Below are 225,531 nucleotides of genomic sequence, written 5' to 3' on the forward strand. Positions count from 1 at the left end.
CTGCCTTGGCCATGGCGCTGGCGATACGCTGTTGCAGGAACTGGCTTTGCGCCTGCGCGCTGCGATGGGTCGCAACGACGAAGTCGCACGGCTCGGCGGCGATGAATTCGGTATCATCCTGCGCGATTGCGCGTCCGAGGATGCCGTTCGCCAGCGCATCGCCGGCATCTTCAAGGTTTTTGCCGCACCGGTATCGGTCTGCGGCAGCAAGCGGCAGCTGTCGGCGAGCCTCGGCATGGCCATGCTGCCCGTCGAGACCGCCGGGCGCAGCGAGCTTCTCAAGAACGCCGACATCGCGCTGCACGAGGCCAAGGCCAATGGTCGCGCCCGCGCCGAGCTGTTCGGCGAAGAGATGCAGGAAGAGGTCCGTCGCCGTGCCGAACTGCGCAGTTCGTTCGAGCGTGGCCTGCATGTCGGCGAGTTCGTGGTGCATTACCAGCCGATCGTTGCGCTCGAGCCGGGTGCGCCCGTGGCGATGGAAGCCCTGTTGCGCTGGAACCATCCCGAGCGGGGGCTGATCCGCCCGCCACAATTCATCGAGGCGCTGTCCGACGAGCACCTGGCCACCCAGGTCGGCGGATACGTACTCGATTTGGCGATCCGCCAGATCGAAGACTGGTACCGGGCAGGCGTGCGCTTCGGATCGATCTCGATCAACGCAACGCTCGGCGATTTCCGGTCGGGCCGTTATGTCGACACGATCCTCGGCGCCGTCGCCGGTGGCCGCATCGGGGTCGACGACATCCGTGTGGAGATCAACGAGGACGTTCTGATCGGCCGCGGCGGCGATTGCGCGCGCACTGAGATCGAGCGCCTGCACCATGCCGGCATCGCCATCGCTTTCGACGATTTCGGCACGGGCTTCGCTTCGTTGCGTCACTTGCGGGACATGCCCGTGCAGATCATCAAGATCGACAAGAGCTTCATCCGCGCCATCGATACCGACAAGGCCGATCGCGCGATCGTCAAGAATCTGATCGAACTCGCGCATCAACTCGGCAAGACGGTCACCGCCGAGGGTGTCGAGACGCGCGACCAGGCCGCGGTGCTGCGGGAGCTTGGCTGCGATCGTATCCAAGGTTTCCTCGTCGCGCCGGCAATCCCTGCCAACGAGATCGAGCAAATCCTGCGCCTGCCTTGTGCTGCTGCGGACTACGACTTGATCTGAGACCGGCCTAGCGCTGGCAGTGGCGGACCCAGTCGGCGAAAGCGGTCAGAAAGCGCGCGACGCCCTGGCGCGTGCGTTCGTCGGTCAGACGGCCCTCTGCATCGAACTTCTCGTTTGCGCGGAAAACGAGCACTTCGGGTTGGGGCATGCAGTAGCTTTCGGTAAAGGTGAAAGCCTGGCGCAACTGGCTCTGTCCGCGCGCGGTGCCCGTGATCCCCGGCGAAGCGCCGAATATCGCCACTGGCTTGCGAGCCAGGACCGCGCCGCGTGGCGGGCGCGAGGCCCAGTCGATCGCGTTCTTCATCACCCCCGGCACCCCGTGGTTGTATTCGGGCGTGGCCATGATCACGCCGTCCGCCGTAGCGATCGCCTGTTTGAAGCGGGCCACGCCTTCTGGATCGCCCGCCTCTTCGACGTCGCCATCGTAAAGCGGCACTTCGGCTATGTCGAAGACGGTCACGGCCATACCGTTCGGAGCAAGCTCGACCGCGGCCCTGACCAGCGCGCGATTGTACGAGTCACGCCGCAAGCTGCCCGCAAAGGCGAGCACATTGAGACGGGACGTTTCTTCTGTTGCGGGCACGCGATCCTCCACGGTTGACGGCGCCACCCTGGCGGGTGCGGCTTCGCGCCGTCAAGCCGCGGAGAGGCGCTTACTTGGCGGGATTGGCAACGTCCTTCGCGGCGCTGCCGACATCCTTGGCAGCATCGCCGACATTTGCCGCGGCATTGGCGACGGCGTTGTCCTTGACCGCTTCGCTGTCGCTCATGCGGCTGAAGAAAACGATGCCCACGACCAGAGCAACCACGAGGACGAGCGCTATGACCCAGCCCGAGCCGCCGCCGCGGCTGGGGGTTTCGACGATTACGGTGCGATCTTCAGCCATGTCGGATACTCCGTTGAACATGCGGCCTCAGAAACGACCAGAACCGGCGCGGGTTCCGCGTCGTGCGCAGGGCTTCCCGGAACCCTCAGGCGTGCGCGGACTTTCCGCTGGGAATGTCGAAACCGCAGGGGGCGCAAGCCATGGCCGCATTTCCCGTCGATCGCCTCGTTTTCACACCGCCGATGGTTGACCTGTCGCGATCACCGCTGGCCGGCCATCTCGCGGCCGAGACCTATGTGCTGGGTGCGTTCAATCCCGCGCTCACCCGGCTGCCCAATGGCAATCTGCTGATGCTCGTGCGGATCGCCGAGGCGCTGCGCGAACCCATCTTCGATGACAAGGTTCATGCGATTCGCTGGGACGAGGGAAAATATGTCCTCGACGGCTGGCCGCTAGAAGACGCGGACACCGCCGATCCGCGCAAGTTCATGCTTCGCGACGGCGGCGGCTGGAAGATCATGGCGCTGACCTCGCTGTCGTGGCTGCTCCCGGTCGAGATGTCGCCCGATGGACTCGCGGTGGTTACGATCCACTACGACCGGGCCGTCGCGCCGACCGGATCCTGGCAATGCTATGGGCTCGAGGACGCGCGGATCAGTCGGGTCGAGGGCCGGTACTGGATGACGACCTGCTCGGTCAGTCCCGAGCGGCATTCGACCACGCTCTACTCTTCGGACGATGCCTTGGACTGGATCTTCGAGGGCATCGTGCTCGATCACCAGAACAAGGACATGCTGATCTTCGAGGGCCTGATCGGCGGCAAGTTCTGGGCGCAGACGCGGCCGCTCGGCGATCTCTATTTCGCCTATCCGCCGGGCAGCGAATGGCGCGCGGGGCCTTCGATCAATCTCGCCTCCTCGCCCGATTGCCGCCACTGGCAGCCGCATCTCGAACCGGGCATCCGGCCCCATGCCAATACGGTTGCGACCGCGCGGATGGGCGGGGGGACGCCGCCCATCCTGACCGATATCGCAGGCCAGCGCGGCTGGCTGACCTTGTGGCACGGGGTCGAGCCGCGCGGACTCGTCGGCGTATACCGCACATATTGGTCGCTACTCGATGCCGAGAACCCCGCTCGCACGATCGCGACGAGCCACGATCCGCTGCTCGAAGCCGATCCTGCGCTGACGGCACCGATCGACGATCTGATCTATATCCGCGACGTCGTGTTCACGACGGGCATCGTCGAAGCGGGCGATCATTTCATCGTCGCCTCGGGCGAGGCAGATCTCGCTTGCCGGATAACGCACATTCCGAAGGCCCACTTCTGACACCCCGTTGCCAAAAGCCGATGTTGCAGTGCAATAGGCTCGCATGCGCATCGCCATCGTCGATGAAAGCGCCGCGCGCGCTTCGGTGATCCAGGAAGGACTCGCGTCGCTCGACGACTGCGAGATCTTCGTGGTGACCGAACGACGTGGCCTCGTCGCGCGGATCGGCGAGATCGCGCCTGACATCGTCCTCATGGACCTGGGCAATCCGTCGCGCGACGTGCTCGAGGAATATTTCGCGGTCAGCCGGGCGCTGGCCCGGCCGATCGCGATGTTCGTCGACGAGAGCGACGACGAGACGATCGCCGCTTCGATCGACGCCGGAGTCTCTGCCTATGTCGTCGACGGTCTCGCGGCGAACCGCATCAAGTCGCTGATGGACGTCGCAGTGCGGCGGTTCAACGCCTTCGCGCGGCTGCAGTCGGATCTCGACGAGGCGCGAGGGCGGCTCGCGGATCGCGAAGCGATCGACAAGGCCAAGCGCATTCTCATGGACAGCCGCGGCCTGCCCGAGCCCAAGGCCTATGCCGAAATGCGCAAGGCGGCGATGGACCAGGGCAAGAAGATCGCCGAAATCGCCGACGCCATCATCACGGCGCACAAGCTCATGGGAGGAAAGTGATGGCCGAGGAACTGACGATCGGCTTCCTCCCGCTCGTCGATGGCTGCCTGCCGATCCTCGCGCGCGAGCACGGCTTCGCCGAGGACGAGGGGGTTTCGCTGAACCTCGTCAAGGACGTGTCCTGGGCGACCGTGCTCGACCGGCTGCTCTATGGCCACAGCGATGCCGCGCATATGGTCGCGCCGCTGGCGATCGCGACGACCCTGGGCCGCGGACGCCCGGCGCAGCCGCTGTCGGTGCCTTTCGTGCTAGGGCTCAACGGCAATGCGATCACGCTGCGCTCGGACATCGCCCGACTCGTGGGTGCGGAAGGCAAGCTCGGGGATCCGGCCAAGGTCGGTGCGGCGCTGGCCGAAGTCGTGCGCGAGCGCGCGGCGGCCGGCAGCCCGCTGCGCTTCGGCGTGGTCCATCGCTATTCGAGCCACAACTATATGCTGCGCTACTGGCTCGCGGCCTGCGGCATCATGCCCGACCGCGACGTCGAGATCACGACGGTGCCGCCTCCGTTCTGCGCCGACGCGCTCGAAGCGGGCGAGGTCGACGGCATCTGCGTGGGCGAGCCGTGGAATTCGGTCGCGGTCGAGCGCGGGGTGGGGCAGATCGTCCTCGCCACGGCGCAGGTCTGGCGGCGTGGCGTCGAGAAGGTGTTGGCGCTGCGCGAACCCGTGCTCGCCGAGAAGCGCGGCACGGTCGAGCGGCTGATCCGTGCCATGTGCCGCGCGGGCAAGCACTTCGTCGATCCGGCCAACTGGGAAGCCAATGCCGCGATCCTGGCCCGGGCCGAATATCTCGACGGCGATCCCGTGCTGATCCGTCGCGCGATCTCCGACCAGCTACTGCTCGCGCGCGGCGGCGAGATCGTCGAATATCCCGACTTCATGTTCCAGTACCGCGAGGCGGCGAACTTCCCCTGGGTCAGCCAGGCCGAGTGGCTCTACACGCAGATGGTGCGCTGGGACGGGTTGACCTTCGATTCGGCGAACGCCGAAAAGGCAGCTCGCGTCTTCCGTCCCGACGTATACCGCAGTGCACTAATCGGCACCGGGGAGCCCTTGCCGGGGGCCAGTTCGAAGGTCGAAGGCAGTCTTCGGCAGAAGACCTCCGTCTCGACCCAGCAGGGTACGATGACTTTGGAAAGTAACGCCTTTTTTGACGGGCGCGTATTCGATCCCAGTCATCTTGCCGAGTACATCGCACAGCTCGGCTGATATCGTTTCATGCTGCATTGCAAAAAGACCTTTACCAAGTCCCTGCGAATCGGTTAGCCTTCCCTTCAGCAGCCAAGCCGGCCGCCGCCCAAGGACGGGCGGACTAGAGCGCCACTGGGCTTCAACGAAACATTGCGTGGCAACGTCGCCGCCCGAATTGGTCCCTTACGAGGAACCAAGTCGAGGCGGCTTTTTTGCGTTGTCCGCACGAGCGGAGCATAGGCCCCATGGGCACGGTGAAGTCAGCGCAGAATCAGCGAAAGGGCGAGCGCCAGCGCCAGCCCCAGGCTGACCGTCTGCCAGAACCGCACCGGATTGCGCTCGATCAGCGGCACCGGACGGCGTTGCCGCACTTCGAGCGATCCGCCGCGTTCGAGTGCGCGCAGCAGATCGATCACGTCGTTGAACCGCGCTTCGCGATCGGGCTGGATTGCGGTCAGCACCGCGTCGTCGAGCCAGGACGGTATTTCGGCCCGGTGCTTGGAGGGCGGTGTCGGCCGGCCGAAGCGCGGCCGCTGGAAGGCCTCCTGTTCGCCGAACGGCCAGTGTCCGGTCAACCAGCGGTAGAGCGTCACGCCGAGCGCGAACTGGTCGGTCAGATCATCACCGGCATTTCCGGAGAATTGCTCGGGCGCCATGAAACCCGGCGTGCCGGGGATCTCGTCGCCGTGGAAATCTTCGACCCGCGGCAGCCGCGCGACGCCGAGGTCGATGAGCTTCAGTCCGCCCCCATCCTCATTCTTGGCGCTCGTCAGCATGACGTTGTCGGGCTTGATGTCGCGGTGGACCACCTCGAGCCGATGCAAGGCCGCGACCGCGCGGGTCAGGCGGATGGCATGTTCGACGGCGAGCTTGAGCGGCGGCATTCCCCGCTTGAGCCGATCGGCCATGGTCTCGCCGGTCAGCAGCGGCTGGACGCAGTAGAGCGCTGTCTGCCTGTCGGGGCGAACCGGATGCGCGGCCAGCACGAAAGGACTGGCGACGCGCTGGGCCAGCAGCAGTTCGCGGGCGAAGGCCAGCCGGATCGCGCGTTCGCTGAGCGCATTGGGTCGCGGGAACTTGAGCACGACTTCACCACCGGCTTCGGTGTCCTCGGCGACGAGCAGGATCGCGTATCTGCCCTCGCTGAGCACGCGGTCGATGCGGAAGCCGTCGAAACTGGTGCCAGGCGCCGGTGGGGCGACTGCCGGCAGAGCCGACAGGCCGGCGAGGATGCCCTCGTGGTCCGGCGCGGGCAGGCGGACGACGTCGATCAGCACGGCCGTGGCATTGTCCCTGCCGCCAGCTTCGAGCGCGGCCTCGACCAGTTCTTCTGCCGTAGCTTCGGCGGACTTTTGCTGGCCCAGGATCGCGGCAATGCGCTTGTCGCTGAGCGGCCCATGGATGCCGTCGCTGGTCAGCAGCAGGCGGTCGTGCTCGGCCAGTTCGATCGTCGCGTGATCGAGCCGCAGTTCGGGCTCGATGCCCAGCGCGCGGATCAGCACGTGGCGCAGGTCGGGCTCGGGACGGACGTGGTCCTTGGTGAGGCAGGTCAGCTTGCCGCCTGCGAAACGCCAGGCGCGGCTATCGCCGACGTGGACCAGGTGCGCGCGGCGCCCGCGCAGGGCGAGCGCGGTGAATGTGCTGGCCGAATTCTCCATGTCGTCGCTGCGCGCCATGCCGTTGAGCCAGCGGTTGTAGGCCGCCAGCGGTGCCTGCATCGCGCGCGCCGGCCCCAGCGTGTCGGGCATCGCGTAAAAGCCTTCGATCAGCGCGCGCACCGCCAGCTCGGCGGCGACGCGGCCGCGCTTGCCGCCGCTGACGCCGTCGGCCACCGCGGCGATGACACCCTGCCGCATGCGTTCGAGCGCAGTGCCCATGTGGACGCCGCCGAAGTCCTGGTTCTCTTCGCGCGGCCCGCAGGCGCTCGCGAAGCCCGCCGCCAGCACAAGCTGCCCGTCCGCCTGACTCGCATCCCGCAATTTCTTCGCCCCCTCACGTGTGCGTGCACCACGCCCGCCCGCGTGAGGATCGGTTTCACTTCCGTCTCGTCAAGTCCGAAGGGGACATGCCAATGAGTACGCTTGCCATGAAGGAGGGTGCCCGCATGGATTCCGGGCCGAATGCCAGCCAGAGCTTCTGGAAAGCGGGCCACCGCCCGACCCTGATCGCCTCATTCCTCTATTTCGACGTCGCCTTCATGGTCTGGGTCATGCTCGGGCCGCTGGCGCCTATCATCTCCCAGGAGCTCGGGCTCGACCCCGCGCAGAAGGGCCTGATGGTCGCCGTGCCGACGCTCGCGGGCGCGGTGCTGCGCATCGTCAACGGCCTGCTTGGCGACCGCATCGGCCAGAAACGGACGGGCGCGATCAACCAACTCATCGTCATCGTCGGCCTGGCGGTCGCCTGGCACTTCGGGATCTCGACCTATGAGGGCACGCTGGCGATCGGCGTGATCCTGGGCTTTGCCGGCGCCAGCTTCGCCGTGGCGCTGCCGCTTGCCAGCCGCTGGTATCCGCCCGAGCACCAGGGCAAGGCCATGGGTATCGCCGGCATGGGCAATTCGGGCACCGTGCTTGCCGCGCTGTTCGCGCCGCTGCTCGCCAAGACCTTCGGCTGGAACGAGGTCTTCGGCCTGGCGCTGATCCCGTTGATTGCGGTCTTCGTGTTTTACATGATTGCCGCCAAGGACAGCCCCGACCAGCCCGCGCCGCAGCCGCTGTCCGCCTATGCCGCCATTCTCAAGGAGAAGGACGCCTGGTGGTTCATGCTGTTCTACTTCGTGACCTTCGGCGGCTTCGTCGGCCTCTCCAACTCGCTGCCGACCTACTATGCCGACAGCTTTGGGCTGACCCCGGTCATCGCCGGCTACTGCACGGCTGCCTGCGTGTTCACCGGGTCGATGTTGCGCCCGATCGGGGGCGCGCTGGCCGATCGCTTCGGCGGCATCAGGACGTTGACCGCGGTCTATGCCTTCGCTGCGATCGTGCTGGCGGGCATCGCTTTCGCCGGCGCCTCGCTGCCGCTGACGATCGGGCTGTTCCTGGCCGTCATGGGGACGCTGGGTGTGGGTAACGGCGCGGTCTTCCAGCTCGTCCCGCAGCGCTTCCGCAAGGAGATCGGCGTGATGACCGGCCTCGTCGGTTTCGGCGGCGGTGTCGGCGGCTTCTACCTCGCCTCGTCGCTCGGTTTTGCCAAGAAGCTGACCGGCAGCACCAGCCCTGGCTTCCTGGTTTTCGCCAGCCTGGCCGTGATCGCGCTGCTTGGCCTGACTCTGGTCAAGAGCCGCTGGCGGACGACTTGGGGCGCCGCAGTCCAGGGCGTGCGCATCTAAGCAAGAACGACCTATCAAAAGACGAGCCCGTCACCCTCGTGAGAGCGAGGGTGACGCGGCGGGGGAGGAGCCTGACGCGCAAAGAACCGTCAGGAAGGGATCACACCATGAGGAAATTCATAACGGCGGCCGCGCTGGCGGCGCCGCTGGGTCTTGTGCAACCTGCGCTTGCGGCTCCGGCACCGAAATTCGGTGACCCGGTGAAAGTCGGAGACGGCCTGACGCTCGATCCGATCGTCGACGCGCGGTTGCGCTGGGAACACGTCGACCAGCCAACGACGCCCACGTTCACGGGCGAGGCCGATGCCGTCACCCTGCGCTTGCGCGCCGGTGTCGAACTCAGGCATGCCTCGGGCCTTTCGGCCCTGGTCGAGGGCGAGGGCACCCTGGCAATCGGTGCCGACTATAACGCGTTTCCGTTCGCCGTTGCGGTCGGCCAGCGGCGGCCGCAGTTCTCGGTAGTTCCCGATCCCGAGAACATCGACCTCAACCGCGCGCAGATCCAGTACAAGAGCAAGGCGGCGACGCTCACGCTCGGCCGTCAGCGAATCAACATCGATGACCAGCGCTGGGTCGGCTCGGTCGCCTGGCGACAGAACGAGCAGACCTTCGACGCGGTGCGCGCCGAGGCCAAGCTTGGCCCGATCGCGGTCGACGCGACCTATGCGATCAGCCAGCGCACGATCTTCGGCATCGACGCCGGTCGCACCGCCGACTTCGCGCCCGGGGCCGGACCGCGCCAGGACTACGACGGCGATTTCGTCTTCCTCAATGCCACGGCCAAAGCCGGCCCGGTCAACCTGCGCGCCTTCGCCTATCTGCTCGACTACGACCCCGTGTTCTTCCGCGCCAACTCGTCGCAGTCCTACGGCGGCAAGGCGACGGGCTCGTTCCCGATCGCACCCAAGCTGAAGCTCAATCTCATGGCCTCCTATGCCCGGCAGAGCGATTACGGCAGCAACCCCGTCGCCTATGCGGCCGACTACATCGCCGGCGAGGGCGGCCTGGCGATCGACAAGCTGACCTTGACCGCCGGCTACGAAGAACTCGGCAGCGACCGCGCTGCCGCCGCGGGCGCCAGCCGCGCGGTGCAGATGCCGATGGCGACCCTGCACAAGTTCAACGGCTGGGCCGATCTGTTCCTGACGACCCCGGCCAAGGGCCTGCGCGACACTTACGTGGGCGCGGCCTACAAGTTCGACGGGATCAAGGCGCTGCCCGGGCTCAACGCCGCGGTGATCTGGCACAATTTCGACAGCGACGTCGGCGGGCTCGATTTTGGCGACGAATGGAACGCCTCGCTGGGCTTCAAGCTCGGCCAAGTCGCCGTCCTGGCCAAATATGCCAATTACAAGCGCCACGGCGCTGCCGATTTCGCCGGCGACCAGGATACCGAGAAATTCTGGCTCCAGGCCGAGGTGTCTTTCTAGTTCCTCCCCAGGAAGGGGAGGGCGACTGGCCGCTCTGCGGCTTGGTTTCTCTCCCCATAACCGGACGAAATTGCTGCACTGCAAAAAAGACTTGCTCCCGGCGCGCAGAATCGGTTAGACAGAGGGCAAGCGAGATAGCGCCGCCCAACGTCGGGCGGACCAGCGCAGCCGCTTTTCATTAGACAACGCGTGGCAACGGAGCCGCCCGAATGATCCCAAAAGGATCGATTCGAGGCGGCTTTTTCGTTGTGCGCGTTCGGTACGGAGACCTGACGTGAATGCGCCGATGACCTTCGGAAACGACAACCCCGGTAGCGGCACCCGCGAACGCCTGGTCGTGATCGGCAACGGGATGGCCGGCTGCCGTGCGGTCGAGGAAATCCTCGCGCGCGATCCGGGCCGCTACTCGATCGCGATCTTCGGCGCCGAGCCGCGGGTGAACTACAACCGCATCATGCTCTCGCCGGTGCTCGCGGGCGAGAAAGCCTTCGACGACATCGTCATCAACACGGCCGAATGGTACGAAGAGAACGGCATCGACCTGATCTCGGGCGATCCGGTCGACCAGATCGACCGCGCGACGCAGACCGTCATCGCCCGCTCGGGCCGCGTCGAACCGTACGATCGCCTGCTGATCGCGACCGGCTCCGATCCCTTCATCATTCCCGTCCCGGGCCACAAGCTGCCCGGCGTCGTCACTTTCCGCGACCTCGACGACGTCGACAAGATGCTCGCCGCGGCGGAGAAGGGCGGTTCGGCGGTCGTGATCGGCGGCGGTCTGCTCGGCCTCGAAGCCGCGCACGGTCTCAACCTGCGCGGCATGTCGGTCACGGTCATCCACCTGATGCCGACCCTGATGGAGCGCCAGCTCGACGAAGCCGCCGGCTACCTCCTCAAGACCGAGCTCGAGAGTCGCGGCCAGGTCATCCTCACCGGCGCCGACACGGCCGAAATCATGGAAAAGGACGGTCACGTCGCCGGCGTGAAGCTCAAGGACGGCCGCGAGATCCCCGCCGACATCGTCGTCATGGCAGTCGGCATCCGTCCCGCGACGGCGCTGGCCAAGTCGGCCGGGCTCGAAGTCGAGCGCGGCATCATGGTCGACGACCACATGGTCACTTCGGACCCGGCGATCATGGCCGTGGGCGAATGCGTCCAGCACCGCGGCACCTGCTACGGCCTCGTCGCGCCGCTCTGGGACATGTGCCGCGCGCTGGCCGATCACGCCACCGATGCGCCGACCGGCTACCTCGGCTCGGTCACCTCGACCAAGCTCAAGGTTTCGGGCATCGACCTTTTCTCTGCCGGTGATTTCTCGGGCGGCGACGGCGCCGAGGACATCGTCATGCGCGACGCCTCGCGCGGCGTCTACAAGCGCGTCATCGTCAAGGACAACAAGCTCGTCGGTGCCGTGCTCTACGGCGATACCGCGGACGGCTCCTGGTATTTCGACCTGCTCAAGAAGGGTGAGGACGTCTCGGACATCCGCGACGCGCTGATCTTCGGCCAGGCTTTCGCGTCCGGCGGAGGCGCCCTCGCGGACCCTAATGCCGCCGTTGCCGCCCTCTCGGACGATGCCGAGATCTGCGGCTGCAACGGCGTCTCCAAGGGAACCGTGGTCAAGACCATCCAGGGCGGCGCCTGCAGCCTCGATGCCGTCCGCTCGCAGTGCAAGGCCTCGGCAAGCTGCGGTTCGTGCACGGGCCTGGTCGAGAGCCTGCTCAAGATCACCTTGGGCGACGACATCCAGTCGGGCCCCAGGACGGTCTGCAAGTGCACGAGTTTCAGCCACGACGACGTGCGCCGCCTGATCATCGAGAAGGACCTGCGCGCGATACCTCAGGTGATGCAGGAACTGCACTGGACCACGCCCGACGGCTGTTCCTCGTGCCGTCCGGCGCTCAACTACTACCTGCTCTGCGCCTGGCCCGGCGAATACGAGGACGATCAGAAGAGCCGCTTCGTCAACGAGCGCATGCACGCCAACATCCAGAAGGACGGCACCTATTCGGTGGTCCCGCGGATGTGGGGCGGGCTGACCAATCCGCGCGAGCTGCGGGCGATCGCCGACGTGGTCGAGAAGTTCAACGCGCCGATGGTCAAGGTCACCGGCGGCCAGCGGCTCGACATCTTCGGCATCAAGAAGGAGGACCTGCCCGCGGTCTGGGCCGATCTCAACGCCGCCGGCATGGTCTCGGGCCACGCCTACGGCAAGTCCCTGCGCACGGTGAAGACCTGCGTCGGCTCCGAATGGTGCCGCTTCGGCACCCAGGATTCGACCGGACTCGGCGTCAAGCTCGAGCAGATGACCTGGGGCTCCTGGATGCCGCACAAGTTCAAGATCGCGGTTTCGGGCTGCCCGCGCAATTGCGCCGAGGCAACGATCAAGGACTTCGGCGTGGTCTGCGTCGACTCGGGCTACGAGCTCCACGTCGGCGGCAACGGCGGCATCAAGGTCCGTGCCACCGATTTCCTCACCAAGGTCGCGACCGAGGAGGAGGCGATGGACGTCTGCGCCGCCTTCACCCAGCTCTATCGCGAGCAGGCCTGGTATCTCGAGCGCACCGCCCCCTGGATCGAACGCGTCGGGCTCGATCACATCAAGGCGGGCCTGTTCGACGATCCCGAGGCCGTCGCCAAGCTCGCCGCGCGCTTCCGCTACTCGCAGCAGTTCATGCAGGACGATCCCTGGGCCAAGCGCGCCGCGGGCGAGGATTCCGAGCTGCACCAACATCTTGCCGAAGTTCGGCCCCTGGAGTTCGCACAATGATCGGAGACTGGCTCGACATCGGTCCGACGGACCAGATCGCCCCGGGCAACGCCCGCACCCTGCCGGTGCGCGGCGGCGAAGAGATCGCGGTGTTTCACACGATGGACAACCAGTTCTATGCGCTCGTGAACAAGTGCCCGCACAAGCAGGGCCCGCTGAGCCAAGGGATCGTCCACGGCAATGTCGTGACCTGCCCGCTGCACAACTGGAACATCTCGCTCAAGACCGGCGAGGCGCTCGGCGACGACGAAGGCTGCGTGCCGACGATCCCGCTGCGCGTGGACGCGGGCCGGATCTACCTGCTGCGCGAGGCCGTCGTCGCCAAGCGCGCGGCCGTGGCGAAGGCGGCCTGACCCGATGCGCGAGATCCGCACCACCTGCGCCTATTGCGGTGTCGGCTGCGGCATCCGCGCCGAGGTGACGGGGCGCGAGGTCGCGATCAAGGGCGATGCCGAGCATCCGGCGAATGCCGGCAAGCTCTGCTCGAAGGGCACGCATCTGGGGGAGACGGTCAGCCTCGAAGGCCGGCTGCTCTACCCAGAAGCCGGCGGCAAGCGCGTCTCCTGGGACAAGGCGATCGATCGGGTCGCCAAGCGCTTCACCGATACGATCGCGCGCCATGGACCGGACAGCGTCGCCTTCTACGTCTCGGGCCAGTTGCTGACCGAGGACTACTACGTCGCCAACAAGCTGATGAAGGGCTTCATCGGCAGCGGCAACATCGATACCAATTCGCGGCTCTGCATGTCGAGCGCGGTTGCCGGCCACATCCGCGCCTTCGGCGAGGACGTCGTGCCCGCGACCTATGCCGATTTCGACGAGGCCGATCTGATCGTGCTCGTCGGCTCCAACACGGCCTGGTGCCATCCGATCGTCTACCAACGGATCATGGCGGCGCGCGCCTCGCGCGGGACCAAGATCGTTGTCATCGATCCGCGCCGGACTGAAACCTGCGAGGACGCGGACCTGCACCTGCCGCTCCGTCCCGGCAGCGACGTCGCACTGATGAACGGCCTGCTCGCACACTGCCGCGACAAGGGCCTGCTCGACGCGGGCTATCTCGAAGACTGCGTAAACACGCCTGACGGCTTCTGGGACGCGTTGGGAGAGGGCAGCGACCTCTGGTCGACCGCTGCCGCTTGCGACCTGCCGCCGGCCGACCTGCTCGCCTTCTACGAACTGTTCGCCGCCAATCCGCGCACGATCACGCTGTTCAGCCAGGGGATCAACCAGTCGGTCCGCGGCACCGACCAGGTCAATGCGATCCTCAACCTGCACCTCGCCACCGGCCGCATCGGCAAGCCCGGCGCGGCGCCGTTCTCGATCACCGGCCAGCCCAACGCCATGGGTGGGCGCGAGGTCGGCGGGCTCGCCTCGACTCTCGCCGCGCACATGGATTTCGCGCCCGAGAACGTCGAGACCGTCCGCCGCTTCTGGGCCGCGCCGCGCATGGCGAGCAAGCCCGGGCTCAAGGCGGTCGACCTGTTTCGCCAGGTCCGCGAAGGGCGGGTCAAGGCGATCTGGATCATGGCGACCAACCCCGCGGTCTCCTTGCCCGATGCCGGGCTGGTGCGAGAGGCGCTGGCGACCTGTCCCTTCGTCGTCGTGTCCGACTGCATCGCCGATACCGACACCGCCCGCTTCGCCCATGTGAAGCTGCCTGCGGCCGGCTGGGGCGAAAAGGACGGCACGGTCACCAATTCCGAGCGCCTGATCAGCCGCCAGCGCGCGCTGTTCCCGCTCGCCGGCGAGGCCAAGCCTGATTGGTGGATCATGACCCAGGTCGCCCAGGCAATGGGCTGGACCGAGCATTTCGCCTATGACTGCCCGGCCGACATCTACCGCGAGCACGCGCGCCTTTCGACCTATCAGAACGGCGGCAAGCGGCTGTTCGACATCGGCTATCACGCCGCGATCTCGAACCCCGCCTATGACGCCATGGAGCCGTTCCGCTGGGGGGGCGTGCCCTTTGCCGATGGCCGCTTCTCCACGCCGGACGGCAAGGCGCGGCTCGTTCCGGTCGAGCAGATGGTGCTCGAGAAGCCGCTGGCGAAGTTCCCGATGACGCTCAACACCGGCCGCTATCGCGACCAGTGGCACACGATGACGCGCACCGGCCTTTCGCCCAAGCTCTCGCAGCACCGCCGTGAGCCGCTGGTCGAGATCCACCCCGCCGACGCGGACGAACGGGGCATCGCTGCCGACGATCTCGTCCAGGTCTCGACCCCGGCCGGCGACTCGGTGTTCCGTGCGCTGCTGTCCGAGGGACAGCGCCGCGGCGAGGTGTTCACGCCGATTCACTGGACCGATCGCCAGTCCACCGGCGGGCGTACCGGCCTGCTGCCGCGGTCGCTGGTCGATCCGGTCTCGGGCCAGCCGGGCTTCAAGTCCACGCCCGCGCGGCTCGAGAAGCTGGCGCCCGAATGGCGCGGCTTCCTGATCGCGCGCGACGTTCCCGACGCGATCCCCGCCGCCTATGCCACCAAGATCCGCGTCGCCGCGGGTTGGCTGGTCGAAGTCGCCGGCGACGGCGATCCCTCGGTGCTCGCCAAGGCCGTGCTGCCCAAGGGCGAGCGGATCGAGACGGTCGACCAGGCCCGCGGCGGCCTGCGCGTCGCCGTTCTGCAGGATGGCCAACTCGTCGCGGCTTTGTTCATCACCCGTAGCGGTCGCACGCCCTCGCGCGAGTGGCTGATCGCGCAGCTCTCGGCCGCGGGCATGGCTTCGGCGATCGAACTGCTCGCCGGCCGCCCCGCCACGCCGCAGGCCGATCGCGGCCCGATCGTCTGCGTCTGCTTCGACGTCGGCATGAAGACCATCATCGAAGCCGTTGCGACGCAAGGACTCGTCTCCGTGGAAGCCGTGGGCCAGGCGCTCTCGGCCGGTACAAATTGCGGCTCGTGCCGTCCAGCAATCCAGCGCCTGATCGGCGAAACCAAGGAGGCCGCCCATGCGTGAACCGACCCCCATCGCAGCGGGTGAAGTCTGGCTGGTCGGCGCTGGACCCGGCGACCCCGAACTGCTCACGCGCAAGGCCGAGCGGTTGATCGGCGAGGCTTCGGTCGTGTTCTACGATGCCCTCGTCGGTCCCGAAGTGCTCGACCTCGCAAGGCCCGGTACGCGGCTGGTCCACGTTGGCAAGCGCTCGGGCCGCCATTCGAAGGACCAGAAGACGATCGACGCGCTGATTGTCGAAGCCGCGCTCGCCGGTGAGCGCGTGGTGCGGCTCAAGGGCGGCGATCCCTCGATCTTCGGCCGTGCCACCGAGGAACTCGATGCCTGCCGCGCCGCCGGCGTGCCCGTGCGTATCTGTCCCGGTGTCACCGCGGCGAGCGCGGCGGCTGCGGGGATCGGCGCTTCGCTGACCCTGCGCGGGCTCGCACGCAAGCTGACGTTCGTTACGGCCCATGCGCGTGCCGGAGAGGACCTGTCGCTCGACTGGTCGAGCCTCGCCGATCCCGAGGCGACCCTGGCGATCTACATGGGTAAGGCCGCGGCAGGTGAGGTTTCTCGCAATCTGATGACCGCCGGCCTGCGCGGCGATACCCCGGTGGCGCTGGTCGAGAACGCTAGCCTGCCCAGCCAGTCGGTGCTGCTCACGCGGCTCGATCTGCTCGGGCTCTCGGCCAAGGCGGCGCTCGGCGACGGGCCGGCGCTGATCCTGGTCGGCCAGGCGCTCGCGGTCGCGGGTGAGGCCCAGACGCTTGCGGGAGCCGCCCGAACGCTGGCATGATCGTGGCACCTTCCGCCAGGAGAAGCCGGTGCGCCTTCACGCCTATTTCCGCAGTTCGACGAGCTATCGCGTTCGCATCGGTCTGAATCTCAAGGGCCTCGATTATGAAATCGTGCCGGTCGACATCGTCGCCGGCGAACAGCGGCAGGACGTCTATCGCGGCAAGAACCCCTATGCCGGCGTGCCCGCGCTCGAGGTCGACGGGCGCGTCTATGCCCAGTCTATGCCGATCCTCGAATGGCTCGACGAGCGCTATCCCGAGCCGGCCTTCCTGCCCGGCGATGCCGACCGGCGCTTCGCCGTGCGCGAGCTCGCCTATGCCATCGCCACCGAACTGCATGGGCCGCTGAATTCGCCGGTTCTCAAGTACCTGGAGACCGAATTTGACCAGGACCAGGAGGGCGTGCGCCGCTGGTATCACCACTGGCTGGCCAAGACTCTCGGCGGGGTCGAGGCGCGGCTCGCCGAACTCGGCGTCGGCGACTTCTTCGGTGAGGCGCCGGGATTGTTCGAATGCGTGCTGATCCCGCAGCTCTACAATGCACGGCGCTTCGGTTTCGACTTGTCGGCGATGCCCTGGATGCACCGCATCGAGAGCGCCTGCCTCGAACTGCCGGCCTTCATCCGCGCGCATCCCGACAATCAACCCGACGCCCGCTGAAGCTCCGATAGGTCGAGCAAATCCAGCAGCTTGATGCGGCCTTCTCGCACGACATACCAGACTTGTGGATCGTCGAGATCGGCGGGCGCGATCGTCTCGGGCCAGTGCTGCGCGACAACGGCCTCGATCGCTGCGATCCGCGCTTCGTCGAGCAGGAAGCGCGGATCGACCGTGGCCGGATCGGCGACGACGCGCAGCCGCAGGCAAGCGGGACCGCCGCCGTTGGCCATGGATTCGCGAATCTCGACCGGGATCAGGCGGCGGATCGGGCCGTTGCTGGCCACCAGGGCTTCGAGCCAGGACCAGACGCGGGGATTGGCGCGCGCTTCGGTGGGCAGAATCAGCGCCATGCCGCCCTCTGGCAGGGTTACGAGTTGCGCGTTGAACAGATAGGAGGAAATGGCATCGGCGAGGCTCACCGCCGCGGCTGGAACTTCGATGATCGCGACTTCGGGTAACTTCTCACGAAGCGCCGCATAAAGCGCTGTCGGATCGACGAAAGCCTCTTCGTGGGCGAAGAGCACCCTTTCGTTCGCCACCGCCACGACGTCGTTGTGGAAGGCACCCGCGGCGATCGCTGCGGGCGACTGCTGGGCAAAGATCACGCGCGTCGGATCGAGACCATGCAGCCTGGCAACGGCCTTGCTCGCTTCAGCGTGCTGGCGTGCGGGATAGGGGCCGCCGGGTTGGCCGTAGACGAAAACCTCCATTCCCAAGGCGTTATGGTTCGAACACAGGCGCATATGGTTGGCGGCGCCCTCGTCGCCGAAGGGTGGCGTGACAGGGGTGTGGACCACGAAATGGCGTGTGTCGGCGAAGGCGAGGCGAAGCTGCGCGAGGGTGCCCGGCCATTCGTGGCTGCGGTGGGGCATGGTCACGAGGTTGGCGACGGTCAGGTGGCAGCGGCGATCGGCGGTGTCCGGCGCGGGGGAAACCGTTGCGGCATTCGCGGCCCACATCGCCGAGGCCGAAAAAGCATTGGCGCGCAGGGCCTTGTCAGCGCTTTCCATCGTGCTTCCGAGGCCGGCGAGCCAGTCTTCGTCGGGGCGATCGAGCGGCACGAAAATCCCCTGGACGAGCCCGAGTGCGAGGTTCGCGCGCATCTTGGCCAGGCCCTGTAGCGCGGCTTCGCGGGGATGGGCGCGCTTGCCGGCATTGGCCGTGGCGGCGAGGTTGCCGAGCGCGAGGCCGGCGAAATTGTGGCTCGGCCCGACGAGCCCATCGAAGTTGATCTCGACCAGGCTCATCGCGGAACGTAAGTCACGGAATCGCCGACGGAAATGCCGAGTGCTTCGGCCGCGCCGGGGTTCAGCTTGACACCTGTCGTTGTTGCCGCAATCCGGCCGCATGAGGCGCGGAATGCGCCCAGATGCCCGTGCGCGACCAGGCAGTCCTCACCCTCGTCGCTCAGGCCGACGATCTCGGCCGTGCGCGCGGCCTTGATCGTCGCGATCCCGTCAGTCGGCGCGGTCATCGTCGGGCCGCCGTCGAACACGTCGACGTAGCATTCGTAGCGGAAGCCCTCGTTCTCCAACATGCGCTGCGCGGCGCGGCCCGACTGGTGCGGCTTGCCGATGACCGCGAGCGCGGTCTCGGGCAGGAGTGCGGTGTAGATCGGGTGCTTGGGCATGAGGTCGGCGATGAACTGGTTGCCGTGGACCGCGTTGAAATCGTCGGCCTCGCGGAAGCTCATGCCGAAGAAGCGGCCGGCGAGACCATCCCAGAAGGCCGAGCCGCCGGTTTCGTCGTGCGCGCCGCGCAGTTCGGCGATGGTCCGGTCGGCGAAGCGCGCGCGGTGCATCGCCATGAACAGGTAGCGGCTGCGCGCGAGCAGTGCGCCGGTGCCCGCGGCGCGTTCGCCGGCGAGAAGGAACAGTCCGCCGACCTCGCTCGCGCCGTCGAGATCGGTCGAGAGCACGAGCGTCTCGGCGCGGATCGTGCGGTCGAGCTCCTTCGAATATTGGGTGAAGGTGCTGATCCGGTACGAGTAGAATGGCCAGCGCGAGCCGATCCGAGAGAAGATCTGGCAGGTGCCGCGAACCTTGGCACTCGCGGTGTCCTCGAGCACGAAAAGGAACAGGTCGTCGGCCAGGGTTTCCTCGTCGCGCGAGAAGGAGGCTTCGGTCCGTGCGAGCTTGGCCTTGAGGGTCGGCCGGTCGGGCGGCAGGTTGGTGAAGCCGCCGCCGGTGCTCTTGGCCATCTGGTAGAGCGCGGGCAGGTCGCCGGCTCGCGCCGCGCGCAGGACGAAGCTCATGCCAGGCCTCCCCGATCGAGCCGGTGGAGCACGAGCGCGGTCAGCCGCGCGCGCGGAACGAGCGAGGCCATGTCGACATACTCCTGCGGTGAATGGATGAAATCGCCGCGTGCGCCCATCGTGTCGAGCACGGGGACACCATGGGCGGCGATGTTGTTGCCGTCGCAGACGCCGCCGGTGTCGTGCCAGGCAAGGGTCTCGCCGAGATCGGTGGCGGCGCGCGAGACGAGGTCGAACAGGCGCTCTGCCCCCGGATAGATCGGCTTGGGCGGGCGGCCGAAACCGCCGTGCACCGCAATCGTGACGTCGTGCTCGGCGGCGACCTCGGCGACGAAGCGGTCGATCAGCACCCGGGCTTCGAGCGCCTCGTCGGGGTCGCGCGGGCGCAGGTTGAAGCGCAGCACCGCGCGCGCCGGGACGATGTTGTTGGGGCCGCCACCGTCGATCCGGGCCGGATTGATGCTGAGCGCCGCATGTCGTGCGCGGTGGAGCCGCAAGGCGAGATCGCCCGCGGCGACCACCGCGTTGCGCCCGGCTTCGGGATTGCGCCCGGCGTGTGCGGCTCGGCCGGTGACGACCGCGGCGAAATTGCCCGATCCCGGTCTCGCGCGCGCCATGCCGCCGCCCGGCAGCGCGGGTTCGTAGGTCAGCGCCGCGAGCTTTCCCGGTGCGAGTTCACCGATCAGCCGCGCGGACGAGGCCGAGCCGGTCTCTTCGTCGCTGTTGATCAGCACGTCGTAACCGAGCCGCGGATTGCTTGCCTCGAAGGCCGCGAGCCCCGCGAGCATCAGCGCGAGGCCGCCCTTCATGTCGGCCGCGCCCGGGCCGTTGAGACGGTCGGCGTCGAGCCAGGTGCTCGCCTGGAACGGATGGTCGGCGGGATAGACCGTGTCCATGTGCCCGGTCAGCAGCACGCGGCGTGTCGCGTCGGGCCGCACGCACAGGACGAAGTGACGGCCGTGCGGGACCGGGGCGAGTTCGCCGTCGGCGGTGATGCTCTCGACTTGGGCGGGCTCTTCGAGCGAGATCGTGCCGGGCAGGGCGGCGAAGGCGTCGGCGAGGCGCCCGGCCAAGGTCGCCAGCCCGACAAGGTTGGCCGTGCCGCTGTTGATCGCGGTCCAGTCGAGCACTTGCCTCTGCATCTCTTCGCGCGAGATCGGCTCGATCAGGGCCGCCTCGTCGCGCGTCATGCGGTGAGCATCCCGGCCAGCGAGTCCCGGTTGCCCGTGGGCAGGGCCGCCTCGAAGCTCGCCACCGGATAGGCGCAGTAGTCGGCCGCATAGAAGGCGCTGGGTCGATGGTTGCCGGAGTCGCCGAGCCCGCCGAAGGGCATGGCCCCCGAAGCGCCGGTGGTCGGCCGGTTGCGGTTGACTACGCCGGCGCGGCTCTCGACGACGAAGCGCTGCCACAGCGCAAGATCGGCGCTGACCAGCCCCGCGGCGAGGCCGAACCGCGTGGCATTGGCTGCGGCGATCGCAGAGTCGAAGTCGGCAACGCGCGTGACCTGAAGCACGGGCGCGAAGATCTCCTCGTCGGGCACGGTCAGGCCGGTGACGTCGAGCAGGGCCGGGGCGACGAAGGTCGCGCGGCGATCGGCCAGCGGTTCGAGCAGGCGGATTGGCTTCGCGCCCAGCGCGACGATCTGGCCGACCTGCTGTTGCGCGCGCGCCGCGGCTTCGGGCGAGATCAATGGCCCCATGTAGGGCGTGGGTTCCTCGTCCCAGGCGCCCAGGCGCAGCCGGTCGCGCAGCATTGCGACCGCTTCGATCACGGCGTTGCCGAACCTGCCGCGGGGCAGGATCAAGCGCCGGGCGCAGGAGCAACGCTGGCCGCTGGTGACATAGGCCGATTGCACTACCAGGGCTGCCACCTCTTCGACGTCGAGCGCGCCTTCGGCTCCGTCCCAGACCACCAGCGGATTGTTGCCGCCGAGTTCGAGGGCGAGAATCACTTTGGGCCGATCGGCGAAAATCCGCCGGAAATGCGCGCCGGCCGTGGCCGAACCGGTGAACAGCAGCCCGTCGATGTCTGCCGCGACCAGCGCTGCGCCAGTCTCCTTGCCGCCCTGCACCAGCGATAACACGCCCTCGGGCAGGCCGGCGTCGGACGAGGCCTGAGCCATGGCCTCACCCACGGCAGGGGTAAGTTCGCTCGGCTTGAAGAGGACCGCATTGCCCGCGAGTAGCGCGGGAACGATGTGGCCGTTCGGCAGGTGGCCGGGGAAATTGTAGGGGCCGAGGACGGCCATGACTCCGTGCGGGTGGTGGCGCAGCACGGCTTCGCCGAAGGTCGTCGCGGTGTGCTTCTCGCTTGCGCGATCGGCTTGGGCGGCGATCGACAGATCGACCTTGCCGATCATCGAGGCCACTTCGCCGCGGCCTTCCCACAGCGGCTTGCCCGTCTCGCGCGATATGAGGCGGGCGAGGTCGTCGCTGCGCTTCTCGAGTTCGCCGCGGTAGGCGCGGGCGACGGCGAGGCGCTGCGCGAGCGGCGTCGAAGCCCAGGCCGCATGGCTGAGGCGCGCGGTGTCTACCGCACGGGCGACCGCTTCGGGCATGGCGGCAGGGCCCTCCCAGACCACTTCGCCCGTGGCCGGATCGAAGGATTGCAGCATCGCATGCATCATCCTCCGATGTAGGGATTCTACAAGCCCCTTCCAGGAGAACGGCGCCGCGGCTGCGGTGGACTGTCCCGTGATGGCGCTAACGGGTTGTATCGGCGGTGTTTCCGCGGTTGCACACAGGCCCGGGCTGAAAGATGATGCAGCGGCTTGTGTGCTATGGGAACTTTTCCCTACGGCGCGCGATTAGGCGTTTGATGTGCGGGGCTCGAACGGTCTCGCCCATGCGGGTTCGATGGGGGTTATGCAGCAGCGGGTCAGCGACAGATTTGCGTTTCTGCGTCGCAGTACGGCGCGGTTCGATGCCTGTGCGGGCGTCGTCGCGGCCGCGCTCGCGCTGACGGCTCTGCCCGCCTGGGCGCAGGATGCCGCTTCCGCTCCCGCCGAGACCACGCTCGAAGCCGGCAAGCTGCCGGTGCCCGCGGCCCCGCCCGAGGCAAACCTGCCCGCGGTCGATCCCGTGATCTCCGACGATGCCTTCAACAAGGCGATCCCTTCGCTCGACGTTGACGATGATCCCGAACTCGGCCGGCCGCTCGAATCGATCGAGGCATTCGAACGCGCCATGGCGGCCAAGCAGGCTGGCGCCAAGCCCAGCGAGGGCCAGGCACCGCCCGCGGGCAATCCGGCGCTGGCCGACGGCACCGCGACCGAGCAGATCGGCGACGCGCCGGTCACCGATGCCGAACTGTCGAAGCCGCTGCCGCCGCTCGACCAGTTCCAGGTCGAACCGGTCCAGTTCGCCGAGGCGGAGGAGGACGACAGTGCGGCGGCCGTGGTCTACCGCGTCGAGGTCAATGGCCTCGACAAGGCCGATGCCGAGACCGAGACCGACCTGCGCGACCTGTTCGACGCTCTCTCCGCGCTCGGCGACGGCAAGGGCAAGGCCGCCAACGCGGCGATGGTCACGGCGCGCCTGACCGAGGACGAGGTTCTGCTCGAGCGCATTCTTGCCTCCGAAGGCTGGTTCGGTGCGCGCGTGCGCACCCGGCTCAGCCGCGGCGGCACCAACGAGAATGACCGCGAAGACGAGGATGGGGGCGAGCCTGCGACCCAAGGCGCGAGCGCCAGGGCGGCCGCTCCGGGGCTTACTGCGGTGCTCGATGTTACGCCGGGCAAGCGCTACGCGCTCGGCACGATCACGATCCAGGCGGCGCCGACGATGCCGGCCGGCCTCGTCGAGAAGAATTTCGCGCTCAAGGTGGGCGAACCGATCGTCGCGCAGCGCGTCCAAGGCGCCGAGGCGCAGATCGCCGTGGCGCTGCCGCAGGAAGGCTATCCCTTCGCCGAAGTCGGCGAGCGCGACGTCCTGCTCGATCGCGAGACGGGACAGGGCGACTATACCCTGCCGGTCACCATCGGCCCGCGCGCGCGCTTCGGCGATATCGCCACGACCGGCGACCTCGCCTTCGACGCCAAGCATGTCGGCGTGCTGACGCGGTTCAAGCGCGGCGAACTCTACGACAGCCGGAAGGTCGACGATCTGCGCCAGGCGATGGTCGCGACGGGGCTGTTTTCGTCGGTGGCGATCGAACCGCAGCGGACCGGGGAGAAGGTGGAAGGCCAACCCCCGGGCGACGATGCCGAATATGTGACGATGATGGTAACCCAGGACGCGGGGCCGCCGCGCACGATCGCGGGCACCGCCGGTTACGGCACGGGCCAGGGCTTCCGCGCCGAGGCGAGCTGGACGCACCGCAATATGTTCCGACCCGAAGGCGCGCTGATCGCGCGCGGCGTGCTCGGCACGCAGGAGCAGGGCGCGGGCGTGACCTTCCGCCGTTCGAACGCCGGTCAACGCGATCGCACGTTCGAACTGACGGCCGAGGCACTGCGCAGCGATTACGATGCCTACAACGCCTATACGGGCCGACTGGCGACACGCATCTATCGCGATTCGACGCCGATCTGGCAGAAGAAGATCACCTATGCGGTCGGCGCCGAAGTGCTGGCGACGGGCGAAGAGGTCTACGATTTCGCCGTCGGTGATCGCCGTCGGCGAACGTTCTTCATCGGCGCGCTCAGCGGCCAGCTCGGGCTCGATACCAGCGACGACCTGCTCAATCCCACGAAGGGCTTTCGCCTTACCACGCTGATCCAGCCCGAAGGTTCGCTCCAGGGTGGCTTCACGCCTTATCTGCGCGCGCGCATCGATGCTTCGGGCTATTATCCGGTGAGCGACGATTTCGTCCTGGCCGCGCGAGTCCGCTTCGGCACGATCCAGGGCGCGGCGCGTGACGACATCGCGCCATCGCGGCGGTTCTACGCGGGCGGCGGCGGTTCGGTGCGCGGCTATGGCTTCCAGATGCTCGGGCCGCTCGATCCCAACGGTGATCCGATCGGCGGGCGCTCGGTCAATGAGGCTGCTGCCGAAGTGCGCTATCGCTTCGGCAACTTCGGCGTGGTCGGTTTCGTCGACGTCGGCCAAGCCTATGAGTCGACGATGCCCAAGCTCTCCGACCTGCGCTACGGCGTCGGCATCGGCGGACGGTTCTATACCAATTTCGGACCGATGCGGCTCGACATCGCGACGCCGATCAACCGGCGTCCGGGCGAGGCGCGGGTCAGCGTCTACGTCTCGATCGGCCAGGCGTTCTGATGGCCGACGAGCAGGATCCTCCCGTGGACGACGGCACGCCAGAAACGACGCCCGAGAGCCCGCCCGTCGAGGCCGAGGCGACCGAGACCACCGAGGTCCGCGTCGAGCAGCGGACCAACTGGCCGCTGCGCATCGTCAAATGGGTGGTCGGCCTCGTCGTCGGCCTGGCCGCGCTGGTCGCGCTAGGCGTCTATCTGCTCGACACCGGGCCGGGGCATCGCTTCGTCTCGGATCAGATCGAGAAGCTGCAGTTCGAGAACGGGCTCAAGATCAAGGTCGCGCGGATCGACGGCTCGATCTACGGCGCGATGACCCTGCGCGGGCTGTCGGTCGGCGACCAGAAGGGCGAATTCCTGTTCTCGCCCGAGATCAAGGTCGACTGGCGGCCGTTTTCCTATCTCAGCAATCACGTTGACCTGCGCGCGCTGACCGCGCAGCGGATGGTGCTGCGCCGCGCGCCCGAGCTCAAGCCCTCGACCGAGGAAGGGCCGCTGCTGCCCGATCTCGACATCGACATCGGCAAGCTGCGCGTCGATCGCTTCGTGGCCGAGGCGCCGGTTTCGGGCGAGCGCCGCATATTCCTGCTCGACGGCCGCGCGCATATCGCCGCGGGCCGCGCGCAGGTGTGGTTCGACGGTTCGGCGGTCGGCGGCCAGGGCCGCGCCGGCGGTGACCGGGTCAAGCTCGTGCTCGACGCGGTGCCCGAGACCAACAAGCTCAATTTCCAGCTCTCGCTCGACGCACCCCAGGGCGGTGTGCTCGCCAGGCTCTCGGGCCTGACCCAGCCGCTGTCGGTGCGGATCGACGGCAAGGGCGACTGGAAGGTGTGGAACGGCAAGTTCGACGCCGACCTCGGCGGCGCGGAATTCGCGCGGCTGGCGCTGACCGCGCGCGACGGTACCTTTGCGATCAAGGGCCCGGCGCGCTTCGCCCGCCTCGTCAACGGCGCCACCGCCAACCTGCTCGGCCCCGCGAACGCGATCGACCTGACCGCCGTGGTCAAGGCGCGCAAGGCCGACCTTTCGGGCACCCTTTCGGGCGATGCCATGGGCCTGTCGGTCAAGGGCGGGGTCGACCTTTCGAACAACAGCTTCGCCGATTTCCAGGTCGGTTTCGCGCTGCTCAGGCCCTCGGCGATCGCGCCGAACCTGTCGGGCCAGGACATGCGCGCGCAGCTCACGCTCAACGGCGCCATGGCCCGGCCGACGGTCGCCTACGTTCTCAACGCCGCGCGAATCCAGATGAACGACATGGGGCTCGAGCGGCTGACCGCCACAGGCGAGTCACGCGTCGATGCCGATCGCATCATCATTCCCGTCGCCGCGCGCGTCGGGCGGATCACCGGGCTCGACACCGTCGCCGGCGGCCAGCTCGCCAATGTCCGCCTCGACGGCGATCTCGCGATCGACTGGCCGCGGATACTCTCGGACAACATGCGCATCCGCTCGGACCGCATCGACGCCGGCCTCGTGCTGATCGCCGACACCTCGAAGGGGCTCTACACTGGCGCGATCAACGGCAAGATCGACAACTACAAGGTCGAGAGCGTCGGCACCTTCAACATCGAGACCAATGTCGATCTCAAGACCGTGCCGCAGGGCTTCGCCATGGTCGGCAAGGTCCGCGCGCGCTCGACCAAGCTGAGCAACGAGGGCGTGCGCAACTTCCTCGGCGGCAATCTCACGGCTTCGGCTGGCGTTGCCTATGGGCCCGACGGGATCATCCGCTTCAACACCTTGCGTCTGGAATCACCGCAGCTGCGCGTGACCGGCGGCGACGGTTCCTATTCGCCGAGCGGCCAGATCGTGCTCAACGCCCAGGCCGTCCACCGGCAATACGGCAAGGTCGGCGTCAAGGTTGCGGGCACGGTCAGCAATCCGCGCGCGAGCGTCGTGGCCGAGCGGCCGGGGCTGGGCATCGGCCTCGCCAATCTCGAGGCGCAGATCACCGGCGCGCCGGGCGGCTATCGCCTCAAGGCCGAGGCCGACACCGACTACGGCCCGCTGACCGCCGACGTCGTTCTGGGCTTGGGCAAGGTCACAACCGTCGAGATCGCCAGCGCCAACCTAGGTGGCATCGACTTCGCCGGATCGCTGCGGCAATTGCCCGCAGGGCCTTTCGCCGGCCAACTCACCGCCAGGGGCAACGGGCTCAACGGTCTTGTCCGGCTCGGCGCCCAGGGCAAGTACCAGGAAGCCCTGATCAACCTGCGCGCCGAGGATACCGTGCTGCCCGGACCCGCCAGCCTGGCGATCGGCGCGGCGATCGTCGACGCGCGCGTGGTGCTCTACGACAAGCCTTGGATCGTCGCCGATGCGCAGATCGCCGACACCCGCATCAACGCGCTGTCGATCCGCGAGGCGCGCGCGATCATCGATTACCGCGACGGCCGCGGCCAGGCCAAGCTCGTCGCGCGCGGCTATACCGGCGTACCATTCCGCATCGCCGCCAATGCCGATCTCCAGCCCAAGCTGTGGAAGGCGATGATCAACGGCACCGTCCGCGGGCTCGCCTTCAAGACGACCTCGCCGGCGCGCGTCATCCCGAGTGCCAAGGGCTACGAACTGCTGCCGACGCGGATCGACTTCGGCAAGGGCAACATCCGCCTCGCGGGCACCTACGGCCCAGGGCTAAAGGTCGAAACCCGGCTCGACGCCTTCGACATGAGCCTGGTCAACGCCTTCATGCCGGCGATCGGCGTGGGCGGCAGCGCCACGGGCAGCCTCGACTTCGAACAGGCCACCACCGACGCCTTCCCGCGCGCCGACGCGCGGCTCTCGATCGACAACTTCACGCGCACGACCTCGGTCTCGATCTCGGAGCCCGTCGACGTCAACTTCGTCGGCAAGCTGCTGCCCGACGGCGGCGAGGCCAGCGCCGTGTTCCGCGAGCGCGGCACGGTGATCGGCCGGATGCAGGCCTCGCTGCGGCCGCTGCCGCCGGGCGCCGGTGCCTGGACCGACCGGCTGTTCGGCGCACCGCTCGGTGGCGGCATCCGGTACAACGGCCCGGCCGACACGCTGTTCTCCTTCGCGGGCCTGTCGAACCAGCGGCTCTCGGGACCGATCGGCGTCGCCGCGGACTTCTCGGGCCGGCTTTCCGCCCCGGCGCTCACCGGCGTCATCCGCGCCAACAGCCTGACCTACGAGAACCAGATCTACGGCACCAAGCTGACCAACATGGCGCTTTCCGGCCGGTTCACCGGCGACCGGTTCGAGATCGAGAAGCTGACCGCCAATGCCGGAGCCGGCACGCTTGCCGCCTCGGGCTTCGTCAGCCTGGCGGCCGAGGCCGGCTATCCGATGGACGTCTCGGTAACGATGAACAACGCCCAGCTCGCGCGCAGCAACGCCGTTTCGGCCGCGGCGACAGGCCAGCTCCGCCTTACCAAGGCCGCGGGCGAGACCGCATTGCTCCAGGGCAAGATCGCATTGCCCGAGACGCGCTACGAGATCATTCGCCAGGGCGCTTCGCAGGTGCCCGAGCTGACCGGCGTGCGCTTCAAGCCGAACCGGCGCCAGCGCTTCACCACCGAGGAGCCGCAGAAGCCCGCGCCGGGCCTGTTCAGCAACATCCGCCTCGACCTGGCGCTGTCGGCGCCCGAGCGGCTCTATGTCTCGGGCATGGGGCTCGAGTCCGAATGGGGCGCCAACTTCCGCGTGACCGGCACCAGCGCCGTGCCGAACCTGACCGGGGAGGTCGAGCTGATCCGCGGCACCCTGGGCTTCGCCAACCGCAATTTCGACCTGACCGAGGGCCGCGTGACCTTCACTGGCGGGCGCACGATCGATCCGATCGTCCAGATGACCGCGAGCGACGACATCGAGGACGTCACGGTTAACGTCAACGTGGCGGGTCGCGCCTACAACCCGCAGATCACGTTCTCGTCCTCGCCGGGCCTGCCGCAGGACGAGATCCTCAGCCGCATCCTGTTCGGCTCGTCGGTCACCTCGATCTCGCCGATCCAGGCGGTCCAGCTTGCGGCCTCGCTCAATTCGCTGCGCGGCTCGGGCGGTGGGCTCAACCCGATGGGCAAGCTGCGCTCGGCCACGGGCATCAGCCGCCTGCGCATCCTCTCGCCCGACGAGGCGAGCGGTCGCGGTACGGCGCTGGCGGCAGGGCAATACATCACCGACGACATCTACGTCGAACTCGTCACCGACGCGCGCGGATTCACCGCCACCCAGCTCGAGATCAGTCTGACCAAGTGGCTGTCGCTGCTGAGCCAGGCGGGCGGCTCGGGCGTGACCAACTTCAACCTGCGCGTGCGGAAGAACTACTGATGCGCGCTCTGGCGGTTGTCGCGCTGCTCCTGCTGGCCGGTTGCCAGAAGAGCTTCGATGAGCGTTACGAAGAGGCGCAGAAGAAGATGACGAGCCAGGCCGCCTCGATCGACCAGGAACTGGCGACAAAGGCCAGCGAGGCGGCGATGGGGGAGGCGGCGGCGAGCGAGGCTGTCGTGGTTGCGACCGCAGCAGCTAATCCAACCCATTCCCCGTCGCCCCTGCGTAGGCAGGGGCCTAACTAAGCTCTCGTCCTGAATGGAAGGCGTGTGAAGGCGCGGTCAGTTGGGCCCCTGCCTTCGCAGGGGCGACAGAAGAGTTTTGCGACGGATAGAGTTTGCGAAAGGCAAGCTCGGGGTTGGGATACCTGGTCCTACAAATTCGCCGTCTGGATATGCTCGTACAGGTCGCGCCAATCGGGATTGGCCCGTCGGATCAGTCGCAGCTTCCACTGCCGTTTCCATTTCTTCATCGCCTTCTCGCGCAAGATGGCGGCCTCGATCTCGTCGTGCCATTCGGCATGGACCAGCCGCGTCAGGCCATGCTCGACGCAAAACTGCGATCCGCGGCCTTCGCGATGCTGCGTCACGCGCGTTGCGAGGTCAGCGGTCACGCCGATGTAGAGCGTGCCGTGAGGACCGTTGGTCATAATGTAGACCCAGCCGCCTTTCATAGGCGGAATATAGCGTGGTGCTAGAGGGGGCGTGGCGGAAGAAACTCCACTCCTGATCCGATTTATCGGCTTATCCGCCACCATCCGTCACCCTTGCGAAGGCAGGGGCCCAACTGACCGCGCCTCAACACGCCTTCCGTTTCAGGATGAGAGCTTGGCTGGGCCCCTGCCTACGCAGGGGCGACGGGTTTAGTTTTGGGCAGATGGGTGGCGACGGGAGCCGGACGGCAGCGCAACTCACTCCGGCCCGAGCATCTTCTCCGGCCGGACCAGGTCGTCGTACTCCTCCGCGCTGACATCCCCACTCGCGACGGCGGCTTCGCGCAGGGTAATCCCCTGCTTGTGCGCCGCCTTGGCGATCGCCGCGGCCTTGTCATAGCCGATCCTGGGCGCCAGCGCCGTGACCAGCATCAGCGAGCGTTCGACCCCCGCGCGGATGTTGTCCTCGCGCGGCTCGAGGCCGAGCAGCAGGTGTTCGGTGAAGCTTTCGGCCGCGTCGGCGAGCAGGCGCACCGACTGCAGGAAGTTGTAGGCCATGACCGGGCGGTAGACGTTGAGCTCGAACTGTCCCTGGCTGTCGGCGAAGGTCAGGGTCGCGTGGTTGCCGAAGACCTGCGCGCAGACCTGGGTCATCGCTTCGCACTGGGTCGGGTTGACCTTGCCCGGCATGATCGACGAGCCGGGCTCGTTCTCGGGCAGGGCCAGTTCGCCGAGGCCCGAACGCGGCCCCGAGCCGAGATAGCGGATGTCGTTGGCGATCTTGAACAGGCTGGCGGCGAGCGTGTTGAGCGCGCCGTGGGCGAATAGCAGCGCGTCCTGTGCAGCCAGCGCCTCGAACTTGTTGGGCGCCGAGGTGAAGGGCAGGCGGGTCGCTTCGGCGATCGCTCTGGCCACGTCGTCGGCGAAGCCCAGAGGCGCGTTGAGCCCGGTGCCGACCGCGGTGCCGCCCTGCGCGAGCTCGCAGATTCCGGGCAGGGTGGTGCGCAGGCGGTCGATGCCGTTGGCCACCTGCCGCGCATAGCCCGAGAATTCCTGGCCCAAGGTCAGCGGCGTCGCGTCCTGCGTGTGCGTGCGGCCGATCTTGACGATGTGGTCCCAGGCGCGCGCCTTGACATCGAGTGCGTCGTGCAGCGCGGTCAGCGCGGGGAGCAGCCGCGCGTCGATCTCGGTGACCGCGGCGACGTGGATCGCCGTGGGAAAGGTGTCGTTCGACGACTGGCTCATGTTGACGTGGTCGTTGGGATGGACCGGCGTCTTGGCGCCGAGCTGCCCGCCGAGGATCAGGTTGGCGCGGTTGGCGATGACCTCGTTGAGGTTCATGTTGGTCTGGGTGCCCGAGCCGGTCTGCCAGACGACCAGCGGGAATTCGTCGTCGAGTCCGCCGTCGACGATCTCGTCGGCCGCGAGGACGATCGCGTCGGCCAGCCTGCCGTCGAGCAGGCCCAGGTCCTGGTTCACTCGCGCCGCGGCGCGCTTGACCACGGCCAGAGCGCGGATCAGCGGGCGCGGCATGCGCTCCTCGCCGATGCGGAAGTTCTCGGAAGAGCGCTGCGTCTGCGCGCCCCAGAGGCGGTTCGCCGGGACTTCGATCGCCCCCATCGTGTCGCGTTCGGTGCGGGTCTCGGTCACGGCTGTCCTCTTCGTACGGGGATCAGTTTGCGCGGGGATCAGGACGGATCGCTGGGCTTCACGCGGTTCTTGTGGCGCCGCCAGACATAGTAGCCGCAACCGGCCACGCCGCCGCCGACGAGCACGGCCTGGCCCGCCACGGTCGCGGCGGCGGTGAGGCCGCCCACGGTCACGCCCCAGGCCAGTTGCGAGAGAACCGAGATGATCGCCTGCATCGCTCCAAGATCGGCCTGCGGGGGGCTGGGGTCAAGGGCGCGGCACTCGTCCTGACGCTTCTGCAACCCCGCCGAGGTGCAAAAAGGTCAAAGAAAAAGGGCGCGGACCTTTGCGATCCGCGCCCCTCCTTGGCTTCCTCTCGCAGAAGCTCGAAAATCAGGCCTTCAGGCCCGATGTCAGGCCATGGCGTCGACCGTTTCGGTCTGCGCCTGGGGCTCGGTCTCCCAGCGGCCGAAGCCGTAGTCGCCCTTGATCGTCGTGCGGTGGACGACGCGGTCGTACTTGGGGTCGCAGCCACAAGCTTCATGCAGCATGCGCCAGTTGTCCCAGATCACCATGTCGGTGGGCTTCCACTGGTGGAAGTAGGGCTCGATCGTCGCCTCGACGTTCTCCCAGATCTCGGCGCAGAGTGCATTGCCTTCGGGGGTTTCGTTGCCGACGATGCCGCGGCAGCCATAGGGCGTCATGTGCAGCACCTTTTCGCCGGTCTCGCGCGTCCACACCGCGGGGTGGATCGAACGCGGCAGCTTCTTGGCATATTCGAGGATGTCGTCGTTCTTCGGCTGGATTTCCTTGAAGGTCTTGGGCAGTCCGAAGAACTGGCGCTCGTAATGCATGTCGAGCGTGTAGAGCAGTTCGATGTTCTCGGCCTTGTCGCGCAGCGTGGGATCCATGTCGTTGTAGATCTGGATACCGTCGGCAAAAGCGGTCAGGCCGCCCTCGGGCGCGATGACCTCGGCGCGGAGCACGCCGGCGCGGTTGAGCTCGTTGTTGTAGGTATGGTCGAAGTGCCAGGGCTGCCAGGTGACCAGGGTCTTGCCCTCGATCTCGCAGATCGCCGAGTCCGACTGCGCGCGGATCGTGATGACGCCCGGATAGCTGTCGTTGTCGAGGCGTTCGACCATCTTCACCGGGTGGTCCTTGAGCGGGCCGAAGACGTTGCTGATCTCGACCTGCATCTTGGCGCTGGGCTCGACGTTCTCGAACACGATCATGCCGCGGTCCTCGAACAGCTGCTGAAGCTGCTTGCGGACGGCTTCGTCCTTGAGTGTCTCCCAGGTCACGCCATCGACGCGCGCACCAAAGGACAGACCGTCCTGCAGCGGTTTAACTTCGATCGAAGCCATCTGATCCAACTCCCGCCTATCTGGCTATGTGTTACAAGGTAATACGATTGGGCACTATGTAACATGATTGGTGGCGGGCGTATAGAGGGATGATATGGTCGCCTACATCGCGGCGAACGCGCTGGCCGGATCGAAGTCCTCGAGCGGTTGGTGCCCAGATTGCGAAAAGTCACGGTGCCAGTTCGGCGTGCGGGTCGAGCTCTCGGCTTGCGGAAGTTGGTAGTTGAAGCAGACGCCCATGCGGCCCTGGTTGAGCGCCGCGGTCTGTTCGAGCGAGGGCGCGACATAGGCGCGAGCGCCCGAGACGAAGACTGCACGGCGCAGCAATGTCGCCCCTTCGGCTTCCTGTGGCGAGAGTTCGCGCTTCCATTGCGACAGGCGACGCAGGTCGCGCGTGGTACCGGCGATCGCGGTGCCGTCGAGTTGCCAGCGCAGTGTCTCGATTCCGCTCTCGTACAAGGTGGCCGTGGTCCGATCCTCGACCCGATCGGCGACGGTCATGTCGAAACGCATGGGCGCCGTGTCATCGGCGTGCGCGGCAGCGAGGATCGCGAGGTCGTAGAGATGCGTGCAGTGCTGCGCCGGATCGCGCGCTCCGACGTCGGCCAGAAGTTCACCGATCAGCTCTTTGGCAATGAAATGCGTCGCACCGGGACAGGCTGACCAGGGATGCCGCACCGCTTTGGCCGCGACCCGCGTCACGCGCCCTTCGGCGTGATCGAGGCGGATGTGGAAGCGGTGCATGTCGTCTTCGAGCGCCCCGCCGATCCAGCCATCACCGGGCTGGAGCATGATCCGGCGATGCAGGCCGGACGGATAGGTGGGGAACGCGGGCGTCATGTCTTCTGCTGTCGTCCCCGATAGGACAACCGCCATTCGGGCGGGAACTGGCTGTCGTTGTCCTTCACCGCGGCGGCCAGGCCCTTTTCGAAGGTCTCGGCATCGACGGCGATCTCGTCGGCGCTGTCGGGACGCACCGACGGCAGCATGCCTTCGAGCCAGCCGGCGAGGATAGAGCCCATATATTCGCCCTGCTGCTGCTTGAACACTTCGAAGAAGGTCTTCTGCATGACCACGGTGTCGGTCGGGCGGTTGCGCGAACAGGCGAGCGCGTATTTCATCGTCTCGGCCTCGAGCTGGTCGCGCGGAACCACCGAGTTGACGAAGTGGAGGTCCTTCATCTCCTTGGCGGTGAAGGGCCGGCCGGTGAAGACCATCTCCATGAACGGGCGCAGGCCCATGGTCAGCGCCCACTGCCACATGCGCGCGGCCCAGCCGACGTAGCGGAAGGCCGAATGACCGAACAGCGTATCGTCCGAGGCGATGACGATGTCGGCGTCGGCCGCCTGGTAGAAGTGCCAGCCGTAGCAATAGCCCTTGGCCTCGATGATCGAGATCTTCTTGAAGTCCTGCAGGCTGCGCAGGCCGAAGCGGGAGTCGGCATAGAGGTTGGTGACATTGGCGATGTAGCGATAGGAATCGCGCGGCGGGTAGGTAACGTCCTCGTCGGCTCCGATGCGGAACTCTGGCAGCGGCGAATAGTCCTCGTCGCCGTTGAACATGCCGGCCATCTCGGGAAGATCGGCGCCCGAGCCCAGATGCTCGCCGACGCCGCGGATGATCAGCACCTTGACGTCGTCGTCGACATTGGCGCGCAGCACGAGGTCGGCGAAGCGCTGGCGCGCGGCGATCGTCGGCGCGTTAAGCTGGTCCGGCCGATTGAGCGTGATGATCGCGATCTTGGTCGCCTTGTCCTTCTCGTAGAGGACGATCTCCTCGGCCGAGGGCTGGCCCTTGTCGTCCGGCCTGCTGTCGTCTGGCATGTCGTGCGTATTCCTGTTTCGTGGTCCTGCCGAGCTTTAGGTCTTTCACCTTGCCCGGCGATTCAATTGTCTGGAACGGTGCCCTGATCCGTTCTCCTTGCGCATTCGTCCAGCAGCGTTAGGCTCCCGGTCCCAGTGAGGAGTGGCCGCAAGCGCCGCCCAATGGGAGTTGTTGTCCGGTGAACGAGATCGTGTCGCAATCGGCGTTCGAGGCGGAGGTACAAGCCGTGCCTTACGATCCCGCGCGCCCGATCCCGCTGTTTCAGGGGCTGGGCCGTGCCAGTCCGCCGCCGCGCCGCAACCAGCGGCTTCGCCGCGCGCAGATCCTCGCGACGATCCGCCGGCTGCTGACGCAGGACGGGCTCGACGGCGTCACCGTGCGCGGCATCGCCCAGGCCTCGGGCCATGCCGTGCAGACGATCTACAACCTCGTCGGTCCGCGCGACCAGGCGATCGTCGAGGCGATCAGCGAATATACCCGCTACGTCGGCCACACGGCGCTGCCCGATCCCGGCGATCCCGAGGCCGTGGTCGAGATCATCGGCCGCTGGCTGCAGTCGATCGAGGCCGCGCCCGAGTTCTGCCGCCAGGTCTGCCTGATCTTCTTCACCCCTTCGCGCGGGATCTTCTACCACTTCCGCGACAAGCAGCTCAAAGCCATGCAGGGCCTGCTGGTGAAGCAGCAGAAATGCGGCGTGCTGCGCGCCGACGCGAACCTGAGCGAACTGGCCGAACAGCTCGTCACTTTCGCGACGGCTTCCTGTGTGGAATGGTCGGACCGGCCTTTTCCGCTGCCGCAACTCCACCAGCGCATCCGCTCGGGCTTCGGCAACCTGCTCGACGGTGCCCGCGTCAACCCGACCGCGCCGCAGTGGAGCTATGCCTCCTAGGTGGGTTCGCCGGTCCGCTCGATCAACTTACCCAATTCGTGCAGCTTGAGCTTGCCGGTGGCCGTGCGCGGGATCTGGTCCTCGGTGATGAAGACGATCCGCTTGGGCACCTTGTAGCTCGACAGTGTCTCGCGCAGCGCCGCGCGCAGGCTTTCCTCGCTCGGTGTCGCGTCCTCGGCCGGAACGACCGCGGCCGCGACGATCTGCCCGAACTCGGCATCGTCGAGCCCGGTCACCAGGGCCAGCACGACTTCGGGCAGTTCGTTGAGCGCAGCCTCGACCTCGAGCCGCGAGACATTGGCGGCGCGGGTCTTGATCATGTCGTTGCGGCGCGCAACGAAATAGAGGCAGTCGTCGGCGTCGATGCGGACGAGATCGCCCGTCGGGTAGAAGCCGTCGGCGGTGAAGACCTCGCTGTCGCGGCGCTTGTACAGGCCGCGCATCAGTGCGCCGCCGCGCAGCTGCAGTTCGCCGATCTCGCCCACGGGCACCTCCGCACCGGTCTCGGGATCGACGACGCGGCGCTCGTAGCCGTTGACCGGGCGGCCGCAAGCGTGGGGTTTGTCCGCAGGCATCCGATAGTTCAGCGGCTCTGCGCTGTGCGGCGCGAAAGTCTCGCTCATGCCGAGCATGCCCGACTGGAATTGCGTCGGGATCAGTTCGCCCGTCTCGTCGCGGAAGAAGCCGAGGCCGACGATGCTGTCGATGTCGATGCCGCGTTCAGGGGCGAGCTTGCGTAGGCGCGAGAGGCCGTCGCCCCAACCGTTGAGCCGGTTGACCTTGAGCGCCTTGATCGTCTCGACCACCACTTCGAGATCGGGCGAGGCCGGATAGACCAAGGTCGCGCCCTGGCTCAGCACCTGGAAGAACATCGCCATGCCGCCCAGCCAGAAGGCCGGCAGCATAGGCAGCATGCGGTCCTCGGGCTTTATCACAAACAACTTGGCCAGTTCGGGCGGGTGGCGGGTGACGTTCCATTGGGTGTGGACCACGGCCTTGGGCAGCGAGGTGCTGCCCGAGGTGTAGACGATCACCGCATCGTCGCTCGGCGCGACCTGCGCCTCGACCGCCGCCAGGATCTCCGGGCCGACTGCATCTGCGCGCGCCAGCAGGCCGTCGATCGAACCGGCCCACGCAAGCCCTTCGGCATCGTCTAGCCAGACCGCGCGCAGGTAGGGCGCGTCGGCGAGCCGCAACGCTTCGGGCGCGCAGGTGCCCAGTGCAGGGAAGGCGGCCGCGATCGTCCGCGCATAGTCGTGACTGAGGAAGCGCCGCGCCGAGATCAGCACTTGGGTATCGCTGTTGCGCAGGATGTGCGCGAGTTCCTTGGGCGTCGCCATCGTCGAGACGCAGGTGATCAGCCCGCCGATCCGCAGGGCGGCGAGGAAGGCCGTCGCCCAGAGCAGCCCGTCGGGCGCGATCAGCGCGATCCGCGTACCCTTGCCCGCGCCGGTGGCGATCAAGGCGCGTGCCATCTCGGCGCTGCGCGCGTCGAGCTCGGCATAGGTCACGGTCTCGGCGACCGTGGCGATCGCCTCGTGATCGGCGCGCGTGGCGGCGAGGCCGGCGAGCATTGCGGGTATCGTGGAAGCCGGTTCGGTCCCGCTCATGATCTCTCCTTTTCGGACGCTACTTCATTGCCGCGAGAGGCAGGGCGGGTCCACTGCGATTGGCTGGAACGATGATAGGCTTCGTTCCACGCTCCCGATGAGTCGCCGATTGTGCGGTCTGCGCGACCTGTGCGAATTCGTGAGCCAACGAGAAAAACGAGAGAGGAAGAGACGATGGCGGAGAAGATCGCTTTCGTGACGGGCGCGGGCTCCGGCATCGGCCGGGCGACCGCGCGGCTGTTCGCCGAGCGCGGCCACGCCGTGGCGCTCGTCGACATGAACGAGGCCGGCGGCCGCGAGACCGAGGCCCTGATCCGCGAAGCCGGCGGCGCGGCGCGCTTCATCCAGGCTAACGTCGCCGACGACGATTCCGTACGCAACGCGGTCGAGCAGACCGTTGCCGCCTATGGCCAGATCGACGCCTGTTTCAATGCTGCGGGGATCGACGGCGAGGTCGGGAAGCTGACCGCCGAGGGTTCGCTCGACAATTGGCACCGCGTCATCGGCGTCAACCTGACCGGCGTCTGGCACTGCCTACGCCACCAGATTCCGGCGATGCTGGCGACCGGCGGCGGTGCGATCGTCAACTGCGCCTCGACCGCGGGCATCCGCGGCGCAGCCTTCTGCGGCGCCTATTCGGCCTCGAAGCATGGCGTCGTCGGGCTGACCAAGGCCGCGGCGCTCGAATATGCGAGCCAGGGAATCCGCATCAACGCGGTCTGTCCGGGCATGATCGAGACGCCGATGACGCAGCGCCCGGGCATGGGCGAGATCATCCAGGAACTGGTCAAGACCAGCCCGCTCGAGCGCATCGGCCAGCCGCAGGAGATCGGCGCCGCGGTCTGGTGGCTCTGCGGCCCCGACGCGAGTTTCGTCCACGGCCAGGCGATCCCGGTCGACGGCGCGCTGACCAGCCGATGAGCGACTATCGCTTCGATGGTCGCACGGCGATCGTCACCGGCGCCGGCGGCAATCCCAGCCTCGGCCGAGCGCACGCGCTGTTACTCGCGTCGCGCGGCGCCAAAGTCTTGGTCAACGACATCGGCGTCGATCCCGAACAGCGCCACTATCCGGGTGCGGCCTCGGCCGAGGCCGTCGCTGCGGAGATCCGCGCGGCCGGTGGCAAGGCAATCGCCAACACCGCTTCTGTCGCCACGCCGGAGGGCGCGGAGGCGATTGTTCAGGCCGCGCTCGATGCCTTCGGTGCGGTGGATATCCTTGTGAACAACGCGGGGATATCGATCGGCGCGCCCTTCGATGCGATCAGCCCGCGCGACATCCAGCGGCACATCGACATCAACCTCATGGGCTCGATCTGGTGCAGCCGCGCGGCCTGGCCGCACATGAAAGCGGCGGGTTACGGCCGTATCGTCAACATCACCTCGGCTTCGATGACCGGCTTCGCCGATCAGGTCGCCTATGCCGCTAGCAAGGGCGGCGTTTGGTCGCTGACGCGCGCGCTGGCGGCCGAGGGCGCGGCGCACGGTATCAAGGTCAATGCCGTCAGCCCGGCCGGCTACACGCGCCTTGTCATCTCGACGATGGAGGACGATTCGCCGCTGCTGGCTCATGCCAAGCAGTCGCTGCCGCCGCAGCTGTCCTCACCCGCCGTCGCATTCCTCGCGCACCAGGACTGTCCGGTGAACGGCGAATGCATCGACTCGGTCGGCGGTGAGGTGCAGCGCTGCTACATCGGCCGCACGACCGGCTTCAACGAGCGCGACCATACGATCGAGACGATCGCCGCGCGCTGGGCGGGGGTGATGGACACCGAGGGCGCGGTCGTTGTCGGGCTCGCTGCGATGGATACTTCGGACTGGGGGCTGCGCGCCTACGACGGGGCCGACGCGTCATGGAACTGACCGGCACTGAGACACGGCTCGATCCGACGATCCGCAACGATCCGTTCCCGTTCTACCGCGCGCTGCGCGAGGAACGGCCAGTCTACTACGACCCCGGCCTCGATCTCTACCTCGTGACCCGGTACGACGATGCCGCCGCCGTGCTGCGTGACGACGTCAACTTCTCGCTCGAGCACGGCTATCAGGACCGTTACGGCAACGGCTTTCTCGACGAATTCGCCGCAATCCTCGAACGCGACGGCGGCGGCTTCATCCGCGACATGGCGATCGATCCGCCCAAGCATACGCGCTATCGCAAGCTCACCGAGAAGGCCTTCACTGCGCACCGGGTGAAGGATCTCGAGGGGCGCATCCGCCAGATCGTCGTCGGCTTGGTCGAGGCCATGGCCGAACGCGGCGAGGGCGACGGGATGAAGGATTTCGGCGGGCCGGTGACAGCGCAGATTATCTGCGAACAACTGGGCTTCGACCCGGCGGAGGTCACGGCGGAAAAGATCGCGCTCTGGACCAAGGCCGTGCTCGACCAGATCGGCCGCATGCAGACGCGCGAGGACATGCTCGAGAACGCGGCGGTCATGTGCGAACTGCAGAACTACATTATCAAGCACATCAAGGATCGCCAGGCGAACCGCCGCGAGGACATGATTTCCGATCTCGTCCACGCGCGGCTCGACGATGATGCCGAGCCCGTGCTGTCCTGGACCGAGCAGATCGCCACGGTCCGCGGCTTCCTGATCGCTGGCAACGACACGACCGCGGCGGCAATCGTCAACCTGCTGCTCGTGCTCGCGACCGAACCGGGGCTGGCCGACCGGCTTTACACGCAGGTCGACGACGAGCGCGTGATGACACGCTTCGTCGAGGAAGTGCTGCGGCTCCAGCCGCCGGTCCACGGCCTGTTCCGCACGGCGATGAAAGACGTCACGCTCTCGGGCGTCACGATCCCGGCCAAGGCGCAGGTCTGCATCATGTACGCGGCGGCCAACCACGATGGCGCCAAGTTCGCCGATGCCGACGCGCTCGACATCGATCGGCCCAACGTCGGGGCGAACCTGACCTTCGGGCTCGGCATCCACCGCTGCGTCGGCATCGCGCTGGCGCGGATGGAGATCAAGGTCGCCGCGCAGGAGATCATCCGGCGCTTGAAGGACATCCGGCTGGCGATCGACCCGGCCGAGATCACCTATCTGCCGACCCTGGCGACGCATACGATCGAACGCCTGCCGCTGACCTTTGCGCGGCGATAATTCCTCCCGATCCTCCCCGTGCCGGGGAGGAATTGCTAGCAACCCTCCATGACCGCTTTCGCCTACATTGCCGCTGCCATCGCCGAGATCGCCGGCTGCTTCGCCTTCTGGGCCTGGCTCAAGCTCGGCAAGTCGGTCTGGTGGCTGCTTCCGGGCATGGTCTCGCTGGCGCTGTTCGCCTGGCTGCTGACCTTGGTCGACACCGACAACGCCGGGCGCGCCTATGCCGCCTATGGCGGGGTCTACATCGCCTCGGCGCTGCTCTGGCTGTGGGCGGTCGAGGGCGCGCGGCCCGATCGCTGGGACCTGATCGGCGCCGGCGTGTGCCTGGCCGGCGCGGCGATCATCCTGTTCGGGCCGCGGACGGCCTAGCCTGCCGCTTCCACCGCCGCCCGGGCTTCCATGATCTCGCCGATCAGGCTCTTGGCCATGCCCGCGGTCGCCCCGCCATCGACCGAGAGGATCTGTCCCGAGACCTGACGCGAGCGGTCGCTCGACAGGAACAGCGCGGCCTCGGCGATGTCGCGCGGGCTGCCCTGGCGCTTGAGCGGTTGCCAGCCCATGCGAACGTCGTTCACCGCCTCCTGGATGCGCTTCTGCAAGCCGTCCTCGTCGGCGGCGGCGAAAGTGCCCATCGGCGTCGGGATGTTGCCCGGGCAGATGCAGTTCACGCGCACGAGGTTCACGCCGAGCTCGATCGCCGCGCACTGGGTGAAGTTGACCACGGCGGCTTTCGAGGCGCGGTAGTTGAAGAAGCCGAAGCCCGCCTGGATGCCGCTGATCGACGAGACGTTGATCACCGAGCCGCCGCCGTGCTGCGCCATGTGCCGCGCGGCGATCTGGGTGCCGAGCATCACGCCTTTGACGTTGACCGCCATGACCCGCTCGAAGGCGTCGAAATCGGCGTCGAGCAGCGAGCCGAAGGCGTTGTCCGAAAGCCCGGCATTGTTGACGATCGCGTGGAGCCCGCCGAATTCGCTGACCGCGTAGTCGACAAGCGCCTCGACCGCCTCGCGCTTGGATACGTCGGTCTGCTTGAAGCGCACGTCGCCGCCGAGGTCCTGCGCCAGCGCCTGGCCTTCCTCCTCCAGGACATCGGCGATGACCACGCGCGCACCTTCCTCGAGAAACAGTTCGACCATGCCGCGGCCCAAGCCGCGCGATCCACCGGTCACGATCGCGACTTTTCCGGCCAGTTCGTTCGCCATCGTCGTCTCTCTCCTCCGTCTCGTCCCAACTTTGGGAGAGTTCCCGGCGCCGTTCTAAAGTTCCGCCGTCTTGCCCGCGCCTGCTACATCAAGCGATGCTATCGACTCAATCGCGGAGACTGGAATGCAAAAGCGACTTCCCGGAGGGACATTAGAGGTTTCGGCCATAGGCCTGGGCTGCATGAGCCTGAGCGGCGCCTATGGTGCGGCTTTGTCCGAAGCCGAGGCCGGCGATCTGCTGCGCGCGGCCTACGATCGCGGTGTTACCTTCTTCGACACGGCCGAGATCTATGGCCCCTATCTGAGCGAGCAGTACCTGGGGGCCGGGCTGGCCGGCCTGCGCGACAAGGTGGTGATCGCCACCAAGTTCGGCTTCAAGTTCGAGGCCGACGGCAAGCAGGGACAAGGCTTCGACAGCCGCCCCCAGCGCATCCGTGATTTCGTCGAGGCTTCGCTGCAGCGACTGCGCACCGACTATATCGACCTGCTCTACCAGCATCGGCTCGATCCGGCCGTGCCGGTGGAGGACGTCGCCGGCACGGTCGGCGACCTGATCCGCGAGGGCAAGGTCCGCGCCTTCGGCCTGTCCGAGGCCGACGCCGACAGCATCCGCCGCGCCCATGCGGTGCAGCCGGTGACTGCGCTGCAGAGCGAATATTCGCTATGGTCGCGCGAGGTCGAGGACGAGATCCTGCCGACGCTCAACGAGCTGGGCATCGGCTTCGTGCCGTTCAGCCCGCTCGGCCGCGGCTTCCTGACCGGCGGGGTCAAACCGGACTCCTTGCCCGACACCGACTGGCGCGCGAAGATGCAGCGCTTCGGCGGGGAGAACGGGGCCAGAAACTATGCGCTGGTCGAGGCGCTGCAGGCGCTGGCGGCGAAGACCGGACACAGCTCGGGCCAACTCGCGATTGCCTGGGTGCTGCATCAGGGCGAGGACTTCGTGCCGATCCCTGGCACGCGCCGGCTCGATCGGCTCGAAGAGAACATCGCCGCGGCCGAGATCGTGCTCTCCGCAGAGGATCTCGCGGCGATCGACGCGGCCTTCCCGCAGGCCGAGATTGCCGGGGGCCGGTATTGGTGAGCGGCGTGACGTCCCTTGACCGCGATCCGGCGGCGCTGGTCGCCGATATCGAGGCGCGCGCGCGGCGGGTGGAAACGCCCTGCGGCGACGGCACTATCGTCTGGCGGATATGGGGCGAGGGTGAGCCTCTCGTCGTCAGCCACGGCGCCCAGGGCGCCTGGTCGCACTGGATCCGCAACGTCGAGACTTTGTCCGCCGATCGCATGCTGATCGCCGTCGACCTGCCGGGCCACGGCGATTCCGCCATGCCCGAGACGTCCGATCATCGCGGCAATGCCAAGGCGATCGCAACGGGTCTGCGCGCGATTCTCGGCAATCGACCCGCGGATCTCGCCGGCTTTTCCTTCGGCGGAGTCTCGTTCGCGCACTTCGCTGCCTGGCATCCCGAGCAGGTGCGCCGGCTCGTGCTGATCGGCACGGGCGGGCTCGATACGCCGCTGGGTGAAGTGCTGCTCGGCCGCCTGTCGGGGCTCGAAGGCGAAGCGCGGCAGGCGGCGATCAAGGCCAACCTGCTCGGGCTGATGCTGCATCATGAGGACAGCGCCGACCACCTCGCGCAGCATCTGCTGCTGGTCAATGCGGGCAAGGCCCGCTTCGATCGCGCGTCCGAGCTCGTGCTGCCCGACAAGCTCGTGCGGATACTGCCCGAGGTGCGGGTGCCGGTCGACGCGATCTGGGGCGAATTCGACCGGCCGCATCCGGCGCCTGAACTGCAGGAGGCGGTGATCCGCCGGACCCATCCCGAGGCCGACTTCCGCGTGATCGAAGGGGCGGGGCACTGGGCGATGTACGAGCGCCCCGCGGCCTTCGACGCGGCACTGCTCGCGATACTGGCCAAGCCGCCCCGCGCGGTTCGGGTCTGAGGCGGAGGGAGAGGCTGCCATGACCACAACGTTCACCAACGCCCAAGTGTTCGACGGCCGCCAGGCTCTGCCCGGGCTGCACACGGTCGTGCTCGAAGGCAATCGCATCGCCTCGGTCTCGTCGGGTCTGGCCGACGGAGACGCGATCGACCTCGGCGGCATGACCCTGATGCCGGGGTTGATCACCTGCCATTTTCACCCCGATTTCTACAAGTTCACGCTGGCTCAGGGCTTTGCCGGCGAACCGCTGGGCAAGGAGCTGCCGCCGGGCGTGCTGATGGCGATCGGCGTGCGCAATTGCCGCGTGCTGCTCGAAAGCGGCTTCACCGGCTATGTCGGCGCCACCGCCGGGCACGACATCGACGCGCAGCTCAAGATGGCGATCGAGCAGGGGATCATTCCGGGACCGCGGCTGCGCGCCTGTTCGATGCACATCGGCACGACGGGCGATCTCAACCATTCGAAGAACTGGTGGCGCGAGATGACCTCGCCGGGCACCGACACCTTCGTCGACGGGCCCGCCGAGATGCGCAAGACGGTGCGCGAATTCATCCGCCGCGGCGCCGAGACGATCAAGCTGTTCACCAGCGCCGGCCACGGCTTTCCCGGCCCGGTGCCGCGCAACATGGAGCGCGACGAGATCGAGGCCGCGGTCCAGGCCGCGCACCACCGTGGCGCCAAGGTCCGCGCGCACTGCGCCGACCGGGCGATGATCCAGGAGTGTGTCGAGCTCGGGGTCGACATCATCGATCACGGCGACGAGATCGACGAGGCGCTGATCGCGCTGATGGCGCAGAAGGGCACCGTCTGGGTGCCGAGCCTGATCTATCCCAAGTGCCTGCTCCAGCTCGGCTGGGGCAATGCGCGGATGCAGGAGCTCTACGACCACGTCCGCGCGATGCTGCCCAAGGCGCAGCAGGCGGGTGTGAAGATCCTGATCGGCGACGACTATTCGGGCGTCTTCCGCGACGTGATCCCCGACGATCCGCTCGACCACCAGGTCGGAAATTACGGCCGCGAGTTCGCCTACTACGCCGAAATCGAGGGGCTCTCGCCCGCCGAGGTGCTGGCCTGGGGCACGGCCAATGCTGGCGAAGTGCTGACCGGCGGACGCGACAGGCTCGGGGTGATCGAACCCGGGGCTCTGGCCGACCTGATCGTCGTCGACGGCGATCCGCTGGCCGACCTGTCGATCCTCGCTCGCCCGAACGAACACCTCAAGGCCGTCGTCCGCGATGGCCAGTTCACGATCGACCGCCTGTCGCAGGCGCGCCTCGCGCCCGCCACGCTCATGGGAGTAGCCGCCGAATGATCCCCGCCCAGCGCAACAAGTCCTACATGCAGCTCGCCTTCGTCGTGCCGAACCTAGAGGCGGCGATCGACCATTGGGTGCGTACCGCCGGGGCAGGGCCGTTCTTCGTGTTCGAGGAACTGCACTTCGACGAGAGCACCTATCGCGGCCAGTCGGCCGACGTGCAGCCTTGCCGTGCCGCGATCGGCCAGCATGGCGACATGCAGATCGAGCTGATCCAGCCGCTGACCGCAGGGCCGGGCATCTGGACCGACGTCGTGCCGCTCGGCGGTTCGGGCTTCCACCACACCGGGCTCTACTGCGCCGATTACGAGGGCGAGCGCGCCGCCGCGCTGGCCGGCGGCGAAATGGCCTTCGAGGGGCTGATGATGGGCGCGAAGACCTGTTACGTCGACACAGTGAAGACCCTGGGCTTCATGACCGAGCTGATCACCGCCAACCCCGTCGCCGAGATGGTCTTCGGCCAGATCAAGGCCGCCTCGGAGGGCTGGGACGGCAGCGATCCGATCAGGACGATGGGCTAGAGCGATGACCGCGCTGCCGCCCGACTTTGCCGATCTCGAGCGCTTTGTGCCCGACTGGGTTCACGTTGACGCTCCCGCGCGCATGGCCAAGCGCCAGGGTTCCACGATCGCCGAGCTCAAGGCCTTCTACGATGCGATGCTGCCGCGCGGCGAGGCCGTGCTCGCCTGCCTGCGCGGCTATCGGCTCGGCGAAATGCCGGCTGAGGCCGAGACTCTGCTGCGGCTGATGTTGATGCTCGCCGAGGTCGCGCCGGCGGTCGAGTGGTACAACGATCCCGCGGTCTACGACGGCTTTCCCGTCGAGCGCATCCGCTACACCCGGCTGATCTCCGACACGGGAGCCCAGGCATGAACGAGCTCGCCACCCCGCCGGTCCCCGGCATCGGCCTGACCGCCCGCTATCCCGAGATCGGCACCGGCCCGGTCGACACGGCGATCTACCACGAGCCCCAAATCTACGCGAAGGAGATGGAAGCCATCTTCAAGCGATCCTGGTTCATGGTCGGCCGGACCGAGCAGATCGCGCGGGCGGGGGACTTCTTCACCTATACCCTGCCGACCTTCCGCCAGGAGATCCTGGTCTGCCGCGACCGCGACGGGCAGGTCAACGTGTTCCACAACGTCTGCACCCACCGCGGCAACGTCGTCGAGCATCGCAAGGAAGGGCACAGCCAGGGCCTCTTCATGTGCCGCTTCCACGGCTGGGCCTTCGATCTCAAGGGCGGCCTCGCGCGCATCCGCGACGAAGAGGGCTTCTTCGGCGTCGACAAGGCCTGCAACGGTCTGAAGCGCATGCCTGTCGGCATCTGGCAGGGCTTCATCTGGGTCTGCCCGAGCGACGAACCATACCAGAGCCTCGAGGAGTTCCTCGGCGATCAGGGCCGCGACACGGCCGGCTATCCCTGGGGCGCATGCACGCAGTCCTATCAGTTCGAAGTCGAGGTCGACTGCAACTGGAAGCTGGTCAACGACAGCCCGGCCGAGGTCTATCACATCCCCGTGCTGCACCCGAACTCGGCCGCGCCGACGATGATGGCCTCTGGCAATATCATGGGCCGGCTGCTCGGCACCGAGATCAAGGGGCACCACCGCACCAATTCGCACTACAGCGTGATGGGAGAGCCCAAGCCCGTGCAGAAGCTGGCCTATTTCCATGCGGCGGCGGCGCAGAACGTGGCGGTCGAGGAGAAGGGCTACGAACTGCCCAAGGGGATCAACCCGACGCGCTCGCCGTGGTGGACGGTCGACTTGATCCAGTTCTTCCCGACGATCGGCTTCACGCTCTCGGCGGGCATGTACACCGCCCATCAGGTCTGGCCGCTCGGCCCGAACAAGTCGCTCTACCAGCAGCGCGTCTTCGTCCGACCGGCCAAGACCGCGGCCGAGCGCTTCGGCCAGGAGAACACCATGGTCGAGTTCCGCGACGTGGTGATGGAGGATTTCTCCACGCTCGAACGCATCCAGCGCGCGCTCGACACCGACCAGATCAAGCAGTTCCACTATCACGACCACGAGCTGGCGCTGCGGCACCAGCATTACGTCGTGACCCAGATCCTCGCGGAATGGGACCGCGAGCAAGCCTCAGCACAAGGATAAGACGATGGCGACGATCGCACAGACCGCCCCCTGCCGCGCGGTGACCCCTGAAGAGGTGGCACATTACGAGACGCATGGCTGGGTCCAGCTCAAGCGTTTCATTTCGCCCGAGATGATCGCGACGATGCTGACCAAGGCCAAGGAGCTGATGGGCGAGGACGGCGACAGCAATCCGCCCTATGGCATCGACCAGCCCTACTTCAACGCCTTCGCCGCCTCGGGCTACAACGACGCGCGCGTGAAGCCGGTGTTCGACGGCATCGGCCAGGCCGCCAAGGCGCTGATGAACCGCAAGGCCGATCACGGCGTACGCCTGTTCAACGACTTCTTCGCGCCCAAGCTGCCCGCGGCGAAGAAGACGCGCAACCAGGGCAACGGCCCGACCAGCTTCCACCAGGACTACATCACCTTCGCGGTCGATCGCACCGGTGGGATGACCTTCTGGATCCCGCTCGAAGCCTATGGGCCCGAGGCGGGGACGATGTCGTTCCTCAACGGCTCGCACAAGCTGGGCGTGCTGGGGAACTACACGAGCTACGACGGCAAGGACATCCGCGAGGTCTGGCCCGAGCTCAACGACTGCGAGGAGAGCCCGCAGATCGACTACGAGCTGGGCGACATTACCGTCCACACGCACCTGACCGTGCATGGGGCGGGGGCCAATCATCTCGATCGGCCGCGCTGGGCCTACCTGGTGCTGCCGCAGCCCGCCGACGCGCGCTGGAACGGCGCGCCGCCCGAGGCCTTCGATCCCAAGGCGCATGGCATGGAGCCTTACGGCAAATTCCCCGACGCGGCGTTTCCGATCATCGGGTGAGGACGGAACAAGCGGTTGTGTGTAGCGTAGCGATGCCATGAAAAGCATCGCCACGCTCACGCTCAATCCCACGATCGACGCGTCCTACGATGTCGATCGGGTGATCCCGACGCACAAGATCCGCACGCGCAACGAGCGCTACGAGCCCGGCGGCGGCGGCATCAACGTCGCGCGCGTGTTCTGCCGGCTCGGTGGCCGGGTCGAATGCCTCTACCTTTCGGGCGGCGGCACCGGCGCGGCCTTCGACGGGCTTCTCGACGACATGGGCCTGCCGCGCCGCGCGATCGCGATCGCCGAGCCGACGCGCGTCGCCAGCGCGGTGCACGAGGCGGAGACGGGCAAGGAATTCCGCTTCGTCCCCGCCGGTCCGACGATCTCGGACGAAGAGTGCGCGGAGTGCCTCGACCTGCTGCGCGAAGTCGACTGCGACTACTTCGTCGCCAGTGGCTCGCTGCCGCCGGGGATCGCCGACGATTTCTACGTCCGCGCCGGCGAGATCATGCGCGAGCGCGGCATTCCGCTGGTGCTCGACACGTCGGGCGAGGCGCTGAAGACCACCTTGACCGCGGGCGGTGTCTACTTGGTCAAGCCGAGCGCGGGCGAACTGCGCCAGTTCACGGGTGAAGCGCTGGAAGAGCCCGAGGCGATCGGTGCCGCCGCCATGGCGATCGTCGCGGCGGGGCAGGCGGAACTCGTCGCGGTGACGCTGGGCCACAAGGGCGCGGTGCTCGCGCAGGCCTCGGGCACGACCTTCGTACCGGCGCTGGAGATCGAGGCGCGCAGCGCCGTGGGCGCGGGCGATAGCTTCCTCGCGACGATGCTCTTCGCGCTGTCCGAGGGCCGCGATCCGGTCGAGGCCTTCCGCTACGGCATGGCCGGCGGCGCGGCCTCGGTCCTCAATCCGGGCACGGGCCTCGCGCATCCCGACGACATCGAGCGCTTGTTCGCCCAAGTGGCGCGGGCCTAGAACTCGGCGACGATCCGCCCGACCACGCCGCCGGCCTCGAGCCTGGCCAGCCCCGCGGGTATATCGTCGAAGCCGATCGACGACGCCTCGATCGTCAGTTCGCCGCGCGCCATGTGGGCGATGACCGCGGCGGTGTTCTCGCGCTGGCCGCCGCCCGAGCCGACCAGGGTCACCGACTTGCCGACGAGCTCCATCGTCGAGATCGTCGCCGAAGTGCGGCCAAGGCCGACCTGAACCACGCGCCCGCCGACCCGCACCGCGCGGATCGCGCCGGCCGTGGTCTCGCCGAAGCCCGCGAAGTCGACGATCAGGTCGAGCTCCAGCCCGACCATGTCGAGCACGTCGGCGAAGACCTCGGTGACGCCCTGCGCGCGCGCCGCGGCCCAGGCCTCGCGCCGCGGTTCGGCGGCCCAGACCTGGGCACCGCCGAGCACGGCCAGCCGCGCCCCGGTCATGCCCAGGCCGCCGAGGCCGATGATGCCGACCTTCATCCCCGGCTGCAGCGCGCCGGCCTTGTAGAGCGCGGTGTGCGAGGTCTGGCCGGCGTCGGTCGCGGCGGCGCCCTGCGCGAAGCTGACCGTATCGGGCAGCGGGATCAGACATTCGACCGGCACCAGGCAATGCGTCGCATAGCCGCCGTCGGCATGGCGTCCGGGACAGAAGGCGAGGCTGCCCGAGGCGACGACGCGGGCGCCCAGGGCGAAGCCGCTGACGCCGTCACCCAGCGCGGCAATCTCGCCCGCGACCTCGTGACCAAGGACGATCGGCGGTGGTACCGGCATGAATGGCGTTAGCGTGCCATCCATCCGGCCGACGTCGCTATGGCACAGACCCGAGGCGCGCACGCGCAGCAGCACTTCGCCTGGACCGGGGCGCGGCGTGTCGCGCGCGATCCGTTCGAGCGGCCGGTGCGCGCCGGTGAACAGCCAGGCTTCCATCCTAGAGCTTGAAGCCGCCGCTCGCGTCGATGGTCTGCGCGGTGATCCAGCGGCCCAGCGGGGAGGCGAGGGCATAGACGATGTCGGCGATCTCCTCGGGCTGGCCGAAGCGCTTGAGCGCGGTGAAGTCGATCACTCCCTTGGCCAGTTCGGGGTCCTCGGTGACATGGAGGTTGGTTTCGCCCGCGGTGAAGCCCGGCGAGACCGCGTTGACCGTGATGCCGCGAGGACCGAGGTCCTGCGCCAGCACGCGGGTGAAGGCCTCGACCGCGGCCTTGGCCATCGAATAGACGATGATGCCGGGATCGGTCAGCCGCGATCCGGTCGACGAGATGTTCACCACGCGGCCATGGTCGCGCAGGTGGTGATAGAGCGCGCGCGTCAGCAGGAAGGGACCGCGGACGTTGTTGTTGAAGGTCTGATCGTAGATCGCGTCGGTGGTGTCGACGATCTTGGCGTAGTCGCCGCCGCCGATGTTGTTGATCAGGATGTCGATGCTTTTGTCGCCCGTGCGGCTGATGAACTCCGCATCGAGTGCGGCGATCAGCTTCTCGATCTCGCCAGGCTCGCCGATCTTCGCCTGGACGGTGAAGGCCTGCCCGCCCGCGGTTTCGATCGCGGCAACGGTGTCCGCCGCGGCCTGGTGGTTGCCCGCATAGTTGACCGCGACCAGCGCGCCGGCCGCCGCCAGCCGCTCTGCCATGGCGCGGCCGATGCCGCGTCCGCCGCCGGTGACCAGCGCCGTCTTGCCTGCCAGATCCTTCTGCATTCGTCGTTCCTCTCCTTGGCCGTCCCACAGGACCGACCGAGGAGACCTCAGGCGACGATCGCGCGGCGGCAGAATTCCCAGATTTCGTCGGCGAGACGCGGCCGGCGATAGCTGGCCGGCTCCCCGCTTTCTTCCATCAGCGTCTCGATGTGGACGGTGCTGGCGATCAGATTGTAGATCAGCGTCGCTTGCAAGACGGGATCGCACTCGCGGAGCTGACCCGTGCGGATGCCTGCGCTGATCCGTTCGGCAATCATCGCGATCAATGGCTGCAGCGCGGCTTCCAGCTCGGCCGGGCGGCTCTGCGCGAGCCGCATGTGCTCGCGCACCATGGCCGAGATGCGGCGCATGCCGATGCGTCCGCGATGCGGCTGAGAACCCAAAACCAGCAGATCGGCGACGACGCGCAATTGATCGAGCGGGTCAGCGAGGTGCGCGGTCTCGCGTTCGAGATGTTCGGCCGATTCGCGAAGCGTCTCGGCAAAGACCGCGACGACGAGATCGTCCTTGCCTTCGAACCGTTCGTAGAAGGCGCGGCGCGCGAGGCCCGTGCGCTTGAGCATCGCACGAATGGTGAGGCCATCGATGCCCTCTTCCTCGAGCAACTCGTTGGCCGCGGCGATGATGCTTGCCCTGCGGACGCACTCGGCCTCATGGTCGGGGTTATCGGCAGAGAGTGCCAGGTCGGCGGGTGGCGACATGACACTCCGGTTACCGTGTCGGCGGCCTCAGGTCCAGCCGTCGAGATTGACAAAATCGGGCATAGGTTCTACAAATCGAGAACACTGTTCTCAATGTTTCTGGAGAGTTTCGAATGCCGCTAGTCACCTATGTCGATCACGATGGCACGAAGCACGAGGTCGATGTGCCCATCGGTGAGAACGTGATGCGCGGCGCGGTCAACAATGGTGTCGAAGGCATCGTCGGCGAATGCGGCGGCGGTCTCGCCTGCGCCACCTGCCACTGTTACGTCGCGGCCGACTGGGCCGACGTCGTCGGCGAGCCCAGTTCGGACGACGAACGCGACATGCTCGAATCCGCCGCGGACGAAGTTCGCCCGACCAGCCGCCTGAGCTGCCAGATCGAAGTCACCGCCGAGCTCGACGGGCTTGTCGTCGAACTGCCCGCGCGGCAATACTAAGCGGAACGGGAGAGAGCATCATGGCCACCGCCCCCACCATCATTCCCGAGAACGATCCGCGCAATCCGGTGCCGTTCCCGCTGCCGCGCGCGGCCGGGCCGGATCAGGTGCCTTCGCATGTTCCCGAAGCGCTGATCCGCTCGACGAACATGCTGTTCAATCCGGAATTCCTCGCCGATCCCTATGCTTATTTCTCGGGCATGCACGAGAAGCTGCCGCCGATCTTCTATGACGTCGGCCGCATCGGCAACGCCTGGCAGCTGACCAAGCACGAGGACGCCTTTTTCGCGCTGCGCCACGGCGAGTATTTCTCCTCCGCCAGCTCGACGCCGTTCCCGCGCGATCCCAGCGACTATTTCTACTTCCTGCCGATCGAGATCGATCCGCCGATGCATCGCAAGTACCGCGCGATCGTCGATCCGCTGGTCAACCCGCAGGCCGTGCTCAAGTGGGAAGAGCGCATCCGCAAGCTGTCGAACGATCTGATCGACTCGGTGATAGAGAAGGGTGAGTGCGAGTTCACCGAGGACTTCGCGCGGCCGCTGCCGGTCTGCGTGTTCCTCGACCTCATGGGGCTGCCGCAGGACATGCGAGACCAGTTCGTCACCTGGGTCGTGCAACTGCTCAAGACCTTCGATCCCACGCAGATGATCGGCACGATGAAGGTCATCGGCGACTATCTGAAGAGCGCGATCGAGGACAAGCGCAAGAATCCCGACGAGGGCATGATCAGCCGCATCGTCCACGCCGCGCCGAACGGCGAGCCGCTGTCCGACAAGGAGATTTTCGGCTTTGTCTTCTTCGTGTTCATCGCCGGGATCGACACGGTCTACGCCACGCTCAACAACATCTGGTACTGGCTCGCGCGCAATCCCGATCGCCGGCACGAGATGATGGCCGATCCCGACAACATCAACGCCCAGGTCGAGGAGCTGCTGCGCGTCTTCTCGGTCACCTTCTCGGGGCGCATCCTCAAGCAGGATCTCGAATTGCGCGGCGTGCAGATGAAGGCCGGCGACCGCATCACCTCGATCCTGCCCGCCTGCAACTACGATCCCGACGTCTTCCCCGAACCGCGCAAGGTCGATTTCCACCGCCCGCGCAAGCCGATCCTGGCCTTCGCCGGCGGCGTCCACTCTTGCATGGGCGCACACCTCGCACGGCTCGAGATCAAGATCGGCCTGCAGGAATGGCTCAAGCGCATTCCCGAGTTTTCGGTGAAGCCGGGCGCCGAGATCAAGTATCCGCCGAGCGCGGTGGTCGGTCCCGAGCCGCTGCCGCTGGTCTGGTAAAGCCGCTCAACATCCGCCGCGTTCGGGCCGGAAACGGACTTCCCGATCGTGGCGGATGAGCAGGAGTTCGCGCCCGTCGACCGTCAGCGGCTCGTGCGCGAAGGCGATCTGGCCGAGGTCGTTGGGTGCGAAGCTGAACCGCGCCTCGCTCGCGGTGCCGGCGGTCAGCGCGAAGCGTTCGCTTTCGAGGTCGAGCGCGGGCAGCTGGAATTTTACCGACACCACGGTCTGGCCCGGCTTCAGCGGCACGGCCCAGGTCTGGTAGCCGAGCGGGCTGCCCAAGGTCGAGCCGTCGCTCAGGACCAGCAGCGCGTTGAAGAATTGCGGCGACAGGCCATCGGGCAGGTCGAGCTTGAGGCGGAACTCGTCCGCCGCGACCGGGCTTTCGCCGACCAGCGAAAAGCGCGGCGGATTGACCGGATCGCTGTCCAGAAGAACTTGCGTGCCGTCGCTTTCCCAGCGCCCCTGCGCGCGCTCGTCGATCGCGCCGTAAGACAGGCCGTAGCGAAACCGCCCGTCGGAGGCGAGGATCAGTTCGGCGGCGACCTCAGTCGCGCCGCCGTTATACTGCCCGGCGAGGCAGCGGACGGTCGCGGCATGGGCGGCTTGAGTCGTCAGCGCGAGCGCGCAGAAGATAGATAGTGAACGCAACATAAGACTGGCAAGCGACTCCGGTTTGCGTCACCATGCGCGGCAAATAAGGGAACGCGGCCGCTAGGCCAAGAGAGGGGAGCGCGAGCCATGGAGTTTCGCCCACTGCATCCCGATTTCGGCGCCGAGGTGATCGGCTTCGATCTCCAGCGCGGCGGCAGCGCCGCGGAGGTCGCCGCTTTGCGCGAAGCCTATGACCGCCACGGCCTGCTGCTGTTCCGCAAGGGCGGGCGCGTTTCGCCCGAGCGGCATGTCGAGATCGCCGGCTGGTTCGGCCCACCCGCGCCGATCGCCAACGACGCCGATGGCAGTCTGGTCACCGTCTTGCAGAACGACGAGGCCGCGGGCCGGCTCGAACTGCCGTTCCATTCGGACCTGACCTATACCGCCGACCTGATCGACGCGATCTGCCTCCATGCGATCGCCGTGCCCGAAGGCGGCAGCTCGACAACCTTCGTCAGCGGCGCTGCGGCCTGGGACAGGCTTGCGCCCGCGCTGCAGGCGGAACTGGCCGACAAGACCCTGCGCCATTTCTACAATTCGCGGCTGATGGTCGCCGACTGGCCGAGCTTTGCCGCCGAGCACCCGGTGCGGCTGGTGCATCCGCGCACGGGCCGGCCGATCCTGTTCGTCACGCAGAACCACGCCGAGCGTATCCTGGAGATGGACGAAGCGCGCAGCCGTGCGGTGATCGAGGACCTCTTCGCCGTGCTCTATGCGCCCGAGGCCCGCTACCAGCACTGGTGGGAACTCGATGACCTGGTGATGTGGGACAACCTCGCGATCCAGCACGCGCGCACCGAAGAGGCGCATCCGCGTTCGGGCAAGCGCGCGCTGCAGCGCGTGGCGCTGGCGAGGGTGGGGTTCCACGAACTGCTCGCCCGGGCGCGGGCCGCGGAAGCGGTTCAGGCGGGGACTGGAGCGGAAGCGCGCCGCCCCGGCAGCATTAGCGCCGCCAGCGCCGCGGCCACGCCGAAAGCGCCGGCGATCATGAAGGCCGGGGCGTAAGTGCCCCATTCCTCACGGACGATCCCGGCGCCAAGCGCGGCCGTGGCGGCGCCGACCTGGTGGCCGACCATGACCCAGCCGAACACGATCGGCGCGTCGCGTTCGCCGAAGGTGCGATTGGTGATCGCCACGGTCGGCGGCACGGTGGCAATCCAGTCGAGCCCATAGAAGATCGCGAAGATCGCGAGGCTCGTGGCGCTGAAATCGATGAAGGGCAGTGCGATCAGGCTGAGCCCGCGCAGCGCGTAGTAGACGAACAGCAGCCGCCGCGGATCGTAGCGGTCGGTCAGCCAGCCCGAGGCGGTGGTGCCGACCAGATCGAACAGCCCCATCGTCGAGAGCAGGCCCGCGGCGGCGACGGGGGCGATGCCGTGGTCGCCGCAATAGGCGATCAGGTGGGTGCCGACGAGGCCGTTGGTGGTCAGACCGCAGACGAAGAAGGTGCCGAACAGCAGCCAGAACACCGGACTGCGCGAGGCCTGGACCAGCACGGTGATCGCCAGCGCCGGATTGGGCGCCCGGCGCGGTGGGGGCGGGGCGGCGTCGGGCATCTCGCCGAAGCGCGCCGCGCCGACGTCCTGCGGGCGCTCGGGCACGAGGAACATGACCAGCGGGATCAGCGCAAGGCTGGCCAGGCTCACGACGATCACCACGGGCTTCCACGCGCCGGAGCTGGTCAGCCAGGCTAGCACGGGCAGGAAGACGAGCGCACCGGTGGCGGCGCTGGCGCTGAACAGGCCCATGACCAGGCCCTGGCGCGTGGCAAACCAGCGGTTCACCACGGCCGCGCCGAGCACCATCGTGATTGCGCCAGAACCGACGCCCGAGAACACGCCCCAGAGCAGCAGGTAGTGCCACGACTGCGTCATCCACTGGCTGGCGAAGGTCGATGCGGCCATCAGCGACAGGCCGACGATCATCGTCTTGCGAATGCCGAAGCTCTGCATCAGCGCCGCGGCGAAAGGCCCGACGAGGCCATAGAGAAAGATGCCGAGCGCCGCCGTGCCAGAGATCGTCGCACGGTCCCAGCCGAAATGGACTTCGAGCGGGACCATCAGAACGCTCGGCGCCGAGCGCAGGCCGGCGGCGGCAAGCAGGGCGACGAAGGTGACCGCGGCGACGGTGACCGGCCAGCGCAGCGCGGGCCTCATGACGCCACCTGCGCCGCATCGACCAGTCGTCCGAGCGTGCCGAGCAGCGCCTGCCATTCGTGCACCGGAACCTCGCCGAGCAGGTCTTCCTGCGCAGCCTCCCAATCGCTCTCGGCACCCTGCATGACGGCGCGACCGGCATCGGTCAGCCGCGCCAGCTTCGAGCGGCCTGGGCCGGAGTCGAGCGTGATCCAGCCGGCGCGTTCGATCGGCGTCAGGGTGCGGTAGAGCGAGGTGCGGTCCATCACCAGCCGCTCGGCGAGCCGGCTCAGCGGCATCTCGCCATCGGCGCGCGAAAGGTTGCGCAGGATCGCGAACTGGGTGGTGGTCATGCCGTGTGTCGCCAGGCGCTCGTCATAGAGCCGCGTTACCGCGCGCGAGGCCTTGCGCAGCGCGGTACAAGCGCAGGCTCGGGGAATGACATGATGCATATGCATCAATTGCGTCTGTCGGGTCTCGGAGTCAAGCCCGCGAATGAATTGGCCCGCCACACCGAAGGTGCGACGGGCCAGCTTTCCTCCCCAGGAAAGGCGTTTCGTCTCAGCGGCCGCGCGAGGCGGTGCCGAGGCGGTGATAGAGATTCGAGAACTTCGCGGAGTCCGGCGCGTCCTCGTTGGCCTGAAGGTAGAACCTTACGGCCTCGTTCAGCAACTTGAAATCGTCGGTCGACAGGACGGCACGTGCCAGAGTGGGTTCGCTCATCGTCGATCTCCTCGAAAGTGTCGCGGTGGTCAGGCCGCGAACTGGTTCCTCGCGGCCTTAGGCCGCAAACTGGTTCATCGTGTTGGCTGCGCCGCCCGCCTTGAGCGCGGCTTCGCCGGCGAAGTATTCCTTGTGGTCGTCGCCGATGTCCGAGCCAGACATGTTCTGGTGCTTGACGCAGGCGATGCCCTGGCGGATTTCCTGGCGCTGCACGCCCTTGACGTAGCCGAGCATGCCCTGGTCGCCGAAGTATTCCTTGGCGAGGTTGTCGGTGCTCAGCGCGGCCGTGTGATAGGTCGGCAGCGTGATCAGGTGGTGGAAGATGCCGGCGCGGGCCGCGGCGTCGCGCTGGAAGGTGCGGATCTTCTCGTCGGCTTCGTTTGCCAGGTCGGTGCCGTCGTAGTCGACGCTCATCAGCTTGGCGCGATCATAGGCGGCGAGGTCGCGGCCTTCCGCGGTCCAGGCGTCGAACACCTGCTGGCGGAAGTTCAGCGTCCAGTTGAAGCTCGGCGAGTTGTTGTAGACCAGCTTGGCGTTGGGCACGACTTCGCGGATGCGGTCGACCATGCCGGCGATCTGCTCGATGTGCGGCTTCTCGGTCTCGATCCACAGCAGGTCGGCGCCGTTCTGCAGCGAGGTGATGCAGTCGAGGACGCAGCGGTCCTCGCCGGTGCCCGACTTGAACTGGAACAGGTTCGAGGCCAGGCGCTTGGGGCGCATCAGCTTGCCGTCGCGGCTGATCAGGACTTCGCCGTGGCCGACCGTGGTGACTTCCTCGCAATCGAGGAAGGCGTTGTACTGGTCGCCAATGTCGCCGGCTTCCTTGGTGAAGGCGATCTGCTTGGTCAGGCCGGCGCCCAGCGAGTCGGTGCGCGCGACGATCACGCCGTCATCGACGCCGAGTTCCATGAAGGCGTAACGGACCGCGCGGATCTTGGCGATGAAGTCCTCGTGCGGAACGGTGACCTTGCCGTCCTGGTGGCCGCACTGCTTCTCGTCCGAGACCTGGTTCTCGATCTGGATGCAGCAGGCGCCCGCCTCGATGAACTTCTTGGCAAGGAGGTAGGTCGCCTCGGCATTGCCGAAGCCCGCGTCGATGTCGGCGACGATCGGCACGACGTGGGTCTGGTAGTCGTCGATCTTGTGCAGCAGGCGGTGCGTGGTGACCGCGTCGCCAGCGGCCTTGGCGGCGTCGAGTTCGCGGAACAGCATGCCGAGCTCGCGCGCGTCGGCCTGGCGCAGGAAGGTGTAGAGCTCTTCGATCAGCGCGGGGACCGAGGTCTTCTCGTGCATCGACTGGTCGGGCAGCGGGCCGAACTCGCTGCGCAGCGCAGCGACCATCCAGCCCGAGAGGTAGAGGTAGCGGCCCTTGGTCGTGCCGAAGTGCTTCTTGATCGAGATCATCTTCTGCTGACCGATGAAGCCGTGCCAGCAGCCGAGCGACTGCGTGTAGGCGGCCGGATCGAGGTCATAGGCGGCCATGTCGGCGCGCATGATCTTGGCAGTGTAGCGGGCGATGTCGAGGCCGGTGCGGAACCGGTTCTGCAGGCGCATGCGCGCGACCGATTCGGCTTCGATGCCGTTCCAGGTCTGCTGGTTTTCGCCGATCGTCTGGCGGGCTTCGGTGATGTTCTGCGAATAGGTCACGGTGTGAATTCCTGCAAAAGCGCGTTCGATGATTTGGCCTAGGCCAGGGTTTCGCGCCGCGGAACGGCCTGCAGAGTACGGCTGTCAAGCTTTACAGATTATCCTTGTAAAGTTGTATAGATATGACAAAGATCGATTGTATGGTTGACAACCGATCCCTCTACCTCGGCCCTCGGATCAAGCGGCTGCGGCGCGAGCTGGGCCTCACCCAGCAGGCCATGGCCGAAGACCTGGCGATCTCGCCCAGCTACGTCGCGCTGCTCGAGCGCAACCAACGGCCGCTGACCGCGCCGCTGCTGTTGCGCCTGGCGCGGACCTACAAGCTCGACATGGAGGATCTCGCCGCCGAGGAGGGCGAAGACTACGCCCGCCGCGTCGCCGAGGTATTGCGCGATCCGATCTTCTCCGACATCGATCTGCCCGCGCTCGAGGTGGCCGATCTTGCGACCAATTTCCCTGGCGTCAGCGAGGCGCTGCTGCGGCTCCACGGCGCCTATCTGCGCGAGCAGCAGGCCCTGGCCGAGCAGCGCGTGCCCGGCGCCGAGGAAGGCGCCGATCCCGTGGCCGAGGCGCGCCGCTTCGTCGCGCGCGAGCGCAACCACTTCCCCGATCTCGACGCCCGTGCCGAGGCGCTGGCGGCCGAGATCGCCGAGGCGGGCGGGGCGCAGGAATTCCTGCGCAAGCGTGGCCTGCGCGTCCGCTTCCTGCCGCCAGAGGTCATGGTCGACACGATCCGCCGCTATGACCGCCACAACGAGCAGTTGCTGATCGACGATACGCTCGATGCCGCGGGCCGCGCCTGGCAGCTCGCGATCCACATCGCCTACACCGTCATGCGCAGCGACATCGCCCGCATCGTCCGCGCCGAGACCTTCGCCAGCCAGACCGCGGCGACGCTCGTGCGCCGCGCGCTTGCAGGCTATGCCGCGGCGGCTATCGTGATGCCCTACGACAAGTTCCAGCGCGCGGCAGAGAGCCGGCGCTACGACATCGAGGCCCTGGCCAGCCTGTTCGGCACCAGTTTCGAGCAGACCGCGCACCGCCTGACCACGCTCGGCCGTCCCGGGCGCGAGGGCGTGCCGTTCTTCTTCATCCGCGTCGACCAGGCGGGCAACGTGTCGAAGCGGCTCGACGGCGCGGGCTTCCCCTTCGCCGCGCACGGCGGTTCGTGTCCCTTATGGAGCGTCCACTCGGTCTTCGGCCGGCCGGGCGAAGTGGCGACGCAGTGGCTCGAACTGCCCGATGGCCAGCGCTTCTTCTCGATCGCGCGCCGCGTGACGAGCGGGGGCGGGCGCTGGGGGCGACCGCAGGTCCACGGCGCGATCGCACTCGCCTGTGCGGCCGAGCACGCCGCGAAACTCGTCTATGCCCAGGGTGTCGATCCGCGGGCCGCGCCAGCGACGCCGATCGGCGTAACCTGCCGCCTGTGCCACCGCGCGGCCTGTCCCGCGCGCGCTGCGCCCCCGATAGGCCGTGAAATCCTGCCCGACGACTATCGCCGCGCCGCCGAACCGTTCACCCTGGGCGAAAGCTGAAGGGAGAGGCGGCATGGGACAGCTCGAGGGCAAGGTCGCGGTGGTCACGGGCGGTACGATGGGCATCGGCGCGGCGATCGCCGAGGTCTTCGTCGAGGAGGGCGCGCGTGTGGTCATCGCCGGCCGCAATGCCGAACAGGGCGCGGCCTTGGCGCAGAGGCTCGGCGCCTCGGTTCGGTACCGGCGCACGGACGTGGCGCAGCGCGATCAGGTCCAGGCGCTGATCGATTTCGCCCTGGCCGAGTTCGGTGGGCTCGACGCCATGGTCAACAATGCCGCGATCACCGGTGCCTTCCACAACCGCTTTCTCGACGACGACATGGCGGACTTCGACGAGGTCGTGCGGGTGAACCTTGCGGGCGTGATGTACGGCAGCCAGATCGCCGCGCGGTACATGGCGGGGCAGGGCGGCGGCGCGATCGTCAATCTCTCGTCGATCGCCGCCGAAGTCCCCGGTTTCGCCCTGCTCGCCTATCGCGCGGCCAAGGCGGGGGTCGAGAACTTCACGCGCTCGCTGGCGATCGATCTCGGCGAATACGGCGTGCGGGTGAACGCGATCCAGCCGGGGCACATTCCGACGCGCAACAGCGACTTCGGTGCCCATCCGGGGCTGACCGCCGCGCAGAGCGCGGAACTGAACGCGATCGTCGATACGATCTACAATGCCGATCAGCCGCTCAAGCGGCGCGGCGACCCGCGCGACGTCGCCTATGCCGCGGCTTTCCTGGCCAGCGACCGCGCCGCCTATATCACCGGCCAGGTGATTGCTGTCGACGGCGGCGTCACTGCGGGCAGCGCCTTCAACCAGAACAAACTCCTGAGCGATGCGCGGCGAGACTATCTGGCGAAGCTGGGGCTGGAATAGGGGCTTTCTCCGTCCCCGCGATCCTTGGGACGAGACCGTCGTTCTCGTTGCTCCGCTCTGCGATCCACGGTAGATCAAAGCGTATAAGAACCGTCGAGAGGAGAATGCCGTGGCCGCGCTCAGCGAAGCCGTTCCCGTGCCCGCCCATGTGCCGCCCCAAGCGGTCTACGACTTCGACATGCGCCACGATCCGGGGCTCCTAGCCAATCCGCACGAGCGCGTGCGCGAGATGCTGCGCGAAGCGCCGCCGGTGTTCTGGACGCCGCGAAACGGCGGGCGCTGGATCGCCATTGGCCATCCCGAGATCTTCCAGGCTTCGCGCGATACAGAGACCTTCTCGAGCGGGCTGATGCCGCGCGAGCAGATGGCCGCGATGATGGCGATGATGCCCAAGGACATGCCGCGCATCCCGCAGGCAACGCCGATCACGCTCGATCCGCCCGAGCACGGCAAGTTTCGCGGCCCGCTGCAGAAGACCTTCAGCCCGCGCGCAGCGATGAACCAGATCGAGGAGATCCGCGCGCTCTGCGACGAGCTGATCGACAAGGTGATCGACCAGGGGCATTGCGACTTCATCCCGGCGATCGCCGAACCACTGCCGGTCACGGTCTTCCTCAAGATGATGGGCCTGCCGGTCGAGCGCCTGCCCGAATTCCGCCAGCTCGTTCACGAATTCCTCGAAGGCACGGCGAGCGACAACCTGATGGCTACGGCTGCGCTGTCGCGCAAGGTGGCCGACGCGATGCTGCCCGACATCCTGGCGCGCAAGGACGATCGCCGCGACGACATCATCAGTCTGCTCTGGGGCACCGAGATCGACGGCGAGCCGATGACGCTCGAGCTGATGGAGGACTATGCCGTCCTGCTGTTCATCGCCGGGCTCGACACGGTGATAAACGGCATGGGCTTCGGCATCCGCCATCTGGCGATGAACCCGGATCTGCAGGACAAGTTGCGCGCGCAACCCGCGCTGATCGTCGAGGCTGCCGAGGAATTGCTGCGCCGCTACAGTTTCACCATCCCGATGCGCCGCGTCGCGCGGGACGCGACGCTCGGCGGATTCGACCTCAAGCAGGGTGAATGGCTGGCGCTCTACATCCCCGGTGCAGACCTCGATCCCCGCGAGTTCGCCGAGCCCGAACGGTTCGATCTCGAGCGGGAGAACAAGGTCCACATCGCCTTTGGGGCCGGGCCGCATCGCTGTCTGGGCGCGCATCTCGCGCGTGTCGAACTTCAGGTGCTCTACCAGCAGCTACTCACCCGACTGCCGCCGTTCCGGCTCGATCCCGATGCGCCCGCGACATTCCATTCGGGCAATATCATCGCCTTCGATTCGCTGCCGATCCGATGGGATTGATGGAACCGATCGCAAGATAGTTCAAAAACCCTTGCAACCTGTGCGCAGCCATTCCCAGACCTATTGACGGCGCATAAGCGGGGGCCTAGGTCAGGCTTGTTCGAAATAGCGAAACCTAGTCTATCAGGGGGAAGATGTCGCGATCCTCACCGGGCGTCCGCCGCGTGGCCGCCATTCTCAATTTTATCGCCGACCATCCGGGGCAGGCCTTCGCTCTGACCGATCTGGTGCGCGCGCTAAAGCTCAGTCGGGCGACCTGCCATGCCCTGCTGACGGGGCTCGTAGACGTCGGCTATCTCTATCGTACCAGCGACAAGACCTACGTGCTCGGCCCGGCGCTGGCCTCGATCGGCCGTACGGCCGCGCAGCACTTCTCGCCGCTCCAGGTCGCGCAGCCCGAGATGCGCAGCCTGGCCGACGAGTTCGACGTGGTCTGTTCCGCCTATTTCCTTGAAGGCGACATGATCCACCTGCGCGATCGTGCGGCGTCGCTCAGCCATCTTGGCTATCCGGTGCCGATCGGTACGCGCATGAAACTGCGTTCGCCGCAGGCCGTGGCCTTCTTCGCATGGTCGCGTCCCGACGCCGAAGCCTGGCTCGAGACCGTCGATCCCAAGCCCACGCCCGAACGGCGCGAGCTGATGTTCAAGGCGATGGATTTTGCGCGCGAACACGGCTTCGTCGCGCTGATCCGCGGTCCCGGGTTCGAGAAGACCGAGGAAACCACCGATCGCGCGCTCGGCGTGGACAACGACGAGATTCCCGTCGCGCCGGTTTCCCAGATCGACGCGGCGACGATCTATCCGATCGGTGCGTTGATGGCGCCGATCCTCGACGAGCGTGGCCAGGTGAGCTTTTGTTTGCTGATTGCCGGGTTCCACTCGACGATGACGGGCGAGCAGGTCTTCGCTGCGGGCGACCGGCTGCGTGCAGCTTGCCAGCGAATCTCGAACTTCGTCGCGGGCCGCGGTCGCGAGCTCACGCTCGAGGCCTGAGGCTTCTCTACGCAGTTCCGTTACCGGCGTGATTTCCCGCACCCGATGCTTCGGCTCGGCTTGACGCTCGCTATCGGCTGGCCTATCGCTGTTTCCCGAAAACAAATTCACCAATGGGAATTGGTCCGCGCCAGGCGGCCGCGGATATGGGAGATGGCGATTGTCTGACGTGATCGTGGCGCCTTCGACGCGCGACCTGGAAATTCTGGCCGACAAGCTGACGCAGTGGATGTCCGCGCGGATGCCCGAAGCCAACGACCTGCGTCTGACCGAATTCTCCTATCCCAAGGGTGCAGGCCAGTCGCACGAGACGATTCTGTTCGACGCCGAATGGCGCGAGGGCGGGGCGGCGCGCGCGCAGGGCTTCGTCGTGCGGATCAAACCGTCGAGCTTCACCGTCTTCCCCGACAACCTGTTCGACGAGCAGTACCAGCTGATGAAGGTGCTCAGCGATGGCGACTATGTCCGCGTCGCCAAGCCCCTGTGGTTCGAAGCCGACGCCAATCTTCTCGGCGCGCCGTTCTTCGTGATGGAGAAGGTCAAGGGGCGCGTGCCCGTCAGCCATCCGCCCTATGCCAAGTCGGGCTGGCTGGCGGAAGCGACGCCTGCCCAGCGCCGCCATCTCTGGGAAGGTGCGGTGCGTCAGCTCGCGGCGATCCAACTCGTGCCGCTCGACAAGGTCCCGTTTCTCGCCGGCAGCGGCGAGGCTCGCGACGGCCTCGCGCAGGAGTGGGACAAGTACACGCGCTTCGTGGACTGGGTGAAGGATGATCCGCGCGCTGAGATCCTCGAGGCCGGCCGCCAGCGGCTGCTCTCACTCTGGCCGAAGAACCAGCCCGAGGGTCTGGTCTGGGGCGACGCGCGCATCGGCAATATGATGTTCGACGAGAACTTCGACGTGGTCGCGGTGATGGATTGGGAACAGCCCTCGCTGGGCGGCGCGCTGCAGGACCTTGCCTGGTTCTGCACTCTGTCCGAGATCATGCACGGCAGCAACAGCCCGATCGGTGCACCGCTCGAAGGCATGGGTACGCGTGCGGAAACGGTCGCGCTGTGGGAGGAGATCACCGGAAAGTCCGCCGCCGACCTCGCCTGGTACGAAGAATTCACCCAGCTCAAGATGGCCTGCACGGGCGTGCGCATGGACGGCATGCGCGGTACCCAGATGTCGACTGCGGAAAGCCTCAAGGTCCGCCTGAAGGTCTAGTTCGTCGCTTCGCGAAACGGCATCTCGTCCCGCTCGGGATCGGCCGCCAGTCGGCCGGGGGCGAGGTGCCGCCCTCTTGGGGCTGTGCACCGCGAAGCCGGGCGGCCCCATGGATTTTCGTTTCGATTGATGCGACACCCTCGCCATGAGCGATAGCGACTTGCGCAAGATGCGTTTCGAGGACGGCGGTTTCCTCGTCCTCGTCCTTTTGGTGACCCTGGCCTTCATCTGGCTGCTGATGCCCTATTTCGGCGCGGTCCTGTGGGGCGTGGTCGCGGCGATCGTCTTCGCCCCGGTGCAGCAGATGCTGGTCCGTCGGATGCACGGCCAGCGCAATTTTGCCGCCGCCTCGACCCTGATGCTGATCCTGGCGCTGGTGATCGTACCGGCCATCTTCATCGGCATTAGCCTCGTCCAGGAAGCCGCGGCGCTCTATGCCAAGTTCCAGTCGGGCGAGATCAATCTCGCCGCGGTCTTCACCGACCTGCGCGACGCGCTGCCCTATTGGGCGCGGCGCTGGCTCGACAGCCGCGGCCTCGCCGATTTCGAAGGCGTCCAGCGGCTCGTCGGCCAGGGCATTACCACGGGCCTCCAGACGATCGCGGCGCGTGCGCTTCTCTTCGGACAGGGCGCGTTGAGCTTTATCGCCGCGCTCGGCGTCATGCTCTACCTCACCTATTTCCTGCTGCGCGACGGCAAGGAGATGGGCGGCAAGATCAAGGCGGCGGTGCCACTGCGTCCGCAACTGCGCGATACCCTGTTCCAGCACTTCGTGGTGGTCGTGCGCGCAACGGTGAAGGGCACGGTCGTCGTCGCGATCATCCAGGGTTTCCTCGGCGGGGTGATCTTCTGGATGCTTGGGGTCGAGGGCGCGCTGCTTTGGGGCATGATCATGGGCTTCTTCTCGCTGGTGCCCGCGGTCGGCACGGCGATCGTCTGGGTGCCCGTCGCGCTGTTCCTGCTTGTCACCGGCTCGATCTGGCAGGGTGCCGTCCTCGTATTCTGCGGCGTCTTCATCATCGGCATGGTCGACAACCTGCTGCGCCCCATCCTGGTCGGCCAGGACACGCGCATGCCCGATTTCCTCGTGCTGATCGCCACCCTCGCGGGCATCGAGCTGTTCGGGCTCAACGGCTTCATCGTCGGCCCGGTGATCGCGGCTCTGTTCCTGGCGGTCTGGAACATCATTGCCGAGGAGCGCGGCGCCGAACTGCCGCTGCCCACCGGCACCAGCAGCGGTACCTAGTCCCGCTGCTGCCGCATCCGTTTCAGATCTCGAGGTTGTAGAGCTCCGCGGCATTGTCCTGCAGCACGCGCTTGCGCGTCGCATAGTCGTGCTGGCCGAGCGTCTCGACGAGCTTGTCCTGAACGCCCGGATAGAGCGAGGTCGGGTGCGGATAGTCGGTCTCGAACATCACGCGATCGACGCCGATCTCCTCGAGCATGTGCTTGGGCGCATAGTCCTCGAACCAGTAGCTGACCCAGAAGTGCTGCTTGAAGTATTCCTTCGGCCGCAGCTTGAGCCCGCGGTTCTCGCGCGTGCGAAATTCGTCGAGCTGGTGCTCCATCGCCTCGAGCCAGAAGGGCACCCAGCCCATGCCGCTTTCGATCAGGCCGATCTTGAGCTTGGGATAGGTATCGAGGATCCCCGAGACCATGAAGTTCGACAGCGTTGCGGCGCAGCCGACGTGGTGCAGCAGCGCGTGGATCGGCAGCTTCTGGTCGAAGCCCAAGTTGTCCCAGATCGCCGAATTGGCATCGAGCGAGGCGTTGAGGTGATAGTTCAGGGGAATGCCCTGATCGTTGCAGATCTCGAAGACCTCGGCCCAGAAGGGCGAGACCTTGCCGTCGGGACCGACATAGGCGCTCGAGCTGTCGACGCGCTCGGGCCGGTCGGGCAGGGTGATGCCCTTGAGCCCCATGTCGGCGATGCGGCGCATCTCCTGGTTCATCAGGTCCTTGTCCCAATAGGGCAGGGTTCCCATACCGTTGATGCGGCCGCCGCTCGCGTCCATCCGCTCCTTGCAGGCGTCGTTGTAGATCTCGGTGATCGCCACCGCGAGCGGCTCGTCGCCCAGGCCCAGCAGCGAGCCGACCTGGGTGACGCCGCCGTTCTGGAAGCAGATCTGGGCCCAGACCCCCATCGCGTCCATCTGCGCGAGGCGCGGCGCGACGAGGTAGGAGCCGGGATCGATCTGGTCGTAGTTCTGGAAGGCCAGGCGGCCGAGCAGCTTGTTGCGGTCCTTGGCGATGACGTTGCCGCCGATCGAGCCGAAGTGCTTGTCGCCGACGAACCACTGGTCGGCGCCGTCGATGCGGCGGACGTGCGGCATCTTGTCCTTCATGCCGGCGGGCGCGTGACTGGTCCACAGGTCCGCGGGCTCGGTGAAATGGGTGTCGCAGTCGACGATCTTGATGCCTTCGAACAGCGGATCGATGCCGCGCATCTGCGCGTCGAAATCGACCTCGCGGATGTGACCGCCCGGTGCCCAGCCTTCGGCCAGCCAGTACCACTTGGCGTCGTCGACACCGGCTTTCATGACGGAGCTCTTCGGATTGTCCTCGGCCATTTCGGCTCTCCCTCTCACGATTCGTTGGCGCGGAGCGTACCCTGGCAAGCCCAACCAAGCAATTGCTTGGTTGGGCGTCATTCGGCGCCGGCCGGGTGAAACGTCAGATGAAAACTAGCCGATAAGGGGCCCCATCGTATCGTGGGCCGAGCGGACCGTCAGGTCTCCGCGGCCGTGTCGGCGAAGGCCGGCGTCAGTTCGACATGGAGTTCGGTCAAGCCGCGCACGATATAGCTGGGTTCATAGGATAGTCGGCGATCACCCGCTGGGCCGTGCCGTTCCTCTGAAAGCGTCATGCCCGAGGTGTGCTCGAAGAAGCGGTCGAACAGTACGCGAACTTCGGCGCGGGCGAGCGGGTTGCCGATGCAGGTGTGCGCACCGCGACCGAATGCGAGATGTTCCTTGATCCTCGGACGGCCGAGTTTGAACGTGTTCGGGTCTTCCCAACGGTTCGGATCGCGGTCGGCGCCGGCCAGCGATATCACGACCTTCGTTCCTGCCGGCACATCCTGATCTCCTATGCGTGCAGACTTGCTGGTCAGGCGATGGGTCACCTTCGACGATCCCTGCATCCTCAGCATTTCCTCGAGGAACGGGGCGATCTGGCTGCGATCGTTGCGCAGCTGGTTTTGCAGATCGGGGTTCTCCGCCAGCTTGAGCGCCGAATTGCCGACGAGCTTGGCGCTGGTATCCTGCCCTGCTGCGAACAGGAATATGGCGAGCATCACCAGTTCGCCGACTTCTGGAATCGAACCGTCGGGAAACCGGGCCGTGGCGAGGTCGGTCATCACGTCCTGACGCGGGTTGGCGCGACGGTCGAGAATGTAGCCGGCGAACATGCCGCCGACCTGCTCGGCCAGCGGCGCCAGAGAGGCGCCGGCGTCGGCATCGTCGACCGCGCCGGGTAGTGGTGCCGAAGCCAGGATCTCGGTGATCTTGGCCCGATCCTCCTCGGGAACGCCCAGCAGATCGGCGATGACGTAGGTTACGTAGGGCGTTGCGAGGTCGTGCATGAGCTCGCAGCCGCCCTTGGCCACGACGTCGCGGACCATCCGATCGGCCAGGTCGTGCATGTAGAGCTCGTTGGCGCGCAAGCGTGACGGCGTGAACAGCTTGTTCAACAGCGCGCGCCGCGCCGAATGTTCTGCACCATCGAATGAAAGAAAGGTCTCGTGGCCGACGAATTCGTGGTGATGGGCGGCGATTTGATCGGTGATGTCGTCGCCTTCGGGCACGAAGGGCAACGGCGCCGTGGGGCCGGCTGCGGCGATGACCGACGAGAAATGCTCTCCGTCGAGCAGCACCGCCGTGGCCTCGGCGAAGCCGGTCACCATCACGAAGTCATGGTTCTCCATCTGCCGGACCGAACTCTGCGACCGGACCGCATCCAGCGCCTCGTAAGGATCGAGCAGGACCGAGTGATCGGTAAAGAAATCCGGCTCTTCGAAACCTTTCGCCATCGCGCAGCTCCCTCTGCTTTTTCCGACATTCGGTTCTTGCTGACCAACTGTTCAGCGCAGTGGTATGCGATCGCGGATTGGCTGCCAAGCGCTATGTTCGCCGCAAGATCATCCAAGGGGGTAGCGGGTAGGATTGAGCTCAGCAGATCGCCTGCATTCAGCGCAGCAGTACCGGCAATCCCGAGACTCCCTGTTGCTCGAGCCCACCGGTCATGAACGGCGCTTCGGCCGCGGGATCGAGCCGGAGCTTGGGGAAGGCGTCGAGCAGCGCATTGATCCCAGCCTCGATCTCGACGCGCGCGACGTTCATGCCTAGGCAGCGGTGCGTGCCAAGGCCGAAGGCCATGTTGGTCAGCTTGTCGCGGTGGAGGTCGTAGACATCGGGATTTCCCAGCGTGCGGGATCTCGGTTGGCGGGCCCGAGGCCGAGTTCGAGCACCGAGCCTGCGGCGATCTGGTGGCCATAGAACTCGGTGTCGGCGGTGACCATGCGGTAGAAGTAGGGCGCGGTCGGGTTCCAGCGGAGGCCTTCCTCGATCGCGTCGCCCAGCAGGGCGCGGTCGTCCCTGACCGCTTCGAACTGGTCGCGGTGGGTCAGGAGCGCGAAGAGCGTGATGCCCATCTGCCGCCAAGAGGTGCCGCCGCCGGCGACCATGACAAGCTTGGCATGAGTCATGATCTCACGATCGGACAGCGGGCGCGGGTCGGCGCCGGGCATCATCAGCTTGGTTTTCAGGAGGAAGCTGATCAGATCGTCCTGTGGCTCGGCGCGGCGTGCGGCGATCAGGCCGAGCAGGGTGTCCTCGACGATCCGGCCGTTGCGCACGCGGTCTTCCATGGTCGTGTTGCGGCTCTGCGACGTGGAGTGGAGATAGGCGTGGCGGAAGGTCAGCGCCTCGTCGCCCGAAAGACCGATCGCGGTCGTTATCGTATAGACGGGCACGCGCGCGCAGAAGTCGAGGTTGAGTTCGGCGCGGTCGTCCTTGGCCATGCGCGCTATCAGCCGCTCGACGATGCCGTCGATCGTGCGCGTACGCCACCAGCCCATAGCCTCGGGCATGAGGAACTTGGGCTGGATCGTGCGGCGATAGGCGCGGTGCATCGGCGGATCCATTTCGAGGATCCCCATGGTCTTCTCGTTCGCCGGATTGTCGTTGCCCTGGACGCCGTTCGAGAAGGTCTGCGCGTCGCGGAAGGCAGCCTCGCAGGCCTCGTAGGTCAGCACCGAATAATGCTGGCGGCCGCGGGCGCGCACGTGGCGATCGTGGTGCGGCAGGCCGAGCAGTTCGCGCAGCCGGCCCTTGTGCACCGGTGCCTCGGCGCGCAGCCGGTGGACCTGCGGCATGATCGCGTCGACATCGACGGCGTTGCCTATGTCCTCGGCCTCGCGGCGAACGTCGTAGAGTTTCTCGTAAAGCGGATCGTCGGCGACGAGGACGTTGGTCATCAGGCGGGCTCACCGGCGGCGACGGCACGGGCGAGGCGCGCCTCGGGCGTCTCGTGGGGCAGGCGGCGCGCGGCCAGCCACAGCAGAACGAGCGCGATGGGGGCTAGCGCCATCATCGACAGCAGGCCGGCGGTCAGCGAGCCGGTAACGGCGCTGACCTTACCCGCCCAATAGGGACCCGTGCCCGAGGAGATCACGATCGCCACGAGCGAGAAGGCGGCGGCCGCGGCGCCGCGCATGCGCGGGAGGACGAGGTCCTGAACCATCGCGGCAATGCCGCCGCTCCACAGCGCGGTGATCAGGCCGAGCGCGAAGTAGGCGGCCAGGAACACCGGATAGTCGATCACCGTCATCATCACGATGATGCAAGGGACCTGGCCGATCATGCTGATCCCGGCCATGCCCAAGGGCGCGCGCCGGTCGCGCTGTTTCCAGCGGTCGGTGAAATAGCCGCCGAGCAGCACGCCGGCGATCGCGCCGACGATGTGGATCGCGCCGAGCGAGAAGCCGATCTCGTGCGCCGGGATCTGATAGGTGCGCATGGCATAGGGCGCCGACCAGACGCTAACCGCCCCGCCGACGCAGGCGATCAGCGCAGTCGCGGCGGTGCCCATGACGAAGGTCGGATCACCGAAGGTGAGCTTGAACAGCGGCCGGTCGCGGTAGGACTGAATCTGTCCCCAGGTGAGCACGGCATAGGCGCCGAGACCGAACGAGGCCCATTGCGCCAAGTCACCCGTCGCGCGCGCCACCAGCGTGGCGATCACGACGATGGCCCCGGCGATCAGCAGATTGCTGACGAGGCCCTTGCTGCCGCCGACGCGGTAGACGCTGAGCACGGTGAAGGGCGGGATCGCCGTGGCGAACTCGCCGAGCACGAAGCGCCCGGCCGAGCGCACCTCGAGCGGACGCGGTGGCTCGCGGATGGCGAGCACGGCGAGCGCGAGCAGCAGGCCGGGCAGGCCCACCGCGATCAGCGCGGCTTTCCATGGCGCGGTGCCGCAGGCGCCGGCGAGCGGCAATGCCTGGCACATGTCCTGCCAGTGGGTCAGGAAATAGCCGCCGACGAACATGGCCAGCGCGCCACCGACGAAGACGCCCGAGAGCAGCACGCTCATGGCCATGGCGCGGCGGCGTTGCGGGATCATGTCGGCAAGCAGAGAATGCGAGCAGGGATTGGCGACGGCCTCGCCCACGCCCACGCCTATTCGGGCGACGCCGAGCATGGCGAAGCTCGAGGCAGCGCCGCCCAGCGCGGTCATGATCGACCACAGCGCGAGGCCCAGCGCCATGACTTTCTTGCGCGGCAGCCCGTCGGAGATCTTGCCCATGGCGATGCCGACGACCGAGTAGAATACGGCAAACGCCGTACCCAGGAGAAAGCCCAGGTCGGCGTCGTCGAGTTTCAGGTCTTGCTTGATCGATTGCGCCAGGATCGAGACGATATGGCGGTCGAGGTAGTTGAAGACGTTGGCGAGCGTCAGGACTGCGAGAGCATACCACGCGGCCTTGGGAATGGCCGGGGCGCGGCTTTCCTTAGAGGGCTCCGAGCCCTCTGCGATTGTCGCCACGCCCTCGTCCTCTTCTTTATCGTTGTCGCGGTTTCCCGCGCATCAGGAGATGCGCAGGAACTTCTTGGCGTTGTTGTAGATGATGTCCTGGATGTCCTTCTCGGGAACTCCGGCAAAGTCACGCTTGATGATCGCGTGGCTGTTCGGGAAAGTCGTTTCCGAGTGCGGATAGTCCGACGACCACATGATGTTCTTGCCACCCGGCAGGTCGCGCGAGAGGATGCCCGTGCGGTCCTGGATGAAAGAGCCCCAGACGTTCTGGTCCATGTAGTGGCTGGGCAGCTTGTCGATCGGGCTGTCCATCCAGTAGCGCTGCTTTTCCCAGGTGCGGTCGCAGTATTCAGCGTACCAGGCAAACCAGCCCACACCCGATTCCATCATGCCGATGCGCAGGTCGGGGAAGCGGTCGAAGATGCCGTTGAAGATGAAGATGCCGACCGTCTCGGCCATCGCCAGCTTCGACATCGGCATGTCGGGCAAGAAGTGCTGCTTCTCACCGAAGCGCGGCACGCGACCGCCGAGGTGGAAGGTGATGGTCATGCCGAGGTCGCTGAGCACCTTCCAGAGCTTGTCGAACTCGGGCTGGTAATACTGCAGCGCGCCCTTGGGATCGCCGGTCTGTGCCGAAACCTGGCCCGACTTCATGTTCTTGATCTCGGAGGTGGTCTTCCAGGCTTCCGCGTTCTGCGGAAAGGCCGGGAGCTGGACCATCTTGAAGCCCATCTTGCCCAGGCGCTTCACGTGCTCGATCGTCTCGTCGACGTCGCGCATCGGCGCATGACCGACGGGGAACAGACGGTGCGGCGCATTAGAGGCCCAGTCCATCACCCAGGTCGAGAAGGCTTCGAAGCTGGCGAGGTAGAGGTCGTTGTCGAACGAGCCGAGCGGACCGCCGCCGAACAGGATCGCCTGGTCGATGCCGTCGAGATCCATGTCGGCAAGGCGCTTGGCCGGATCATAGGTGTTGCGCTGGTCGGACAGGCGGCCGACCATCTTGAAGTCCTTGCCCGAGCGACCCGCCTGGTTGTTGATCATCATCACCGGGCGGCGATTGCCCTCGAACAGGATGTAGTCGCACTCGTCGCCGTGCTCGATCTCCGGTGCCTTGTGCTTCTGCGACTGGGGAAGGTATTCCTTCCACATGTCGTGCGGCGGATCGATATGCGCATCGGCGTCGAAGATCGGCCCCAGGGTCCAATCTTCCTTCGTGGCGCTGCCAAATTTGGGATCGGCTTCGCTCATCTTTCTGGCTCCTTCCCGTTGTGTCTTCTTGCATGAATTCGAAATCGTGAACGCAGTATCGCAGTTCTGAACGATCAAGTCAAGATTACGACTCGCTGCCGCAGCATTCGGTCGCGCCGCTGGAGCGGTGCGCCGAAGTTAGAATACGACGCCTTTGACCTTCAGATCGATGATCGCCTCCTCGTCATAGCCGAGGCCGGCAAGCACCGAGTCGCTGTCGGCGCCGAGTTCGGGCGAACGGCGCGCGGGCATAGGCTCGCCATCGAAGACATAAGGCACGGCGACGAGCGGGATCGTTGTGCCGTCCCCGTAGTCGACGGTCTGCACGAAGTTGTTCGCCTTGACCTGGACGTCGTGCTGCAGCTCGCCGACGTCCTGCACGGGATCCCACTGGCCGTCCTGGCGGCCCAGAAGGTCCTTCCATTCGGCCAGCGTCTTGCTGGCGAACAGCGCCTTCACGTCGGCATGGCATTCGTCGACATTGGCCGCGCGGGCCTTGGCATCGACATAGCGCGGGTCGGTGGCCCATTCGGGCTTGCCGGCGACCTCGCAGAAGCCTTTCCAATACTTGTCGGCCTGCAACATGCAGAGCGAAACGAAGCGATCGTCGGAGGTCCGATAATTGCCGACCAGGACGTTGTAAGGCTTGGGCGACTTCGGCCGCGGGAAGCGCTGCGTGCCGTCCATCGTCGATTGGGCGATGAAGCGCTGCATCGACCACATCGCGGTCCCGAGCAGCGAGACGTCGACTGTCGACGGCTCGCCCGTCATCGCGCGTTTGGCCAGGGCCGCACAGATCGCGCCGCAGAGCATCGAACCTGACAGCGTATCGCCGAAAGCTGGTCCCGGAGGGCCGACGGGATAGTCCGCATCGTCCTCGGTCAGCGACGACGAGACGCCGCCGCGTGCCCAGAACGAGATCGAATCGTAGCCGCCCTTGGCGCTGTCGGGGCCCTTGGGGCCGGTCGGGCTGCCGCTGGCGTAGATGATGCTGGGAAACTGGCTGCGGATCGTGTCGGCGTCGATGCCCATCGTCTTGCGCGCGGGCGGCAGGAGGTTGGTCAGGAAAATGTCGGCATCGACGAGAAGCTTGGCCAGGACCTCACGCCCCTCGGGCTGCTTGAGGTCGAGCGTGACCGATTTCTTGCCGCGGTTGTAGCTTTCCCACGAGAGGTCGATCTTGCTGCCGCCGCCGATCGCGCCGATCGACAGGCCCCGCAGTGGATCGCCCGTCGGGGGCTCGATCTTGATCACCTCGGCACCCAGGTCCGACAGCATGCCGCCGCAGGCGGGCACGAAAGCCCACATTGCGACTTCGACGACCTTGATGCCTTCAAGCGGTTTGGACATGCCGTTTTCCCTATCTCCCGGTGGCTTTGGCCGCGTTCGCGGATTCGCCGTTAAATTCTCTATTGTGACGCATGGACCGAAATCGCGAATCAGGTCAATATGCGCCGCGTCATTCAGGACGAGAGGGAGAGTAATGCCGGACGAACAATCAACAAGGCTGCCGATGTCATCGGGGCCGGCCGAGCCGAAGCTGCGCGTGCCCGATACGCGCGAAGAGGCTCTGGACCCGGCCTGGCTGAGCCAGGCGCTGGCCTCAGTCGGGCAGGGCGCCCCGGTCACGTCGGTCGAAATCGTGGAGGTGATCAAGACCGTCGCCACCAAGATCCGCTTCAAGGCGACCTTCGACGGCACGGCGGGCACCCAGGACTTCTGCCTGAAGGGTCTGCTCGATGCCGACGAGATGACCAAGATGGGTGGCTCAACCTGCGTGCTCGAGGGGGACTTCTATCTGAAGCTTGCGCCCAAGCTGGACGTGCAGGTGCCCGAGGCGGTAGCGGTCGTCACCGATCGCGAGGCCAAGCAGAGTGTGCTGCTCATGCGCGACGTGATCGCCGGCGGCGGGCGGTTCTGCTCGGCCCTCGAGGCCTTCACAGCCGACGACGCGGCCAGCAGCCTTGCGCAGATCGCCCATCTTCATGCCGGCGGTCAGGCGCTGCTCGAGAGCACGCCCTGGGTCACGCCGCGCATCGCCTCGCTGGGCAACATGCCGCACATGACTGCCGAGATACTCCAGGGCCTGCTCGACGGTCCGCGGGGTGACAATCTGTCGCCCGCTGTTCGCAACGGCACCCGACTGATCGCCGGGATGCGCGCGTTGGGCGACAAGGATGCGGGCCGTCCGCAGTTCCTTGTCCACGGCGATGCCCATGCCGGCAATATCTTCCGCACGGCCCAGGGCTCGGGCCTGATCGACTGGCAGGTTCTGCAACGTTCGGGCTGGGCGGTCGATGTGGCCTACCACCTCTGCGCGGTACTGCCCGTCGAACTGGCCGAGACCGAAGAGCGCAACCTGCTCAACCATTACCTCGAGCTCGGCCGCGGTCTGGGGCTGATCTTGCCGGATGCGGAAGAAGCCTGGCTCCAGTACCGCGAGGCGGTGATGTACGGCTTCTACATGTGGGGCATCACGCGCCGCGTCGCGCCCGACATCACGATCCAGTTCACCGACCGGCTGGGGCGTGCGGTCATGCGGCACGACAGCTTCGGTCTGCTCGGCGTGGCCTGACCACGCCTATCGACGGATGCGAAAGCCCGCGTCGCTCGTTGCGGCGCGGGCTTTTTGATGTCTGCCGTGTGCCGCGCTTGGCAGAAATAGCGAAGGCCGCGCCCTAGCGGACGCGGCCTCGCTTCTGCTCCGACGAAGCGCAGGCACCGCGCCGCCCGATGGCAGCGCGATACCCCCTGGCTCAGTTGCCGAAGCGGTACTTCAGGCGGAAGCCCCAGATGCGCGGTTCGCCGACCTGGACGTCGGCGAAGCGGCCCGAGTTGAAGCCGCCGCCAGTGTTCACGAAATACTGCTTCTTGGTCAGGTTGGTGACGAAGAAAGCGGCATCGATCGGCAGGCCGGCCACGCCATCCCAGTTGATGTTGAGGTTCACCAGCGCACGACCCGGCTGGCGGCCGAGCGGGGTGGTGGTGGGGGCGAAGCACCACTGGGTGGCGCTGACCGTCGACGAGGTCAGCGGCGTCTTCGTCGGGCCGCACTCGGCAGGCATGCCGCCGTTGGCGATCTGGCGCGACTGGTAAGCCAGCGTACCACCCACCGACAGCTTGCCGAAGCTCTCGTCGAGCGGCAGCGTGTAAGTACCGGTGAGGGTCAGCTTGTGCTTCGGAGCCAGCGTGAACTCGCTGCCCGGCAGAACCGAGGGCGTGATCGCGATGAACGGCGTGCCGTTGAGGATGCCCGTCGCCAGCAGTTCTGCCGCCGTGGGAATCTGCTGGATCTTGGTATCCAGATAGGCATAGCCGACGTCGAAGCGCAGGCTGTCGAAGAAGGTCAGCGAGCCATCGGCTTCAAGACCGTAGCTGCGCGCCTTGCCCGCCGCGACGATCGCCGCACCGCCCGAAACGTTCGCCTGACCCGAGGTGAGGCCAGCGAAGATCTGCACGTCCGACAGCTTGTTGTAGAAGCCTGCCAGGTTGAAATAGCCGCTAACTGCGCCGCGGAACGACGTCTTGGCGCCCACTTCGAAGGAGTCCAGGCTTTCCGGACCCCAGGTCTCCACACCAGGATTGGTGAAATTGATGCCGCCCTGGCGATAACCACGGGCGTACTTGCCGTAGATCATCACGTCGTCCGTGGGCTTATAGTCGAGATTGACCACCCAGGTCGGCTTGTTCGACTTGTTCTCGAGCGGGGTGATGCAGGGCGCGGGATCTCCGCCAGGGATGTTGCCGATGTTGTGACGGAAGGTGTCGGTGCAGACTCGCGTCAGCCGGACACCCGTGACCGGGTCGACGAAGTTGTTGACCGCCGTCGGCTGGGCGAACGAAGCGCGGGTACCGGCGGTGATGCCGGTGATCTTGTCGAAGGTGTAGCGGCCGCCGGCGGTCAGCGTGAGCCGGTCGGTGAACTTGTAGCTCGCCTGGGCGAAGACGCCGTGGTTATCGAACGACAGCTTGGTCCGCGATTCCGAGAACGAGCCGATGAACAGCGGATTGGTACAGGCGAAGATGGTGGGCGAGACGCAGTCGGCGAACGATGACGTGCGGCCGCCGCTGAAGCCCAGCGGGCGGCTGAACTCGAGGTAGCCGCCGATCGTGTAGTTCAGTTTGCCGTCGGCGGAATTGCCCTGAAGCTGGAGCTCTTCGGTGAAGGTCGATTGGGCCGAGTTATCCGTGCCCGGCAGGACGTCGAGCTCGATGTAGCCGTATCGCGTGCCGGCCGGAACGATGATCGGCAACTGCGGATTCACCGTTGCGAGGTTGAAGCCGCCCGGGCCGACCTGGAAATTCGAAGCATAGAGGTCGAAATGCGTCGTTTCCCGGAATTCACCGTAGCTCGCGATGTTCTTGATCGTGATCGTGTCGCTGGCTTTCCACGTGGTGGTGTTGATCACCTGCCACTGCTCCAGGCGAAGATAGGGATCGTCCACCGTGGACTCGACATCGTAGATGCTATCGCCGCGTGCGGTCTGCCGCTCGAGCTGACCCTTCGCGCCGAGCGCGGTGAGGGCGGGGATTCCCGCGGTCGCAGTCGGATCGTAGCCGACGATGCGCGAGGTGAAGCCGCGCGTGTTCGACTTGCTGTACTGGAAGATCGTATAGTTCTCGAGATCGGGCGTCAGGTCGGCGACGATGCTCAGGCGGCCCGCGAAATAGTTGCGGTCGTTGAGATTGTCGGGACCGATGCCCGAGCGGCTCCGCATGTAGCCGTCACGCTTCATGCGATCACCCGCGATGCGAACCTTGAAGGTGTCCGACAGCGGAATGTTCAGCGCGCCCTGGACGCGCTTCATGTCGTAGTTGCCGAGCGATCCCTCGATGTAGCCTTCGAGATTGTCGGTCGGCTTGTGCGGCGTGAGCAGGATCGCACCGCCGGTCGTGTTGCGCCCGAACAGCGTACCCTGCGGGCCCTTCAGCACCTGGACGTTCTGCAGATCCATGAAGGCGCCGGCGCCAACGTTGTTGCCCGAGGTCGTGCCGCCCTGGGCGCGCACGCCGACCACTTCGGCGAAATACACGCCGACGGTAGGGGCGGTCGACTGGTCCTGGTTGAAGCCGCGCAGCGAGAACGACTGCTTCTCAGGCCCGTAGCGCTCGTTCGACGAGAGCGAGGGCGTGTAGTTCACAAGGTCGTTCGCCACGGTGATGTTGCGGTTGGCCAACTGGCGGTTGTCCAGCACGCTGATGGAGATCGGCACGTCCAGAAGGCGCTGCTCGATGCGCTGGGCGGTGACGATGATGTCGCCGGTCGCGCTGTCGTCGCTCGACTGCGCCAGGGCCGGATTTGCCGAGGCTACGCCGGCGAAAGCGACGCCGAGCAACAGGCCCGATCTGATAATGGTATTCCTCATAGTTCTCTCCTCCTCCGCAGAAACATTATTGAGCATTTTTTTTGCCGACTGAGCCGGTGATCGGGAACGTCAGGAATTGATCATCGGCACGACGCAGGCGGCATAAGGCCCCCTTCCGACGGGGCCAGCAGCGATGAGTCCGCGCGCGGCGGACATCGTAAATCGCATCAGGCGGGTTGCCATCGACCGATCCCTCATTCCCCGGCCATTTATGCGATGGTCTGTCGCGTAAATGAACGATTTTCATTTATCTTGAAGGGGTTCTAGCAATCCGCCTGTCTGGTCACAATAGGGAATAGTGCTTCACGCGAATGAATTGCGGAGATGGTGTTGCCGGGTTGCATCACACCTTGAGTAGCGTTTCCAGAACCGTCTCGGTCCCCGCCCAGGACATTCTGTGGGCCATCGCGTTATAGCGGATCCCGTCCATTCCCATCTTGCCGGCATCGGGATCGGTGAAGCTGTGCGCGGCTTCGCCGAACACGGTGATCTGGTAACGTGCCCGGGCATTGGTGAGTTCGCCGCGCAGCATTTCGATTTCCTCGAGCGTGGCATAGGGGTCCTGCGCGCCGCAATAGGCGACGACGTCACATTTGACGGTGCCGGGCTGCGCCGGGGCATGCGTCTTGAGCGTGCCGTGATAGCTGACCACTGCCTGGAGTTCCGCCCCAGCGCGGGCGAGTTCGAGCACGCAATGGCCGCCGAAGCAGTAGCCGATCGCGGCCATGCGCGCCGGATCGACCTCGGGATGGGTGCGAACGGCCTCGAACCAGGCGAGCGAGCGTTCGCGGACGTTCTTCATGCCGTCGTCGAGGAAGTACATGTAGGCGCCGTGCGCGGCCTCGGGCGCGCCGTTCTGTACGTCGGGGCCGTACATGTCGGTGGCGATCGCCAGATAGCCGAGCGCCGCGAGTTTCTCGATGGTGCCCTTGACCTGATGACGTAAGCCGTTGGCACTGTGCATGACCATCACCGTCGGGAACGGACCCTTGCCGGCCGGCCGCGCGATCAGACCTTCGAGGCGCGTCCTGTCGTGCTCGCAATGGATCGTCTCGAAAGTGCTCATGATTCTCTCCCTGGAATTGCTGTTCGTTTCCGCGAACATGCCGTGGGGCCGCGGCGCCTGTCAAACCGCCCGCGGCGCGATTGTCGTCGCGCTGTCGCCGTGGCATGAGGCGGCCGATGAGGCGCGCCGCCTACTCCTCGCCGCGCGGTCTGCGCTGGGGCGTCGCCTTGGTGGTCGTGCTGCTGCACGTCGCGCTCTTGCTCGCCCTGATCCGCGCTTTCGCGCCGGACTTTACCGCGCGCGTTGCCGACCAGGTCTTCGGGACGGTCACCGTGACCGTTACCACGTCACCACCACCACCGGCGCCCACGCCACTAGCTCAGCCCGCAGCACCGTCGCTGGCGCCGCAGCCGGAGGCGCCGGCAGCCGCGGCAGGCAGACAGGCGGTGCCGCGACCTATCGCGGCGCCGAGCCCGCAGATCGTCATTGCGAGCCAGGCGGCCGCCCCTGTCGCCGGCCCGGGCAGCACCAATGCTTCGGGCGCAGGCGATGCCGGTGCGGGCACCGGGGCCCGCGGTCAGGGCAGTGGAACCGGCGCGGGATCGTCCGGCATGGGCCAAGGCGGCGGTGGTGCGGCGTCCAAGGCGGTCAAGCTGGCCGGCGACATCAACTCGGCGCGTGACTATCCCGAGGCGACGCGCGAGCAGCGGCTCGGCGACTATGTCGTCGTCGCGTTGACGGTGGGTGTCGACGGCAGGGTCAAGGGCTGCCGCATCCACCGTGCGAGCCGTGATTCGCAGGCGGACCAGATTACCTGCCGTCTGGCGACCGAACGGTTTCGTTTCCGCCCCGCGACCGATGCGACGGGCCGTGCAAGCGAGTCGGTCTTCGGTTGGCAGCAGCGGTGGTTCGGTCCGGCTGAAAAAAACTAGACGCGCTTGGAGCCGGCGCCCGGATCGGGCATTTAGCGAGTGATGACCCAAATCATTCCCGTAATCCTCTGCGGCGGCAGCGGCACTCGCTTGTGGCCGCGCAGTCGTGCCGTGAAACCGAAACCCTTTCTGCCGCTGGTCGGCGATACGACCCTGTTCGAGGCGACGCTCGGCCGTTGTCCGCCCGACGACGGTTTCGCGCCGGCGATCGTGGTGACCGGCGCCGCGCATCTGCCGCACGTCGAGGATCAACTGGCGGGTGCACCCGATGCGCGCGTCATCGTCGAGCCGGCGGCCAAGAACACGGCCGCGGCGATCGCGCTGGCGGCGCTGCGCGTGCCCGAGGACGCGATCATGCTCGTCTGCCCGAGCGATCATCACATCGCCGATTGCAGTACCTTCGTGGCGGCGGCGAAGACTGCGGCAGCTTTGGCCGAGGAGGGGTGGCTCGTGTCCTTCGGGATCGAGGCGAAGACGCCCGAGACCGGCTATGGCTATCTCAAGCGCGGCGAGACGATCGGCGGATCGGGTTTCCGAGTCGACCAGTTCGTCGAGAAGCCCGACCGCGAACGCGCGCAAGGGTTCCTCGATGCCGGCATCTATGCCTGGAACGGCGGCATCTTCGCCTTCCGCGCGCGTGACTTCCTGGCCGAGCTCGGAGCGCACCGGCCCGCGATCCTCGATGCCGTGCGTCGTTCGGTCGAGCAGGGCGTCGACGACAACCGCCGCTTCTATCCGCAGCCCGAGGCTTTCGCCGAGGTGAAGAGCGAGTCGGTTGACTATGCGGTGATGGAAAACACCAGTCGCGCGGCCATGGTGCCTGCCGACATGGGCTGGTCCGACATCGGCAACTGGCAGTCGCTGCACGAGGCGCGCGATCGTGACGCAGACGGCAATGTCGCGATCGGACGCGTCGAACTCGTCGACTGTCGCAATGTCCTGGTCGACACCGACGGACCGCGCGTGTCGGTCATCGGGCTCGAGAACGTCATCGTCGTGGTCGACGGCGACGAGGTCCTCGTCACAACGGCTGCGGGCACCCAACTCGTCGGCAAGCTATCGGGAGCGGTGAACCAATGAGCGCCACCTTGCCCATCCGGGAGGTCGAGAAACCCTGGGGCAAGGACACGCTACCGGCACCCTTTTCGGCACCGCCCGGCAAGCGGATCGGCGAAATCTGGTTCGAACCGCCCGCGGCGCTGCCGCAGCTGCTGGTCAAGTATATCTTCACCAGCGAGGCGCTGTCGGTCCAGGTCCATCCCTCCGATACCGAGACTTTGGCCAAGGGGATCGGCCCCCAGGGCAAGGAGGAATGCTGGCTGATCGTCGATGCGGAGCCCGAGGCGAAGCTGGGCATCGGCTTCCAGCAGCCGCTCTCGCCCGAGGCTTTGCGCACGGCTGCGCAGGACGGTTCGATCGAGGATCTTATGCAATGGCACAGGGTCCGACCCGGCGACTTCTTCTATATTCCTGCGGGTACGGTTCACGCGATCGGTGCAGGGGTGAGCCTTATCGAGGTTCAGCAGAACAGCGACATAACCTATCGGCTTTACGATTACGGCCGCCCGCGCGAACTGCATCTCGACGAAGGTGTGGCCGTGGCCAAGGGCGTGCCTTATCCGCGCGAATACAAGCTGTCGGTGCCCGATCGCGAAGACGTGACTCTGGTCGAGGGGCCGCTGTTCCGGCTCGACCAGATCGAGGGCCTACCGAACGAGGACGTCGCCCTGCGATATGGTGGCGCGCCGCTGCTGGTTATCCCGCGCAAGGGCACGGCCAAGATCGGCGCCGAGGCAGTTCTGCCCGGTGGGTGCGGGCTCGCGGTCGATTTCGATCAAGTGGCTTTCGATGAAAACGGCACCTGCCTGATCGCGCAGCCGTTGCATCGGTGATGCACCGCACGCGGGCTGCGAGCAGGTTTTTGCAACTGTTGGCGGCTTGATCCTGCGGGCCGGGGGGCGCAAAGTCCCGGGCCGAGAGGAGACCTGTTCTGTCCACGATCCATCCCGTCCCCGCCGAATGGGCGGCGCGCGCCTATGTCGATGCCGCGGGTTATGCCGAGAAGTACCGCCGTTCGATCGAGGAGCCCGAGGCGTTCTGGCGCGAGGAGACGGCTCGGCTCGACTGGATCAAACCTTGGACGAGGCTGTCGAAGAGCTCGTTCGACGAGGCGGATTTCGGCATCGAGTGGTTCTCCGACGGCACGCTGAACGTCGCGGCGAACTGCCTCGATCGCCATCTGGCCGAGCGCGGCGACACTGTCGCGATCCTTTGGGAAGGTGATGATCCTTCGCAGCAGCGCCGGATCACCTACCGCGAGCTCCACGAGGAGGTCTGCCGTTTCGCCAATACGCTCAGGCGCCTGGGCGCGAAGAAGGGCGAGCGCGTCACGATCTACCTGCCTATGATCCCCGAGGCCGCCGTGGCCATGCTGGCCTGCGCGCGGATCGGTGCCATTCATTCGGTGGTTTTCGGCGGCTTCTCGCCCGAGGCGCTCGCGGGACGCATCCAGGACTGCGACAGCAAGATCGTGGTCACCGCCGATGGCGGCATGCGCGGCGGCAAGACGGTGCCCTTGAAGGCCAACGTCGACGAGGCGCTGAACCACTGCACTTCTGTGAATGCCGTGCTGGTCGTCCGCCACGTCGGCAGCAGTGTGACCCTGGCCGAGGGTCGTGACCACTGGTGGCACGAGGAGCGCGCGGTGGCTTCGGCTGATTGCCCGGCCGAGGAGATGAGCGCGGAGGACCCGCTGTTCATCCTCTACACGTCGGGTTCTACCGGCAAGCCCAAGGGCGTGCTCCATACCACCGGCGGCTATTTGACCTGGGCGGCGATGACGCACCACTACGTGTTCGACTACCGCCCCGGGGAGGTCTACTGGTGCGCGGCAGACGTCGGCTGGGTCACCGGCCATTCCTACGTCGTCTACGGCCCGCTGGTGAACGGCGCGACCCAGGTCATGTTCGAGGGCGTGCCCAACTATCCCGATCACAGCCGCTTCTGGCAGATCGTCGACCGCTACCAGGTCAACATCTTCTACGGTGCCCCTACGGCCTTGCGCGCGCTGATGCGCGAGGGCGACGAATGGGTGAAGAAGACCGACCGCTCGTCGCTGCGGCTGCTCGGCTCGGTCGGCGAGCCGATCAACCCCGAGGCCTGGGAATGGTACTGGCGCGTCGTCGGCGACGAGCGCTGCCCGATCGTCGACACCTGGTGGCAGACCGAGACCGGCGCCTGCATGATGACGCCGCTGCCCGGCGCCCATGCGCTCAAGCCCGGCGCCGCCGCGTTCCCGATGTTCGGCGTGGTGCCGCAGCTCGTCGACGGCGACGGCGCGGTCCTCGAAGGCGCGACCGAGGGCAACCTCTGCATCACGCAAAGCTGGCCCGGCCAGATGCGTACGGTTTGGGGCGATCACGAACGCTTCTTCCAGACCTATTTTACCACCTATCGCGGCAAGTACTTCACCGGCGATGGCTGCAAGCGCGACGCGGACGGCTATTACTGGATCACCGGCCGGGTCGACGACGTGATCAACGTCTCGGGTCACCGCATGGGCACGGCCGAGGTCGAGTCCGCGCTGGTCGCTCACGCCAAGGTCGCCGAGGCCGCGGTCGTCGGCATGCCGCACGAGATCAAGGGGCAGGGCATCTATGCCTATGTCACGCTCAACGCCGGCGAGGCCGAGAGCGACGAGATCCGCAAGGAACTGGTCCAATGGGTCCGCCGCGAGATCGGCCCGATCGCAACGCCCGATGTGATCCATTTCGCGCCGGCTTTGCCCAAGACGCGCTCGGGCAAGATCATGCGCCGCATCCTGCGCAAGATCGCCGAGAACGACACGTCGAACCTGGGTGATACCTCGACCCTCGCCGATCCGGGCGTGGTCGATACCCTGATCGCGACGCGGGGTTAGGGCCTATGGGCTTCGACGAGCTACCGCTGAGCTTGTCGAAGCCCATGCACAGCGGTAGCCAAAGTCCATGATCGCTCACACCATCCAGCTCGCGCTCGCACCGGTGTTCATGCTGGTGGCGATAGGCAACATCATGAACATCCTGTCGACCCGGCTCGGCCGTACGGTCGATCGCGCGCGCAAGCTGCAGGATCTCCACGCCACGACGACCGGCGACGAGCACGATCTCGTCGTCCAGGAAATCCGCACGGTCGATCGGCGTATCCACCTGATCACGCGTTCGATCCTGTTCCTCGTGATCGGCTGCCTGGCGATCGGGACGACCGTGGCGATCCTCTTCCTCGAAGAGCTGTTCAACTATCCGCTCGAAAAGGTCGCCGCGGGCTTCTTTCTCGTCGCGGTCGGGCTGCTGATGGCCGGCCTGACCTTGTTTCTGCGCGAGATCCGCATCGCCGCGGCGTCCTTGCGGATCGATCGTAACCTGCTCGAACTGCATCGCAAGCTTTGAGGGTCAAGTCTTAGGGCCAAGTTGCCGCTGGTCAAAGCCCCTGTGCCCCGGCACACTGGTGTCAAACGACGCCACGAGGCGCGGGGAGAGCAGGTTTGAACGGCAGTCGGTCCAACGCGACCGAGGAGTGGAAAAGCGGCTGGGCTCTGGTCCTGGCCTGCTTCGTCGGTTTCTCGTTCTTTTCGGTGCCGACCGCCTCGATGGGCGTGTTCATGGAACCGATCGGCCGCGAATTCGGCTGGGGACGCACCCTGATCGCAGCGGGCACTTCGATGACCTCGGTGGTCACCGCGCTGCTCTCGCCCTTCGTCGGCGTGCTGATCGACCGCTGGGGCGCGCGGCGGCTGGGGCTGCCCGGCGTGTTCCTTACCGCCTTCGCGATCGGCGCGATCAGCCTGGCGAACGGCTCCGCCGTTCAGTGGCTGGCGCTTTGGGCCTTCTATGCGCTGATCTCGATCCTGGTGAAGACGACGATCTGGACCGCGCCCGTCTCGGGCCATTTTACCAAGGGACGCGGGCTCGCGCTGGCTCTGACCCTGTCGGGTACAGCCGCCGCCCAGGCGATCGCGCCGCCGCTGTGCAACTGGCTGATCGAGCACTACGGCTGGCGACAGGCCTATGTCTGGACGGGGCTGGGGTGGGGCGGTGTGACCCTGCTGCTGTGCTGGCTGTTCCTTTACGACCGCAAGGATCGCTCGCGCCTCTCGCCGGAGCGCGCTGCGGCCGTGCCGGCCGACGACCTGCCGGGGCTGACCATTGCCGAGGCCTGGCGCAGCCGCCCGCTCTGGGCGATCGCGGTATCGACCTTCGTCATGATGCTGCTCAGCCTGGGCCTGCAGATCCACCAGGTACCGATCCTGACGGGCGCCGGCGTCTCGCGCACCAATGCCGCCTGGCTAGCCAGCCTGTTCGGGCTCGCCGGGATCGTCGGCAAGCTCGTCACCGGCGCGCTGCTCGACCGTTATCGGCCCAACTGGATCGGCGGCGTGACCCTGGCGGCGAACGGTCTCGCCTTCGCCCTGCTGCTCGCCGGCTTGCATTCGCCCGTGCTGATTGTCGTCGCGATCCTGATCAACGGCTATTCGGCCGGGACGAAGCTGCAAATCTGCACCTACCTGACCGCCTCCTATGCCGGCCTGCGCAATCTCGGCGCAGTGTTCGGGGCAATGTACAGCCTGGTTTCGCTCGGCTCGGGGCTTGGGCCGATGATCGCGGGTTTCGTCTACGACACGACGGGGGGCTATGCGCCGTTCCTGGTGGCGGGCACTTTCGGCTGCGTGTTCTGCGGCTTGTTGATCGTGACACTGCCGCGCTATCCGAACTGGAAGGAAATCACGACATGACCGCCGCCGAAGAATGGCGCAGAGGCTGGGGCGTCGTCCTCGCCTGCTTCGTCGGCTTTTCCTTCTTGTCGCTGATGACGGGCACGGTCTCGATGTTCATCCAGCCGATCAGCCAGGAGTTTGGCTGGAGCCGCACCCTGATCGCCTCGGGCGTGAGCATCGGCGCGGTGGCGACGACCCTGGGCTCGCCCTTCGCCGGCCTGCTGTTCGATCGCTTCGGCCCGCGCAAGCTGGCGATCCCCGGAGTGACGATCACGGCGCTGTCGATTGCCGCCTTTTCCTTCGCCAACGGCTCGCCGGCGCAATGGTTCGCATTGTGGTTTGTCTATGCCTTCGTCTCGCTGATGGCCAAGGGCACACTCTGGACCGCGGCCGTGGCCAACGTGTTCGACAAGTCGCGCGGGCTAGCGCTCGGCATCACCTTCAGCGGATCGGCGCTGACCTCTGTTCTGCTGCCGCCGCTGACGATCTGGCTGATAGACGAGGTCGGCTGGCGCATGACCTATGTCTGGCTGGGTCTCGGCTGGGGCGGGATGACGCTGCTGGCCTGCCTGTTCTTTCTCTACGACCTGCGCGATCGCCCCACCGACAGCGCCGCTGCCGGGCAGCCGCCGGCCGACGTGCGCGCCGCGATGCCGGGGCTGACGCTGGGCGAGGCCTGGCGCAATTCGGCGCTGTGGCGGATCGGCATTTCGACCGTGCTAACCATGGTGTTGACCCTGGGCCTGTCGATCCATCTCGTGCCGATCCTGGGCGCGGCCGGCGTGCCGCGCGGCAATGCCGCCTGGCTGCTCAGTCTCGCGGGGATCGCAGGGCTGCTCGGCAAGCTGGTGTCAGGCGTGCTGCTCGACCGTTTTCGTCCGAACTGGATCGGCGGGCTGACCCTGGGCATGACCGCCCTGGCCTTCGGCCTGCTGATCGACGGCATTCGCTCGCCCACACTGATCGTCTTCGCCATGCTGGTGAACGGCTATACCACGGGTACCAAGATCCAGGTCGTTTCCTATCTGACCGCGCGTTACGGCGGCATGCGCAATTACGGCACGCTCGTCGGCGTGATGAACGGCGCGATGGCCTCGGGCCTGATCGTCGGGCCGGTCTATGCGGGCCTCGTCTTCGACTTGACCGGCGGCTACGGACCATTCCTGATCACCGGCACGGTGGGCTCGATCATCTGCGGGCTGCTGCTGTTCAGCTTGCCCGCCTATCCCGACTGGTCGGGCGACGCCGCCCCGCGCGAACCCGAACAACCTCGAGAGGCCATCGCTTGACCCAGGCCCCAATCACGGCCGCGCAGGAATGGCGCGCGAACTGGACGCTGGTGCTCGCCGCCGCGACGGGCTTTTCGTTCATGGCGATCATGACGACCTCGATGGGCGCCTTCATTGGGCCGCTGGTCGAGGAGTTCGGCTGGAGCCGCACCGTCGTCTCGATGGGCATGCCGATCGCCGGGCTGCTCAGCGTGCTGCTGTCGCCACTCGTCGGGCTTTTCATCGATCGCCGCGGGCCGCGGCGGCTGGCGATTCCCGGGCTCGCCGGGATGATAGTCTGTACCGCGGCTTTCGGGCTGATCAGCGGCGCGGTCTGGCAGTGGGTCGCGCTGTGGATAGTCTATGCCTTCGTCTCGCTGGCCGTGACGGTCACGGTCTGGACTTCGGCCGTCGCGCGGGTGTTCACGGCCGGGCGTGGTCTCGCGCTGGGGCTCACCCTGGCGGGGACCGCGGTCGCTCAGGCGGTTGCGCCGGTGCTCGCGACCTGGCTGATTGCGCAGTTCGGCTGGCGTACGGCCTACATCGCGATCGCGCTGGGCTGGGGCGGGGTCGCGTTGGTGCTCTGTTTCCTGTTCTTCCGCTCGCCGAGCGACCTTCTCGCCCAGCAGCAGGATACTTCCGCGCTACCGGGTCTGACGATCCCGCAGGCTTGGCGCGATCCCGGGCTCTGGCGCATCGCGATCTCCACCTTCGTGCTGATGATTTTGACGATCGGCCTGCTGATCCACCAGATCCCGATCCTGATCGAGGCGGGCGTCTCGGCGCAAAATGCCGCGCTGCTCGCGGGCGCGGGCGGGCTTGCGGGAATCCTGGGTAAGCTCGTCACCGGCGTGCTCGTCGATCGCTTTCGCGCCAACTGGGTCGGCGGGATCACCCTGGGCTTCACCGCCTTCGCCTTCCTGTTGCTCATGGACGGCGTGCGCACGCCGACGCTGATCGTCGTTGCGATGCTGATCAACGGCTATTCGGCGGGGACGAAGCTGCAGATCTGCTCCTACCTGACCTCGCGCTATGGCGGCCTGCGGAATTTCGGCACGATCTTCGGCTTCATCGGCAGCCTGACCGCGCTGGGATCGGCGCTCGGGCCGCTGCTCGCGGGCATGGTCTACGACCGCACGGGCGGTTACGAGCCCTTCCTCATCGCCGGCACGATCGGCTGCGCGTTCTGCGGGCTTCTTATCGTGACCTTGCCGCGCTATCCCGATTGGAACGAGGGGCAGGTGCGGGACGACGATAGTTCGGCCGCGGCCCCGAATGCGAGGGGATTGGCGTGAGCGGAACGGGGCCGACAGCGGCGCAGGAATGGAAGCAGCATTGGACGCTGGTGCTCGCTTCGGCCATCGGCTTCGGCTTCTTCTCGGTCATGCTGTCGACGGTCGGCCTGTTCATGGAGCCGGTCAGCGCCGAATTCGGCTGGAGCCGCACCTTCTATTCGTCGGGCGCCTCGATCGCGACGATCATGACCGCGCTGCTCTCGCCGTTCTTCGGCGTGTTGATCGACCGCTACGGTTCGCGCAAGCTGGCGCTGCCCGGCGTGCTGCTGACCTTGGCCTCGATGCTGCTGTTCGGATTCACCAATGGGGAGGCCTGGCAGTGGGTCGCGCTCTGGGTGTTCTTCGGCGCCGCCGCGGTGACGATCAAGTCGACGATCTGGAGCGCGGCGGTGCTCGGCGTGTTCGAGCGCTCGCGCGGGCTTGCGCTGGGCCTGACCATGGCCGGCACGGCGCTGTCGCAGGTGATCGTGCCGCCGCTGGGCAACTGGCTGATCACCGAATTCGGCTGGCGTGCCGCCTATGTCTGGCTGGGGCTGGGCTGGGGCTCGATCACCTTCGTGCTCTGCCTGTTCTTCTTCTTCGACATCCATGACGCCGCGGCGCGCCGGCACGCCAAGGCCGGCACGGTTGCGAGTGCGGCCGATGCGGTCGACCTGCCCGGGCTGACCGTGCGCGAAGGTGCGCGCGATTGGGCGCTGTGGCGCGTGGGCATCTCCAACTTCGTGGTCATGCTGCTGACCCAGGGCCTGGCTGCGCACCTGATCCCGATTTTGACCGACGCGGGAGTCTCGCGCGGCAATGCCGCGCTGCTGTCCAGCCTCGGCGGGATCGCCGGCATTGTCGGCAAGCTCATCACCGGGGCCTTGCTCGATCGCTACAAGCCCAACTGGATCGGCGGCCTGACCCTGGGCGCGGCCGCGCTGACCTTCGCGGCGCTGATGGACGGCGTGCGCTCACCCGCGCTGATCGTCTTCGCGTTGATCGTCAACGGCTATGCCGCGGGCACCAAGACCCAGATCACCGGGTTCCTGACGGCCAGCTACGGCGGGATGAAGAGCTTCGGCGTGATCTATGGCGTGATGGCCGCGCTGATGGCGCTCGCCGCAGGCATGGGACCGCTGGCGGCGGGGCGCGTCTACGACGTGTTCGGCGGCTATGAGTGGTTCCTGCTCGCCGGTGCGATCGGCTGCACCTTGGGCGGCCTGATGATCATCAGCCTGCCGGCCTATCCCAAGTGGGAGAAGAAGGAGCCCGAGGCCGAAGCCTTCGCCTAAAGGAACAAGCGCGCGGCGCGGCGGTTGTATCCGCCGCCATGCCGCAAGACGAATCCATCGCTGCCCGCACGCTCGAGAGGCCGATCGGCATCGAGGCCAGGCATCTGGCGCCGGCATCATCGGGCTGGCTGCGAACCTCGCTCACGGTGGTGCTGATCGGCGGACCGCTGATGGCGGCGCTGCTCGGTTGGCTTGGCGGTGGAGACGAGAAGATCTTCGCCGCGCGGGGGCAGCAGGTGTCGCTGGCGGTGGAAACGCCCGACATTCTGCGCAGCGGCAACTGGTTCGAGACGCGTGTGGTTGTCGAGCCCCGAGCCGACATCAACGATCTGGCGATCGCTATCGATCAGCCGCTGTGGCGCGGCATGAGCATCGATACGACCGTGCCCGATGCCGAGAAAGTCGACACGCTCGACGACAGGTTCACTTACAGCTTTGGCCCGATCAAGGCCGGCGAACGCTTCGTGCTGAAGATCGACGGTCAGATACAGCCGCGTGGACTGCGGCGGCTCGAGGGCAAGGTCGCGGTGCTCGATGGTGAGCGACGGCTGATCGAAGTGCCCATTGCCGTGACGGTCTTGCCCTGATGGAAATCGTGCTCCGCGCGTCCGTGATGTTCCTCGTGGTCTACGGGCTGCTGAGGCTGATGGGCAAACGCGAGCTCGGCCAACTCGCGCCGTTCGAGCTTGTGACCCTGATCGTCATGGGCGATCTGATCCAGCAGGGCGTCACGCACCAGGATTTCTCGGCCACGGGCGCAACCCTGGCGATCTTTACCTTCGCGGCCTGGAGCCTCGCGTTCAACGCGCTCAGCCATCGTTCGGGACGGGTGCGCCGCGTGCTCGAAGGAGCGCCGGTCGTGCTGATGCAGGATGGCGCGATGATCGAGCGCAATCTCAACCGCGAGGGCATCGACAAGGACGAGTTCGCCGCCGAGATGCGGCTCGCGGGCATCGCCCGTCCCGATCAGGTCGCCTGGGCGATCCTCGAGCCGCAGGGCCGGATAAGCTTCATCCGCAAGGACGACGGCGATCCGGACCCGCGTGGCGGCGAGGAAACGTCGGCGGCCTAGGCCGCCAGCTTGAAGGGTTCGATCTCGCCCGCCAGGTAGAGCTTCTTGGCCTTGGCACGGCTGAGCTTGCCCGAACTGGTACGCGGCAGGGTGCGCGGAGGAACCAGTTCGACGATGCAGTTCATGCCGGTGATCGAGCGGACCTTGTCGCGGATCTCGTCGTGCAGCTTGATGCGCTCGATCGGATCGGAAACACGGCAGTGGACGAGCACGGCCGGCACTTCCTCGCCGTTCTCGGTCTCGAGACTGAAGGCAGCGATGTCACCCTGGTGGAAGCCCGGAAGCTGTTCCACGGCCCACTCGATATCCTGAGGCCAGTGGTTCTTGCCGTTGATGATGATCATGTCCTTCGCCCGGCCGACGATGAACAGGTAGCCATCGACGAGGTAGCCCATGTCGCCGGTGTCGAGCCAGCCATCGACCATGCAGGCCTCGGTCGCCTCGGGGTCGCGGTAGTAGGAATGCATGACGCTGGTGCCGCGGCACCAGACCTTGCCGATGTGGTGATCAGCCAGCGCGTGGCCGGCTTCGCCGCGGATCTCGAGCTCCATGCCGCGCACGACCTTGCCGCAGTTGACGATTGCGCGGTAGCGGGCGGGACGGCTGAGGTCACGCGGGCAGCCCGACAGGCGCTCCTCCTCGACCAGCTCGACGCGGATGCCCTCGCCCGGCGGCATCAGCGTGACCGCGAGCGTGGCCTCGGCGAGGCCGTAGCTCGGCATGAAGGCGCCGGCCTTGAAGCCCGCCGGGGCGAAGGTGTTGACGAAGGCCTGCATCACGTCGGGCCGGATCATGTCGGCACCGTTGCCGGCCAGCCGCCAGCGCGACAGATCAAAGCGTTCGGCGACGTTGGTCTGGCTCGAGACGCGGCGCGAGCAGATGTCGTAGCCGAAGGTCGGCGAAAAGCTGACCGAGGTGCCCGGGTTGCGGCTGATCAGGTCCAGCCAGGCGAGCGGGCGACGGGCGAAATCCTCGGTCTTGAGGTAATCGACCGAGAATTGGTTGCCGATCGGCGAGAGGAAGCAGCCGACCAGACCCATGTCGTGGTACCAGGGCAACCACGAGACGCACCGGTCGCTCGGGCCGATGTTCATTCCGTGGCTATGCCCGGCGAGGTTCGCCAGCAGCGAGCGGTGCGTGACCGCGACTCCGTGCGGGAAGCGGGTCGAGCCGCTCGAATACTGGAGGAAGCAGATGTCGTCCGGTGCGGGAGTCGGCAGAGCAACTTCCGTCGCCGCTTCCTGCGCGAAAGCCTCCCAGACCACGCCTTCGCAGCCCTGACGCTCGGCGGCGGCAAGTGCCATCGTTTCGAGCTCGGCCGGGAACAGCAGCATCCTGGGCTCCGCAGAGGCCATCTGCACGGAGATCTGGTCGATGTAATTGTCCTTGCCGCCAAAGCTGGTCGGCAACGGCAGAGGAACGGGCCAGGCACCGGCATAGACCGCACCGCAGAACAGCGCGGCGAAGTGCGGACCGGTCTCGGCGATCAGGGCGATGCGATCCCCCGGCTTCACGCCGTGCGCGATCAAGCGATAGGCCATCGCGAGCGCATCCTGGCGGAGCTCAGAGAAGGGGTAAGGGCGCACCAGCGTGCCGCGCGGATCGTGGAAGTTCAGCCCGCGCTTGCCCTGGGCAGCGTAGTCGATCGCTTCGCAAAAGTTGTCGAAATCGGCGTAGCGGCGCGGAAGATCGTCTTCGTTTGCGGTCGGAATGAGGTTGTTATTAGCCGTCGGCACCAGCGTGGCGGTGTCGGTCATGTGCGGTAACCCGTTGTTGTTACAAGATTTATGGCGATGTGCCGATGCCCTATACCGGAAACCTTCGATCCGGGCATGGCAAAAACCCTCCGTTCGCGGGCTTTCCCATTCTGAGGCGACTGTGGCACGAATAGGGCAATGGTGTCACAATCCCCAGCTACCGGGCCGCGTCGCGGTCCCAAATCGGCACCCAAGCCGATCACCGCGTCGAGGCTGGAAGAGCTGGCTTTGGCTTATGTCGCACGCTTTGCCACCAGCCGCGCCAAGCTCGAAGGTTACCTCGCGCGCAAGCTGCGCGAGCGCGGCTGGGATGGCGAAGGACAGGCGCCGGTGACTTCGTTGGTCGAGCGTTTCGTGGCGGCCGGATATGTCGACGACGCCGCTTTCGCGCGCGCCAAGAGCGGCAGCCTGCTGCGTCGCGGCTATGGCCAGCGGCGCGTGAACCAGGCGCTCGGCGCGGCCGGGATCGACGAGGATGTCCGTGCCGAGGTCCGCGCGGGCGAAGGCGCCCAGCGCCGCGCCGCGCTTGCCCTGGCGCGCAAGCGCGGCTTCGGTCCGTTCGGACGCGGTGACGTTTCGGAACGCGATCGGGCGCTGCGCGAGAAGCAGATCGCCGCGATGCTGCGCGCCGGCCATGGTCTGGACAGCGCTCGCGAATTGGTCGATGCCGCGTCCATTGAGGCGGCCGAGGAATGGGCCGCGCTGGAGGACGAATAGATGCGATCGATGCCGTCATGGGGAACGCGAGGCCTTATCGCGGTCGGCCTGATGCTGGCCGCCTGTTCGACCCAGCCCAACGACACCGCTGCGAAGACACCGCCCCAGGCGACGGTCGCGCGGCACGCCGAATCCGGTCTGCCGGTGGTGCCGCTCACGGTCACGCATGATCGCCGCCGGCACGCCTTCCGCGTCGAACTGGCGAGCACCAGCGCGGAACAGGCCAAAGGCTTGATGTTCCGCACGCAGATGGGCGCGAACGAGGGCATGATCTTTCCCATGGACCCGCCCCGCCTGGCCAGCTTCTGGATGCGCAACACGGTGATCCCGCTCGACATCATCTTCGTCGGCGAGGACCGTCGCGTGCTCAATATCGCCGCCAATGCCGTGCCCTATGCGGAAACGCCGATCCCGTCGGCGGGCAAGGTCAGCGCAGTGCTCGAGCTGATCGGCGGACGCGCGGCGGCGCTTGGCATCGTCGCAGGCGACAAGGTGGACTGGTAAGGTAGCTTCTTTCGCGTCCGTCATCGGTTACTGGACGCTTGCCCCTGACCCCCAAAATCCGCTAGGCGCCGGCACCATGGGTATCCTCTCGAAGATCTTCACCTGGTGGGATGGCGCGACCATCGGCACGCTGCTCGATTCGTCGCTGCGTGGTGAGCACGTGGGCACCGACGCCCAGGGCAATCGCTACTATCGCGGCAAGAAGCCGAAGAACGTCGACGGGCTCGAGCGCCGTTGGGTGATCTATTCGGGCGCCAACGACGCCAGCCGCGTGCCCGCCGAATGGCACGGCTGGCTGCACGGCAGTTTCGATGGCGTGCCCCAGAGCAATCTGCCGCCGCCGCGAATCTGGGAGGTGGACTATACCCCCAATGCGACGGGTACCGATCAGGCCTATCGTCCGCAGGGCGCGCTCGAGCGCGGTGGCCGGCGTGCGCAGGCTACGGGCGACTACCAGGCCTGGTCACCGGACGCTTAAGGACGATGACGCGGCCGATGCGCCGGACATCCGTTCTTGTGCCAGCCGCTCTTCTGCTGGTCGTGGCCCTCGCGGGCTGCAATCGCGGCGACGAGCAAGGCGCCGATCCGGCTGCGACCGAGGTTCCCAAGGCGGTGTCCGCTGCCCCGGTCGGGATTTCCGCGGTCGAGAGCCAGTTCGGCACGCCAGTCAAGGATCGCGTCGCGACGATCGGCTTGCTCAACAAGCGCAACAACCTGTCGCAGGACCTCGTGATGAAGTCCGGCGAATCGCGCCGGGTCGGCAACGTCATCGTGCGCCTCGCGAGCTGCGAACGGACGCTACCCTGGGAGAGTCCCGCCGAGGTCGGCGCTTTCGTCCAAGTCTTCGTCGAGGAACGCGCGCGCACAACCGAGCCGCTTTCATGGCGGAAGATCTTCTCGGGCTGGCTGTTCAAGAATTCGCCGTCGCTCAACGTGATCGAACACCCGGTCTACGACGTCTGGGTCAAGGACTGCGCGATGAAGTTCCCGGGCGAGGAGGCCGATCCCTCGGCCTCGGCGAGCAGTGCCGCGAAGCCTGCGGGCAGGGCCAGCGCTTCCGCGTCGCCCTCGCCGACCGCATCGCCGCGTCCTGCGCCGAGCGCAACCGCTTCGCCCGCACGCGCGCCGGCCTCTACCCCGACTCCCGAATAGGGCGGCTGCGCGGCGCTTAGCAGCGTCACGTACCGCCGCTGGCTGATCTCCACCGCGCCCAGCGAGGCGAGGTGCGGCGTAATGAACTGGCAATCGAGCAGTTCCGCTCCGCAGCGGCGCAGGGCTGCAACGAGCCAGGCCAGCGCGACTTTCGAGGCATCGGGAACGCGGCTGAACATCGATTCGCCGCAGAACACGCGATCGAAGCCGACGCCGTAGAGCCCACCTACCAACTGGCCATCCTGCCAGCACTCAATCGAGTGGGCCTGGCCGAGTTCGTGCAGGTGCTGATAGCTCGCGGCGATGCGGTGGCTGATCCAGCTTTCGCCGCTGCCGTCGCGGCGCGGCGCCGCGCAGGATTCCATCACCGCGGCGAAGGCCGTGTTGCAGGTCACGGCGAAGCGTCCGCGCCGCAGGGTCCGCGCCAGTGATTTCGACAGGTGGAGGCCGTCGAGCGGCAGGATCGCGCGTTTGCGCGGCTCGACCCAGAAGATTTCGGGGTCGTCGCGGTGATCGGCCATAGGGAATATGCCGCTGCGATAGGCCAGCAGAAGAAGATCCGGGTCGATGATCGGTGGCGTTGCGGGAGCGTGCACGGCGCGAGTCTAGCAGAGCGTGCGGGCAATCCAAACCTCCCGGCTGGGGTAGGATTTTCTGATTGCACCACCTTGCCATCGCCGCCGACACCCCCTAGAGGCAGCCGGCCCGCAGGAGTGTAGCTCAGTTGGTAGAGCATCGGTCTCCAAAACCGAGGGCCCACGGTTCGAGTCCGTGCACTCCTGCCAGCATTCCCCCAAGGAAGCTGAAAAGCCGATGGAATCATCCCCGCCGATGATGCGGCACAAGCGCGAATCCGGCGAGGGGCCAACCGTCCTCCGCCTCGCACTGGCGCGCGTGTCTTCCCGCGAAGGGCTGTTTCTGGCGCTGTTCCTCGCATTGCTTTCGGCGATGCCTTTTATCGTCGCCGCGCATCCCCAGCTGACCGACTATCCTTCGCACCTCGCGCGCTACGGCATCATGCTCGACGGCGGTCGCGACCCGTTCCTCGCGCGCTACTACGACTTCCACTGGCAATTGACCGGCAATCTGGGCGTCGACCTGCTGATCTGGCCGCTGGCCAAGCTGATCGGGCTCGAGCCAGCGGGGAGGGTGATCGGCATGATCATCCCGCCGCTGACCGCGCTGGGCCTGATCGCGGTCGAATGGGTCCTGCGCCGGCGCATCGGCATCGCCACGCTGATGGCGCTGACCTTCATCTGGTCGCCCGCGATGGTGCTGGGCTTCTACAACTTCTGCCTGTCGCTGGCACTGGTGCTGCTGTCCTTCGCGCTCTGGGTCCGGCTCGACGCCTGGCCGCGCCGCTGGCTGCCGTTTATCCCGATCGGTCTGGCTATGTGGCTGTGCCACGCTTCGGGCTGGGGCGTGCTCGGCGTGTTGGTGTTCGGCTACGAATTCCACAAGCGCAAGAGCCTGCACGCCGTGCTTGCGACCTGGCCGCTGGTCTTTCCGCTGATACCGATGCTGCTCAGCGGGGGCGCCAAGGGGGCGCTGTCGTACGGATCGGGTGTCGGCATTTTCAAGCTGGCCATCTGGATCCAGGCCATGCGCGACCAGTCGTTCATGCTCGACGTCGCCACTTTGGCGATCGCGCTGCTCGTGCTGCTGGCGGCGGCGATGGCACGCAAGATCGACGGACGGCTCGGCTGGGCGACGCTGATCCTGCTGGTCCTGACCTTTGCCATGCCGCGCCACTTCGGCGGCGGCGACTATGCCGATTACCGGCTGATCGCGGTCTCGCTGATGATCGGTTGCCTGGCGATCGACTGGTCGGCGCCGCGCTGGCTGGTCTGGCTGGCGCCCGTGCTGTTCCTCGTCCGGCTGGACTTGACCTGCGCCGCCTGGGAAGTGAATTCGCGCGAGACGACGCAGATCCTCAAGGCGCTCGATTACATGCCGCGGGGCGCGCGCGTCGCCGGCATCATCGTGGTCGAGGCACGGGGTTGGGCGCTCAACCCCTTCGAACATGTCACGAGCTATGCGACCGTGCGCAAGAGCGCCCTGGTCAACTCGCATTTCGCCATTCCCGGTGTGCACATGCTGCGGCTCAAGGAAGGCGGGAAGGGCTTCGTCGATCCTTCGCATCGCATCGTCCACTGGCCCGGTCGCAAGGTCTGGCTGCACAATTTCAAGCCGGCGAAGCAGGCCGACTACCTGTGGTTCATCGGCCGGACCATGCCCTCCAGCCTGCCCGAAGGCGCGAAGGTGCTTTTCGCGACGCGCCACTCGTTCCTCGTTCGGCTTGCAAACCGGCCCGTCGCTCGCTAGATCGCGACCGTCTTCCTACAAAGATGATCGTTCGCCCCTCCCGGCACCAGCCGGGGCGGCGATGAAGACTTGGTGGAAGGCACAACGGATTTAGTGAGGCGAAAAGCAGACATGGCCAAGACCAGCCCCGGCGAGTTCATGCGCCAAGTGCAGGCGGAAATGCGCAAGGTCGTGTGGCCGACGCGTCAGGAGACGATCACCACGGGCATCTTCGTGGCGATCCTGATGACGATCCTGGCGGTGTTCTTCCTGGGCGTGGATTCGCTCTTCGGCGCGATCGTGCGCTGGCTGCTGACGCTCGCCTGAGCCCTGAGAGAAAGACAAGACGAATGGCCCGCTGGTACATCATCCACGCCTATTCCGGCTTCGAGAACAAGGTCAAAGAGGCGATCCTGAACGAGGCCGAGCGTCTCGGTCTCGAACAGCTCGTTGAAGCGGTCGAGGTTCCGACCGAGTCCGTCACCGAAGTGAAGCGCGGCAAGAAGGTCCAGGTCGAGCGCAAGTTCATGCCGGGCTATGTTCTCGCCAAGCTGACCTTGAACGACGACGTCTACCACCTCGTCAAGAACACCGCGAAAGTCACCGGCTTTCTGGGGCCCAACGGCAAGCCGCAGCCGATCAGCGAGCGCGAGGCTGCCCGCTATTTCGGTGCGCGCGAACAGGCCGCTGCCGAGCCGCGTCACCAGGTCTCCGTCGATTACGAGATCGGCGATTCGGTCAAGGTGCTCGACGGTCCCTTCGCCAGCTTCAACGGCCTGGTGGAAGAACTCGACTTCGACAAGAACCGGGTCAAGGTTTCGGTCTCGATCTTCGGCCGCGCGACGCCGGTCGAGCTCGATTTCGAGCAGGTCGAACTCAGCAAGTAAGCCTCGACCTCCCCAACCGGGAGATCGTCGTTGCAAATTCGCGCCGATCCCGCTATCGGCGCGCGCTTCCGGACTCGTTCGGATCCCCGCGGGAGCCTCGGATTCATGTCCGAGGCGCTTGACCGCTTACTCTGAGGTTCTGCTCGCAGGGCCGACAGGAAGAAAGGAGGCCCTCCGTGGCCAAGAAGATCGAAGGTTACATCAAGCTGCAGGTGTCGGCTGGCTCCGCCAACCCCTCGCCGCCGATCGGCCCGGCGCTGGGTCAGCGCGGCGTCAACATCATGGAATTCTGCAAGCAGTTCAACGCTGCCACGCAGGAAATGGAAAAGGGCACGCCGCTGCCGACGGTTATCACCGTCTATGCGGACCGTTCGTTCTCGTTCGTCACCAAGACGCCCCCGGCGACCTACTTCATCAAGAAGGCTGCCAACCTGAAGTCGGGTTCGAAGGAGCCGGGCAAGATCTCGGCCGGAACGATCAAGCGTTCGCAGCTCGCCGAAATCGCCCAGGCCAAGATGGCCGATCTCAACGCCAATGACATCGATCAGGCGACGAAGATCATCGAAGGTTCCGCCCGTTCCATGGGCCTGCAGGTTGTGGAGGGCTGATCTGATGGCACAGTCGAAGAAGCAGAAGGCGCTCGAGATCAAGCTCGGCGACAATCAGAAGCTCTATGGCGTCGACGAGGCGATCCAGCAGCTCAAGGACCTGCAGTCGGCCAAGTTCGACCAGACCCTTGAAGTCGCGCTGAACCTCGGCGTCGATCCGCGCCACGCCGACCAGATGGTCCGCGGCATGGTCACGCTGCCTTCGGGCACCGGCAAGGACGTCAAGGTTGCCGTGTTTGCGCGTGGCGACAAGGCCGAGGCCGCTCTCGCTGCCGGCGCCGACAAGGTCGGCGCGGAAGACCTGCTCGAGGACATGCAGAACGGCAACCTCGACTACGGCCGCGTCATCGCGACGCCGGACCTGATGGGTCTGGTCGGTCGTCTCGGCAAGGTGCTGGGTCCTAAGGGCCTGATGCCGAACCCGAAGCTGGGTACGGTCACGCCGAACGTCGCCGAAGCGGTCAAGGCTGCCAAGGGCGGCCAGATCGAGTTCCGCGTCGAGAAGGCCGGCATCATCCACGGCGGCATCGGCAAGCTCTCGTTCTCGAACGAAGCGCTGCGCGCCAACTTCGACGCTTTCGTCGATGCGATCGTCAAGGCGAAGCCGGCCGGCGCCAAGGGCAAGTACGTCCGCAAGGTCGGCCTGTCCTCGTCGATGGGCCCGGGCCTGAAGATCGACACGACGGAAGTCGTCGGCGCCTGATTTCAGCCGCCGCTGATCGATATTCGTGGGGCCGGGGAGGGAAACCTCTCCGGCCCTTTCGTTTGTGCGCTTGATTTCCGTAACGGAACGCGTAGAGGGCGCTGAACACCTGTTCAGTTTGGGTAGAGGGAAGCCATGGCCATCCGGTTCGAGAACATCAAGGAATTCATCGGTTCGCGCGTCGTATGGGACGATCGCGGCGATCTCTTCACGCCCGAGGCTGCGGCCGCGATTCGCGCCAAGGTCGAGGAGCGTACCGTCGTTGTCTTCCCCGAGCTCAACCTCACCGACGACGAGCAACTCCAGTTCACCGAACTGATGGGCGAGCGCCAGCGCCTGACCGGCCGCTTCAACAAGCAGGAAGTCGAGAACGACGACGTCTACCAAGTCACGCTCGATCCCAAGATCAATCCGCAGCCCGAGTACGTGCTCGGCACCTTCTTCTGGCACATGGACGGCATTACCGTCGACGCGCCGCCGCCTTTCGCGACCTTGCTGTCGTGCCGCATCGCTCCCGACAAGGGCGGCGAGACCGAGTTCGCCAGCACCTATGCCGCCTACGAGGGTCTTCCCGATGACGAGAAGGCAGATCTCGAAGGTCTCAAGGCCGTGCACTCGGTCAAGGCCAGTCTCTCGCCGATCGCCGACGCCATTCCCGAGAAGCACCGCGACAAGGTGCTCAACATCGGTCTGGTCAAGGAGCACCCGCTGGTCTGGACCCATGAGTCGGGTCGCAAGTCGATGGTGATCGGTACCACCGCCGATCACGTCGTCGGCAAATCGGTTCCCGTCGGCCGGGCGCTGCTCATCCGGCTGCAGGAATGGGCGGCGCAGCCAGCCTATTCGCTGCGTCACAAGTGGACCGAGGGCGACTTCGTGATCTGGGACAACACCGGTGCGATGCATCGCGCGATCCCCTACGAAGCTTCGACCGGTCGCATGATGCACCGCACCTCGATCGCGGGCTCGGAGACCGTGGCAGCCTGAACCGGCCAAACCGTCGAAACACGAGAGGTCGGAAGGGAAACCTTTCCGGCCTTTTCGCTGCGTGGCATAGCGGTGGCGAACAGGAGATCGTGTCTATGCGTCATGCCTTGGCCCTTTTGGGCCTGATCGCGGCCCAGGCGGTCCTGGCCGATACCCCGGCATCCGCGCCGCCGCCGCCAATGGACGTTCACTATGACGTGCCGCAGGACAAAGGTCCGCAGCACGTCAACGCGGTGCTGCGCGTGTTCCCGGTCGGCGGCAGCTCGGGTTGGCATACCCATCCCGGCGCAGAGATCGCCTATCTGATCGAGGGCGAGATGACGCTCGAACGCGCCGGACAGCCGACGCGCACCTTGCACGCGGGCGAGAGCTTCATGGTCCCGCGTGGGCTGGCGCACAACGGTGCGAACATAGGCAAGGTGCCCGCGCGTTTGGCAATCACCTATGTCACGGACAAGGACGCCCCCGTGCGCAGTCTGACGCCCGCGCCTCAGCACGCCGATCACTGATCGGCGCGTCCTTTATCAGTGTTGGGCGAGGTTCGCTGCGGTATAGCACTCGATGAGATAGGCGAGCGGCTCGCCGCTCGGCAGGCGCAGCAACGCGCGATGCGCCGATATCGTGTCCGGTGTGCAGTTCTCTACGGGGCCCGAGGTCACGTCGATCGTTTCACGCCGGAAGCGCAAAGCGCCTGCGACCTTGCCGAAAGGGACGTCGCTGTTCGCCAGAGCTGCATTCATCTCGGGCGTCAGCCGCGAGGGCGCGTACCAGTTCCAGGCGACCGAAAGCACAGTGTCGTCGCAGCTCAGCCGGACATTGCGCATGCCCAGTCTTTCGTCGCCAGCGAGATCGAGGATACGCCGCATCTTCGCCGGCGGATCGCTGCTCTGCGCACCGACCACGCGTGCGCGGATTGGGCCATGGCCGATCTGACGCGCCTGGCACCATTGCTGCAGCGCCTCGGTCGCGCTGTCGTAGCGCGCGAGATGGGCTTCGAAATCGGCGAGCACGGCAAGACCGGTGGCGGCCGCACCCGCTAGCGCGAGCTGCGCCAGGATCAGCTCAAATGCCACCGAACACCGCGGGCTTGCCCAAGGTCTCGAGCGCTGCGACGAGCGCACGCGTGCAGGCTGCCAGATCGTCAGCGTCGGTCGAGCGGACGACGAAATTGGCGCCGGTGCGGCCCTCGCGCCAGAACGGGTAGGAGCCGATCTGGCAGGTGGGGTGGGCCTTCTCGGTATCGCCGAGCAGGGTTGCCACTTCACTCTCCTGGACCCAGCAGCCGACCGTCTCGGACAGCAGTGGCGCACCGCCTTCGAGAGTGCCCGAGAGCGCGTCCAACATGCCTGCGGTGATCGAGGGTACGCCGGCCATGATGAACACGTTCTCGAAGCGGATGCCCGGTGCGCCGGTATAGCGGTTGGGGATCAGATCGGCGCCTTCGGGAACGCGCGCCATGCGCAGCCGCGCTTCGGTGAGGCCGCCGCGGGTCTCGTAATAGCCTTCGAGGATCGTGCGCGCTTCGGGATGGACGATCACCTCGACGCCCACGGCCTCGGCGATCGCATCGACCGTGATGTCGTCGTGGGTCGGGCCGATGCCGCCGGTGGTGAACAGATAGTCGTTGCGCGCGCGCAGGGTGTTGACCGCCTCGACGATGGCTTCGGTCACGTCGGGCACGACGCGCACCTCGCGCAGGCGGATGCCCTGGATGCCCAGCCACAGCGCGACCTGCGAGATGTTCTTGTCCTGTGTCCGGCCCGAGAGGATCTCGTCGCCGATGACGATCAGCGCGGCGGTATAGATGCGGCCAGAGCTCGGAGACGAATCGGACATGGGGCTCGGGTTAGGGCAAATGGGGGCCGCTCGCTACTGCGCAGCGACGCCTGGCGACGCTGGAGCCGGAGCCCGTTCGAACCGCAGAACGCCATCGTCGATCGGCGCCGCGCGCATCGCCTTGCGATCGGCCGTGTAGTCCATGCCGATCTGCCACGGCGCCACGGTCGCGCTCTTGGGAACGAGGCCACGGGCGCGTTGGAGATAACCCGAGGAAAAGCTCTCGAACGGATGGTCTTCGACCAGGGCTTGATCGGCGGGCAACGCCGGCGTGACGACGTCGACGCCGCGCTTGTCCATGTGGCGCAGCAGCCGGCACAGCCATTCGCCGACGAGATCGATGCGCAGGGTCCACGAGGCGTTGAGATAGCCGAAGGGCGCGGCGAAATTGGGCACGTTGGAGAACATGCAGTTGCGGTAATAGAAGTGCTCGCCGGGCACGATCGGCGCGCCGTCGAGCGTCAGCGCGATCTTGCCGAGCAGCCTGAGCCGCAGCCCCGTGGCGGTGACGATGACGTCGGCATCGATATGGCGCCCGTCTTCGAGCGCCAAGCCGGTGCGATCGACCTGGGCGATCTTGCCCGTGACGATCTCGGCCTTGCCTGCGTTCAGCGCGGTGAACAGGTCGCCATCGGGGATCAGGCATAGGCGCTGCTGCCAGGGATCGTAGGGCGGAGTGAAAGCCTCGCGATCGTAATCACTGCCGAGCTGATCTTCTAGCTGTTTGCGAAGATAGCCCTTCACCGCGCCGGGCGCCGTGCGCGATTTTTCGAACAGATAGCTCTGCATGCGCACGTTCTTGAGACGGGAGATCGCGTGGGCGAGCCTGGCCGGCAGGAGCCGGCGCAGCCAGGTCCCGACCTTGTCGCGCGCCGGCCGGGTCAGGTACCAGCTCGGCGTGCGCTGGAGCATGGTGACCCGCGCGGCCTTTTCGGCCATGGCCGGCACGAGCGTCGCCGCAGTTGCGCCCGAACCGATGATGACGATCTTCTTGCCCGTGTAATCAAGATCTTCGGGCCAGAACTGCGGGTGAACCGTGAGGCCGTCGAAGGCGTCGAGGCCGGGAATTTCGGCATCGTAGGGATCGTCGTAGTCGTAATAACCGGTGCCGACGAAAAGGAAGCGTGCGGTCTGCGTGGAGCGGTTGCCGGTCGCATCGTCGAGCACGACGGTCCAGAGCGCTGCGGTGCTGTCCCAGTTCGCCGAGATCACGGTCTGACCGAAGCGGATGCGTTCGCGTAGCGCGTGATCGTCAACCACACCGTTCAGATAGTCGAGGATCATGTCGCCCCCGACGATCGTCTTGTCATGACGCCAGGGTGCGAAGCCGTATCCGAGCGTGAACATGTCGCTGTCCGAGCGTACGCCCGGATAGCGGAACAGGTCCCAGGTGCCTCCAGGCCGGGCGCGCCGTTCGACGATGGCGAAGCGCCTGCCCGGGCATTTTTGCACGAGATGCGCCGCCATGCCGATACCGGAAATGCCGGCGCCGACGATCAGCACGTCGAGCGGTGTCGGGATCGGCGTTTCGGCGTTCACGGCTGCGTCCTTCGTGTTTCCGGACAGCGGATTGCCAGCCGGACTTCGGTTTGCCACAAGCCCCCTATGCCAGTCGTCGCCGCGCGCCGCTATACTTCGGGACTATGCTCGCAGACCGAGCTCGCGATCGACGGAAGCCCGCGCGAGCCGTTGCCCGACGGCTGCTTCGACTGGGTCGGCGTCGCCGAGCCTACGGCCGAGGAACTGGAACTCTTGCGCGTCCAGTTCGGACTGCATCCGCTGGCGGTCGAGGATGCGCTCAATCCCAACCAGCTTCCCAAGGCCGAGGTTTATGGCAAGCAGCTCTTCATCGTCGCGCGGACCGCGGCGATCCAGGAGGGCGAGAAGATCGACTATGGCCAGACCGCGATCTTCCTCGGCCGCGATTTCATCGTCAGCGTAAGGCTGGGGTCGACGCGCGCGCACGTGGCACTGCGCAACAAGCTCGAAACCGATAGCGAGCATCTGGCCGAAGGGGCAGACTATGTCGCCCATGCGATCCTCGACTTCATCGTCGACGGTTACGAGCCGATGATGGAGAAGCTCGACCTCGCCGTGCAGTCGATGGAAGAGCGCACGATCGACATCTTTCCCGATCCCTCGACGATTCGCCGGATTTTCCGCCTGCGCCGCCAGCTCCGTCGATTCGAGCGGATCATCGGCCCGATGGATACGATGTGCGAGCGCCTGGTGCGGCATGACCTGTCCATGGTCGACACCGAAGCGCGGGTCTGGTTCCGCGACGTGCAGGATCACGTCAAGCGCGCGCTCGCGCGTGCGGCCAGTCTCAAGGACACCCTGGCGAGCCTGGTCGAGACCGCGAGCCTGCTCGAACAGCACCGCCAGGGACAGATGACGCGTCAACTCGCGGCCTGGGCGGCGATCCTCGCGGTGCCGACCGCGATTGCCGGAATCTACGGCATGAACTTCGACGTGATGCCCGAATTGCGCTGGCGCTACGGCTACTTCACCGTGCTGGGTGCGATCGTGCTCGTCTGCGGCGGCCTCTGGTACCGCTTCCGGCGGATCGGCTGGCTCTGACCCTTGCTCGCCGCGCAAGCGCGCAAAAAAATGGGCCGGTCCGAAGACCAGCCCTTTGATAGTTTAAATTGGGAGAGGATGCCTGAAAGGCACGCCCCATATGGGGGAATCGGATACATCCCGCAAATGCGAAAACCGCCTAGTTTGTTGCACATTTTGCAACTATAATCGCCGCGGCGATCGGCTCTGTTCAGCTTTCCGCAATCACCCCGAACAGGTCATGCGCATCGGCGTCCTCGACCAGCACGTCGACGATATCTCCGGGCTTGAGCGCGGCCGAGACGTCGCGCAGGAACACGCTGCCGTCGATCTCAGGCGCGTCGGCCTGGCTGCGCCCGGTGGCGCCGCGATCGCCGTCTTCGTCGGGCTCGCCGACTTCATCGATGATCACGGGCAGGACGCGGCCGACCTTGGCGCCGAGCTTGGCAGCGCTGATCGCCTCGGTCTTTTCCATGATCCGCGCATAGCGCTCTTCCTTGACCTCATCGGGAACGGCGCCGGGCAGGTCGTTGGCGCTCGCGCCTTCGACGGGTTCGAAGCGGAACGCGCCGACTCGGTCGAGCTGGGCTTCGTCGAGCCAGTCGAGAAGGTACTGGAAATCGGCCTCGGTCTCGCCGGGGAAGCCCACGACGAAGCTCGATCGAATCGCGATATCGGGGCAGATTTCGCGCCAAGAGCGCAAGCGGTCGAGCACCTTGGCCTCGTTGGCCGGCCGCTTCATCGCCCTGAGCACGTTGGGGCTGGCGTGCTGGAACGGGATGTCGAGGTAGGGCGTCAGCAGTCCCTCGGCCATGAGCGGGATCACCGCGTCGACGTGCGGATAGGGGTAGACGTAGTGCAGCCGCACCCAAGGCGCACGGCCTTCGGGCGTGCGCAGCTGACCCAGCTCGCGCGCCAAGTCGGTCATGTGGCTGCGCACCTCTTGACCCTTCCAGGGATAGGCCTGGTGGCGGATGTCGACGCCATAGGCTGAGGTGTCCTGACTGATGACCAGCAGTTCCTTCGTGCCCGAAGCGACGAGCTTCTCCGCCTCGCGCAGCACTGCGTCGATGCGCCGGCTGGCGAGCTTGCCGCGCAGCTGCGGGATGATGCAGAAGGCGCAGGCGTGGTTGCAACCCTCTGAAATCTTGAGATAGCTGTAGTGCCGCGGGGTCAACTTCACATCGACGTCGCGCTGCGGGATCAGGTCGACGAAGGGCCCCTGGCTCGGCGGAGCGGCTTCGTGCACCGCGCCGACCACGTCCTCGTACTGATGCGCGCCGGTGACGGCGAGCACGCCGGGAAAGCGGGCGCGGATCGCCTCGGCCTCGTTGCCCATGCAGCCGGTCACGATGACGCGACCGTTCTCGGCGATCGCCTCGCCGATCGCGGCCAGGCTCTCTTCCTTGGCGCTATCGAGAAAGCCGCAGGTGTTGACCAGGACGACATCGGCGCCGGCATAGTCGGGGCTCATCGCATAGCCGTCGGCGCGCAGCCGCGTGAGGATCCGTTCGCTGTCGACCAGCGCTTTCGGACAGCCGAGGCTGACCATGCCGACCTTGGGCTGGGTAGGGAGTTCGATTGCCATTATGCGGCGGCCCCTACACGAGGTCGGTCAACTTCGCTACCGTGCTGCATCGATAGCAGATGGGAGTGGATATGGGGCCGGTCAACTGGGTGGCAGTGATTCTCGCGGCGAACCTCGCGGTGGCGCTGGGCATCGTCTGGCACGGGCCGCTGTTCCGCACCGGACGGCCGCTGCTCGAAGGCGGGCCGGCCAAGGGCTATGGCGTGGTGGTCGTGGTCATGCTGATCGGCGCGGTCATGCTCGGCCACAACTATGCGCGGATTGGCGCCGAGACCCTGGCAGCTAAGCCCTGGCTCTGGCTGATGCAGTCGGGCGGTGTGGCGATCGCCTTTATCATGCCCGCGGTCTGGCTGACCCAGGCGCGGCACGGAATGACCGTCGCGCACCGGTTGATCGACTGCGGTTACTGGCTCGCCGCCTACCTGGTGATGGGAGCGACCTTCTGGGCGCTCAGCTGACCGAGACGTCGTCCTGCGGCTTGGTCGGTATGATCTCGACGATCATGTCGCCCGCTTCGATCCGCTGAGCCGCGGCTTCCCAGAAGCCGATCGCCTTGCCGCCGCGATAGATGCGCAGCGCGCGGCCGTGGCCGCAGGCGTCGAGCGGCTTGCCAACCTCGTCCGCCGTCGCGAGGCGCTCGACGAGCTGAACCTGACCCGAGACCGAGGCGAGATCGGCCATGTAATCGGCGATATGCGTGCCCTGGGCCGAGCCCGCGAGCAGCAGGCCGGTGAAGCGCACGGGATTGATGACGTTGTCGGCGCCGGCCTGGCGTGCCAACAGCTCGTTGTCCTCGGCGCGGACGACCGCGCTGATCGGCACCTTGGGCGCGAGGTGGCGCACGGTCAGGACGATGAGGATCGAGGTGTCGTCGCGCCCGGCCGAGACGAGCACCGAGCGCGCTTCGGCGATGCGCACGGCGACCAGCGTCTCGTCACGCGTCGAATCGCCCTCCAGCACGTTGCAGCCCAGCGCCTCGGCCTCGGCCAGCCGCTCGGGCGACTTGTCGAGCACGACGATGCAGTGCGGATCGGTACCGCGCTCGATCAGTTCGTGCACGGCTTGGCTGCCGCTGATGCCGTAACCGAGGACGACGATGTGATCGTTCAGCGCCTTCTGGATGCGTGCCATCCGCCATTTCTCCCAGCTACGCTTGATGATGAAGTTGTAGGCCGTGCCAACGAAGATGAAGAGCACGAGCACGCGGATCGGCGTGACGATCACCGCCTCGATCAGCCGCGACTTGTCCGAGACGGGGGCGATGTCGCCGAAGCCCGTCGTCGTGATCGAGATCATCGTGAAATAGACGACGTCGAGGAACGAGACGTGGCCGTCGTAGCTGTCCTTCAGGCCCTCGCGATCCAGCCAGTGGATCAGGACGACGAAGAACACGAGCACCAGCGCGGCGGAAAGGCGGGCGCCGACGTCGGCCCAGACAGGAAACCGGATCGCGCGCTTCAGCGGCTGGAAGCGGATGAGCGGCTGCCTGAGGCGCTGAGGCCGCCTCATTTCGCCTCCGGCAGCTCCTCCGCCGGGTCGATCGGGCGGTTGTTGCGTCGCAGCTCGAAGTGGAGCTCGGGCCCTTTGGCCATGCCCGTACGGCCCGACAGGCCGATGCGCTCGCCGGCGCGGACGTCTTCGTTCTCGCTGACCGTGACGCGGCTGAGGAAGGCGTAGGACGAGGTCCAGCCGTTACCGTGGTCGATCACCACCAGGTTGCCGAACTGGCGCGGCTCGGCGCCCGCGAACAGCACCTTGCCCGGTGCCGAGGCACGCACGGCGGTGCCCACGGGCGTGCGGATGTCGATGCCGTCGTGATAGTCGCTCTCGGTACGCGCGGTGAAGCCGCGACGCACCGTGCCCTGGAGCGGCCAGCCGAAAATCTTCGTGGCAGAGGCGGCGGTTGCCGCAGCGGCAGACGCGGCGGCGCTGGCGGCAGACGCCGGCGGGGCGGGATCGGCGGTGGCGATCAGGGTCGGGATCAGCAGGACCTGGCCCGGCTTGAGCGGCGCGTCCTCGCTGAGGCCGTTGGCCACCGCGATGTCCTTCCACGGCACGGCATAGCGATAGGCTACCGTGAAACCACTGTCGCCGCGTGCGACCGTGTGGCGGCGCGTGCGCGGGATCTTGAGCTTCTGCCCCGTGCGCAGCGCATAGGGGGCCTTGAGGCCGTTCGCCTCGATGATCAGCACCCGCGGCACCTTGGCGCGGTTGGCCACGCCCATCAGCGTCTCGCCGGCGGTGACGACATGTTCGGTCTCGCGCTCGGCGGGGAGCGGTTCACCGGCGGCGACGAGCAGCGCGGCAGCCGCGGCGAGGAGTGCTGCGCGCTTCATGCGTAACGGCCTGCGAGCGCGGCCAGCGAGGCCTCGTGGGTGAGATCGAGCTGGAGCGGCGTCACCGAGATATAGCCGTCGGCGATGGCCTCGAGATCGGTCTGGTGACCGGGTGTATGCTCGATGCCGTGAAGGCCGAACCAGAAATAGGGGAAGCCGCGCGGATCGAGCCCTTCGACCACCGAGCCGCGCGCATAGTCGTGGAATCCCTGGCGGACCACGCGAATGCCCTTGACGCCCTCGGTGCCGACGGGCGGGAAGTTGACGTTCACCAGGGTGCGATCGGCAAAGGGCGTGTCGAGCAGCGGGCGCAGCACCTGCTCGCCCCAGTGCTCGGCGGCGTCGAAGGGCACGTTCGCGCCCAGGCCTTCCTTGGTGTAGACTTGGCTCAGCGCGATCGCGCGCACGCCGGCCAGCGCGCCCTCGAAAGCGGCCGAGACCGTGCCCGAATAGGTGACGTCGTCGCCCAGGTTGGCACCGCGGTTGACCCCCGAGAGGATCAGGTCGGGCTTGTCGGGCATTACCTTCTTGAGCGCCATCGTCACCGCGTCGGTCGGCGTGCCGGTGACCGAAAAGCGCCGCGCGTCGTGCTGCTTGAGGCGGACCGGGCGGGTGAGCGTCAGCGAGTGGCCGGCGCCCGACTGCTCCTCGTCCGGCGCGCAGATCCAGATGTCGTCGGAGAGCCGCGAGGCGATGCGTTCGAGCACCTGCAGCCCGGGGGCGTGGATGCCGTCGTCGTTGGTAAGCAGGATGCGCATGTTCGGAACGATAGCCCGCGAAAAATCAACCGTCATCCCCGCGAAAGCGGGGACCGCTCGCCACCATTTCCGCGATGTCGGATATGGCCGATAGAGGTTACCGCTTTCGCGGGAATGACGGACGAAGGCAAGCTTGCGTTGGTGCTATTCCCCGGCGGTCAGCCGCGTCAACCCGCCCATGTAGGGCTGCAGCGCCGCGGGCACCTCGACCGAGCCGTCGGCCTGCTGGTAGTTCTCGAGCACGGCCACGAGCGTCCGGCCGACCGCGAGGCCCGAGCCGTTGAGCGTGTGGACGAACTCCGTCCCCTTGGCGCCCTCGGGCCGATAGCGAGCGTTCATCCGGCGGCCCTGGAAATCGCCGCAGTTCGACACCGAGGAGATTTCGCGGAAGGCGTCCTGCCCGGGCAGCCAGACCTCGAGGTCGAAGGTCTTGCGCGCGGTGAAGCCCATGTCGCCGGCGCAGAGCAGCATCTTGCGATAGGGCAGGTCGAGCGCCTGGAGGATCGCCTCGGCCGCGGCGGTCATCTTCTCGTGCTCGGCTTCCGAATCCTCGGCGCGGCAGATCGTGACGAGCTCGACCTTGTCGAACTGGTGCTGGCGGATGTAGCCGCGCGTGTCCTTGCCTGCCGAGCCGGCCTCCGAGCGGAAGCAGGGGGTCAGTGCGGTCATGCGCAAGGGCAGGGCGCTCTCGGCCAGGATCTGCTCGCGCACGGCGTTGGTCAGGCTGACCTCCGCCGTCGGGATCAGCCAGCGACCGTCGGTGGTCTTGAACAGGTCCTCGGTGAACTTGGGCAGCTGGCCCGTGCCGAAAGCGGCCTCGTCCTTGACCAGCAGCGGCGGCGCGCATTCGGTGAAGCCGTGCTTGCCTGTCTGCGTGTCGAGCATGAACTGCCCGAGCGCGCGGGCGAGGCGGGCCATCTGGCCGCGCAGGAAGGTGAAGCGCGCGCCGGCGATCGCTGCGCCGGTCTCGAAATCGAGCCCGAGCACGGGACCGAGGTCGGCATGTTCCTTGGGCGTGAAGTCGAAGCTGCGCGGCGTGCCCCAGCGCGAGACCTCGACATTGCCGGATTCGTCCTCGCCCTCGGGGACTTCGGCGACGGGGATATTGGGCAGGCGTGCGAGTTCGTCGCGCTGGCGAAGGTCGAGGTCACGCTCTTCCTGTTCGAGCGCGGGTAGCGTCTGCTTGATCTCGGCCACTTCGGCCATTAGCGCGGCGGCTTCGTCCTCAGCTTTGCGCGCCTTGGCCGCACCGATCGCCTTCGAGGCCTCGTTACGGCGGTTCTGCGCCTCCTGCATCTTCGTCGCGACCGCGCGGCGCTGCGAATCGAGCGCGATCAGCGCCTGCGCCGAGGGCGCGACCCCGCGCCGGGCGAGGCCGGCGTCGAAAGCTTCGGGATTTTCGCGAATGAGGCGGATGTCGTGCATGGCGGGCCTATGCCAAGTTCGCCGTGCCGTATCAACTTGTGTTGAGAGCCGAAGGAATGGTGGGCGCGGCAGGGATTGAACCTGCGACCCCACCCGTGTGAAGGGTGTGCTCTACCACTGAGCTACGCGCCCATTCCGCTCGGGAAGCGCCCCTTACGCAAGGTCGAACGAATTGACAAGCGCCGTTGGTGGGATAGAGGCGCGGTCATGAGCGAAGAACAGACCCCCGACCAAACCGCGCCGCAGACCCCGGCCGCGTCCAGCGGTCCCGACGTCCCGCCCGATCACCTGGCGATCAACCCGCGCAGCCCGCATTTCGATGCCGACAAGCTGCAGCGCGGCGTCGGAATCCGCTTCAAGGGCGTCGTGCGCACCAATGTAGAGGAATACTGCATTTCCGAAGGCTGGGTGCGCGTTCAGGCCGGCAAGACCATGGACCGCAAGGGCCAGCCGCTGACGCTCAAGCTCTCGGGCCCGGTCGAGGCCTGGTACGAAGACCTCGGCGAAGGCGCACCGGTGGCGAAGGCCTGACATTGAACCTGTGACCCCGCCCGTGTGAAGGGTGGGGTCTGGGGTTCGGCTTCCTCACGGCATCGTGCTCTCGCCTCGGCGCCTAACGCCGCTTGCGCGCGATGATCTGGCCAATGGGGTCGTTGGTCAGCGGCGCGCGAGCCGGTGCGGCTTCGACCCGCGCTTCGGCCTTGGCTGCCGGTAGGCGCGACTTGCTGGCGAACTGCTTGACCAGCGCGCTCTTCTCTTCCGCGGTCCGCGCGACCTTGATGAGTTGCGGCTTGGTGATCTTCTCCGCGCCGGGTTTCTGGTTGTAGATGAAGCCGGTGACCGGCCAGGCCGTGCCGCCGAGCGCCTTGATCGGCGCGAACCAGACGCGGACCTGGCTCCAGTCGTTGTTCGGCGAGACGTCGACTGCGCGCACGTTGCGCTCGATCTGGCCGCGGCGGCCGTTGATCGGCGACCAGTTGGCGTGGCTGATCAGCAGGGTGCGCGAATCGACGATCTTGCTGACCGCTGCGACATGGCCAAGGCGCGAATTGCCCGAGGGGCGGAAGGCCATGACTGCGCCGACCTTGGGCTCGCGCCCGCGGTCGTAGCGGCCCGCGGCCTGGCCCCACCACGTATGTGCGTCGCCGAAGATGTTCACGCCGGTGACCCGGCGCGCATAGGGCACGCATTGCAGGTAGGGCGGAAGCGTGATCGCCCCGACACGGCCTGCGCCACCGCCGGCGTCGCCGTTGAAATCGATCGTCGACCGGGCGCCCACGGGCCCGGCCACCACCGTCAGCGCCAGAAGCGCGGCTGCATAATGTCTTCCCGCCATGGGGCAATAATGCAGGGTCGATGGTAAGCGCGGGCTTTCAAGCCGTGGTAAACGGGCCGGCAAGTATTTGTGCGAATCCGCGTTTCGCTTGCTAATTCGCCCGTCAGACGCCACTTGGCGGCCTATAATGCTTCCCCAAGTCATCATCATCGGCCGACCCAACGTCGGCAAGTCGACGCTGTTCAATCGGCTGGTCGGCAAGAAGCTCGCGCTGGTCGACGATCAGCCGGGCGTCACGCGCGACCGCCGTTTCGGCGAAGCGCACCTGCTGGGGCTCGATTTCACCATCGTCGACACCGCCGGCTGGGAGGACGACGATCCCTCCAGTCTGCCGGGCCGCATGCGCGCGCAGACCGAGGCGGCGCTGGTCGGCGCCAGCGTCGCGCTGTTCGTGATCGATTCGCGCGCGGGCCTGACTCCGCTCGACGAGGAGATTGCCCGCTGGCTGCGCGTTTCGCCGGTTCCGGTCATCTGCGTGGCCAACAAGGCCGAGGGCAAGGCCGGCGACGGGGGGCTGTTCGAGGCCTTTTCTCTGGGCTTCGGCGATCCCGTCGCGCTCTCGGCCGAGCATGGCCAAGGTCTGGCCGACCTGTTCGAGGCGCTGCTGCCGCATCTCGATGCGAAGCAGCGTGAAAGGGATGAGGCCGAGCCCGAGGAAGAGGTCGACGAACTGTCGGGCCCGCTCAAGCTCGCCATCGTCGGCCGGCCCAACGCGGGCAAGTCTACCCTGATCAACCGCTTCCTCGGTGAGGATCGCCTGCTGACCGGCCCCGAGGCGGGGATCACGCGCGATTCGATCGCGGTCGACTGGGCCTGGACCGATCCCAAGACCTCGGAGGAGCGGCAGGTCCGCCTGATCGACACGGCCGGCATGCGCAAGAAGGCGCGCGTGGTCGACAAGCTCGAGAAGATGTCGGTCGCTGACGCGCGTCACGCGGTCGATTTCGCCGAAGTCGTCGTGCTGCTGCTCGATGCGACGCTCGGGCTCGAGCATCAGGATCTCAAGATCGCCTCGATGGTGCTGGAAGAGGGCCGCGCGCTGATCATCGCGATCAACAAGTGGGATGTCGCCGAAGGACCGTCGGGCCTGTTCAATGGGATCAGCGCGGCGCTGGCCGACGGCCTGTCGCAGGTCAAGGGCGTGCCGCTGCTCTCGGTCTCGGCGCGCACCGGCAAGGGCCTCGACGAGTTGCTGCGCGTCGCCTTCGAAATCCGCGAGACCTGGAGCCGACGCGTGCCCACGGCCGCGCTCAACCGTTGGTTCGACGACGCCTTGGCTGCCAATCCGCCGCCTGCGCCGGGCGGCAAGCGCATCAAGATGCGCTACATCACCCAGATCAAGAACCGGCCGCCCAGCTTCGTCGTGTTCGGCACCCGCCTGGAACTGATACCCGCGAGCTACGAGCGCTACCTGGTCAACAGCATCCGCCGCGAGCTCGGCTTCGAAGCCGTGCCGATCCGGCTGACGATGCGTAGCTCGAAGAACCCCTTCGCCGACAAGAAATAGGCCGGCCAAGAAAAAACCTCCCCGAACCGAAGTGCGGGGAGGTCTTTCGATCGTCGATCTGCGCGGGGTGTCTTACGACGCCTCCGGCGCTTCGCTGTTGAGCTGCACGTAGTTCTGCAGGCCCATGCGCTTTATCATGTCGAACTGCTTCTCGAGGAAGTCGATGTGCTCTTCCTCGCTCTCGAGGATGTCCTCGAACAGCTCGCGGCTGACGTAGTCGCGCACGCTCTCGCAGTGCTGGATCGCATCCTGAAGCAGCGGGCGCGCTTCGTATTCGAGCTCGAGGTCGGCCTTGAGAATCTCTTCGACCGACTCGCCGATGCGCAGCTTGCCCAGAGCCTGGAAGTTGGGAAGACCGTCGAGGAACAGGATGCGCTCCGACAGACGGTCGGCGTGCTTCATCTCGTCGATCGACTCGTGGCGCTCGTAGTCGGCAAGCTTCTTGATGCCCCAATTGTCGAGCATGCGGTAGTGCAGCCAATACTGGTTGATTGCGGTGAGTTCGTTGAACAAAGCCTTGTTCAGGTACTCGATGACCTTGATGTCACCCTTCATATGTGCCTCCTGAATGTTGAGGCGCATATGGGCCAGCAAAGGGGCGCAAACAACCCCTAAACCCGCAGTATTCAGCCAATTTCTATAAGTAATTCAAGCTGATAATGATTCGCGTTTTAAGCGCAACCTGCGATCGCGAGCATGCTCCGCTCTTCCGCCAGAATATCCGAAGCTTCGTCGATGCATTGGCGGCACTGGGGTGTGCGGCCCATGGAGCAATAGACCGCATCTGCATCGCCCGAACAGCGACGTGCAGCGGATCGCAGATCGGTTTCGCGAATTGCATTGCAGATGCAGACGTACATCGGCCTCTCCGAATCACTTTCACCCCTTATAGCGCTAATGAGAACGCCTCGCAATGTTATTGCGATCAGTTCTCAGGTGGCGGAAATCCGCCGTATCGGCAGAAATCCTCGTTCAGTCAGCGAACGCCAAAGCCATTCGAGCGGCCCCTGGCGGAACCGCGCGAGCCACGATTCGCTCCAGCCGAGCATCAGCGCCCAGCCGAGCAGCACGAAGGCGAATTGGCCCGCGTGGCCGACCGTGCCGATGAGGCCGAGACCCCAGCCATAGAAGATCGCGGTCATCAGAACGGTCGAGGCGAGGTAATTGGTGAAGGCCATGCGCCCCGCCGCAGCAAGCTTGCGACCGAACCAGGTCCGCGCCAGCCGGGGGGCCGCGAGGACCAGCAGCGCGGCATAGGCCAGGGCCATCGCCAGGTGTGGCACCGCGGTCCAATAGAGGATCGCCGATGTCATGGCGCGCGGCGGGAAATGGCGCTCCCACAGCCAGGCCAGGATCGGCAGGGTCATGGCGAGGCCGATCGCGAGACCGAGCCCTGCGACGGCCCAGAGCCAGCGCCGCGGCCAGATGCCCGAGAAGAAGCCGCTTTGCAGAAGCACGGTGCCGATCAGCATCAGCGGGATCGTCTCGCCCAGGCTGGGCCAGGCTGTCTCGAGCGACCAGAACGGGCGGTCGCGCAGCTTGGCCAGGATCTGGTCGCCGAAGCCCAGCGCATATTCGGCGAGCTCGCGTGCCGTCCGTGCATGGAACTCGGCGAGATAGGCGGCATGGGCCTTGGCCTGGACGGCGCTGGCGAGGCCGAGGCGTGCCTGCTCTTCGGCATGGACCGCGGGCAGATCCTCCAGCGTGCCGGCCAGGTGCCAGCCGAGGAAGGCGATCAGCGCGCCCGTCACGAGCGGCACGCGCGGGATCTCGCGCAGGAACATCACGGCGATGCCGGACAGTGCGTAGAGGAACAGGATGTCGCCCCACCAGAACAGGAAGAAGTGGGCGAGGCCGAACAGCAGCAGCCAGCCGAGCCGGCGCATCTGCAGGATCTCGCCGTCGCGTCCCTTCGCCTCGGCGCGATCAATGAACAGCACGAGGCTTGCGCCGAACAGCAAGGTGAACAGCGCGCGCATCTTGCCTTCGAACAGCACGAACATGCCCGCGAAGGCGGCCTCGTCGAGCGGCGTCGGCACGACCGGGACCTGCGGTGTCAGCGCCGCGGTCGAAGGCCCGGCGAAAGCCGCGATGTTGACGGCGAGGATGCCGAGCACGGCGACGCCGCGGATCAGGTCGAGCGAGGAAATCCGGTCGTCAGGCCGCTCCTCCGCGGGCGGCATCAGTTCCTGACGGGGAGACAGGTGAAGCCGGCCGCGGAAAGTCGCGAGCAGGCAGACTGCGCATCCGCCTGGCTGGCGAAGCCGCCGGCCTGAAGCTTGGCGATCTTGCCTGCCGGCACGAGCAGTTTGGTGCGCCCGGCGATCTCGGGGCGGGCCTTCACGCGGTTCCACATGGCTTCGGCATTGGCAGGCACGCCGAAGGCGCCGAGCTGGACGCGCCAGGCGCCGTTGCTGGCTACGGCGGGGGCAGGAGCTGCCGTCGCGGGAGTCGCCGCGGGGCGGGCGGCAGCGGGCGGCTTCGCCTGCGGCTGGGCTGCGGCGACGCGGGCCGGAGCCGGCGCAGGGGTCGGGGCTGCGGTGACCGCGGCGGGTGTCTGCGGTCGGGCGAAGTCGGCGCCGGCGGTGCGCGGGCTGTCGGTGCCGGCGATGCGTTCGGCGATCGCGACCGCGGCATCGGGAGAGACAGGAGCGGGACGAACGGCCGCGGCCGCCGCTGCGGCCGTTCCTGCCACGCGTCCGGGCAGGGCGGCGGCGCTTGCGACGCGCGCGGGCACGGCGGCCGACGCTGCCGCGGGCAGCGTCGTGCCGAGATCGGCCGCGGCGATCTGCCGTTCGCGCGTCGCCTGGGCTGCGCTCGCGAGCTGCGAGGCGAGGTTCACGCTCTGCTGGCGCTGGTCGAGCGGGATATATTTGTCCATCTGCGACAAGGCCGGTGCGGCCTGGGCAAGGCCCGCCTGCTGCGCCAGGCTGACCAGGGCATAGGCGCGCACCCAATCCTTGGCGACGTTGTCGCCGTTGAAGTGGGCGAGGCCGAGCAGGTACTGCGAGCGCGGATCGCCGCGGTCCGATGCCGCCTTGATATAGGGCATGGCGCGCGACTGCTCGCCACGCTGGAACAGCAGCAGGCCGTAGTTGTCGGCCGCCTGGATGTGGCCCTTGGCGGCGGCCTTGCCGAACAGGTCCTCTGCCTTGGCGAGATCGACGGGCACGCCGCGGCCGAGCTTGTAGGCCTGGCCGAGGTTGAACAGCGCGTCGCTGTCGCCGCGGTCGGCGGGGGCCTTCCATTCGGCGATGGCCTTGGCATAGTCGCCGCGCGACCAGGCATCGACCCCGGCCTTGACGTCGGCCAGCGCAAGTGGGGCCAGCACCGGACTGGCCGCAATGAGTGCAACACCCGCAAGCCACGAAATCCGAAGCGTCGCCTTGATCGTCATCTTGCTCACCTAAGAAAAAAATCGAAATCCCGGTTCACGGTTACCAGCGGTCCGGCTTGGCCGAGCCTTCGCTGTCGACCCATACCCATTCGCCCCGTCCACCGTGCCTAACTGGCATAGTAAACCGCGGCTTAGCAAAAGTTTTATGCGGCGAGACGTGTCCCGGGCCGCGACGCGGGAGGGCAGACTTAACCTTAAATTAGGAACGATCTGCGATTTCCCCCGTCAGTTGAAAGTGCATTTCTTGCATCGGGGGACCAGCATTGCGCGTACTGGCATTGGCATCGCAGAAGGGCGGGTCGGGAAAGACCACCTTGTCCGGGCATCTAGCCGTGCAGGCCCAGCGCGCCGGCGCCGGGCCGGTCGTGCTCATCGATATCGACCCGCAGGGCTCGCTCGCCGACTGGTGGAACGAGCGCGAGGCGGAATTGCCCGCTTTTGCGCAGACCACGGTCGCGCGGCTGGCCAATGACCTTCAGGTCCTGCGCCAGCAGGGCTTCAAGCTGGCCGTCATCGACACGCCGCCGGCGATCACCATGGCCATCCAGAGCGTCATCTCGGTCGCCGAGCTGATCGTCGTTCCGACGCGTCCGAGCCCGCACGACCTGCGCGCCGTCGGCGCCACGGTCGATCTCTGCGAACGTGCCGGCAAGCCGCTGATCTTCGTCGTCAATGCTGCCACTGCCAAGGCGCGCATCACTTCGGAAGCCGCGGTCGCGCTGTCGCAGCACGGCACCGTTGCACCGGTGACCTTGCATCACCGCACCGATTTCGCCGCCTCGATGATCGACGGCCGCACGGTGATGGAATGCGATCCCAACAGCCGCTCGGCCAACGAAGTCGTCGCGCTGTGGAACTACATCGCCGACCGTCTCGAGAAGAATTTCCGCCGCACCGTGTTCGCCCCGCCTTCGGCTGTGGCGGTTCCCGGCCTTCCCGGCGCACATCGCCCGATCGGCGGCGGCTTCGGACGCCGCGTCGCCGGCTCGTAGGAAGGGGCAGGGGGCATGACAAACAGACCCGTTGCCTCGCTTTCGCCGACCCTGCTCGCGCGAAAGGGAGCCGCACGCCCGGCCATGCGGCCGCAATTGCAGCCGCTCCGAGCTTTCCAGGACAATGCCGCGCGTCAGCTCGACGATCTCGGCTGGAACGACATGGGCGCGGAGGCGGATGCCGCCGTCGTCGCTGCGGCGGTGATCGAAACGCCGGCGCCGCTGGAGGAAATTCAGACCGCGGAAATCGTGGCTCTGACGCCCGAGATCGAGATCGCGCCCGTACCGGTGCCTGAAATCGTGCAGCAGCTCGCCAAGATCGCCGCGCGCGTGAGCGGGAAAGGCAAGGCTGTCGAGCCTGCCAAGACCGCGCTCGCCAAGGCTGAACTGGCCAAGGTCGATCCGGGGTCGCGCCGCTCGGCGCTGTCCGACGGCCGCCGAGCCGCCTTCACGCTGCGCCTCGACAGCGAGCGTCATCTCAAGCTTCGCCTCGCCTGCGTCACGAGCAACCGCAGCGCGCAGCAGCTCGTCACCGAAGCGCTCGATCGCCTGATCGCCGACCTGCCCGACGTGGCGGATCTGGCGGCCCAGGTCCGCAAGTCTCGCTGAACCGATCTATTCTAAAGGGAATCTGTCCATGTCGCGCATGAGCCTCAAGACCGGCGTCAGTGCCAAGGCCATCCGGTTCGCGATCTCCGGTGTCGTCGCCGTCGGCCTCCTCGCCGGCTGCGCCGGATCGAAGCAACTGGCGCGCGCCGGCGATCACGCCGTGCGCACTGCAGGCAAGCAGTCGCGCGCGGTCGAGACGGCCGAGCAGGCCGTCGCCAAGAACCCGAACGATGCCGCGGCGCGCTTTGCCCTCGGTCAGGTCTATCTCGATGCCGGCCGCTTCCAGTCGGCGGCAACCACCTTTTCCGACGCGATCCAGCTCGGCGACACGAGCGGCCGCACGCAACTGAGCCTCGCGCTCGCGCAGATCGGTGCCGGCAATGGCCGCGCGGCCGTGGCCGTGCTCGACGAAAACCGCGATTCGATCGGCGCGACCGACCGCGGCCTTGCGCTGGCCCTCGCCGGCGAGACCACGCGCGGTGTCGGCGTTCTGCTCGACGCCCTGCGCTCGGGCGAGAACAGCCCCAAGCTGCGCCAGAACCTGGCTTTCGCCTATGCCCTCGACGGTAGCTGGCGCGAGGCGCGCATCACCATGGCGCAGGACGTTCCCGCAGACCAGATCGACGATCGCATCGGCGAATGGGCGATGATCGCGCAGCCCGAAGCCGGCCAGCGTCGCGTCGCCAGCCTGCTCGGCGCGCCGGCCGGCGTTGCCGATGCCGGACAGCCGGTCGCGCTCGCGCTCAACCCGGCCGCTCAGGCAGAGCGTTTCGCCGCGGCGGAAACGCCCAGGACTTTTGCCCCTGCCACGCAGGAACTCCCGCCCATCGATGCCGCTCCGGTCGCGCCGACGCCCGTTGCTCCGGCCTTTTCCGCCGCGCCTTCGACGGCTTTCGCGGCACCGGCTCCGGTCGCTCCCGTGGCTGCTCCGGCGAGCTTCGCTGCGGCTTTCCCGGCGGCCAAGCCCGTGATCCAGCCCGCTGCGAAGCCGGCGCGCGCCGCGCGTGTCGCAGCCGCACAGCCCGCCGTCACCGGCACGGGCGGCCATGTGGTTCAGATCGGCGCTTTCTCGAGCGAGGCCAACGCCAAGCGCGCCGCGCGCTTCTACACCGCGCGCAATGCCGAACTGCGCAACCTTCGCATCACGATCACGCCGGCCGTGGTCAACGGCAAGAACTTCTGGCGCGTCGCCGCCGCCGATCTCGATCGCGGCTCGGCCACGCGCCTCTGTTCGGGCCTGAAGAACCGCGGCAGCGCGTGCTTCGCCTATGCGGCAAGCGCCGCTCCGGCCCGGCCCGCCTTCGCGCTCGCCGGCGGCGCGGCCAAGGCGCGCCACCGCTAAGACTTTCGCTGCGGCGATTGCCCCAAGAACCCCTTCCCTTTGTGGGGGAGGGGTTTTTGCTATGCGCCGCGTTGGTGGCTGCCGACGGGCATGCCGCCTTTGAACAGCGCCAGCACGCGGCCCTGGACGGGTTGTTTGTTGAACGGCGTGTTGCCGGCGGCAGCGGCCATCTTGTTCGAATCGACGATCCACGGTCGCTCGTGATCGATCACGGCAATATCGGCTTCGGTGCCCGGCCTTAGCACGCCGGCCTCGACGCCGAGCAGCGCGGCCGGATTGGTCGCGAGCAGGCGGAAGACCTGGCCCATGTCGATCACGTCGTCGCGCACGAGGCTCAGGGTCAGCGGCAGCAAGGTCTCGGCGCCGGCCATGCCGGGCTCTGCATCGGCGAAGGGCAGGCGCTTGTCCTCGGGACCGCGCGGGTCGTGGCCCGAGGCGACGACGTCGATCGTCCCGTCGGCCAGCGCCGCGCGCACGGCCTGGCGATCGGCTTCCGAGCGCAGCGGCGGCGACAGCCGCGCGAACGTGCGGAAATCGGCGACGGCGATGTCCGAGAGCATGAAGTGCGCGGGGCTGACCCCGGCCGTGACGGCAACGCCGCGGGCCTTGGCCGCGCGCACCAGCGCGAGGCCGGCGGCGGTGGTGACTTGGCGCAGATGCAGGCGCGCGCCGCTCATCTCGGCGAGCGCGACGTCGCGCGCGATCGCCAAGGCCTCGGCTTCGGCGGGCGCGGAAGGCAGGCCCAGCCGCGTCGCCATCTCGCCGGCGGTGGCGACGGCATTGCCGACCAGCGCCTGGTCCTCGGCATGGCTGACGACGACGAGGTCGAGCATCGCGCAATAGCGCAGCAGGCGGAGCATCGTGCCCGAATCGGCGATCCAGCGGCGGCCCGTGGCCACCGCCTTGGCGCCGGCGTCGCGCATCATCGCGATCTCGGCGAGGTCGCCACCCTCGAGCCCGCGCGTCGCGGCGCCGAGCGGATGGACCCAGAGGTCGGGCTTGCCCGAGCGCGAGGCGTAGCGGACGGTCGAGGGACGATCGAGCGGCGGGCCCTGGTCGGGCATCAGCGCCGCGCGGGTAATTCCGCCGAAGTGGAAGGCCGGCTTGTCGATCGCGAAGACGCCGAGATCGACAAGGCCTGGCGCGACGATCGCGCCGCGGGCGTCGACCACGCGCGCGCCCTCGGTATCGACGCCGTCACCCAGTGCGGCGATGCGGCCATTCTCGACGCGGATCGCGCCTTTGGCCGGGGCACCTTCGGGCAGGACCAGATGGCCGTTGGCAATGACGAGGGGCGGCGCGACGCTCATGACCAGCCCTCCACGCCGCGCGCCTTTCGCGTCAGCACCTCGAGGCAGGCCATGCGCATCGCCACGCCCATCTCGACCTGGCGGGTGATCATCGAGCGGTCCGCGAGGTCGGCAACGTTCGAGTCGATCTCGACGCCGCGATTCATCGGCCCGGGATGCATGACCAGCGCGTCGGGCTTGGCCTTGGCCAGTCGCTCGAGCGTCAGCCCGTAGAGATGGCGGTACTCGCGCGGGGAGGGAATGAACGATCCTTCCATGCGCTCCTGCTGGAGGCGGAGCATCATCACCACGTCGGCGCCGGCCAGAGCCTTGTCGAAATCGTGATAGGGGGTGACCTTCATCTGCTCGATTCCCACGGGCATCAGCGCGGGCGGTGCGCAGACGCGCACCTCCGCGCCCAGGGTCGTCAGGCAGTGGATGTTTGATCGGGCGACCCGGCTGTGCAGGATGTCGCCGCAGATCGTCACGACCAGACCGTTGAAGTCGCTGCCGATCCTGTTGCGGAAGGCGGTGCGGATCGTCAGCGCGTCGAGCAACCCTTGCGTCGGGTGTTCGTGCTGGCCGTCGCCGGCGTTGAGCACGGGGCAATCGACCTTGTCGGCGATCAGTCGCACCGCGCCGGAAGACCCGTGGCGGATGACGATGGCGTCTGCGCGCATCGCGTTGATCGTCATCGCCGTGTCGATCAGCGTCTCGCCCTTCTTCACGCTCGACTGCGCGGCGTGCATGTTCACCACGTCGGCACCGAGCCGCTTGCCGGCGATCTCGAAACTCAGCAGCGTGCGCGTCGAGTTCTCGAAGAAGGCGTTGATGATCGTCAGCCCGGCGAGCCGATCGGCGCGTTTCTGCGGTTGGCGGTTGAGTTCGACCCACTGTTCGGCTTCGTCGAGGAGGAACAGCAGTTCGTGCGGAGCAACTCCGGCGAGACCGAGCAGCCCGCGGTGCGGAAACGCGAGCGATCCTGCCGGATAGCGGCCCGCGTGGGTTGGTTCTGGCGATGTCATTGAAGACGGTGCCTTACGCGGGTGGGGGCGAGTGCTCAACCCCGCTTGGACAAACTGTCCCCAATCCCTAGAAAGGTTCGGCAAATACCCACAAGGAACCCGCATGGCATTCGCGCGCAAGGTCTGGAAGCTGCTGGTGGCGATCAAGGACGGGCTGGCGCTGCTGTTCCTGATCCTGTTCTTCCTCGCGATCTATGCGGCGCTGACCAGCCGGCCCAACATCGGCCAGGTCCAGAACGGCGCGTTGCTGCTCAAGCTCGACGGTGCGATCGTCGAGGAGCCGGCAGTCAGCGATCCGATCCAGCAACTCGTGACGCGGCAGGCGCCGACCGGCGAGTATCGCGCGCGCGACGTGGTCCGCGCGCTGCGGCTCGCGGCGAAGGACGATCGCATCAAGGCGGTGGTCTTCGACCTGTCGCGCTTCACCGGCGCTGGTTTCGTTCACCTGCACGACATCGGCCAGGCGATGGACGAGGTGCGCGCGGCCAAGAAGCCGATCCTGACCTATGCGACGCTCTATGCCGACGACGGTGTGCTGATCGCCGCGCATGCCAGCGAGGTCTGGGTCAATCCGCTGGGCGGCGCGCTGGTCATGGGGCCGGGTGGCAACCAGCTGTTCTACGGCGGCCTGCTCGAACGGCTGAAGATCACCGCCCACGTCTTCCGCGTCGGCACCTACAAGTCGGCGGTCGAACCCTTCATCCGCAACGACATGTCGCCCGAATCGCGCGATGCCGCGCAGGCGCTCTACGGCGCGCTGTGGGAGAACTGGAAAGCCGACGTCGCGAAGGCACGGCCGAAGGCCAATCTCGCGCTCGTCGGCAGCGATCCGGTCGGCTGGGTCCGGGCCTCGGGCGGCGACGTCGCCAAGGCGGCCTTGGCGGCGGGGCTCGTCGACAAGCTCGGTGACGAGGTCGAATTCGGCCAGCGCGTCGCGCAGATCGTCGGCCAGAACAAGCTCGATCCGGGGCCGGGTCATTTCGCGCATACCCCGCTCAAGACCTGGCTCGCGGCCAACAAGGTCCAGCAGCCGGGCAAGGCGATCGGCGTCGTGACGATCGCCGGCGAGATCGTCGACGGCGATGCGGGGCCTGGCACGGCCGGCGGCGAGCGTATCGCCAAGCTGCTCGACGAGGCGCAGAAAAAGGACTTCGCCGCACTCGTCGTGCGCGTCGATTCGCCCGGAGGCACGATCACCGGCGCCGAGCAGATTCGCGCGGCCATCCAGCGCTACAAGGCGCGGAAGATCCCGATCGTCGTGTCGATGGCCAATCTGGCGGCCAGCGGCGGCTATTGGGTCGCAACTCCGGCCGAGCGCATCTTTGCCGAGCCGGGCACGATCACCGGCTCGATCGGCGTTTTCGCCGTCATTCCCAGCTTCGAACGCGCGCTGTCCGAATGGGGCGTGTCCGCGGACGGGGTGAAGACCACGCCCTTGTCGGGCCAGCCCGATCCGGTCGGCGGTCTCTCAGCCGACGTCTCGGCCATGCTTCAGGCCAATGTCGAGAGCAGCTACGGCCGCTTCATCGGTCTTGTCGGCGCGGCGCGGCGCAAGACCCCGGAAGAGGTCGACGCGATCGGACAGGGGCGCGTCTGGGATGGCGGGACGGCCCGCCAGAACGGCCTCGTCGATGCCTTCGGCGGGCTCGACGAAGCGCTGGCCTATGCGGCCAAGGCAGCCAAGCTCAGCGAATGGCACGCGGTCTATCTCGGCGACACGCCCGATCAGTGGACCTCGCTGTTGCAGCGGCTCGGCGGCCACGATGACGACAGCGCCCCGCCGGCCGAAGCGCGCGATTTCGCCGCGGCGCTGGCCCAACGTCAGCTCGGCCTAGTTGGCCATGCGCTGGCCGGGGCCGAGCGCCTCGTCGGCACGCGAGGCGTGCAGGCCTATTGCCTGGAGTGCCCGGCACCGGGCGCGCGGCAGCCGATCAAGGGCGACCTGTCGCTCTTGGCGCGCGCGGCGCGGCTGCTGGAGTTGGATTGATTCGTCGCGGCAAGCGCGCCGCACATTCGGCACTGTAATTTCTCGCCACCTGAACTCGTTTCCCCTCAGGCCGTCGCGAGCACCTCCACCGGGCGCCCCAAGCGAAGGTCGCCCATGATCGAGGTGCGGTGCATGTTGCGGCCCGATTCCTCGTCGTAGGGTACGACTCGGTGCATGACGCCGTGGTTGTTCCAGATCACGAAGTCGCCCTCCCGCCAGTCGTGGCTATAGGCGAACTCGGGCTGGGCAGCCCATTCGATCAGCCGCTCGATGAGCGAGCGACCGGCGACGTAGGACATGCCGATGACCTCGTCGGCGTGGGAGCCGAGCACGAGCGACTGGCGGCCGTCGGGCTGGGTCCAGACCAGTGGCACGACCATTTCGGGCGCCTGACGGAAACGCGCGAGGCGGTCCTCGGGAATCTCGCGGAAGACGTGGCGCATCGCCGCCTCGAGCCGGTGGATCACCTTGAGGTCGGCGATCGCGGCCTGTTCGGCGTCGGGAAGGAAAGACCAGGCGGCGAAGGTATTGGCGAATTCGGTCTGGCCGCCGGTGGGCGAGAGCTTGCGCGCCGACAGCATCGTCGCCTTGGGCAGCGGCTGATCGACGGTAACGCCGTCGGTATGCCAGAACCAGGTCGCGTAGACGAATTCGGGCGCGAGCGTCGCGCCTTTGCCGAGTGCGATCTTGTAGACGTCGGTCGCCTCGTCCCGCTTGGCCGAATCCTCGATCGCAGCGCTGGTGTAGTTCAGCCGCTGACCGAAGGCATCGGTGAAGGCCAGTTGCTCGGCATCGGTCAGATGCAGTTCGGGAAACACGAGCACGCCGCGCTGCTCCATCGCGTCGCGCACGGCCTGGACCACTTCGGGCTCGCAAAGCCGCGCCTTGTCGACGTGGACGCGGCTGCCGATGTGCGGTTTGACGGGCTCGAAAGTGATCGTGGTCATGGGTCTCGCCGTAGCTGAATTGGTTCAGCATCCATACGATTCCCACGGCCCTGCGCCTAGCTTCGCCGCATGACTGGGACGGAACCTAAAGCGGCGGCGGCGTTTCGTCGGGGCTACGGTCGGGATTGTCGACGTCGGGCTGGAGCGGCGGGGTCTCTTCTGGCGTATCGGGCTGGAAACCGGGCTCGGGCTCCTGCTGCGGGGGACTTTCATCGGGCGACTGGGGATCGATCGTGTCGGGGGTGAATTCGGGTTGCGTGGCCATGGATTTGCCTTTCTTTCCCGTAAAAACCCTCGCAGGAGGTCCACAGTTCCCGCGGCGCTTGCCCTTTTGTCCCAGTGCTTATAAGGGCCGTCGCCTGAATTTTAGGCTTCGTCGAAATGCGGGCGTGGCGGAACTGGTAGACGCGCTGGTTTTAGGTACCAGTATCGAAAGATGTGGGGGTTCGAGTCCCTTCGCCCGCACCAGTGCCTCGCCCCTGACCCAGCGATGCCGTATTGAGAGTGGAAGGCTTCCAGAGCTATGCAGATTGTCGAGACCGCCAACGAGGGTTTGAAGCGGGCCTATACGGTCAAGATTTCGGCCAAGGACATCACCGCGCGCATCGAGGGCGAGGTCAAGAAGATCGCGCCGCAGCTGCGCATGCCGGGCTTCCGCCCTGGCAAGGTTCCGGCGAACCTCGTCAAGAAGATGCACGGTCCGCAGCTTCACCAGGACGCGCTGAACACGTCGATCCGCGAAGCGATGGACAAGCTCGTCGCCGACCAGAAGCTGCGTCCGGCGATGCAGCCCGACGTTTCGCTCGGCGATGGCTATGAAGAAGGCAAGGACGCCGAACTGACCGTCAGCCTCGAAGTGCTGCCGCAGATCGAAACGCCTTCGGTCGACGGCCTCAAGCTCGAGAAGCTGGTCGTTCCGGTGAGCGACGAAGAGGTCGATGCCGAGGTCGCGCGCTTCGCCGGCCAGCAGAAGAGCTTCACCGACGCCAAGAAGGGCAAGAAGGCCGAAGACGGCGACCAGGTCGTGGTCGACTTCCTCGGCAAGGTCGATGGCGTCGAGTTCGACGGCGGCAAGGCCGAGAACCAGCCGATCGAGCTGGGTTCGGGTCGCCTGATCCCGGGCTTCGAGGAGCAGCTCGTCGGCCTCAAGGTCGGTGACGAGACGGTCATCAACGTGACCTTCCCCGAGGACTATGGCGCGAAGAACCTGGCCGGCAAGGCCGCGACCTTCGACATCAAGGTCCACGCCGTGAAGGTCGCCGGTGAGCAGGAAATCAACGACGAGCTCGCCAAGAACCTGGGCCTCGAGAGCCTTGAGCAGCTCAAGGGCCTGCTGCGCGGCCAGCTCGAGCAACAGACCGCGGGTCTGACCCGCACGGCGATGAAGCGCTCGCTGCTCGATCAGCTTGCCGCCGGTCACGATTTCGAGGTTCCGCCTTCGATGGTCGAAGCCGAATTCCAGCAGATCTGGGCGCAGCTGACCCACGAAGCCGGCCACGAGGAAGACCCCGAGGCCGCGCTGAAGGAAATCGAAGCCGAGAAGGACGATTACAAGAAGATCGCCGAGCGCCGCGTGCGTCTGGGCCTGCTTCTGTCGGAAATCGGCCAGACCAACGGCGTCGAGGTCAGCCAGCAGGAAATGCAGATGCTGCTCGCGCAGGCCGCGCAGCAGTATCGCCCCGAGGATCGCCAGCGCTTCTACGAATACGTCCAGCAGGACCCGCTCGCGGCTGCCCAGCTGCGCGCGCCGCTCTATGAGGACAAGGTCGTCGACTTCCTGTTCGACAAGGCCGAAGTCGCCGAGCGCGAAGTGACCAAGGAAGAGCTTCAGGCCGCGATCGAGGCCGAGGAAGACGGTCACGTCCATGGTCCGGACTGCAACCACGATCACGATCACAAGCCGGCCAAGAAGCCCGCGGCGAAGAAGGCCAAGGCCGACGATGCCGAGGCTGCTGCTCCGGCTGCCAAGAAGGCCAAGGCTGCGCCGAAGGCCGAGGAAGCGCCTGCCGAAGAGGCCAAGCCCAAGAAGGCTCCGGCCAAGAAGGCTGCAGCGCCCAAGGACGAGGCTGCTGCCGAGGAAGCTCCCAAGAAGGCGCCTGCCAAGAAGCCGGCCGCCAAGAAGGCTGCTGCCAAGGACTGATCTTCCGGTTTACGGAAACGAAACGGCCCGGTGCGCTCAGCGCGCCGGGCCGTTTTCTTATGCGGTGCTCAGGGCGCCCATTCGACGATGAGCACGTCGATGTCGCCCTTGGGCTCGAACTGCATCTTGCGCACCTCGAACTGGGTCGGCGAGATCTTCTTTACGCCGTCCTTGCAGAAGCTGACGAGGTTGTCGGGCTTGCCCTTGTCGATCACCAGTCGGAAATCGCCGATCGGCCCGCGCCAGTTGGCGCCAGAGCTCAGGATATACCCGAGCCAGCGCTCGAAATAACCGGGGCGCTCGCCGGGTGGCCGGGTGCCGAGGCGGCGGTCGATCCCGGCGTAGAAATTGCGATCGGTGCAGTAACGCTTGGTGTAGTCGGCCGCGGTATCGCGACGGTACTCGGGATCGAGCGCGCCGCCGACCGAGCCGCCGGCGAGCGGGACGTAGCGATGCGTCACTTCGACCGTCTTGCCTGCGGGAAAGACCTGGCGGCGGGTGACGTGGGTGACGAGGTTCCAGGCGGGCAGGACGACGTCGTCCTGGCGACGGAGCAGACCCTCACGGATATAAGCCTGGCGTTCGGCCTCGCTCAGCTTCTCGACGAAGGCGAGGTTGTCGTCGTAATCGACGGGATTCCAGAGCCGCGGCCAGCCGAGCTGCGTGATCCGTGCGGTGACGTCGCGGCCGGCGATCTCGAGCTTTTCGACATAGTCGAGCTGGACCGGCTTGCCGTCGATCGTTGTGCGGAACTTCAGGTCTTCGCGAAAGTCGGGCAGCGAGCGGTCGCCGAGATAGCCATCGATGCCGCCGGGCAGGTGCGGCACCGGAAACGAAACCAGCGTCTCGACGTCGCGCGGCGAGCGATTGGTGAAGCGATAGCGGACGCGCACTTCCTCGGTTGAGAGGTAGAGGTCCTCCGAGTCCATCGAGATCGCGTCGTTGCGCGTCAGCTCCAGCCCGCCGATGCCGATCGCGGCCGAGCTGTCGTTGGCCAGCGAGGGCGCGGCAGGAAGGGCGAGCAGGGCGAGGACGGCGCTGCGGACATGTCTGATCATGCCATCATGCTAACCCCATTCGCCGCCCCCGCGAAAGCGGGCGAGATCGATTACTTGCGCGCTGCGTCGAACCGGATCGCCGACACTTCCGCGCCGCCGAGTTCGACCCCGAGCACTTGCGCGAGCGTCGGCGCGATCGCGCGCATGTCGATCTCCCCGAGCGAGCGGCCCGCGGGCACGCCCTTGCCCATGATCAGGAAGGTCGAGCGAAGATTCTTCGCCTGCGGAAAATAGCCGTGGGTGCCGTGATACTTGGGCGTGCCGCGCAGCGGTGCCGAGGCGCCGGCGAAGCCGGCCAGCGTCGCGTCGGGCATCATGTTCACGTAGAACGTGGCCTCGGGATTGCCGCCCATCCGCGCGATCTCGTCCTTGCCGATCACCGCGGCGATGCCGTTGGTCGGATCGGCCTTGAGATCGGCCAGCAGCTTGGCAACCTTGGCCTGCAGAGCCGCATCGTCGGGACGGGCGAGCACGACGGCGGCCGAGCCGCCGGCGATCCAGGGCACGGCGTCCCAGGCCTTGATCGCGCCCTTGTCGTCGAGCGTGATCAGGCCGGCGTCGATGAAGGGGCGATGGAGACTGGTCTCGCGCGATATCGTCTCGAAGCCGTGGTCGCTGGCGACCGCGATCACGGCATCGGGATGGGCAGCGAGCTCGGCCGCGATGACTTTGCCGATCACCGCGTCGATCCGTTCGAGCACGGCATGGGCCTGCGGGGTGCCGGGGCCCTGGGCGTGCTGCTCGTGGTCGAGCGCCGTGTAGTAGACGGTGAGGAATTCGGGCTTGTGCGCCTCGATCAGCTTGATCGCGAAGCGGCCGCGCTTCTCGTCGCCGTCGATGCTCTCGTCGATGCCTGCAGCATAGGCCTCGCCCGTCGCGCGTTCGAGCTCGGGGACGAGACCTGGCGTCGACAGAGCGGCGACGAGCTTCACGTCGTCGGCATGGCCGGTCCGCCAGATCTGCGGCAGGTTCCAGGTCACGCCCGTCGCGGCGACGCTGACCGGCCAGTGGATCGAGCCGACGCTCTTGCCTGCAGCGCCGGCGGCCGACCACAATGTCGGAACCTTGATGTCGCTGGCATACCAGTACCAGCCGCCCTGGTTGATCTGCCTAGGATCGAAGGTGTTGTTGCTGACGATGCCGTGTTTCGCCGGGCTGGCGCCCGTCACCAGGGTGGTGTGGCTCGGATAGGTCACGGTGGGGAGGACGCCTACGACCCCCGTCGCATAGGCGCCCTCCGTGACGAACCTTCTGAGGTTGGGAATCCTGAGGCCGCGCTGCTCCGCCTCGATCACGTCGCCGGGGCGCAGCCCGTCGATCGAGATCAGCAGGACCGGTTCGGCCAGGGCGGGTGTCGAGACCGCCAGGCCGGCGGCGAGGAGCAGCGCGGCGCGCATCAGAACGTCACCTTGACCGTGCCAAACACCTGCTGCGGTGCGGCGACCAGAAGCGTCTGGTTGTCGCCGATATTGCCGTAGCCGTTGGAGCCGATCGTGCCGACGTAGCGCTTGTCGAGCAGGTTCGAGGCATTGATCTGGACCTCGATGTTCTCGTTGAGGCGATAGCCGAGCGTCGCGTCGACAATCGCCCGGCCCGGCACGAAGCCGAGACCGTCGCCGGGCGCGCGCAGATCATTGGTATAGGTGAAGTAGCGCTTGGACATGTAATTGACCGCGACGCGGGCGAAGAGGCCGCCGTCATCGTAGTTCACCTCGCCGTGCGCCATGTGCTTGGGCGTATCGACCACGGTGCTTCCCTGGATCGCCGCGACGAGCACGCCGGCGCGGTCGAACACGTCGTCGCGATAGGTCGCGTCGGTGTAGGTGTACGAGGCATAGATACCGAGCGTGTCGGTGAGCTTGAGATCACCCGCGGCTTCGATGCCGATCGAGCGGACCGAGCCGACGTTCTGCAGCACCGAGGGATTGCCCTGGATGCCCGGCCCGCTCGACACGCCGAGCAGACGGTTCTTGAAGTCGACGTAGTAGGCGCCGAGCACGCCCTTGAAGCGCGAGGTGTTGTAGCGGAAGCCGAGCTCGAAGGTGTTCGAGGTCTCGGGCTTGATCGTGTCCTTGATCGCGTCGAAGCCCGCCTGGGTCGTGCCCCAGATCGAGCCGTTGACCGACGGGAAGGCGCGCGTGGCCTGGGCGAAGCTGGCGAAGACTTCAGCGTGATCGTCGAGGTTGAAGACCGCGCCGACGCTCGGCTGGAACCAGTCCTCGGTCTTGAAGCGACCTTCGGGGAACACGCCCTTGACGATCGCGACGGCCTCGTTGGTGACCTTGTAGCCCTTCCAGCCGAGGTCGATCTTCAGTCGGTCGAGTTCGATCGTGTCCTGGACGAAATACTGGACGGTCTTGGTGGTGAAATCGAAATCCCACTGCGTGGCGAAGGGATTCTTCGGGTAGTCTTGGAACGAGAAGCCGGGATCGGTGCGGCTGGCCAGCGCGTAGAAGCGGCGGGCCTGGTTGAAGTCGTTGTGCTCGTACCAGCCGCCGAGCTTGATGGCGTTGAAGCCGAGCTTGAAGTCGGCCGAGGCGAAGACGCCGTAGCGCTGGATGTCGTATTCGGTGGTGCGGACCGAGATCGGCGCACCCGTCGGGCTCTGCGTATAGGGCGTGCCCCAGAGACCCATGCCCGTGTTGCGGTGGTAGTAGCCCTTGATCGCGACGTTGGCGTCCTCGCCGATCGGCGTTTTGTAGCCGAGCGAGGCGAGGGTGTCCTTGCGCAGGCCGGCGGCGTCGTAATAGGCGTCGTCGAGCGAGGTGATCTGGCCGGGGAAGCGCGTTCCTGCGGCCGGATTGCTGGGCGCGAAGCCGGTGATGTCCGACTTCCCGTCCTTGTTCGCGTCGATGTTGTTGGCGATGTCGGCGAGCTGGACCGCGAGCGCGTAATTGTCCGAGACGTTGTCGAAATCGTAGCCGAGCCGCGCGAGCATATCGAGCGACATGTCCTGATAGTCCTGCTCGCGGCGGTCCGAATAGGAGAACCAGCCGTCGATCTGGCCGTCGCCGACCGGCATCACTGCCTTCGCATTGACGATGTGCTGCTTCTGGCGGCCATCACCCTTGTACTTGTCGGTCGTGGCGAAGCCGTAGGACACGTAGCCGCGGAAGCCGTCGGTGCTGCCGACATTGACGCGAGCGAAGGCGCGAAAGGTCTCGGTCGTGCCATAGGTGAGGCTGGAGTCGACCGCGAAGTGATCGAGCGGATCCATCGAGAAGTATTCGACCGTGCCGCCCAGGTTGTTGGTCGCCTGGGTGTCGATCGCGCCGGCGCCCTGCGCGACGCGGGTCGAGCCGATGTTCTCCGAGCTGATCGCGCGGCTGACGTGGAGGCCGTTGTGGTTGCCGTACTGCATGTCGCCGAGCGGGATGCCGTCGAGATTGAAGCCGAGCTTGTCCTGCGTGAAGCTGCGGATGGTGACGCGGGTCGACCATTCGTAGGTGCCGAAGGGGTCCGAGGCCTGGATGTTGACGCTGGGCAGCTTCTCGATCGCGCGGATCGGGCTCGAACCTGGGGTGAGGATCTGGATCTGCTTGGCGTCGACCTGCTGGACCTGGCGGGTCTCGCCTTGGCCGAACACGACGATGTCGCCCGACTCGGCCTCGGTGGCGGCGTCGGCGGCGACTTCGTCAGCAAAGGCCGGCTGGGCCAGGAATGCCGTCGAAGCAAGCAGATAGATGATCTTGGAATGGCGCACGAAATACCCCCATGTCGTTGTGCAGTGCAGCGAGCGGGGGTGTAGGAGCGGCCTGTTGCGCTTCGATGGAGCTTCCGTGGCGCTGGCGGTACGGAATCGTGTCCGGTATGTGTCCAAAAGTGACCGCGGCGCTCTCGTCCATTTCCAAGGGATTGAGCAACGCCGCGTCGCTCTACCGATCGATCCGTTAACGCCCTTGAACATCGCGCCGTGGCACGCGACATAGGCGAGCCAAAGCAATGAGGACTTCCATGATCGACCTGTTCGGCCACAATAGCGCCCAAGGAAAATTCAGCCACGACCCCGTGACCGGCGCGCTCGTGCCGATGGTGGTCGAGCAGACCAGCCGCGGTGAGCGCAGCTTCGACATCTTCAGCCGCCTGCTGCGCGAGCGCATCGTCTTCGTAACCGGCGAGGTCGAGGACGGCATGGCCTCGCTGATCGTCGCCCAGCTGCTGTTCCTCGAATCGGAAAATCCGTCGAAGGACATCTCGATGTACATCAACTCGCCGGGCGGCGTGGTGACCGCCGGCATGGCGATCCACGACACCATGCAGTACATCAAGCCGCGCGTCTCGACCGTCTGCATCGGCCAGGCCGCCTCGATGGGGTCGTTCCTCCTCGCCGCCGGCGAGCCGGGCATGCGCATCGCGTTGCCGAACGCACGCATCATGGTGCACCAGCCCTCGGGCGGTGCCCGCGGCATGGCCTCTGACATCGAGATCCAGGCGCGCGAGATCCTGCGTATCCGCAAGCGCCTCAACGCGCTTTACGAGAAGTATACCGGTCGAACCCTAGAGGAGATCGAGAAGGCGATGGATCGCGACACCTTCCTCGAAGCCGAAGAAGCCAGGGCGTTCGGCCTCGTCGACAAGGTGTTCGAGACTCGCCCCGAAGGCGGTGAACCCGCCGGGAACGGTACCAAGGACTAATGCGTTCGGGGCTGGACGAAAGGTTTAACCCTGGCGTTTCAGCCCCGGGCAAGCTTTGCCTGTTATAGGGCAGGATTGATTATTCGGCCCATGGGGCTAAATTTGGTGAGTCCGTCCCCCGAAATCTATCGGTGGGACTGTGGGATAAAGCATGACGAAACTGAGCGGATCCGACGCAAAAAGCACTCTCTACTGCAGCTTCTGCGGGAAGTCGCAGCACGAAGTGCGCAAGCTGATTGCCGGCCCCACCGTGTTCATCTGCGATGAATGCGTCGAGCTGTGCAATGACATCATCCGTGAGGAAACGAAGGCTGGCATCGCCGGCAAGAAGGACGGCGGCGTACCGTCGCCGCGCGACATCTTCGAGACTCTCAACGATTATGTGATCGGCCAGGACCGCGCCAAGCGCGTGCTCTCGGTCGCCGTGCACAACCACTACAAGCGTCTCAAGCACAGCGGCAAGGGCGGCGACGTCGAGCTGTCGAAGTCGAACATCCTGCTCGTCGGCCCGACCGGTTCGGGCAAGACCCTGCTCGCGCAGACGCTCGCCAAGACCTTCGACGTGCCCTTCACGATGGCCGACGCCACGACGCTGACCGAAGCCGGTTACGTGGGTGAGGACGTCGAGAACATCATCCTCAAGCTGCTCCAGGCCTCGGACTACAACGTCGAGAAGGCGCAGCACGGCATCGTCTACATCGACGAGATCGACAAGATCAGCCGCAAGGCTGAAAACCCGTCGATCACGCGCGACGTTTCGGGCGAGGGCGTGCAGCAGGCGCTGCTCAAGCTGATGGAAGGCACCACCGCCTCGGTCCCGCCGCAGGGCGGCCGCAAGCATCCCCAGCAGGAATTCCTGCAGGTCGACACGACCAACATCCTGTTCATCTGCGGCGGCGCCTTCGCAGGTCTCGACAAGATCATCTCGGATCGTCTGCAGAAGCGTTCGATCGGCTTTGGCGCCCATGTCGCCGATCCCGACAAGCGTCGTGTCGGCGAACTGCTCCAGAAGTCGGAGCCCGAGGATCTGCTCAAGTTCGGCCTGATCCCCGAATTCGTCGGTCGTCTGCCGGTTATCGCGACCCTGGAAGATCTCGACATCGAGGCGCTGGTCAAGATCCTGCGCGAACCGAAGAACGCGCTGGTCAAGCAGTACCAGAAGCTCTTCGAGCTCGAGGACGTTTCGCTGACCTTCACCGACGACGCGCTCGAGGCGATCGCCAACAAGGCGATCGAGCGCAAGACCGGTGCGCGCGGCCTGCGCTCGATCGTCGAGGGCATCCTGCTCGACACGATGTTCGACCTGCCGACCGAGGACGGCATTGCCGAAGTCGTCGTCGACAAGGACGTGGTCGCGGGCACCAAGGAACCGATCCGCGTGCTCAAAGGCAAGGAAGAGGCGGCCTAAGCCAGCCACTCTTTCACGGAAATTCAGGATGCCGTCCGCCGTTTGGCGGGCGGCATTTTGTTTGCGCGCGAGGACATAGCGCCCCGGTGATGGGCCTGGGCTTGTGCCGTCCAATCGAACGCTCCTACTCTCTCGACAAGATTGGGAGAGCCACGCATGTCCGACAGCCGTATCCACGTTCCACGGATCATCCATACGATCCACGCAACGACCGACATCTACGCCTGCCGGCTGCTTTATCAGGATGCGCTGGGCGGTCTCGTCTTTGCCGAGAACTACTTCCCCGCCGAGGACCGCGACTGCGCGCTGCTCTACGTCGCCAACCACATGGTCGAGCCGATGGCGCCGCGTAACCCCGAGGACATGAGCAAGCCCTATGCGCGCATGGCCAGCAAGATCGGCCAGGCGTTCCACTCGTTCGAACTCAAGGTCGAGGACGGCAAGGCGGCCAGCCAGGCCTTTCGCGATGCCGGCGCGACCGTCGCCAGCGACTATGGCGTGTTCTTCTTCGTGAAGCCCGAATCGACCGGCGGCGTGCTGCTCGAGGTTTGCGAGACGGCGATGCCCAACGATCCCTACGATCGTATCGGCGGCTGGGGCGAGCAGGTCGGCACCGGTCACGCCAGCGGCGTCCTGCGGCTCGATCACATCGCCTGCGTCACGCAGGAGATCGACAAGGCCGTGCGCTTCTTCACCGAAGTGGTCGACGGTGAGGTCCTCTCCGACGCACGTACCGAACTGCCGCAGCCGGCGCGGCGCGTGCTGCTCCAGATCGGGGATGCGCGTGTCGCTTTCATCCAGCCCGACGATGTGGGGGGCGGGCCGCTCGGCGCCTTCCTGGGCAAGACCCAGAATGGCATCTATGCACTTGTCTGGCAGGTGGCCGAGGAGGCGCACGCGCGCGCGCATTTCGATAAGCTCAAGCTGCGCCAGACGGGCGAGGGCTGCGTTTCGCCCGGCTTCGCGATCGAGCCCGATGACTTCCTCGGCGCGCGGCACGAGTTCGTGCCGGGCTGAGCGGGCTCTAGACCACGGCTTCGCTTTCCAGCGCGCAACCGGTGTCGGACAGCGTCTCGACCTGAAAGGTCGGGTGGCCGATGCCGAAGTCGTGCTCGAGCCGGTGCGCGAGGTCGTGGAGGAAGCGGTCGCCCGGAAAGCCGCCGGGCATGACGAGATGCGCGGTGATCGCGTTCTCGGTCGTGCTCATCGGCCAGATGTGTAGGTCGTGGACCGCGGTAACGCCGGGCTGGCTTTCGAGGAACAGGCGGACCTTGGCCTGATCGATGCCCTCGGGCACGGCCAGAAGGCCCATCCGCACGGCCTCGCGCAGCAGCCCCCAGGAACCCCAGGCGATCACGAGGGTGATCACCAACGAGGTCACCGGATCGATCCAGCCCGCGCCGGTCAGCATGATGCCGATCCCCGCGACGACGACGCCCGCCGAGACCGCGGCGTCGGCTAGCAGGTGAAGGAAGGCCGCGCGCAGGTTGAGGTCGGTCTTGCTGCCCGCGGCGAACAGCAGCGCGCTGGCGCCGTTGATGAGGATGCCGATTGCCGCGACGATGATCATCGTGCCGCCTTCGATCGGTGCGGGATCGGTGAAGCGCCGCAAGGTCTCGACCAGGATCGCGCCCAGCGCGACCCAAAGCAGCGCGGCATTGGCGATTGCCGCGAGGATCGACGAACTCTTGAGACCATAGGTGAAGCGTTCGGACGGCGGCCGCGCTGAAAGCACGCTCGCGCCCCAGGCGAGCAACAGCGAGAGCACGTCGGACAGATTGTGTCCGGCATCGGCGATCAGCGCCATAGAGCCGCTGATCAGGCCAGCCGCGACCTCCGCCACGACGAAGACGAGATTGAGCCCGACGGCGATCGCGAAGCTCGCGCCTCCCGGCGTGCCGTGCGCATGGCCGTGACCGTGGGAATGCCCGTGGCCATGGACATGCCCGGCGTGATGGTGATGATCGTGCGCCGCGTCCATGGGGCGTTTTTGCATATGCTACCCGCAGCGGCAATCGGCGGGCGCGTGACGTCAGGACTGTGGCGCTTTTGCCGCAGTGCGAAAGATTCTTCGCGCGGCCGACGCTGCGCTGCGGAACAGGTGGCCTTACCTTCTAGCTTGTCAGCAAATTGTCACATATCGCGTGTCTAGGGCGGCTACAGACCTGTGAACGCAATCTTAATGCGTGCGGGGAAGCGCCGGGAGGGGTGCTCTAGGTCCAAATTTGTTGCCGCGCCCGGGCGAGGGGCGGCGCCACGACAGGGGACAGTTTCGCTATGCATTTCAGACATTTCCTTGCCGCCACTGCGGCCAGCTTGACGCTTGCGGTCGCGCTCGCGACGCCGGTTGCGGCGCAGGAAACGACTTCGTCGATTCGTGGTTCGGTAACGAGCGCGGGAAGCCCGGTCGTCGGTGCTTCGGTCTCGATCGAGCACGTTGCCAGCGGCACGACCTCATCGGCGACGACGGGCAACGACGGCAGCTTCTCGGCCAGCGGTCTGCGTCCGGGCGGTCCCTACAGCGTCAAGGTCACGGGTACGGACGGCAAGGTTACCACGGTGACCGACATCTACACCGTCGTCGGCCAGACCTTCGACCTGCCGATCAACCTCTCGTCGGAAGAGCTCGCCGGCGGTGAGCAGGAAATCGTCGTCCAGGCCACGCGCATTCGCGGTGCCGGCAACCTTTCGGCCGGTCCGGTCAACGTGCTCGACGCCGCGGCCATCTCGAAGATCGCTTCGGTCAATCGCGACATCCGCGACATCGCCGCGCGCGATCCCTTTGCCGTGCTCGACACCAGCCAGACCACGGGCCGCCAGGTATCCTTCGCCGGCCAGAACCCGCGCTTCAACCGCTTCACGGTCGACGGCGTGCCGATCACCGACAGCTTCGGCCTCAACCCCGACGCGCTCCCCTCGCGTCGCGGCCCCGTTCCGCTCGATGCGATCGGCCAGTTCGAGACCAAGGTCGCGCCTTACGACATCCGCGAAGGCTTCTTCCAGGGTGGCGTCTCGAACGCGATCCTCAAGTCGGGCACCAACGAGTGGCAGGGTACGGCGTTCTTCACCTTCAGTTCGGACGAACTGACCGGCAAGCGGACCAAGCCTTACATCCTCAACACCACCGGTCGCATCGTCCAGCCGAACTTCACCTCGAAGGATTTCGGTGCGCAGCTCTCGGGTCCGATCATCAAGGACAAGCTGTTCTTCATGATCGCGGCAGAGCGCGTCCGCGCCGCGCGTCCGGTGGCCTTCGGCACGCAGGAAGACAACGCGGGTACGCCGGTCATCGGCGCGACCAATGCCCAGCTTCAGCAGATCACCGACATTGCCAAGAATCGCTACGGTTTCGATCCGGGCGGCATCCTGCGCAGCGACGGTGACAAGGACGACCGCGTGGTCGCCAAGCTCGACGCCAACCTTTCGGAAACGCAGCGCGTCTCGCTGACCGGTCTTTACACCAAGGACCAGCTCAACGTCAGCACGACCTCGGGCACGCGCGACCTCGGCCTGGAATCGAACGCCTACCGCAAGCCGAACACGCTCAAGGCCGGTATCCTCAACTGGAACTCCGACTGGTCGGAAACCTTCTCAACCGAAGCGCGCGCGCTCTACAAGACCTACGACAGCGGCCAGTTCCCGCTGATGGGCCGCACGGCGCAGTTCTCGGTCTGCGCCGATCCGGTCTCGGCTCCGCGCACCGGCGGTGCCGTCACGACGACCACCAGCACGGTCTGCGGCACCGGCACCGGCACGCCGCAGTTCGTTCTCGGCGCGGGCGGTCCCAGCCAGTCGAACGTCCTGCGCATCCGTTCGTGGGGCGGCTCGGTCTCGGCCAAGCTGAAGGCGGGCAACCACAACTTCCGCGCGCTCGCGGAGTGGAACCACACCAAGTCGTTCAATCTGTTCGTCAATCCGTCGGCGGGTACCTACTACTTCGACAGCATCCAGGACTTCCAGAACGGTGTTGCGCAGTCGTTCAGCTACAACAACGCCGGTTCGCTCAATCCCGATGATGCTGCGGTCAACTTCCAGTACGATGCCTTCACCTTCGGTCTGCAGGACGATTGGCGCGTCAACGATCAGCTGACGGTGACCGCCGGCGTTCGCTACGACCTGTTCGGTTCGAGCGACAATCCCGCGCTGAACCCGAACTTCGTCAACCGCTACGGCTTCGGCAACAACTCGTCGATCTCGGGCATCGGCTTGTTCCAGCCGCGCTTCGGCTTCACCTGGAAGGCCACGCCGCGCCTCACCGTCCGCGGTGGCGGTGGCATCTTCGGCGGCGGTTCGCCCGACGTCTACATCGGCAACTCGTTCTCGAACACCGGCGTGATCAACACCTCGATCTCAGCGCGTCAGACCGATGGCGGCATCTTCCAGCTCAACAGCGCAGGAACGACGTCGAACCCCACGGCGGTTTCGATCCTCACCAATCCGTCGTTCACCACGCTCCCCGGTGCGGCCAACACGGCGCTCCAGGCGCAGGCCGCAGGCCTGACGGCCAATCCGAACATCCCGACCTCGATCAATGCGATCGATCCGAACTTCAAGATGGCGAACCAGTTCCGCGCCACCCTGTCGGTCGACTACGATGCCAACCTCGGCCCGCTCGGCGACAATTGGCGGTTCGGTGCGGACGTGCTGTATTCGAAGGTCCGCAGCCAGGTGATCGTCACCGATCTGCGTTCGATCCCGATCGCGGGTTCGTTCACGCCCGACGGTCGCCAGCGTTACCAGAACAAGATTCTGGGCACGAACGGCCTGCCGCTCAACGACTCGGGGCAGGATCTGCTGCTGACCAACACCGACTACGGTCGTGGCTGGATCGGCGTTGCACGCGCCGAGAAGAGCTGGGACTTCGGTCTCACGCTGGGCGGTGCCTTCACCTACCAGGACGTGCGTGACGCGGGCGCGCTGACCTCGTCGCAGGCCGGCTCGATCTACGGCAACGGTGCGAACCTGGACGCGAACTTCGGTGGCCCCGGCCACTCGAATGACGAAGTCCGCTGGGCGTTCCGCTACAACCTGTCGTTCGAGCGCGCTTTCTTCGGCGAGTACAAGACCCGTCTCGACCTGTTCGGCACGACCCGCGCGGGTTCGCCGTACAGCTACGTGATGCAGGACATCAACAGCACGCGTTCGAACGTGTTCGGCACCGCCGGCTCGAACTCGCGCTACCTGTTCTACGTACCGACCGGGATCAACGACTCGAAGGTCGTCTACGACAGCGCTGCCACCGCGGAGCGCATCAACACGATCATCGAGGGTTCGGGGCTGAAGGACTATCGCGGTCAGATCGCGCCGCGTAACGCCTTCCGCTCGAAGGCCTTCACGCGCGTCGATCTCCACCTCGAGCAGGAACTGCCGCTTCCGCTCGGCGCGAAGTTCTCGATCTTCGGTGACATCGAAAACTTCACCAACTTCCTCAACAGCAAGTGGGGCCAGCAGCTGCGCAACAGCTTCCCGTATCGCAAGATCGTCGCGCGTGCGGATTGTGTCGCTGCGGGAACCAACGCCTGCGCACAGTACCGTTATTCGGCGCCGAGCACCGATACCGTGCTGGCCGACGAACTCGTCACCACCAACGGTTCGTCGCTCTACTCGATCCGTATCGGCGCGCGCATCAGCTTCTAAGCCACGCGCGAACCACGAAAAACGGAGGGAGGGGACGCGAGTTCCCTCCCTTTTTTTGGACCTTTTTCTCATAGGCGCGTCGCAGCGCATGTGCTTATCTTCCGGACAAACGGGCGCACCCATCATCCTGTCTCGGGAGACCTTCCTGCCATGAATTCCATTCGCCTCACGCGCGGCGCGCTGTTCCTCGCCGCCGCCGCTCTCGCACCTCTGGCGCAGGCGCAGGCCGCGACGTGCGGCACGGCCGGCGCAAAGCCCCTGACCGTGGGAACGGTCGCACGGGTCGAACCGGGGCCGGCGCGCAATTTCACGCTCGAGCTCGGCGTGCGCGAAGGGGTGATCGTCGACATCGCCTCGCTCGCGGCGAAGGCCACCGCCGGCGATGACGAGGACGAGCACGATCATGGCGATGCCGCCGCGACGCCCGTGGTCCAGACCATCCGACTCTGTGATGCCAAGGGCAACGTGCTCGCGCCGCAGCCGGGCGAAGTCTTCGTCAAGGGCGGCAGTCTGACCAATACCGAAGACGGCCAGCGCCTGCGCTTCTATGCGACCGCTGCCGGGACCTATCTCGTTTCGGTCGCCGCCAGCGGCGATGCCCGCGAGATTCTCGTGCGCCGCCGCGAAGGCGGGACGATCGCGCAGCCGGTCGTCTCGGCAAGCCTGGGCCGCGCGCAGAAGGGCATCACCTCGTCGGGGACGCCGATGGTCTTCTCCTTCTCCGGCAGCGCCGGCCAGTGGGTCGAACTCAAGTCGACCTCGGAGAAGGACACGCTGCTGCGGCTCGCCGCACCCGATCGCGAGGGCAACTATGCTGTCGTCGCCGAGAACGACGACAGCGATGGGCTGAACCCGGTGATCCGCCGCAAGCTGCCGAGCACGGGCACCTATTACGTCCAGGTCGATTCGCTGTCCGACGAACCAGGCGAGTTCGAACTCTCGCTCGAGCCGACGACCGCTCCCAAGCCGCCGCCGCCGCCGATCGCTCTGCGTGCCGGCGCTGCGGTTTCGGGCAAGCTCGCCGATGGCGATGCGGTGGTGGTCTATGCGCTCCCGGTCGTGGCGGGGAAGAGCTACCGGCTCGAGCTGACCGCCGAATACGACGGCGTGGTCGCGATCGGCGTGCCCAACCCGGTCGAGCCCGAGGACGGCGGCAGCAGCGCCGATGCCGGCTTCACCGAGATCAAGTCGCAGGACAGCGGCACGACCGGCACCGAAAAGCTGAACTTCACCGCGCGTGGCAACGGCCAGGTGCTGGTGCGCATCAAGAGCTTTGGCATCGGCGAAACCGACGGTTCGTTCACGCTGAAGGCGGTCGATCTGTGACTTCGATTGGCGCATCGACCCCGGATCGCGGTTATGCCTTGCGCATCGCGCTCGCGCTTGTGGTCGCGGGGTTGGTCGTCAACGGATTGATCGTGCGGCTGTGGCTTGGCGGCAACGGACGCATCCTGTTTTACGAGACCGATCGGCTTGCCGATTTCGTCAAACATACCATGTCGTTCCCCGGAGGTGCGCTCGCCCCTTCGTTCTATCCCGAACTCATCGCGCATTTCCAAAGCGACATCGAAATCTTCGCGCGCGTCCATGGGCATTTTCACAACATGCCCGAAACCGTGCTGCTGACGCTGGCGGTCAGGCCATTGTTCAGCCTGATCGATCCGATAGTGCTTTACATGATCTTCGCGAGCCTATGCGTTCTGATCTGGGCCAGCGTGTGTCATCGCCATGCGGACGCGGAGGCGCGTCCCTATGCCCTAGGTCTGGCTCTAGCCAACTATCCGCTCTTGCTCATGCTCGATCGCGGCAATCTGTTCTCCGCTATCACCGCGATCTGCCTGGCCGTCGCGCTTCTCCGAAAGCGGCAGGACTGGCTGGCGACGATGCTCATCGCGGTCGCGGTGAACATTCGTCCCAACGTGGCGGTGATCGTCCTGCCGCTTCTGGCTTGGGACCGGGCGACCTTCGCATTCGTGGCGCGGACCTTCATCGTGGGCGTCGTACTCGGCTTCGGCAGCCTAGCGATCGATAACGTGATATACCCTGCCTATACGCTGCAATCTTGGCTCCGCGGCCTGCAACTCTACAACGATACCTATACGCTCGGCCGTTTCGGCACGGAGTACGGGTCATCGCTCTGGGGTGCGCTGCGCCATGTGCTTCCAGTTACCGGGAGGGCAGTAGTGCTCTGCATGCTTGCCGGGCTCTTGCCGCTCGTGCTCGCATGGTTGTGGCGCAATCGACTGAGCTATGCGGCGTCATGTTTCTTGGCGATGGCTGCCTGCGCGCTGTCTACGGCGGTGTTCGGCGATTATCACTTGCTGATTTTCTTGGTGCCATTGCTTATTCTGCGGCGTGAAGATCCGGCGTTCTGGCCGATCCTACTCGGAGCCTGCTGGGTGCTCACGCCCAAGAACTATACTCCGAACGATGTGCTCTCGTGGCAGGTCTTTCTCAATCCGGCCGGGACGGTTCTCGCGGTACTCGGGATTGCGCAGGCCTATCGCAATCGCGTCTACGGAATATCCACTCCCCATACCGTCGAAGGTCAATCGTAGACGCAGCCGTCGAGCGCCGAATTGCGTACGACGCCGCTGCGCCGGGCGATCGTATTGCCGTGACGGCGGGTGAAGCCGGTCGCGTTGGTCACGGCACGGCGCTTGGGGCTGGGGAGCGCGGCGGCGATGCGTGCGGCCTCGACCGGCGAGAGCTTGGCGGCCGAATGGCGGTAATAGCGCTGGGCACCGGCCTCTACGCCATAGGTGCCGATCCCGGTCTCGGCGACGTTGAGGTACACCTCCATGATCCGCCGCTTGCCCCAGATCGTCTCGATCAGGAAGGTGAACCAGGTCTCGAAGCCCTTGCGCAAATAGCGTGTCCAGCCCGTGCCCTGCCAGAGGAACACGTTTTTCGCGGCCTGCTGGCTGATCGTCGAGCCGCCGCGGATGCGGCCCCCCCCCTTTGCTCTTGTAGCGGCGTTGCGCTCCATCGCCTGCTCGATCGCGGCGCGATCGAAGCCGTTGTGCGTGCAGAACTTGCCGTCCTCGCCGGCGATCACGGCGGCGACCATGTCGCGGTCGATCCGGCTAAGCGGCTCCCAGTCCTTCTCGAAGCCGTTGGGATCGAGCAGCATCGTCAGGGTCACCGGCGGCGGGACGAAACGATATAGGATCGTCAGGCCGACGCTGATCGCGAGGAACCAGACGATCGCCCGGCCGATCCACCAGCCCATGCGATAGGCGAAACCGCGTTCGGACCGAGGCGTGGTGCGCTTGAAGATCGAGACCATATGGCATGTGGTTAGCGGGGAAGGGCGGGGGGATGCAATCGGCTGTTTTCCGCCTGCACGACGATCACCGGCGATGACATTCGCCGCCGCCGTGCCTATCTTGGCGGCAATGGCCGTCTCGACCGTTCCGCTCCAGCTCTTCCGGCGTTTTATCGCGCCGTTGCTGTTGCTGGTGATCTCGGTTCATGCGCTCACCCCACTAGGCCAGCCGTTGCAGCGGGTTTCGGGATCGGCCTTCAGCGCCGAGACCGTCGAAGTCTCGCTGCGTTCGGGCCAGCGCGGGCAGGTGATCAAGCAGGCCGAGGCGCCGAAACCGATGCTCGCCGACCTGCCGGTCACGGCTCCGATGCCGCGCCAGGCCGAGGTCTCCGCTGCCAGGTCCGTGATCCCGGGCCTCGGGCCGACCGGTCCGCCGCCGGCCAGCCGCACGATCTTCAGTCCGCTCTCGCCGAGGGCACCGCCCGCCGCCTGATGGAAGCCGGCCGCCTGCGCGCGGCCATACCTCCCATCATGCGAGCAGGCCCATGACCACCAGCAAGACCGACACATCGGAGCGCAAGCTCAGCCGCCGCGCCATCGAGCGCATCATCGCGCACTACCCCGACATCGGCGAAGAGCAGCTCCACCGGCTGTTCGACTACTTCCGGCTCGAAGCGAGTTCGGGCGACGTCGCGCGTATCGCGACCAATCCGCGGATCCGGCCGCAGTATCGCCAGCTCTGCCGTGATCACCGCATCGACCGGCTGCGATCGGTCGATCGCCTGTTCGGCGTGGTCGCGGCGGTGCTGGCGGCAGTGAGCCTCGTCTCGCTGACCGCCGGTTCCTGAGGCGGGAGAGCCCATGCCGCATCACATGCCGCTCATCGGCACGATCGTCGCCGGTCTCGTCATCGCCTTCATCCTCGGCGCGATCGCGCATCGCTTGCGGATGCCGCCGCTCGTCGGCTACCTGCTCGCGGGCGTGGTGGTCGGCCCCTCCACCCCGGGGTTCGTCGCCGATGGCAAGCTTGCGGCCGAGCTCGCCGAGATCGGCGTGATCCTGCTGATGTTCGGCGTGGGGCTCCATTTCACGCTCAAGGACCTGCTCGCGGTACGCCGGATCGCCGTGCCCGGCGCGGTCGTGCAGATCGGCGTGGCCGTGGCGCTCGGCACCGGGCTTGGGCTGTGGCTTGGCTGGACCCTGCTGGCGAGCGTGATCTTCGGCCTCGCGCTGTCCGTGGCAAGCACGGTCGTGCTGCTGCGTGCGCTGCAGTCGCGCGATCTGGTCCAGACCGAGCGCGGCCGCATCGCCGTCGGCTGGCTGATCGTCGAGGACCTGGCCATGGTCCTGGCGCTGGTCCTGCTGCCGCCGATCGTCGCGCTGCAGTTCGGGCAGAACGGCGCGGGCATGGGCGACCTGCTGCGCGCGCTCGGCGAGGTCGTGCTCAAGCTCGCGGGCTTCATGGCCTTCATGCTGATCGTCGCGCGCAAGGTGATCCCGTTGGCGCTGCACTGGGTCGCGCATTCGGGATCGCGCGAGCTGTTCCGCCTGGCCGTGCTGGCGATCGCGCTCGGCGTGGCGCTGGGCGCGACGATGATGTTCGACGTGTCGCTGGCGCTCGGCGCCTTCTTCGCCGGCATGATCCTCGGCGATACCCAACTCAGCCGGCGCGCGGCTGAAGAGACGCTGCCGCTGCGCGACGCCTTCGCCGTGCTGTTCTTCGTCTCGGTCGGCATGCTGTTCGATCCGGCCGTGGTGGTCGAGCGGCCGGGACCATTGCTGGCGACCTTGGCGATCATCGTCTTCGGCAAGTCGCTCGCGGCCTATGCCATCGTCCGGCTGTTCGGCCATCCCGGCTCGACCGCGCTGACGATCTCGGCCAGCCTCGCGCAGATCGGCGAGTTCTCGTTCATCCTCGCGGGGCTGGGCGTGACGCTTGGCGCGTTGCCGGCCGAGGCGCAGGATCTGATCCTGGCGGGCGCGATCCTTTCGATCCTGATCAACCCGCTCCTGTTCAAGCTGATCGTGCCGCGTCGTCGTTCCGATGCGGCGGGTATCGCGCCGGCTGCCTCTGCGCCCGCCACACCGGCCCGCGTTGTGCTTGTCGGCTATGGCCGCGTTGGTCAGTCGATCGCCAGGCGGCTGTCGGGCGACGACCACGTCCTGACCGTGATCGAGGACCAGAGCGACATGGCGGCTTTCGCGCGCGAAGCGGGGCTTAAGGTCGTCGGCGGCGACGCTACGGCCAGCGGCGTGCTCGAGCAGGTCGGGCTTGAAGGCGCGGCGATCCTGCTCGTGGCGATCCCCGAAGGCGTCGAGGCCGGTGTCGTGGTTCGCCGCGCGCGTGAACTTCATCCCAGGCTGCACATCGTCGCACGCGCGCATTCACGAGAGCAGGCCGAGGACCTGCGTCGTTGGGGTGCCGACGAGGTCGTCCTCGCCGAGGAAGAGGCCGCGGCGAGGATGGCGGCCAGTGCGGCGCGGCTGGCGCGGGAATAGCAGCAGCAAGGGAACGCGGGGGTTTCTTCGCTGCGCATGTGATGTACCAGTCGCGCACGGAGATTTCGTCATGTTCAGATACTGCCCGGCGATCGTTCTATTGGCTGCCGCCACCCCGGCCTTCGCTGATGAGGCGCGCGATTTCTGCGCCGATCGGCCGGGCCTCGGCACGCCGACCTGCACGCTGGCGCCGGGTGCTGCCATGGTCGAGATCGGTGCCGCCGCCTGGGATCACACGCGCGATGCCGCCAGTGTCGAAGACGAGATCGCGCTCGGCGATGCTCTGTTCCGCCTGGGCGTGAGCGAGACGACCGAACTCCAGTTCGGTCTAACCGGCCATGTGATCCAGCGCAACCGCGATCGCGCGACGGGCGCCATAGACCGCGTGTCGGGCCTGGGCGACGGCACGATCGCCATTCGCCAAGGCCTCGCCGGTCCGAACGGAAAGATCGCGCTCCAGGCCTATGTGACCGTGCCGCTGGCCAAACAACCGATCGGCAGCGGCGAATGGAGCGGCGGTCTGTTGTTGCCCTTCGGTTTCGATCTGCCGCGTGGCTTCGAGCTCGATTTCACGCCCGAAATCGATCTCGCGGCGAACGAAAACGGCGATGGGCATCATTTCGCCTGGGGCGGTGTGGTCGGCCTGACGCATGATCTGGCGGAAAACCTCAGCTTGACCGGAGAGCTCGGCGCGCTGCGCGACGAGGATCCCTCTGGCCACACCACCGACGCACGTCTGGCGCTGTCGCTGGCCTGGGAGCCGGTGGAGCGCTTCCAAATCGATTTCGAGGCCGATGCCGGCCTGTCCGACGGCGCGCCCGACCGGACTCTGGCGATTGGCCTGGCCTGGCAATTCCGCTGAGCGAAGGGGAGAGGAATCCGATGAGCGAGGAAATCGCGATCCAGCAGGTGATCAACCGCTACACCGACGGCTGCAACCGGCAGGACTGGCCGCAGGTCATGGCGACTTTTGCCGCGGACGGGATCTGGGAAGTCCAGGGCAACGACATCCAGGGCCACGCGGCGATCCAGCCGGCGATGGCGGCGTTCCTGACGCAGATGGACTATTTCACCCAGATCTCCTCGGCCTCGGTGATCGAGATCGCCGGCGACCGCGCCACCGCGCGCACGACGATCCGCGAATGCGGCAAGTTCAAGGGTCGCGACGAGGTCCTCGAAGTGCTGGGTTTCTATGCCGACGATCTGGTCAAGACCGCGGCAGGTTGGGTTTTCGCACGGCGCAAGTTCACGAGCTTCGGGCTGCATCGCTTTCCGCTCGCACCCGGACCGGCATTGGGCTGAACAGCCGAGGCTCGGTGCCGGGCTTGGCATGGGCCTATGCGTTTCATATACGATTGATATACGAATCGTATATGGAGTCCCCATGGGCATCGTGAATATCGAGGAAGAGCTGCACGATCAGCTGCGTCGGGCAACCAAGGTCTCGTGCCGATCGATCAACGCGCAGGCGGCCTACTGGATCAAGATCGGCATGCTGAGCGAGCTCAACCCGACGCTGAGCTTCAACGAGATCATCGAGCGAGAGCTTCACGCCGCGGGAGTCTCGGCGCCACCGCTGGTGCTCAGCGCGGCATGACCAAGACCCCCGCGGAACTGGTTCTGATGGCCGAGTCCGGCCGGCTGCTGGCCTCCGTCTTCGAGATGCTCGATCGCACGTCGCTGGCGGGGCTCTCGACCTTGGAAGTCGATACGCTGGTCGAGCGTTTCATCGTCGACGAGCTCCAGGCCCGGCCCGCGAGCAAGGGCCAGTACGGCTACGGCTTCGTGCTCAACTGCTCGATCAACGACGTGGTCTGCCACGGCGTGCCCTCGGCCACCGAGATCCTGCGCGACGGCGACATCGTCAACCTCGACATCACGCTCGAGAAGAACGGCTTCATCGCCGATTCGAGCAAGACCTACCTCGTCGGTCAGGTCGATCCGGCCGCGCGGCGGCTGGTCCAAGTCACCTACGAGGCGCTGTGGATGGGTATCCGCACGGTGCGCCCGGGGGCGCGACTGGGCGACATCGGCGCCGCGATCGAGCGCCACGCCAAGCGCCACGGCTATTCGGTCGTGCGCGAATATTGCGGCCACGGCATCGGCCGCGAGATGCACGAGGACCCGCAGATCCTGCACTTCGGCCGGCCAGGCACCGGCATGGTTCTGCGCGAGGGCATGGTCTTCACGATCGAGCCGATGCTCAACCGCGGCCGGCGCTCGGTACGGACCGAAGACGACGGCTGGACCGTCAGGACCCAGGACGGCTCGCTGTCCGCGCAGTTCGAGCATACGGTTGCGGTCACGGCCACGGGCGTGTCGGTGCTGACCCTGCGCGCCGACGAGCGAAGCAGGTCGAAGGCTGCCTGAGCTAGGTCGAGGGCCGCTGCACCCGCTTGCCCTTGGTGCGGCTGGTCAGGTGAAACTGGCCACAGCGATCGCAGCGGTAGTGGCGGAGTTCGATCGTCGCCTCGCGCGCCGTCGTCAGCGCCGCCTCCTCGGAAGCGAACCGCTGTTTCCTTCGGCAGATCGACAGGCGCGTGCGCATCGCGCGGTCATGCGCGGCGCGCGGTGGGCGCGCAAACAAAAACCCCCGCCGGTGAGGGCGGGGGTTCTCGTTCATTGCCTGATACGTCAGGCCGGGATCAACCGCTTCTCGCCTGCGATGCGCTGCATCGCCTTCTGCAGCTTCTCGAAAGCGCGGACTTCGATCTGACGGACGCGCTCGCGGCTGACGTGATAGACTTGGCTGAGCTCTTCGAGCGTCTTCGGGTCCTCGATCAGTCGGCGTTCGGTCAGGATCTGCTTCTCGCGATCGTTGAGGCTCTCCATCGCTTCGACCAGCATGTCGTGACGCAGCCTGGACTCCTGGTCCTCCGCGACGATCTCGTCCTGGAGCGGGCCGTTGTCCTGCAGCATGTCCTGCCACTGGCCTTCGCCGTCCTCGCGGAACGAGACGTTGAGCGACGAGTCGCCACCCATCATCATGCGCCGGTTCATGTTGACCACTTCCTGCTCGGACACGCCGAGCTTGGTCGCGATCGTACGAACGTCGTCGGGATGCAGATCGGCATCCTCGTAGGCGTCGAGGTTCTTCTTCATCCGGCGAAGGTTGAAGAACAGCTTCTTCTGCGCCGCGGTGGTGCCCATCTTCACGAGGCTCCACGACCGCAGGATGAATTCCTGCATCGAAGCCTTGATCCACCACATGGCGTAGGTCGCTAGGCGGAAACCGCGCTCGGGCTCGAACTTCTTGACGCCCTGCATCAAGCCGATGTTGCCTTCGGAAATGAGTTCGGACACCGGCAGGCCGTAGCCGCGGTAGCCCATGGCGATCTTCGCCACGAGGCGCAGGTGGCTCGTCACCAGTTGCGCGGCGGCGTCGGGATCCCCATGTTCCGAGAAGCGCTTGGCGAGCATGTATTCCTGCTCGGGCGCGAGAATCGGGAATTTCTTGATTTCCGACAGGTAGCGATTGAGGCTCTGCTCACCGCCCAGTGTCGGAACGACCGGAAGGTTGCGTTCCATATCTAGTACCCTGTTCCTTGTATGTCGGCGGGCCGATGCAAGACCCTTATATTAGGCGTCTGCTTTTGCCGCCACGTATGAGTAATTTATAACACGAAAGCTTTAGTTCAGTTCCGCAATTCTCCGATCAGTGTGACCATGTCTTCCGGCAATTCCGATATGAAATGCACGGATTTTCCGGTGACCGGATGGACGAAGCCAAGTTCCGCGGCGTGGAGCGCCTGGCGCTGGAAGCCGAGTGCGGAGAGAATCGGCCGAAGCCGTGGAGAGGCGCGTCCATAGACAGGATCCCCCAATAGCGCATGGCCGATTGACGCCATATGAACGCGCACCTGGTGGGTTCGCCCGGTCTCTAGCCGGCATTCAACCAGGCTGGCGTTGCTGAGCGGTTCGAGCGTGCGATAGTGCGTCACCGCGTGCTTGCCGCGCCCGTCCTCGACCAGCGCCATCTTCTTGCGGTTCGTCGTCGAGCGGGCGATCGCGCCGCGAACCGTGCCCGCGGGCGGGATCGGCCGGCCGCCGACCACGGCGCGATAGGCGCGCACGATCGAATGATCGGCGAACTGCCGGGCGAGGCCTTCGTGCGCCGCGTCGCTTTTCGCGGCGACGAGCAGCCCCGAGGTGTCCTTGTCGATGCGATGCACGATCCCGGGACGCGCAACCCCGCCGATGCCCGAGAGCTGGCCGGCGCAGTGGTGCAGCAGCGCGTTTACCAGGGTGCCGTCGAGATTGCCCGCGGCCGGATGGACGACGAGCCCTGCGGGCTTGTCGACCACGATCAGGTGTTCGTCCTCGTAGGCGACGACCAGCGGGATGTCCTGCGCCGCTGCTTCGGCCGGAATCGCTTCGGGCACGCGGATCGCGAAAGGCGTATCTTTCGCGGGCTTGAGCGAGGCCTGGCTGACGGGCTTGCCCGAAAGCGCGATCCGGCCTTCGCCAAGCAGCGCCTTGACGCGCTCGCGCGAGAGGCCGCTGGCGTCGGCCAGCGCCTTGTCGAGCCGCAGCCCGTCCTCGGCGATGACGCCTTCGATGATGCTTTCCGCGCTACCCACGGCTACAAGATGGGGATGGTCCTTCTGGTCACAAGTGATGTTATCGCAACACTGGTTGCAGAAGCTGCGCGAGCCGCGCCAGAGGAGTGTTGCGGGCTGCTGCTGGGGCGCGAAGGTCGCATCGAAGGCGCCATTCCGGCGGCCAATGTGGCGGCCGATCGCCAGCGGCATTTCGAGATCGATCCTGCCGCGCTCTTCGCCGCTCACCGCGCCGCGCGCGCGGGTGGTCCCGAGCTGATCGGCTATTTCCACTCGCATCCCAGCGGCCATCCCGTGCCCTCCGCGACCGATTGCGAGCACGCCAGCGGCGACGACCGCGCCTGGGCGATCGTCGCGGAAGGCACCGTCGCCTTCTGGCGCGATGGCGCGGAGGGCTTCGAGCCGCTTTCCCATTGCGTGGTTGGCGGTTAAGGGAGGGCTGAACAGGAAAGCCGAACACCTATGACCATCAGCTCTCTCGATCTTGCCAGCCTGCTTTGCTCGCGACTTTGCCATGACATGCTGAGCCCGGTCGGGGCGCTCACCAACGGGCTCGAGCTGCTGTCGGACGAAAAAGATCCCGAGATGCGCCAGCGCTGCTTCGAGCTGCTCGAGCAGAGCGCGCGGATCTCTGCCGACAAGCTCAAGTTCTTCCGCCTGGCCTTCGGCGCCGCGGGCGGTTTCGGCGAGATGGTCTCGGTCACCGAAGCGCGTGCTCTCGTCGATGCGCTGGTCGGCAACAACGGCCGGATCGAGGTGAACTGGGCATTGGCGAACGAGTCGCTGCCCAAGCCGGCGGTCAAGACCATGCTCAACCTCGCGCTGATCGCCATCGATTCGCTCGTGCGCGGCGGCACGCTCGACATCGGCGCCGAATTCCGCGCCGACGAGAATGGCCAGGAAGCCAGCGAAATCGTCGTGCGCGCCACGGGTGCCCGCATCGCCTTCGACCAGGACATCGGCCGCGCGCTCGACGGCTCGCTGCCCGACCGCGAGTTGGCCAGCCGGACCGCACCCTCGGCCATGCTGCGCGAACTGGCCTCCAGCCTCGGCGGCCAACTGCAATGGGCACTGTCCGAAGATGCGCTGGTCCTGGGCGCGGTACTTCCCGTCGCGTAAGGAATAAGGTCCGGTGGTCAACCGCTGGCTGGTCCATCACGAAAGAGCGTCGCCCAATTGGGACGAGCGCATGCTGCGCGTCTCGATGGTCGTGCTCCACTACACCGGCATGCGCACCGCGCAGGAAGCGCTCGACCGGCTCTGCGACGCGGAGGCCAAGGTCTCCGCACATTATTTCATCGACGAGGCGGGGCAGGTTACCCAACTGGTGCCCGAGGAGAAGCGTGCCTGGCACGCGGGCAAGTCCTACTGGCGCGGGATCACCGACGTGAATTCGGCCAGCGTCGGCATCGAACTGGCCAATCCCGGACACGAGTGGGGCTATCGCGAATTCCCCGAGGCGCAGATGGATGCCCTGCTGCCGTTGCTGGCGGACATCGTCGAGCGCCACCAGATCGCGCCGGTCAACGTCGTCGGTCATTCGGACATCGCGCCCGCGCGCAAGCTCGATCCGGGTGAACTGTTCGACTGGCCGCGGCTGGGCAAGCTGCGGCTGGCCGTGCCGATCCCCAAGGCCAAGATGAACCTGCTCTACGACAATCCCGGGGCCTTCTACCTGGCGCTCGAGCGGTTCGGCTACGACGTCGCCGACGGCCATGCCGCGGTGCGCGCCTTCGAGCGACGCTGGCGGCCCAACAAGATCGAGGGCGAGATCGACGGGCAGCTTGGGGGAATCCTGTTCGAGCTGCTGTTGGAGCGCGACAGCTGACGTGCTAGGGCGCGCCTGCCGGGGGACCGGGCAGCCGCGTCATCCTTCGGGATGCCGAGGAAAGTCCGGGCTCCACGAAACAAGGGTGGCGGGTAACGCCCGCCGGGCGCAAGCTTAGGGAAAGTGCCACAGAGAGCAGACCGCCTGTTTACAGGTAAGGGTGAAAGGGTGCGGTAAGAGCGCACCGCGCGGCCGGTAACGGTTGCGGCATGGCAAACCCCACCCGGAGCAAGACCGAATAGGGGCGGCGGGCTTGTCTACGTCCGAAAGGATACGGGACAGGCGGGGCGGTTTCGGCCCCTGATCGCCCGGGTTGGTCGCTGGAGCGGCGTAGCAATGCGTCGCCAAGAGGAATGGCTGCCGTCGTCCGCATGTCCCTTTCGGGATACTACGGGCGTCACAGAACCCGGCTTACAGGTCCCCCGGCAAATTTCGGGACTTTGGGCTCAGACGGGGCGGGTATCGACCACGATCGCGCCATCGCGCTCTTCGGTGGCGATCAGCCAGCGCCGTTCGCCCTCGAGGCCGAGCGCGGTCAGCCGTCCCGACTTGTAGGCGCCGGTGTCGATGCCGATGCGGTTGCGGCGCAGGTCCGGTTCGGCGGTGATCGTATGGCCGTGCACCACCATGAATCCGTGGCTGTCGGCGTAGTCGAGGAAGGGCTCGCGGATCCAGCGCATGTCCTCGACCGTCTGGGTGCCGATCGGCACGCCCGGTCGGATGCCGGCGTGGACGAACAGGTAGTCGCCGAGCGCGACGAAATCCTCGAAGCCGGCGATGAAGGCGAGGTCCTCGGACGGAATCGCCCGGCGCATCAGGGCCTGTGTTCCGGCGAGGTCGGCCGTGGCGAGATCGGCGGGGGCGACCCCGTAGGACTGGATCGTCGCGTCGCCGCCATAGAGCAGGAAGCCGCGCAGGACCGCGGGATCGTCGAAACTTTCGAGCAGCTTTTCCTCGTGGTTGCCGCAGATCACGCGAACCTTGCGTCGGCTCTGCCAATCGCGCGTCGCAGCCACGACCCCGGCGCTGTCGGGGCCGCGGTCGATGAGATCGCCGAGCAGGATCACGGTCGTCTCGGCCAAGCCGCGAGCCGCGTCGTCGGCCTCGATCGCCGCAGCCAGGGTTTCGAACAGATCGAGCCGGCCGTGGACGTCGCCGATCGCATAGACGCGCTCTCCCGCGGGAACCGCGGCAGCGGCCTGCGACGTTTGTCGCGCGAAAAACTGGCGGATCGACTTGAGCATCGTGGGCTCTGTTACGCCCGGAATGCTTGCCACGCGAGGCCTGGATGCGGGCGGGCAAACCTGTTGCCCAAAATCCTCGCCACCGCAGCAGCGTCGCGGCCCGGCTGAAAACGGCTTGTGCGATCCCGTCAGGCTGTGCAGCCCGAGAGTTGGCCTCTTACGGGAATTCATTCATGCCTTCGTCCTTCCGCGCTTTCGCTGCCGTCGCCTTGCTGGCTGGCAGCATGCTGACCTCGGCGACCGCCTTCGCTGACGAGACCGATCCGCCCAGCGAGATCACGCTCCACGGGCATGCGGCACTGGTCAGCGACTACCGCTTTCGCGGCCTCTCGCGTTCGAGCGGCGATCCGGCAGTTCAGGGCGCGATCGAAGTCAGCCACGCCAGCGGGTTCTATGCGGGCCTCGGTATCTCCTCGCTCGATCTCGGTGCCGTTGGGCCGCTGACCGGTCCGGTCCACAGCGACATGCAACTCGACGTCTATGGCGGCTGGACCGGCCCGCTGACGGGCGGCTGGAATGCCGACGTGGGCCTCCTCTATTACGCCTTTCCCGCGGGCAATTTCGGCAAGGCCGAGTTCTTCGAGCCCTATGCTTCGGTCTCGACGACGCTCGGCCCGCTCAGCGGCAAGCTCGGCGTGAAATATGCCTGGAAGCAGCAGGCGCTGAACTTCAACGGCGGCCGCAAGGACGACAATCTCTACGTCCACCTCGATCTCGGCGCGGGGATCCCCAACACGCCGGTCTCGCTTTCGGCGCGGCTCGGTTACACCGATGGCGCGCTCTCGCCCAAATACGCGACGGGCGAGACCCTGGACTATGCCGGCGGGCTCGATTGGGCGCTGGGCGCGAGCTATGCGATCACGCCGTTCCTGTCGGTCGGCGGCCAGTACGTCGGCGTCCAGGGGCGCTCGATCGACGGCTATTCGAACGATACCGTGGTGGGCACGCTCAAGCTGTCTTTCTGATTTCGCCGGCGACGGTTTAAAAATCGGTCCGCGGGCCTAGATTGCGGCAACCTCCGCGCTGCCTCCTTGCGCGCGACGAAGCGAAAGACCGATCCGTGAGCAAATTCCTCCACACCATGATCCGCGTGACCGATCCGGCGAAGACGATCGCCTTCTTCGAACTGTTCGGCGTCCGCGAGGTGCGGCGATTCGATAACGAGAAGGGGCGCTTCACCCTGATCTTCCTCGCTGCCGAGGGCCAGGAGGGCGTCGCCGAGGTCGAGCTGACGCACAACTGGCCCGATGAGAACGGGAACGCGGAGGACTACAAGGGCGGGCGCAATTTCGGCCATCTCGCCTATGGCGTGGCCGACATCTACGCGACCTGTCAGGCGCTGGCTGACGCCGGGGTGACGATCAACCGTCCGCCGCGCGACGGCCACATGGCCTTCGTCCGCTCGCCCGACGGCATCTCGGTCGAACTGCTCCAGCAGGGCGAGCGCCTGGCACCGCAGGAGCCCTGGGCGAGCGCGCCGAACATCGGCGAGTGGTAGGGTTCAGGCGCCGCGCATCGGCGGCGCCAGCCTGAGCACGAGATAGCCGGCGAGCGCCGAAAGGAGCGAGCCGGCGAGCACGCCGAGCTTGGCCTGCTCGACCAGCGCGGGGTGCGCGGGAAAAGCCAGCGCGCCGATGAACAGGCTCATCGTGAAGCCGATGCCGCAGAGCAGCGCCAGACCCCAGAGCTGGAGCCGGCTCGCACCTTCGGGCGGGCGTGCCAGGCCCAGGCGTTCGGCCAGCAGGATCGCGCCGAAGATGCCCACCTGCTTGCCGAGGAACAGGCCGGCGGCAATGGCGAGCGGCAGCGGCGCGAGCAGATCGGAGAGCCCGAGCCCGGCGAGGCTCACCCCGGCATTGGCGAACCCGAACAGCGGTACGATGAGATAGCCGTTCCACGGCACCAGCGCGTGCTCGAGCCGCAGCAGCAGGCTGTCGCCCGATCGATCGGGCCGGAGCGGGATCGTCAGCGCGGCGAGCACGCCGGCCACGGTCGCGTGGACGCCCGAATGGAGCATGCAGTACCAGAGCGCGGCGGCGAGCAGCACGTAGGGCAGCGGACGGCCGACCCGCAGCGCGCCGAGAATGGCCATGCCGGCCAGCAGCACGAGGCTCGCGACCAGCCAGCCCGCCGCGATCTGCGCGGTGTAGAACAGCGCGATGATCGCCACCGCGCCGAGGTCGTCGACGATCGCCACGGTCAGCAGGAACAGGCGCAGCGAGGGCGGCAGGCGGCGTCCGAGCAGCCCGAGGACGCCGAGCGCGAAGGCGATGTCGGTCGCCGCCGGGATCGCCCAGCCGCGATGGAGATCGGCTTGTCCCGCCGCGAAGAGGAGAAAAACCAGCGCCGGCGCGGCCATCCCCGCGGCCGCGGCCAGCACCGGCAGCCGCCGCCGTGCGGGATCGGCCAGCGCCCCGGCCAGGACCTCGCGCTTGATCTCCAGCCCGACGGTAAAGAAGAACACGGCCATCAGTGCGTCGTTGATCCAGTGGTGGAGCGTGGGCAGCCTGGCTATCGGACTTCCCGGCAGCGGATCGTGCAACATGGCGTGATAGGCATGGGCAAGCGGCGAGTTGGCCACGACGATCGCTGCCGCGGCGACCGCCATCAGGATCAGCCCGGCACCCGCGTCACCGCCGAGGGTTCGCGTCAGGAAACCGGCCAGGCGGCTCGCGGCGGAAAGTGTTCGGCGTTGCATGCCCCCTTGTGGGTGGCGTGCAGTATCGTTGCAAGTCGGTCGCAATGACTTTAACCTGCCTTGCAAGGACAGATTCCGCAGGGGGGAATCGGGGCGCATGGGGTCCGAGGGCATTACCATCTTGCCGCAGGTGCTCGACTGGCTGCAGCTGGTCGAATACGAACTGCTGTTGTTCGCTTCGTTCTGGTTCGTGCTCGGCGCGCTGGACGAATTTGCGATCGACGCCCTGTTCGTCTGGCTCAAGCTGACGGGCCGTGCCCAGGTGCGGCGGCTGCCGCGCGGTGCCGAAACCCGCCCGCTGGGTGGCCGCGTGGCCGTTCTCGTGCCCGCCTGGCGCGAGGACGCGGTGATCGGCGAGATGATCGCGCATAGCCTCAAGGCCTGGCCGCAGCGCGAACTGCGGCTCTACGTCGGCTGTTATGCCAACGACCCGGCGACGCTGGCGGCGGCGATGGCTGGTGCCGGCGAGGATCCGCGCGTGCGTCTGATCGTCAACGAGCGCGCCGGGCCGACCACCAAGGCGGATTGCCTCAACCGTCTCTACGCCGCGGTCTGTGCCGACGAGGCGCGCAGTGGCCAGGCTTTCGCGAGCGTGATCCTGCATGACGCCGAGGACATGGTCCATCCCGCGGCCCTGGCGGCCATGGCGCAGGCGCTGACCGAAGTCGACTTCGTGCAGATCCCGGTGCGCCCGGAGCCGCAACCGAAATCGCCCTGGGTCGCCGGGCACTATTCGGACGAGTTCGCCGAGTCCCATGCCAAGGCCCTGGTCGTGCGCGATGCGATCGGCGCGGCGATTCCGGCGGCCGGCGTCGGCTGCGGTTTCGCGCGGGCGACGCTCTCGCAATTGGCCCTGGTGCGGATGGAGGAGGGCGGCTCGGGTCCCTTCGCGAGCGAATGCCTGACCGAGGACTACGAACTTGGCGTGCTCGTCTATCGCACCGGTGGCCGGAGCCGTTTTCTGCGGCTTCGCGATGCCAATGGTGATCTCGTGGCGACGCGTGCCTATTTTCCGAGCGAGCTCGAATTCGCGATCCGGCAGAAAGCGCGCTGGATCCACGGGATCGCGCTGCAGGGCTGGGATCGCCTCGGCTGGTCGAACAAGCCGCTCGACATGTGGATGGCTCTGCGCGACCGGCATGGGCCGCTGACCTCGGCCGTGCTGGGGGCAGCCTATCTGCTCTTGGCGGTCGAACTCGTCCTCGCACCGGCGCGACTCATGGGCTGGACCTCGAGCGAACCCGTCGAGCCGCTGATGCGGGTGTTGATCTCGATCAGCTTCCTCGCTTTCCTCTGGCGTGCGCTCTGGCGTTTCGGCCTGACCGCGCGAGAATACGGCCTCGTCGAAGGCGCGCGGGCGGTCCTGCGTATTCCGGTGGCGAACGTGGTCGCGATCCTGGCGGGACTGCGGGCGTTGCGCGCCTATATCCGCACGCTGCGCGGCGAACTGGTGCAATGGGACAAGACGCATCACGCGGCCCATCCCGCGGCGATGGTGCAGGTCGCACGATGAACTCGGCACGCTCTTATCGCGGTCAGCCGCTGGTCGCGTTGATCGCCCTGCTCGGCGGCTGGGTCGTGCTGCGCGTCATCGTCTGGGAGACGAGCGCGCCGACATCCGCAGTTTTCGAGACGGCAAGACCGGTGATCGCCGTACCCGCGTCGCGCGAACCGACGCAGGCTACGCCGAGGCCCTCCTTGCCGCCGCCATACGCAGCTCAGGCATCACGCTTCGTTCCGCCGCCCGCGCCGCCGCAACCCTGGTCGCAGCAGGGTAAGGTGTTGCAGATGCCGCGGGCCGTGCGCTCGTCGCCGATGCCGCGCGAGGCGGTCGAACCGGTGCCGGTCCGGCTTTCGGCAGCGCATCAGCTCCTGTGGATGGCGGCGCTTTCGCAGATACCCTTGCCGGCAATAGCCTCGACGGCCGTGACACGACCGGAGCCGTCGCCAGGTCTCGAGCCCCGTGCGGCGTCGCCTTCGCGCTGGTCGGCCGACGGCTGGCTGCTCCTGCGCCGCGGCGGCACGGTCTCGCCGGCCGGCGGTTTCGCGCCGGCGACCTATGGCGCGAGCCAGGTCGGCGCGGTCGTGCGCTATCGGCTTGCGCCGCAGAGCGCGCAGCGCCCCGCGCTCTATCTGCGGGGCAGCGCCGCGCTCAACGGCTCGCGCGAGCGCGAGGCGGCGTTGGGGATCGCGGCGCGGCCGATCGCGGGCTTGCCGGTCTCGGTCGCGGCCGAAGTGCGAGTCAATTCGCAGCCCAGCGGCACGCGCGCGGGTCCGGCGGCCTTTGCCTACACCGAATTCGCGCCGGTCGACCTGCCGCTGGCGGCGCGCGCCGAATTCTATGCCCAGGCCGGCTATGTCGGCGGCAATTTCGCCAGCGCCTTTGCCGACGGCCAAGTCCGTGTCGATCGCCGGTTGGTACGTCTCGGCCGCGGCGAGTTGCGTGCGGGCGCTGGCATCTGGGGCGGGGCGCAGAAGGGGGCCTCGCGGCTCGATGTCGGGCCGACCGCGGTCGTCGGCCTGCCGATCGGCGAGCGGGCCGGCGCGCGGCTCGGAGTCGACTGGCGTTTCCGCATCGCGGGCAATGCCGTGCCCAGTTCTGGGCCTGCGCTGACGCTGTCCGCAGGTTTCTGACCTCGCGCCGGCTTGCCTTGCCGGCCGGGGTTCGCGACAAGACGTTCAGATGGATGTCTACCTTCCGATCGCCAACCTCTCGGTCAACGGCCTGATCATCGTCGCGCTCGGCGCGCTGACCGGTGTGCTGTCGGGACTGTTCGGTGTCGGCGGCGGCTTCCTGACGACGCCGCTGCTGATCTTCTACGGCGTTCCCCCGACCGTTGCCGCGGCTTCGGCCGCGAGCCAGGTGACCGGCGCCAGCGTTTCGGGCGTCTTCGCGCACTCGCGGCGCGGCGGGGTCGACGTCCAGATGGGTGCGGTGCTCGTTGCGGGCGGCATCCTGGGGACGGGTATCGGCGCGGCGCTGTTCCGGCTGCTCGAGGAACTCGGCCAGATCGATACGGTGATCAACGTGCTCTATGTCGTGCTGCTCGGCTCGATCGGCGGGCTGATGGCACGCGAGTCGATCCAAACGATCCGCGCACAGCGCAGCGGCGTGCCGATCCCGGCGGCCAAGCGCCGCCATCACCCGCTCGTCGCCAGCCTGCCGCTGCGCTGGCGATTCTACAAATCGGGGCTCTACATCTCGCCGCTGGCGCCGCTGCTGCTGGGTGTGGCGACGGGCATCCTGACGATGCTGATGGGCATCGGCGGCGGCTTCGTGCTGGTGCCGGCCATGCTCTACATCCTGGGCATGAGCGCCAGCGTGGTCGTCGGCACCTCGCTGTTCCAGATCCTGTTCGTCACCATGGCGACGACGATGATGCATGCACTGACCACCAAGGCGGTGGACATCGTGCTCGCGGCGCTGCTGCTGCTCGGCTCTGTCACCGGCGCGCAGCTCGGCGCGCAGTTCGCGCAGAAGGCGAGCCCGGTCTATCTGCGCCTCGTGCTTGCGGCGATCGTCCTGCTCGTGGCGCTGCGGCTGTTCCTGGGGCTGACCTATCGGCCCGACGAGATATTCACGGTCTCTCCGTTGTGAAACGGCTGCTCGCCCTGTTCGCTCTGGTCCTGCTCACCGGAGCCCGCGATCCGATCCTCGTGCCTGAAGTCTCGCAACACACGGTCCAGGTGCGCCAGGGCTTCACCGGCACCGAACTGCTGCTCTTCGGCGCGATCCTCAACCCCGAGGGAACGCGCGCCGGCCGCGACTACGACATCGCGGTCGTGCTCAAGGGACCGATCCAGTCGATCCTGGTGCGCGAGAAGCGCAAGGTGGCCGGGCTCTGGATCAATGTCGACAGCACAGGCTTCCGCTCGGCGCCGCTGTTCTACGGGGTGGCCTCTTCGCGGCCGATCCGTCAGATCGTCGACGAGAAGACCGCGGCGATCTATGAACTCGGCCTGCCCTCGCTGCAGCTTTCGCCGATCGGCACGATCGACACGCCGGTGCAGGAGCGCTTCGCCGCGGGGCTGGTCGATCTCAACCGCCGCGGCCAGCTCTATCAGGAGCAGGACAATGGCGTGAAGATCAGCGAGCAGGTGCTCTACCAGGCACGCATTGCCCTGCCGTCGAGCGTGCCGACCGGTGAATACACCGCCGAAACCTTCGCGATCCAGAAAGGCCGTGTGGTCGCTTCGGCGATCAGCCGGGTCGAGGTGCGCAAGACGGGCTTCGAGGGCGCGATCGTGCGCTTCGCCGACCAGCAGAGCTTTTGGTACGGCCTGCTCGCGGTCAGCGTCTCGGTGCTGATGGGGTGGGTCGCAGGTCGCCTGTTCGCGCTGGTCTGAGGGGCTTCGGGAGCGCCGATTTAGGGCGATGTTAACGACTGACTACTACGCATTTGCCGAATACCTGGAGCGCGGTGAATGTCCGACATGAGCATACATGGCTTTGATAAGGCCCAGCCGGCGAGCCCCGCCGACGTCGCCGCGGTTTCGGTCAACGCCACCCAGCCGATCGGCGTGGTGCTCGACGTCAGCGGTTCGGGCAGCCAGATCGCCTTCGACGCGCAGCGGCTCAACGAATGCGCGCAGGACCGCGATCCCTCGGTTGCGCTTTCCGGCCAGGTCGGCAGCCAGGTCAAGATCCGCGTCGGCAATTCCTGGCTGCTTGCCAGTGTGCGCAACCAGAAGCAGGATCAGCGCAACGGTGGCGGTATCCTTTCGGCGGTCGACTTCCTGGGCGAGGGCGAGGAGGAGCGGCTGACCGGCCGCATCCACTCCTTCCGCCGCGGCGTCACCGGCTATCCGATCCCCGGCGCGCTGGTCTATCCAGCGACCTCGGCCGACCTCAAGCAGATCTACGCCAGCGATGGCCGCGCCGCGATCCAGATCGGCAACGTCTATCCGACCAAGGACATCCGCGCCGGTCTCTATACCGATGCGCTGCTGGGCAAGCATTTCGCGCTGCTCGGCTCGACGGGTACCGGCAAGTCGACCAGCGCCGCGCTGATCCTCCACCGGATCTGCGAATCCGCGCCCGAAGGCCACGTCATCCTGATCGACCCGCACGGCGAATATTCGGCGGCCTTCCGCAACAACGGCGTGATCCTCGACGTCACCAACCTGCAGATGCCCTACTGGCTGATGAACTTCGAGGAGCATTGCGAGATGTTCCTGACCTCGTCGGGCAACGAGCGCCAGCAGGACGCCGACATCCTTTCGCGCTGCCTGCTGCAGGCGCGCTCGAAGAACCGGCTGGCCGAGCAGATGGGCAAGATCACCGTCGACGCGCCGATCCCCTATCTGCTCTCGGACCTGTCCAACATTCTCCAGAACGAGATGGGCAAGCTCGACAAGGCAACCAATTCGGCGCCCTACATGCGTGTCAAGACCAAGCTCGACGAGCTCAAGTCCGACCCGCGCTATCAGTTCATGTTCTCGGGCATGCTGGTCGGCGACACGATGGCCGAATTCATCGCCAAGATCTTCCGCCTGCCGGCGCGCGGCAAGCCGATCTCGATCATCGACGTCTCTGGCGTGCCTTCGGAAATCACCTCGACCGTGGTCGCGGTGCTGAGCCGTCTGGTCTTCGACTTCGCGGTCTGGGGCCGCGAGGAGAAGACGCGGCCGATCCTGCTCGTCTGCGAGGAGGCGCACCGCTACGTTCCCAACGAGAAGAACGCCGACGGCTCGTCGGTCGGCAAGATCCTTTCGCGCATCGCCAAGGAGGGCCGCAAATACGGCATCTCGCTGGGCCTGATCACGCAGCGGCCTTCGGATCTTGCCGAAGGCGTGCTGTCGCAGTGCGGCACGATCATCTCGATGCGTCTCAACAACGACCGCGACCAGGCCTTCGTCAAGGCGGCCATGCCCGAAGGCGCGCGCGGCTTCCTGGACTCGATCCCGGCGCTTCGCAACCGCGAGTGCATCATCTGCGGCGAGGGCGTCGCGATCCCGATCCGCGTCTCGTTCGACGATCTCGAGGAACACAAGCGGCCGGCCTCGGAAGACCCCTCGTTCAGCGAGCTGTGGAACGGCTCGGGCGGCGAGGAGGACATGGTCTACCGCACCGTCCAGCGCTGGCGCGCCGGCGGACGGTAATTACTCGGCGGGTACGGCCTCGGGCATGCGCGGGGCTTGCGCTTTGGTGCGCCAGCCGCCTCGGGTATAGGCCAGCCACGTCAGGATCACCGAAATCACCGAGCCTGCCGGGAAGGCCCACCATACGGCCTCGCCGCCCAGCCAGGGATAGGTCAGGTAATAGAAGCCGATGCGCGCGGGATACATCGAGATCACCATGACGAGCAGCGGCAGCATGACCGCGCCGTAGGACCGCATCGTGCCCGTCAGCACCATGGTGATGCCGACGAGAATGTAGGTCCAGGTGCAGATCACCTGGACGTGCTCGGCGATCGGGATCGCGGCGCTGCCGTGGCCGAGGAACAAGGTCAGCAGCGGTCCGTCGAACAGCAGCAGCAGGGCCGAGAGCAGCCCAGTAAGCAGGATATTGGCATAGACGCCGGCCATGGTGATCGGCTCGACCCGGTCGTGCCGCGAAGCGCCGACGTTCTGCGCGACCATCGCGCTGACCGCGGTCGAGATCGCGAAGGCGGGCATCTGGATATAGGACCAGATCTGCATCAGCGCGCCATAGGCGGCCGTGGCCATCAGGCCTTCGCGGTTGACCAGCCCCATCATGATCACGCCCGCGACCGAGGTCACCGCCATCTGCCCGCCCATCGGCAGGCCCTTGCCGACGACATAGGCAAGCTCGTCGCGGCTGGGGAACAGATAGGCGAGTTCGCGGCCCTTGAGCCGGATCGGGATGTCGCGCCAATAGATCCAGGCGACCATCGCCAGCAGCCCGCAGAGGCTGGCGATCGCATTGGCCAGGGCCGATCCGGCGATGCCGAGTTCGGGCACCGGGCCGAGGCCGAGGATCAGCACGGGGTTGAGCGCGATGCCGATCAAGGTCGCCAGGATCATCGCATAGAGCGGGGTCTTGGCATCGCCCGCGCCGCGCAGGCTCATCGACACCATCATCGAGACCGTGCCGAAGGGCATCGTCAGGAAGATGATGTCGAGATATTCGAGCGCCGGCTGGTGGATCGCCGCGGGGGTAGAGAGCGCGCGCAGCAGCGCGTCGCCCGAGAAATAGCCGATCCAGCCGCCGACCAGCGCGATCAGGGCGCAGAAGCCCGTGCCGGCACCGAACACGCGCCGCGCCGCATCGAAATCGCGCGCGCCGAAATGCTGGCCGACCTTAACCGTCGCCGCCATGCCGAAGCCGAAGACGAAGGAGAAGACGAGGAACATCACCATGTTGGCATTGGCCGTCGCGGCCAGGGCCTTGTCGCCGAGCAACTGGCCGACCCAGATCGTGTTGATCGTGCCGCCGAAGGTCTGGAGCACGTTGGAAAACAGCGTGGGGATCGAGAACGTGAGCAGGGTACGCAGAATCGGCCCCTGAGTCAGGTCCTTGTGGCCTGCAGGTCCTCTTCCCGATTCCTCAGCTAGCTTATCATTGCTCACGTACCTCTGGTGTCGCCGAAGAGGTGGATATGCAAGCGATCGGTGAGATTAAATTCATGTTCCGAACAGGTTTGCGCCAGCCAGTGCGACCGCTGGCGGATCGTCGCGCTGTCGCGGCCCTCGGGCATCAGGAAAATGCGCGAGCCGGGGATCGCATGGGCCTGCTGGATCGTGACGACCTCTTCGACGTCGGCGGGCTCGGCCACGACGAATTTGAACCAGGCGCGGGGCTCGGTCGCCCAGTGGGCGAGACGATCGGGATTGAGCGCGAGATCGGCGGGATTGCCGCTGTGCGAGAGCTTGGGGCTGACGTTGTACTGATCGACCAGGGCATCGAGCGCGGGGTGCGGCGGCACCGAGCCGTTGGTCTCGATCTCCACATGGGTGCCGGGAACGAGCCCCTGCAGATGTGCGACCATCCGCGCGAGCGCCGGCGCCTGGAGCAGGGGCTCGCCGCCGGTTATGACCAGGCGATGCTGGCCCAGCGCGGCGATGCGCCGGGCGGTCTCCTCTTCCGAGAGCGTCACCTGCTCCTCGCCACGGTCGAAGGTCTCGTCGTCGCGGTGCGGGCGGTTGTCGCCGGCGAAGCGCCAGGTGTAGGCCGTGTCGCACCAGACGCAGGCGAGATTGCAGCGCGACAGCCGCACGAAAGTGCAGGGGCGCCCGATCGAGGCGCCTTCCCCCTGGATCGAGGCGAAGATTTCGGGCTCGCCGGGCTCGGTCGTGGCGAGGATCAGCGGCATGGGGTGACGCTACAAGGTGACGAAGGTGACAAAGGTGACAGGCTCCAAAGGGCAAAGGTGTCACCTTGCGCGCGGCGCAAGCGCGCAAAAGCCTGGAATTGCGAGGGCGAGCGAAGGGGCATGGCGCTCGCTTTCTCATTTTGCGGCGGGGTAGGAAAGCGGACTCTCAGATCCTCCCCTGCAAGGGGAGGTGGCAGCGGCGTAGTCGCTGACGGAGGGGTGTAACCGCTGGCGGTCACACCCCTCCACCGCCTTCGGCGGTCCCCCTCCCCTTGCAGGGGAGGAACGTTCAACCCAACCGCTTGAGCGCCGCGGCCAGCCGTTCGGCTTCGGCGGCGTGGGCGGCGTGGTCGGCGCGGGCCTTGTCGACGGCTTCGGGCTTGGCCTTCTCGACGAAGGACGGGTTGTTCAACCGGCCTTCGAGCGACTTGGCCTCCTTCTGCGAGACCGCGAGCGCCTTTTCGAGACGGGACTTCTCGGCGGCGATGTCGACCACGCCTTCGAGCGGCACGACGATGTTCGCGTCGCCCGCGCCGATCGCCATGGCCGCGCCAGCGGGGGCCGGGGCGAACTGGATCGCGTTGAGCCGCGCGAGGCGGTCGATCGCGGCGGCGTTGCGCTCGATGATGCCGCGCGTCGCCGCGCTGGGATCGGGCAGGTAGGCGTCGAGCTTGGCGCCCGGCGCGATGCCGAGCTCGTTCTTGGCCGTGCGCAGGTTGCCCACCAGCGCGATCAGCCATTCGACCTCGCGCTTGGCTTCTGTATCGACGGCGGCCTCAGGCGCCGGCCATTGCGCGACGATGAGTTCGCAGGGTCGGTCACCCAGCTTGTCCCACAGCTCCTCGGTGACGAAGGGCATGAACGGGTGGAGCATGACGAGGATCTGGTCGAGCACCCAGCCGGCAACGGCCTTGGTTTCGTCGTCGAAATTGCCCTTCACCAGCTCGATGTACCAGTCGCAGAACTGGTCCCAGACGAAGTGGTAGATCGCGTTGGCGGCGGCGTCGAAGCGCAGCTCGGCCATGGCCTTGTCGAGCTCGGCCAGGGTCTCGACGACGTCGCCGATGATCCACTTGTTGACCGCCGAGGTCGCGGCGGGGGCGGCCACCGACTGCGAGGCGCCGATCCCGTTCGACTGGCAGAAGCGCGCGGCGTTCCACAGCTTGGTGGCGAAGTTGCGATAGCCCTCGACGCGCTTCTCATCCATCTTCACGTCGCGGCCCTGGCTTTCCATCGCCGCCATGAAGAAGCGCAGCGCATCGGCGCCGTACTGGTCGATCAGGCCGAGCGGATCGACGACGTTGCCCTTGGACTTGGACATCTTCTGCCCGTCGGCCGCGCGGACGAGACCGTGCAGATAGAGCCGCTTCCACGGCACCTGGCCCTCGTTGAAATGCATGCCCTGCATGGCCATGCGCGCATCCCAGAAGAACAGGATGTCGAAGCCAGAAATCAGCAGATCGTTGGGATAGTGCCGCTGGTAGAGCGTCGCGTCTGCCTCGGGCCAGCCGAGCGTGGCGAAAGGCCAGAGCGCCGAGGAGAACCAGGTGTCGAGGACGTCCTCGTCGCGGCGAAGGCGAACGATCTTGCCTTCGCTACGAGCGTTAGGGTCATCAGTGATTTCGATCGTACAGTCTGATGGATAAAACTGACGTGCAAGAGCAATTGCTTCCTCAGGGGTTTCCGCGACAAATGGCGTCGTGTCCATTCGTGTGCGACCGATCTCTTGCATATTGCCTTGCGGCGCAATCATACGGATTATGTCGCCCGTCTGGAGGGCGCCATCGCCATCCAGGGAAGGTCCATACCAAGCCGGAATCCGGTGCCCCCACCAAAGCTGGCGGCTCACGCACCACGGCTGGATGTTCTCCATCCAGTTGAAGAAGGTCTTTTCCCAGGTCTTGGGGACGATCTCGATCCGTCCGTCGCGCACGGCCTGCAGCGGCGGCTGGGCCAAGGTCTCGGCGTCGACGTACCACTGGTCGGTCAGCCAGGGCTCGATGACCACGCCGCCGCGGTCGCCGAACGGCGTCGCGATCGTGCGCGGTTCGAAGTCGGCTTCGACTTCCTCGCCGTCCTTGTTTTTCGTGACGTGCGGCACGAGGAAGCCCGCGGCCTTCATGTCCTCGACGATCATCTGGCGGACGACGAAGCGATCCTGGCCGAGGTACTTCTCGGGCACGAGGCCGTCCTGCGTCTGGACGACCTGCGCCTCGGCGTCGAACATGTTGAGCATGTCGGCGGGCTTGATCCCCGCGCGCTTGCCGACGTCGAAGTCGTTGAAGTCGTGCCCCGGCGTGATCTTCACCGCGCCCGAGCCGAGCTCGGGATCGGCGTGTTCGTCGGCGACGACCTTGAAGCGACGACCGGTCAGCGGCTGGAGGATTTCCTTGCCGATCACCGACTTGTAGCGCGGATCTTCGGCGTTCACTGCCACGGCCATGTCGGCCAGCATCGTCTCGGGGCGCGTCGTCGCGACGACGATGTGGTCGGCGCCGTTGTCGAGCGTGACGCCGTCGGCCAGCGGATAGCGGAAGTGCCAGAAGCCGCCCTTGATCTCCTGCGTCTCGACCTCGAGGTCGGAGATCGCGGTCTTGAGCTTGGGGTCCCAGTTCACCAGCCGCTTGTCGCGGTAGATCAGGCCCTGGTTGTAGAGATCGACGAAGACCTTCACCACGGCCGTGGTGAAATGCGGATCCATCGTGAACTGTTCGCGCGACCAGTCCATCGAGCAGCCGAGGCGGCGCAGCTGGCCGGTGATCGTGCCGCCGCTCTCGCGTTTCCACTCCCAGACCTTGTCGACGAAGGCCTCGCGCGAATAGTTGCTGCGCTTGTCCTGCTTGGCTTCCATCTGGCGTTCGACCACCATTTGCGTGGCGATGCCGGCGTGGTCGGTGCCGACCACCCACAGCGCATCTTTGCCGCGCAGGCGTTCGTACCGGATCACAATGTCCTGTAGTGTGTTATCCAGCGCATGGCCGATATGCAGCGAGCCCGTCACGTTGGGCGGCGGATTGACGATGGTATAGGGGACGGCCTCGGGCCGCTCGGGGCGGAACAGCCCCTTGTCTTCCCAATGCGCGTACCACTTCGCCTCGATCGCGGCGGGGTCGAAAGTCTTGTCCAGAGCGGTTTCGGTCATGGTGGCGCCTTTGCCAGCGGGGCGCGCGGCGTGCAAGCGATGCGGCGGGTTCGGTGCCGTCTATCGCCTGTCCCGCACTTGCCGAGGCAGGTATTTTCCCGCATGAACCTCGCCTGATGCGCGAATGGGCCGACTTCACGACCGATGCGAAGGAGGGCGGGGCTAGCACCATCGCGCTCACCGGCGCGCTGACCGTTTCCTGCATCGGTCCGCTAGACCGCCGCCTGCGCGCGCTCGACCAGCCGATCGACAAGATCGACCTCTCGGGCGTCAGCGCGATCGATACGGTCGGCGCCTGGACCGCCTGGCGCACCGCGCGCGATCACGACGCAGAGATCGTCGGTGCCAGCGACCAGGCCGAACGGCTGATCGCGGCGATCAAGGATTCGAACAGCACCGCCGACATCGCGCCGCCGCGCGCCGAGATCATCGAGCGCGTGCCCGCGGCCGTCGGCGATCTCGTGATCGGCTGGGGCGAGGGTACGGTCGGCGTTGTCGGCTTCCTGGGCGCGCTGATGGTTTCGGCCGGGCACACGATCAAGAAGCCCAGCAAGCTGCGCGTCAAGGCGCTGATCCGCCAGATCGAGCTCGTCGGCGTCTCGGCGCTCGGCATCATCGGGCTGATGTGCTTCCTCGTCGGCATCGTCATCGCCCAGCAGGGCGCGGTCCAGCTCCAGCAGTTCGGCGCCGAGTTCTACACGATCAACCTGACCGGCCGCCTCGCCATGCGCGAACTGGGCGTGCTGATGACCGCGATCATGGTCGCGGGCCGCTCGGGCTCGGCCTTCGCCGCGCAGCTCGGCACGATGAAGCTGACCGAAGAGGTCGACGCGATGCGCACGATCGGCGTCTCGCCGGTCGAGGCGCTGATCATCCCGCGCGTGCTCGCCGCCGTGCTGATGATGCCGCTGCTCGGCTTCTACGCCGCGGTCATGGCGATCATCGGCGGCGCCTTCCTGGCGAACTTCGCGCTCGACATCCCGTTCTTCACCTTCCTCTCGCGGATCCAGGAGGTCGTGCCGATGCACGACGTCTGGGTCGGCATGATCAAGGCGCCGTTCTTCGGCCTGATCATCGCGCTCGCGGGCTGCTACCAGGGCATGCAGGTCAAGGCCAATGCCGAGGAAGTCGGCATCCGTACGACGATGGCCGTGGTCCAGGCGATCTTCATGGTCATCGTGCTCGACGCCTTTTTCGCGATCTTCTTCACCAAGGTGGGCTGGGGATGAGCGAGCACGACATCTCCGAGACGGTCGACGAGGCCGAACTGCCCGCGGTGGCCGAACCGTTCAAGGGCGAGCACCCGATCGTCATCGAGGGGCTGAAGAACTCGTTCGGCGATCACGTGATCCACGAGGACCTGTCGCTGACGGTCAACCGCGGCGAGATCATCGGCGTGGTCGGCGGTTCGGGCACGGGCAAGTCGGTGCTGATGCGCTCGATCATCGGGCTGCAGATCCCCGACCACGGAACGATCGAGGTGCTCGGCAGTTCGATCACCGATGCCCGCGACGACGACGATATCGACATACGCTCGCGCTGGGGCGTGCTGTTCCAGGGCGGCGCCTTGTTCTCGACCCTGACCGTGGCCGAAAACGTCGAGGTGCCGCTGCTTGAGTTCTATCCCGAGATCGACCCCGAGCTGCGCCACGAGATTGCGCGCTACAAGGTCATGCTCTCGGGACTGCCCGAAGAGGCGGCCGCCAAGTATCCGGCCGAGCTCTCGGGCGGCATGAAGAAGCGTGCCGGCCTGGCCCGCGCGCTGGCGCTGGATCCCGAAGTGCTGTTCCTCGACGAGCCGACCGCAGGCCTCGACCCGATCGGCGCCGCGGCTTTCGACCGGCTGACCAAGGAACTGCAGGAGACGCTGGGCCTGACCGTGTTCCTGATCACCCACGATTTGGACACGCTCTACGAGATCTGCGACCGCGTCGCGGTGCTCGCCGAGAAGAAGGTGATCGCCGTCGGCACGATCCCCGAACTGCTCGCGCTCGACCATCCGTGGATCCAGGAATATTTCAACGGCCCCCGCGGCCGGGCTGCACAGGACAGCCAGGCGCGCGGCGGCAAGGCGTCTCGCGACGCGAAAAGCGCGGATTCCGTAGACAATTCGAATGTAGAGGGGGCATAGGCGGGGGCGATGGAAACCAGAGCCAATCACGTCTGGGTGGGTGCGGTGACGCTGGCGCTGGTGGCGATGCTCGCCGCCTTCATCATCTGGATCGCGCGCATCGGCGAAGGCGACAACCGCCGCTACGACATCTTCTTCAAGCAGTCGGTCGACGGGCTCGCGCAGGGCTCCAAGGTCTCGTTCGCGGGCGTGCCCGTGGGCAAGATCGAGACGATCGAGCTGTGGAAGAAGGATCCCAGCTTCGTGCGCGTGCGGATCGGCGTGAAGAAGGAAGTGCCGATCACCGTCGGCACCACCGCGACGATCCAGGGCAGCTTCACCGGCACGTCGGACATCATGCTCGAAGGCGCGATCAAGGGCGCGCCGTCGATCACCGAGCCCGGGCCCGAAGGCGTGCCCGTGATCCCGACCAAGCAGGGCGGTCTCGGCGCGATCCTCAACAACGCGCCGCTGCTGCTCGAGCGGCTGGCGACCCTGACCGACCGGCTCAACCTGCTGCTGTCCGACGACAACCAGAAGTCGATTCGCGGCATCCTCGCCAACACCGACCGGATGACCGGCGATCTCGCCGATGCGACGCCGCAGGTGAAGGCGACGATCGCCGAGCTCCAGGGCACCCTGCGCCAGGCGACGCGCACGCTCGTGGCTTTCGAGGGCGTCGCCGGCAAGGCCGACCAGGTGCTGGGCGAGGATGGCCATGCGCTGGCGGACCAGCTGCGCCAGACGCTCGGCGCGGCCAAGGCGGCCGCCAATGCCCTCGAGGGCGCGGTCGGCGATGCGCGGCCGGGTATCCGTCAGCTCTCGGGCTCGACCCTGCCCGAGGCCGAAGCGGCGATCCGCGACCTGCGCGCCACGGCGCGGGCGCTGCGCCAGGTAACCGAGAAGATCGACGAGCGGGGCGCGGGCGCCCTGGTCGGCGGCGGCGGCAAGCTGCCGGACTACAAGCCATGAAGGCGATGAACGACAGGGGGCAGATCGTGCGCGGATCCATCAAACTGGCGGCGCCGCTGGCCGCGCTGCTGCTGCTGGGCGGCTGCGTCAATCTCGGCGGCAAGGCGCCCAAGCAGCTCATCGGCCTGACGCCGCAGGCGACGGCGCCCGCGGGTGACATGGGTGCGGCGAACCTGCGCAGCGCGCTGGTCGTGCTTGACCCCGAGGCCGACCGCCGGCTCGACGTCCAGCGCGTGCCCGTCCAGGTCGACGACGCGACGATCGCCTATCTCAAGGATGCGACCTGGGTCGAGCGGCCCGCGCGGCTGTTCCGTCGCCTGCTAGCCGAGACGATCCGCGCCAAGGGCAAGCGTCTGGTGGTCGAAGCCGGCGATGCGGCCGAGGGCGGCAAGACCACGCTCGGCGGCCGCCTGCTCGACATGGGCTACGACGCGCGCAGCCAGAGCGTGGTGGTGCGCTTCGACGCGCTGCGCTCGGACGGCGCGGGCAATGTCGTGTCGCGCCGCTTCGAGGCCAGCGTGCCCGGCGTTTCGCCCAAGGCCGAAAGCATCGCGCCCGCGCTCAACCGCGCGGCGAACGAGGTCGCGGCGCAGGTCGCGGACTGGATCGGCTAACGCTCGATCTCCGCGACCACGGCGTCGAGCCAGTCCAGCGCTTCCGCATCGTCGCCGACATGCGCGACGAATTCCTGTCCGCGTCTGGCCGAATCCAGCTCGCTGCCGCGCCAGCGCTCGGGCCGATCGTGATAGGTCAGCCCCGTCCGACCTAGCCAGGTGGGGATCGTCCAGCGGTTGAGCGGGCCGCCCTCACGCGTCAGCCGCAGCTTCGAGGAAGCGTGTCGCGCAACCCGGCCAGGGCCGTGATAGATCGTGTTCGTGTGGTTCCAGTTGCCCGCCAGATGCGGATGCGCGCGCGGCGGTTCGCGCCAGACCGGCGAAAGCCGCACCATTTCCGGCGCGCCGTGGCAGGCGACGCGCATGTGGCCGAAAATGCGGTGATGGCGTTCGCCGGAGACTTCGTCGGCGAACAGTCCGAAGAACACGAAGACGTCACCCGCGCCGACGCCCTGCTTGCGCAGATGCCCCTGTGCCGCGTCGCATTGACCGAACCAGCAGAGGCCTGCGGCGAAGAGCGGATCATCGTGGCACAGCGACAGGCCCGTCAGCTTTCCGCGTGTCGCGCGTTCGACCAGCGCGCCGTGTCCCAACGCGTCATACGTCGTGACCGAGCTATGGCTCGCCGGAATCGGCAGCGATACCGGTCGTCCCTCGACGATCGGCGAGGGCGCGCCGCCGGCGGTGCTGTCGAAGCCCTTGCGGCTGAAGACGATGCGCATCAGCCGCTCGCGACCGCGTCGGCCAGTTCCGAACGGCGACGCAGCCGCACGCCCGAAGCGGTGAAGATCAGATCGTCCACGTTCCGCCTATAGGGCAGGGCAGGCGTGCCGATCTACCCGTGCGCGCGCTTGCGGCGGGTCTCCCAGCCCTTCTTGGCGGCGGCCGAGCGATCGGCCTTGCTGCGCGACGCACTGGCCTGTCCGCCGATGCGACCGCCCCTGCGCGACGATATCTTGGTGTCCTTGCGGCCGCGGCCCGAGCCCGACTTGTTGCCGCCACCGCTTTCCTTGTTCACCGTCGCCCAGGCGAGGCGCTCGGCCTCGTCCTTGCTCACGCCGCGCTGCTCATAGCCCTCTTCGATATGCGCGGCCTTGCGCTTCTGCTTGTCGGTGTAGCTGCTCTTGTCGCCCTGGGGCATCGCTGGTCTCCTTTGCTGGGCTAACGGCACAGGCGCGCGGTGGGTTCCCTCGGTCAGGGGTAGGGGGTGGCCTTGAGCAGTCCGGCAAGATGCGCGGCGTTCTTCGCCACGGTTTCCGCGGTTTCGGCGACCTTGTCGGGGGTCGTCTTGAGGTCCTTGAAATCGACGCTGCCCATGGCTTCGCCGACCCAGTAGCAGGCGGCGACCGCGGGGACCGACCAGCCGACGTCGTTGAGCGCCTGGAACAGTTGTGCCGAAGACATGTGCGCGCCGTCCTCGTTGCCGACGATCGCCGCGACCGCGACCTTGCCGAAGCTGGGCATGTGGCCCTTGTCGTCGGTCTCGCTGAGGAAGGCGTCCATCCGTTCGAGCACGCGCTTGGCGATCGAGCCGATCTGTCCCATCCAGATCGGACCGCCGAAGATCAGGATATCGTGCGCGAGGATCGTCTGGCGCAGTTCGGGCCAGGCATCGCCTTCGCCCTCGTCGCTGGTGACGCCGGGCAGGACATTGTGGTCGGCCACGCGGATCGTCTCGCTGACCTTGACTCCGGCCTTCTCGAACTGTGCCTTGAGCACCGCGATCATCGCGTCGGTCGAGCTGTCTTCCTTGCCGTCGGAGCGCTTGAGCGTGCAGTTGATCGGGATCGCGGTGACGGGACCGGTGGCGGGCATGGGGATCTCCTCTCGGGTGGTTTCCCGGAGCAACCCTTTGAAAGTCCGCTTAGTTCCGCGCCAGCCTGGCGTAGCGCATCGCGGTTTCGAACACCGCCAGACGCTGCGCGCGGCGCTCTTCGGCTTCGGCATCCTTGCCCCAGAGGCTGGCCTGCCAGTCCTCCTCGAGATTGGCGACGTCCCACAGCGCTTCCGCATCGGCCTCGGGCGCGAGCGCGGCAAGCGCGATCACCAGCGACGAGGCGAGATTGGTCAGCGTGTTGACCGCGGCGAGCACGTGGTCGCTCTCGGCGGCGAGGACGGCTTCCATCCGCGTCAGAGTCGCGGCCGGCTGCGGGCGGTGCATGATCCCGTCGATACGCTCGAAATGGACGTCCCAGCGCTGTTCGGCGGCGTGGAGCAGCGGCTCCCAGACTTCGAGCTGACGCTCGTGCAGCGGCTCGTCGGGCTCGGCGCGATAGCAGAGCGTGTCGGTGCCGGCATAAGCCACGAGGCTGCGGATCGCGTCGCTGCGATCCTGGCCGACCACGTCGATCGCATAGTCGGCCATGTCGCGCAGGACGAAGCTCGCGGGATCGATCTCGTCGCCCTGGTCGGCCCATTCCTCGGCGAGGGCTTCGGCCAGCGCCTGCGTCGGCAGGACCTGGGCGCGGCCGCTCACGGTCTTGAGGCCGCGCCCGTCGAGCAGCACGCGCCAGCCTTCCTCGTTCTGACCGACCGAGACCTGCTTGTAGAAACGCTTCATTGTGCCAATTTTCTCATGGAAGAGGACTTTTCCAGCGACGGGCAAGGAGCGAGGGTGCGACCAGCGCATCGAGCAGGCCGACGACGAAAATCACATAGCCGGCCTCGACCGGCAGATCGATCCGGCGATAGATCACGAGCAGCCCGAACAGCGCGACGAGGGTGCCGATCCAGCGCATCGCCTGAATCGCGAAGAAGCGGTTGCGGGCGGGGTCTTCGCTCATCTCAGCAGGTAGGCCTTGAGTTCCTGCCGGCTCGTCGCGACGAACTCGGCGCCGGCCGCGCGCAGTTCTTCGGGCGAGTGATAGCCCCAGTCGACACCGATCGCGCGGACGCCGGCGTCGCGGGCCATCTGCATATCGTAGGCCGTATCGCCGATCATCACCGCTTCGCTCGGCTCGGCAGCGGCTTCGAACAGCGCCGCCTCGAGCATGGCGGGATCGGGCTTGGAGGGATGGTCGTCGGCGGTCTGCAGCGAGACGAAGTGCTTCGTCAGGCTGTGCGAGGCCAGGCAATGGTCGAGCCCGCGGCGCGACATGCCGGTGGCGACCGCGAGTTGCCAGCCGGCGCCGTGGAGCGCGTCGAGCACTTCGGCGATGCCTTCGAACAATTGTTGCGAGAGCTCGCCCGCCTCGCGTTGGGCGCGGAAGGCGCGCTTGTAGGCGTCGACCAGGTTGCGCTGGAGGTCTTCGTCGATGTCGGGGACGAGTCGGCGCATCGCCTGCGGCAGGCTGAGCCCGACCATGCGGCGGACCTGATGCGCATCGGGCGCGGGAAGGCCGGTTTCGGCGAAGGCTTCGTCCATCGCGCGGCAGATCGAGGCCTGGCCGTCGATCAGCGTGCCGTCACAATCGAACACGGCGAGCTTGGTCATGGCGCAAGCGTCCTCATCAGTTGGGCGACCGCGCGCGAACCCTGGGCTTCGAGCCCCGCTGCGACGCGTTCGCGCTCGTCGCTAGGCTTGTTCTGCGACAGCTTGAAGGTGGGGCGCCAGGCCTGGACTTCCAACTCGAAGCCGACGATGCCCGACAGAAGCGCGCGGAGCTTGCTTTCGGGGACCTTGGCCAGCGTCCAGGGCTGGCCTTCGGTCACGCGCGCTTCCTCGCGCGCGCTCAGCGTCTCGAGCAGGGCGAGCAGACCCTCGGGATCCATGCGCCGCACGCGGCCTTCGAGTTCGAGCGCGACGTAGTTCCAGGTCGGTACCTGTTCGGAATCGGCGTACCAGCGCGGCGAGACATAGCCCTCGGGCCCGTTGATCACCGCGAGCGCGGTCATGCCGTCGAGATGCCGGGTCAGGGCATTGCCGCGCGAGAGGTGGAACTGCACCGCGCCGTCCTGCGTCCACACCAACGGCGTGTGCGCGACGCGCGGACCGTCGGGCGTGGTCGCGAAGACCATGCCGAAGCCGATCTCGTCGATCAGCGCTTCCATCAGCGCGCGGTCATCGGTCCGGAAGGAACGGTCGGGATGCATCAGCGCGGTTTTCCGGGGCCCCCGCTGCGGGGCTTGCCGATGGTCTTGCTGCCGGGGGTCTTGCTGCCAGGGGGCTTGGTGCCAGCGGGCCTGCTGCCGGTCCGCGCGGGCTTGGCCGCGCCGCCAGGCTTGGGCCTCGCACCGGGTTTGCCCGGCGCCTTGGGCTTGCCCGGGCCCTTCGACGGTCCCTTGCCCGCGGGTCCGCGCTCGCCGCCCTTTCGGGTCTGGCGTTCGCCGCGGCGTTCCTTGCGGTACTGCTTGGCATGGGCCTTGGCTGCGGCCTTGTCGGCCTCGCGCGGCGCCCTGGTGGTGGGGGCCTCGAGCGGCAGGTCGCCATCGTCCTCGTCGAAGCCGAGCTGCTCCATGCCCATGGCGAAGTGTTCGGGCAGCGGAGCCGTGACGTCGAGCGGCGAGCCATCGGGGTGATCGATGATCAGCCGACGCGCGTGGAGGTGCATCTTGCGGCTGATCGTGCCCGAAAGGAACGCGTCGGGGCCGCCGTACTTGCCGTCGCCGACGATCGGGTGGCCGATCGCCGCCATGTGCACGCGCAGCTGGTGGGTGCGGCCGGTGAAGGGCTGCAGCTCGACCCAGGCGGCGCGGTTGCCGGCGCGGTCGATCACGCGATAGCGCGTGCGCGCGGGCTGGCCGTGCTCGCTCTCGTCGACCATCATCTTCTCGCCGCCCGTGCCCGGCTGCTTGGCCAGCGGCAGCTCTATCATGCCGTCCTCGATCGACGGCACGCCGACGATCAGCGCCCAGTAGATCTTGCGCGCGGTGCGCGTCGAGAAGCGCTTCGAGAAATAGGCGGCGCTGCCCGGGGTGCGCGCGATCAGGAGCACGCCCGAAGTGTCCTTGTCGAGCCGGTGGACCAGGCGGGGCCTGGGGCCGTCGGGGGCGAAGGCGTCGAGCAGGCCGTCGACGTGCTCTTTGGTGCCCGAACCGCCTTGGGTGGCGAGGCCCGGCGGCTTGTTGAGCACGATCGCGGCGCGGTCCTGCGTCAGGACCATGGCCTCGGCCTTCTCGATCTGCTCCTCGGTCAGCTCGCGGCGGACCTTGGCGCCGGTCTTCTCGGGGGCATCGCCGCCCGGCGGCACGCGGAGCTTCTGCCCGGCGACAAGCCGGTCGTCGACACCCGCGCGCTTGCCGTCGACACGAATCTGGCCCGTGCGCGCCCAGCGGCTGACCGTGGCGAAGCCGACCTGCGGCAGGTGGCGCTTGAACCAGCGGTCGAGCCGGACGCCGTCGTCGTCGCCCTGGACGGTGAACTGGCGAACCTGGTCGCTGTTGCCGGGATTGTCCTTGCTCATGCCACGGCTCGCACCAGGAAGAGGCCGGCGAACAGCCCGCCGAAGCCGGCGATCAGCGAGGCGGCGACATAGGTCATGGCCATGCCCAGCGCGCCGCGCTCGACCAGCACCGTGAAGTCGAGGCTGAAGGCGGAGAAGGTGGTGAAACCACCGAGCACGCCGACGCCGATCAGCAGACGCCAGCCTTCGCCGTGGGAGCCCATGCGCGCGAGCCAGCCCGCGAGCAGGCCCATGGCGAAGCTGCCGACGACGTTGACCGTCAGCGTCGCCCAGGGAAAGGCGCCGGCCATCGGGGAAAAGGCGCGCGCCACGAGGAAGCGCAGCCACGATCCCAGGGCGCCGCCGGCGGCGACATAGCAGGATGCGGTGAGAAAAGAGGGTGGACTCATCGCTGCCCCATAGCTGCGCCATCGCCGTCGCGCCAGCATTGAGCAAAGGGCGGCGTCAGCCTATTCGGAGCGCGGCACAGGGGAGGGGTTTGCATGGCTTACGAGCGGATGACGCTGGATGACGTCGCGGAGGATCTGCGCGGCGCGGTCCGCAAGATGCCGCATCTGCCTTTTCAGTTCTCGCTCGTCCGCCGCTTCGCGCGCTGGGGCGCGGCGCGCATGGTTGCGAAAACCGTGCGCGGAGTCGCGGTCGAGACGGTCGAGCGCAACGGCGTACCGCTGCGCATCTACCGCCCGGCGGAGACGCGCACGAAGGCCGCGCTGCTGTGGATCCACGGCGGCGGCTTCCTCATCGGCACGCCGTCGCAGAACGATGCGCTCTGCGCCGAGACCGCGGCGGCGCTGGGCATGATCGTGGTCTCCGCGACCTACCGCCTAGCCCCCGAGCATCCTTTCCCGGCCGGGCTCGACGATTGTCACGCGGCCTGGCACGCACTCAAGGGCATGGCCGGCGAACTCGGCATCGATCCGGCGCGCGTGGCGGTCGGCGGCGAGAGCGCCGGCGGCGGCCTGGCTGCAACGCTGGTGCAACGGCTCTGCGACGAGGGCGAGCGCCCGCTGGCGCAATGGCTGTTCTATCCGATGCTCGACGATCGCACCGCCGCGCGACGCGAACTCGATGCGATCGATCATCCGGTCTGGCACAATGCGGCCAACCGCAATGCCTGGCGCTGCTATCTCGGCGGATCGGCGAACGCGCCGCCGGCCCATGCCGTCGCCGCGCGGCGTGCCGATCTGGCGGGCCTCCCGCCGGCCTGGATCGGCGTGGGATCGATCGACCTCTTCGCCGAGGAAGACCGTGCCTATGCCGATAGGCTTGCGGCTGCGGGCGTCGACGTGACGTTCGTCGAGGTCCCCGGCGGTGCGCACGGCTTCGTCGTCTGGGCGGGCGAGGCGCCGACTTCGCGCGATTTCGTCGCTCAGGCGACGGGCTGGCTGGCGGGCGTGCTGGCGGAACCGGGCAACGGATGATCGTCAATCGCGCAAAGGAAATGGCGCAAAGGGTTGCCTTGCCTGCCGCTCTTTGCTAGCGGGCCGCCTGTTCGAGCCGATCCAGATGGATTCGGCTTATCCTGCTATTGTTCACTTTTGGGCAAATCCCCGCGCGTTTGCATCGGTGGGGCTCTAGCCTTCGTTTTGTGAGGTGTGTCGGTTTATGCAAATTCTCGTCCGCGACAACAATGTCGACCAGGCTCTGCGCGCGCTCAAGAAGAAGCTGCAGCGCGAGGGCGTGTATCGCGAGATGAAGCTGCGCCGTCACTACGAAAAGCCCTCGGAAAAGCGCGCCCGTGAAAAGGCTGCCGCCGTCCGCCGCGCTCGCAAGCTCGAGCGCAAGCGGCTGGAGCGCGATGGCGTCAAGTAGGATGCTGGTGCAAAGCCCGCAGGGGCTTTGCCAGCAAGCTTGAACCACGCCTTGCGATGAGCCATGAGGGCGCGGAATCAGTTCCGCGCCCTTTTTGCTGCCTGTTCCGCAGGACGCTTTGCAGGCCACTCTACAGGAATCGACCCGATGACCGAGATCACCCGCGTACCTCTCCAGCCGATCGCCAAGGGCTCGCTCGGCAAGCTCTGGGTGGGCATCGCCGCCGTCGCGCTCGCCGCGGGCGGCATCGCCTGGGCCGCCATGCCGCCGCAGGTCCACGTCGCCACGATCACCGCGGGCCAGGGCGCCTCGCCGGTCGCCAGCGACGTCGCGCTGATCAACTACAAGGGCACCTTGCCCGACGGTAAGGTCTTCGACGAAGGCAAGAACGCGGTGTTCCCGCTGCAGGGCGTGATCCCGGGCTTCACCAAGGCGCTCGAGCAGATGCAGAAGGGCGGCAAGTACAAGGTCGAGATCCCCTCCTCGCTCGGCTACGGCGACAAGGCTCAGGGCCCGATCCCCGCGAACACCGACCTGACCTTCGAGATCGAACTGATCGATTTCATCAGCGGCCAGGAATATCAGCGCCAGATGCAGATGATGCAGCAGATGCAACAGATGCAGGGCGGCGGCGCCCCGCATGGCGCTCCGGGCGTTCCCGGCATGCCGCCGCAGGGGCTGCCCGATGGCATCGTCCCGGGTGGTCCCGCGCAGTAATTCCGTTCTTCTGAAGAAAGCACAGCCATGTCGGTCGATACCGCAACCGTGGCCAAGATCGCCGCTCTCGCCCGCCTCAAGGTGAGCGAGGCGGAGATCGCCGCCATGGTCCCCGAACTCAACGGCATCCTCGCCTGGGTCGAACAGCTCGGCGAGGTCGATTGCACCGGCATCGAGCCGATGACCGCCGTGATACCGAACACGCTGCGCCTGCGTGACGACGTGATCGACGCCGATCCGCTGACCGGCGGCGGCAAGCGCGACGACGTTCTGGCCAATGCCCCCGCGGCCGAACACGGCTTCTTCGGCGTGCCCAAGGTGATCGAATAAACATGACGGACGTAACCGAACTCGGCGTCGCCGCGATCCGCGAGGGCGTGGCCAAGGGTGAATTCTCGGCCGTGGAAGTGGCCGAGGCGTTCAACGCCAACGTCGCCGCGGCGCAGCAGGCGCTCAACGCCTTCATCGTGCCCACGCCCGAAAAGGCGATCGAAGCCGCGCAGGCGGTCGACGCGGCGCGCGCCGCGGGCAAGCCGCTGGGCAAGATGGCCGGCGTGCCGATCGGCATGAAGGACCTCTTCGCCACGCGCGGCATCCAGACCACCGCGGCGAGCCACATCCTCGAAGGCTTCAAGCCCGAATACGAATCGACCGTCAGCCAGAAGCTGTGGGACGCGGGCGCGGGCATGCTCGGCAAGCTCAACCTCGACCAGTTCGCCATGGGTTCGTCGAACGAGACTTCTTACTTCGGCAACGTGATCTCGCCCTGGCGGCGCAACGACGGCGGTAACGCCGCGCTCGCGCCGGGCGGTAGCTCGGGCGGCTCCTCGGCCGCGGTCGCCGCGCGCCTGGCGCCGGCCGCCACGGGCACCGACACCGGCGGTTCGATCCGCCAGCCCGCCGCCTTCACCGGCATCTCGGGCATCAAGCCGACCTACGGCCGCTGCTCGCGCTGGGGCGTGGTCGCTTTCGCGAGCTCGCTCGACCAGGCCGGGCCGATGGCGCGCGACGTCCGCGACTGCGCGATCATGCTCGAGGCCATGGCCGGCTTCGACCCCAAGGATTCGACGAGCCTCGACCTGCCCGTTCCCGCATGGGAAGCCGGGCTTTCGGGCGATCTCAAGGGCAAGAAGGTCGGCATTCCGCGCGAATACCGGCTCGACGGCATGGACGAGGAAGTCGCCAAGTCGTGGGACCAGGGCATCGCCTGGCTCAAGGACGCCGGCGCCGAGATCGTCGAGATCAGCCTGCCGCATACCAAGTATGCGCTGCCGACCTACTACATCATCGCGCCCGCCGAAGCCTCGTCGAACCTCGCGCGCTACGACGGCGTGCGCTACGGCCTGCGCGACCTGCCCGACGGGGCGGGGCTCCAGGACATGTATGCCGCCACGCGCGCCGCGGGCTTCGGTCCCGAGGTCAAGCGCCGCATCCTGATCGGCACCTATGTGCTCTCGGCCGGCTTCTACGACGCCTATTACACGCAGGCTCAGAAGGTTAGGGCGCTGATCTCGCGCGATTTCAAGGAAGCCTGGGCGCATTGCGACGTGATCCTGGCGCCGACCACGCCGAGCGCAAGCTTCGCGCTGGGCGAGAAGAGCGCCGATCCGCTCGAGATGTACCTCAACGACGTCTTCTCGGTCCCCGCCAGCCTTGCCGGCCTGCCGGCGATGTCGGTTCCGGCCGGGCTGAATTCGGAAGGCCTGCCGCTGGGGCTGCAGATCATCGGCAAGCCCTTCGACGAACAGGGCGTCCTCAACGCCGGCCTCGCGATCGAGAGCCGAGCCGGTTTCACCGCGAAGCCTGAGAAGTGGTGGTAAGATGAGCGAATATCGCATTCAGGGCGCAACGGGTGACTGGGAGGTCGTGATCGGCCTCGAGGTCCATGCGCAGGTCGTCTCGAAGTCCAAGCTGTTCTCGGGGTCGGCGACGGCCTTCGGGGCCGAGCCCAATTCGCAGGTGTCGCTGGTCGACGCGGCGATGCCCGGCATGCTGCCCGTGCTCAACAAGGAGTGCATCCGCCAGGCGGTGCGCACCGGCCTGGCGATCAACGCGCCGATCAACAAGTGGTCGCGCTTCGATCGCAAGAACTACTTCTACGCCGATCTGCCGCAGGGCTACCAGATCAGCCAGCTCTACCACCCGCTGGTGGGCGAGGGCGAAATCGAGGTCAGCCTCGACGAGAAGAACCCCGAGGCGGTCAAGACGATCGGCATCGAGCGCATCCACGTCGAACAGGACGCGGGCAAGCTGATGCACGATCAGCACCCGACGATGTCCTATGTCGACCTCAACCGCTCGGGCGTGGCGCTGATGGAGATCGTGTCGAAGCCCGACATGCGTTCACCTGCCGAAGCAGGGGCTTATCTGCGTAAGCTCAGGACGATCCTGCGCTATGTCGGCTCGTGCGACGGCAATATGGAAGAAGGCTCGATGCGCGCCGACGTCAACGTCAGCGTGCGCAAGCCCGGCGACGAGTTCGGCACGCGGACCGAGACGAAGAACGTCAATTCGGTGCGCTTCGTCATGGCCGTGGTCGAGCAGGAGGCGCGCCGCCAGGTCGATCTGATCGAGGATGGCGGCAAAGTCGTCCAGGAAACCCGGCTCTACGATCCCGACAAGAACGAGACGCGGTCGATGCGCTCGAAGGAAGACGCGCACGACTATCGCTACTTCCCCGATCCCGATCTGCTGCCGCTCGTGCTCGAAGACGCGTTTCTCGAGGAATGCCGCGCGAGCCTGCCCGAACTGCCCGATGCCAAGCGCGCGCGCTACGAAGGGTCGCTCGGGCTCTCGGCCTACAACGCGAACGCGCTGACCGCCGAAGTCGAGACGGCCGTGGCCTTCGAGGAACTGCTCGCGTCGGTGGCCTCTGCCAGCGGCAAGAGCGAGAGCGACGTCGCCAAGCGCGTGGCCAACTGGCTGCTCTCGGAGCGCGCCGGTGTTCTCAGCGCAAACAACGTTCTGGCGAGCGATCCCAAGAACTCGCTCGAAGCCAACACGGCGCTCGTCGTGGCGGCCGAGAGCGGGGCGATCTCGGGCAGCAAGGCCAAGGAGATCTTCGCGCTCTACCTCACCGGCGACATCGATCTGGCCAAGGAGATCGAGGCCAACCAGCAGACCTCGGACACCGGCGCGATCGACACGGCGATCGCCAAGATCCTCGCCGACAATGCCGACAAGGTCGAGCAGTACAAGGGCGGCAAGGAAGCCCTGTTCGGCTTCTTCGTCGGCCAGACGATGAAGGCCATGCAGGGCAAGGCCAACCCCGGCGTGGTCAACGAGCTGCTGAAGAAGGCGCTGGGCTGATATCAGTCGGCGAGGGGTAGGCTCAGCCGCACCTCGCCGCCGCTTTCGCGGTTCGCCAGGATCAGCGTCCCGCGATACTGCCTGGCGATGGCGCTTGCGATCGCCAGGCCCAGCCCGCTGCCGCCGGTCTCGCGGTTGCGCGAAGCTTCGCCGCGCACGAAGGGCTGGCAGCCATGGGTGAGCATTTCCGTGGTGAAACCGGGGCCGCGATCCTGCACCACGAGCACCACGCCGTTGCCCTCGATCATGAGGCTGAGCTCCGCCACGCCGCCATAGCGCAGGGCATTGTCGACAAGGTTCTGGATCAGCCGGCGCAGCGCGTTCTGCGAAGCGATCACCGGCGCTGAGGTCATGACGTCAGCCGTGACCGGCAGGTCCTGGACCACGCTTTCCTCGATCATTCCGGCGACGAGTTCGGCGAGATCGAAGCGTTCGCTCGGCTGGCTGCCGCTGCGATCGAGCGCGAGCGAATCCTCGATCAGCCGGCGCATCGCGGCGATGTCGGCCTGGGCGGCGTCGCGCTGGGCTTCGGGCAGGGCCTCGAGCCGGAAGGCGAGGCGCGTCAGCGGCGTGCCGAGATCGTGGGCGATCGCCGAGAGCATCCGCGTGCGCTGCGCGACCTGGTCGATCTGGCTGCGCTGGAAGGCCGCGAGCGCGCCGGCGACGACGGCAACCTCGGGCGGTGCGTCGCCGTCGTCGCCGGCGTGGAGGTCGGGGCTTTCGCCGCGCACATGATCGGCCAGGCGCTCGAGCGGGCGCGTGATCGTGCGCGCCGAGCGCCAGGCGAGGCCGATGATCGCGCCGAGGACGAGCACGGTCACCGCCACGACGGTCGCCCACCAGTTGAGCGCGGTGGGGGCAGGATCGATGCGGACGACGCGCCAGTGCCCGGCGTGGCGCCAGCCGAAGCTGCCTTCGCCGCGGAGCGAATCGACGGGGCGGTCGCGCAGTCCCGGCATCTGCGGCGCCGTGGTGAAGGCGAGGACGTCGTCGGGCTGGGCCGCCAGTTCCTCGGCGAGCCAGGCTTCGATGCCGCGATCGCGCATTTCGCCAGCGCGCGGTTCGGGCGGCTCGGCGGCGGCGTCCTGGAGCAGCGGTCGCGTGCCGAGCCGGTCGACGCCGGCGCCCTGAAGTGCCTGGGCGATATCGGCCAGCGGCGTCGGTGCGGGCCGCGGGGGCGGGCCGATGAAGGTGATCGCGATCATCGCGCCGGCGGTCGCGAGGACGGCGGCGCTGACCAGGGCGATGATCTGGCGGGCGATGGGCAGGCGCTGGAGCACGGCTCAGAGCCGCTCGACCGGGCAGGTCAGGGCATAGCCGGCGCCGCGTACGGTGCGGATCAGGTCGCCCCCGTTCTCACCGCCGCCGCCGCGCTCCTGCAGTTTGCGGCGCAGGCGGCTGATGTGGATGTCGATCGCGCGGTCGTAAGCCAGGCCATCGATGCCGTGGACCGCGTCCATCAGCTGGTCGCGGTTGAGCACGGCGCCGCGCGCGCGGACGAGCGCGGCGAGCAAACGGATCTCGCTGGCGCTGAGAGTCAGGGGCTGGCCCAGGGGATCGCGCAGGATCCAACCGCTCTCGTCGAGCCGCCAGCCGGCGAAGGCGAGGATCGAGGCCTGGGCTTCCGGCCCCGGCGGGGGCAGGCGCCGTCGCAGCACCGAGCGCACGCGTGCGAGCAGTTCGCGCGGGTTGCAGGGCTTGGCGACATAGTCGTCGGCGCCGCTTTCGAGGCCGACGATGCGATCGATGTCGCCGGCGAGCGCGGAGAGCATGATGACCGACGGCGCGCGGTCGCCCTGGAGCGCGCGCAGGCAGGAGAGGCCGTCCTCGCCGGGCATCATCACGTCGAGGATGACGAGGTCGCTCGGCGCCTGGGCGAGGGCGGCGCGCATGGCCTTGCCGCCCTCCGCCTCGCGCACGGCGAAGCCGTGGCTGCGCAGGAAGTCGCCGATCAGCGCGCGCAGCGGCGCGTCGTCGTCGACCAGCAGGATGGATTCACCGGCCACCCCGCCTGCATCGCCAATCGCCCTCGCCATGGCAAGTCAGGTCGCGATCCCGATCGTCGTGCTGCCGGTGTAGCCGGCGGCCGCGCTGCCGGTCAGCGTCGGCGTCATCACCGCCATCTGCGCGGAGGTGTTGTCGCCGAACACGTTGTCGCGCGCGATCGTGGTCGAGGCGTAGTTGCCCTGGCTCGTGCCGTAGCCGCTCGTCGCATAGACCGCGGCGCAGGCTTCGGCGGGCAAGGCGAGCTGCGAGATCAGCACGGCATAGCGGCCCGAGGTCGCATTGGCCTGGCTCGAGAAGACCTCGAAATGGATGTGCGGATAGCGGCCCGCATAGCAGCCGGGGAAGATCGTCGTGAAGGTCACCTGGCCCTTGCTGTCGGTCACCTGGACGCCGCGCAGATAGCTCTCGGTCGGCAGGTCGTAGAGCGAGTATTTCCCGTCGCGGTCGCAGTGCCACATGTAGACGGCATAGCCGGCGAGCGCGGCGCAGGCGCTGTTGACGTTGGCCAGGGTCAGGGTGAGCGTCAGCGGCACGCCCGCGGCGACGGTCGAGCTGCCGATGAAGCTCGAGCGGATGTCGCTGCGCAGGACGCCGCTGGCGACGAGCGCGTTCGAGGTCACGCCGTTCGAGCTGATGGTGCCGTCGGCCGGGTAGGGGCCGTTGGTCTCGCTGGCGGCGGTGTTGCAGGCGGCGCTGCTCGTCGCGGTCGGCGTGGGGGTGGGCGTCGCCGTGGCGGTCGCGCTGGGCGTGGGGGTCGGCGTGGCGGTCGCGGTGGTCGTGCTCGACGAGGAGCTGCCTTCGCCACCGCAGGCTGCGACGAGGGCGGTCGTACCGGCTGCGCCGATCAATCCGAGCGCGCGCCGGCGGGGAAACAGCCGCTTGAGCGCCTGGAGATCGTGGCCGAGGCCGTGATCGTGCTGGTCGTCAAAATTCTTGTGCATTTCGCAAACTCCCGAGCGACCCCCGGCATGGCCTTAGCCGGGGATCGTATCGGGGGTTTGTCGCGAATGTTTCGGTCGTGTAGCGGCCGGCTTTACGCCGCGCGGTTGCCCGACAGCGCCATCGAGCCGAAAGCGCCGGCCTTGACCGCGCCGCTGATCGCGTCGCCGTCGACCGTGGCCTCGCCTTCGAGCGTCATCGGCATCGGCACCTTCATGTCCATCTTCCAGGTGATCGTGTTGCCGGCGACCTGGCCTTCGGCGATCTCCATCGAACCCATCATGTCGCTGGTCACGCTACCGGTGAAGGCCTCACCGTTCGGGTTGACGGTGAGCTTGCCCTTCTGATCGCCCATCGGGGTCTTGATGACGACGTCGTAGGTTCCGGCAACGGACATGGCATTCCTCCTAGTGTTTGATTGCAGTTGTGAACGGCGCGGCGGCGAAGTCAATCGCCCCCCGCCGCTGCTCCACCGTCCACCGCGGGCGCGATTTCGAGCGGCAAACCGAGGCGCTTGAGCTGTGGCTCGACCTGCTTGCGATCGCCGACGACGACGAAGGTCAGGCCCTCGGGCTGGAGATAGGTCTTCGCCGTGGCATCGATCGCCTTGCCGTCGATCGCGCGATAGCGGCTGGCGAGCGTCGCATAGTAATCGTCGGGCCGGCCGAGCAGCTGGTTCAGCTGGATCGCGCCGAGCACGTCGCCGTTGCTTTCGAAGCGGTTGGGCAGGGCGCGGATGTTGCCGTCGGTGACGCGGTTGAGCTCTTCGGCGTCGACTGGCTTCTTCGCCGGGAAGGCCTTCATGTCGGCGATGATCGCCTGGATCGCGGCGCCGGTCTTGTCGGCCTGGACCGGCGCGCCGACGGTCAGCGCGCGCGGACCGGCGGGGCTGCGCACGCCCGAGGAGACGCCGTAGGACCAGCCCTTGTCCTCGCGCAGGTCCATGTTGAGCCGCGAGAGGAAACCGCCGCCGATCACTTCGTTGGCGAGGTCGAGCGCTTCCATGTCGGGGGTGCGGCCGGTCAGCGGCAGGACGCGGCCGGCGACGATCACCGACTGCGGCGAATTGGGCCGGTCCACCAGGACGATGCGCGGCCGCGGCGTCGGGATCGCCGCGGCGAGGTCCTTGACCGGCTTGGGCGTGGCGGGCGCCTGCCAGGAGCCGAAGGCCTTTTCGAGCAGCGGCTTGAGCTGGTCCATCGTCACGTCGCCGACGACGGTGATCCGCGCGAGATCGGGGCGCAGCCACTTGTCGTGCGCGGCGCGCAAGGCGGCCGGGGTGAGCGCGGCGAGCGACCTGGCGTCGCCGAGGCCGTCGATCGGCTGGCCATAGGGGTGACTGCCGTAGAGCAGCTTGCCGAGCTCGCGCCCCGCCAGCGCGCGCGGATTGGCCAGCGCCTGCGACAGCGCGGCCTGCTGCTGATCGCGTACGCGCGCGACTTCGCCCTCGGCGAAGGCCGGTTTGCGCGCAACGTCGGCCATCAGTTCGAGCGAAGGCGCGAGGTTGGCAGTCAGCGCGGTCAGCGTGATCGAGCTGGTATCCTGGCTGCCGCCGCTGCCGATCTGGGCGCCGAGACGCTCCTGTTCCTCGGCGATCTGGGTGGCGCTGCGCGTCGTCGTGCCTTCGTCGAGCATCTTGAGCATCAGCGACTGCGTGCCGGGCGTGTCGAGCGCGTCGGCCGAGTAGCCCGCGTCGAAGCCGAGCGAGACGATGACCTTGGGTATCGCCGTACGGCGCGCGAGCGCGACGGGGATGCCGTTGGACAGCGTGGTGCGCTCGATCGTCGGGACCGCGAGATCGGCCACCGGCGCGACAGGCGGCGTCGCCCGCTTCGGTCCGGGCTTGATCGCCGAGCCGGGCTTGGTCGCCTTGGGTTTCGCGGCGCCGGGCGTCTCGTCGCCCCAGCCGCCCATGGCCTCGCCCTTTTCGGTGCGATCGCCGGGGACGACGGCCAGCGCGAAGACCGGGCGGCCGAGCCAGCGCTGGAGCGCCGTCTTGACTTCGGCCGGGGTCAGCGCCGCGACCCGCTCGAGGTCCTTCTTGTATTGCGCCGGATCGTTCGAATAGAGCTGGCCCTCGGCCAGGGTCGCGCCCTTGCCCGAGAAGCCGCCGACCTCCTCGAGCGCGCCGATCTGGCTCGAGAGGATCGAGGTTGCGGCGCGGCGCAGTTCGTCCGCGCTGGGTCCTTCGGCGACATATTGCGCGATGATCTGGTCGAAGCGGGCTTCTGCCCTGGCGCGATCGACCCCGGGCTTCACGTCCATCTGCGCGGCGAGGAAGGAGACCTGCTCGAACGGCTGGGCGCCGGCGGTGACCGCGACCGCGAGCTGTTCGTTGCGGACGAGCACGGTGTCGAGCCGCGAACTCGACAGCCCGCCGAGGATGTGGAGGCCGACCTGCAGCGCGAGCGCATCGGGCTCGTTCATGCCCGGGCCGCTCCAGTTGCGGCTGAGGCGCAGCACGGGCACCTGATCGGTCATCTCGCGCTTGGCGGGCGCAGGCAGCGTCACCGGCTCGGCCGCGACGGGCTTCACCGCGGGGCCGCGGGCGATGTCGCCGAACCACTTCTCGACCAGCGGCCGCGCCGTGGCGACGTCGATGTCGCCGGCCAGCGCGAGCACGGCGTTGTTCGGGCCGTAGTGGTCCTTGAACCATTGGCGCACGTCGTCGAGGCTGGCGGCATCGAGATCGGCCATCGAGCCGATCGTCGCGTGGCGATAGGGATGGCCGACGGGGAACAGGCCGTCGCCCACGGCATAGTCGGCCAGGCCATAGGGCTGGTTGTCGTTCTGGCGCTTCTCGTTCTGGACGACGCCGCGCTGCTTATCGAGCTTGTCCTGGCTGACCGCGCCGAGCAGGTGGCCCATGCGGTCGCTTTCCATGAACAGCGCCATGTCGAGCGCGCCCTTGGGCACGGTCTCGACGTAGTTCGTGCGGTCGTACCAGGTCGAGCCGTTGGACGGGGTCGATCCCGCGGCCTCGAGCGGCTTGTCGAAGCTGGGCACGTTCTCCGAACCGCCAAAGAAGATGTGCTCGTAGAGGTGGGCGAAGCCGGTCTTGCCGCGCGGCTCGTGCTTCGAGCCGATGCGATAGTAGGTCGTCACCCCGACGATCGGCGCCTTGCGGTCGGTGTGGACGAGCACGGTCAGGCCGTTGGTCAGGGTGAAGCTCTCGTAGGGAATGTCCACCGCCGCGACGAGCGCGCTCAGCGGCGCGGGTTCATCGCGTGCCACGGGCGCGGCCGGGGCCGCTGGCGCGCTGGCGACCGGTGGCTGCGCGGCGCAGGCGGTCAGGGCGAGAGTAAGGAACGAAGTGGCGAGAGCCGAGCCGAAAGAGCGATGCATGGCGCAAGGTGTAGCAGGTTGATTCGCAGAGGCCAGCCATTGCCGCCCGGCGCGAAAAGGCGTTACGTCGCGATCGGACAAATCATCTTTGGGGGGGATGGAATATGGCCAGACGGGATTGGGATCGTCGCGAACTCATCGCCGGGATCGGCGCATCGGCTTGTCTCGCGCTCTTCGCCGAGCAGGCCGGCGCGGCCACGGGGCTGGGCGGCGCGTTCTCCGACATTCTGGGCCGCGCGACCGACAGTTCGCTCGACCGGCTGGCGCAGCCCGGTGCCTTCTACAACGATCCGGCGGTGCGCATCGGCCTGCCGATGCTCGGCGGGCAGGCCGGCGGGCTCGGCAACGTGCTTGGTCGCGCGCTCGATGCCGGCCAGCGGCTGGGGCTGACCGACAACCTCATCCGCAAGCTCAACGACGCCGCGGGCATCGCCGCGCGCGAGGCCAAGCCGGTGTTCCGCAACTCGATCAGCCGGCTGACCCTGGCCGACGTGCCCGACATCGCCCGGCAGAACGACGGCGCCAGCCAGTATCTGCGCCGCAGCGCCGGCGACGAGCTCCACGGCAAGCTGCGGCCGCTGGTCGATGCGGGGCTGGCGCAGGTCGGTGCCTATCGCCAGCTCGACGCCGTCGCCAAGCAGTCGAGCCTGATCCGCGCCGCGGGCCTCTCGCGCGACGGGTTGGGCCGCACGGTGACCGAGCAGGCCCTGAACGGCATCTTCCGCTACATCGGCGGTGAGGAAGCCCGTCTGCGCGCCAATCCCCTCGGCACAGCCGGCGGCGTGCTCAAGGGGATCCTGGGCAACTAGGCGCCCAGTCTTTTCCTGCTGGTTAGCCGCGCTGGAACACCTGGTTGCTGTCGAAGCGGCTGATCTTCCAGTCGCCGTCGGCATCGCGGCGGCATTCCATGCGGACGTCGGCGACGGCCAGCGGATCGCAGAAGCCGACGAAGGGCGGCTCGCCGACCTTGGCGAAGAACAGCAGCTGGAAGGTCACCGTGGCGTGATCCTCGGCGGCGAACTTCACGCGGTAGTTGACGTGGAGGTGACGCATGACCGGCGCGCCGCCGGCCGCGGTCAGGCGATCCCAGCGCTCGTCGTAGAAGGCTTGCGTTGCGGCAATACCAGCGCGCCATTCGCCGCCGACGAAGTAGGCGACATCGTCGGTCAGGACCTTGGCCTGGGTCATCTGGCGGCCGCTGTTCCGGTCGAGCTCGTCACCCCATTCGTTGATGACCTGGTGGATCGCCGCGACCGCCGTCGCCTGTTCCGCACTGAACTTCGCCATTTGGTACCCTCCGATGATGTCTCGCGCGCGCTTTATGCGCGCGACGTCAGGATTGGAAGCGCAAGCCCCGCGGCGTGACCGCGCCTTGCAGCAGGTGGAACAGCCCTTCGATCACCAGCGCCAGGACCGCCGCGGGAATCGCGCCTTCGAGGATCAGGCCGGTGTCGTTGAGGCGAATGCCGGTGAGGATCGGCTGGCCATAGCCGCCCGCGCCGATGATCGCGCCGAGCGTGGCCAGGCCCACGGCGACCACCGCGGCGGTGCGCAGGCCGGCCATGATCGTGGGCAGGGCCAGCGGCAGCTCGATCCGCCGCAGCCGTGCCTTGCGGGACAGCCCAAGCGCGTCGGCGCTGTCGAGCAGGGCGGGGGCGATGCCGGTCAGCCCGGCATGGGTGTTCCGCACGATCGGCAGCAGCGAATAGAGAAACAGCGCCATGATCGTCGGCGCCGCGCCGATGCCGAGCAGCGGGATCAGGATGACGAACAGCGCGAGGCTGGGGATCGTCTGGAGCAGGCCCGTGACCGACAGCACCAGCGCACCGAGCCGCGGGCTGCGCGCGGCGGCCACGCCGAGCGGCAGGGCGACTATCAGCGCGGCGGCGAGCGAGACCGCGACGAGCCAGAGGTGTTCGAGCGTGCGGTCGAGCAGGCGGCGCCAGATTCCGTCCTCGCCCGAGGCTTGTGCGGTTTCGCCGAGCGCGAGCCGGGCGGCCTGTGTCTCGCTCAGCTTGTCGACCGTGACCTTGCGATTGAGCTCGCGCATCGCGGCTTCGTCGATCGTGCCGGCCAGCGCATCGAGCGCGGTGACCGCCTTGGTGGGCAGGCCGGCGCGATAGACGAAGACGGCGTCGTAGCGTGGGAAGAACGCGCGATCGTCGCGCAGCACGACCAGCTTGTAGGTCGCGATCTCGGCATCGGTGGTGTAGACGTCGGTTACGGCGATCTGGTCGGCGGCAATCGCGCGATAGGCGAGGTCGTGATCGATCCCGCGGATCTTGAGCCCGTTCAGGCCATAGGCGCGCGACAGCGCCGGCCAGCCGTCCTGGCGATCGACGAATTCGTTCGACAGGCCGATCGCCAGTTCCGGATGCCGGACCAGATCGCCGATCGTCGCAATGCCGAGCCGTTTTGCCACGTCGGCGCGCATGGCCAGGGCATAGCCGTTCGAGAAGCCGATCGGCTTCGACATCGCCAGCCCCTGCGCGGCGAGCGCGCGCGGCAGGGCCCTGTCATCGGTCAGGTGTTGCCCCGAGAGGATCTCGAAGCGCAGGGTGCCGGTATAGTCGGGATAGACGTCGATCTCGCCGGCCTTGAGCGCATCCCACAGGATGCGGCTGCCGCCGAGCTCGCGGCGATGCGTGGCGGGCACACCCGCGCGTTCGAGCGCGAGCCGCGCCATCTCGCCGAGGATCACGCCTTCGGTGAATTTCTTCGAGCCGACGGTCTCGGCCCGAGCGGGCAGGGCGATGAGGGCGAGCAAGAGCAGCAACCACCTCACAGCGCGTCCTCCGCCGCGAGGAATTCCGTGACGAAACGATCGGCGGGGTGTTCGGCCAGGTCTGCGATCGGCCCCTGCTGGACGATCCGCCCTTCGCGCATCAGCACCGCGGTGCCACCGAAGAACCGCGCTTCGCCGAGGCTATGCGTGACGATCACCACGGTCTTGCCGAGCCGCGCGAAGATCGCGCGCAACTCCTCGGCCAGCCGCACGCGGGTGATCGGATCGAGCGCCGAGAGCGGTTCATCGAACAGCAGCACCGCGGGATCGAGCATCAGCGCGCGCATCATCGCCACGCGCTGGCGTTGGCCGCCCGACAATTCGCCCGGATAGCGATCGAGTTGCGCGGCATCGAGCGCGACCAGCGTGGCGAGCTCGTCAACCCGTGCCGCGATCCGCTCGGCCGGCCAGTCGAGTTCCTGCGCCATCAAGGTGACGTTGCCGCGTGCGGTCAGGTGCGGGAACAGTCCGCCGTCCTGGATGATGTAGCCAAGCCGCTGCCGCACCGCGCGCCAGTCGGTGACGGGCTGGCCCTCGAAGCGCAGGCTGCCGGTGAACGGCGTCAGCCCCGCCAGCGTGCGCAGCAGGGTCGACTTGCCCGAGCCCGAGGGGCCGAGCAGGACCAGCGTCTCGCCGGCGCCGATATCGAGCAAGGTCGGGGCGAGCGCCGGCACGTCGCCATAGGCCACGGCCACCTGATCGAGTGCGAACATGGCGGGGACTGTAGTCAGTTATCGCGCGGTCGGTCCACGCGATACGACAGCCGTGCCGTGTCGTTGGGCGGGATGGTCGTGCGCCAGACGCGTTTCCCGGGCTTCGCGATCAGCCGGCCGGGCAGACCACGGTAAGTGTGGCCGAGGTTGTGAAATTCCGCCTCGAAGGTGACAGCAAAGGGATTGGCGTTGCGGATCGTCAGGACATAGGGCGCCTTGGCACTCGCGGGTTCCTGCGTTTCGATCGTAACGTCGTTGGCGCGGGCGAAGGCCAGTTCGACCTCCTCGTTCATCGCCTTGTCCGGTGTCGAAGCCTCGCCGATCAGGCCGCGGCCATATTCGCCTTCCTGATAGAGCACGGCCTTGCCCGCCGGTAGTGGATCGCCGAGCCCGTTGTCCTTGCGGTTGCGGAAGCGGAACAGCTTGTCGATCGGGCTCGGGCGCTCGTCCATCACCGTGCGATAGACCGTCTCGCCGCGGACCGCGTCCTTCACTAGGAACGCGACCTGTTTCTGCGAGCGTGCGGCGACGGTGACGGGCACCGGAATGCGGTAGAGCTTGAGGTCGCCGAGGCCTTCGGCTTCGGCAACGACCGCGGCCTTCTCCTCGCGGCGCCGGGCGGTGACGACGATGTTGCCCGCGGCCATCTCCATCATCATCGGTGCCGCGGGCGGCGGCGGGGGAGGCGGCGGCGGCGGGGGATTTAACCCGCTGCTCGTGTTGCCCATGGGCCAGCACTGCGCCTGCTTGTAGAGCGACGAGGCCTCGGCCTTGATCCGCGAGCCGCTGTCGTCACGCGTCGCGGCCGAGCGGTTGATCCTGCCGGCGACGGCCGCTGTGGTGGCCTCGACGAAGCTCGTGTCGTCGCCGCTCGCCATGGTCATCCAGCCGAGCAGTTCGAGCGTTTTGCCATCGGGAGCCAGCGTGCCGACATAGGTCGCGTCCCAGTCGAAGCCCGTGGCGATATAGGCCAGGGTGATCGTCACCCGGCCGCCCGGCTGGTCCTTGGTCAGCATCGACAGCACGGGCTTGGCCGACAAGGTCGCGGGCGCCTGCGGATAGATCAGCGTCTGGTTGAGCCCCGAGCAGTAGACCGCCTCGGTCCCGCGCGGGGTGGTGACGACGAGGCGATCGGAGGCCGAACGAATCGTCGCGGGCTCCTCGACCGTCCTGCCGGTCGCCGGATCGGTGCGGCGCAGGATCACGCTCTGCCCGGTGAAGGCGTCGACCAGCCCCTTCTGCGAGAGCAGCGCGGCGTCGCGGTTGCGCTCGCGCGGGTCGGTGCCGAACAGGATCGCCGATTGCGGGACGATGCCGCTGGCGACGCCCTCGAAGCGGACCGTGACCTCGCCCGGCGGCAGGGTGACGGTGCGCGTTTCGGAGATCAGCGCGAAGGACGACGGCCGGTTGCGGTCGATCGCGCCGTCGCCGCGATCGGGATCGCGGTAGAGCGTCACCGCGACGGCGTCGGGGGCGTCGGACTGGATGACCGGCGCTTCGGCCAGCGCGGGGGTGGCGAGGAGGAGAGCGACGAGAAAAGATCCTCCCCTGCAAGGGGAGGTGGCAGCGCGAAGCGATGACGGAGGGGTGTCCCCGTCTCGGAGAGGGTGACACCCCTCCACCACGACCTGCGGTCGCGGTCCCCCTCCCCTTGCAGGGGAGGATCTGGCAAGGCCCGTCACCACGGTGTCAGGAACGTCGCGGTCAGCTCGACCTTGCCTTCGGCCGGCACGGGCACTTCCCAGCGGCGTTCGTCGGCACTGTCCTGCACGCCCTTGATCGACTCGTCGGTCACGCGCAGGTCGCGCCACCACCACCATTGGCCGAGCCCGCCCTGGATCACGTCGACCGTCACCGGCGTCGGACCGGCATTGGTGACGATGTAGCGCATCTGCGTGCGGTAGTAGCGCTTGGGGACTTCGCCGGCCGCGGTCTTCTTGGTGCCGTCGGGATAGGTCACGGTCCAGCGCGCGTAGGTCTGCCATTGTTCGCTGGTGATCACGTCGCGCTTCTCGACGACGGGCTGGACCTTGACGTCGAAGGCGTCGCCGGTTCGGATGGCGAGTTGCGAGCCGCCGGGGGTGTGCGGGATCTCGCTCTCGCCGATGAACTGTGACTGCGCGCGGCTGTCGCGCATGTAGACGCGGACCGTGCCCGCGGGCAGCGCTTCGCCGATGCCCGCGGCGCGCGCGTTCGAGAACTTGAGCACCGAGGCGGCGCTGCGTGCCTCGTCTTCTGCGCCCATCCAGCCGTTGCGGAACTCGTAACCCTTGCGTGCGGGCACGCCCGAGGCGTCGAGGAACGAGACCTGCTTGGTCTGGGCATTGGCGATCGTGGTGCGGCCCTCGATCGGATAGACGTGGAAATCGCCGAGACGCTGGCCATTGCCGCTCTCGGTGCCCGCGACGTTGCCGCGCGGCCGCGGCGGCTGGTAATAGCCGGGGTTCTGGCCCGAGAAGCCGACGTCGCCCGCGACGAGCAGCGTCTTCGTGTTGTTGAAGGTGGTGCCGGTGTTGTTCGACAGAGTGATCCAACCCTGGACGTCGATCTTGCCGGCCTTCTCGTCGAACAGCGCGACATAGTCCGATTTCCAGCCGAGTCCCGGAGTCAGGTACGACAAGGTGAGCGGCCGGCTACCGCCCGAACGGGCATCCACCGTAACCGACAAGGTCGGCCGCGCGCGCAGGTTGGGCGGTATGGAGTCGAAGATCACGCGCACGGGCAAGCCGTCGTCGCGCAGGACCTCGATGCGATCGCCGATCTTGAGCACGACGCCGCCGTTGGCCGCGAGCACGGTCGCGCGCTCGCGCGTCTCGGCGCCGGTCGCGGGGTTGGTGCGCAGCAAGGTCACGGTCTGGCCGACCGCTTTCTGCATCAATGCCGAAGGCGAGAGCAGGTCGTAGTCGAAGTTCTGCTCGACGATGCCGAAGCCTTCGCCCGAGAGTGTCACGGTCTCGGGCCGGATCTGCGCCGAGACGTCGGCGAATTCCTGGCGCGATTTGCCCGCGGGCAGGCTGACCTGGCGAATGTCCTGCACCAGGGCGAGGTTGTTGTTGTAGATCGTGACCGAAAGGTCGCCCTGGGCGGATCGGGGTTCGGCGGGGTTGGCCGATTGGGCGAAGGCGGCTCCCGAGCAGAGGCTGAAACCCACAGCCATCGCCAGCGTTCTGCAGCGCATTCGCATCCCCTCCGTAAAATTCCGAGGTGAGAGCTAAGCAAGCCGGGATTACGGTCAAATGAATTTGCAGCGAAATCCGACCGACACACTTGAGTGACTAATCAGCAACACTATCTCCTAGCCGACAGGAGGACGTACCCCAGATGAACCTCGAGAAATTCACCGATCGCGCCAAGGGATTCCTGAACGCGGCGCAGACCGTCGCGATCCGCCAGAACCACCAGCGCATCACGCCCGAGCACCTGCTCAAGGCGTTGCTCGAAGACGGCGAAGGCATGGCCGCGGGCCTGATCCAGCGCGCCGGCGGCAATCCCGCCTTCGCCGTGGAGGAAGTCGACAAGGCCCTGGCCAAGCTGCCCGCAGTCTCGGGCGGCGGCTCGCAGCAGCCCCCGGGGCTCGACAACGACGCCGTGCGCGTGCTCGACCAAGCCGAGCAGATCGCGCAGAAGTCGGGCGACAGCTTCGTCACGGTCGAACGCATGTTGGTGGCCCTGGCACTCGCCAGCACGACGCCCGCTGGCCAGGCGCTGAAGGCAGCGAATGTCACGCCGCAGGCGCTCGAAACGGCGATCACCGAGCTGCGCGGCGGACGTCAGGCGCATTCGGCTTCGGCCGAGGAGAGCTACGAGGCGCTCAAGAAATACGCGCGCGACCTCACCGAGGCGGCGCGCGAGGGCAAGCTCGACCCGGTCATCGGCCGCGACGAGGAAATCCGCCGCACGATCCAGATTCTCGCGCGGCGCACCAAGAACAATCCCGCGTTGATCGGTGAGCCCGGCGTCGGCAAGACCGCGATCGCCGAAGGGCTCGCCCTGCGCATCGCCAACGGCGACGTGCCCGACAGCCTCAAGGATCGCACCCTGATGTCGCTCGACATGGGCAGCCTGATCGCGGGCGCGAAGTACCGTGGCGAGTTCGAGGAACGGCTCAAGTCGGTGCTCGACGAGGTCAAGGGCGCCGAGGGCCACATCATCCTGTTCATCGACGAGATGCACACGCTGATCGGCGCGGGCAAGGGCGACGGCGCGATGGACGCCTCGAACCTGCTCAAGCCCGCGCTCGCGCGGGGCGAGCTGCACTGCATCGGTGCGACCACGCTCGACGAATACCAGAAGTACGTCGAGAAGGACCCCGCGCTGCAGCGGCGGTTCCAGCCGGTCTTCGTGGGCGAGCCCACGGTCGAGGACACGGTGTCGATCCTGCGCGGGATCAAGGAGAAGTACGAACTGCACCATGGCGTGCGCATCGCCGACAACGCGATCGTCGCCGCGGCCACGCTGAGCAATCGCTACATCGCCGACCGCTTCCTGCCCGACAAGGCGATCGACCTGATGGACGAGGCCGCGAGCCGCATCCGCATGGAGGTCGAGTCCAAGCCCGAGGAGATCGAAAACCTCGACCGGCGGATCGTCCAGCTCAAGATCGAGGAAATGGCGCTGGCCAAGGAGAGCGACCAGCCCTCGAAGGACCGGCTCGAAACCCTGCGCGGCGAACTGGCCCAGCTCGAGCAGCAGTCGAGCGAGCTGACCACGCGCTGGCAGAACGAGCGCGACAAGATCGCCTCCGAAGGCAAGATCAAGGAAGCGCTCGACGCCGCCCGGATCGAGCTCGATCAGGCGCAGCGCGGTGGCGACTATGCCAAGGCGGGCGAGCTGACCTATGGCCGCATCCCCGAGCTGGAAAAGCGCCTCGAGGAGGCTCAGGGGCAGGCGGGGAACGCCCTCCTGCGCGAGGAAGTCACCGCCGACGACATCGCCGCCGTGGTCAGCCGCTGGACCGGCATTCCGGTCGACCGGATGATGGAAGGCGAACGCGAGAAGCTGCTCAAGATGGAAGAGGCCATCGGCAGGCGCGTGATCGGCCAGCGCGACGCGGTGGTCGCCGTGTCGAAGGCCGTGCGCCGTGCACGTGCGGGCTTGCAGGACCCGAACCGGCCGCTCGGCTCGTTCCTGTTCCTCGGCCCGACGGGCGTCGGCAAGACCGAGCTGACCAAGGCGCTCGCCGGCTTCCTGTTCGACGACGACAGCGCGATGGTCCGCATCGACATGAGCGAGTTCATGGAGAAGCACTCGGTCAGCCGCCTGATCGGCGCGCCTCCGGGCTATGTCGGCTATGACGAGGGCGGCGTGCTGACCGAGGCCGTACGGCGGCGGCCTTATCAGGTCGTGCTGTTCGACGAGGTCGAGAAGGCCCATTCGGACGTGTTCAACGTGCTGCTCCAGGTGCTCGACGACGGGCGCCTGACCGATGGGCAGGGGCGCCAGGTGGACTTCACCAACACGCTGATCATCCTGACTTCGAACCTCGGCAGCCAGTATCTCGCCAACCTCGGCGACGGAGTGGATGTCGAGACCGTCGAGCCGCAGGTGATGGAAGTCGTGCGCAGCCACTTCCGCCCCGAATTCCTCAACCGGCTCGACGAGATCATCCTGTTCCATCGTCTCGCGCAGGAGCACATGGGGCCGATCGTCGAGATCCAGGTCGGACGCGTGCAGACCTTGCTCAAGGACCGCAAGATCGTGCTCGAACTGACCCCCGCGGCCGAGCGCTGGCTGGGACGGGTCGGCTACGATCCGGTCTACGGCGCGCGACCGCTGAAGCGTGCGGTCCAGCGCTATCTGCAGGATCCGCTCGCCGAGAAGCTGCTCGGCGGGGAGATCCCGGACGGCGCCACGGTGAAGATCGACGAGGGCGACGGCGCGCTGCAGATGGTGGTGGGGTGAGCCGGAGATCCTCCCCTTGAAGGGGAGGATCGATCCTCGCTCAAGCCGGCGGAATGAACGCCTGCTGGATCGCCTGGAACTCCGCGCGCGCTTCGGCGCGGGCGGAGTGGTCGGCCAGCGCGGGGTAATCCGCCAGGGTCACCAGATAGGCATAGGCCTCGCTCACGAAGCGCGCGACGCAGGCGACCGTGTTGTCGTCGTGGCCTGGCTCGGCGCCGAACCACCAGTCTCCCGGCCGCGCGGCGCATTCGTCGTTCAGCACAGCCAGGCCGTCCCGGATCTGGCCTTCGCTGCGCGCGACGAAGACCGGGTCGAGCGAGGGCGCGAAGTTCTTCGCGTAGAAGAACGACACCGCCTTGTCGGCAATGCCCGTGGCTATCGCGCAGCGGCGCAAGGCCGCGCGGCGCTCGGGGCCCGAGGGGGCGATCAGCGCGCGATCGCGACCGTGGCCCTCGTCGAGGTGATCGAGGATCGCGTAGCTGTCGATCAGCGCCTCGCCGTCATCGAGCACCAGCGTCGGCACGCGGCGCAGCGGGTTGTGCGCGACGAACTTGTCGCTTTCGCCGAAGCTCGAGAACGGGTGGTGGTCGAAGGCGATACCGTAGCGCGTCAGCGCCAGGCCGACGCGGCGGACGAAAGGGCTGTCGTACTGGCCGATGAGTTGCATGGTCACCACGTCCTGCTGACGCTCAGCGCGAAGCGGCGGCCGAGCGCGTCGTTGATCGAGAGCGGAACGACATAGCCGAAATAGGTCTGCCCGACTCTGTCGAACAGATTGGTGATCGACAAGGTCAGCTTGTAGCTGTCGGCCGCCGTGACGAAGAGCGCCGCATCGACCGTCGCGAAAGGATCGAAATGGTCGAACTCGCGTGTGTCGTTGGGGCTGTCGCCGCGGCCGGTCAGCGCGATGGCGCGGGTGCCCGTGTAGTTGACATTGGTCGCGATGCCCCACGCCTTGTTGGCATAGCGCAGGCGTAGCTGGCCCTGCCAGCGCGGGTCGCCGACCACGCCGTCCGACCGCGCCGGGGTGACGCCGGTGATGTCGACGAGGCGGCGGCGCAAGTGGAACAGGTCGCCGCCGATCTCGAGCGCGCCGGCCACACCGAGGCCCGAGAGGGCGGTGCGGTATTCGAGCCCGGCCTGAACGCCGCTCATCTCGATACGCTTGCCGTTGACGTAGCCGAGCGTGACCGCCGGGTTCTGCGCGTCGGCCACGACCTGGCCTTGCGCGTCGCGCCGGATCAGCGCGCAGAAGGCGTTGCCCCGGGCCGGATCGCCGGCGTCGAAATCGGGATTGTCGAAGCAGCCCTGCGCGACCTGCGCCATGCTGAGGCTGGCGATCGGATCGCTGATGCGCAGGCGGACGTAGTCGGCCGCGAGCGTCAGGCCGGGAACGAAACGCGGGCGCAGGAGCGCGCCCCAGGTCAGGCTGTCGCTGCGTTCGTTGCGCAGGCCGGGATTGCCGCCGCCGAAAGTCGGCACGGTGGCCGTGGCGGCGACCAGCGGTGTCGCGTTCGGATAGCGCGCGAGGAAGGCCGTGCAGTTGGCACGCCGTACCGTCGGGACGGGACCGGCGCCGATATTGGCGGTCGAGCAGAGATCGGGCACCGGGATGTTGGTCACGGCACGCGGCGAATAGAGTTCGGTGATCGCGGGCGCGCGGAACGAGCGGGTGAAATTGCCGCGGACCTCGATGTCCGCGATCGGCGCAAAGCTGCCGCCGGCCGACCAGGCGGTGAAGCCGCCATTGGCGCTGTTGTCGACACGGCGGACGCGACCGAAGGCCGAGAGGCTGTGGAACAGGGCCTGGTTCTCGGGCGTGATCAGCGGCACCAGCACTTCGCCGAAGATCTCGTCGAGATCGTAGCGGCCCGCAGTCGGGGCGACCGCGGCGGCGCGACCGAGCCCGGCCTGGAGGAAGGCGTCGGGAATGAAGCGCGCGTTTTCCTCGTGGTGCTCGAAGCCGAGATTGAACGAGACCGGATTGCCGAACAGATCGAACGGCGCGCCGCCGATGTTGGCGTTGACGACCACCTGTTCGAGCCGCGATCGCGCGACGGTATCACGCAGCACGTAAGCGCGCGCGGCCGGCGAGGCGGCGTTTTCGCCGAACAGGTTGAGCGGCACGCAGGCCGGATCGGCGACGGGCGCCTGGCCCGCGGGGAAGCCGGTGACGCTCGCGGTGGTCGAACAGACGATCTGTCCGCCCACCAGCGCGACGTTGACCGCGTTGACGAAGCGCTGCTGATCGATCGCCTGGCCGCGGTCGGTGAAATCGCTGCGGCCGTAGTTCAGCGAGATCTCGAAGCCGTAGTCGCGCCCGCCGAGCGCGAGCTTGCCTTCTAGCCCCACGACGCCGCGATAGACCTTGCTGTCCGAGCGGCCCGAAGTGTCGGCGAGATCGGCGTTGGCGCGGCTGAGTTGAAAGGTGTTGCCATAGCCTAGCGCCGCGAGCTGCTGGCGCGCCTGGGCAGTGAGGAACGGGTTGTCGGTGCGGAAGGTGAGCGGGGCCGAGGCGCCGCCGAACTGCACGGCGTTGAAGGTCGGCAGCTTGACCGGCAGGTCGGCCTGGCCGTGATAGAACAGCCCGTCGGCGAAGAGCTGGAGGCGGTCGGTGAGGTCGTAGGTGAAAGAGAGGCTGGCGTTGAGTCGCTTGAGGCTGGAACTCACCGCCAGGAAATCGTTGAGCCGCAGCCCGTCGCCGCCCGAGGCCAGGGCTGCCGCGGCGAGTACGCCGGGCACCGGTGCGCCGTAGATCGTGCCTTTGTCGTAGGACAGCAGCCGACCGTCGGGCGCGAACTGCCAGGCATAGGCGCCGCCACCGCTCGACAGCACGCCGCCGCGCGAGACCGCGGGCAGGTTGAGGTCGCGGATCAGCACCGAGCCGGGAAAGCCGTCGCCGAGGCTGTCGTTGAAGCCGATGTTGGGGTTCACTCGCCCGTCGTTGGCCGGAGTGCGGCCGACGGGACCGAGCGCCGAGGCGAGGTTGAGCGCCGAGCAGATGCCCGTCTGCACGGCCGTGCAAGGGTTCGTCGCATTGCCCAGGTTCGCGCGATAGGTTCCGCGTTGGCCGCCCGTGACGGCGCCGAGCCGGTCGTAGCTGACCGCCGCGGTGACATTGCCGCGACCGCCCGCGAAATCCACCCCGCCCGCCGCCGCGACGTTCCAGCGGGCATTGTCGCCTTCGCCGCTGACGCCGCTCGTGGCGCGCGTCTCGAGCCCGGTCAGGCGGCGCTTGAGCACGACGTTGACCGTACCCGCGATCGCATCGGTGCCGTAGATCGGCGCGCCGCCGATCGAGACGCGCTCGACCCGGTCGAGCAGGATCGTCGGGACGACGTTGAGATCGACCTGGGTGCCCGGCGTCGCATTGCCGAGCACGCTCGGCACGTTGGAGGAGACGACGCGGCGGCCGTTGACCAGCACGAGGGTGCGGTTCGAGCCGAGCCCGTAGAGATTGATGAAGTTGACGCCCTGACCATAGACGGCCTGGTCGCCGCCGAGCGTCACCGAACCGCGGATGCCCGGCACCTCGTTCAGCGCGTCGGCGAGGTTGGTCTGGCCGCGATCCTCGAGATAGCCGGCCAGGGTCGCATCGATCGGTTCGGCACTTTCGGCCGGTGGCCGCGGGATGCGCGAGCCGGTCACGACGATCGGCGCCTCGTCGGCCGCCAGGGCCGGCGCGGCGAAAGCAGGCGCGAATGCCGCAAGCCAGGCGACACGAGGAAACACCCCGCGCGAAACTTCGATGCTCAATGGAAAACCCTGAAAATCTTTTATGACGACCCGCGCGCCTTTTCGCCCGAACGACACGATTTCGCAACGTCATTGACCGGCTTGACGGCGCCGTTTAACCGGCTGCTTAAATCGGATTGTCCGCGTGCTTTCCTGCCGATTCCCGGTGCCGATGGCGCGCTCTCGCGAACGAAAGGAAGACTTGCATGAAGCTCGACAGCAGCATCGCCGCCGTCGTCACAGGCGCCGCCTCGGGCCTGGGCGCCGCCACTGCGCGCGCGCTCGCCGCGAAGGGCGTGAAGGTCGCGATCTTCGACCTGCAGGAAGAGAAGGGCAAGGCGCTCGCCGAGGAGATCGGCGGCATCTTCTGCGAAGCCAACGTGACATCGGACGAGTCGATCGACGCCGCCTTTGCCAAGGCGCGCGCCGCCCACGGCCAGGAGCGCATCCTGGTCAACTGCGCGGGCACGGCCAATGCGATCAAGACGGTCAGCCGCGACAAGACCACCGGCGAGATCAAGCACTTCCCGCTCGACGCCTTCAACTTCATCATCCAGATCAACCTCGTCGGCACCTTCCGCGTGCTCGCGAAGTCGGCCGCGGGCATGCTGACGCTCGATCCGCTGAGCGAGGATGGCGATCGCGGCGTGATCATCAACACCGCCTCGGCGGCAGCCGAGGATGGCCAGGTCGGCCAGGCCGCCTATGCGACGTCGAAGGCCGGCGTCGTCGGCATGACCCTGCCGGTGGCACGCGACCTGATGAACGAGGGCATCCGCGTCAACACGATCCTGCCCGGCATCTTCAAGACGCCGCTGATGATGTCGCTGCCCGAAAAGGCGCGCGAAGTGCTCGACGCTTCGGTGCCGTTCCCCAAGCGCATGGGCAAGCCCGAGGAATACGCCGAGCTGGCGCTGGCGATGATCACCAATCCCTACTTCAACGGCGAGGACGTCCGCCTCGACGGCGCCATCCGCATGCCGCCGCGCTGATCAGGGCCTGATGGGGGAGGCCGATCTCACCACGCCGGCGGGAGCGCGGGCGCAACTGCTCGATACGGCGAGTGCGATCATGCGCGAAGGCGACGTGATCGACATCTCGCTGTCCGAGCTGTCCTTGCGCTCGGGCCTCAACTCGGCGTTGGTGAAGTATTACTTCGGCAACAAGGCCGGCCTCCTCAAGGCGCTGCTCGATCGCGACTGGCAGGCGATCGTCACCAGCGTCGATGCGCTGGTGCACAAAGGCGACTGGGGCCCGGAAGCGAAGCTGCGCCGGCATATCTCCAAGGTCGTCGATACCTTCTACCAGGTGCCGTATCTCAACCGGCTGACGATGCGGCTGGTGCGCGAGAGCGACGAGGCCGAAGCGCGGCACATCGCCGACTCCTATCTTTCGCCGATCTATCGCGCCTACGAGGCGCTGATCGACGAGGGGGTCCGCGCCGGCGTGTTCCGCCAGGTCGATCCGCAGCTGTTCTATTTCACCGTGACAGGCGCGGTCGACCGCTTCTTTTCGGCGCGGCTCGTGCTCAAGCACTGTTTCGATCAGGACACGTTGACCGAAGAACTGCGTGACCGCTATCGCGAACACACCATCGACATCATCATGGCAGGCATACTTGCACGCTGAAAATCAGAGCCGTTGGGAAAAGCCCGACCGCTGGCATATCGGCATCATCGGCGGTTCGGGCCTCGCGGACGGCGTCGGGCTCGAGGACGCGCAGGAGATCGAGGTTTCTAGCCCCTTCGGCGAGGCTTCGGGGCCGGTCACGGTCGGCACGCTCGACGGGGTGCGCTTCACCTTCCTGGCACGCCATGGCGCCGGGCACCGACTGCCGCCGCACGAGGTGAATTACCGCGCCAATGTCGACGTGCTCAAGCGCTGCGGCGTCACCGACGTGCTGTCGCTGTCGGCGATCGGTTCGTTGCAGGAGAATCTGGCACCTGGCCATTTCATCGCGATCGACCAGTTCATCGACCGCACCGTCCATCGCGGGCATAGCTTCTTCGGCCCCGGCATGGTCGCGCATGTCAGCCTGGCTGATCCCGTCTGCCCGATGCTGGCCTCCATGGCCGCGCGTGCCGGCGAGAAGGCGGGCGCGACGGTGCATCGCGGCGGCTGCTATCTGGCGATGGAGGGGCCGCAGTTCTCGACCCGGGCGGAAAGCCGGCTCTACCGTCAGTGGGGTGCCGACGTGATCGGCATGACGGGTATGCCCGAGGCGCGCCTGTGTCGCGAGGCAGAGCTGCCCTATGCCATGCTCGGCATGATCACCGATTACGACGCCTGGCGCGAGGAAGAGCAGGGTGTCGAAGTTTCCGAAGTGCTCGAAGTGATGCACGCCAATGCCGCGACGGCGCGCAATGCGGTGCGGGCGCTCGCGGCATTCCTGCCCGAGCGGCGCCCGCCGAACCCGATCGACCGCGCGCTCGACCATGCGCTGGTGACAGCGCCCGCAGCGCGCGATCGAACGCTGCTGGCCAAGCTCGACGCCGTCGCGGGCCGCGTCCTGCGCTGAACCCGAAATAAGCTGGCCTCCCCGCAGCGTTTCCGCCGCGGGGAGGCTGCTCCTCCCACGAACTGTGTAAGGTTCGGTTTAGCTCGGACCGCCGTTCGAGAATGCGTCGCCGATCGAACAGGCCGCCGGGCCGAGAATGACGACGAACAGCACCGGCAGGATGAACAGGATCAGCGGCACGGTCATGATCGCCGGCAGACGCGCGGCCTTTTCCTCGGCGCGCATCATGCGCTCGTTGCGGAATTCGGCCGAGAGTACGCGCAGTGCCGAAGCGAGCGGCGTACCGTAGCGCTCGGTCTGGATCATCGTCGTGACCACGCCCTTCACCGAGTCGAGATTCACGCGATAGGCGAGGTTCTCGAAGGCTTGGCGGCGGTCGGTGAGGAACGACAGCTCGATCGAGGTCAGGGTGAACTCGTCGCCGAGTTCGGGATAGGCGCGGCCCAGTTCCTTGGCGACGCGCGCGAAGGCGGCGTCGACCGTGAGGCCGGCCTCGGCGCAGATGACCAGAAGGTCGAGCGCGTCCGGCAGGCCCTTGCGGATCGCGTCGGTGCGCTTGGAGATCATGTTCTGCAAGAAGATGTCGGGCGCTTTGTACGAAATGACCGCCACGGCCGCGAAGGCCATGAACTTCTTGAAGCTGCCCCAGTCGGGGAAATAGTCGACCAGATAGATCATCACCGCCGCAAAGCCGCCGAACACGAGCGGCAGGACCAGGCGGCCGAAGATGACGGCGACGGCCCATTCCTTCTTGCGGATACCGGCCTGGGCCAGCTTCTGCTGCGCCTGCTTGACCTGGCTGTCCTGGAGGACCTTCATCGACGAGAGCGCATCGCGCATCTTGTCGGTCGTCTCGTTCTTGCGAATGAGGCTGGCGCGCTTGCGCGGCGTGGCGACGATACCGGCCTTGAGCTGCTCGCGACGGTCGTTGAGTGCCTTGACGCGGCGCGCCATCGGATCGCGCACGGTAACCGCCGTGTAGATCGCGTAGCAGACGGCCAGGGCGGCGATCATCGCCAGCATGGTCGCGACCCAGATGACGTCGAAGCCGAGGAGCGTGGGGCCGGGCGGGGTGTGTGTCATGTCTATCGTGTCCCGCTCAGATCTCGAAGCTGACCATCTTGGCCATGATGAAGGCGCCGATGCTCATCCAGGTCAGGCCGCCGAGACCCGCGACGATGAGACGGTCCTCGGTGAAGAAGCCGCCGATGTAGTCGGGGTTGATCCAGTAGATCATGGTGAAGACGATGAACGGCAGCGAGCCGACGATGTAGGCCGAAGCTTTCGATTCCGAGCTCATCGCGCGAATCTTGAGCTTCATCTGCGCGCGCTTGCGCAGCACGTCGGCCAGGTTCGAGAGCGTCTCGGCCAGGTTGCCGCCGGTCTCTCGCTGGATCGCGAGAGTGATGCAGAAGAAGCTGAATTCGGGCGTGTTGAGCCGGTCTGCGGTTTCCTGGAGCGCTTCCTCCATCGAACGGCCGATCTTGATGCGTTCGATCACCAGCTTGAATTCCTCGCCGACGGGGCCGGGGACTTCCTGGGCGACGACGCCCAGGGTCTCGGTGACCGGGAGGCCCGAACGAAGGCCGCGCACGAGGAGTTCGATCGCATCGGGGAACTTCACGGTGAACTTGGTGCCGCGGCTCTTGATGAAATGGCCGACGGCCAGATGCGGCAGACCGGCGCCGACGAGCATGCCGACGCCCAGTGCCAGCGGTAGCGCGCCCGACATCAGGAAGACGACGAAGGCCACGCCGACCATGAGGCCCAGCGAGGCATAGACGTATTGCGACAGCTTCCAGCCCTTGCCGGTGCGGTGCAGGCGCAGAGTCAGCGCTTCGATCCGCGAGCTCGAGCCCGCGATCTGGTGCAGCTTCGGTTTGCGCGCGGCAACCGCCTTGCGGAGTTGCGCCTCGACCTTGTCGATCGTGTTTTCGGAATGGCGATACCGCAGCGTCTGCAGACGGCGCGCGCTCTCCTTCGCGGCCGAGGGGCCGCTCAGCGAGAACGCGATCAGCGCGAGGGAAGCCGACAGACCGAAGGCGATCAGCAGTATCGGGAACAGGTTCATCGGCGTAGTCCGCCTTCCTCTTCGCGTCCCGCGACGCCGGGCGCCGCGGGCATTGTCTCGCTCACGCCGCCGACGGCGCCGTGGCTGGCGACTTCTTCGACAGCATCGACTTGAGGTCGATCTTGCCCAGCAGCGACTTCTTTGCCGGAGCGGCGCCGTCCTCGCTGGCCACGTCGCTGGCACCCATCACCGCCTTGGCGATGTCGCGTACGGCCACGCTGGCCTTGCTCGCGCGGTTGGCCTCGCAGAAGGTCTTGCCGAGCTTGGCGGCGTTGGCGGCCGACTTGAGATCGTACGCGACGCTGATGTCGATCCGGCGCTCGATCGAGCTCTCGAAATCGGTCTTGCTGATCTCGCCCACGCCGGGTTGCACCTTGTTCGCGACGACGATCACCTGCGCGTGCTGCGCATTGGTCTTGAGCCACGAGAGCATGCGGATGGTGTCGCGCGCCGCCGCGAGGGTCAGTTCGGTCACGATCACGATCACGTTCACGTCGGCCAGCAGCTGCGGGAAGTTGATCAGCATGTTGCGTGGCAGGTCGATGACCGTCATCTCGAACGCGTGACGGAACTCTTCCTCGAGCTGGAGGAAGGCCGCGCCATCGGTCATCAGCGGCATGTTGATCGGCGCTTCGGCCGACAGGATCGCCAGATTGTCGTTGGCGCGGATCATGGCGCGCTCGATGAACAGACCGTCGATGCGGCTGGGGTTCTCGATCGCGTCGGTCAGACCGCGGCCCGGCTCGAGGTCGAGCGAGAGCGCGCCCGTGCCGAAGTGGATGTCGAGGTCGAGCAGCGCGGTGGGCTGCTTGTTCTCGGCGCTGAACAGCCAGGCGAGCGAGGTCGCGATGGTCGAGGCGCCGACGCCGCCGCGCGTGCCGATCACCGCGGTCGAGATGTGCTGCTTTGCCGCGCTCGCATCGGCGAATTTCGGCGCCGAGAAGACCGCCTGGGCATTGACCAGGGCATCGCGCAGCATGGCGGGCTGCAGCGGCTTGAGCAGGTAGTCGTGAATGCCGCTAGCGAGCAGGTCGCGGTAGAGGCGCACGTCGTTGACCTGGCCGATCGCGATGACGACCGTGCCGGGCTCGCAGACTTCGGCGAGCGCGTTGATGTCGTTGAGCGGATCGCCGCTTTCCGACAGGTCGACGAGCAGGATGTTGGGGCTGGCCGAGATCGACAGCGCCTGGACGGCATTGCGCAGGCCGCCCTTGTTGCACTTCTCCGGCGCCCAGCCCATTTCGACCACCACGGGACGCAGCACGTCGAGCGCCGCGTCGTCGCAGATATAGGCCTGATAGGGGTCACGCCCGCCAGGCGTTCCAGCTTTCCAGGGTGCGTTCATGATCAGTCTGCCTTCGAGCTGGTCTGCTTGACGGCATTGCCGCCGCCGCCGTTGAGATCCTTGGCGCGATAGGCGTTGATCGCCTTGTTCGAGCTCATGATCAGCGTGTCGCTGTCGCCCTTTTCACCCTTGAGCAGGTGCTCGGGGTTGGCGACCATCGCCGCGAGGTTGCTGTTGACGGCGCAGCCGTAGTTCGAGCTCGTGGCGTTGTTCGGATTGAAGTCGTTGCGCGAGGACCAGTTGGGGCAGCCGGGCACCGTGGCCTTGGAGCGCGTGACGATGACGCGGGCGTTGCCCGCGGTCACGTAGCCCTGCGTCGCCGGGGCGGTGTCGCTCAGGATCAGGCCACGACGCGCGGCGATGGCGGCGACGGCCGAACGAGTCGGTTCGCTGCCGAGCGGATCGTCGACAGCGATGCGATCGCCGTAGCGCAGGTCCATGGCATCGAACCAGCCATCGAGACGGCGCTGTTCGGCATAGGACAGTCCGCCGGGACCGGTGCTCAGATCGAGCGTATAGTTGGCGTTCTCGACGACGGGTTGATGGATGCTGTCGACCGAGGCGTTGGTCGCGATGCCGCCACAACCGGCGAGAGCCATACCAAGCGAGAGAGCTAGCGCCGCACCGATGGTTTTCGGCGTAATGCTGCGGGGCGAACGGATCAGGGACGTCATGGTGTTCATCACCTCTCTCACTTCAGATTGAAGCCGGGCTTCGGCGCTTCGGCGGTTGCGCCGCGCTTGGCGGAAGCCGGGACGTCGGCCGCGCCGACTGCGGGGGCGGTTTGCGGCTGCGGCGCCGCGGACGGCACGGGCCGCGAAACACCCGACTTGCCGGCATTGTCCTGATTGCCCAGCAGGCGCTGGAGTTCGTTCGGCGCGTTGTAGCCGTCGGTCGGGAGCTTGATGTCGTTGCCGTCGACCGGATTTACCAGATAGGGCGTCACGACGATCACCAGTTCGGTCTCGCCCCGCTGGAAGGCGGTCGAGCGGAACAGCGAACCGAGGATCGGCAGGTCTCCGGCACCCGGCATTTTCCGGATGGCGTTCTGCGTCGAATTCTTCATCAGGCCTGCGATCATGAAGCTCTGGCCCGAGCCGAGCTCGATCGTCGTCTCGGTGCGGCGCACGGTGAGCGCCGGGATCGAGAAGCCGCCGATGACGACGGCACCTTCGCTTGACAGTTCGGAGACTTCCGGCCGGACGCGCAGCGAGATGCGGCCGTTGGCCAGAACCGTGGGCGTATAGGAGAGGCTGACACCGAACCTCTTGTACTCGACCGACGTCGTGCCGAGACCCTGGTTCATCGGGATCGGGAATTCGCCGCCCGCGAGGAAGTCGGCTGTCTCACCCGACAGTGCGGTGAGATTGGGCTGAGCGAGGGTCGAAACCAGACCAACGTTTTCACCCGCGTCGAGCGTACCGAGGATGTTCAGGCCCAGAAAGCGGCCCATGCCGGCGATCGTGGTCAGACCTTCACCGGCCTGCGAAACGCTGGTTCCGGGCCGCTGGGTGACGAAATCCGCCACGAGTGCACCCGTTGGGGTGTAGGCGTTGGACAGGATCGCGCCGGTGACGGGGTTCATGTAGCTCGGATTGATCGTGTAGCCCTGAACCGCCTGGCCCACGCCCAGCGGCAACCGCGGATCGGTCGTGATGTAGCTGGGCGCTCGACCCTGGCCGATGCCGAACTTGAAGCCGCCGGTACCGTCGATCGTGGTGAGGTTCGAGGACAGGTTCTTTGCCAGCGAGCGGCTGACTTCGGCGAACCGAACCTGCAGGTTGACCTGCAGCGGCGTCGCGGTCCGGAGCCGGCTGACGACGTTGATGTTCATCGCGGCGGCATCCTTGCCGCCGATATAGGCCTTCACGAGGCGCTCGGCCTCTGCTGCGTCATCCGGCGAGGCTACCGTGCCGGTGAGCAGATAGGTGCCGCTGCCCACCGTGGCGACGCCGATCTTGGCATCGGGCATGGCCAGCTTGAGCATCTGGTCGATGCTGTCGATGTTCGAGCCCACGCGGATGTTGGCCGACCAGACGATGTCGCCGGCCGCGTTGCTGGCATAGACCGTCGTTTCGCCGCCGGCCTTGCCGAAGACATAGAGCTGGCGGGTCGACTTGACCTCGACATCGGCGACCGAATCGTTGGCGACGAAGACGTCGGCCATCGTTCCACCGACCGTCACCAACTGGCCGCGGCCGATCGAGAGGACGAGGTCGCTGTTCGGGCGCGTCACCGACGAAGGCGGCGTGTTGCGGGCCGGCGCGCTGCGGGCCGGTGCAGCCGCGAGCGGCGCGAAAGCAAGCGGAAGGGCGGCGCAGGCGCCGGTCAGCAGGGTACGGATCAGGCGACGGTTCATCGTCTTGCCCCCAAAAGGCGTGGAAATCGTGGTGCGGCGAATCATGTCAGTTGGTCCCGACGGGAGCGGCAGCGAGCGTATTGGCGTCTACGACCTGGACGGCGGCCTTGCCGCGCATCACGCGGACCCTCGGGCCGACGGGCGCGATGTTGACCGTGACTGCCGGGCCGGGTGCTGCCACCGGACGCGGTGCCTGCGAGGGCATCGACGCGCGCTGGAAACGCGAGACGTCGCCGCCGGTCTGGTAGGTCGTCGGACCCTCGACCGGACGGTTCATCGCCAGGCTGAGAATCTTGTCTTCCTGTTCCTTGCTGGCGCCTTCGGGCACCTTGACCGAGCCGCTGGCGATCGCGCGGTCGAGCTCGGACTGGTTGTCGGCGAGCGAGCGCAGCGAGAGGCTGAGCTGGCCGATCGTTTCGGCGACAGCGACCTTTTCGGCGATGCGCGGCGTGACTTCGAGTGTGACCGTGCTCGACGTGCGCACCACCGACTTGCCGTCAACCGTCTCGGTCGAGGTCGCCTGGTCGGTTGCGAGGACGCGCAGGTTCTTGAGGATCGTTTCCGAGGCCTTGAGCGGCTGGCTGTCCGTACCCTTGACGCTCTGGGTCAGGACGAGGTCGACGTGGTCGCCGGGGAAGATGAAGCCGGCGACGCCGGTCTTCACCGAAACGGGGATCGTGATGGCGCGCATGCCCGGCCCGAGCGCGGCGGCGAGGAAGCCGCGGTCACCCGGCGCGACGAGCGTGCCCTGGGTGATCGGCTGACCAGCCGTGATCGGATTGCGGACGACCGTACCGAGAAGCTTCGACATGTCGGCTTCGCCGTCGATGAAATAGGCATCCTGGACCATTTCCTTCGGCCAGGCCTGGAAGGAAACCGAATCGGCCGTGATGATCGTGCCGACCGGAAGCGCACGTTGCGCAACGAGGACTTTCGGTCCGGTGGCTTCGGGTGCTGCGGCCTCGGCCTGCGGCGCGGATGCGCCGACGAACAGGCTGCGCGCGGCCAGGGCCGTGCCGACCGCAATGACCAGCGCCACCAGCAGCAGCGTCAGCTTTTTCTTGTCCATGGCTAGATCAGCCCTCTCGAAAAGATGCCCAAGTTCTCACCGCAATGGAGCATAATGGTTAAAATCGGGTTCAACCCAGCAGCCCGGCGTTCTGCAGGGGCGGGATATATTGGCTGGCCAGGGCCCAGAGCCCGGCGCCCGAAATGGCGATGCCGTAAGGGATCTCCGGACGCTCCTGACGGCGGGTCAGGAAATGCCAGGTCATGTAGACGACCGTCAGCACGCCGCCTGCGAGCGCCATGACCACGATCACCTGCGCAAACCAGTAGGGCTCGATCCACAAGGCCAGAGCGCTCAACAGCTTGACGTCGCCGCCGCCCATCCAGCCGATCGCGAACATGAGCGCGAAGACGAGAAAGGAGCCGGCGGCGATGCCGACCTGCCAGCCGATGTCGGTCAGGCTCAACCCGCTAGCCAGCCAGAACAGCGGCGCGGCGAGCGCGATGCCCGCGTTCAGCCAGTTGTCGATATGACGGTGCTGGATATCGGTGACAATCGCCACCAGGAGCGCGATTGCCAAGGCGCCCAGCAGTCCGTAAGTGAAAACGCCGTGCATGACATGCCCCCAGGTATCCGCGAACACCTAGCGTCGATGGCTTACGAAACAGTAACCAAGATCCTCAGTACGGTGTTAGCCCTCCATGCAGTGCTGACCGCGTGAGCCTGGACCAGGTCTGCGCGCCTCGCGCGCTCGACCGCCGCGCGATCGCGCGAGAGGCGCGCGAAAGCCGCTGGCTGGCGCGCGATGGCCATGCGATCCGTCGGATCGACTGGGACCAGGTCGCGGATCGTCCGCGCGGCTCGCTGCTGTTCATGCCGGGGCGCGGAGACGCCTACGAGAAGTATCTCGAAACGCTCGGCCACTGGCATGCCTGCGGATGGCGGGTGACCGCGGCCGACTGGCGCGGCCAGGCCGGTTCGGGCCGTCTCGGCACCGACGAGGTCACGGGCCATGTCGACGACTTTGCGCTGTGGATCGAAGACCTTGCCGATTTCTGGGCGGAGTGGACGCGCGAGACGCCGGGACCGCACGTGCTCGTGGGACATTCGATGGGCGGGCATCTCGTGCTGCGCGCCCTGGTCGAGAAGCGGGTCGATCCGGCAGCGCTGATCCTGACCGCGCCGATGCTCGGCCTGCATCCGCGTCAGGTGCCTCCCGGCCTGCTTCACGTGGCGGCGCGGCTGATGCGGAGCCTCGGCGATCCGCGCCGGCCGGCCTGGAAGTGGAGCGAGAAGCCGGGCGAGCCGCCGGCCAGCCGCATCGAGCTGCTGACGCACGATGCCGCGCGCTATGCCGACGAGATCTGGTGGCGGCAGGAGCGTCCTGAACTGATGATGGGGCCGGGGTCCTGGGGCTGGATCGCCGCCGCGCTCGCTTCGATCCGATCGCTCGATCGCCGCGGCGCGCTCGAAGCGGTCGACACTCCTGTGCTCGTCCTGGCGACGAGCGCGGATCAACTCGTCGAATATAGTGCCATCGAGCGCGCCGTGGCGCGGTTGCCCCATGCTGAACTCGTGCGCTTCGGTGCCGAGGCGCGCCACGAACTCCTGCGCGAGGGCGATCTGGTGCGAGACCGGGCGCTCGACGCCATCGACGACTTTCTCGCGCGCAGCGCGCCGGCATCCTGACATGGCCGATCGCTACGATTTCGCCGTCGTCGGGGCCGGCATGGCAGGGGCGTCTCTCGCGGCCGCGCTTGGAGGCCGCGCGCGGGTGCTGCTGCTCGAAGCCGAGGACCGGCCGGGTTATCACGCGACCGGCCGATCGGCAGCGTTCTGGACCGAAAGCTACGGCGGCCCGGACGTCCAGCCACTGACCACGGCCTCAGGCGCATATCTGCGCGACAACGGCTTTCTCGGTCCGCGCGGGGCGCTGACGATCGCGCGCGCGGGACAGGAGCGCGAACTCGAACGCTTCGCATCGCGCTTTGCCGGGCTCGGAGTCGAGATGGCAGTGCTCGACCGGGTCGCGCTCGAAGCGAACGTTCCCGGCCTGCGTCCCGACTGGATCTTGGGCGCATTCGAGCCGAGCTGCGCCGACATCGACGTCGCCGGGCTTCACCAGCACTATCTCGGCCTGGCCAAGCGGGCGGGCGTTGCGTTGTGGTGCACGGCCCGGCTCGCGGGGGCGTTCGAAGAAGCCCAGGGCTGGCGGATCGTGCTCGCCGACGGGCGCGAATTGACCTGCGACGTGCTCGTCGACGCGGCGGGCGCCTGGGCTGATACCGTGGCGGAGCTGGCGGGACTCGCCCCCCTCGGCATCGCGCCGCTGCGCCGGACGGTCGCGCAATTGCGTGTCGCTCCCAAGGCGCCCGCCGATCTGCCGCTCGTGCTCGATCTGTCGGAACGCTTCTACTTCAAGCCCGAGGCGGGGCGCATCTGGTTGAGCCCGCACGACGAGACACCGAGCGAGCCCTGTGATGCGGCGCCAGAGGAGATCGACGTGGCCACGGCGATCGATCGGCTCGGCGAGGTCGTCGACTGGACCGTCGAGCACGTCGAGCATCGCTGGGCAGGCTTGCGCAGCTTCGCCCCCGATCGTCTGCCGGTCTACGGCTTCGATCCTGCGTCGCCGCGCTTCTTCTGGTTCGCGGGGCAGGGCGGCTTTGGCATCCAGACCGCGCCCGCTGCCGCCGATCTGGCGGCGCGACTCTTGCTCGGCGAGTTGCCGGGCGCGGTCGATCCCGCTCCTTATTCTCCTGCGCGCTTCGCCTGACCTCCACCGAATACGGATCGGCGGCGCGACTTTTTGCGTGTGCTGGAAAAGTCCTGCGGTAATTACCTGTAGGGAATTTACGTAGTTACCGCTGCTGTTGTGTGCATTTGTGCGCGAATTCCATGGTGAATCGTTTCTTAATTCATCGACTGGTATAAATAACGGTTATGAAGAAGTATTTGGAAACCGTGTTGTATCAACTGATGGTAACCTAAACGCTATGTTATCCATTAGTCGATAGAAGACCTCCATCAGATACGAAATCTGATCTTTTTACAGGATCCGGAGGTTTTTAGCGTGCAAGTTCAACTTGCGACGGGGACTTGTGTCACCACGCGCACGGTCGCGGAATTCGCCGGGCGCCTCGCGGCGCTGCAGGTCGAGGACGACGTTCTGATCGACGTCTCGGAACTCGACGAGGTCGATCTGACCTTCATCCAACTGATCGACGCCCACCGCAACGACCGCGCCGGTACCGGCCGGGCGCTCGCGCTGAGCGCACGCGGCCACGAACCCATCACATTGCTGCTTTCCCGGTGCGGATACCTGGAAGGGGCGGACCAATCCGACATCGAATTCTGGACAGGTGAGGTAAGCGAATAATGTCTGCATCCATTCTTGCGGTCGATGACTCGGCCAGCCTTCGCATGGCGATCAAGATCGCGCTCACCGGCGCCGGCTACAAGGTGACAGAGGCGAGCGACGGCCAGGACGGCCTTGCCAAGGCCGGCGCCGAGCGCTTCGACCTGATCCTGACCGATCTCAACATGCCGAACATGGACGGCCTCTCGATGATCCGCGAGATCCGCAAGGGCGCGGTCCAGACCGGCGTACCGATCCTGTTCCTGACCACCGAATCCGACGACGGCGTCAAGGCCGAAGCCAAGGCCGCCGGCGCGACCGGCTGGCTGGTCAAGCCCTTCGTGCCCGACCAGCTGCTGCGCGTCGTGTCGAAGGTTCTGAGCCGGTGAGTTCGAACGATCCGGTTGCGGCATTCCTGGTCGAGGCGGGCGACCTGCTCGACCAGGTCGAGCAGGATCTGCTCGACCTCGGCCATAATCTTCAGGATTCGGACCTGATCAACGCCGTCTTTCGGGGCCTTCACACGCTGAAGGGCTCGGGGGCGATGTTCGGGTTCGAAGCGCTCGCCGCTTTCACCCACCATTGCGAATCCGCGTTCGATCTCGTGCGCAAGGGCAAGGCGGCGGCCACGGCCGAATTGGTCGGCGCGATCCTCGCCGCCAAGGACCACATGGCCGTGCTGCTCGATCCCGCGGCGCCCAAGGGCGATGCCGCGGGCGAAGCGATTCTCGATCGCCTGCGCGCCGCGATGGACGACGAGGACACCGAGGTCGTCGCTGCGGCGCCGGTCGTCGCGGCTGCTCCGGTCAAACCGGCCAATGCCGGCTGGCATCTACGCTTCTACCTGCCCGGCGAGGCGATGGTGAACGGCCTCAACCCGCTGGGCCTGATCGACGAACTGCGCGAACTCGGCGAGGCGCGCGTCGCCGTGCTGCGCGACCGCCTGCCGCCGCTCGACCAGTTCGATCCGACCCAGTGCTATTTCGGCTGGGAGGTCACCCTTCACGGCGACGTGAGCCGTGACGACATCGACGACGTCTTCATGTTCGTCATCGACGACATGGAACTGCAGCTCGAACCGATCACGGCCGAGCCCGAAGAGGTTGCGGTGGAAACGGTCGAGGCGCCGTCCGCACCCGTTGCTCCCGCAGCGGCGGCGGTTCCGGCTCCGGCCGCTCCCGCCACGCCTGCCGTGGCCAAGGAGCGCCCGGCCGAGAACGTTCGCGTTCCCGCCGAGCGTCTCGACGAACTGATGGACCGCGTCGGCGAACTCGTCATCGCGCAGAGCCGTCTCTCGCAGATCGCCCAGGGCAGCGCCCATGCCGCGCTGCGTTCGGTCTCGGAAGACATCGAACGCCTGTCGTCCGAACTGCGCGACACGATGATGGTGCTGCGCATGGTTCCGGTCTCGACTCTGTTCGGCCGCTTCCGTCGCCTCGTCCACGACCTCGCGCACGAGACGGGCAAGACGATCGAGCTGATCACCGAGGGCGAGAGCACCGAGCTCGACAAGACCGTGATCGAGCGTCTCGCCGATCCGATGATCCACCTGATCCGCAACTCGTGCGACCACGGCCTCGAAACCGCCGACGATCGCCTGGCCGCGGGCAAGCTCGCCGCCGGCATCCTGCGCCTGCGCGCGCAGCAGTCGGGCGGCGAAGTGATCATCTCGATCCAGGACGACGGCAAGGGCCTCGACCGCGACCGCATCCGCGCCAAGGCCGAGGGCAACGGCCTGATCCAGCCGGGCCAGGTGCTCAGCGATCCGGAGCTCTATCAGCTGATCTTCCAGCCGGGCTTCTCGACCGCTGCCCAGGTGACCAACCTCTCGGGTCGCGGCGTCGGCATGGACGTGGTCAAGCGCACGATCGAAAGTCTGCGCGGCACGATCGACATCGCCAGCAAGCCCGGTGAAGGCTCGACGATCTCGCTGCGCATCCCGCTGACTCTCGCGATCATCGAGGGCCTGCTCGTCCGCGTGGGCGAAGGGCACTACGTGATCCCGCTCGCGGCGGTCGAGGAATGCCTCGAGCTGAGCCTAGAGGAAGACCTGCGTTCGCGCGGTCGCAGCTTCATCACCCTGCGCGACCGGCTCGTGCCGTTCCTGCGCCTGCGCGAGATGTTCGCGACCGGCACGAAGCCCGACGTCTTCCAGAAGATCGTCGTGATCTCGACCGGCAGCGGCGAGCGCGTGGGCCTGGTCGTCGACCAGATCGTCGGTTCGTACCAGACCGTCATCAAGTCGATGTCGACGCTCCACCGCGACGTATCGACCTTCAGCGGGGCGACGATCCTGGGCGACGGTTCGGTCGCATTGATCCTCGACATCGCCCAACTCATCACCATCGGCCAGCAACAGGAGGAGCGGCTTCGCGCCGCCGGATAAGCCATGACCGATAGCCTCATCCCCTGGGATGCCGAGGGCAACCTCGACGTCCTGACTTTCGATCTCGAAAGCGAGACTTTCGCGCTCGAAGCCGCGCAGGTGCAGGAAATCCTGGATCTGCTGCCCGAGACCGGCGTGCCTGGCGCACACCCGCTCGTCGGCAGTGTCGTCAACTTCCGTGGCAAGATCATTCCGCTCGCCGACCTGCGCATGGCCTTCGGCATGCAGGCGGCGGAGACCACCCTGGAAAGCCGCATCGTCGTCATCGAGATGGCGGTCGAAGGCGAGCCCATCCAGATGGGCATTCGTGCCGACAGCGTCCACGAAGTCGCCGCGCTCAACCGCGGGGCCAGCGAGGCCGCGCCGGCCGTCGGCATGCGCTGGCGGCGTGATTACGTCCGTGGGCTGGTGCGCCGGCCCGAGGGCGTGATCGTCCTGCCGGACCTCAACGCCATCTTCTCTTCAGTTCTCGGCGGCGGCGTGCCGTCGATGCCCTCCATCACGCACTAACAAAGGTCGCAACCAAAATGCGTGCAACAATCAAACTCAAGCTGGTCGCGACTTTCGCGCTCCTGCTCATCATCCTCGCCGCGATCATCGCGGTCTCGCTCAGCCGCATGAGCGCCATGGACGATGCCATGTCGCGCGTCGTCAACGGCCCGGCCAAGCAGCTCGATCGCGCCCGCGCCATCGATGCCGGCGTCGGCATGATCATCCGCGGCGAGAAGAACCTCGTTATGAACGAGGATCCGCGCGGCGATGCCGAGTTCGAGGCATCGATCTCCACCTGGCGTGGCAAGGTCCATCAGCTCATCGAGGAGGCCAACGCCAAGCCCTCGGAGCAGACCCGTGCGCTCTGGTCGAAGCTGCAGGAGCAGTATGCCGAATTCCTGCCGATCAGCGACCGCGTGCGGGCGCTCGCGGCAAGCGACCGGTCGGGCGCCGCGCGTCTGTCGATGGGTGAATCGCGCGTCCGCGCCAAGGCGCTTTCGGGCACGATCGAAACCCTGGTGAAGAAGCAGCAGGAAATGATGCAGGCTGCCGACGAGCAGGCCTCGGCCGAATACCAGGCTGCGCGCACGATGACCTTGGCGATGGCCGGCTTTGCCTTCGTGCTGACGATCGGCGCCGCGCTCTATCTCTCGCTCAGCATCTCGCGCGGTCTCAAGAGCGCCGGCGATGCCCTGCGCCAGGTGGCCGAAGGCGACCTGACCCGCATGGTCGAGATCCGCAACAACGACGAGATCGGCGAATTGCTGGGTCACGTTAACGAGATGATCGACCGTCTGCGCGACGTCGTGGGCGAGGCCAACGCCGCCTCGTCGAACGTCTCGGCCGGCAGCCAGCAGCTCTCGGCGACGTCGGAGCAGGTTTCGCAGGGCGCGACCGAGCAGGCCGCCGCGGCCGAGCAGGCCTCGGCCTCAATGGAAGAGATGGCCGCCAACGTGAAGCAGAACGCCGACAACGCCGCGACGACCGAGAAGATCGCGCGTCAGTCGTCGAAGGATGCCGAGGCCAGCGGGATCGCCGTCGACCGCGCCGTCGCCGCCATGCGCACGATCGCCGAGAAGATCGGCATCGTCCAGGAGATCGCGCGTCAGACCGATCTGCTCGCGCTCAACGCGGCGGTCGAAGCCGCTCGCGCCGGCGAGCACGGCAAGGGCTTCGCGGTCGTCGCCTCGGAAGTCCGCAAGCTCGCCGAGCGCAGCCAGGTGGCAGCGGCCGAGATCGGTTCGGTCTCGTCCGAAACCACTGCTGCTGCGGCCGAAGCGGGCGAGATGCTGACCAAGCTGGTGCCCGACATCCGCCGCACGGCCGAGCTCGTCTCCGAGATCAGCGCTGCCTGCCGCGAACAGGACATCGGCGTCGCCCAGATCAACGAGGCGATCCAGCAGCTCGACCAGGTCACCCAGCAGAACGCTGCGGCCTCCGAGCAGATCTCCAGCACCTCGAGCGACCTTGCCGGTCGCGCCGAGGAACTGCAGACCTCGATCGCCTTCTTCAAGACCGGTGCGGGCAGCGTTGCCATCTCGTCTGCACGCCGCGCCGCGCCGGCCAAGACCCGTACGCCGGTCAAGCTCAAGGCGAAGCCGGCGTTCAAGGCCAAGGCCAATTCGGTTCAGGACCAGCAGGCCCGCGCCCGCGGTTTCACCCTCGATCTGTCGAGCGGTGGTCCGGATGCCGACGACCTCGATTTCGGGTCCGAAGCCGCCTGATCAAAAACGGGGCATCCTTCCGGGATGCCCCACCGACCTTCACCCCCCAAGGCTGGCGGGCGATCCCCAGCTCTCGATCCACCCGTCTTCGAATTGACTGCAATTCGCCCGCGTCAGGGAACCCATAATCATGCGACCCACAATCAAGCTCAAGCTGGCGGCAACGTTCGCCATCGTCACCATCATGCTGCTCGTCGTCAGCACCATCGCGATCTCGCGGATGTCGACGCTCAACACCGCGATCACCGAGATCATCAACGGTCCGGTCGAACGGCTCACCGTCGCCCAGAAGGCGCAGGGGCTGATCGGTGACATGTCGCGCCAGGCGCGTTCCATGGCGCTGACCAGCGATCCGAAGATGCTCGACGAGCTCGAAGGCAAGTCGCTCATTTATCGCAAGGACTTCGAGACCCTTCTTGAGAAGGGCGAAAAGCTCTCCACGCCCGAAACCAAGGACATCTGGAGCAAGCTGCGCACCGAGTTCGAGGAGTACAAGACCTTCGACGAAAAGGCCCGTACGCTCGCTCGCCAGGGTGACAAGGTCGCTTCGGCCGAGGTCTCGCTGGTTTCGGGCCGCCCGGTCCAGCTCTCGATTTCGGAACAGGCGAAGAAGCTCGTCGAAGCCGCTAACGTCGAGATGAAGCAGGTCGATGAGGACACCAACGCGCTCTATGCCGCCGCCCGCACTGCCGTGCTCGGCGCTGCCGCGCTGGCTCTGCTGATCGCCATCGCCGGTGCCCTGTGGATTTCGCGGACTGTCGCCAATGGCCTCAAGCGCGTCAGCACGGCGCTCGACGCGGTTGCCATCGGCGATCTCGACCAGGAAGTCGTCGTCACTTCGAACGACGAGATCAAGGACCTCGTCGGCACGGTCAACAAGATGACCGCCAGCCTGCGCGTCTCGGCGAGCCTCGCCGACAAGATCGCCGGCGGCGACCTGACCGTCGAGTACGAGCCGCTGTCGGCCAAGGACAAGCTCGGCCACTCGCTGGTCAATATGGTCAGCCGCCTGCGCACCGTCGTCGGCGAATCGCTCGAAGCCGCGACCAGCGTCTCGGCCGGCAGCGAGCAGCTCTCGGCGACGTCGGAGCAGGTTTCGCAGGGCGCGACCGAGCAGGCCGCCGCCGCCGAACAGGCTTCGGCCTCGATGGAAGAGATGGCCGCCAACGTAAAGCAGAACGCCGACAACGCCGCGACGACCGAGAAGATCGCGCGCCAGTCGTCGAAGGATGCCGAGGCCAGCGGCGTCGCGGTCGACAAGGCCGTCGCCGCCATGCGCACGATCGCCGAGAAGATCGGCATCGTCCAGGAGATCGCGCGCCAGACCGATCTGCTCGCGCTCAACGCCGCGGTCGAAGCCGCCCGTGCCGGCGAGCATGGCAAGGGCTTCGCGGTCGTCGCCTCGGAAGTCCGCAAGCTCGCCGAGCGCAGCCAGGTCGCCTCGGCCGAGATCAGCTCGGTCTCGTCCGACACGATGTCGGCCGCCGCCGAGGCCGGCGAGATGCTGAACAAGCTGGTGCCCGACATCCGCCGCACGGCCGAACTGATCAGCGAGATCAGCGCCGCCTGCCGCGAACAGGACATCGGCGTCGCCCAGATCAACGAGGCGATCCAGCAGCTCGACCAGGTCACCCAGCAGAACGCCGCGGCTTCCGAGCAGATCTCGAGCACCTCGACCGAGCTCGCCGGCCGCGCCGAAGAGCTGCAGACCTCGATCGCCTTCTTCAAGACGGGCGAGGGTACGCGCAAGGCTCCGGCACGCCGTGCCCCTGCTGCCCGGACGAAGACCGCTGCCAAGGCTGCGCCGAAGGCTTCGGTCAAGCCGAACTCGGTGCTCGACCAGCAGGCGCGCGCGCGCGGCTTCTCGCTGGACCTGTCGAACGGCGGACCCGACGAAGACGACCTCGATTTCGGAGTGGAAGCGGCGTGACCACGGACAGCACCATGCAGGCGGTGACCTTCGCGCTCGGCGCGGAATGCTTCGCGATCCCGGTGACTCTCGTTCGCGAGATCCTCGACTATAGCGAAGCCTTCCACATCCCGAACGCGCCGGTCTGGCTTCAGGGCATCACCGAAGTGCGCGGGCAGGGCGTGCCGACGGTCGATCTGCGTGCGCGCCTCGGCCTCGCCACGGCCGAGCCGACGCTGACCACGCGCATCCTCGTCGTCGACGTGCCGCTTTCGGGCCGCACGGTGACGCTGGGTCTCGTCGTCGACAAGGTGCTGGACGTGAGCACTTTCGCCGCCGAGCAGATCGAGGCCGCGCCCGATATCGGTGTGCGCTGGGGTTCGGATTACATCCTCGGCGTCGTGCGCCGGGATGCCGGCTTCACCGTGCTGATGGACGTCGCGCAGATCTTCTCACGCGACAACGACGCCACGCTGCTGTCGCAGATGTCCGCGGCCGCCTGAGCGAAACGGGAACACCCATGTCCAGGTCTCAGGCGCTGCGCGCGCCGATCAATGTCGACGATCATCTCTCGACGCGCAATTTCTCGCGGATCGCCGCGCACATCTACGAGCGTGTCGGGATCATCATCTCCGAGAACAAGCGCACGATGGTCGAAAGCCGTCTGCGCCGGCGGCTGCCGATCGTCGGCGCCGACGATCTCGACGAATACTGCGACAAGGTGTTCTCGGGCGAGCTCGGTGACGGCGAAGACGAGCACCTGATCAACGCGATCACGACCAACAAGACCGACTTCTTCCGCGAGCCCAAGCATTTCGATTACATGATGGGCACGATCCTGCCCGATCTGGTCAAGCAGGGCTCGCGCAAGATCAAGGTGTGGAGTGCGGCCTGCTCGACCGGGGCCGAGCCCTATACGATCGCCATGTTGCTCGACGAGGCGCTGACCGGCCGCGGCACGCCGAGCTTCGCCATCACCGCGACCGACATCGACACCAAGGTGCTCGAGACCGCGCGGCGCGGCATCTACGAGGCCGAACTGGTCGAACCCGTCTCCGATCGGCTTCGGCGCAAGTACGTGATGGTCGCCAAGGACGCGAAGCGCCGCGAGATCCGCATGGCGCCCAAGCTGCGTTCGGCGATTGCCTTCGGCCGCATGAACCTGATGGATTCGCGGTTCGCCGCGGATCGCGATCACGACATGATCTTCTGCCGCAACGTGCTGATCTATTTCAACAAGGTCACGCAGGAGGCGGTCGTCCGCCGGCTCTGCGATCACATCAAGCCGGGCGGGCATCTGTTCCTCGGCCACGCCGAGTCGATCCTCGGCTTCGACGTGCCACTGACCCAGGTCGCCAACACCGTCTTCCGGAGGAACTGATGCCGATCCTATCGAAAGCCCGTACGGACAACCGCACCCGCGTCCTGGTGATCGACGATTCCGCCAGCGTCCGCCAGACGATGACGACGATCCTGGAGCAGGACCCGGAGATCGAGGTGATCGCCTCGGCCGCCGATCCCTTCGCCGCGGCGAAGATCATCCAGCAGCAGGTGCCCGACGTCATCACGCTCGACGTCGAGATGCCGCGGATGGACGGCATTACCTTCCTGCGCAAGCTGATGAGCCAGTGCCCGGTTCCCGTGGTGATGTGCTCGTCGCTGACCGAAGAAGGCTCCGAGACCTTGCTCCAGGCGATGGAGGCCGGCGCGGTCGATGTCATCCTCAAGCCGCAGATCGGCGTCGCCGACCATCTCGTCGAGCATCACCTCGAGATCCGCGACGTCGTCAAGGCCGCGGCCCGGGCCCGCATCCGCGGCCGTTCGGCGCGACCGGCGGGCAAGGTCGTGCCCGAGAAGAAGCTGACCGCCGACGCCGTGCTGCCGCCGCCGACCAGCCGCGCGATGAGCCGCACGACCGAGAAGGTCGTCTGCATCGGCGCCTCGACCGGCGGGACCGAGGCCTTGCGCGAGGTGCTCACCGCGCTGCCCGCCAACGCGCCGGGCATCGTCGTGGTCCAGCACATGCCCGAGGCCTTCACCAAGGCCTTCGCCAAGCGGCTCAACGGGCTTTGCGAGGTCGACGTCAAGGAAGCAGAGCACGGCGATCCGGTGCTGCGCGGCCACGTGCTGATCGCCCCGGGCGGCCGCCACATGATGCTCGAACGCCAGGGCGCGCGCTATCACGTATCGATCAAGGACGGCCCCTTGGTTTCGCGCCATCGCCCTTCGGTCGACGTGCTGTTCCGCTCGGCCGCGCGTTCGGCGGGCTCGAACGCGATCGGCGTGATCATGACCGGCATGGGCGACGACGGTGCCCGTGGCCTGCTCGAAATGAAGGAAGCGCGCGCGCGCACCTTCGCGCAGGACGAGGCGACCTCGATCGTCTTCGGCATGCCCAAGGAAGCGATCGCGCGTGGCGCGGCGGATCACATCGTCCCGCTCGGGTCGATCGCACGCGAAGTGCTGCAGGCTGCGGCAGCCTGAGAGAAATTGGAGAGACTGCGTGTTTGAGAGCAAGATCATCGCCGACGATGCCGTGGCTGTCGGGCCCGCCGGCATCGGTGCAGCGCTCGGCGTCATCCGGCTCGAGCTGAGCAGCGTCGCCTCGCGGATCGACGCGCGTTTCGTCGAGGCGGGCACGACCTTGGGCACGATGCTCGAGACGATCGACGCGCTGATGCTGCGGCTCGACGGCATGACCGGCGTGCTGGGCGCCGACGACGCCGGCGCGGCCGTGGCCGAGCTGACCGACGCCGCGCGGCTGATCTCCGAGCTGCCGCAGCGCAGCGCCTGCCGCAACGACATCTTCGTCGGCATCCGCCAGACCGTGACTCATCTCGAGGACGGGCTCGGCGGCATTCACAAGATCCTCTCGGCGCTGCGCATCCTCTCGGTCAACATCCGCATCGTCGCGGTTGAGGAACCGACCTTCGACAAGTGGGTCGACTCCATCGGCGCCCAGCTTTCCGCGGGCGAGCACGAGCTCACGCCGCTGGTCAACCTGGTCAACCGGCTCAAGCAGGACGTCTGGCGGGTCGAGGACGTCGAGGGACAGCTCAGCGCCGAGACCGCCAAGGTCCTCCCGGCAGCGCCCAACCGTCTGCTGCGCGACGCCCAGACGCTGGTCGACTACCAGGACATGATCGCCAAGACGGTCACCTCGGTCGCCGACATCGCCCGCGGCGTGCAGTCGCGCGTCGCCCAGGTGCTCGTCGCGCTGCAGGTCGGCGACAATGCCCGCCAGCGCATCGAACACATCGCCAGCGGCCTGGCCCTGCTCGAGGATCACCTGGCTCACGGTGCCGGCGAAGCAACCAGTGCACGGCAGATGACCGTCACGATCGTCGGTCTGCTCGCCGAGCAGCTTGCCGACACGATGGACAGCCTTCAGAAGGAAATCGCCGGGCTCAGCGCCTCGATGCAGGGCATCGCCCAGGACGCGCGCAGCCTGCTGAGCATCAGCGGCAAGGGCGATCAGGGTTCGGTCGGATCGACGATCCTCCAGAGCCTGAATGAGGGCATCAACATCGTCGAGCAGCTGACCCTGCAGCTGCGCGAGACCAATGGCGAGGTTTCGGGCATCGTCCGCAACATCCTCATTGCGCTCGACGGGCTCAACGAGCGCATTCGCGTCGTTGCCGAACTTCGCGACGAAGTGGAGCAGGTCGCGATCAACGTGCGCCTGCGCTGCCAGCATGCGCGCAAGAGCGGCCCGGCGATCGGCGTGATCGCCACCGAGGTGCGCCGCTATTCGGGCCAGCTCAACGATACGATCCAGACGATCAGCAAGGACCTGGCCGCTCTGGGGGCGCTCAACGAGTCGCTGCGCAACGAGAGCGATCTGGCCGACCAGGTCGACATTCGTCGGATGCTCGAACAGTCGCTGCGCGCGATCGGCCAGGGCTGCGAGGCGGTGAACTCGTCGCTCGACGGTGCGCTCGAGGATTCGAGTGCGGCGATCGACCTGATCAGCTCGGCGACGCTCGACCTCGACGGCCGCGGCGATCTCAACCAGGCGATGCAGCGCATGCTGCTGATCGTCGGCGAGGACGACTGGTCCGCGCCGATCGAGGATACGGCGGTCGCCCAGGCCAAGGACGAAATCCTCGTGGCGATCTTCAAGTCCTATACGATGGCGCGCGAACGCGAGATCCATCTGGCGCGCAGTCCGATGCCCGATCTTCCGGTGCAGTCCGCAGCGGCGGCGCCGACGGGGGATGACGACGACTTCGACGACATCTTCCTCTAGTATTTCACGCTATCAAGCAGCGGCTTGAAAGCGCTTGCAAACTGCGCTAGCTCAATTGCTATGACGCATTGCTAAATCGCGCTCTGGGAGTGCGAGGCCAGCGTCGGGAGAAGCCCGTGCCGCATATTCTGCTGGCGACCGGCGATCTGGCGATGGATCGCGACGACTACGACGACAGCTTCGTCGCCACGCGCGATGCCTTGAACGCGGCCGACCTTACCTTCGGCCAGCTCGAAACCAGCTTCGCCGAGAGCGGCACACGGCTCCCGCAGGCGCGTCACGCGGTTCTGGCCCGACCCGAAGGCGCCGCCGCGCTGGGGCGGGCGGGCTTCGACGTCATCTCGATGGCGGGCAACCACTGCATGGACTGGGGCCGCGAGGCCTTCTTCGAGACGCGCGGGCATCTCGAAGCCGCGGGCATGGACGTGGTCGGCGCCGGCGCGAACATCGCCGAGGCGCGTCGGCCGGTGATCCGCACCCTGGGCGACGGCACGCGCGTCGCGCTGCTCGCCTATTCGTCGATCCTGCCGCATTCCTACTGGGCCGACGAGCGCCGCCCGGGCTGCGCGCCGATGCGTGCGCATACGCTCTACGAGCAGATCGAGCACGACCAGCCGGGCACGCCCGCGAGAGTCCACACCTTCCCGCACCGCGAGGACCTGGCCGCGATGGAGGCCGACATCCGCGCCGCCAAGGCTGCGGCCGACGTCGTCGTGGTCTCGCAGCACTGGGGCATCCATTTCGTCCGCGCCGAGATCGCCGACTATCAGCGTGACGTCGCGCGCGCGGCGATCGCCGCGGGCGCCGACGCGATCCTCGGCGGCCACGCGCATATTCTCAAGGGCTGCGAAGTGATCGACGGCAAGCCCGTGTTCTATTCGCTGTGCAACTTCGCCACCGATCTCAAGATGGACGAGGAGCATGCCAAGTCGAAGAGCTGGAACGAGATCCGCGTCCTGGCCGAGGAGTGGGAGCCCGATTTCGAGGGGCTCTACAACTTCCCCACGGCCGCGCGGCTGTCGATGATCGCGCGGCTCGAGATCGGCGAGGGCAGGCTGCTGCGCGCCGGCCTGCTGCCGCTCTACAT

At 66.8% G+C, this 225,531-nt stretch carries 210 protein-coding genes, 3 tRNA genes, 1 other RNA gene and 1 pseudogene (2 of these 215 cut by a window edge); 122 read left to right on the plus strand and 93 right to left on the minus strand.

The genetic code is table 11. From position 1 onward, the window contains the following. Window positions 1-1,168: the 3' portion of a putative bifunctional diguanylate cyclase/phosphodiesterase gene (locus WG901_RS00525; protein ID WP_339585074.1), read on the plus strand. Its footprint begins 647 nt before the window's first position; 1,168 of the gene's 1,815 nt are visible here — the last part of the coding sequence; the start codon falls outside the window, past its left edge; the stop codon is at window positions 1,166-1,168. A 7-nt stretch (window positions 1,169-1,175) separates the two neighbouring features. On the opposite strand, the gene WG901_RS00530 is transcribed toward WG901_RS00525, so the two are convergent. Continuing rightward, the gene (locus tag WG901_RS00530) at window positions 1,176-1,751 is read right to left on the minus strand and encodes an NADPH-dependent FMN reductase (protein WP_339585075.1); all 576 of its coding nucleotides are present in this window, start codon (window positions 1,749-1,751) and stop codon (window positions 1,176-1,178) included. Between the two features lie 70 nt (window positions 1,752-1,821). Further along, window positions 1,822-2,055 (minus strand): hypothetical protein, encoded by a 234-nt coding sequence (locus WG901_RS00535; protein WP_339585076.1) that lies wholly within the window; start codon window positions 2,053-2,055, stop codon window positions 1,822-1,824. Between the two features lie 140 nt (window positions 2,056-2,195). Here WG901_RS00535 and WG901_RS00540 point away from each other — a divergent pair, with 140 nt between their 5' ends. Genes WG901_RS00540 through WG901_RS00550 form a run of 3 tightly spaced genes read left to right on the plus strand, consistent with a single transcriptional unit; the run spans window position 2,196 to window position 5,156 of the window. Beyond that, a complete protein-coding gene (locus WG901_RS00540; RefSeq protein WP_339585077.1) occupies window positions 2,196-3,326 on the plus strand; it encodes a glycoside hydrolase family 130 protein in 1,131 nt (376 codons plus the stop codon). Window positions 3,327-3,369: 43 nt separating this feature from the next. Beyond that, complete coding sequence (locus WG901_RS00545) at window positions 3,370-3,948, plus strand: ANTAR domain-containing response regulator (RefSeq protein WP_339585078.1); 579 nt, start codon at window positions 3,370-3,372, stop codon at window positions 3,946-3,948. Next, the gene (locus WG901_RS00550) at window positions 3,948-5,156 is read left to right on the plus strand and encodes a CmpA/NrtA family ABC transporter substrate-binding protein (protein WP_339585079.1); all 1,209 of its coding nucleotides are present in this window, start codon (window positions 3,948-3,950) and stop codon (window positions 5,154-5,156) included. The genes WG901_RS00545 and WG901_RS00550 overlap by 1 nt, the downstream gene beginning before the upstream one ends. Window positions 5,157-5,398: 242 nt before the next feature. Here WG901_RS00550 and WG901_RS00555 read toward each other — a convergent pair whose 3' ends face one another. Then, window positions 5,399-7,117 (minus strand): protein kinase domain-containing protein, encoded by a 1,719-nt coding sequence (locus tag WG901_RS00555; RefSeq protein WP_339585080.1) that lies wholly within the window; start codon window positions 7,115-7,117, stop codon window positions 5,399-5,401. A gap of 92 nt (window positions 7,118-7,209) precedes the next feature. Here WG901_RS00555 and WG901_RS00560 point away from each other — a divergent pair, with 92 nt between their 5' ends. The 7 genes from WG901_RS00560 to maiA all read left to right on the plus strand — a co-directional run bounded on the left by WG901_RS00560 (window position 7,210) and on the right by maiA (window position 17,063). After that, window positions 7,210-8,469: a nitrate/nitrite transporter gene (locus tag WG901_RS00560; RefSeq protein WP_339585081.1), complete on the plus strand. Its 1,260-nt coding sequence runs from the start codon at window positions 7,210-7,212 to the stop codon at window positions 8,467-8,469. Between the two features lie 107 nt (window positions 8,470-8,576). Further along, on the plus strand, window positions 8,577-9,899 hold the full coding sequence (locus WG901_RS00565) for an alginate export family protein (protein ID WP_339585082.1): 1,323 nt from the start codon (window positions 8,577-8,579) through the stop codon (window positions 9,897-9,899). Window positions 9,900-10,185: 286 nt separating this feature from the next. Then, a complete protein-coding gene (gene nirB, locus WG901_RS00570) occupies window positions 10,186-12,669 on the plus strand; it encodes a nitrite reductase large subunit NirB (protein WP_339586612.1) in 2,484 nt (827 codons plus the stop codon). Then, window positions 12,666-13,022: a nitrite reductase small subunit NirD gene (nirD, locus tag WG901_RS00575; protein ID WP_339585083.1), complete on the plus strand. Its 357-nt coding sequence runs from the start codon at window positions 12,666-12,668 to the stop codon at window positions 13,020-13,022. Before nirB ends, nirD begins: the two co-directional genes overlap by 4 nt. A 4-nt stretch (window positions 13,023-13,026) precedes the next feature. Then, a complete protein-coding gene (locus WG901_RS00580; RefSeq protein ID WP_339585084.1) occupies window positions 13,027-15,627 on the plus strand; it encodes a molybdopterin-dependent oxidoreductase in 2,601 nt (866 codons plus the stop codon). Beyond that, window positions 15,620-16,402: a uroporphyrinogen-III C-methyltransferase gene (gene cobA / locus WG901_RS00585; RefSeq protein ID WP_339585085.1), complete on the plus strand. Its 783-nt coding sequence runs from the start codon at window positions 15,620-15,622 to the stop codon at window positions 16,400-16,402. The genes WG901_RS00580 and cobA overlap by 8 nt, the downstream gene beginning before the upstream one ends. A gap of 28 nt (window positions 16,403-16,430) precedes the next feature. Continuing rightward, window positions 16,431-17,063 (plus strand): maleylacetoacetate isomerase, encoded by a 633-nt coding sequence (gene maiA, locus WG901_RS00590; protein ID WP_339585086.1) that lies wholly within the window; start codon window positions 16,431-16,433, stop codon window positions 17,061-17,063. Here the strand turns inward: maiA and WG901_RS00595 are convergent. The 4 genes from WG901_RS00595 to astD are packed head-to-tail and all read right to left on the minus strand — an operon-like array spanning window position 17,045 to window position 21,940. After that, on the minus strand, window positions 17,045-18,310 hold the full coding sequence (locus WG901_RS00595) for an N-succinylarginine dihydrolase (protein WP_339585087.1): 1,266 nt from the start codon (window positions 18,308-18,310) through the stop codon (window positions 17,045-17,047). The genes maiA and WG901_RS00595 overlap by 19 nt on opposite strands. Beyond that, window positions 18,307-19,317 (minus strand): arginine N-succinyltransferase, encoded by a 1,011-nt coding sequence (locus tag WG901_RS00600; protein ID WP_339585088.1) that lies wholly within the window; start codon window positions 19,315-19,317, stop codon window positions 18,307-18,309. The genes WG901_RS00595 and WG901_RS00600 overlap by 4 nt, the downstream gene beginning before the upstream one ends. Beyond that, the gene (locus WG901_RS00605) at window positions 19,314-20,507 is read right to left on the minus strand and encodes a hydrolase (RefSeq protein WP_339585089.1); all 1,194 of its coding nucleotides are present in this window, start codon (window positions 20,505-20,507) and stop codon (window positions 19,314-19,316) included. Before WG901_RS00605 ends, WG901_RS00600 begins: the two co-directional genes overlap by 4 nt. Continuing rightward, window positions 20,504-21,940: a succinylglutamate-semialdehyde dehydrogenase gene (astD, locus tag WG901_RS00610; protein WP_417602019.1), complete on the minus strand. Its 1,437-nt coding sequence runs from the start codon at window positions 21,938-21,940 to the stop codon at window positions 20,504-20,506. The genes WG901_RS00605 and astD overlap by 4 nt, the downstream gene beginning before the upstream one ends. Before the next feature lie 241 nt (window positions 21,941-22,181). Between astD and WG901_RS00615 the strand changes: the two genes are divergently transcribed. The 3 genes from WG901_RS00615 to WG901_RS00625 are packed head-to-tail and all read left to right on the plus strand — an operon-like array spanning window position 22,182 to window position 29,064. Next, a complete protein-coding gene (locus tag WG901_RS00615) occupies window positions 22,182-24,536 on the plus strand; it encodes an autotransporter assembly complex protein TamA (RefSeq protein WP_339585091.1) in 2,355 nt (784 codons plus the stop codon). After that, a complete protein-coding gene (locus tag WG901_RS00620; RefSeq protein ID WP_339585092.1) occupies window positions 24,536-28,819 on the plus strand; it encodes a translocation/assembly module TamB domain-containing protein in 4,284 nt (1,427 codons plus the stop codon). The genes WG901_RS00615 and WG901_RS00620 overlap by 1 nt, the downstream gene beginning before the upstream one ends. Next, window positions 28,819-29,064: a hypothetical protein gene (locus WG901_RS00625; protein WP_339585093.1), complete on the plus strand. Its 246-nt coding sequence runs from the start codon at window positions 28,819-28,821 to the stop codon at window positions 29,062-29,064. The genes WG901_RS00620 and WG901_RS00625 overlap by 1 nt, the downstream gene beginning before the upstream one ends. A 128-nt stretch (window positions 29,065-29,192) precedes the next feature. Here the strand turns inward: WG901_RS00625 and WG901_RS00630 are convergent, their stop codons facing one another. The 6 genes from WG901_RS00630 to WG901_RS00655 form a co-directional block, all read right to left on the minus strand. Next, window positions 29,193-29,492 (minus strand): GIY-YIG nuclease family protein, encoded by a 300-nt coding sequence (locus tag WG901_RS00630; RefSeq protein WP_339585094.1) that lies wholly within the window; start codon window positions 29,490-29,492, stop codon window positions 29,193-29,195. 237 nt (window positions 29,493-29,729) lie between these two features. Next, a complete protein-coding gene (fumC, locus tag WG901_RS00635) occupies window positions 29,730-31,121 on the minus strand; it encodes a class II fumarate hydratase (RefSeq protein WP_339585095.1) in 1,392 nt (463 codons plus the stop codon). A gap of 38 nt (window positions 31,122-31,159) precedes the next feature. Continuing rightward, window positions 31,160-31,336 carry a hypothetical protein gene (locus WG901_RS00640; RefSeq protein WP_339585096.1) on the minus strand — a complete coding sequence of 59 codons (177 nt, stop codon included), beginning with the start codon at window positions 31,334-31,336 and terminating at the stop codon, window positions 31,160-31,162. A gap of 177 nt (window positions 31,337-31,513) precedes the next feature. Next, window positions 31,514-32,464: a TauD/TfdA dioxygenase family protein gene (locus tag WG901_RS00645; protein WP_339585097.1), complete on the minus strand. Its 951-nt coding sequence runs from the start codon at window positions 32,462-32,464 to the stop codon at window positions 31,514-31,516. Window positions 32,465-32,566: 102 nt separating this feature from the next. Then, window positions 32,567-33,304 (minus strand): hypothetical protein, encoded by a 738-nt coding sequence (locus WG901_RS00650; RefSeq protein ID WP_339585098.1) that lies wholly within the window; start codon window positions 33,302-33,304, stop codon window positions 32,567-32,569. Then, complete coding sequence (locus tag WG901_RS00655) at window positions 33,301-34,287, minus strand: enoyl-CoA hydratase/isomerase family protein (protein WP_339585099.1); 987 nt, start codon at window positions 34,285-34,287, stop codon at window positions 33,301-33,303. Before WG901_RS00655 ends, WG901_RS00650 begins: the two co-directional genes overlap by 4 nt. Window positions 34,288-34,466: 179 nt before the next feature. On the opposite strand from WG901_RS00655, the gene WG901_RS00660 reads away from it, so the two are divergent. Beyond that, window positions 34,467-35,177: a TetR/AcrR family transcriptional regulator gene (locus tag WG901_RS00660; protein WP_339585100.1), complete on the plus strand. Its 711-nt coding sequence runs from the start codon at window positions 34,467-34,469 to the stop codon at window positions 35,175-35,177. On the opposite strand, the gene WG901_RS00665 is transcribed toward WG901_RS00660, so the two are convergent. Continuing rightward, a complete protein-coding gene (locus WG901_RS00665; protein WP_339585101.1) occupies window positions 35,174-36,787 on the minus strand; it encodes a class I adenylate-forming enzyme family protein in 1,614 nt (537 codons plus the stop codon). The two genes, WG901_RS00660 and WG901_RS00665, sit on opposite strands and share 4 nt — an antisense overlap. A 174-nt stretch (window positions 36,788-36,961) precedes the next feature. Here WG901_RS00665 and WG901_RS00670 point away from each other — a divergent pair, with 174 nt between their 5' ends. The 4 genes from WG901_RS00670 to WG901_RS00685 are packed head-to-tail and all read left to right on the plus strand — an operon-like array spanning window position 36,962 to window position 40,268. Further along, window positions 36,962-37,708, plus strand: a complete 747-nt coding sequence (locus WG901_RS00670) for an SDR family oxidoreductase (RefSeq protein WP_339585102.1) — start codon at window positions 36,962-36,964, stop codon at window positions 37,706-37,708. Next, the gene (locus tag WG901_RS00675) at window positions 37,705-38,649 is read left to right on the plus strand and encodes an SDR family NAD(P)-dependent oxidoreductase (protein WP_339585103.1); all 945 of its coding nucleotides are present in this window, start codon (window positions 37,705-37,707) and stop codon (window positions 38,647-38,649) included. Before WG901_RS00670 ends, WG901_RS00675 begins: the two co-directional genes overlap by 4 nt. After that, entirely contained in the window at window positions 38,640-39,896 is a 1,257-nt protein-coding gene (locus WG901_RS00680) for a cytochrome P450 (protein ID WP_339585104.1), read from the plus strand. Before WG901_RS00675 ends, WG901_RS00680 begins: the two co-directional genes overlap by 10 nt. A gap of 48 nt (window positions 39,897-39,944) precedes the next feature. Then, window positions 39,945-40,268 carry a YnfA family protein gene (locus WG901_RS00685; RefSeq protein WP_339585105.1) on the plus strand — a complete coding sequence of 108 codons (324 nt, stop codon included), beginning with the start codon at window positions 39,945-39,947 and terminating at the stop codon, window positions 40,266-40,268. Here WG901_RS00685 and WG901_RS00690 read toward each other — a convergent pair. Continuing rightward, a complete protein-coding gene (locus WG901_RS00690; protein ID WP_339585106.1) occupies window positions 40,265-41,104 on the minus strand; it encodes an SDR family NAD(P)-dependent oxidoreductase in 840 nt (279 codons plus the stop codon). The genes WG901_RS00685 and WG901_RS00690 overlap by 4 nt on opposite strands. A 124-nt stretch (window positions 41,105-41,228) precedes the next feature. Here WG901_RS00690 and WG901_RS00695 point away from each other — a divergent pair, with 124 nt between their 5' ends. From WG901_RS00695 to WG901_RS00730, 8 genes are read left to right on the plus strand one after another with little or no spacing between them, the layout of a single operon-like run. Beyond that, a complete protein-coding gene (locus WG901_RS00695; RefSeq protein WP_339585107.1) occupies window positions 41,229-42,188 on the plus strand; it encodes an aldo/keto reductase in 960 nt (319 codons plus the stop codon). 5 nt (window positions 42,189-42,193) lie between these two features. Continuing rightward, window positions 42,194-43,051, plus strand: coding sequence for an alpha/beta fold hydrolase (locus WG901_RS00700; protein WP_339585108.1), 858 nt, complete (start codon window positions 42,194-42,196; stop codon window positions 43,049-43,051). Between the two features lie 19 nt (window positions 43,052-43,070). Further along, a complete protein-coding gene (locus tag WG901_RS00705) occupies window positions 43,071-44,363 on the plus strand; it encodes a metal-dependent hydrolase family protein (RefSeq protein ID WP_339585109.1) in 1,293 nt (430 codons plus the stop codon). Next, window positions 44,360-44,887: a VOC family protein gene (locus WG901_RS00710; protein WP_339585110.1), complete on the plus strand. Its 528-nt coding sequence runs from the start codon at window positions 44,360-44,362 to the stop codon at window positions 44,885-44,887. Before WG901_RS00705 ends, WG901_RS00710 begins: the two co-directional genes overlap by 4 nt. 4 nt (window positions 44,888-44,891) lie before the next feature. Then, window positions 44,892-45,239 (plus strand): hypothetical protein, encoded by a 348-nt coding sequence (locus WG901_RS00715; protein ID WP_339585111.1) that lies wholly within the window; start codon window positions 44,892-44,894, stop codon window positions 45,237-45,239. Then, entirely contained in the window at window positions 45,236-46,483 is a 1,248-nt protein-coding gene (locus WG901_RS00720; RefSeq protein WP_339585112.1) for an aromatic ring-hydroxylating oxygenase subunit alpha, read from the plus strand. Before WG901_RS00715 ends, WG901_RS00720 begins: the two co-directional genes overlap by 4 nt. Before the next feature lie 4 nt (window positions 46,484-46,487). Continuing rightward, window positions 46,488-47,300, plus strand: coding sequence for a phytanoyl-CoA dioxygenase family protein (locus WG901_RS00725; protein WP_339585113.1), 813 nt, complete (start codon window positions 46,488-46,490; stop codon window positions 47,298-47,300). A gap of 37 nt (window positions 47,301-47,337) precedes the next feature. Beyond that, on the plus strand, window positions 47,338-48,267 hold the full coding sequence (locus WG901_RS00730) for a 1-phosphofructokinase family hexose kinase (RefSeq protein WP_339585114.1): 930 nt from the start codon (window positions 47,338-47,340) through the stop codon (window positions 48,265-48,267). On the opposite strand, the gene WG901_RS00735 is transcribed toward WG901_RS00730, so the two are convergent. From WG901_RS00735 to WG901_RS00745, 3 genes are read right to left on the minus strand one after another with little or no spacing between them, the layout of a single operon-like run. Then, window positions 48,264-49,205, minus strand: a complete 942-nt coding sequence (locus WG901_RS00735) for an alcohol dehydrogenase catalytic domain-containing protein (RefSeq protein ID WP_339585115.1) — start codon at window positions 49,203-49,205, stop codon at window positions 48,264-48,266. The genes WG901_RS00730 and WG901_RS00735 overlap by 4 nt on opposite strands. Window position 49,206: 1 nt before the next feature. Then, window positions 49,207-49,974 carry an SDR family oxidoreductase gene (locus tag WG901_RS00740; protein WP_339585116.1) on the minus strand — a complete coding sequence of 256 codons (768 nt, stop codon included), beginning with the start codon at window positions 49,972-49,974 and terminating at the stop codon, window positions 49,207-49,209. 47 nt (window positions 49,975-50,021) lie between these two features. Further along, window positions 50,022-50,675, minus strand: coding sequence for a TetR/AcrR family transcriptional regulator (locus WG901_RS00745; protein WP_339585117.1), 654 nt, complete (start codon window positions 50,673-50,675; stop codon window positions 50,022-50,024). Between the two features lie 113 nt (window positions 50,676-50,788). Here WG901_RS00745 and WG901_RS00750 point away from each other — a divergent pair, with 113 nt between their 5' ends. After that, complete coding sequence (locus WG901_RS00750; RefSeq protein WP_339585118.1) at window positions 50,789-51,115, plus strand: 2Fe-2S iron-sulfur cluster-binding protein; 327 nt, start codon at window positions 50,789-50,791, stop codon at window positions 51,113-51,115. 20 nt (window positions 51,116-51,135) lie between these two features. Next, window positions 51,136-52,407, plus strand: a complete 1,272-nt coding sequence (locus WG901_RS00755) for a cytochrome P450 (protein ID WP_339585119.1) — start codon at window positions 51,136-51,138, stop codon at window positions 52,405-52,407. 6 nt (window positions 52,408-52,413) lie between these two features. Here WG901_RS00755 and WG901_RS00760 read toward each other — a convergent pair whose 3' ends face one another. Further along, window positions 52,414-53,061: a hypothetical protein gene (locus WG901_RS00760; protein ID WP_339585120.1), complete on the minus strand. Its 648-nt coding sequence runs from the start codon at window positions 53,059-53,061 to the stop codon at window positions 52,414-52,416. Window positions 53,062-53,148: 87 nt separating this feature from the next. Between WG901_RS00760 and WG901_RS00765 the strand changes: the two genes are divergently transcribed. Further along, on the plus strand, window positions 53,149-54,066 hold the full coding sequence (locus tag WG901_RS00765; RefSeq protein WP_339585121.1) for a TauD/TfdA dioxygenase family protein: 918 nt from the start codon (window positions 53,149-53,151) through the stop codon (window positions 54,064-54,066). Here the strand turns inward: WG901_RS00765 and WG901_RS00770 are convergent. The 4 genes from WG901_RS00770 to WG901_RS00785 form a co-directional block, all read right to left on the minus strand. Next, the gene (locus WG901_RS00770) at window positions 53,964-55,217 is read right to left on the minus strand and encodes an MFS transporter (RefSeq protein ID WP_339585122.1); all 1,254 of its coding nucleotides are present in this window, start codon (window positions 55,215-55,217) and stop codon (window positions 53,964-53,966) included. The genes WG901_RS00765 and WG901_RS00770 overlap by 103 nt on opposite strands. Further along, complete coding sequence (locus tag WG901_RS00775; protein ID WP_339585123.1) at window positions 55,214-55,648, minus strand: MarR family winged helix-turn-helix transcriptional regulator; 435 nt, start codon at window positions 55,646-55,648, stop codon at window positions 55,214-55,216. Before WG901_RS00775 ends, WG901_RS00770 begins: the two co-directional genes overlap by 4 nt. 109 nt (window positions 55,649-55,757) lie before the next feature. Then, complete coding sequence (locus tag WG901_RS00780) at window positions 55,758-55,919, minus strand: hypothetical protein (RefSeq protein ID WP_339585124.1); 162 nt, start codon at window positions 55,917-55,919, stop codon at window positions 55,758-55,760. 57 nt (window positions 55,920-55,976) lie between these two features. Next, complete coding sequence (locus WG901_RS00785) at window positions 55,977-57,566, minus strand: isocitrate lyase (protein ID WP_339585125.1); 1,590 nt, start codon at window positions 57,564-57,566, stop codon at window positions 55,977-55,979. A 140-nt stretch (window positions 57,567-57,706) separates the two neighbouring features. Here WG901_RS00785 and WG901_RS00790 point away from each other — a divergent pair, with 140 nt between their 5' ends. The 6 genes from WG901_RS00790 (at window position 57,707) to WG901_RS00815 (ending at window position 64,771) form a co-directional block, all read left to right on the plus strand. Beyond that, window positions 57,707-59,101 (plus strand): helix-turn-helix domain-containing protein, encoded by a 1,395-nt coding sequence (locus WG901_RS00790; protein ID WP_339585126.1) that lies wholly within the window; start codon window positions 57,707-57,709, stop codon window positions 59,099-59,101. Between the two features lie 13 nt (window positions 59,102-59,114). Further along, a complete protein-coding gene (locus WG901_RS00795; protein WP_339585127.1) occupies window positions 59,115-59,966 on the plus strand; it encodes an SDR family NAD(P)-dependent oxidoreductase in 852 nt (283 codons plus the stop codon). A gap of 109 nt (window positions 59,967-60,075) precedes the next feature. Next, entirely contained in the window at window positions 60,076-61,323 is a 1,248-nt protein-coding gene (locus WG901_RS00800) for a cytochrome P450 (protein ID WP_339585128.1), read from the plus strand. Window positions 61,324-61,487: 164 nt separating this feature from the next. Beyond that, the gene (locus tag WG901_RS00805) at window positions 61,488-62,318 is read left to right on the plus strand and encodes an IclR family transcriptional regulator (protein WP_339585129.1); all 831 of its coding nucleotides are present in this window, start codon (window positions 61,488-61,490) and stop codon (window positions 62,316-62,318) included. 169 nt (window positions 62,319-62,487) lie between these two features. Beyond that, the gene (locus WG901_RS00810) at window positions 62,488-63,525 is read left to right on the plus strand and encodes a phosphotransferase family protein (protein WP_339586613.1); all 1,038 of its coding nucleotides are present in this window, start codon (window positions 62,488-62,490) and stop codon (window positions 63,523-63,525) included. Between the two features lie 145 nt (window positions 63,526-63,670). Next, the gene (locus WG901_RS00815) at window positions 63,671-64,771 is read left to right on the plus strand and encodes an AI-2E family transporter (protein ID WP_339585130.1); all 1,101 of its coding nucleotides are present in this window, start codon (window positions 63,671-63,673) and stop codon (window positions 64,769-64,771) included. Between the two features lie 22 nt (window positions 64,772-64,793). On the opposite strand, the gene WG901_RS00820 is transcribed toward WG901_RS00815, so the two are convergent. The 7 genes from WG901_RS00820 to WG901_RS00850 all read right to left on the minus strand — a co-directional run bounded on the left by WG901_RS00820 (window position 64,794) and on the right by WG901_RS00850 (window position 73,164). Then, the gene (locus WG901_RS00820; protein ID WP_339585131.1) at window positions 64,794-66,095 is read right to left on the minus strand and encodes an amidohydrolase family protein; all 1,302 of its coding nucleotides are present in this window, start codon (window positions 66,093-66,095) and stop codon (window positions 64,794-64,796) included. Between the two features lie 158 nt (window positions 66,096-66,253). Next, window positions 66,254-67,555 carry a cytochrome P450 gene (locus tag WG901_RS00825; protein ID WP_339585132.1) on the minus strand — a complete coding sequence of 434 codons (1,302 nt, stop codon included), beginning with the start codon at window positions 67,553-67,555 and terminating at the stop codon, window positions 66,254-66,256. A 157-nt stretch (window positions 67,556-67,712) separates the two neighbouring features. Beyond that, entirely contained in the window at window positions 67,713-67,901 is a 189-nt protein-coding gene (locus WG901_RS00830; RefSeq protein ID WP_417602048.1) for a cytochrome P450, read from the minus strand. 5 nt (window positions 67,902-67,906) lie between these two features. Beyond that, window positions 67,907-69,001, minus strand: coding sequence for a cytochrome P450 (locus WG901_RS00835; protein ID WP_339585134.1), 1,095 nt, complete (start codon window positions 68,999-69,001; stop codon window positions 67,907-67,909). Beyond that, window positions 69,001-70,572 (minus strand): MFS transporter, encoded by a 1,572-nt coding sequence (locus WG901_RS00840; RefSeq protein WP_339585135.1) that lies wholly within the window; start codon window positions 70,570-70,572, stop codon window positions 69,001-69,003. Before WG901_RS00840 ends, WG901_RS00835 begins: the two co-directional genes overlap by 1 nt. 42 nt (window positions 70,573-70,614) lie before the next feature. Next, window positions 70,615-71,814: an amidohydrolase family protein gene (locus WG901_RS00845; protein ID WP_339585136.1), complete on the minus strand. Its 1,200-nt coding sequence runs from the start codon at window positions 71,812-71,814 to the stop codon at window positions 70,615-70,617. Window positions 71,815-71,952: 138 nt separating this feature from the next. After that, entirely contained in the window at window positions 71,953-73,164 is a 1,212-nt protein-coding gene (locus tag WG901_RS00850) for a CaiB/BaiF CoA transferase family protein (RefSeq protein WP_339585137.1), read from the minus strand. Between the two features lie 163 nt (window positions 73,165-73,327). Between WG901_RS00850 and WG901_RS00855 the strand changes: the two genes are divergently transcribed. Next, entirely contained in the window at window positions 73,328-74,389 is a 1,062-nt protein-coding gene (locus WG901_RS00855) for a phosphotransferase (RefSeq protein WP_339585138.1), read from the plus strand. 181 nt (window positions 74,390-74,570) lie between these two features. On the opposite strand, the gene WG901_RS00860 is transcribed toward WG901_RS00855, so the two are convergent. Next, window positions 74,571-77,180 carry a TonB-dependent receptor gene (locus WG901_RS00860; protein WP_339585139.1) on the minus strand — a complete coding sequence of 870 codons (2,610 nt, stop codon included), beginning with the start codon at window positions 77,178-77,180 and terminating at the stop codon, window positions 74,571-74,573. 343 nt (window positions 77,181-77,523) lie between these two features. Beyond that, entirely contained in the window at window positions 77,524-78,246 is a 723-nt protein-coding gene (locus WG901_RS00865) for a dienelactone hydrolase family protein (protein WP_339585140.1), read from the minus strand. Window positions 78,247-78,362: 116 nt separating this feature from the next. On the opposite strand from WG901_RS00865, the gene WG901_RS00870 reads away from it, so the two are divergent. From WG901_RS00870 to WG901_RS00920, 11 genes are all read left to right on the plus strand, one after another. Further along, complete coding sequence (locus tag WG901_RS00870; RefSeq protein WP_339585141.1) at window positions 78,363-79,118, plus strand: TonB family protein; 756 nt, start codon at window positions 78,363-78,365, stop codon at window positions 79,116-79,118. Window positions 79,119-79,160: 42 nt separating this feature from the next. Further along, window positions 79,161-80,198: a mannose-1-phosphate guanylyltransferase gene (locus tag WG901_RS00875; RefSeq protein ID WP_339585142.1), complete on the plus strand. Its 1,038-nt coding sequence runs from the start codon at window positions 79,161-79,163 to the stop codon at window positions 80,196-80,198. Continuing rightward, window positions 80,195-81,010 (plus strand): class I mannose-6-phosphate isomerase, encoded by an 816-nt coding sequence (locus WG901_RS00880; RefSeq protein WP_339585143.1) that lies wholly within the window; start codon window positions 80,195-80,197, stop codon window positions 81,008-81,010. The genes WG901_RS00875 and WG901_RS00880 overlap by 4 nt, the downstream gene beginning before the upstream one ends. 98 nt (window positions 81,011-81,108) lie before the next feature. Then, the gene (acs, locus tag WG901_RS00885; protein ID WP_339586614.1) at window positions 81,109-83,037 is read left to right on the plus strand and encodes an acetate--CoA ligase; all 1,929 of its coding nucleotides are present in this window, start codon (window positions 81,109-81,111) and stop codon (window positions 83,035-83,037) included. 67 nt (window positions 83,038-83,104) lie between these two features. Further along, on the plus strand, window positions 83,105-83,545 hold the full coding sequence (locus WG901_RS00890; protein WP_339585144.1) for a DUF2721 domain-containing protein: 441 nt from the start codon (window positions 83,105-83,107) through the stop codon (window positions 83,543-83,545). 95 nt (window positions 83,546-83,640) lie between these two features. Next, window positions 83,641-84,888 carry an MFS transporter gene (locus WG901_RS00895; protein WP_339585145.1) on the plus strand — a complete coding sequence of 416 codons (1,248 nt, stop codon included), beginning with the start codon at window positions 83,641-83,643 and terminating at the stop codon, window positions 84,886-84,888. After that, on the plus strand, window positions 84,885-86,159 hold the full coding sequence (locus WG901_RS00900) for an MFS transporter (RefSeq protein ID WP_339585146.1): 1,275 nt from the start codon (window positions 84,885-84,887) through the stop codon (window positions 86,157-86,159). The genes WG901_RS00895 and WG901_RS00900 overlap by 4 nt, the downstream gene beginning before the upstream one ends. Then, window positions 86,156-87,433 (plus strand): MFS transporter, encoded by a 1,278-nt coding sequence (locus WG901_RS00905; RefSeq protein WP_339585147.1) that lies wholly within the window; start codon window positions 86,156-86,158, stop codon window positions 87,431-87,433. Before WG901_RS00900 ends, WG901_RS00905 begins: the two co-directional genes overlap by 4 nt. Beyond that, window positions 87,430-88,707 (plus strand): MFS transporter, encoded by a 1,278-nt coding sequence (locus WG901_RS00910; RefSeq protein WP_339585148.1) that lies wholly within the window; start codon window positions 87,430-87,432, stop codon window positions 88,705-88,707. The genes WG901_RS00905 and WG901_RS00910 overlap by 4 nt, the downstream gene beginning before the upstream one ends. Before the next feature lie 38 nt (window positions 88,708-88,745). Beyond that, window positions 88,746-89,294, plus strand: a complete 549-nt coding sequence (locus tag WG901_RS00915; RefSeq protein WP_339585149.1) for a hypothetical protein — start codon at window positions 88,746-88,748, stop codon at window positions 89,292-89,294. After that, window positions 89,294-89,779, plus strand: coding sequence for a DUF421 domain-containing protein (locus WG901_RS00920; protein WP_339585150.1), 486 nt, complete (start codon window positions 89,294-89,296; stop codon window positions 89,777-89,779). The genes WG901_RS00915 and WG901_RS00920 overlap by 1 nt, the downstream gene beginning before the upstream one ends. Here WG901_RS00920 and WG901_RS00925 read toward each other — a convergent pair. Further along, window positions 89,776-91,536 (minus strand): fatty acyl-AMP ligase, encoded by a 1,761-nt coding sequence (locus tag WG901_RS00925; protein ID WP_339585151.1) that lies wholly within the window; start codon window positions 91,534-91,536, stop codon window positions 89,776-89,778. The genes WG901_RS00920 and WG901_RS00925 overlap by 4 nt on opposite strands. Before the next feature lie 228 nt (window positions 91,537-91,764). Here WG901_RS00925 and WG901_RS00930 point away from each other — a divergent pair, with 228 nt between their 5' ends. The 4 genes and pseudogenes from WG901_RS00930 to WG901_RS00945 form a co-directional block, all read left to right on the plus strand. Further along, the gene (locus WG901_RS00930; protein ID WP_339585152.1) at window positions 91,765-92,253 is read left to right on the plus strand and encodes a regulatory protein RecX; all 489 of its coding nucleotides are present in this window, start codon (window positions 91,765-91,767) and stop codon (window positions 92,251-92,253) included. Next, window positions 92,254-92,757: a DUF192 domain-containing protein gene (locus WG901_RS00935; RefSeq protein ID WP_339585153.1), complete on the plus strand. Its 504-nt coding sequence runs from the start codon at window positions 92,254-92,256 to the stop codon at window positions 92,755-92,757. Window positions 92,758-92,833: 76 nt separating this feature from the next. Continuing rightward, window positions 92,834-93,235 carry an NADH:ubiquinone oxidoreductase subunit NDUFA12 gene (locus tag WG901_RS00940; protein ID WP_339585154.1) on the plus strand — a complete coding sequence of 134 codons (402 nt, stop codon included), beginning with the start codon at window positions 92,834-92,836 and terminating at the stop codon, window positions 93,233-93,235. 254 nt (window positions 93,236-93,489) lie between these two features. Beyond that, window positions 93,490-93,672, plus strand: a pseudogene (locus tag WG901_RS00945) (DUF2155 domain-containing protein); the annotation flags it as partial. A 35-nt stretch (window positions 93,673-93,707) separates the two neighbouring features. On the opposite strand, the gene aat reads toward WG901_RS00945, so the two are convergent. After that, entirely contained in the window at window positions 93,708-94,505 is a 798-nt protein-coding gene (gene aat, locus WG901_RS00950; protein WP_339585155.1) for a leucyl/phenylalanyl-tRNA--protein transferase, read from the minus strand. Between the two features lie 113 nt (window positions 94,506-94,618). Here aat and WG901_RS00955 point away from each other — a divergent pair. The 8 genes from WG901_RS00955 to WG901_RS00990 all read left to right on the plus strand — a co-directional run bounded on the left by WG901_RS00955 (window position 94,619) and on the right by WG901_RS00990 (window position 99,907). Continuing rightward, a tRNA-Trp gene (locus WG901_RS00955) sits at window positions 94,619-94,694 on the plus strand. Window positions 94,695-94,722: 28 nt separating this feature from the next. Then, window positions 94,723-96,234: a hypothetical protein gene (locus WG901_RS00960; RefSeq protein WP_339585156.1), complete on the plus strand. Its 1,512-nt coding sequence runs from the start codon at window positions 94,723-94,725 to the stop codon at window positions 96,232-96,234. Between the two features lie 111 nt (window positions 96,235-96,345). Further along, a complete protein-coding gene (gene secE, locus WG901_RS00965; protein ID WP_339585157.1) occupies window positions 96,346-96,540 on the plus strand; it encodes a preprotein translocase subunit SecE in 195 nt (64 codons plus the stop codon). Window positions 96,541-96,563: 23 nt separating this feature from the next. Then, a complete protein-coding gene (nusG, locus tag WG901_RS00970) occupies window positions 96,564-97,100 on the plus strand; it encodes a transcription termination/antitermination protein NusG (protein ID WP_339585158.1) in 537 nt (178 codons plus the stop codon). A 176-nt stretch (window positions 97,101-97,276) separates the two neighbouring features. Further along, the gene (gene rplK / locus WG901_RS00975; RefSeq protein WP_339585159.1) at window positions 97,277-97,708 is read left to right on the plus strand and encodes a 50S ribosomal protein L11; all 432 of its coding nucleotides are present in this window, start codon (window positions 97,277-97,279) and stop codon (window positions 97,706-97,708) included. Between the two features lie 4 nt (window positions 97,709-97,712). Beyond that, window positions 97,713-98,411, plus strand: a complete 699-nt coding sequence (rplA, locus tag WG901_RS00980; protein ID WP_339585160.1) for a 50S ribosomal protein L1 — start codon at window positions 97,713-97,715, stop codon at window positions 98,409-98,411. Between the two features lie 135 nt (window positions 98,412-98,546). Then, window positions 98,547-99,398: a TauD/TfdA dioxygenase family protein gene (locus WG901_RS00985; protein WP_339585161.1), complete on the plus strand. Its 852-nt coding sequence runs from the start codon at window positions 98,547-98,549 to the stop codon at window positions 99,396-99,398. A 95-nt stretch (window positions 99,399-99,493) separates the two neighbouring features. Continuing rightward, the gene (locus WG901_RS00990; RefSeq protein WP_339585162.1) at window positions 99,494-99,907 is read left to right on the plus strand and encodes a cupin domain-containing protein; all 414 of its coding nucleotides are present in this window, start codon (window positions 99,494-99,496) and stop codon (window positions 99,905-99,907) included. Between the two features lie 15 nt (window positions 99,908-99,922). Here WG901_RS00990 and WG901_RS00995 read toward each other — a convergent pair whose 3' ends face one another. From WG901_RS00995 to WG901_RS01005, 3 genes are read right to left on the minus strand one after another with little or no spacing between them, the layout of a single operon-like run. Further along, window positions 99,923-100,471 (minus strand): chorismate--pyruvate lyase family protein, encoded by a 549-nt coding sequence (locus tag WG901_RS00995; RefSeq protein WP_339585163.1) that lies wholly within the window; start codon window positions 100,469-100,471, stop codon window positions 99,923-99,925. Beyond that, on the minus strand, window positions 100,461-101,234 hold the full coding sequence (locus WG901_RS01000) for a competence/damage-inducible protein A (protein ID WP_339585164.1): 774 nt from the start codon (window positions 101,232-101,234) through the stop codon (window positions 100,461-100,463). Before WG901_RS01000 ends, WG901_RS00995 begins: the two co-directional genes overlap by 11 nt. Window positions 101,235-101,267: 33 nt before the next feature. Further along, window positions 101,268-102,773 (minus strand): flavin-containing monooxygenase, encoded by a 1,506-nt coding sequence (locus WG901_RS01005; RefSeq protein ID WP_339585165.1) that lies wholly within the window; start codon window positions 102,771-102,773, stop codon window positions 101,268-101,270. 66 nt (window positions 102,774-102,839) lie between these two features. Between WG901_RS01005 and WG901_RS01010 the strand changes: the two genes are divergently transcribed. Further along, window positions 102,840-103,814 carry a magnesium and cobalt transport protein CorA gene (locus WG901_RS01010; RefSeq protein WP_339585166.1) on the plus strand — a complete coding sequence of 325 codons (975 nt, stop codon included), beginning with the start codon at window positions 102,840-102,842 and terminating at the stop codon, window positions 103,812-103,814. 190 nt (window positions 103,815-104,004) lie between these two features. On the opposite strand, the gene rimO is transcribed toward WG901_RS01010, so the two are convergent. Beyond that, window positions 104,005-105,381, minus strand: coding sequence for a 30S ribosomal protein S12 methylthiotransferase RimO (gene rimO / locus WG901_RS01015; protein WP_339585167.1), 1,377 nt, complete (start codon window positions 105,379-105,381; stop codon window positions 104,005-104,007). 89 nt (window positions 105,382-105,470) lie between these two features. Between rimO and WG901_RS01020 the strand changes: the two genes are divergently transcribed. Continuing rightward, window positions 105,471-105,839: a DUF1761 domain-containing protein gene (locus WG901_RS01020; RefSeq protein WP_339585168.1), complete on the plus strand. Its 369-nt coding sequence runs from the start codon at window positions 105,471-105,473 to the stop codon at window positions 105,837-105,839. On the opposite strand, the gene WG901_RS01025 is transcribed toward WG901_RS01020, so the two are convergent. The 5 genes from WG901_RS01025 to WG901_RS01045 form a co-directional block, all read right to left on the minus strand. Continuing rightward, on the minus strand, window positions 105,832-106,890 hold the full coding sequence (locus tag WG901_RS01025) for a potassium channel family protein (RefSeq protein ID WP_339585169.1): 1,059 nt from the start codon (window positions 106,888-106,890) through the stop codon (window positions 105,832-105,834). The two genes, WG901_RS01020 and WG901_RS01025, sit on opposite strands and share 8 nt — an antisense overlap. Continuing rightward, window positions 106,887-107,717, minus strand: a complete 831-nt coding sequence (locus WG901_RS01030; protein WP_339585170.1) for a peptidoglycan DD-metalloendopeptidase family protein — start codon at window positions 107,715-107,717, stop codon at window positions 106,887-106,889. The genes WG901_RS01025 and WG901_RS01030 overlap by 4 nt, the downstream gene beginning before the upstream one ends. After that, on the minus strand, window positions 107,714-108,475 hold the full coding sequence (gene surE, locus WG901_RS01035; protein ID WP_339585171.1) for a 5'/3'-nucleotidase SurE: 762 nt from the start codon (window positions 108,473-108,475) through the stop codon (window positions 107,714-107,716). The genes WG901_RS01030 and surE overlap by 4 nt, the downstream gene beginning before the upstream one ends. A gap of 144 nt (window positions 108,476-108,619) precedes the next feature. Continuing rightward, a complete protein-coding gene (serS, locus tag WG901_RS01040) occupies window positions 108,620-109,900 on the minus strand; it encodes a serine--tRNA ligase (protein WP_339585172.1) in 1,281 nt (426 codons plus the stop codon). Window positions 109,901-109,957: 57 nt separating this feature from the next. Continuing rightward, window positions 109,958-110,032, minus strand: a tRNA-Val gene (locus WG901_RS01045). Between the two features lie 75 nt (window positions 110,033-110,107). Here WG901_RS01045 and WG901_RS01050 point away from each other — a divergent pair. Continuing rightward, window positions 110,108-110,431, plus strand: a complete 324-nt coding sequence (locus WG901_RS01050; protein ID WP_339585173.1) for a DUF3297 family protein — start codon at window positions 110,108-110,110, stop codon at window positions 110,429-110,431. Between the two features lie 82 nt (window positions 110,432-110,513). Here the strand turns inward: WG901_RS01050 and WG901_RS01055 are convergent, their stop codons facing one another. Then, entirely contained in the window at window positions 110,514-111,236 is a 723-nt protein-coding gene (locus tag WG901_RS01055; RefSeq protein WP_339585174.1) for a CHAP domain-containing protein, read from the minus strand. 127 nt (window positions 111,237-111,363) lie between these two features. On the opposite strand from WG901_RS01055, the gene der reads away from it, so the two are divergent. Further along, window positions 111,364-112,743 (plus strand): ribosome biogenesis GTPase Der, encoded by a 1,380-nt coding sequence (gene der, locus WG901_RS01060; protein ID WP_339585175.1) that lies wholly within the window; start codon window positions 111,364-111,366, stop codon window positions 112,741-112,743. A 72-nt stretch (window positions 112,744-112,815) separates the two neighbouring features. On the opposite strand, the gene bfr is transcribed toward der, so the two are convergent. From bfr to WG901_RS01080, 4 genes are all read right to left on the minus strand, one after another. Next, a complete protein-coding gene (gene bfr / locus WG901_RS01065; RefSeq protein WP_339585176.1) occupies window positions 112,816-113,298 on the minus strand; it encodes a bacterioferritin in 483 nt (160 codons plus the stop codon). Between the two features lie 116 nt (window positions 113,299-113,414). Continuing rightward, complete coding sequence (locus tag WG901_RS01070) at window positions 113,415-113,603, minus strand: (2Fe-2S)-binding protein (RefSeq protein ID WP_339585177.1); 189 nt, start codon at window positions 113,601-113,603, stop codon at window positions 113,415-113,417. Window positions 113,604-113,675: 72 nt separating this feature from the next. After that, window positions 113,676-114,926 carry a DUF418 domain-containing protein gene (locus tag WG901_RS01075; protein WP_339585178.1) on the minus strand — a complete coding sequence of 417 codons (1,251 nt, stop codon included), beginning with the start codon at window positions 114,924-114,926 and terminating at the stop codon, window positions 113,676-113,678. Beyond that, window positions 114,926-116,140: an SPOR domain-containing protein gene (locus tag WG901_RS01080; protein ID WP_339586615.1), complete on the minus strand. Its 1,215-nt coding sequence runs from the start codon at window positions 116,138-116,140 to the stop codon at window positions 114,926-114,928. Before WG901_RS01080 ends, WG901_RS01075 begins: the two co-directional genes overlap by 1 nt. Before the next feature lie 263 nt (window positions 116,141-116,403). On the opposite strand from WG901_RS01080, the gene WG901_RS01085 reads away from it, so the two are divergent. From WG901_RS01085 to WG901_RS01095, 3 genes are read left to right on the plus strand one after another with little or no spacing between them, the layout of a single operon-like run. Then, window positions 116,404-117,132 carry a ParA family protein gene (locus WG901_RS01085; protein WP_339585179.1) on the plus strand — a complete coding sequence of 243 codons (729 nt, stop codon included), beginning with the start codon at window positions 116,404-116,406 and terminating at the stop codon, window positions 117,130-117,132. Window positions 117,133-117,147: 15 nt separating this feature from the next. Further along, the gene (locus WG901_RS01090; RefSeq protein ID WP_339585180.1) at window positions 117,148-117,741 is read left to right on the plus strand and encodes a hypothetical protein; all 594 of its coding nucleotides are present in this window, start codon (window positions 117,148-117,150) and stop codon (window positions 117,739-117,741) included. Between the two features lie 28 nt (window positions 117,742-117,769). Then, complete coding sequence (locus WG901_RS01095) at window positions 117,770-119,083, plus strand: SPOR domain-containing protein (RefSeq protein ID WP_339585181.1); 1,314 nt, start codon at window positions 117,770-117,772, stop codon at window positions 119,081-119,083. Window positions 119,084-119,142: 59 nt separating this feature from the next. On the opposite strand, the gene WG901_RS01100 is transcribed toward WG901_RS01095, so the two are convergent. Both WG901_RS01100 and WG901_RS01105 read right to left on the minus strand, forming a co-directional pair. Next, window positions 119,143-120,393, minus strand: coding sequence for a dihydroorotase (locus tag WG901_RS01100; RefSeq protein ID WP_339585182.1), 1,251 nt, complete (start codon window positions 120,391-120,393; stop codon window positions 119,143-119,145). Continuing rightward, the gene (locus WG901_RS01105) at window positions 120,390-121,397 is read right to left on the minus strand and encodes an aspartate carbamoyltransferase catalytic subunit (protein ID WP_339585183.1); all 1,008 of its coding nucleotides are present in this window, start codon (window positions 121,395-121,397) and stop codon (window positions 120,390-120,392) included. Before WG901_RS01105 ends, WG901_RS01100 begins: the two co-directional genes overlap by 4 nt. A gap of 103 nt (window positions 121,398-121,500) precedes the next feature. Here WG901_RS01105 and sppA point away from each other — a divergent pair, with 103 nt between their 5' ends. Continuing rightward, entirely contained in the window at window positions 121,501-123,384 is a 1,884-nt protein-coding gene (gene sppA, locus WG901_RS01110) for a signal peptide peptidase SppA (RefSeq protein WP_339585184.1), read from the plus strand. 65 nt (window positions 123,385-123,449) lie between these two features. Here sppA and WG901_RS01115 read toward each other — a convergent pair whose 3' ends face one another. Continuing rightward, the gene (locus tag WG901_RS01115) at window positions 123,450-124,331 is read right to left on the minus strand and encodes a TauD/TfdA dioxygenase family protein (protein WP_339585185.1); all 882 of its coding nucleotides are present in this window, start codon (window positions 124,329-124,331) and stop codon (window positions 123,450-123,452) included. 85 nt (window positions 124,332-124,416) lie between these two features. Then, the gene (locus WG901_RS01120) at window positions 124,417-124,596 is read right to left on the minus strand and encodes a hypothetical protein (RefSeq protein ID WP_339585186.1); all 180 of its coding nucleotides are present in this window, start codon (window positions 124,594-124,596) and stop codon (window positions 124,417-124,419) included. Between the two features lie 118 nt (window positions 124,597-124,714). On the opposite strand from WG901_RS01120, the gene WG901_RS01125 reads away from it, so the two are divergent. Beyond that, window positions 124,715-124,799, plus strand: a tRNA-Leu gene (locus WG901_RS01125). Window positions 124,800-124,854: 55 nt separating this feature from the next. After that, window positions 124,855-126,471 (plus strand): trigger factor, encoded by a 1,617-nt coding sequence (tig, locus tag WG901_RS01130; protein WP_339585187.1) that lies wholly within the window; start codon window positions 124,855-124,857, stop codon window positions 126,469-126,471. A 68-nt stretch (window positions 126,472-126,539) separates the two neighbouring features. On the opposite strand, the gene WG901_RS01135 is transcribed toward tig, so the two are convergent. The 3 genes from WG901_RS01135 to WG901_RS01145 are packed head-to-tail and all read right to left on the minus strand — an operon-like array spanning window position 126,540 to window position 131,232. Then, a complete protein-coding gene (locus WG901_RS01135; protein ID WP_339585188.1) occupies window positions 126,540-127,529 on the minus strand; it encodes a DUF4424 family protein in 990 nt (329 codons plus the stop codon). A gap of 50 nt (window positions 127,530-127,579) precedes the next feature. After that, on the minus strand, window positions 127,580-128,926 hold the full coding sequence (locus WG901_RS01140) for an alkaline phosphatase family protein (RefSeq protein ID WP_417602081.1): 1,347 nt from the start codon (window positions 128,924-128,926) through the stop codon (window positions 127,580-127,582). Then, on the minus strand, window positions 128,926-131,232 hold the full coding sequence (locus WG901_RS01145) for a TonB-dependent receptor (protein WP_339585189.1): 2,307 nt from the start codon (window positions 131,230-131,232) through the stop codon (window positions 128,926-128,928). Before WG901_RS01145 ends, WG901_RS01140 begins: the two co-directional genes overlap by 1 nt. A gap of 251 nt (window positions 131,233-131,483) precedes the next feature. Between WG901_RS01145 and clpP the strand changes: the two genes are divergently transcribed. The 3 genes from clpP (at window position 131,484) to WG901_RS01160 (ending at window position 134,589) form a co-directional block, all read left to right on the plus strand. Continuing rightward, complete coding sequence (gene clpP, locus WG901_RS01150) at window positions 131,484-132,164, plus strand: ATP-dependent Clp endopeptidase proteolytic subunit ClpP (RefSeq protein WP_339585190.1); 681 nt, start codon at window positions 131,484-131,486, stop codon at window positions 132,162-132,164. A 151-nt stretch (window positions 132,165-132,315) separates the two neighbouring features. Further along, window positions 132,316-133,572: an ATP-dependent Clp protease ATP-binding subunit ClpX gene (gene clpX / locus WG901_RS01155; RefSeq protein WP_339585191.1), complete on the plus strand. Its 1,257-nt coding sequence runs from the start codon at window positions 132,316-132,318 to the stop codon at window positions 133,570-133,572. A gap of 156 nt (window positions 133,573-133,728) precedes the next feature. After that, window positions 133,729-134,589 carry a VOC family protein gene (locus WG901_RS01160; RefSeq protein WP_339585192.1) on the plus strand — a complete coding sequence of 287 codons (861 nt, stop codon included), beginning with the start codon at window positions 133,729-133,731 and terminating at the stop codon, window positions 134,587-134,589. 7 nt (window positions 134,590-134,596) lie between these two features. Here WG901_RS01160 and WG901_RS01165 read toward each other — a convergent pair whose 3' ends face one another. Next, window positions 134,597-135,568 (minus strand): cation diffusion facilitator family transporter, encoded by a 972-nt coding sequence (locus WG901_RS01165; protein ID WP_339585193.1) that lies wholly within the window; start codon window positions 135,566-135,568, stop codon window positions 134,597-134,599. Window positions 135,569-135,849: 281 nt separating this feature from the next. Between WG901_RS01165 and WG901_RS01170 the strand changes: the two genes are divergently transcribed. From WG901_RS01170 to WG901_RS01180, 3 genes are all read left to right on the plus strand, one after another. Further along, the gene (locus WG901_RS01170) at window positions 135,850-139,209 is read left to right on the plus strand and encodes a TonB-dependent receptor (protein ID WP_339585194.1); all 3,360 of its coding nucleotides are present in this window, start codon (window positions 135,850-135,852) and stop codon (window positions 139,207-139,209) included. Window positions 139,210-139,359: 150 nt separating this feature from the next. After that, a complete protein-coding gene (locus tag WG901_RS01175) occupies window positions 139,360-140,535 on the plus strand; it encodes a PPC domain-containing protein (RefSeq protein WP_339585195.1) in 1,176 nt (391 codons plus the stop codon). After that, window positions 140,532-141,767 carry a glycosyltransferase family 87 protein gene (locus WG901_RS01180; RefSeq protein ID WP_339585196.1) on the plus strand — a complete coding sequence of 412 codons (1,236 nt, stop codon included), beginning with the start codon at window positions 140,532-140,534 and terminating at the stop codon, window positions 141,765-141,767. The genes WG901_RS01175 and WG901_RS01180 overlap by 4 nt, the downstream gene beginning before the upstream one ends. Here WG901_RS01180 and mtgA read toward each other — a convergent pair. Then, window positions 141,758-142,441 carry a monofunctional biosynthetic peptidoglycan transglycosylase gene (mtgA, locus tag WG901_RS01185; RefSeq protein WP_339586617.1) on the minus strand — a complete coding sequence of 228 codons (684 nt, stop codon included), beginning with the start codon at window positions 142,439-142,441 and terminating at the stop codon, window positions 141,758-141,760. The genes WG901_RS01180 and mtgA overlap by 10 nt on opposite strands. A gap of 130 nt (window positions 142,442-142,571) precedes the next feature. On the opposite strand from mtgA, the gene WG901_RS01190 reads away from it, so the two are divergent. The 7 genes from WG901_RS01190 (at window position 142,572) to map (ending at window position 147,346) form a co-directional block, all read left to right on the plus strand. Continuing rightward, on the plus strand, window positions 142,572-142,970 hold the full coding sequence (locus WG901_RS01190; RefSeq protein WP_339585197.1) for a hypothetical protein: 399 nt from the start codon (window positions 142,572-142,574) through the stop codon (window positions 142,968-142,970). Window positions 142,971-143,022: 52 nt separating this feature from the next. Then, complete coding sequence (locus WG901_RS01195) at window positions 143,023-143,325, plus strand: hypothetical protein (RefSeq protein ID WP_339585198.1); 303 nt, start codon at window positions 143,023-143,025, stop codon at window positions 143,323-143,325. A 13-nt stretch (window positions 143,326-143,338) separates the two neighbouring features. After that, on the plus strand, window positions 143,339-144,976 hold the full coding sequence (locus WG901_RS01200; protein WP_339585199.1) for a cation:proton antiporter domain-containing protein: 1,638 nt from the start codon (window positions 143,339-143,341) through the stop codon (window positions 144,974-144,976). Window positions 144,977-145,046: 70 nt separating this feature from the next. Next, window positions 145,047-145,838 carry a transporter gene (locus WG901_RS01205; RefSeq protein ID WP_339585200.1) on the plus strand — a complete coding sequence of 264 codons (792 nt, stop codon included), beginning with the start codon at window positions 145,047-145,049 and terminating at the stop codon, window positions 145,836-145,838. 20 nt (window positions 145,839-145,858) lie between these two features. Further along, a complete protein-coding gene (locus tag WG901_RS01210; RefSeq protein WP_339585201.1) occupies window positions 145,859-146,278 on the plus strand; it encodes a nuclear transport factor 2 family protein in 420 nt (139 codons plus the stop codon). An 82-nt stretch (window positions 146,279-146,360) separates the two neighbouring features. Beyond that, a complete protein-coding gene (locus tag WG901_RS01215; protein WP_339585202.1) occupies window positions 146,361-146,573 on the plus strand; it encodes a ParD-like family protein in 213 nt (70 codons plus the stop codon). After that, a complete protein-coding gene (gene map / locus WG901_RS01220; RefSeq protein WP_339585203.1) occupies window positions 146,570-147,346 on the plus strand; it encodes a type I methionyl aminopeptidase in 777 nt (258 codons plus the stop codon). The genes WG901_RS01215 and map overlap by 4 nt, the downstream gene beginning before the upstream one ends. Before the next feature lies 1 nt (window position 147,347). Here map and WG901_RS01225 read toward each other — a convergent pair whose 3' ends face one another. From WG901_RS01225 to WG901_RS01235, 3 genes are all read right to left on the minus strand, one after another. Continuing rightward, window positions 147,348-147,524 carry a hypothetical protein gene (locus WG901_RS01225; RefSeq protein WP_339585204.1) on the minus strand — a complete coding sequence of 59 codons (177 nt, stop codon included), beginning with the start codon at window positions 147,522-147,524 and terminating at the stop codon, window positions 147,348-147,350. Between the two features lie 86 nt (window positions 147,525-147,610). After that, a complete protein-coding gene (gene rpoH, locus WG901_RS01230; protein WP_339585205.1) occupies window positions 147,611-148,504 on the minus strand; it encodes an RNA polymerase sigma factor RpoH in 894 nt (297 codons plus the stop codon). Between the two features lie 107 nt (window positions 148,505-148,611). Then, window positions 148,612-149,556: an RluA family pseudouridine synthase gene (locus WG901_RS01235; RefSeq protein WP_339585206.1), complete on the minus strand. Its 945-nt coding sequence runs from the start codon at window positions 149,554-149,556 to the stop codon at window positions 148,612-148,614. Between the two features lie 9 nt (window positions 149,557-149,565). Between WG901_RS01235 and WG901_RS01240 the strand changes: the two genes are divergently transcribed. The 4 genes from WG901_RS01240 (at window position 149,566) to rnpB (ending at window position 151,793) form a co-directional block, all read left to right on the plus strand. After that, window positions 149,566-149,967: a M67 family metallopeptidase gene (locus WG901_RS01240; RefSeq protein WP_339585207.1), complete on the plus strand. Its 402-nt coding sequence runs from the start codon at window positions 149,566-149,568 to the stop codon at window positions 149,965-149,967. 30 nt (window positions 149,968-149,997) lie between these two features. Beyond that, on the plus strand, window positions 149,998-150,654 hold the full coding sequence (locus WG901_RS01245; protein WP_339585208.1) for a histidine phosphotransferase family protein: 657 nt from the start codon (window positions 149,998-150,000) through the stop codon (window positions 150,652-150,654). A 70-nt stretch (window positions 150,655-150,724) separates the two neighbouring features. After that, window positions 150,725-151,363 (plus strand): N-acetylmuramoyl-L-alanine amidase, encoded by a 639-nt coding sequence (locus WG901_RS01250; protein WP_339586618.1) that lies wholly within the window; start codon window positions 150,725-150,727, stop codon window positions 151,361-151,363. Window positions 151,364-151,381: 18 nt separating this feature from the next. Continuing rightward, window positions 151,382-151,793: RNase P RNA component class A (gene rnpB / locus WG901_RS01255), an RNA gene on the plus strand. Window positions 151,794-151,809: 16 nt separating this feature from the next. On the opposite strand, the gene WG901_RS01260 is transcribed toward rnpB, so the two are convergent. Then, a complete protein-coding gene (locus WG901_RS01260) occupies window positions 151,810-152,640 on the minus strand; it encodes a metallophosphoesterase (RefSeq protein ID WP_339585209.1) in 831 nt (276 codons plus the stop codon). Between the two features lie 140 nt (window positions 152,641-152,780). Between WG901_RS01260 and WG901_RS01265 the strand changes: the two genes are divergently transcribed. Both WG901_RS01265 and WG901_RS01270 read left to right on the plus strand, forming a co-directional pair. Beyond that, complete coding sequence (locus WG901_RS01265) at window positions 152,781-153,572, plus strand: TorF family putative porin (RefSeq protein WP_339585210.1); 792 nt, start codon at window positions 152,781-152,783, stop codon at window positions 153,570-153,572. A 95-nt stretch (window positions 153,573-153,667) separates the two neighbouring features. After that, entirely contained in the window at window positions 153,668-154,105 is a 438-nt protein-coding gene (locus WG901_RS01270) for a VOC family protein (protein ID WP_339585211.1), read from the plus strand. 3 nt (window positions 154,106-154,108) lie between these two features. Here WG901_RS01270 and nhaA read toward each other — a convergent pair whose 3' ends face one another. After that, window positions 154,109-155,305, minus strand: coding sequence for a Na+/H+ antiporter NhaA (nhaA, locus tag WG901_RS01275; protein WP_339585212.1), 1,197 nt, complete (start codon window positions 155,303-155,305; stop codon window positions 154,109-154,111). A 97-nt stretch (window positions 155,306-155,402) separates the two neighbouring features. On the opposite strand from nhaA, the gene WG901_RS01280 reads away from it, so the two are divergent. From WG901_RS01280 to WG901_RS01300, 5 genes are all read left to right on the plus strand, one after another. After that, complete coding sequence (locus tag WG901_RS01280; RefSeq protein WP_339585213.1) at window positions 155,403-156,818, plus strand: glycosyl transferase family protein; 1,416 nt, start codon at window positions 155,403-155,405, stop codon at window positions 156,816-156,818. Beyond that, window positions 156,815-157,939 (plus strand): hypothetical protein, encoded by a 1,125-nt coding sequence (locus tag WG901_RS01285; protein WP_339585214.1) that lies wholly within the window; start codon window positions 156,815-156,817, stop codon window positions 157,937-157,939. Before WG901_RS01280 ends, WG901_RS01285 begins: the two co-directional genes overlap by 4 nt. 49 nt (window positions 157,940-157,988) lie before the next feature. Beyond that, entirely contained in the window at window positions 157,989-158,903 is a 915-nt protein-coding gene (locus tag WG901_RS01290) for a sulfite exporter TauE/SafE family protein (RefSeq protein ID WP_339585215.1), read from the plus strand. Then, entirely contained in the window at window positions 158,900-159,652 is a 753-nt protein-coding gene (locus tag WG901_RS01295) for a TIGR02186 family protein (RefSeq protein ID WP_339585216.1), read from the plus strand. The genes WG901_RS01290 and WG901_RS01295 overlap by 4 nt, the downstream gene beginning before the upstream one ends. A gap of 78 nt (window positions 159,653-159,730) precedes the next feature. Beyond that, entirely contained in the window at window positions 159,731-161,407 is a 1,677-nt protein-coding gene (locus WG901_RS01300) for an ATP-binding protein (RefSeq protein ID WP_417602099.1), read from the plus strand. Here WG901_RS01300 and WG901_RS01305 read toward each other — a convergent pair whose 3' ends face one another. The 3 genes from WG901_RS01305 to WG901_RS01315 all read right to left on the minus strand — a co-directional run bounded on the left by WG901_RS01305 (window position 161,408) and on the right by WG901_RS01315 (window position 166,723). Continuing rightward, window positions 161,408-162,838 carry an MATE family efflux transporter gene (locus WG901_RS01305; protein WP_339585217.1) on the minus strand — a complete coding sequence of 477 codons (1,431 nt, stop codon included), beginning with the start codon at window positions 162,836-162,838 and terminating at the stop codon, window positions 161,408-161,410. Beyond that, window positions 162,835-163,581: a 7-carboxy-7-deazaguanine synthase QueE gene (locus WG901_RS01310; RefSeq protein ID WP_339585218.1), complete on the minus strand. Its 747-nt coding sequence runs from the start codon at window positions 163,579-163,581 to the stop codon at window positions 162,835-162,837. Before WG901_RS01310 ends, WG901_RS01305 begins: the two co-directional genes overlap by 4 nt. A gap of 289 nt (window positions 163,582-163,870) precedes the next feature. Then, complete coding sequence (locus WG901_RS01315; protein ID WP_339585219.1) at window positions 163,871-166,723, minus strand: valine--tRNA ligase; 2,853 nt, start codon at window positions 166,721-166,723, stop codon at window positions 163,871-163,873. A 116-nt stretch (window positions 166,724-166,839) separates the two neighbouring features. Between WG901_RS01315 and WG901_RS01320 the strand changes: the two genes are divergently transcribed. From WG901_RS01320 to WG901_RS01335, 4 genes are read left to right on the plus strand one after another with little or no spacing between them, the layout of a single operon-like run. Beyond that, window positions 166,840-167,952, plus strand: coding sequence for an ABC transporter permease (locus WG901_RS01320; protein WP_339585220.1), 1,113 nt, complete (start codon window positions 166,840-166,842; stop codon window positions 167,950-167,952). Then, window positions 167,949-168,854, plus strand: a complete 906-nt coding sequence (locus WG901_RS01325; protein WP_339585221.1) for an ABC transporter ATP-binding protein — start codon at window positions 167,949-167,951, stop codon at window positions 168,852-168,854. The genes WG901_RS01320 and WG901_RS01325 overlap by 4 nt, the downstream gene beginning before the upstream one ends. A gap of 9 nt (window positions 168,855-168,863) precedes the next feature. Continuing rightward, window positions 168,864-169,805 (plus strand): MlaD family protein, encoded by a 942-nt coding sequence (locus WG901_RS01330; RefSeq protein WP_339585222.1) that lies wholly within the window; start codon window positions 168,864-168,866, stop codon window positions 169,803-169,805. A 26-nt stretch (window positions 169,806-169,831) separates the two neighbouring features. After that, window positions 169,832-170,419 carry an ABC-type transport auxiliary lipoprotein family protein gene (locus WG901_RS01335; RefSeq protein ID WP_339585223.1) on the plus strand — a complete coding sequence of 196 codons (588 nt, stop codon included), beginning with the start codon at window positions 169,832-169,834 and terminating at the stop codon, window positions 170,417-170,419. Here WG901_RS01335 and WG901_RS01340 read toward each other — a convergent pair. From WG901_RS01340 to crcB, 9 genes are all read right to left on the minus strand, one after another. After that, window positions 170,416-171,141, minus strand: coding sequence for an Nmad3 family putative nucleotide modification protein (locus WG901_RS01340; RefSeq protein WP_339585224.1), 726 nt, complete (start codon window positions 171,139-171,141; stop codon window positions 170,416-170,418). The two genes, WG901_RS01335 and WG901_RS01340, sit on opposite strands and share 4 nt — an antisense overlap. A 113-nt stretch (window positions 171,142-171,254) precedes the next feature. Continuing rightward, window positions 171,255-171,560 carry a plasmid stabilization protein gene (locus tag WG901_RS01345; protein WP_339585225.1) on the minus strand — a complete coding sequence of 102 codons (306 nt, stop codon included), beginning with the start codon at window positions 171,558-171,560 and terminating at the stop codon, window positions 171,255-171,257. A 53-nt stretch (window positions 171,561-171,613) separates the two neighbouring features. Then, window positions 171,614-172,234 carry a flavodoxin family protein gene (locus WG901_RS01350; RefSeq protein WP_339585226.1) on the minus strand — a complete coding sequence of 207 codons (621 nt, stop codon included), beginning with the start codon at window positions 172,232-172,234 and terminating at the stop codon, window positions 171,614-171,616. A gap of 49 nt (window positions 172,235-172,283) precedes the next feature. Beyond that, window positions 172,284-172,979, minus strand: coding sequence for an ATP12 family chaperone protein (locus tag WG901_RS01355; RefSeq protein WP_339585227.1), 696 nt, complete (start codon window positions 172,977-172,979; stop codon window positions 172,284-172,286). A 13-nt stretch (window positions 172,980-172,992) separates the two neighbouring features. Continuing rightward, window positions 172,993-173,202, minus strand: coding sequence for a hypothetical protein (locus WG901_RS01360; protein WP_339585228.1), 210 nt, complete (start codon window positions 173,200-173,202; stop codon window positions 172,993-172,995). Further along, entirely contained in the window at window positions 173,199-173,852 is a 654-nt protein-coding gene (locus WG901_RS01365; protein ID WP_339585229.1) for an HAD-IA family hydrolase, read from the minus strand. Before WG901_RS01365 ends, WG901_RS01360 begins: the two co-directional genes overlap by 4 nt. After that, complete coding sequence (locus WG901_RS01370) at window positions 173,849-174,451, minus strand: FMN-binding negative transcriptional regulator (protein WP_339585230.1); 603 nt, start codon at window positions 174,449-174,451, stop codon at window positions 173,849-173,851. The genes WG901_RS01365 and WG901_RS01370 overlap by 4 nt, the downstream gene beginning before the upstream one ends. Continuing rightward, window positions 174,451-175,761, minus strand: a complete 1,311-nt coding sequence (locus WG901_RS01375; protein WP_339585231.1) for an RluA family pseudouridine synthase — start codon at window positions 175,759-175,761, stop codon at window positions 174,451-174,453. Before WG901_RS01375 ends, WG901_RS01370 begins: the two co-directional genes overlap by 1 nt. Continuing rightward, on the minus strand, window positions 175,758-176,150 hold the full coding sequence (gene crcB / locus WG901_RS01380) for a fluoride efflux transporter CrcB (protein WP_339585232.1): 393 nt from the start codon (window positions 176,148-176,150) through the stop codon (window positions 175,758-175,760). The genes WG901_RS01375 and crcB overlap by 4 nt, the downstream gene beginning before the upstream one ends. Window positions 176,151-176,243: 93 nt before the next feature. On the opposite strand from crcB, the gene WG901_RS01385 reads away from it, so the two are divergent. The 6 genes from WG901_RS01385 (at window position 176,244) to gatB (ending at window position 181,599) form a co-directional block, all read left to right on the plus strand. Then, window positions 176,244-177,182, plus strand: coding sequence for an alpha/beta hydrolase (locus tag WG901_RS01385; RefSeq protein WP_339585233.1), 939 nt, complete (start codon window positions 176,244-176,246; stop codon window positions 177,180-177,182). Between the two features lie 184 nt (window positions 177,183-177,366). Continuing rightward, complete coding sequence (gene rpsU, locus WG901_RS01390; RefSeq protein ID WP_217398364.1) at window positions 177,367-177,573, plus strand: 30S ribosomal protein S21; 207 nt, start codon at window positions 177,367-177,369, stop codon at window positions 177,571-177,573. A gap of 147 nt (window positions 177,574-177,720) precedes the next feature. Further along, window positions 177,721-178,290, plus strand: coding sequence for an FKBP-type peptidyl-prolyl cis-trans isomerase (locus WG901_RS01395; RefSeq protein WP_339585234.1), 570 nt, complete (start codon window positions 177,721-177,723; stop codon window positions 178,288-178,290). 27 nt (window positions 178,291-178,317) lie between these two features. Continuing rightward, complete coding sequence (gatC, locus tag WG901_RS01400) at window positions 178,318-178,620, plus strand: Asp-tRNA(Asn)/Glu-tRNA(Gln) amidotransferase subunit GatC (protein ID WP_339585235.1); 303 nt, start codon at window positions 178,318-178,320, stop codon at window positions 178,618-178,620. 2 nt (window positions 178,621-178,622) lie between these two features. After that, window positions 178,623-180,110, plus strand: a complete 1,488-nt coding sequence (gatA, locus tag WG901_RS01405) for an Asp-tRNA(Asn)/Glu-tRNA(Gln) amidotransferase subunit GatA (protein ID WP_339585236.1) — start codon at window positions 178,623-178,625, stop codon at window positions 180,108-180,110. 1 nt (window position 180,111) lies between these two features. Then, a complete protein-coding gene (gene gatB / locus WG901_RS01410) occupies window positions 180,112-181,599 on the plus strand; it encodes an Asp-tRNA(Asn)/Glu-tRNA(Gln) amidotransferase subunit GatB (RefSeq protein WP_339585237.1) in 1,488 nt (495 codons plus the stop codon). A 2-nt stretch (window positions 181,600-181,601) separates the two neighbouring features. Here gatB and WG901_RS01415 read toward each other — a convergent pair whose 3' ends face one another. The 5 genes from WG901_RS01415 to WG901_RS01435 form a co-directional block, all read right to left on the minus strand. Continuing rightward, on the minus strand, window positions 181,602-182,879 hold the full coding sequence (locus WG901_RS01415; protein ID WP_339585238.1) for a sensor histidine kinase: 1,278 nt from the start codon (window positions 182,877-182,879) through the stop codon (window positions 181,602-181,604). A gap of 3 nt (window positions 182,880-182,882) precedes the next feature. Further along, on the minus strand, window positions 182,883-183,605 hold the full coding sequence (locus tag WG901_RS01420) for a response regulator transcription factor (RefSeq protein ID WP_339585239.1): 723 nt from the start codon (window positions 183,603-183,605) through the stop codon (window positions 182,883-182,885). 36 nt (window positions 183,606-183,641) lie between these two features. Further along, on the minus strand, window positions 183,642-184,547 hold the full coding sequence (locus WG901_RS01425; RefSeq protein WP_339585240.1) for an intradiol ring-cleavage dioxygenase: 906 nt from the start codon (window positions 184,545-184,547) through the stop codon (window positions 183,642-183,644). 92 nt (window positions 184,548-184,639) lie between these two features. After that, window positions 184,640-184,942, minus strand: a complete 303-nt coding sequence (locus WG901_RS01430) for a hypothetical protein (RefSeq protein WP_339585241.1) — start codon at window positions 184,940-184,942, stop codon at window positions 184,640-184,642. A 50-nt stretch (window positions 184,943-184,992) separates the two neighbouring features. After that, window positions 184,993-187,890 (minus strand): M16 family metallopeptidase, encoded by a 2,898-nt coding sequence (locus tag WG901_RS01435; RefSeq protein ID WP_339585242.1) that lies wholly within the window; start codon window positions 187,888-187,890, stop codon window positions 184,993-184,995. A gap of 104 nt (window positions 187,891-187,994) precedes the next feature. Between WG901_RS01435 and WG901_RS01440 the strand changes: the two genes are divergently transcribed. Further along, window positions 187,995-188,699, plus strand: a complete 705-nt coding sequence (locus WG901_RS01440; protein ID WP_339585243.1) for a DUF4197 domain-containing protein — start codon at window positions 187,995-187,997, stop codon at window positions 188,697-188,699. Between the two features lie 22 nt (window positions 188,700-188,721). Here WG901_RS01440 and WG901_RS01445 read toward each other — a convergent pair whose 3' ends face one another. The 5 genes from WG901_RS01445 to WG901_RS01465 form a co-directional block, all read right to left on the minus strand. Beyond that, the gene (locus tag WG901_RS01445) at window positions 188,722-189,177 is read right to left on the minus strand and encodes a nuclear transport factor 2 family protein (RefSeq protein WP_339585244.1); all 456 of its coding nucleotides are present in this window, start codon (window positions 189,175-189,177) and stop codon (window positions 188,722-188,724) included. Window positions 189,178-189,223: 46 nt separating this feature from the next. Next, on the minus strand, window positions 189,224-190,675 hold the full coding sequence (locus tag WG901_RS01450) for an ABC transporter permease/substrate-binding protein (protein ID WP_339585245.1): 1,452 nt from the start codon (window positions 190,673-190,675) through the stop codon (window positions 189,224-189,226). Then, window positions 190,672-191,388 (minus strand): ATP-binding cassette domain-containing protein, encoded by a 717-nt coding sequence (locus WG901_RS01455; RefSeq protein WP_339585246.1) that lies wholly within the window; start codon window positions 191,386-191,388, stop codon window positions 190,672-190,674. Before WG901_RS01455 ends, WG901_RS01450 begins: the two co-directional genes overlap by 4 nt. 14 nt (window positions 191,389-191,402) lie before the next feature. Then, complete coding sequence (locus tag WG901_RS01460) at window positions 191,403-192,845, minus strand: DUF4139 domain-containing protein (RefSeq protein WP_339585247.1); 1,443 nt, start codon at window positions 192,843-192,845, stop codon at window positions 191,403-191,405. Window positions 192,846-193,066: 221 nt separating this feature from the next. Then, complete coding sequence (locus tag WG901_RS01465) at window positions 193,067-194,572, minus strand: DUF4139 domain-containing protein (protein WP_417602110.1); 1,506 nt, start codon at window positions 194,570-194,572, stop codon at window positions 193,067-193,069. Between the two features lie 137 nt (window positions 194,573-194,709). On the opposite strand from WG901_RS01465, the gene clpB reads away from it, so the two are divergent. Next, window positions 194,710-197,289 carry an ATP-dependent chaperone ClpB gene (clpB, locus tag WG901_RS01470; protein ID WP_339585249.1) on the plus strand — a complete coding sequence of 860 codons (2,580 nt, stop codon included), beginning with the start codon at window positions 194,710-194,712 and terminating at the stop codon, window positions 197,287-197,289. A gap of 40 nt (window positions 197,290-197,329) precedes the next feature. Here clpB and WG901_RS01475 read toward each other — a convergent pair whose 3' ends face one another. Together WG901_RS01475 and WG901_RS01480 are read right to left on the minus strand one after the other, a co-directional pair. After that, the gene (locus WG901_RS01475; protein ID WP_339586620.1) at window positions 197,330-197,956 is read right to left on the minus strand and encodes a glutathione S-transferase family protein; all 627 of its coding nucleotides are present in this window, start codon (window positions 197,954-197,956) and stop codon (window positions 197,330-197,332) included. A 2-nt stretch (window positions 197,957-197,958) separates the two neighbouring features. Beyond that, a complete protein-coding gene (locus WG901_RS01480; protein WP_339585250.1) occupies window positions 197,959-201,045 on the minus strand; it encodes a TonB-dependent receptor domain-containing protein in 3,087 nt (1,028 codons plus the stop codon). A 185-nt stretch (window positions 201,046-201,230) separates the two neighbouring features. Here WG901_RS01480 and WG901_RS01485 point away from each other — a divergent pair, with 185 nt between their 5' ends. Genes WG901_RS01485 through mtnP form a run of 3 tightly spaced genes read left to right on the plus strand, consistent with a single transcriptional unit; the run spans window position 201,231 to window position 203,542 of the window. Continuing rightward, entirely contained in the window at window positions 201,231-202,016 is a 786-nt protein-coding gene (locus WG901_RS01485; RefSeq protein WP_339585251.1) for an SDR family NAD(P)-dependent oxidoreductase, read from the plus strand. A gap of 10 nt (window positions 202,017-202,026) precedes the next feature. Then, window positions 202,027-202,653: a TetR family transcriptional regulator gene (locus tag WG901_RS01490; RefSeq protein ID WP_339585252.1), complete on the plus strand. Its 627-nt coding sequence runs from the start codon at window positions 202,027-202,029 to the stop codon at window positions 202,651-202,653. Next, entirely contained in the window at window positions 202,643-203,542 is a 900-nt protein-coding gene (gene mtnP, locus WG901_RS01495; RefSeq protein WP_339585253.1) for an S-methyl-5'-thioadenosine phosphorylase, read from the plus strand. Before WG901_RS01490 ends, mtnP begins: the two co-directional genes overlap by 11 nt. A 78-nt stretch (window positions 203,543-203,620) precedes the next feature. Here the strand turns inward: mtnP and WG901_RS01500 are convergent, their stop codons facing one another. From WG901_RS01500 to WG901_RS01530, 7 genes are all read right to left on the minus strand, one after another. Then, window positions 203,621-204,625, minus strand: a complete 1,005-nt coding sequence (locus WG901_RS01500; protein ID WP_339585254.1) for a type II secretion system F family protein — start codon at window positions 204,623-204,625, stop codon at window positions 203,621-203,623. A 16-nt stretch (window positions 204,626-204,641) separates the two neighbouring features. Continuing rightward, a complete protein-coding gene (locus WG901_RS01505; protein ID WP_339585255.1) occupies window positions 204,642-205,613 on the minus strand; it encodes a type II secretion system F family protein in 972 nt (323 codons plus the stop codon). A 61-nt stretch (window positions 205,614-205,674) separates the two neighbouring features. Next, window positions 205,675-206,958 (minus strand): pilus assembly protein CpaE, encoded by a 1,284-nt coding sequence (locus WG901_RS01510; RefSeq protein ID WP_339585256.1) that lies wholly within the window; start codon window positions 206,956-206,958, stop codon window positions 205,675-205,677. Window positions 206,959-206,960: 2 nt separating this feature from the next. Continuing rightward, the gene (locus tag WG901_RS01515) at window positions 206,961-207,557 is read right to left on the minus strand and encodes a CpaD family pilus assembly protein (protein WP_339585257.1); all 597 of its coding nucleotides are present in this window, start codon (window positions 207,555-207,557) and stop codon (window positions 206,961-206,963) included. Window positions 207,558-207,649: 92 nt separating this feature from the next. Then, window positions 207,650-209,362 carry a type II and III secretion system protein family protein gene (locus tag WG901_RS01520; RefSeq protein ID WP_339585258.1) on the minus strand — a complete coding sequence of 571 codons (1,713 nt, stop codon included), beginning with the start codon at window positions 209,360-209,362 and terminating at the stop codon, window positions 207,650-207,652. A gap of 1 nt (window position 209,363) precedes the next feature. Further along, entirely contained in the window at window positions 209,364-210,386 is a 1,023-nt protein-coding gene (gene cpaB / locus WG901_RS01525; protein WP_339585259.1) for a Flp pilus assembly protein CpaB, read from the minus strand. Window positions 210,387-210,456: 70 nt separating this feature from the next. Next, window positions 210,457-210,942: an A24 family peptidase gene (locus WG901_RS01530; protein ID WP_339585260.1), complete on the minus strand. Its 486-nt coding sequence runs from the start codon at window positions 210,940-210,942 to the stop codon at window positions 210,457-210,459. Window positions 210,943-211,043: 101 nt separating this feature from the next. On the opposite strand from WG901_RS01530, the gene WG901_RS01535 reads away from it, so the two are divergent. The 13 genes from WG901_RS01535 to WG901_RS01595 all read left to right on the plus strand — a co-directional run. After that, entirely contained in the window at window positions 211,044-212,015 is a 972-nt protein-coding gene (locus WG901_RS01535; protein WP_339585261.1) for an alpha/beta fold hydrolase, read from the plus strand. A gap of 1 nt (window position 212,016) precedes the next feature. After that, window positions 212,017-213,102 carry an NAD(P)/FAD-dependent oxidoreductase gene (locus WG901_RS01540; protein ID WP_339585262.1) on the plus strand — a complete coding sequence of 362 codons (1,086 nt, stop codon included), beginning with the start codon at window positions 212,017-212,019 and terminating at the stop codon, window positions 213,100-213,102. Window positions 213,103-213,399: 297 nt separating this feature from the next. Continuing rightward, entirely contained in the window at window positions 213,400-213,705 is a 306-nt protein-coding gene (locus WG901_RS01545; RefSeq protein ID WP_339585263.1) for a hypothetical protein, read from the plus strand. Further along, entirely contained in the window at window positions 213,705-214,073 is a 369-nt protein-coding gene (locus WG901_RS01550; RefSeq protein WP_339585264.1) for a response regulator, read from the plus strand. Before WG901_RS01545 ends, WG901_RS01550 begins: the two co-directional genes overlap by 1 nt. Further along, window positions 214,070-216,070 carry a chemotaxis protein CheA gene (locus tag WG901_RS01555; RefSeq protein ID WP_339585265.1) on the plus strand — a complete coding sequence of 667 codons (2,001 nt, stop codon included), beginning with the start codon at window positions 214,070-214,072 and terminating at the stop codon, window positions 216,068-216,070. The genes WG901_RS01550 and WG901_RS01555 overlap by 4 nt, the downstream gene beginning before the upstream one ends. A gap of 3 nt (window positions 216,071-216,073) precedes the next feature. Continuing rightward, window positions 216,074-216,580: a chemotaxis protein CheW gene (locus WG901_RS01560; protein ID WP_339585266.1), complete on the plus strand. Its 507-nt coding sequence runs from the start codon at window positions 216,074-216,076 to the stop codon at window positions 216,578-216,580. A gap of 17 nt (window positions 216,581-216,597) precedes the next feature. Beyond that, entirely contained in the window at window positions 216,598-218,286 is a 1,689-nt protein-coding gene (locus tag WG901_RS01565) for a methyl-accepting chemotaxis protein (protein WP_339585267.1), read from the plus strand. 130 nt (window positions 218,287-218,416) lie between these two features. Beyond that, window positions 218,417-220,216: a HAMP domain-containing methyl-accepting chemotaxis protein gene (locus WG901_RS01570; RefSeq protein WP_339585268.1), complete on the plus strand. Its 1,800-nt coding sequence runs from the start codon at window positions 218,417-218,419 to the stop codon at window positions 220,214-220,216. Beyond that, window positions 220,213-220,698: a chemotaxis protein CheW gene (locus WG901_RS01575; RefSeq protein WP_417602118.1), complete on the plus strand. Its 486-nt coding sequence runs from the start codon at window positions 220,213-220,215 to the stop codon at window positions 220,696-220,698. The genes WG901_RS01570 and WG901_RS01575 overlap by 4 nt, the downstream gene beginning before the upstream one ends. A 17-nt stretch (window positions 220,699-220,715) precedes the next feature. Then, on the plus strand, window positions 220,716-221,576 hold the full coding sequence (locus WG901_RS01580) for a CheR family methyltransferase (protein WP_339585269.1): 861 nt from the start codon (window positions 220,716-220,718) through the stop codon (window positions 221,574-221,576). Continuing rightward, entirely contained in the window at window positions 221,576-222,679 is a 1,104-nt protein-coding gene (locus tag WG901_RS01585) for a protein-glutamate methylesterase/protein-glutamine glutaminase (protein ID WP_339585270.1), read from the plus strand. Before WG901_RS01580 ends, WG901_RS01585 begins: the two co-directional genes overlap by 1 nt. Window positions 222,680-222,698: 19 nt before the next feature. Further along, complete coding sequence (locus WG901_RS01590) at window positions 222,699-224,444, plus strand: hypothetical protein (RefSeq protein WP_339585271.1); 1,746 nt, start codon at window positions 222,699-222,701, stop codon at window positions 224,442-224,444. Between the two features lie 116 nt (window positions 224,445-224,560). Continuing rightward, window positions 224,561-225,531 carry the 5' portion of a CapA family protein gene (locus WG901_RS01595; RefSeq protein ID WP_339585272.1) on the plus strand. It continues 148 nt past the right edge of the window, so only the first 971 of its 1,119 coding nucleotides appear in the window; its start codon is at window positions 224,561-224,563; its stop codon lies beyond the right edge, outside the window.

It is taken from the genome of Novosphingobium anseongense (genome assembly GCF_037482895.1).
Classification (GTDB): Bacteria; Pseudomonadota; Alphaproteobacteria; order Sphingomonadales; family Sphingomonadaceae; genus Novosphingobium; species Novosphingobium anseongense.

Excerpts from the sequence above, each read along its gene's own strand:
- WG901_RS00600 (WP_339585088.1), bottom strand. The coding sequence starts at position 19,317 with ATGAGCTTCGTCCTGCGCGCGGCGCGAGCCGGCGACCTGCCCGCGCTC.
- WG901_RS01515 (WP_339585257.1), bottom strand. The coding sequence starts at position 207,557 with ATGGCTCTCGCCGGTTGTGGCGGCATCGCGACCAACGCCTCGGTCGAC.
- WG901_RS00960 (WP_339585156.1), top strand. The coding sequence starts at position 94,723 with ATGGAATCATCCCCGCCGATGATGCGGCACAAGCGCGAATCCGGCGAG.
- WG901_RS01070 (WP_339585177.1), bottom strand. The coding sequence starts at position 113,603 with ATGTACGTCTGCATCTGCAATGCAATTCGCGAAACCGATCTGCGATCC.
- cpaB (WP_339585259.1), bottom strand. The coding sequence starts at position 210,386 with ATGGACAAGAAAAAGCTGACGCTGCTGCTGGTGGCGCTGGTCATTGCG.
- WG901_RS00705 (WP_339585109.1), top strand. The coding sequence starts at position 43,071 with ATGACCACAACGTTCACCAACGCCCAAGTGTTCGACGGCCGCCAGGCT.
- WG901_RS00875 (WP_339585142.1), top strand. The coding sequence starts at position 79,161 with ATGACCCAAATCATTCCCGTAATCCTCTGCGGCGGCAGCGGCACTCGC.
- cobA (WP_339585085.1), top strand. The coding sequence starts at position 15,620 with ATGCGTGAACCGACCCCCATCGCAGCGGGTGAAGTCTGGCTGGTCGGC.
- WG901_RS00545 (WP_339585078.1), top strand. The coding sequence starts at position 3,370 with ATGCGCATCGCCATCGTCGATGAAAGCGCCGCGCGCGCTTCGGTGATC.
- WG901_RS00855 (WP_339585138.1), top strand. The coding sequence starts at position 73,328 with ATGTCATCGGGGCCGGCCGAGCCGAAGCTGCGCGTGCCCGATACGCGC.
- WG901_RS00850 (WP_339585137.1), bottom strand. The coding sequence starts at position 73,164 with ATGTCCAAACCGCTTGAAGGCATCAAGGTCGTCGAAGTCGCAATGTGG.
- WG901_RS00605 (WP_339585089.1), bottom strand. The coding sequence starts at position 20,507 with ATGACGCGCGACGAGGCGGCCCTGATCGAGCCGATCTCGCGCGAAGAG.
- WG901_RS00890 (WP_339585144.1), top strand. The coding sequence starts at position 83,105 with ATGATCGCTCACACCATCCAGCTCGCGCTCGCACCGGTGTTCATGCTG.
- WG901_RS00780 (WP_339585124.1), bottom strand. The coding sequence starts at position 55,919 with ATGAGCGAACCCACTCTGGCACGTGCCGTCCTGTCGACCGACGATTTC.
- WG901_RS01265 (WP_339585210.1), top strand. The coding sequence starts at position 152,781 with ATGCCTTCGTCCTTCCGCGCTTTCGCTGCCGTCGCCTTGCTGGCTGGC.
- WG901_RS00675 (WP_339585103.1), top strand. The coding sequence starts at position 37,705 with ATGAGCGACTATCGCTTCGATGGTCGCACGGCGATCGTCACCGGCGCC.
- bfr (WP_339585176.1), bottom strand. The coding sequence starts at position 113,298 with ATGAAGGGTGACATCAAGGTCATCGAGTACCTGAACAAGGCTTTGTTC.
- WG901_RS00580 (WP_339585084.1), top strand. The coding sequence starts at position 13,027 with ATGCGCGAGATCCGCACCACCTGCGCCTATTGCGGTGTCGGCTGCGGC.
- WG901_RS01430 (WP_339585241.1), bottom strand. The coding sequence starts at position 184,942 with ATGTCCGTTGCCGGAACCTACGACGTCGTCATCAAGACCCCGATGGGC.
- rpsU (WP_217398364.1), top strand. The coding sequence starts at position 177,367 with ATGCAAATTCTCGTCCGCGACAACAATGTCGACCAGGCTCTGCGCGCG.
- WG901_RS00695 (WP_339585107.1), top strand. The coding sequence starts at position 41,229 with ATGCAAAAGCGACTTCCCGGAGGGACATTAGAGGTTTCGGCCATAGGC.
- sppA (WP_339585184.1), top strand. The coding sequence starts at position 121,501 with ATGGCATTCGCGCGCAAGGTCTGGAAGCTGCTGGTGGCGATCAAGGAC.
- WG901_RS01215 (WP_339585202.1), top strand. The coding sequence starts at position 146,361 with ATGGGCATCGTGAATATCGAGGAAGAGCTGCACGATCAGCTGCGTCGG.
- WG901_RS01030 (WP_339585170.1), bottom strand. The coding sequence starts at position 107,717 with ATGAAGCGCGCAGCACTCCTCGCCGCGGCTGCCGCGCTGCTCGTCGCC.
- WG901_RS00870 (WP_339585141.1), top strand. The coding sequence starts at position 78,363 with ATGAGGCGCGCCGCCTACTCCTCGCCGCGCGGTCTGCGCTGGGGCGTC.
- nusG (WP_339585158.1), top strand. The coding sequence starts at position 96,564 with ATGGCCCGCTGGTACATCATCCACGCCTATTCCGGCTTCGAGAACAAG.
- WG901_RS00770 (WP_339585122.1), bottom strand. The coding sequence starts at position 55,217 with ATGAGGCCCGCGCTGCGCTGGCCGGTCACCGTCGCCGCGGTCACCTTC.
- nhaA (WP_339585212.1), bottom strand. The coding sequence starts at position 155,305 with ATGCAACGCCGAACACTTTCCGCCGCGAGCCGCCTGGCCGGTTTCCTG.
- WG901_RS00620 (WP_339585092.1), top strand. The coding sequence starts at position 24,536 with ATGGCCGACGAGCAGGATCCTCCCGTGGACGACGGCACGCCAGAAACG.
- WG901_RS01115 (WP_339585185.1), bottom strand. The coding sequence starts at position 124,331 with ATGACCACGATCACTTTCGAGCCCGTCAAACCGCACATCGGCAGCCGC.
- WG901_RS00670 (WP_339585102.1), top strand. The coding sequence starts at position 36,962 with ATGGCGGAGAAGATCGCTTTCGTGACGGGCGCGGGCTCCGGCATCGGC.
- WG901_RS00775 (WP_339585123.1), bottom strand. The coding sequence starts at position 55,648 with ATGCATCATGTCATTCCCCGAGCCTGCGCTTGTACCGCGCTGCGCAAG.
- WG901_RS01355 (WP_339585227.1), bottom strand. The coding sequence starts at position 172,979 with ATGAAGCGTTTCTACAAGCAGGTCTCGGTCGGTCAGAACGAGGAAGGC.
- WG901_RS01455 (WP_339585246.1), bottom strand. The coding sequence starts at position 191,388 with ATGTTCGCACTCGATCAGGTGGCCGTGGCCTATGGCGACGTGCCGGCG.
- WG901_RS00860 (WP_339585139.1), bottom strand. The coding sequence starts at position 77,180 with ATGAGGAATACCATTATCAGATCGGGCCTGTTGCTCGGCGTCGCTTTC.
- WG901_RS01240 (WP_339585207.1), top strand. The coding sequence starts at position 149,566 with ATGGGGATGGTCCTTCTGGTCACAAGTGATGTTATCGCAACACTGGTT.
- map (WP_339585203.1), top strand. The coding sequence starts at position 146,570 with ATGACCAAGACCCCCGCGGAACTGGTTCTGATGGCCGAGTCCGGCCGG.
- WG901_RS00615 (WP_339585091.1), top strand. The coding sequence starts at position 22,182 with ATGCAGCAGCGGGTCAGCGACAGATTTGCGTTTCTGCGTCGCAGTACG.
- WG901_RS00830 (WP_417602048.1), bottom strand. The coding sequence starts at position 67,901 with ATGGCCTTCGGCCTTGGCACGCACCGCTGCCTAGGCATGAACGTCGCG.
- WG901_RS00745 (WP_339585117.1), bottom strand. The coding sequence starts at position 50,675 with ATGTCGCCACCCGCCGACCTGGCACTCTCTGCCGATAACCCCGACCAT.
- WG901_RS00845 (WP_339585136.1), bottom strand. The coding sequence starts at position 71,814 with ATGAGCGAAGCCGATCCCAAATTTGGCAGCGCCACGAAGGAAGATTGG.
- WG901_RS01310 (WP_339585218.1), bottom strand. The coding sequence starts at position 163,581 with ATGCCGCTGATCCTCGCCACGACCGAGCCCGGCGAGCCCGAAATCTTC.
- WG901_RS00565 (WP_339585082.1), top strand. The coding sequence starts at position 8,577 with ATGAGGAAATTCATAACGGCGGCCGCGCTGGCGGCGCCGCTGGGTCTT.
- WG901_RS00650 (WP_339585098.1), bottom strand. The coding sequence starts at position 33,304 with ATGACGCCCGCGTTCCCCACCTATCCGTCCGGCCTGCATCGCCGGATC.
- WG901_RS01080 (WP_339586615.1), bottom strand. The coding sequence starts at position 116,140 with ATGACGATCAAGGCGACGCTTCGGATTTCGTGGCTTGCGGGTGTTGCA.
- WG901_RS01290 (WP_339585215.1), top strand. The coding sequence starts at position 157,989 with ATGGATGTCTACCTTCCGATCGCCAACCTCTCGGTCAACGGCCTGATC.
- WG901_RS00765 (WP_339585121.1), top strand. The coding sequence starts at position 53,149 with ATGGAGTTTCGCCCACTGCATCCCGATTTCGGCGCCGAGGTGATCGGC.
- WG901_RS01350 (WP_339585226.1), bottom strand. The coding sequence starts at position 172,234 with ATGCCCGCCACCGGTCCCGTCACCGCGATCCCGATCAACTGCACGCTC.
- astD (WP_417602019.1), bottom strand. The coding sequence starts at position 21,940 with ATGCATGCGATGCTGCAATCCTTCGATCCGGCCACGGGCGAAGTGGTC.
- WG901_RS00725 (WP_339585113.1), top strand. The coding sequence starts at position 46,488 with ATGGCGACGATCGCACAGACCGCCCCCTGCCGCGCGGTGACCCCTGAA.
- WG901_RS00655 (WP_339585099.1), bottom strand. The coding sequence starts at position 34,287 with ATGCCAGACGACAGCAGGCCGGACGACAAGGGCCAGCCCTCGGCCGAG.
- WG901_RS01360 (WP_339585228.1), bottom strand. The coding sequence starts at position 173,202 with ATGAGCGAAGACCCCGCCCGCAACCGCTTCTTCGCGATTCAGGCGATG.
- WG901_RS00665 (WP_339585101.1), bottom strand. The coding sequence starts at position 36,787 with ATGAGCGGGACCGAACCGGCTTCCACGATACCCGCAATGCTCGCCGGC.
- WG901_RS00630 (WP_339585094.1), bottom strand. The coding sequence starts at position 29,492 with ATGAAAGGCGGCTGGGTCTACATTATGACCAACGGTCCTCACGGCACG.
- nirB (WP_339586612.1), top strand. The coding sequence starts at position 10,186 with ATGACCTTCGGAAACGACAACCCCGGTAGCGGCACCCGCGAACGCCTG.
- WG901_RS01345 (WP_339585225.1), bottom strand. The coding sequence starts at position 171,560 with ATGCCCCAGGGCGACAAGAGCAGCTACACCGACAAGCAGAAGCGCAAG.
- tig (WP_339585187.1), top strand. The coding sequence starts at position 124,855 with ATGCAGATTGTCGAGACCGCCAACGAGGGTTTGAAGCGGGCCTATACG.
- WG901_RS00935 (WP_339585153.1), top strand. The coding sequence starts at position 92,254 with ATGCGATCGATGCCGTCATGGGGAACGCGAGGCCTTATCGCGGTCGGC.
- clpB (WP_339585249.1), top strand. The coding sequence starts at position 194,710 with ATGAACCTCGAGAAATTCACCGATCGCGCCAAGGGATTCCTGAACGCG.
- WG901_RS01550 (WP_339585264.1), top strand. The coding sequence starts at position 213,705 with ATGTCTGCATCCATTCTTGCGGTCGATGACTCGGCCAGCCTTCGCATG.
- WG901_RS00750 (WP_339585118.1), top strand. The coding sequence starts at position 50,789 with ATGCCGCTAGTCACCTATGTCGATCACGATGGCACGAAGCACGAGGTC.
- WG901_RS01530 (WP_339585260.1), bottom strand. The coding sequence starts at position 210,942 with ATGCACGGCGTTTTCACTTACGGACTGCTGGGCGCCTTGGCAATCGCG.
- WG901_RS00560 (WP_339585081.1), top strand. The coding sequence starts at position 7,210 with ATGAGTACGCTTGCCATGAAGGAGGGTGCCCGCATGGATTCCGGGCCG.
- WG901_RS01225 (WP_339585204.1), bottom strand. The coding sequence starts at position 147,524 with ATGCGCACGCGCCTGTCGATCTGCCGAAGGAAACAGCGGTTCGCTTCC.
- WG901_RS00740 (WP_339585116.1), bottom strand. The coding sequence starts at position 49,974 with ATGCAGAAGGATCTGGCAGGCAAGACGGCGCTGGTCACCGGCGGCGGA.
- WG901_RS01500 (WP_339585254.1), bottom strand. The coding sequence starts at position 204,625 with ATGACACACACCCCGCCCGGCCCCACGCTCCTCGGCTTCGACGTCATC.
- WG901_RS00720 (WP_339585112.1), top strand. The coding sequence starts at position 45,236 with ATGAACGAGCTCGCCACCCCGCCGGTCCCCGGCATCGGCCTGACCGCC.
- rimO (WP_339585167.1), bottom strand. The coding sequence starts at position 105,381 with ATGGCAATCGAACTCCCTACCCAGCCCAAGGTCGGCATGGTCAGCCTC.
- WG901_RS01585 (WP_339585270.1), top strand. The coding sequence starts at position 221,576 with ATGCCGATCCTATCGAAAGCCCGTACGGACAACCGCACCCGCGTCCTG.
- WG901_RS01315 (WP_339585219.1), bottom strand. The coding sequence starts at position 166,723 with ATGACCGAAACCGCTCTGGACAAGACTTTCGACCCCGCCGCGATCGAG.
- surE (WP_339585171.1), bottom strand. The coding sequence starts at position 108,475 with ATGCGCATCCTGCTTACCAACGACGACGGCATCCACGCCCCCGGGCTG.
- WG901_RS01100 (WP_339585182.1), bottom strand. The coding sequence starts at position 120,393 with ATGAGCGTCGCGCCGCCCCTCGTCATTGCCAACGGCCATCTGGTCCTG.
- rplA (WP_339585160.1), top strand. The coding sequence starts at position 97,713 with ATGGCACAGTCGAAGAAGCAGAAGGCGCTCGAGATCAAGCTCGGCGAC.
- WG901_RS01365 (WP_339585229.1), bottom strand. The coding sequence starts at position 173,852 with ATGACCAAGCTCGCCGTGTTCGATTGTGACGGCACGCTGATCGACGGC.
- WG901_RS01425 (WP_339585240.1), bottom strand. The coding sequence starts at position 184,547 with ATGCACAAGAATTTTGACGACCAGCACGATCACGGCCTCGGCCACGAT.
- WG901_RS01210 (WP_339585201.1), top strand. The coding sequence starts at position 145,859 with ATGAGCGAGGAAATCGCGATCCAGCAGGTGATCAACCGCTACACCGAC.
- gatB (WP_339585237.1), top strand. The coding sequence starts at position 180,112 with ATGAGCGAATATCGCATTCAGGGCGCAACGGGTGACTGGGAGGTCGTG.
- serS (WP_339585172.1), bottom strand. The coding sequence starts at position 109,900 with ATGCACGACATCCGCCTCATTCGCGAAAATCCCGAAGCTTTCGACGCC.
- WG901_RS01050 (WP_339585173.1), top strand. The coding sequence starts at position 110,108 with ATGAGCGAAGAACAGACCCCCGACCAAACCGCGCCGCAGACCCCGGCC.
- WG901_RS00680 (WP_339585104.1), top strand. The coding sequence starts at position 38,640 with ATGGAACTGACCGGCACTGAGACACGGCTCGATCCGACGATCCGCAAC.
- WG901_RS01245 (WP_339585208.1), top strand. The coding sequence starts at position 149,998 with ATGACCATCAGCTCTCTCGATCTTGCCAGCCTGCTTTGCTCGCGACTT.
- WG901_RS00925 (WP_339585151.1), bottom strand. The coding sequence starts at position 91,536 with ATGACCGACACCGCCACGCTGGTGCCGACGGCTAATAACAACCTCATT.
- WG901_RS01490 (WP_339585252.1), top strand. The coding sequence starts at position 202,027 with ATGGGGGAGGCCGATCTCACCACGCCGGCGGGAGCGCGGGCGCAACTG.
- WG901_RS00985 (WP_339585161.1), top strand. The coding sequence starts at position 98,547 with ATGGCCATCCGGTTCGAGAACATCAAGGAATTCATCGGTTCGCGCGTC.
- WG901_RS00710 (WP_339585110.1), top strand. The coding sequence starts at position 44,360 with ATGATCCCCGCCCAGCGCAACAAGTCCTACATGCAGCTCGCCTTCGTC.
- WG901_RS00920 (WP_339585150.1), top strand. The coding sequence starts at position 89,294 with ATGGAAATCGTGCTCCGCGCGTCCGTGATGTTCCTCGTGGTCTACGGG.
- WG901_RS01445 (WP_339585244.1), bottom strand. The coding sequence starts at position 189,177 with ATGGCGAAGTTCAGTGCGGAACAGGCGACGGCGGTCGCGGCGATCCAC.
- WG901_RS01195 (WP_339585198.1), top strand. The coding sequence starts at position 143,023 with ATGACCACCAGCAAGACCGACACATCGGAGCGCAAGCTCAGCCGCCGC.
- WG901_RS00820 (WP_339585131.1), bottom strand. The coding sequence starts at position 66,095 with ATGGCCGAGGACAATCCGAAGAGCTCCGTCATGAAAGCCGGTGTCGAC.
- WG901_RS01135 (WP_339585188.1), bottom strand. The coding sequence starts at position 127,529 with ATGATCAGACATGTCCGCAGCGCCGTCCTCGCCCTGCTCGCCCTTCCT.
- WG901_RS01320 (WP_339585220.1), top strand. The coding sequence starts at position 166,840 with ATGCGCGAATGGGCCGACTTCACGACCGATGCGAAGGAGGGCGGGGCT.
- secE (WP_339585157.1), top strand. The coding sequence starts at position 96,346 with ATGGCCAAGACCAGCCCCGGCGAGTTCATGCGCCAAGTGCAGGCGGAA.
- WG901_RS01465 (WP_417602110.1), bottom strand. The coding sequence starts at position 194,572 with ATGCGAATGCGCTGCAGAACGCTGGCGATGGCTGTGGGTTTCAGCCTC.
- WG901_RS01140 (WP_417602081.1), bottom strand. The coding sequence starts at position 128,926 with ATGCGCGCCGCGCTGCTCCTCGCCGCCGGCCTGGCGGTCTCGACACCC.
- WG901_RS01510 (WP_339585256.1), bottom strand. The coding sequence starts at position 206,958 with ATGAACGCACCCTGGAAAGCTGGAACGCCTGGCGGGCGTGACCCCTAT.
- WG901_RS01095 (WP_339585181.1), top strand. The coding sequence starts at position 117,770 with ATGTCGCGCATGAGCCTCAAGACCGGCGTCAGTGCCAAGGCCATCCGG.
- mtgA (WP_339586617.1), bottom strand. The coding sequence starts at position 142,441 with ATGGGCTGGTGGATCGGCCGGGCGATCGTCTGGTTCCTCGCGATCAGC.
- WG901_RS00790 (WP_339585126.1), top strand. The coding sequence starts at position 57,707 with ATGGTTGACAACCGATCCCTCTACCTCGGCCCTCGGATCAAGCGGCTG.
- WG901_RS00595 (WP_339585087.1), bottom strand. The coding sequence starts at position 18,310 with ATGAGCCTGGTCGAGATCAACTTCGATGGGCTCGTCGGGCCGAGCCAC.
- clpP (WP_339585190.1), top strand. The coding sequence starts at position 131,484 with ATGATCGACCTGTTCGGCCACAATAGCGCCCAAGGAAAATTCAGCCAC.
- WG901_RS01385 (WP_339585233.1), top strand. The coding sequence starts at position 176,244 with ATGGCTTACGAGCGGATGACGCTGGATGACGTCGCGGAGGATCTGCGC.
- WG901_RS01370 (WP_339585230.1), bottom strand. The coding sequence starts at position 174,451 with ATGCATCCCGACCGTTCCTTCCGGACCGATGACCGCGCGCTGATGGAA.
- WG901_RS01120 (WP_339585186.1), bottom strand. The coding sequence starts at position 124,596 with ATGGCCACGCAACCCGAATTCACCCCCGACACGATCGATCCCCAGTCG.
- WG901_RS01280 (WP_339585213.1), top strand. The coding sequence starts at position 155,403 with ATGGGGTCCGAGGGCATTACCATCTTGCCGCAGGTGCTCGACTGGCTG.
- WG901_RS00640 (WP_339585096.1), bottom strand. The coding sequence starts at position 31,336 with ATGCAGGCGATCATCTCGGTTCTCTCGCAACTGGCCTGGGGCGTGACC.
- WG901_RS00900 (WP_339585146.1), top strand. The coding sequence starts at position 84,885 with ATGACCGCCGCCGAAGAATGGCGCAGAGGCTGGGGCGTCGTCCTCGCC.
- WG901_RS01330 (WP_339585222.1), top strand. The coding sequence starts at position 168,864 with ATGGAAACCAGAGCCAATCACGTCTGGGTGGGTGCGGTGACGCTGGCG.
- WG901_RS01395 (WP_339585234.1), top strand. The coding sequence starts at position 177,721 with ATGACCGAGATCACCCGCGTACCTCTCCAGCCGATCGCCAAGGGCTCG.
- WG901_RS00535 (WP_339585076.1), bottom strand. The coding sequence starts at position 2,055 with ATGGCTGAAGATCGCACCGTAATCGTCGAAACCCCCAGCCGCGGCGGC.
- WG901_RS00825 (WP_339585132.1), bottom strand. The coding sequence starts at position 67,555 with ATGGCGAAAGGTTTCGAAGAGCCGGATTTCTTTACCGATCACTCGGTC.
- WG901_RS01025 (WP_339585169.1), bottom strand. The coding sequence starts at position 106,890 with ATGAGGCGGCCTCAGCGCCTCAGGCAGCCGCTCATCCGCTTCCAGCCG.
- WG901_RS00755 (WP_339585119.1), top strand. The coding sequence starts at position 51,136 with ATGGCCACCGCCCCCACCATCATTCCCGAGAACGATCCGCGCAATCCG.
- WG901_RS01540 (WP_339585262.1), top strand. The coding sequence starts at position 212,017 with ATGGCCGATCGCTACGATTTCGCCGTCGTCGGGGCCGGCATGGCAGGG.
- WG901_RS00815 (WP_339585130.1), top strand. The coding sequence starts at position 63,671 with ATGAGCGATAGCGACTTGCGCAAGATGCGTTTCGAGGACGGCGGTTTC.
- WG901_RS01475 (WP_339586620.1), bottom strand. The coding sequence starts at position 197,956 with ATGCAACTCATCGGCCAGTACGACAGCCCTTTCGTCCGCCGCGTCGGC.
- gatA (WP_339585236.1), top strand. The coding sequence starts at position 178,623 with ATGACGGACGTAACCGAACTCGGCGTCGCCGCGATCCGCGAGGGCGTG.
- WG901_RS01055 (WP_339585174.1), bottom strand. The coding sequence starts at position 111,236 with ATGGCGGGAAGACATTATGCAGCCGCGCTTCTGGCGCTGACGGTGGTG.
- WG901_RS01000 (WP_339585164.1), bottom strand. The coding sequence starts at position 101,234 with ATGTCCGATTCGTCTCCGAGCTCTGGCCGCATCTATACCGCCGCGCTG.
- WG901_RS01190 (WP_339585197.1), top strand. The coding sequence starts at position 142,572 with ATGACATTCGCCGCCGCCGTGCCTATCTTGGCGGCAATGGCCGTCTCG.
- WG901_RS01435 (WP_339585242.1), bottom strand. The coding sequence starts at position 187,890 with ATGCATCGCTCTTTCGGCTCGGCTCTCGCCACTTCGTTCCTTACTCTC.
- WG901_RS00990 (WP_339585162.1), top strand. The coding sequence starts at position 99,494 with ATGCGTCATGCCTTGGCCCTTTTGGGCCTGATCGCGGCCCAGGCGGTC.
- WG901_RS00760 (WP_339585120.1), bottom strand. The coding sequence starts at position 53,061 with ATGTTGCGTTCACTATCTATCTTCTGCGCGCTCGCGCTGACGACTCAA.
- WG901_RS00540 (WP_339585077.1), top strand. The coding sequence starts at position 2,196 with ATGGCCGCATTTCCCGTCGATCGCCTCGTTTTCACACCGCCGATGGTT.
- WG901_RS01570 (WP_339585268.1), top strand. The coding sequence starts at position 218,417 with ATGCGACCCACAATCAAGCTCAAGCTGGCGGCAACGTTCGCCATCGTC.
- nirD (WP_339585083.1), top strand. The coding sequence starts at position 12,666 with ATGATCGGAGACTGGCTCGACATCGGTCCGACGGACCAGATCGCCCCG.
- WG901_RS01010 (WP_339585166.1), top strand. The coding sequence starts at position 102,840 with ATGCCAGTCGTCGCCGCGCGCCGCTATACTTCGGGACTATGCTCGCAG.
- WG901_RS01485 (WP_339585251.1), top strand. The coding sequence starts at position 201,231 with ATGAAGCTCGACAGCAGCATCGCCGCCGTCGTCACAGGCGCCGCCTCG.
- WG901_RS01505 (WP_339585255.1), bottom strand. The coding sequence starts at position 205,613 with ATGAACCTGTTCCCGATACTGCTGATCGCCTTCGGTCTGTCGGCTTCC.
- crcB (WP_339585232.1), bottom strand. The coding sequence starts at position 176,150 with ATGAGTCCACCCTCTTTTCTCACCGCATCCTGCTATGTCGCCGCCGGC.
- WG901_RS00915 (WP_339585149.1), top strand. The coding sequence starts at position 88,746 with ATGCCGCAAGACGAATCCATCGCTGCCCGCACGCTCGAGAGGCCGATC.
- WG901_RS01165 (WP_339585193.1), bottom strand. The coding sequence starts at position 135,568 with ATGCAAAAACGCCCCATGGACGCGGCGCACGATCATCACCATCACGCC.
- clpX (WP_339585191.1), top strand. The coding sequence starts at position 132,316 with ATGACGAAACTGAGCGGATCCGACGCAAAAAGCACTCTCTACTGCAGC.
- WG901_RS00735 (WP_339585115.1), bottom strand. The coding sequence starts at position 49,205 with ATGGAAGCCTGGCTGTTCACCGGCGCGCACCGGCCGCTCGAACGGATC.
- rpoH (WP_339585205.1), bottom strand. The coding sequence starts at position 148,504 with ATGGAACGCAACCTTCCGGTCGTTCCGACACTGGGCGGTGAGCAGAGC.
- WG901_RS01105 (WP_339585183.1), bottom strand. The coding sequence starts at position 121,397 with ATGACATCGCCAGAACCAACCCACGCGGGCCGCTATCCGGCAGGATCG.
- WG901_RS01325 (WP_339585221.1), top strand. The coding sequence starts at position 167,949 with ATGAGCGAGCACGACATCTCCGAGACGGTCGACGAGGCCGAACTGCCC.
- WG901_RS01565 (WP_339585267.1), top strand. The coding sequence starts at position 216,598 with ATGCGTGCAACAATCAAACTCAAGCTGGTCGCGACTTTCGCGCTCCTG.
- WG901_RS00690 (WP_339585106.1), bottom strand. The coding sequence starts at position 41,104 with ATGGCGAACGAACTGGCCGGAAAAGTCGCGATCGTGACCGGTGGATCG.
- WG901_RS01440 (WP_339585243.1), top strand. The coding sequence starts at position 187,995 with ATGGCCAGACGGGATTGGGATCGTCGCGAACTCATCGCCGGGATCGGC.
- WG901_RS01075 (WP_339585178.1), bottom strand. The coding sequence starts at position 114,926 with ATGCCGCCCGCGGAGGAGCGGCCTGACGACCGGATTTCCTCGCTCGAC.
- WG901_RS00795 (WP_339585127.1), top strand. The coding sequence starts at position 59,115 with ATGGGACAGCTCGAGGGCAAGGTCGCGGTGGTCACGGGCGGTACGATG.
- WG901_RS00865 (WP_339585140.1), bottom strand. The coding sequence starts at position 78,246 with ATGAGCACTTTCGAGACGATCCATTGCGAGCACGACAGGACGCGCCTC.
- der (WP_339585175.1), top strand. The coding sequence starts at position 111,364 with ATGCTTCCCCAAGTCATCATCATCGGCCGACCCAACGTCGGCAAGTCG.
- WG901_RS01285 (WP_339585214.1), top strand. The coding sequence starts at position 156,815 with ATGAACTCGGCACGCTCTTATCGCGGTCAGCCGCTGGTCGCGTTGATC.
- WG901_RS00645 (WP_339585097.1), bottom strand. The coding sequence starts at position 32,464 with ATGGCTTCGATCGAAGTTAAACCGCTGCAGGACGGTCTGTCCTTTGGT.
- WG901_RS01160 (WP_339585192.1), top strand. The coding sequence starts at position 133,729 with ATGTCCGACAGCCGTATCCACGTTCCACGGATCATCCATACGATCCAC.
- WG901_RS01520 (WP_339585258.1), bottom strand. The coding sequence starts at position 209,362 with ATGATTCGCCGCACCACGATTTCCACGCCTTTTGGGGGCAAGACGATG.
- WG901_RS01175 (WP_339585195.1), top strand. The coding sequence starts at position 139,360 with ATGAATTCCATTCGCCTCACGCGCGGCGCGCTGTTCCTCGCCGCCGCC.
- WG901_RS00625 (WP_339585093.1), top strand. The coding sequence starts at position 28,819 with ATGCGCGCTCTGGCGGTTGTCGCGCTGCTCCTGCTGGCCGGTTGCCAG.
- WG901_RS00835 (WP_339585134.1), bottom strand. The coding sequence starts at position 69,001 with ATGACCAACGTCCTCGTCGCCGACGATCCGCTTTACGAGAAACTCTAC.
- WG901_RS00880 (WP_339585143.1), top strand. The coding sequence starts at position 80,195 with ATGAGCGCCACCTTGCCCATCCGGGAGGTCGAGAAACCCTGGGGCAAG.
- WG901_RS01170 (WP_339585194.1), top strand. The coding sequence starts at position 135,850 with ATGCATTTCAGACATTTCCTTGCCGCCACTGCGGCCAGCTTGACGCTT.
- WG901_RS00550 (WP_339585079.1), top strand. The coding sequence starts at position 3,948 with ATGGCCGAGGAACTGACGATCGGCTTCCTCCCGCTCGTCGATGGCTGC.
- WG901_RS01580 (WP_339585269.1), top strand. The coding sequence starts at position 220,716 with ATGTCCAGGTCTCAGGCGCTGCGCGCGCCGATCAATGTCGACGATCAT.
- WG901_RS00685 (WP_339585105.1), top strand. The coding sequence starts at position 39,945 with ATGACCGCTTTCGCCTACATTGCCGCTGCCATCGCCGAGATCGCCGGC.
- WG901_RS01300 (WP_417602099.1), top strand. The coding sequence starts at position 159,731 with ATGTCCGACATGAGCATACATGGCTTTGATAAGGCCCAGCCGGCGAGC.
- WG901_RS00730 (WP_339585114.1), top strand. The coding sequence starts at position 47,338 with ATGAAAAGCATCGCCACGCTCACGCTCAATCCCACGATCGACGCGTCC.
- gatC (WP_339585235.1), top strand. The coding sequence starts at position 178,318 with ATGTCGGTCGATACCGCAACCGTGGCCAAGATCGCCGCTCTCGCCCGC.
- WG901_RS01375 (WP_339585231.1), bottom strand. The coding sequence starts at position 175,761 with ATGAGCAAGGACAATCCCGGCAACAGCGACCAGGTTCGCCAGTTCACC.
- WG901_RS00715 (WP_339585111.1), top strand. The coding sequence starts at position 44,892 with ATGACCGCGCTGCCGCCCGACTTTGCCGATCTCGAGCGCTTTGTGCCC.
- WG901_RS01560 (WP_339585266.1), top strand. The coding sequence starts at position 216,074 with ATGACCGATAGCCTCATCCCCTGGGATGCCGAGGGCAACCTCGACGTC.
- WG901_RS01205 (WP_339585200.1), top strand. The coding sequence starts at position 145,047 with ATGTTCAGATACTGCCCGGCGATCGTTCTATTGGCTGCCGCCACCCCG.
- WG901_RS01250 (WP_339586618.1), top strand. The coding sequence starts at position 150,725 with ATGCTGCGCGTCTCGATGGTCGTGCTCCACTACACCGGCATGCGCACC.
- WG901_RS01200 (WP_339585199.1), top strand. The coding sequence starts at position 143,339 with ATGCCGCATCACATGCCGCTCATCGGCACGATCGTCGCCGGTCTCGTC.
- WG901_RS01090 (WP_339585180.1), top strand. The coding sequence starts at position 117,148 with ATGACAAACAGACCCGTTGCCTCGCTTTCGCCGACCCTGCTCGCGCGA.
- WG901_RS01340 (WP_339585224.1), bottom strand. The coding sequence starts at position 171,141 with ATGCGCATCGTCTTCAGCCGCAAGGGCTTCGACAGCACCGCCGGCGGC.
- WG901_RS00940 (WP_339585154.1), top strand. The coding sequence starts at position 92,834 with ATGGGTATCCTCTCGAAGATCTTCACCTGGTGGGATGGCGCGACCATC.